We start from the raw sequence: 230,686 nt of genomic DNA on the forward strand, positions 1-230,686 counted from the left end.
AGGAATGGCTGGAGTTCCACCCGTTGGACCAGCCACGCCCGTTGCTGAAATGGCGAAGTCTACATTCAGGGTCTTGATTGTGCCGAGCACCATCTCCCTAGCCACTTCTTCGCAAACGGCAGTCTGCTCCTCCAGAACCTCATGGCTCACGCCCAGAAGATTCTCCTTTACCTCGTTGGTGTAGCTTACTACACCACCCTTGAAGTAATTGCTGGCACCTGGCACAGAAATCAGCGCCTCGGCGATACGACCGCCTGTGCAGCTCTCTGCTGTGCCTACTGTCTTGTCACTGTTGTAGAGCATCTCCTGGATGCCCTTGCTCAATATCTTTGTTTCAAATTCCATCTTTTTTAGTTTACAGTTTACAATTTATAGTTTATAGCATGAACCACCTTGAAACAAGATTGCCCTATTAACTATAAACTATAAACTCTTAATTACTTAAATGTTACTTTACTATAGGCTGGCAAGTCGATGGTTGCAAACTCACCATCACGATACTTGAAGGTTCCCACGCAGCCTATCATCGCCGCATTATCGGTAGTATAGCTGAACTTTGGGATGTAGATAGTCCAGCCGAAGCGCTTGGCATGGTCGCGGAAAGCGTTGCGCAAACCATTATTGGCGCTCACACCTCCAGCTACAGCCACATGCTTGATGCCGGTCTGCTTGACAGCCATGCGGAGTTTCTTCATCAGAATATCAACGATGGTAAACTCTATGCTGGCAGCCAGATCGTACTTGTTCTTCTCAACAAAGTCAGGATCAGCAGCCACCCATTTGCGCAAGCTGTAGAGAAAACTTGTCTTGAAACCTGAGAAACTGTAGTTCAAACCCGGAATATGAGGCTCAGAGAAACTGAATGCCTTCGGATTGCCCTGGCGTGCATACTTATCTACGACAGGACCACCAGGATACCCCCACTCCAGCACCTTGGCACACTTGTCAATAGCCTCGCCAGCCGCATCATCGATGGTCTGTCCCAGCACTTCCATATCGTTGTAGGCATTCACCTTTACGATCTGCGAATTTCCACCGCTCACGAGAAGACAGATGAATGGGAATGGAGGTGCGCTCTGGTCATCATCGCTCTCCTTGATGAAATGAGCCATCACATGACCCTGCAGATGGTTTACATCTATCATCGGGATATTGAGCGAACGGGCGAATCCCTTAGCAAAGCTTACACCCACGAGAAGCGAGCCCATCAGACCCGGACCACGGGTGAAGGCTACGGCAGAAAGATCTTCCTTCTTGATGCCGGCACGCGCGATGGCCTGGTCAACGACTGGAACCACATTCTGCTGGTGGGCACGGGAAGCCAACTCCGGAACAACACCGCCATAAGCCTTGTGAACCTCCTGAGAGGCGGTTACATTGCTCAGCAGCACACCATTCTTGAGCACTGCGGCAGAGGTATCGTCGCAGCTGCTCTCTATACCTAATATATATATATCCTTCATTATATCAAAGTTATATCAAAGTTTATAATTTATAATTTATAGTTTATAGCATAAACCTCAAGCAAAAAATGCCCTATTAACTATTAACTATCAACTATTAACTAACTATAGTTTATAGCATAAAACACCTTATCCATGAGACTCAAGCAAGAATGCCCTATTAACTATAAACTATCAACTATTAACTAACACTAGTGTGTAAGAATCTCCACACCTGTCTCTGTCATCACAAGCGTGTGCTCCCACTGTGCAGATGGTTTCTCATCACCGGTGATTACTTCCCATCCGTATGGATCGTCGGCATCGATGAATACCTGCCAGGTTCCCATGTTAATCATTGGCTCAATGGTGAACACCATGCCCGGAACAAGCAGCATGCCCGTGCCTTTATGACCATAGTGAAGAACCTCAGGCTCTTCATGGAACTTGCAACCTACGCCATGACCGCAAAGATCGCGAACCACGCCATAGCCATACTTCTTGCAATGCTTCTCGATAGCATGACCGATATCACCTACGAACGAGTATGGCTTGGCAACCTCCATACCAATTTCCAGGCATTCCTTGGCTACGCGAACCAGCTGCTCTTTTTCAGGAGTAGTTTTGCCGCCAACGATGAACATACGGCTGGCATCAGCGTAATAGCCATCTACGATGGTTGTCATGTCCACATTGATGATATCGCCCTCTTCGAGCACATCCTCTTCCTTAGGAATACCATGGCAAACTACTTCGTTGATAGAAGTACAAACGCTCTTAGGATAGCCTTCGTAGTTGAGGCATGCAGGAATGGCATTATGATCCTTACAATACTGCATGCAGAGATCATCAATCTCCTGGGTGTTGATTCCCGGACGGATCATCTCTGCTACCGCATCGAGACAACCGGTGTTTACGACACCACTCTTGCGGATGCCTTCTATCTGTTCTGGAGTTTTAATCAAGTCACGGGTAGGAACAAGTTTACCCTTGTTTTCCCAAAACATTACCTGCTTGTCGAGCTCTGTAAGAGGCTGACCTGGCAAGCAATGCCATCTTTTCTTCTTAATCATTGTATTATGTATTTAATATTTGCGACTGCAAAAGTACATTTTTTATTGCAGAGCACAAAATAAAATGGCAATTATTTGCATTTTAGTGCAAATAATCACCACAAATAATTACTTCAAATGCTCATAAATCTTATCGCACCAGTCTTCTCCATTCTGCGGACAATAAGTAAACAGACCCAACTCAGATGCTGAGCAGCAGTTACGGGGACCATCATCAATAAACAGGCACTCCTCTGGCATAATCTTCTCCTGAGAAAGGACATAACGGAAGAAATTCTCATCCGGCTTCATATACTTCACCTCATAAGAACGGTACATCGCATCGAAATAATCACCAATAGGATGACCATCGCCGGAGAATGCCTCGCTGTCTACCCAGGCAGAAACATAAGGGTTGGTATTACTGAGCAAGATTACACGGTAGCCCTGCTTCTTAAGATTGCGGAGAGTAACCAGATTGCGTTCTGGAATTTCCTTCATGTAGCCCAGCCAGCAATGCTGCAGTTCCTCGAAGGTTACCTCGCGGCCAATCTTCTTGCACACTTCCCGACGGTATTCCTCCTCGGAAATCTTGCCCTCTTCCAGCTGGCCGTTCAAGCCAACCTGCTTATAAGGGTCCATCTTCTCTGCAAACTCCTTCATACCCAACTCAATGAAACGTTTGCCTGCCTCATTCTCGTCGAGGGTGATGATGACACCACCCATATCAAAAATCACAGTTTTAATCATATAATTATCCTAAAAACGTTGTATTCTTTATCTTGTCAGAACAGCTCCAGCTTGTTCTTTCTTGCCTCTGAGAGCGAGGCTATCTTAGCCTGCTCTTCATGATAGTTCTGGCGAAGTTTCTCGTAGCGTTCCTTCAGTTCCGCCTCAAACTTAGGACATTCAGCCTCGTTGAGGAATCGGGCACAGATTCCGGCATTGAGCGATGCGTCCTTCACCCAGATGACCGGTCCGTCATATTCAGGCGCAATCTTCAGAGCCACATGCAGTTCGCTCGTCGTTGCCCCACCTACCATGATAGGAATGCGCAAACCAGCCTTCTGCATTTCTCGGGCCACATGAACCATTTCTTCAAGCGAAGGGGTGATAAGTCCGCTCAAACCGATTGCATCTACCTTTTCATCGATAGCTTTCTGTACAATCTGTTCGGCTGGAACCATCACACCTAAGTCGATGATTTCGTAATTGTTACATGACATAACCACGCATACGATGTTCTTTCCGATATCATGAACATCGCCCTTCACAGTTGCCATCAGAATCTTGCCGGCAGTTGTTGCTCCACCCTGTTTTTCTGCCTCGATATGAGGCTGAAGGATAGAAACTGCCGATTTCATCGTGCGAGCCGTCTTGACAACCTGCGGCAAGAACATTTCGCCTTTTCCAAAAAGTTCGCCTACCAGGTTCATGCCGTCCATCAGAGGACCCTCAATTACGTTTACTGCATGAGGATATTTGGCAAGTGCTTCGTCAATATCCTGCTGCAGGAAATCGGTGATTCCCTTTCTCAGCGCATACTTCAGACGTTCTTCCACACTCTCCTTTCGCCATTCAGGAGCAGCCGGTTTCTTGGGAGCAACACCGCCTGCCTTAGCTGCAGCCTTGGCAGCATCAGCCTGGGCTTTTATCTCTGCCGCAAGCTCGATGAGTTCGTCAGCTGCACCTTTCCTTCTATTCAGCACCACATCCTCGATGAGAAGAAGCTGTTCTTCAGGAATTTTATTGTAATCCATTCTGGCTTTGGCATTTACAATACCAAAGTCCATACCTACCTGCTGGGCATGATGCAGGAAAACACAATGGATAGCCTCACGGATGTAAGTATTGCCACGGAATGAGAACGAGAGGTTACTGACACCTCCGCTGACATGTGCGCCAGGCAGGTTCTGATGAATCCACTCCGTTGCACGGATGAACTCAACGGCATAATTATCATGCTCCTCCATACCGGTAGCTATGGCAAGTACGTTCGGGTCGAAGATGATATCGAGCGGATTCATGCCCAACTTGTCTACCAGAAGATGATAAGCACGTTCTGCTATCTCGATGCGGCGCTCGAAAGTGGTAGCCTGACCAACCTCATCAAAACACATCACAACAACGGCTGCACCATAGCGCAACACATCGCGGGCATGAGAAAGGAATACTTCCTCACCCTCCTTCAAACTGATGGAATTGACAATACACTTGCCCTGGCAGCACTTCAAGCCAGCCACGATGACGTCCCATTTGGAAGAATCGATCATCACCGGAACCTTCGCAATGTCAGGTTCGGCTGCAATCATATTCAGGAAATTAACCATCTCGGCTTTCGCATCAAGCAAACCATCGTCCATATTCACGTCAACGACAGCTGCTCCATCAGCCACTTGCTTTCTGGCAATACCGATGGCTTCTTCATAATTCTTTTCGTTAATCAAACGCAGGAACTTCCTGCTACCAGCTACGTTACAGCGTTCACCCACGTTGACAAACCGACTGGCGTCAACCGGCAAATGTACGGAATCATCGACCTGCAGAAGGTCTAATCCCGAGAGCCACATATACTTAGGTTTCTCCACCACCTGGTGCGGCTTCTTACCCTCAGCGATACGGGCATAATGAGCGATGAATTCGGGACTTGTACCGCAGCATCCGCCAATGATGTTCACGATACCTTCATCGATGAATTCGGCTATTTGCGGAGCCATCGATTCGGCTGTCTCATCATATTCGCCCATTTCGTTAGGCAAACCGGCATTAGGATGCGCACTAATATAATAAGGTGCAACCTGAGCCATGTGCTCGATGAAAGGTTTCATCTGAGGAGCACCAAAGGCGCAGTTCATGCCGACAGAGAAGATAGGATAAGGAGAAAGCGAAGCAAGGAAAGCATCTACTGTCTGACCGCTGAGCGTTCTGCCCGCCAGATCACTTACCGTAAGACTGATCATGACAGGCAACTCTACTCCATGTTTCTTCATCATGGTGAGCGCTGCATCTATCATCGCCTTGCAGTTGAGTGTATCAAAGATGGTTTCGATGAGAATCACGTCAGCACCGCCTTCGATAAGTCCGTCCACCTGTTCGCATACATCGGTGAAAAGTTCATCGTAGGTAATCTCGCGGGCGGCAGGATTGCTGACGTCCGGACTCATGGAGCAAGTCTTGTTGGTTGGTCCCACATCTCCTGCAACGAAGCGAGGTTTATCAGGCGTAGAAAACTTATCGCATTCGATACGTGCCAGTCGGGCACCCTCGAAAGCCATTTCGCGGGCGCAGTTCTCCAGGTGATAATCAGCCTGCGAAATGCGCTGGCACGAAAAAGTATTTGCGGTAATAATATCGGCACCAGCCTCCAGGTAGCGTCGGTAAATATCAGATATCACATCAGGACGAGTAATGTTGAGCATGTCGTTGTTGCCTTTCATCATACCCGGCAAATCGCGGAACCGCTCGCCTCTGAAGTCTTCTTCTGTAAGATTATACTTCTGAATCTCAGTACCCATGGCACCATCGAGAATCAGAATTTTCTCCTTCACAATCTCTCTTAAATTCATCATTGTCTAAAAGTGCTTGATTGCTCTATCCATCTCTCTTCTGTCTTCCTTCTCCTTCAGAGTCTGGCGCTTGTCATACTCCTTCTTTCCCTTACAGAGAGCAATATCCACCTTGGCTCTACCGTGATTATCGATAAAGATGAGGGTTGGAACAATGGTGAAACCAGGCTGCTTGCTGTCCTCTTCAAGACGGCGCAATTCGCGCTTGGTGAGAAGAAGCTTGCGGTCGCGGCGAGCCTCATGATTGCTGAAAGAACCATAAAAATAAGGAGAGATGTTCATTCCCTTGACCCAAAGTTCGCCCTGATAGAAATCGCAATAACAATCTACCAGCGAAGCCTTTCCGCCACGGATTGACTTTATCTCTGTACCCGTAAGCACAATGCCTGCGGTATAAGTATCAACGAAGAAGTACTCGAACGAAGCCTTCTTGTTGCGTATCTGTATCGGACTCTTCTTACGGAGTTCCTGTTCTTGCTTGTTCATATATATAATAATGTATTATAAGTTTATAGTTTGACAATTTCGCAGAAATTGTCGATATGATCATCGATGTAGAAGGCAACCTTGCTGGTCCACTCTTCTTCGTTCTCAACGAACTCATCGTCAAAATCATCAAACTCAGGAAATTTCTCGTAGAGCGCCATAAACTCCTCATCGGTCAGATCGCGCTCAATCTCCTCATGGTTTGTCTTATACAGGAAATGACTCTTCTTGATGAGTTTGGCGAGTTCTGTCAATCCCCAGTTTTTAAACGCCTTGTCGGTAGGGTTCTTCCAGAGGAAAGCACCGTAACCGTTATGTATGAGCTGAACCATTCCGCCATCCATCATCTCCTCATGCAGGATATCCCAAGCCAGAAGAGTAATCTGGTCGCTGTTGAGCTGCGCCATGGTTTCGGCAGTCAGTTCACCACCAATCGCTTCGCGGATAGCGTCCACGAAAGCCTTTACAAATTCATCCATGCCTGCCTCGGCAGCCTGCTGAAGTCTGGCATCGTTTATCTTTACTTCGATCATAATCTACAAAATTGCAATTTTCAGTTTGCAAAGATACATGAAATTGTGCATAAACCCAAGAAAAAATCTAAATATTAGGTTAAAGAGTTAAAAAGAATACCCAATTTTAGGTATTTTCCGGATTTTTTTTGTACTTTTGTGCTCGGAATTGAGGTGATGGCACCGATGTTTCAGCAAAACAATATGAATTAAGTACAGAACTTTATACTTATAATATTCATTAATATAAAATTTAGCGAATATGATCTATTCTAAAGAAGTAGACAACATGTGCGTTGTCGCTAAGGGTCCTAACCACGGACCAGCTCCAATTCCTGAAGAGGGAAAATGGATTCAGGCAAAAGAGATCAAAGACATCTCTGGTTATACTCACGGTGTGGGTTGGTGTGCTCCTCAGCAGGGTGCTTGCAAGCTCTCTTTGAACATCAAGGAAGGCGTTATTCAGGAGGCTCTTGTTGAGACTATCGGTTGTACTGGTATGACTCACTCAGCTGCTATGGCTTCTGAGATTCTCCCAGGCAAGACTATTCTTGAGGCTTTGAACACTGACCTCGTATGCGATGCTATCAATACAGCTATGCGCGAGCTCTTCCTCCAGATTGTTTACGGTCGTAGCCAGAGCGCTTTCTCTGAGGGCGGTCTCGTTATCGGTGCAGGTCTTGAGGACTTGGGTAAGGGTCTTCGTTCACAGACTGGTACTCTCTATGGTACTGTAGCTAAGGGTACACGTTACCTCGAGTTGACAGAGGGTTACATCACAAAGCAGTTCCTCGATAAGGACAGCCAGGTTTGTGGTTATGAGTATGTTCACCTCGGCAAGATGATGGAAGCTATCAAGAACGGTATGGACGCTAACGAGGCTGTCAAGAAGTTCACAGGTAGCTACGGTCGTACAACTGCTGAGCAGGGTGTTGTTAAAGCTATTGATCCACGTAAAGAATAATAAGGAGATACAGATATGATTAGAAAAGTAAGTTACGAAAGTCAGGAACGTCGCGAGAAGCAGGTTCTTGCTGCTCTTAATGCTAACGGTATCAAGAGCTTGGAAGAGGCTAATCAAATCTGCGAGGACGCAGGTGTTGACCCTTATCAGATGTGTGAAGATACTCAGCGTATCTGCTTCGAGAACGCTAAGTGGGCGTATGTAGCTGGTGCTGCTATCGCTATCAAGAAAGGTGTTAAGACTGCTGCTGATGCAGCTGAGGCTATCGGTATCGGTTTGCAGGCTTTCTGCATCCCAGGTTCTGTAGCTGACGACCGTAAGGTTGGTCTTGGTCACGGTAACTTGGCTGCTCGTTTGCTCCGTGAGGAGACTCAGTGCTTCGCTTTCTTGGCTGGTCACGAGTCTTTCGCTGCTGCTGAGGGTGCTATCAAGATTGCTGAGATGGCAAACAAGGTTCGCAAGAACCCATTGCGCGTTATCTTGAACGGCCTTGGTAAGGATGCTGCTCAGATCATCAGCCGCATCAACGGTTTCACATACGTACAGACAAAGTTCGACTACTATACAGGTGAGTTGAAGGTTGTTAACCGCATCGCTTACAGCGACGGTCCACGTGCTAAGGTTAACTGCTATGGCGCTGACGACGTTCGCGAGGGTGTTGCTATCAACTGGAGCGAGGATGTAGACGTATCAATCACTGGTAACTCTACAAACCCTACACGTTTCCAGCACCCAGTAGCTGGTACATACAAGAAGGAGCGTATTGCTGCTGGTAAGCCATACTTCTCAGTAGCTTCTGGTGGTGGTACAGGTCGTACTTTGCACCCAGATAACATGGCTGCTGGTCCTGCTTCTTACGGTATGACTGATACTATGGGGCGTATGCACTCAGACGCTCAGTTCGCAGGTTCTTCTTCAGTTCCTGCTCACGTAGAGATGATGGGCTTCCTCGGTATGGGTAACAACCCTATGGTAGGTGCTACTGTTGCTATCGCTGTAGCTATCGACCTCGCTATCAACAAGAAGTAATTTCTTTGAGATACAAAGCATATAAAAGCCTTGAGAATCAGCTGATTCTCAAGGCTTTTTCTTTATTTATCCTACTGGAATAATCCAATATCCTACTGGAATAAAAAAATATCTCCGAAAGATATTTTTTTATCTTTCGGAGATATTCTTCTATCTTTCGGAGAAAATAATTTATCCTACAGTATTTCTATTTTTATCTAACCAGTTTTCGAATTTTCCTAAAACTAAACGATGTGCTCATAAGTGCTATGATTACGCCAATCAGCCAGTAAAGCCAATCACGATAACTGATCATGAAAACCAGGAACAACACCAGGAGCAGAATCAGAAGCTGAAAGATACAGAATCTGAAACCAAGAGCGGATAAATGATAACCATAAACGGCTCTGCTGAAAATCAAAACGGCAATGGTCTCTATGGCATAAGCAACGGCAATACCCCCTCCTACTCCTCTCAATCCATCTAACTGATAACCAGCGATTTCACAGACTATTAGCAAGATAACACAAAAACTTTCCTGAATGAGAAAAAGTGTGGAATCTCCCCTTGACAACGGGAGATATTCTATTGGAAGATAAACCGCCTTGAACAACATGGCAACAGCAGCAAGCTGAGTCATCTGGAGCATCCCCATAAACTGGGCATTGTATAATATCGGAATAATGAGAGGCAGACCCAAAATGATAGCTGCAACGATAGGCCCCAGCAACAGGACATTCATTTCAAGCTGGCGGTTCACACAGAGATTGCGCTCTTTAACAGACTCCTCGTTTTTTCTGGAACCCGAAATGCCGGAGAGACGGGGATAAAAATCCTGATCCATGACCGAGAACACCATTCCCGCATAAACAAAGACAATCGTTATACCGGCATTGAAAAGTCCGACAACTTCCAGATCGCCTTGTTGGTTCAAAAAGGCACGAATCAGAAATTCGCATCCGCTATTCATCAAACCCGAAAGTACAAATGCCCCGCCAAGTCGTAAAAGTGGGAAACCTGCAACTAGCGTCATTTTTCGCATATTTACGCCCCACCGTACAACTCGTCGGGAATATCGAAAATTCAGAGCCCATTGCATAAATGCCAAAATGAACAGAACGGGCAGAATACCTCTCTCACCAAATATCCAATAAACCGGAACCGAAACCAAAAGCAGAAGAATAGCCAGAAGACTTGCCTGCATCGCCAACGCACGCAACTGTCCGGTAGCTTTCAGAATGGCTGTTTCACCTCCAGCCAGAATCGTGAAGAAAATGGTTGGTGCCAGGAGAATGAAATGTAGCGTATGATTGCCCCAGGAAAAAGTAAACCCATTGAGTAACGGACCCAGAAGAACACAGACGATGGCTCCGAAAAATGCAGCAAGCAGACTATAGGTGCGGACAAGAAGAACCGCCCCGGCGATATCAGCCTTTTCGGACTGCGATTCATCTGCAGCATGTTCCTTTTCAGAAATAAATTTAACACCACTTGTAGGAATGCCGAAATTACACGCAGAACTGAGAACAGAAATCGTTGAGCTGAAAAGAGACAGCAGTCCCATTCCAGAAGGTCCGAGGAAGAGCGCCGTAAATTTATTGCGCAAAACTCCTACAAGAATTCCCAATCCTTGCACACTGCCAAACAATCCTGTATATTTCAGAATATGCGAATAACTGTTTTCCTTTTTATCACCCATAATCAAAAGAAACAAAAAAAAGGTTGGATTTCCCGAAAGAGAAATTCAACCTTTATACTTTAAAATCTCAAAAGAAGATTCTGTCGAAGATTAAGCCTCAGCTGGAGCCTCCTCTGCAGGAGCTTCCTCAGCAGCCTTAGCCTCTGCCTCAGCAGCAGCTGCAGCAGCCTTCTTATCAGCTACCTTCTTAGCGATTGCCTCGTTCATCTTCTTCTCAGCCTCGAGCTCCTTAGCAGCAGCTTCCTTCTTTGCCTTAGCATCGCCCTCGCGAACAGCAGAAATCTTAGCGTCCTTGCTATTCTTCCAAGCGTCGAAACGCTTCTGAGCCTCAGCATCGTCGAATGCGCCCTTCTTAACGCCACCCTTGAGGTGCTTCATCAAGTAAACGCCCTCGCCCTTGAGGATGTTGCGAACTGTGTCTGTTGGCTGTGCACCTGTCTCTACCCAGTAGAGTGCGCGCTCGAAATTCAAATCTACAGTAGCTGGATTGGTATTAGGGTTGAAAGTACCAATCTTCTCAGTAAATTTACCATCACGTGGTGCTCTAACGTCAGCGATTACGATGCTGTAGAAAGCATAGCTTTTACGACCGCCGCGCTGCAATCTGATTTTTGTTGCCATTTTTAAATCTTAATTTTAATTTAATTTATAATGAGGTTTGAATTTTATGCTGCCATCTCGTGACAGCGGGTGCAAAATTACTACTTTTATTTGAATTGAGCAAACTTTTATCGATATTCAAATGCTTTTTTAGCATTTTTTATCTGATTCGGTCTGCTGCTCTCAAGAGTTTGATGTCATCGTTCACACCTTTCATTGCCATCCATTCGAATATGATTGCTACCAAAGGAAGGCAAGCGGCAAACTGAAACTTCATCGTTCCTTCTGCTTCAGGAACAGGAATCAAGCCCATGAACATCACGATATAATCTACATACCATAAACCTGCAAAAAGCATGGCAAGTGAACAGAGTGATTTCTGAAGCTTCAGATTCTTGTACAAAAAGATGTTTACCAATGCTATGATGGCTGAAACGGCGAGCAGAAGGAACAGAGGAACGCAAGTAGTTGAAATCTGCATTCCTGCCTCCCCTACCACTCCGAGATTATAAACCATAGTGTCTCCTCCCATCGTCTTAGCTGCGATGCTGGCGATAGGAAGGAAAAGACAGATAGCAATGGCGATGACAGCAAAGAGCAGAAATAATGTCTGTTTACGCTGTATCATATAGCTCTGGAATATTAAATTTCGCTCTCGTGAACCATTGGTGCAGATGTCTTGGTAGGATCGCGCCAATAAATATTATTCTCAATAAACTCTTCTGTAGCGAGCAAAGTTGGCTTTGGCAACTTCTCGTAGTAGCGAGAGATTTCAATCTGTTCGCGGTTCTCAAAAACTTCCTCCAAAGAATCGTTATAAGAAGCAAACTCCTGAAGTTTCTTGCTCAACTCCTGCTTGATTTCGATAGAAATCTGATTAGCGCGCTTTGCAATGATAGCTACGCTCTCGTAGATATTATGGGTATCATCGCAGAGATCCATAATGTTGCGAGTTACTGTGTTTACTGGTGCCTTTGATTTTTTGAAATCCATAATTATAGTACTATTATTATTATATTGTTTTTACCTTATTATATATATGCTTTTTTTAATTGGCATTATTGCCAAGCTGGTCGAGAGCTGACTCCGGATGCTCTTTCTCGTACTGCTTGCACTTCTCGATATACTTCTCGGCAAGTGCACGGTCCTTTGAATCAGGATATTCGTTGATAAAGCCATAACACTCATCCTCAGCATCCTGATAGCGCTCCAGCTGCTTTTTCTCGACACTCATCTTTGCCAGTTCGTATTTACCTTTCATGATGAGCGATGCAAACTCCTCGCGTCGGTTGCTGTAAGGATAATCCTTAAGCGCATTCTGTGCAGTTACGATACAAGCCTCATAATTGTTGCCTCCGCTGGTACAGTTGCCGAAATAGGTGCCCATATCAAAATAGAGCTTGGCACTCTTATACTCCTTCTCAACCAAGAGGTCCTGAAGAGCAAAAAGGCGGTTTGTAGCCTGCTGCTTGAGTCGGGCATCTGGATAAAGATCCAGGAACTCCTGGAAGGCTGCGATGGCAGTAATCGTGGTACTCTGGTCAAGACGAGGTTCTGGAGCATTCTGATACAGACTCTCTCCTACAAAGTACTTTGCATTTTCAGCAAACTTACCTTTAGGATAAGAAGAGTAATACTTCTTGAAATACTCTGCAGCAGTCTCATAATCCTTCATACCATACTCGGCCATAGCCAGCATGTACAAACATTCCTCACCCTCGGTAGAACCTTTCTTCATCGTTACCAGTTCCTGCAGAAGAGGAATGGCACGGGAATACTTGCCCTGGGCATAGCTCTGCTTGGCGTACTCATACTTATAAGTATAATCGCCTGATTTCAATACCTGGTTATATTCGTGGGCACAGCTCGACAAGAGCAATGCAACACACGATGCAATAAGAGTCAATTTTTTCATAATTCTCATTTTGAACTGCAAAGTTACTCATAATTTACTTATTAGCAAAAGAAAAGATACATTTTTTCGTAAAAAATTAATCTTTATAACGATTAATGGCGTTTTTTTTGTAATTTTGCACCTTGAAACAGAACTTTTGAGAAGAAATCAGGAAGAAAATGGATTTTAAGATTACATCAAAATATAAGCCGACTGGCGACCAGCCGCAAGCCATCAAGCAACTCACAGAGGGGGTGCTTGAAGGAGACCCTGCACAGGTGTTGTTGGGTGTAACCGGCTCGGGTAAAACCTTTACGGTGGCAAACGTGATTGCCAACGTGGGGAAGCCTACGCTCATCTTGAGCCACAACAAGACTCTTGCAGCCCAACTGTATCAGGAGATGAAGGGTTTCTTCCCTGAGAACGCAGTAGAATATTATGTTTCATACTACGACTATTATCAGCCGGAAGCTTATCTGCCAACGACTGATACATATATAGAAAAAGACCTCGCCATCAATGATGAAATAGACAAGTTGCGACTCGGTGCTGTTTCTGCCCTTCTCTCGGGCAGAAAGGATGTCATCGTTGTCTCATCCGTATCGTGCATCTATGGTATGGGCGGACCTGTGGCGATGCAGGAGAACATCATCAAGATTCATCGCGGGCAGCGACTCGACAGAAATGAATTTCTGAGAAAACTCGTTGATGCACTTTACGTTAGAAATGACATAGAACTGCAACGTGGCAACTTTAGAGTGAAAGGCGAAACGGTTGACATCTTTATGGCTTACAGCGATCATGTTTTGCGCGTAACATGGTGGGACGATGAGATTGACAGTATCGAAGAAGTGGATTCGCTCACTTATCACCGCCTTGCCTCGTTCGAAGATTACGAGATTTATCCAGCCAACCTTTTCGTAACAACAAAAGAACAGCAGGAAAGTGCCATTCGCAGAATTCAGGACGACCTGGTTAAACAGGTAGAATTCTTCAAGAGTATTGGAGATGGAATCAAGGCACAGCGCATCAAGGAACGTGTAGAATATGATATGGAAATGATCAAGGAATTGGGCCACTGTTCGGGCATCGAGAACTATTCCCGCTATTTTGATGGCAGGCATGAAGGAGAACGCCCGTATTGCCTGCTCGATTTCTTCCCTAAAGATTTCCTGCTTGTGGTTGACGAGAGCCATGTGAGCATCCCGCAGATTGGAGCCATGTATGGAGGCGACCGGGCACGAAAGAAGAACCTGGTAGAATATGGTTTCCGTTTGCCTGCTGCCTTCGACAACCGTCCGCTGAAGTTCGAGGAATTTCATGATCTCATTCCGCAGGCCATCTACGTAAGTGCAACTCCGGCAGACTATGAATTGAGAGAAGCCGAAGGCGTGGTTGTAGAACAGCTGATTCGTCCTACAGGACTCCTGGATCCGGAAATCGAAGTCCGTCCAAGTGAGAATCAGATAGATGATCTTCTGGACGAAATATTAACAAGAACACACCGCAACGAGCGAGTTCTGATTACGACTCTTACAAAGCGCATGGCAGAAGAGCTCACTGAGTTCCTGCTCAATCACAACGTAAAGGCTGCCTATATCCACAGTGATGTGGCAACCTTAGACCGAGTAAAGATCATGAACGATCTCCGTGCAGGAGTATACGATGTACTGGTGGGTGTCAACCTGTTACGAGAAGGACTCGACTTGCCGGAAGTTTCGCTCGTAGCTATTCTCGATGCAGATAAGGAAGGTTTCCTGCGCAGTCACCGTTCTCTGACCCAGACGGCAGGCCGTGCAGCCCGAAATGTGAACGGCAAGGTAATCATGTATGCAGACAACATCACAGACAGCATGCAGAAAACTATAGATGAAACTGCCCGCCGCCGAAGCATCCAGTTGAAATACAATGCCGACCATGGCATTACTCCAAAACAGATTGTGAAAGCAATAACCTCAGCTCTGCCTACTAGCAAGGAAGAAGGAGCAAAGATTGTTCCGATGGGAGCCGAGGGTTCCAAGCCTCGCGTCTACGTGGAACCGGAAAGTGCAGCCTTCGTTGCCGACCCTATTGTTCGCAGTATGAGCAAGGAAGAATTGGAGAAGAGCATTGCCAATACTACGGCATTGATGAAGCAAGCAGCCAAAGACCTCGACTTCATGCAAGCTGCCCAATATCGCGATGAAATCATCCGATTGCAGAAGGAATTGGAAGAAAAGGGATAAATTCAAAAGAAATAACCATCAAAAAGAGGGTGTATCATAAATTAATGATTCACCCTCTTTTTGTTGGAATATTACTGATATGTTATCCAAGCTTATAACACACCCTCTTTTTATTTACCCAGCTGTTATTCATCTGTCTGTCAGTTATCTGCTATTCAAACGACAGCTTTTTCAGACGGGAACGTAACTGCTCAGCCTCGCTCTTTCTGATAGAGAGTTTGATACTGCAAGTATTATCGAAAGTCTGATCCAGGATACGCGGATTCATATCTTTGACTATCCTCATCACATCATTCATCATCGGATAAGTAAAATCATAGGTTACTATTTCCTCTATCTGTTGCGTAACCTCCTCACAATGAGCCAAAGCATCAATGGCAGCTTCACGATAAGCAACAATGAGTCCGCTGGTTCCCAATTTCACTCCTCCGAAATATCGGATGACGACAATTAAAATATCCGTCAATTCTGATTTCGTGATTTGGCCGAGGATTGGTTTTCCTGCCGTAGAAGAAGGTTCGCCATCATCATTGGCACGGAACTCTGTCCGTTCAGGACCTAGCATATATGCATAACAACAATGTCGGGCATCGTAATATTTCTTACGGTACCCGGCAACAATTTCCTTCACCTCGTCAACAGTTGTAACATGGTGAGCAAAGGCGAGAAACTTACTCCTTTTCTCGGTGTAATATCCCTCGCCTATCGTATCTGATATAGTCTTAAATTCGTCTATCATTAATCCAACTTGTGAATAATCAAACCGCTGCGCAACTTTGGTTCAAACCATGTTGCCTTAGGTGGCATAATCTTACCACTGTCAGCGATGTCCATAATCTGCTGCATAGTAACCGGATGCAAAGCAAGTGCCATCTTCATCTCACCGCTATCCACACGACGTTTCAACTCACCGAGACCGCGAAGACCGCCCACAAAATCGATGCGCTTATCAGAACGTAAATCCTTGATACCCAGAATTTCATCAAGAATCAGGCGAGATGAAATATCCACATCGAGCACGCCGATTGGATCAGCATCATCATAGGTTCCCGGCTTGGCAAACAAACCGTACCATTTACCGTCCAGATAGAGGAGGAAAGAATGGAGAGCAGCTGGTTTCAGAATATCCAAGCCAAACTGGCTGATAGCATCATCAATAGCCATCTTTTCATAGCAAGGTATGCCCTCTTCATCACCAGATACATTCACATTGATTGCATCAATATCTATCACTTCGAAGTTCTTTGTCAAAGCATCGAGGAACTGATCAGAAGTCAGGCCATTCAAATCCTTCACAACTCGGTTATAATCGAGAATGGTAAGCTGACTTGCCTGGAAACAAACTGCCATAAAGTAGTTATATTCCTCCTTACCTGTATGATTAGGATTCTGCTTAGCTTTTTCTGCACCTACCAGAGCTGCTGCAGCAGAACGGTGATGGCCGTCAGCAATATAAAGGCTAGGCATCTTGGCAAATTCCGCTGTAATTGTGGCAATATCCTGATCATCGCTTACAACCCAGAACTGATGACGGAAACCATCAATTGGAGCAATGAAATCATATTCCGGTGTTGTTGCTGCATAACGCATCAGAAGTCCGTTAAGCACCTCATTATCAGGATAAGCGAAGAATACTGGTTCGATATTGGCATTGCATACACGAACATGCTTCATACGGTCTTCTTCCTTATCGCGGCGTGTTAACTCATGTTTCTTGATGACACCCGTCATATAGTCGTTTACATACGCACCTACAACAAGACCATACTGAGTCTTACCATTCATAGTCTGTGCATAGATATAATACTGTTCCTTATCATCCTGTTTTAACCAGCCATTCTCCTGGAACTTTCTGAAGTTCTCTGCAGCGCTTTCATAAACGCGAGGATCGTACTCAGAAGTACCTGGTTCGAAATTGATTTCAGGTTTAATAATATGATAAAGGCTCTTCTCGTTATCGCCTGCCTCGGCACGTGCTTCCTCAGAATTGAGAACATCGTAAGGACGAGACTCAACTTGCTCAACGAGATTTTTAGGAGGTCTTACTCCCTTAAAAGGTTTTACTATTGCCATAATATTTCGTTTAAATTGACTAGTTTAATAAAAACATGAAAAGCCCATCAAGAGTGCTTCTGTGAAAAAGCACCCTTCATGAGCTATATGTATGGGGAGAATAATTACTTATTTACCTGGAATTTAGTGCATCCATCCTTAAAGAACGCATTAATCTGCTTAGCTGCAGCAATACCGGCATTGATATTAGCTTCTGCAGTCTGTGCACCCATCTTCTTAGGAGTTGAGAAGTAGCGACCCTCGAACTTGGCAAAGTCTGCATCAGCATCAGGCTTGATATCAGTGATGAACTTCAAGTCCTCTCGCTCAGCAAGAAGTTTCAGGAGCTCAGGCTCATTGATAACCTCCTTACGCGCTGTATTGATGAGGATGCCACCCTTAGGCAACTGGTTTACAGTCTTGTAGTCGATGCTCTTGATAGTCTCTGGAGTAGCAGGGATATGAAGAGAAACGATGTCACAAGTCTGGAACAACTCATCCTGTGACTTTACAGCATGCACACCGGCAGCCTCGATAACATCAGCTGGGCAGAATGCATCGTAAGCAGCTACTTCCATACCAAATCCCTTGGCGATGCGAGCCACATTTCGACCAACATTACCGAAAGCAAGAATACCCAGTTTCTTACCCTTCAACTCGCTGCCAGCCTTGCCGTTGTAGAAATTACGTACAGTAAAGACCAACAAGCCGAATACCAACTCAGCTACTGCGTTAGAGTTCTGACCAGGAGTATTCTCAGCCACTACATTATGAGCAGTAGCAGCAGCAAGGTCGATGTTATCATAACCTGCACCAGCACGAACGATAATCTTCAGGTTCTTTGCTGCATCGAGCACCTCGGCATCAGCCTTGTCAGAGCGGATAATCATCGCGTCCACATCCTTCACTGCATCGAGAAGCTGAGCCTTCTCTGTATATTTTTCGAGCAGTACCAATTCGTTGCCTGCTCCCTCTATTTCTTTCTTAATGCCTTCCACAGCAGCCGCTGCGAATGGCTTTTCTGTTGCAACTAATACTTTCATACAAATTCAAAAATTAATGTTGTGCTTCAAAATCCTGCATAGCCTTGACGAGTGCCTGAACACCCTCCATGGTCTGTGCATTGTAGCAGCTGGCACGGAAACCACCCACTGAGCGGTGACCCTTGATACCTACCATGCCACGTTCTGTAGCGAAGTCGAGGAATGGCTTCTCCAACTCCTTGTACTCATCGTTCATCACGAAGCAGATGTTCATCAATGAGCGTGAAGCCTCTTCCACAGTACCCTTGAAGAGTTTGTTTCGGTCGATTTCAGCATAAAGAACTTCTGCACGTTCGTGAGCTCGCTTGTCAGCAGCCTCAACACCACCATTAGCCTTCAACCAGCGGAGATTCTCCATCAAGGTATAGATAGGAACAACAGGAGGAGTATTGAACATACTGCCCTTCTCTACGTGAGTACGATAATCGAGCATAGTAGGAAGCTCGCGAGGAGCCTTGCCGAGCATATCATCCTTTACGATGATAACAGTAACACCTGCCATAGAAAGATTCTTCTGAGCACCTGCATAGATGGCAGTATACTTAGAAACATCTACAGGACGGCTCATGATATCTGAAGACATATCAGAAATCAATGGTACGTTTACATCTGGATCAACACGGAGTTCAGTACCATATATAGTATTGTTGCTTGTCAAATGCAAGTAATCACAATCGGCTGGTACAGTGTTAGGAACCTGTGGATAGAAAGTGAAATTGGCGTCGGACGATGATGCGATCTCCACGACCTCACCAAAATGCTTTGCCTCTTTCATTGCCTTCTTAGCCCAAGTGCCAGAATTAATGTAGGCAGCCTTCTTGATGAGGAAGTTTGCTGGAATCTGCATAAACTGCAATGACGCACCACCACCAAGGAAGATTACGGAATAACCCTCAGGAATGTCAAGAAGCTCCTTGAATAAGGAGACTGCCTCATCAACTACTGGCTGGAAATCCTTAGCACGGTGGCTGATTTCCATCAATGAAAGACCTGAACCATTAAAATCCAAAATCTGCTTTGCTGTGTTCTCAATCACTTCGCGTGGAAGCATTGATGGACCTGCGTTAAAATTGTACTTCTTCATCTTTGTATAATTATTTAAGTTTTATACGATATAATCCTGTTAGCAGGAAAAATTAATGCACAATACACCCATATAGGATACATAGTAAACCTTTGGATTGTATTTACGACTGCGAAATTACACTTTTTATTTGAAACTACCAAACTTTTCTGCACATTTTTAGCGTTTTGCGCAGATTTCTTTCATTTTGTTAGTCATTTTAGTATAATAACTGCATATTTATGTCTATTTTTACATTTATTATACATTAGCAAGCAACAGAGAAAAGATAGCAGCAGTTTGTCAACTACCTTACCTCTTCCACTATCGTTTTGACACCTTTTATCTTTTCGCCCTTTACATTATTCAGTACGCTACGCAACTTCGTTCGGGAAATGGCAGCATAAGCATAACGGTCATTAACATCAATCTTACCGATTTCAGCCGACTGCAGCCCACCCTTCTTGCAAAGGAAGCCTAAGATGTCACCCTTGCTGATTTTATCCTTTTTGCCTTTACCTATATATATAGTAGCCATCTTAGGTTTGGCTGGCGCAGGAAGCTGATCAGCAGCAGGCATCTCGTAATCCTCAATTTCAGCATCCACATATTCCGGAATATGCTCTTCAGGACCTAACAGGAAGAAAGCCTTGCCCTGGGCTTCCCATCTTGCCGTACGTCCTACACGATGGATATAACCATCTTCGCTTTCCGGCATGTGATAATGGATAATATTATCTATATCAGGAATATCAAGTCCGCGCGAAGCCAGATCCGTACTCACCAGAATATTGGCACTTCCGTTGCTAAAACGGTAGAGAGAAGCCTCGCGTTCCTTCTGTTCCAATCCACCATGGAAGAAAGAGGTTGAAAATCCCTGCTCCACCAGATATTTATTGGTGCGCTCCACACTGTCGCGATAATTGAGGAATACAATGGTACTCTGATCGCCTAAACTGCGTAGCAAAAGTGACAGACTCTCCAGTTTATCCTTTACCGGACTATCCACCTTATATATATGTACACGGTCAGGAACCTGATCTTCATCCACACGGTAATCTATCTTTTCTACCCTGCCCATGTGTACGAAATGAGGAATCTCCTCCGCCTCGGTAGCAGAAAGCAGGAAATGTCGACGCAAGCCAGGCAAAGACTTGATCAGTCGGCTCATTTCGTCCTGGAAGCCCATCTCCAGACACTTGTCAAACTCATCAATCACCAGGTATTTTATATGATATGGAGAAAGATTTCCCTTATCCAGATGATCATTGAGACGACCTGGAGTTCCAAATACAATCTGAGGACGAACCTGTTTCATCACGCGATGCTCATCCATCGTAGCACGACCACCATAGCAAGCCATCGCACGCAAACCGCTGCCCATATTCTTCAATACGTTAGCCGACTGCAAAGCGAGTTCCCGACCAGGAGTTACCACCACCGCCTGTGCCTCGTCATCAGTAGCATCTATAAGTTGGGTAAGAGGCAAAAGATAAGCCAGTGTCTTGCCACTACCTGTTGGCGAAAGTATCACCACATCCTTGTTCCCGTGCAAGATTGCCTGCAAGGAATCCTGCTGCATATCATTGAGCTCAATGCCCAGTTTATCTAAAATTCTGTCTACCATAAATTTCCTAATAATCAATTTCAATAGAGAAGTATTCTTTTATTAAAGAGAAGTTTTCCTTTCAAGAGAAGTTTTCATAAATTCCTCATCATGAGGCATTATTTCTTTTTCTGATTGAGCAGTTTGTCAATCTCATCAAACTCCTTACCCATGTTCAGGTTCAGATAGATGGTATATAGCGGCAAAGCCCACTGGTCCTGCATATCAGGCGCCATCGTTCTGTACTTCTGCAGATAAGGCATCGCACTCTTGTAAAGTCCGTCTATCTCCTGATGAGTTTTGCGGGATTGCTGCGAATTCTTATCCATTTCAACCGCCTGATTAAAATAAGCCAAACCTATATTATAATAAGCACCAGCCAAAGAATCGTTCACGGCAAGTGCCTTTTTGCTCACTTCGATGCATTGCTTGAAATCACCCATATTCAAGAGAATAGTTCCCTTGGTAAAGAGATAGATATCATTGTCGGGAGCTATCGCCAGCGCCTTATCTGCCACGGCGAGCGCAGAATCGAGTAGGTTTTCCTGCGAATAATACTCTACCAGACGCGGGAAGAAGAACGGGAATTTCGGATCCCGCTCAAAACCTTCCTTCAAGGTCGAGAGATAGCGCGCAGTATCCTTCTCCAGTTTGTAAGTCTCAGCCAGATACTGTAACATATAGTTATAATGAGCCGTATCTTTCAGCGCCTCATAAGAATGATGAAGCGTAGCTTTGGTATCTTTCATCTTATATCCGGCATATACAGCCCAATAAGCGGCCGAAGAAAGATATTTGTCTTTCTGGGCATACTTATAAGATTGGAACATCGGGGCTGTACTGCACTCTATGTACTGGTCAAAGAACTGATAAGCCTCCTTGTATTTCTGCTTCCTGATAAACCAGGTTCCTCCGTTATAGAGGTTCGGACGTATCCTGTTCAAATATTCAGAATGAGACTTGCGGAAATCAAACTCACATTTTCCTTTCTTGTTAGGAATCATCTCAACGGAATCAAGTCCTTGGGCTATAACGAAGAGCTGTCGGGTTGCATTGAAGAGTTGGGCTGTATCATACGCCTGTTTGAGGTAGAGTTTCTCATTACCCTGTTCATACTGCTTCTTCACAGCATCGAAGAGAATATTCCAAATTTTCTTGTTATTCCGGTTGGCAGAATCCGTCAGGAGTTTGCGCATACTGGATTCGGCCTTCGCCAAATCCTTGCCAGCCTTTACCAGATCTTTGGCTGCAGAAATCTCCTTCTTCTGTGCCTGCAACCCTAATGGCGCCAACAGAAGAAAAGCTATCTGTAAAACCCATAAGTTTCTGAATATCTGTATTTTCATATTAATCTCCTAAATTAAAACTTTCATTTGTTTCCATACTCATAATAATACCAGTAGGTATTTCCATAAGTATCCCGAAGAGCATTCTGCTTTTCTGTCTCATTAGCATATTTGTGATCCATCTGCTGGAAATCCTCAAAGTCTGTATCCATCACATTATCGTGATAAACGATACTTGGATTACTGCGGCGATGCGTATAAAGAACCAACGCTTCCTTATAATGAACAGGCAGTTTGCCCGAAGTTACTTTGTAATGTTTCTGCACCTCTGCTACGAACTTGTCTAGTTGCTTGTCCAGCAAGAGTGCACAAAGCTGATAGTCAACAGGCAGACGATACTTGAGATGATGTTTAACCATCCATGCCGAAGGTTTCTGCATCCATTTTGGCGCCTTCCACATCATAGCCTTCACGGTTACGCTATCCGGCATCATCGCCTTACTTCCACCTACCAGCGGATAAGTAAAGAGACGGCTGCCCAGCTCGCCTGTTTCGTTGAGACAGGCTATACGGAGCATTGTCAGCGAAGAATCTGTTTTCAGAGATTTTTCACCTACTTCCAAAGCTTTTTCATACTGTTTTTCTTTCATCAGATGTTCCATGCGCATACGTCCATGAAACAGCCGATCATTGCTAGCAACAAAGTTGACAAGCAATATCATCACCAGCATCTGGAGCAGATTCACCCACATATAGCGGGAGAACCAGCCGTTACTGTGAGGCTCTGTTTCTATCGGCTCCAACTGGCGGGCTATCCATATTAATCCGCCCCAGAGAATCAGACAGAGTGGCAGGATAATCCACCACGCCCCCAGCGAATGATAACGGTCGATATCAACGGGGATATCGGTAATCATCGTCAGGATGAGGAACGAAGGGAAATAAGTAAGCCCGTGGAAACGGCGTTTCACACGGGTTACCGCGTACACTCCCACTTGCAGCAGATAGAGTACGAGCGTGATAAGCAGTGGAGCCAGCGTGTAACTGTAGTTGGTCAAACCGCCTGAGAAAACATGCTGAGCCACTGCCAGTACGTCTGCCTGGTAAAATGCCAGGTAGACGTAGGTAAATGTGATAAAGATGATAGCACAGGCGATTTGCATCTTCGCAGTACTACTCCTTTTATTTTTCATAAATCAATCTATTAATTTTTCTTCAGCACCAAAGCTGTACGAGCTGGCAGATAAAGTTTCAGCCACTCCTTACGGTCTTTCACATAAAGTGGATCGTAATTAGTCAGATGCGTCATCGTGTCATCATTCAAGCCATTACCGCCGAAATCCTTGCTGTCAGAATCAAGCACTACGCTGTAGGAACCGGTTGGAACCAGGAAGCCATAGTCTGTGAAAGAGCGGGTTGGCGAGAAATTGAACACGAAGAGCAGATCGCCACGCATAAAGGCGAGAACCTGATCGCCATCATTATGCCAGATTTCTACAACTGGTGTCTTGTTAAAATTCTTTTCGCTTGTGATTGTCTTGAGCATCTCTCGGTCGAAATCTCCAAGATAGTGGTAGCAGAGTTCATGATTATCTACCAGATTCCACTGTCTGCGGGCGTATTTATGGCTCCAGCCATTACCCTCGCGAGGGAAATCAATCCACTCTGGGTGACCGAACTCATTACCCATGAAGTTGAGATAACCGCCATTGATTGTAGAGGCAGTAACCAGACGGATCATCTTATGCAGAGCAATACCGCGATGAGCCATTTCGTTTTCATCGCCCTTCTTGAAATGCCAGTACATATCGGCATCAATCAGACGGAAGATGATAGTTTTATCGCCCACCAATGCCTGGTCATGACTCTCACAGTAAGAGATGGTCTTCTCATCCGAACGGCGGTTCTTTACCTCCCAGAAGATGCTGGATGGTTTCCAGTCCTCATCCTTCAGTTCCTTGATGGTCTTAATCCAATAATCTGGAATATTCATCGCCATGCGATAATCGAAACCATAACCGCCATCCTCAAACTTGGCTGCCAGGCCCGGCATTCCGCTCACCTCTTCGGCAATCGTAATGGCATGCTTGTTAACCTCATGAATCAGACAGTTGGCAAGGGTAAGATAGCAGATGGCATTATCATCCTCGTGACCATTGAAATAATCTCCGTAGTTGCAGAATGCCTCACCCAGACCATGACTGTAATAGAGCATGGATGTTACACCGTCAAAACGGAATCCGTCGAAATGGAACTCATTGAGCCAATACTTGCAGTTGCTCAACAGGAAGTGGATGACTTCATCCTTTCCATAGTCGAAGCAGAGACTGTCCCAAGCCGGATGCTCATGACGGTCGCCAGGATAGAAATACTGGTTAGGATCGCCAGCGAGATTACCCAGTCCTTCCACCTCATTCTTTACAGCATGAGAGTGAACGATGTCCATGATGACGGCAATACCATTCTGGTGAGCTGTATCAATGAGATCCTTCAACTCTTCAGGAGTTCCGAAGCGGCTACTTGCAGCAAAGAAACTGCTTACATGATAGCCGAAGGAGCCATAATACGGATGCTCCTGGATAGCCATAATCTGAATGCAGTTGTAACCATCCTTGATGATACGTGGCAACACATTCGCCTTAAACTCTGTGTAGGTGCCAACCTTCTCTGCATCCTGCGCCATACCGATATGGCATTCATAGATAAGCAGCGGCGCCACATTTGGTCTGAAGGTTTTCTTCTTCCATTTATATGGTTCCGGATTCCAAACCTGAGCAGAGAAAATCTTGGTCTGGTCGTCCTGCACTACGCGCTGTGCCCATGCAGGAATACGCTCACCTTCACCACCTTTCCAATGAACTTTCATCTTGAAGAGATCGCCATGTTTCATGGCTTTCTCCGGAAGTTTGAGTTCCCAGTTGCCGGTATTCTTTATTCTTTTGGCACGATACTTTTCGGTTTCCTGCCAGTTGTTGAAGTCACCGATCAGATAGATGTCTGTAGCATTAGGTGCCCACTCACGGAACACCCATCCACGGGCAGTCTTATGCAGTCCGAAATACTCGTATCCATTGGCAAAATCGCTCAATGTCTGTTTGCCGTTATTAGTCAGCTGACCGAGTTTCCAAAGTGCATGGTCGTGTCGGCCCTTGATGGCATCCTCATAGTCTGCCAGATATGGGTCGTTCTTCACGAGTCCGATATGCTTTACCACAGCCTTCGCTGCCTTTTTTGCAACTGGTTTCTTTGCAGTTGCCTTTTTAGTTGCAGCCTTCTGGGCTGTAGTTTTCTTTTCTGTTGCCATATATCATGATTTTAGATGGTTACTCTATATTATTCTTTAATTTTATCTTGAAGATTTCTTATTTAATTCTTAATCTTGAAGATAGCCTTGTGGATATCACCACTACCGATGCATGGCTGATGACCATCTTGTGGCCAGAAGATAGCAAACTGACCTGGCTTGCAGGTAACGAGCGTCTGCGCTTTCACACCAGGATACTTGGTTACATCCTTAGCCTCGTTATATTCCACTTCAGGAAGACCAGCAAGAGGAGTATAGCCATAAGTCTCCTCGTTGTCAAGAGGAATCTGAATATCAATCATCTTGCGATGTGTTTCAAGAACAGCATCTTCCTCGCTTTTTCCGTGAGCTGTCGTTATGTTAACAAAGAGGTTACTCTCCTTGATAAAATGCTTACCGTCCTCCAATTTAGAGAGGTCATTATCTTTGATAAACTTCACTACATCAGCGAAGAGCGGATTGAGAGAAACATATTTCTCCAGATTGTCTAAAGTATCTACTACCATAATTCTAGTTTAAGCTTTGAGATTTGAACATTTACTTTTAACTTTGAGATTTGAAAACAGAACATTGAACATTCAATATTCAACATTATAATATGTTCTTTTTTCTCATTATTTAAAATATAAAGGTTCTCTATCTCGTTATTTATAATTTCTTTGTATTTTTCTAATTTTCTGAAGAGATTAGTCTTCAAATCGTTTGCCGTTTTCGTAGGCTCCCTTGGCTGTAACCTGTCCGTTGCGGTCTTTTTCTACAAATCTTCCGTCACGCACATCGTTACGGTAGGTTCCTTCGAAACGCTTACCGTTTTTATCTTCTTCTATGCAAGGTCCCTGGCGCTTACCTTTGTGATAGGCACCCTTGAATCTTCTGCCATCAGCATAATGAATCACGACATTACCATCAACCAGACCGTTCTTGAACTCACCTTCAAACACGTCGCCGTTCTTCTTGGTCAGTTTACCCCTGCCGTTCTGCAGATCATCCATCCAGTCGCCTACATAGATATCGCCATTCTTCCAGATGAAGGTACCCTGACCGGTACGCAGGCCATCCTTAAACTGTCCGTTATACTTGGCGCCCTTTGCAGAGCGGAAGATGCCTATACCCGTGCGTTCTCCCTGCACATAATCGCCTTCATAAATGTCGCCATTATGAAATTTATAGATACCCTTTCCGTCCTGGATATCATCCTTCCAGTCGCCGATATACACATCGCCATCAGCATATTTGAAAGTACCTTTTCCTGAGCGCTGGTTGTCTAGCCACTGACCGTCATAAGTAGTTCCGTCTCCCCAATTGAAGAAACCGTTTCCATTCTTCATATCGTTCATCCACTGGCCTTTATACTGTGCGCCATTGGCATAAGTATAAACGCCGCGTCCCTGACGCTTGTCCTTATACCAGTCGCCGTCATATTTATCACCATTATAATAGAACATGACGCCATGACCATGCTGGTAATCGCGGAACCAGAGGCCTACATATTTGTTGTTGTTCTGGAAATAGTAGGTGCCTTTACCATGCTGCTGGTCCTGCATCCACTGTCCCTCATACTTTTCGCCATCACTGAAGGTATAAACACCATAACCTTCGCGCTTACCTTTCATATAAGAGCCTTCGTAGGTATCCCCATTCTTATAGATGGTAGTACCTTTTCCCTGCGGCTTTCCGCTCACCATTTCGCCTTTAAACTGACCTCCGTCACGGGTGATGCAAGAGCCTAGCGAAATCTTCTGGGCTGAGGCATCAACCGATGCCATAGCCAAAGCCAAGGCAAGGAAAAAACACTTGCTCCGACAGGACAATTTGGTATGTTGTTTCTTATTGTATTTCATATTCTACAGTTATAGTCTGACTTATCAATCTCCAAAATTACGGTTTTTTCCTCAAATAGCCAAATAGATTAAACAAATTTAAGGTAAAATCATGAAAATAGATTTTTATCTGAAAAAATCTGCAGCTTGACACAATAAACAAACACAATTTTCGTTTTTACGAAAATCGAGAATAAAATCACAAAAACAGTAAAATTATGATTTTAAATTGCGCCATCATAGATGAAGATCCGGAAGCTTTGCAACTCCTGGAACAGTATATAGAGAAAACTCCGACCCTGCATTTGATCGGAGCCTACAAAAGTGCGATAGATGCTGTAGACGGCATCCATCACAACCATCTCGACATACTTTTTCTCGCCATCCACATGCAGCAGATCAGCGGTCTGGAATTTGCAAAGGTTGTACCCAAGAACGTGAAGATTGTCTTCACCACCGCATTCAAGGAGTATGCCATCGAAGCCTACAAAGTGAATGCATTCGACTATCTGCTCAAGCCCATCACCTACGATGACTTTATGGGATCATGCCAGAAAGTCTTCGAAAGCTACATGCAGGACGATAACTACAACCCAATCAAGCGCGACGGTTTTCTGGTGGTAAAACGAGATTACAAATGCGTAAGAATCCCGATAGATGATATTCTGTTTGTTGACTGCGACAAAGACTACATCCGTTTCCATCTTGAGGACAGACCTAACATCAGAACCCTGGGCAACCTCAAACAGTTGGAAGAAAGGCTGCCAAGAGAGAAATTCAAGCGTGTACACCGTTCGTTCCTTGCCAACATGACAAAGTTTGATACGGTAGACCAGCAGCACATTACCTATGGCGACCAGAGCATTCCGATATCAGAAACCTACTTTGAATTTATCAAGAAATATCTGGAAGACCATTCTCTATGATGGTCTTCCAGATAGTTTTATCCTACCTTTCTTATAATATCTGCAAGGGTGATGATACCAGGATAGAAGCTCCATGTGCCAACAGGAAATCGTGATCTCTGAATCCCCACAGCACTGAAATACAAGGCATTCCGCTGTTCTTCGCCGTCATCACATCCACATCGCTGTCGCCGATATAAACCGCCCTGTCTCTATTCGCATGCAGTTGGCGCAAGGCTTCGTTTACGGTATCTGGAGCCGGTTTTTTCTTGATATTCTCCCGCTCTCCTATAGCTACATCTACCAGGTCGCCGAAGAAATGGCGGCAGATTTCCTGGGTAGCTGCATAAAACTTGTTGCTTACCACCGCAATGTTCTTTCCCCTGTTTTTCAGTTCCTCGAGCATCTCCATCACGTCCGGATAAGGTTTCGTATTATCCATATTGTGCACCATATAATGCTGGCGGAAATCCTGTAGGGTTTTCTCAAACTTCTCGTTCTCCAATCCTCCCGGCACGGCACGTTCCATCAGTTTCTTCACCCCGTTTCCTACAAACATGCGTACCTCCTCCAGCGTACGTTCAGGCATCCCGTTCAGCTTCAGCGCATAATTGCAGCTTGCAGCCAGGTCGTAGAGAGAAGAAATCAGGGTTCCGTCAAGATCGAAGATATAGGTATCGAAATTGAACTGGGCATGAACCGGCACCCTCTTGATACGGAACTCACCGCCGTGTAGCACATAAACATCCTGATGGTATACGCGGATTTCACCCTGAGGAGTTCCCTGTCCACCAGCCTGTTCATTACCAGAAATGCCAAAGATTCTGTTATCCCCAAATTCCCATCTCTTCAGTTTCTGGGTCTGTGCATCAATCACCACATATTTATATTCTATCGGCTCATCGATAGCCTGCACATTCACAGATATTTCCCAGTCCTTACCATGATTGTTCTGCATTTTCAGGAAATGAGCCGGATTCCATTTGCCCAGCGTAGGATGATTTCCCAACAGAGCTACAGCCTCACCCTCATAGAGTTTCGGGGCATGAATCTTGAAGATGATAGTACGGTCGAAGAGAGGCAGACGCGCTGGCTTGACATCAGTAAACTTTACCTGCTGCAATACGAAGGCATTTTTTTCCACGTAAGGATTATCCTCCTCCAGCCAATAGTCCTGAAAATAGAAATTCTTACTCTCATCAAAAACATATTGGCGGGCAGAAGCGAGCGATTCCCTACGCAGCACCTTTCCCTCAGCATCTTTCACGCAGTAGCAGTAAGCCACAGCTACGAAAGGGTGATGGCGGTTCTGCCTTGACGCCATTTCCACCTCCCAGTGATAACCGTCCCGGGTGGTCATCGGCAAGTCCATCGTATCTTGATAGCCGTCAGCGGCGGCAAAAGTTAATTCTACATGCAGGGCATGACCCCACTTGGCAGCATACGCTATCGAAAACTTCATTTTCATAATCCTTTTATAATAATGTGCCCGAAAGCACCGATACACATGTTGATTCTCAATGTCAAGTGCAAAGGTAACAAAAAAGCAGACACAACGGATAAAGAAAGATGACAATTAACCTATTTTAAATTCCTATACTTTGCTATTTCCCATTTTTACTGTACTTTTGCACCCGAAAAATAACAAACAAGAAGAATATGAAAAAGAAAAAATCATTTTCTAAGCTCTATCTGTATGGTGCTATAGGCTGCATCGCAGTCATCGCCATCGTGGGCTACATCTATTGTTTCTCTTCCTTCTCGAAGAGCAGCAACACCGAGTATGTTTACATCGACAGCGATGATAACATCGACTCTGTATACAACAAGCTCCGCCCATTTGCCAAGAGCATTCCGTTCCAGGCATTCAAGACCCTGACCCTCCATTCCGGCTATGCCGATCATATCCGCACCGGTAGATACGCCATTGCTCCGGGCGATGGTGCCCTCAAGACATGGCGCCACATGAAGAACGGTTTGCAGGAACCGGTTAGCCTTACCATCCCTTCGGTCCGCACGCTCGACAAACTCTCTGATGAGATTGGCAAGAAGATGATGTTTGGCAGCAACGACCTCTACCATGCCCTGCGCGACGAGAGCGTCTGTCAGAAATACGGTTACGATACTGCCACCATCGCCTGCATGTTCGTACCTAACACCTACGATCTCTACTGGAACATCTCGGTAGATAAATTTCTGAAGCGCATGAAGAAAGAAAGCGACAAGTTCTGGAACTTTGAGCGTACCGAAAAGGCAAAGGCTATGAAGCTGACACCGGTTGAAATCATCACCCTTGCCAGCATCGTGGACGAAGAAACAGCCAACAACGGTGAGAAACCGATGATAGCCGGCATGTATTACAACCGTCTGATGCTTCGCAATGCCGAATATCCAGAGGGAATGCCATTACAGGCCGATCCTACCATTAAATATGCCTGGCAGCGATTCGACCTCAAGCGCATCTACAACAACCTCCTGTCTATCAAGAGCCCGTATAATACCTACAAGAACCCAGGTTTGCCACCGGGGCCTATCCGTATTCCGAGCGTAGCAGGTATCGATGCCGTCCTCAACCATGTGCATCACGATTATCTCTACATGTGTGCCAAGGAGGATTTCAGCGGCACTCATAATTTTGCCCGCACTTACGATGAGCACTTGCAGAATGCAGCCAAATATTCTAAGGCACTCAACGAAAGAGGTATCAAGTAAGATAAGGAAACAAGAAAGGTAAAAATGAGTCAGAAAACTTGCAAAGCGTTAGTGATTTTACAAGTTTTCTGACTTTTTATTTGGTAGTCTAACAAAATAGTTGTAAATTTGCAGCCGAAAACTTACCAATTTAAAATAAGGAATAAATACATGAACAGAACGATTATTACAGTAGTGGGCAAGGATACCGTTGGTATCATCGCCAAGGTATGTACCTATTTGGCAGAGAACAGTATCAACATCTTGGATATCTCTCAGACCATCGTACAGGAGTATTTCAACATGATGATGATCGTAGACATGGGCAAGATGCAGAAAACTTTCGAGGAAGTAGCCGATGAACTCACCAATGTTGGTAAGGCTATGGGCGTGCAGATCAAATGCCAGCGCGAGGAAATTTTCAATATGATGCACAGAATTTAAAAAGCAAACAATATGATCAATATATCTGAGGTTATCGAAACCAATAAGATGATAGAGCAGGAGAATTTCGATGTGCGTACCATCACCATGGGTATCAACCTTTTGGATTGCGCATCTACCGATCTCGATGAGCTCTGTCAGAACATTCATAATAAGATTACACGTCTGGCAAAGAACCTGGTGAAGACCGGCGAAGAAATCTCCAAGGAGTTTGGTGTGCCTATCGTCAACAAGCGTATCTCCATCACTCCTATCTCGCTGGTAGGCGGTTCTGCCTGCAAGACTACCGACGACTATGTAAAGATTGCCAAGACCCTCGACCAGTGTGCCAAGGAGCTTGGTGTCAACTTCCTGGGCGGCTATTCTGCCATCGTAAGCAAGGGTATGAGCAAGAGCGATGAGCTCCTTATCCGTTCTATCCCTCAGGCGATGGCACAGACCGATTTTGTCTGCAGTTCTGTCAATGTGGGTTCTACCAAGACCGGTATCAACATGGATGCCGTTCGACTGATGGGCGAAATCGTAAAGGATACAGCCGAGGCAACCAAGGACAGAGGTTCTCTGGGTTGCGCCAAGCTCGTTGTTCTCTGCAATGCGCCAGACGACAATCCGTTCATGGCTGGTGCCTTCCATGGTGTTTCAGAGGCCGATGCGGTAGTGAGTGTTGGTGTCAGCGGTCCTGGCGTTGTAAAGTATGCATTGGAGAAGGTGAAGGGCGAAAGCTTCGAGGTTCTTTGCGAAACCATCAAGCGCACAGCCTTCAAGATTACCCGTGTAGGTCAGTTGGTAGCTAAGGAGGCTTCACGCCGTCTGAACGTACCTTTCGGCATCATCGACCTTTCATTGGCTCCTACCCCAGCAATCGGTGATAGTGTAGCCGATATTCTCGAGCTCATCGGTCTTGAGCATGCCGGTGCTCCTGGTACCACAGCAGCTCTTGCACTCCTGAACGACCAAGTTAAGAAGGGCGGTATCATGGCTTCTTCTTATGTAGGTGGTTTGAGCGGTGCCTTCATCCCTGTCAGCGAAGACCAGGGTATGATTAACGCTGTAGAGGCTGGTGCGCTGACCATCGAGAAGCTTGAGGCGATGACATGTGTCTGCTCAGTAGGTTTGGATATGATTGCCATCCCTGGCGATACTCCAGCCACCACCATTTCCGGTGTCATTGCCGACGAGGCTGCCATCGGTATGGTTAACCAGAAGACTACTGCCGTACGTATCATCCCAGTTGTGGGCATGAAGGTAGGCGACAATGTAGATTTTGGCGGTTTGCTCGGTCATGCTCCAATCATGCCTGTAAACCCATTCAGTTGCGAGGCATTCGTAAACCGTGCCGGTCGTATTCCGGCTCCAATCCACAGTTTCAAGAATTAAACTGTTTTGATTCAAAATACCAATCCCCCATCCTGCTTTCTCAAGCGGGCTGGGGGATTTTTTCATTGTATAATCACTTATCTATCTTCTAAAGCGGTTCATCATGGCAAAACATAGGTGGATAGATACTCAGAAACATCAACTACAGATATTTAAATCCAATCCTTAAATAAGACGGAAGCTCCCACAAAAGTCAAAAGAATCGGGAAAAAGAAAAATAAAGGGTGAGACTTCTCCCACCCTTTATCTGATATTATAAAAAAAGTTTGTCTAAAGTAAATTACAAACGTTTAAAGTTTTTTCATCTCTTCTTTCCATACAGAATAAGCCTCGAGATAAGCAGAACGGTTAGCCTCATCAGGATCTATGACTGCAAGTTTCTTCAATGAAGCAAAAGCCTCATTATGATCCTTATAGATACCGGCACCAATACCAGCACCCTTAGCAGCACCTGCACTACCATCTGTCTCATAAAGTTCGATAGTAGCACCACTCACACCCGCCAAGGTATCACGGAACAACGGACTGAGGAACATATTAGCCTTACCTGCATGAATATTCTTGATATCCATACCCATCTGCTGCATGATTTCCATTCCATAGCAGAAACTGAAGACGATACCCTCTTGTGCTGCACGAACAATATGAGCACGATTATGCTTATTAAAGCTGATGCCACGAATAGAACAACCAACTTCCTTATTCTCTAATACACGCTCAGCTCCATTACCAAATGGGATAATCTTAACACCATCACTACCTATTGGCACAGAAGCTGCAAGATCATTCATATCCGCATAGCTTACATCTGGAGTGATATTTCGATGAACCCACGCATTCAAGATACCAGTTCCATTGATACACAACAATACACCAAGACGGTCAAGGTCTGTAGTATAATTAGCATGAGCAAAAGTATTGACACGGCTCTTTGGATCATAGTTAACATCACCCAATACGCCATATACAACTCCTGATGTACCTGCAGTACTTGCAATTTCACCCGGATTGAACACATTCAGACTCACAGCATTATTTGGCTGGTCACCCGCACGATAAGATATTGGTGTACCTTCTTTCAGACCAAGTTCTTCAGCTGCCGCTTTACTTACTACACTCTGTACAGAGAAAGTAGGAACAATATCAGCCAGAATGCTTTCATCGAAGCCAAAGTAATCAAGCAGGAATTTAGCAGGCTTTTTCTGGTTGAAGTCCCACATCATACCTTCAGAAAGACCACTGATAGTAGTCTTAACTTCACCTGAAAGTTTCATTGCCAGATAATCACCAGGAAGCATAATCTTATCAATCTTATCAAACAGTTCCGGTTCATTATCCTTTACCCAAGCAAGTTTAGATGCAGTAAAGTTTCCAGGAGAATTGAGCAGATTACGCAAGCAGAAGTCCTCACCTAAATCATGAAAAGCCTTCTCGCCATAAGGTACGGCACGAGAGTCGCACCAAATGATACTAGGACGCAAAACTTGCTGATTCTTATCAACACAAACCAAGCCATGCATCTGGTACGAGATACCAATAGCAAGGATATCTTCACCCTTGGCACCAGATTCTGCCATGATTTTCCTTAGCGACAGCTTAGCATTATCCCACCACATCTGAGGATCCTGCTCTGCCCAACCGGTCTTTACAGCCATAATGGGTGCTTCATGATCCGGATAGAATGCAGAAGCTACGATTTCTCCATTGTCAACATCAGTAAGCGAAGCCTTTACAGAACTTGAGCCTACGTCAAAACCTAATAAATATCTACTAGCCATAGTTTATTCGTTTATATGTTTATTGTTTAACTTTTATCAGTTTTTATAAAGTCTACATATATTATACGAACATACTACAACATTCCCCTCATAAAAAAATAATTTAGAACATATTCTCATCAAAAAGACTTTGAGGAGCACTATCGTCAGCCTTGTTCTCCCCTTCATTACTATTTTCTAATACAGAAGAAGAAAAATTAAGCATCAGTTGCTGTACGGCCTTTGAATCAAAATTAACATGATATACCCCATACCCCTTACCTTTTTCTATAAGCGATTGTGGGTCTTTAGCGCATCTGGTGAGATATTGCGTAACATAGCTATGAACATCCTTGTAATTCAGAGGTGTAAAAATCGAATTACAGGAATTATATACATGACGAGCTATTTTTTCTACTTTCAACCCTTTTGCACCCGCAGCCAAAAGAACATTGAATATCTCCTGATCAAGTTTCATATAATAATCATAACATTCGTCCTCTTTCAAGAGAGAAGACACACAAAAAAAAACCGCGGTTACTCACTTACAAGCAACCGCGGCTCTTTGAAAAATAAACCTTATTTAAGCGAGAGCAACCTTGTTGTCCTCATCCTTAATCTTACCCTCTTTGAAGAGCCAACCGATACCAAGGATTACATCCTCTGTACTGATCTTAGCAGCCTTAGAAATTTCTGCTACTGTGAGAGCCTTTTCTGAAGCTGCCAATGCCTGATATACATCACCAGCTCTAAAACCTGCGTTCTCTGCGTTCAAGTAAAGAACGTCCTTCTTTGCTGCAGGAGCCTTCTTTGCTACTGGAGCCTTCTTTGCTGCTGGCTTCTTTGCAGCAGTCTTAGTTGTCGCTTTCTTTTCTACCATGTTTTAAGAATTTTATGATTCTATTGAGCCTCATTTCGTCAGCTCAACCTTAATATCTGCTGCAAATTTATAACTTTTATTTCGAAATAGTGTTAGAAAAATAGAAAAAACTACTACTTATAAACAAAAGTGCTGCATTTCTTGATTTACGTCAAGAAGCGCAGCACTTTATTTACTAAAAATCAATTACTTATTATAAATCATTGAATTTTTCTCAAGGCATTTTACGCATACTCTTTTATGGAGTGAATACCTTCGTTTCTCTATTTTTATTCTGCCTTCAAATCAAGCTTGATTTCCAATTCATCCAACTGCTTAGGATCAAGTTCAGAAGGAGCATCGAGCATTACATCGCGACCAGAGTTGTTCTTTGGGAAGGCAATACAATCGCGAATACTGTCGAGACCAGCCATAATGCTGACGAAACGGTCCAAACCGAAAGCAAGACCTGCGTGAGGTGGTGCACCATACTTGAAAGCATTCATCAAGAAACCGAACTGGGCCTCAGCACGCTCTGGAGTAAAGCCGAGAACCTCGAACATCTTCTCCTGCAACTGAGTATCATGGATACGGAGAGAACCTCCACCTACTTCGATACCATTGCAAACAAAGTCGTATGCCTTGGCACGAACCTGCTCAGGATGCTCATCGAGCAATGGGATATCATCAGGATTTGGCATAGTGAATGGATGGTGCGTAGCCATCAGGCGCTGCTCCTCATCGCTCCACTCAAAGAGAGGGAAGTCAATAATCCAAAGACACTTGAATACATTCTTATCACGAAGACCAAGACGGTCACCCATTTCCAAACGCAAAGAGCAAAGCTGAATGCGTGTCTTGTTAGCATTATCACCGCTCAAAATCAAAACGAGGTCACCATCCTTGGCTCCCATTACGGTCTTGATTTCAGCAAGTTCCTCTGGAGAATAGAACTTATCTATGCTACTCTTTACGGTACCATCAGCATTATACTTGATATATACCAATCCTTTGGCACCGACCTGAGGACGCTTAACAAAATCGGTCAATTCGTTCAACTGCTTACGGCTATAATCAGCACAACCTGGAACACAGATACCGCCAATATACTTAGCCTCATCGAATACAGAGAAATTACCCTTACCTGTGAAAGCATCTTTCAACTCAACAAATTCCATACCGAAGCGCAAGTCTGGCTTATCGCTACCGAAACGGCGCATAGCATCGTGCCAGGTCATCTGCTCCAACTTAGGAAGTTCTACACCACGAATCTCCTTAAACAAATGACGAGCCATTTCCTCGAAAAGGTTGATGACATCATCCTGATCAACAAAACTCATTTCACAGTCAATCTGTGTAAACTCTGGCTGACGGTCAGCACGAAGATCCTCATCACGGAAGCACTTGGCAATCTGAAAATAGCGGTCGAAGCCAGCAACCATCAAGAGTTGCTTTAAAGTCTGAGGACTCTGTGGAAGAGCGTAAAACTGACCTGGATTCATACGGGAAGGAACAACAAAGTCGCGGGCTCCCTCTGGTGTACTACCAATAAGAATAGGAGTTTCAACCTCCATGAAGTTCTGTGCATCGAGGAAGTTACGAATCAAGATGCACATACGATGACGCAACTCCAGATTTTTGCGCACTGCAGGACGACGCAAATCAAGATAACGATACTTCATACGGATATCATCACCACCATCAGTATTATCTTCGATAGTGAAAGGAGGGGTCTGACTCTGAGAGAGGACATTGAGTTCCTTCACCAGGATTTCGATGTCACCAGTATCCATTTTAGGATTCTTGCTCTGTCGTTCACTTACTACACCCTTTATTTGAATGCAGAATTCACGACCTAGCTTGTTAGCTGCATCACACAAGTCTTTGTTATCAGCCTCATTGAAGACCAACTGTGTGATACCATAACGGTCGCGCAAATCGACGAATGTCATACCACCCATCTTTCTTGAGCGCTGTACCCAACCGGCAAGTGTCACTTCCTTGCCGGCATCAGAGAGACGTAACTCTCCACACGTATTACTTCTGTACATACCTTATTATATTATATTATTATTTTCCAAAGTGCAAAAGTACAACAAATAACGGAAAGGACAAAATAAAATCGCGAAAATATTATTAAAAATATCTTCGCGACCCTATTAATGTGACCAAAAGTCACATAAATACATATTAAATAGTTTTATCTCTACTTTTTTAGAGATTTATTTCTTCATCCGTCTGAATGCCTGTCGATGGAACCGTTCCTCTGCCTTGATGACACTGAACACCTTATTAGGTGGCAAGATGGTCATAAATCTAGAATGATACTCTTGCTGCAACTGTTTCAGCTGAATATCCAACTCATCCTGTCTTCGGATAGCTTCGGCACATGCCTCATTATCATTCGGATTCACATGACGGAATCGGCGCATTTCATCGAATATCATACGCATTTTCTTACCCATCTGTCTATATACCGGGAAGAATTTAGCAGCTTCTCTCGGCGTAAGACAGGCATTAGTCGTAATAAACTGTTCTAGTTCTGCCTGAAACCTTTTAGGATCAAATCCATCATGATGTTTTCTACCCTGAGGCTGTGAAGCAAGTGAAACCAGGCTAATCATCAGCATAGCTAAAAGCGCAAGAAACCTATGTTGCATTATCTTTCTCATACCTTATTTTTTTTTAAAATCTTTATCTGTAGACAAAAAGAAATACCAACCATTAATTTTCTGCAATCAGCGATGCATAGATAGTTTCATTATCCATCATTGTATAATCGGCCATCTCATTAAAAGTAGCATCTTCATTATTATTCACAGCAGCTTTCTGAACCATATGGTCCACATGTGCCATAGCAGGCTTACTGCTTCCCGTATATTTCAGCGCCAGTACCGAACCACCTCCCATCACAGCCAAAACAGCAACAGCCGCCGCAATCTTTCGAATCGGCATACGCTGCCATAAGCTAGGCTGCATGTGAATGATGCGGGGTTCCTGCTCCGGCAAATTTGACATCACCCTATCCGTCAGCTGGTCAAAATAACCAGCCGGCACCTGGAAATGGTTTTTCTTACCAAAACGGCTATTCAATATATTGTCTTCTTTTAACATATTCCTCATTCCTTTCTTTTATACTTTATTAAATAGACGAAAACTAACCGAAAAGGTTTAATCCTTACGATTGAAAAAATCGGTTATTTTTTTCACAGCAAGATGATAGGATGCCTTCAAAGCTCCTTCACTTGTTGACAGCACCTTACTCATCTCTGAATATTTCATATTATCATAATATTTTAGAGTGAAAACTGTACGCTGAACATCAGGCAGTAGGGCTACAGCCTCTTGCAGTTCTGCCTGAATCTGGTCACCATCAAAATAGTCATCGGCAAGAAGACGTGAAGCCAAGCCCGGCTCGTCTTCGGTACTGACATTTACCATCTGCTTCTTGCGTCTCAAGAAATCAAGCGCTTCGTTAATTGCTATACGGTAAAGCCATGTTGAGAGCGAAGACTTTCCCTGAAACGAATCCAGATTGGTCCAAGCCTTAACAAAGGCATTCTGCAACACATCATCAGCATCATCATGATCTAAAACAATATGGCGAACCTTCCAATACAACGGCTCGCTATACCGACTTACCAGTACAGCAAAGCCTTCGCGTTGGGTCTTAGGATCCCTAATCATCGCCAAGAGTTCTTTATCGTTTATCATTGCTTTTACAAATGTGTTGTTTATAGATATTTTCTCAACATATCGAATATTACCGCATCAAATCCATACACATCAGAATATTCAGCTATTCTGCCTTCTGCTAACGGATAGAGTGTATAATAGGTTATGAAGAGAGGAACTTGAGGATTAACCTTTACGTTATTCACAACAAGTTTTTTATTGGCAAGCGAATCTGCTGTCATCGAATAGTATATCTTTTCCTTCAGTTTCTCGTTTTTGTCAACCAATAGGAAGACTGCGAAATCGTACGGTTTTTCTATTCTGATACATCCATGCGATACTCCTCTATCCTCTTGTCCAAACACGCCCTTACTGTTAGTATCATGCAGGAAGACCGAGAAATTATTATCAAAACGGAAGATGATTCTTCCCAGAGCATTCCCCTTTCCGCCCCGCTGGGCGATGCCATAAGCACCAGAAATAAGCATAGATCGAGTTACTCTGTTTAAGTCAACCTCCTTACCTGTTGCCACTTCCCTTACATAGTAGTTACGCGCGCGAAAGTAGCCATGATTCCCCACCCGGTGTATCATATCATGGAGAACGATACTACGGGGAACAAACCATTGAGGATTCAACTCCATACGTTTGATATGACTGTTCAATATCGGGGTCTTGGTTTTACTGGCTCCACATCCTATGCGCATCGAGAGCGTATCCTGATGATCAATAGCCATCAGATGGAACGATGGTATATTGACAACCACATATTTTTCGTGTTGCCAGGGATTATCATACTGTCTCCAGCGGCAACGTTCCATGTTGCAGAGAATTTTGATTTTCATCGCCTTGCCCAGTCCTCCAGCCTTCAATTTCTCCAGCAGTTGATAATAGAAAGGATTCTTAGGCTGTACTTCTTTCAGGAAGGAAGCCACCGAGTCGCATCTAACCATTTGCATAGCCTTCTGATAGAACGCATCATCTGCATGAGCCATTTTTACATCAAACAGACCTCTGAACCTAACGGGTCTCTTGATACTATCATAAGGATTGGGAGCAAGAGTATCTAAACGATTGAAAACAAAACTAGGATTCATAAATCCAAAATTCTGCCCCATCGTATATCTGAAGTAAGCTTTGGTCAAGCGATACTCCAGTCGGGCAATCACTTGATTTATCTGATTATCAGCTGAATCTAGATTTAAATCTCGTAACCTGTCAATATCTCGGGCAATAGCATCCACATAGAACCGACGTTTATCAAATCCCATATCCGCTACAGTACGCAGGCAAGTCACCAGGGAGTCAGCCTGACTATTTACACCATGACGTGTAATCCAAAGCAGATTACCTTCATTCTGATAATAGCGACGGGTATGCAAATCAGCAGCATGTCGGTCTTTATCATTTCGCATGATGCTGTCTATCAGATTCCTTACCGCCCTCGAATTGATAGCATAGGCAGAAGAACGTAAGTCCTGATAATCATCTAACGATAATTGGAAATTGCTGTTTGGCACCCTGTCGTGGCAAGAACAGAACATCAAACAGCAAGAAATGATAAGTAACGAAAAATGAAAGACTTTCACTTTCTGATTAAAGTTAAACGGCATTCTAAGGCCTCTATGGTACTATTAATGCTTTACGCAAATTTTGCGCGTAAAGGCATTCCCCACCTTTACAATATAGATACCATCAGCCAATGGCAAGTTTACGCGCTTGTCATTACCTTCTATGCGGAAGGTCTTGATAGTAACACCTGCCACATTATATATTCTCACCACTTGCCCGCTAGCGCCGGTGATATGCATCACGCTCCCAGCATAGTTCAAGTTGATATCTGCCACATCAAGGTCTGCCCATTCTATGTTTCCCTCGTTGGCCATGGCATCCGAAGGAACAGAAAGTGCTAACATTGCAATTGTTAATATTGAAAGTAAAGTCTGTTTCATATATTTTCAAGTTTCGTTAAACCAATAGTTCTTTCTGCAAAGATATATAAAAAAAAGGAAACTTACCATCTTCCCGACGATAAGTTTCCCAAAAATTAGCTTTTTTAACCTTTCAGAGGAAAAAAGAAGCCAATTCACATTATTTTCTAAAACAACCAACACTTTACATGATGCCATCAGCGCGAAGTTTCTGCTGCCATTTCCAGGCAGAAGCCAACACATCTTCAAGCTTAGCCTCAGCCTTCCAGCCGAGTACCTTGTTCGCCTTGGTGCAATCACCCCAAATTTTCTCAATATCGCCCTCTCTTCGTGGACCATACTTCCAATTCAGTTTCACACCTGTAGCTTTTTCAAAAGTCTCAACAATTTCGAGAGTTGAGTTTCCGTTACCTGTACCGATATTGAAATATTCGATAGGCTCAGTCTCCTTATCAAGAACACGTGCCATAGCTGCTACATGTGCCTTAGCCAAGTCTACAACATAAATATAGTCGCGGATACAGGTTCCATCAGGAGTATCATAATCATTACCAAAGATAGTGAGTTCCTTGCGGATACCCATAGCTGTCTGAGTAACGTATGGAATCAGATTGTTTGGCACACCATTTGGCAACTCACCAATCTCAGCAGAAGGATGTGCACCTATAGGATTGAAATATCTCAATACAATGCTCTTGATGGCTGCACCACTATGGATATAATCAGCTATGATCTGCTCATTAATCTCCTTAGTATTGCCATAAGGTGAAGTAGCCTTCTGATGAGGAGCCTCTTCTGTTACAGGCAAATTCTCAGGCTTCGGCTGACCATAAACGGTACAAGAAGAAGAGAAGATGATACCCTTTACCTGATACTTTGGCATAAGTTCCAGGAGATTGATGAGCGATACGATATTGTTGCGATAATACAACAATGGTTTCTGTACGCTCTCGCCTACTGCCTTGCTTGCAGCAAAGTGAATGATACCCTTAATATCAGGATATTTCTGGAATACAGCCTCGGTAGCAGCCTTGTCGCGCAAGTCAACCTGTTCAAAAGCAGGGCGGATACCTGTAATCTTCTCGATACCATCGAGTACTTCAATCTTTGAGTTTGAGAGATCATCTACGATAACAACATTGTAGCCTGCCTGCTGCAACTCTACTGTAGTATGGCTACCTATGAAGCCTGTACCACCAGTAACAAGAATAGTTTGTTTCATAATCAAATATAGTTAGTTTGAAGAATTATTATATTTCTTCTGCAAAAGTACTGCAAAAATCTGAAAAAACAGAAAGATTTTTCAAAAATATACTTTTTTCCTTTGTTTTATCTATTATTTATACTATCTTTGCAAAAGATAAATAGTAAAAAGGCTCTAAGAAAATGGAAAAAAACATGAAACATTATAATATAGAACAAGACATGAGATATTTGCAGTTGCTCTCTCAGTCGTTCCCTACTATAGCAGAGGCGAGCACCGAGATTATCAACCTGCAAGCCATCCTCAACCTGCCAAAGGGTACCGAGCATTTCCTTGCCGACATCCATGGTGAGTATGAGGCCTTCCTGCATGTACTGAAAAATGCATCAGGAAATATCAAGCGTAAGGTGAACGAACTCTTTGGCAATACCCTTCGCGAACAGGAGAAGCGAGAACTCTGCTCTCTTATTTACTATCCTGAGCAGAAACTGGAACTCGTCAAGCAGAACGAACCCGACATCAACGACTGGTATCACATCACCCTGCACCAGTTGGTGGCTGTATGCCGTGATGTTTCCAGCAAATATACCCGAAGCAAGGTGCGCAAATCGCTGCCATGCGATTTCTCGTATATTATCCAGGAGCTTTTGCACGAGCACACCGAAGATCATGACAAGACAGCCTATGTCAATGTTATTGTTGATACGATTATCAGCACAGGCAGAGCCGATGATTTCATCATCGCTATAGCCAACGTCATCCAGCGCCTGGCTATCGACCAGCTCCATATTCTGGGCGATATCTACGATAGAGGTCCAGGAGCCCACATCATCTTGGACAAGATGCGCCGCTACCACAGTTGGGACATCCAGTGGGGTAATCACGATGTACTATGGATGGGAGCAGCTGCCGGCAATGATGCCTGCATCTGTAATGTGATCCGTCTCTCCCTGCGATACGCCAACCTCTCGACATTGGAAGAAGGCTATGGCATCAACCTCGTACCACTCGCTACTTTTGCGATGGAAACCTACAAGGAGGATGATTGCAAAGAATTTCTGCCTAAGCTCAGCGGAGGTGCAGCAGCAATGGATGAAAAGACTCAGCGGCTCACCTCTCAGATGCACAAGGCTATAGCTGTCATCCAGTTTAAATTAGAGAGCCAGCTTTTCAAGAAGCATCCGGAATGGAAGATGAAAGACCGTTGTCTTTTTGACCATATCGATTACAGGAAAGGCAAGGTAGAGATTGACGGAAAAGAGTATGACATGACCTCATGCCACTTCCCTACCATCGATCCGGACAATCCAGACAAACTATCTGAAGAAGAGGAAATTCTGATTCAGAAACTGCATCATTCGTTTATGGTCTGCGAGAAGCTACACAAGCATATCAAGGTTATGCTGCAGCATGGTTGCATGTACGCTATCTTCAACAACAACCTGCTTTTCCATGCTTCCTGTCCGCTCAACGAAGATGGTTCATTAAAAGAGGTAGAAATATATCCTGGCAAGAAATTCAGCGGCAGAGCCCTGATGCATCATACGGGTATGCAGATACGCACAGCTTTCCAATCAGATTCTGATCCGAATGAAAAGGAATATGCCATCGATTATTTCATCTACCTATGGTGCGGTCCTGACAGTCCGCTCTTCGACAAGAGTAAGATGGCCACCTTCGAGCGCTATTTCATTACCGATAAGGAGACTCATAAAGAAGAGAAGGGATACTACTTCCTGCTGCGCGATAACGAACAGGTTATCGACCATATTATGGATGAGTTTGGGGTAACCGGTCCTAACCGCCATATCATCAATGGGCACGTGCCCGTTCGCACAACCAAGGGCGAGAACCCTATCAAGGCAAACGGCAAGCTGATGGTTATCGATGGAGGTTTCTCTAAAGCCTACCACAACGAGACTGGCATTGCCGGCTACACCTTAGTATATCACTCCCGCGGATTTCAGCTGGTCCAGCACGAGCCATTTACGAGTATGGAAGATGCTATCAAGCGAGGTACCGACATCAAGAGTACCACACAGATTGTAGAAATGTCGAACCGCCGAATGCTGGTAGCCGACACAGATATAGGTTGCGAACTCCGTAAGCAGATAGAAGACCTGAAGGAGCTTCTCTATGCTTACCGACATGGTTTCATCAAGGAATCAGAAAGGAAAAAGTAAGAAACCGAGCATACTACAAAAAAGCCCCCGGTGCTACATGCACCGGGGGCTTTTTTTCAGAATTTTCTGAACCGCAATCTCAGGGTTTTACTCTTCAGTTGCATCTTGCCTCCGGTCATTACCTCCTTGGCAAAATGCTCATTCAGATGATTGATGCCACAGCTACGCAAAGAATCATTCATTTCTGTTAAAAGTACATCGCCTCCATAATCTTCATGCCATTTATTACGATAAACAGATGTAATCAGCAAACTGTCGGAGGTTTGCTCAAAACGGAGATAAAATCCTCTACCAGCCTCGAAGCGATCATAATCTGCAACCTGAATCAGCTTATACTGGCAGCCCCAGAACACGCGCTTATCTGCAAAGTTACAAGTACCCCCTGTAGCCAAAGTATCTACCTGCTCCAGATGCCAGAAACCATCCAAATCACCATTCTGGCTTGTTTCTACCTCACATGAGCTTAGAGTGAGCATCATAACAGCAAGGGAAAGCACCCCTATTATCTTTTTCATATTTTCTATCTTATCGATTATTATTTCTTTTCGTCAGCAAACCTCTTTTGCTGATGGTTATCTGCATACCGGCATTATGCCCCAGCATCTTTTCGCTACCGAAATCCATCGCATAGCCTGCCTTCAACTGCCATTGATGTGGAAAATCGTAATGACCCTCTACCAGAAAACTTGCATTATGATGCTTTTTTGTAAACGGGTTGCTATATGTACCCCAACCTTTCTGATAGGTACCTAATATACGATAGCCCAACCGCTGTGTAGGCTGACCATCAAAACCCAGATGATAGGCTATGAAACGGTTGTTTCTTATATCAATACATCCGTCGTTATTATAAATAGGCGAACGGTAGAGTGGATTTCCTATCACCTGCCCCCAATGCTGCCATCCAGGATAGATGCCGTGGTTATAATAATCATCAGTACCCGCTATATGGTCTGCGATACCCGATGTACGGTCATGATTGTACGGACCACTCTGATATTTGGTATAGAGATACTCCAGCACCACATTTTTCAGCCAGCGCGAATACTTCAGATTCAGTTCGAAGCCCAGCATGATGTCCTTCAGCGAATACATGAAGAAACGCCGTTTTACTTTCTTATTCCAGTCTGCGCCCTCACCATATCCATTATAGTCGAGGAGAAACATCTGGCTGTGATCTTCAAAATAATGATCGGCATAGATGGCAGCTTTCCAACTGTCAGTGTCATAATTGATACGCATCAGCCAACTGCCCAACTGGTTGCCGGCAACATTGGCATAAGCCCCTTCACCTGCATCAGAGCCCGTTGCCGACAGCGCATGCCAGAAGCCTTTCAGATTTTTCTCGGTAGGAATCTGTACCATATTGCCATTTATTAAATGATACGCATTGCCACCAAACTGAGCAACCATTTCCAAGCCCATTTCTATGCTGAGCGGACAGAAAGCATTCTCGTTTCCGATACGCAGGAAACCTGCCTTGCTGTGATAGAGCATGTGGTCACAATATTTAGTCTGCCGTTTCGTAAAATCATGCTGCCAGCCATCATCCGTAGTCATACCATAAGCCAGATGACCTTTCAGTTGCAGCCAGCCTCTACCAAACGGAAGCGTCCAATATTCAGGAAGCGCCAGACGAACCTGAGGTATCGGACGGGCATTGATACCCAGACACTGGCTACCACTGGAGAGCGACAGGTTTTTTAGCTCCATCGGATATTCCTTGGCACCTGCAGTCAGCACACCATAAAGCCAGCGGGCCTCCACATAAACCTGCTGCACCACTACATGGCTGGTATAGTTTACCGGAACTGCCACATCTACTCCATATCCTACAGCCCAGCGGCGAGCAGAATCTGCAGAAAGCGGACGAACCAGACTACCTCTGAGATAGCCGTTATTCTTCTCTAAAGAACTTAATCCATGTTTGTTTGCGTTAAGCCACAATGGGGTTTTACCTTTCGAAAACGACCCTTGCATCTCAACACCATATTGTATATTTTCCCGAAGATCTATCTTCTCCGTGCCATCCCCCTCTTGCCACATATACTGTGCCATAGATGGGGCTGCCAGACTGCAAAGGGCAAAACATACACCTACCTTTATCTTATTCATAATTAAATCTATACTTTCAAGATAAAAACGTAATTATCTCTATTATATTGTATATATTCAGAAAAATAAAAAAAAAGAGCAACACTTGCCTCTCATTTTTTGAGAACAAGCATTGCTCTTTTGATTGAATTATCGTTTTATCCGAAGTTATCGTACATGATGCTCTCAGGATCTACACCGAGAGAATCCAGATAATCTGTTACTGTCTTGATCAGCATTGGAGGTCCGCAGAGATAGTACTCACAATCCTCTGGTGCCTCGTGATCCTTCAAGTAGGTATCACGGATGCAGTTAACAGCAAATCCCTCGTAGTACTTCACGCCCTGAGCATCTGCCACTGGGTCCTTGCGGTCCAATGAAAGATGGAAGTGGAAGTTAGGGAATTCCTTCTCAAGCTCCCAGAAGTCCTCAAGGAAGAATGCCTCACCCAATGCACGCGCTCCGTAGAAGAAATGCAACTCACGGTCGGTAGTATGCAATGTCTTGGTCATGTGCATAATCTGCGCACGCAATGGAGCCATACCGGCACCACCACCAATCCAGATCATCTCCTTGCCTGATGTGAAGTTAGGATGGAAGTCTCCGTAAGGACCACTCATCATTACCTTGTCGCCTGGCTTCAATGAGAAGATGTAAGAAGAAGCGATACCTGTTGGTACGTTCTGGAATCCTACCTGTGGACGTGGCAAGAATGGAGTTGTGGCGATACGTACGGTCAGGGTGATGATGTCACCCTCGTCAGGATAGTTCGCCATAGAGTAAGCACGAACGGTAGGCTCTGGATTGTGAGCCTTGAGAGAGAATATGTTGAACTTCTTCCATGCTCCGATGTACTCCTCGCCAATGAGATCCTTGTCGAAGTCCTTGTCGTAATCGATGCAGTCGTATGCAGGAATCTTGATTTGAGCGTAAGAACCCGGAACGAAGTCCATGTGCTCGCCTGGAGGCAATGCCACCTTGAACTCCTTGATAAATGATGAAACGTTCTTGTTGGAGATAACCTCGCACTCCCACTCTTTCACGCCCATCACACTCTCAGGCACCTTAATCTTCAAGTCGCCCTTCACCTTGCACTGGCATCCCAGACGCCAGTGGTCCTTAATCTGCTTGCGGGTGAAGTGAGGCTTCTCAGAATCGAGAATCTCGCCGCCGCCCTCGAGCACCTGAACCTTACACTGGCCACAGCTTGCCTTACCGCCACAGGCAGAAGGCAGGAAGATGCCGTTCTCATTCAGCGTAGTCATCAAACTGCTGCCCTGAGGCACGTTGATGGTCTTGTCGCCATTGATTTCGATATTTACATTTCCGCTAGGGCTCAGATACTTCTTCGCCACGAGCAGGATGATAACCAGCAGGAGAATCACCACGAGGAAAACTCCGATACTAGCCAATATAAATGATGTATTACCCATATCTATAGTCCTCCTATTTTAGATTTTCAAGCCTGAGAAGCAAAGCATAGCCATTGCCATGAGGCCTACTGTAATAAATGTGATGCCGAGTCCCTGCAATGGCTTTGGCACGTCGCAATACTGCATCTTCTCGCGGATGGCTCCCATCAGCACGATGGCAAGAGTCCAACCCAGACCGGAACCTACGGCATAAACGATGCTATCCCATACTGAGGTGATAGCCTGAGTATTGGCAGGATCCATCAGGATGCGCTGCTGCATGAAGAGCGATGCACCCATGATGGCACAGTTTACGGCAATCAATGGCAGGAAGATACCCAGCGCTGCATAGAGCGATGGTGAGAACTTCTCTACAATCATCTCTACCAGCTGCACGATACCGGCGATGACGGCGATGAAGAGGATGAAGCTCAGGTAAGTGAGGTCAACACCCAGAATGCCGTCGGCGCTGAGCACCTTAGTCTGCAACAGGTAATCTACAGGCACGGTGATGAGCAACACGAAGGTTACTGCCAAGCCCAAGCCCAAAGAGGTCTTCACGTTCTTGGATACTGCCAAGTATGAACACATACCCAGGAAGTAGGCGAAGATCATGTTATCGACGAAAATCGAACGGAAAAACAAACTTATTGCGTGCTCCATCTTACTTCTCCTCCTTATAAATATAGGCACGATGTACCCAGATTACACATCCAACGAGAATCAATGCCATGGCTGGCATGGTCATCATACCGTTGTTAACATATCCAAAGTCGTAAGCTCCCTCTGGAATCAGCTGGAAACCGAGCAATGAGCCGCGGCCCAGGAACTCACGAACAGCACCCACAATCACGAGGATGAGGGCGTAACCCAAACCATTACCTACACCATCGAGGAATGAAGGCCAAGGCTTGTTCATCATGGCGAACGCCTCCAAGCGACCCATCAGGATACAGTTGGTGATGATAAGACCCACATACACGGAGAGCTGCACGCTCACGTCGTAGGCGAAAGCCTTCAGCACCTGGCTCACGATGGTAACCAGGGCAGCAACTACCACCAGCTGGACGATGATACGGATGCGCTGAGGGATGGTGTTGCGGATGATGGAAATAATCACGTTAGAGAATGCCGTGATGATAGTAACGGCAAGTCCCATCACAATGGCTGGCTTCAGCTGGGAAGTAACAGCCAGGGCACTACAGATACCAAGCACCTGGACGAGGATAGGGTTGTCGCCGTTCAGTGGCTTGATGAATGCCTCCTTATTTTGTTTACTAAATAATGCCATAATTTCGCTTAATTATTTAATGAATTTAGCAAGACCTTCCTTGAGCATGGCATCCACACCGTTGGATGTCAATGTAGCACCGGTAACGGCATCCACATTGTTAGGGTCGCTGGCAGGAGCGTCTTTCTCAACGCCCAGAGCGATGCCCTCTACTCCATCCTTGTGAATCTTCTTGCCCTGGAATTTCTGCTGCCACTTCAGGTTGTCCTTGATTTCAGCACCAAGTCCGGCAGTCTCGCCTTCGTGGTTGAAATATACGCCATAGATGGTGTTGTTGTCGGCATCCACGGCGATGAAGCCTGAAATGCCGCCCCAGAGACCCATACCCTTTACAGAGTAAACGGTCTTCTTCTGACCATCAATCTCGCACTCGTAATACTTCATGCCGTCCTTCTCCTTCTCGTCCTTCACCACCTCTTTATATTTGGCAGCCGCAGTAGCGTTGTCAAGGTCGCGCAGGTTGAGGGAATTGAGAATCTGCTTCTGAGTATCAAGAGCCACGTTGGCATCCTGTGTTGCCTTCAGCGAAGAAGACACGAACGCGAGCAGGAATGCCACGATTACCACGATGATAACCGAATAGATAATAGTATAGCTATTTGAATTTGTCTTCATATCTACATTCCTCCTACATTATTTAATAGCACGTTTAGCACGGCGTGAGATGTTGCTCTGAACTACACAGTAGTCGATAAGTGGAGCAAACATGTTGCCGAAGAAGATAGCGAGCATCATACCCTCTGGATAACCTGGGTTCATCACACGTACGATAACGGCGATGGCACCGATGAAGAATCCGTAGAAGTACTTACCCTTCTCAGTACGGGCTGAGGTTACAGGGTCGGTAGCCATGAATACGGCACCGAAGCAGAAACCACCGAGCACGATGTGCTCATACCAGGCGATAGGTGTCATGCCGAGAGCCTGGAAGATAAGCGCCATCACGATACCGCCTGCGAATACTGAGCCCATTGTCTTCCAAGATGCGATGCCTGTCCAGAGAAGGATGATGGCACCGATGGCGATGGCGATGACTGAAGTCTCACCGATACAGCCAGGAATGAAACCGATGATAGAATCGCAGAGACTAGCTGAAGGTATGCTGCCCTGAGCCAGCTGACCGAGAGGAGTAGCAGCTGTGAAGCCATCAGGCAGGGTGTTACCCAGACCGAAGATAGCATCCTTAGCCACCCAGACCTTATCACCACTCATAGCCAATGGATATGAGAAGAAGAGGAACATACGGGCACCCACAGCCACATTAAAGATGTTCATACCGGTACCACCGAAGATCTCCTTGCAGAAGATGACTGCGAAGGCGCACGCCAGAGCGAGCATCCACAGCGGTGTAGAGATAGGAATGATCAATGGGATGATGATACCGCTGACGAGGTAACCCTCCTGGATTTCCTCGTGCTTCCACTGAGCCCAGGCAAACTCGATGCCGAGACCCACGATGTAGCTAACCAGCAACTTAGGGAGGACAGCCAGGAATCCGAAGCCGAAGACCTCGATGAAGCTGGCAGCATCTAGTGTACCTGCAGCCTTGAAATTCTGGTATCCCACATTATACATACCGAAGAGCAAAGCAGGAATCAGGGCGATTACCACAAAGCTCATGATGCGCTTCGAGTCGATTGAATCGTGGATGCTGGCTCCGCTCTTCGCTGTCGTATTAGGCACGTACAGGAAGCTCTCAAAACCGTCAAACACGCTCTCGAAGGCATGCAGCTTACCTCCCTTCTGGAAGTTAGGCTTTATCTTATTGAGATAATTTCTTAATGCACTCATTATTATAATAATTAATAGTTAAGAGTTTATAGGGGTTTAGCAGCATTGCTATCAACTATAAACTGTCAACTGTAAACTAAAACTAAGCGTTCTCCTTGCGCAGGGTATTCAAGCCCTCGCGTACAATCTTCTGCAATTCGAGCTTAGATGAATCCACGAACTCAGCCACAGCAAAATCTTCCGGACTTACCTCGTAGATACCGAGCTGCTCCTGCTTGTCGATATCGCCGGTGATGATTGCCTTGATGAGATACTCACCATAGATGTCCATCGGGAGCACCTTGTCATACTCGCCGCTCATGATCATGTGACGCTCGCCACCCTTCACGCGGGCATCGAGATTGTACTCCTTCTTCTTGCCGAAGAGCCAGGAAAGATATGAACGCGATGTAGAGAACTGGTCGGTACGTGGAAGGATCCAACCCAGCATTTCATCGTTGTCATCACCCTCTGGGATGGCTGTAATCTCTGACGTATGACCACCTACGAAATCGGCTGTAGTTGTCTTTACACCAGTAAGAGGATTACCATTGATAAGTCGCACATGGTCAACAGCTTTCAGCTGATTGGCTACAAAACTGCTTAAAGGTGTACCTACCAATACTTCAGCATAGCCAGGAGTCTTGATTTCACTACCAGCCACAGCTACAGTCTTGTGCAAATCAACCTTACCTGTCAGGAAGAGTCTTCCGAAGAAGATAACCGATGCTGGATCTACTGTCCAAACCACCTCGCCCTTGTTTACCGGGTCGATGTTGTTCACCTGTACGCCTACATTACCTGCCGGACAAGGACCGTCGAATACATTGAGTTCTACGTTCTTAGCCTCGCCGAGCGCATTGCTGTGCTGGTCAACGCCAACACCAAGATAAGTTTTCGCAATCTTGCTCAAGGCTGTCAAACCCGTCTGGAAAGCCTCTTCGTTGCCTTCGAGTTCTACCTCAAAGTCGGCAGCGAGCGGCATGTCGCAGAGGGCAGAAACGAAAATTGCCTTAGGCTTGGTGTCGGGAGTTGTGGACACAGCATAAGGCAACTGGTTGATGTATCCGAAGAGACCAGCCTCAAGCAGCGCCTGCTTGACAGCCTCACCGTCTAACGCATCAACGTTTTTCTTACCAAAATCCGTAGAGGTCTGTACTGCGTCGGCCTTCACCTTCACGCAGAGCACCTTTCGGCGCTCACCTCTCTCAATGGCGGTTACTTCTCCGCTCACTGGCGAGGCAAACTTCACCTCCGGGCAAGCCTTGTTCACAAACAAGGCATCTCCGGCATTGACATGATCGCCCTCGCGTACCACTACCTTAGGAGTCACACCCACGAAAGCCGCAGGAACCAGCGCATACTCGCCAGCCTGAGCCACCTGGAGCGTTACATCCTTGGAAGCCTTACCCGTAAGGTTAATGTCCAAGCCTTTACGTAACTTAATTACATTTGCCATAACTACATTAAAAAATATTATATATAAACTTACTAATCACTTCAAGATATATGCTTCAGCGCCCTCATCAAGACGCTATACCGGCCATCTGCCATAAAACATATATTTTATCTACTTCTATGCTGAAACTTCTAAACGTGCTGCAAAAATAGTGAAAAAAAGTGATATAAAAAAGAAAAATTGTGTGAATTATTCGATTTTATGCCGATTTTTCAGTAATTTTGTCGCAAAATTCAAATTAGTAACATTTTTGTAAACTAGAGAAAGCAACTCTGAAACATTTAAAACATATCATCAATAGCATTATATGGACGCTGGCTGCTGTCTATTTCTTGCTTGTCGTACTGTTGCACGTGCCACCAGTACAGGCCTTCATCGGCTCTGAAGTAGCCGGTGCACTGGCTCAGAAATTCGGCACTCAGGTAAGTATCGGAAAGGTGAACCTGGGCTTCTTCAACCGCATTATCATAGATGACGTGATGATGCTCGACCAGAAGGGCGACAGCATGATCTGTGCTTCGCGCGTATCGGCAAAGCTCGATTTCCTGCCTTTGAAGGATGGCAAGATTTCGGTTTCATCTGCCCAGCTCTTCGGTCTCAACGCCAACATCTACAAGCAGGATGCCAAGAGCCCAATGAACATCCAGTTCGTGCTCGATTCGCTGGCTTCGAAAGATACCACCCGCCATACTCCGCTCGACCTGCACATCGGAAGTCTGATTATCCGCCATGGTGCCGTTGCCTACAACCAGCGCGATATTGCGCCTAAGCCGGGCGTCTTTTCGCCGCAGCATCTAGGCATCACCGACCTCTCTGCCCACATTATTCTGGGCCATCTCACCGACAAGGATATCCATTTGGCTGTCAAGAAGATAGCGCTGAAAGATAAATCAGGACTTCAACTCAGAAATCTGAGATTCAAACTCGATGCCGACCAGCAGCAAGCCCTGCTCAGAGACTTCAGCATCGAGCTCCCTCATTCGCAATTGCAGTTTGATGACCTGCGCGCTACCTACCGCATCGAGAACAAGCATATCGTAAAGCCTACACTCCAGTTTCAGGGCGGCATCAAGCCATCCGTCATCACGCTTGCCGATATTGCCTGCTTCGTGCCTGAGCTCCGCAAGTTCAAGGATGCCCTGCAGCTTCATCTCCAGTTTTCGGGCACCAGTACATCTGCCCGCATCCATAACCTCGAATTCAAGACTCAGAGCGGCAGTCTGCTGCTCCGGGCAAACGGCCGTGTGAGCGATTGGGACCGCCTTCTGCGCTGGAAGGCAAACATCTCAGCCCTCAGGATATCAGGCGATGGCATCGGAGAGGTTTCCAGAAATCTGGGCAAACGCATCAGCATTCCGAAAGAAGTGCTGCGCCTGGGCGACATATATTATATAGGTGAAGTATATGGTGCAGGCAAGAACGTAGGCACCCGCGGCCAGCTGAAGACCGGCGTGGGCGAAGTAGCCATCAAGGCCGAAAAGGCTGGCTCCGAGCTCAAGGCTAGCATCAACACCCAGGGCATCAACCTGGGCAGAATCCTCGACAACGGGCAGTTCGGCATCCTGGCAGCATCGCTTTCGGCTCACGGCAACAAGCAGCATTTCTATGCCAAGGGCAGCATTCCGCGCTTCGATTTCAACAAGTACAGCTACCGCAACATTCAGATAGACGGAAGCTATAAGCAGGGACTGGTAGAGGGACTCGCATCCATCGCCGACCCTAACGCCAACATCCAGGTAGAAGGCTCCTACTCCATCCCGCGCAAGCAGTATGCCGCAACAGCCCATGTTCAGCATCTGCTGCCAACCATTCTGGGACTGAAGGTAGCCGACAAGACCTACAGTCTCGATGACATCACCGTAAGCGCCAAGAACCAGGGCAAGGACAGCTATTTCGACCTCGAAGCCCCGTTCGCCAGCATCCATGTTAACGGAGAGTACGATTACGCTACCCTCACCAAGAGCTTCACCAACCTGGTAGCCAGCAAACTGTCTACCCTTCCGGGCATCGGCAAGGTAGACAGGAGTGCGAAGAACCATTTCACCTTCCAGGCAGAAATCACCTCTACCGAGATTCTGCAGCGCATGCTGGGCATTCCGCTGCAGATAGAGCAGCCCGTCTTTGCCGATGGATTCATGAACGATGCCGAGAAAACCGTCAACATCTATACCAGCGTGCCTGACTTCAGCTATGGCGGCAAAGACTATCATGGAGCCAAAGTGCGACTGCATACCATCAACGATTCGCTCAAGATAGATGCGCAGATCAGGCAGGGCAAATGGGGAGATAACGGACCGGGCATCCACGTAAAGGCAGCCGCTGCCGACAACCAGCTCTTCGCCAAGCTCTTCTACAACAACCATTCGGCTAAGCTCCCTATCCAGGGCATCATCGATACGAGGGCGCAGTTCTTCAAGAACGAAGATCAGGTTTCTACCGCCCACGTAACCATACACCCGTCTGAAATCAGAATCGACGGCACGCCGTGGGAGGTTCATCCTGCCGACATCATCTACAGCAAGAACCGCCTGCTGGTAGACCATTTCGCCGTGAGCCACGACCAGCAGCACGTCATCGTTTCCGGTCTTGCTACACCCGAGAAGACCGATTCTATCGTAGCCGACCTGAAGGATGTGGATGTGGCATACGTGCTGAACCTCATCAATTTCCATTCGGTAGATTTCACCGGCAAGGCTTCGGGCAAGGCTATCATCAAGAGCCTCTTCAACGACCCTGATGCCTACGCCCAGCTGGACGTGAAGGAGTTTACCTTCGAAAACGGACCGCTCGGCGTGCTCCATGCTGGTGTCAACTTCAACAAGGAGCTTGAACAGATTGATATTCATGCAGTTGCCGACGATGGTCCGGAGCATCAGACGCTCATCAACGGATACGTCTCGCCTAAGCGTAACTATATCGACCTGGGTATCGATGCCCAGGGCACCAGCATGAAATTCCTCGAGAATTTCTGCGGCAGTTTCATGAACCAGGTAGAAGCCTGGGGCGATGGCCATCTCAATGTGGTGGGCGATTTGAAGAACATCAATCTTGTGGGCGACCTTACCGCTCACGGCAAGGTGCACCTCAAGCAGCTCAACACCGATTATACCTTCGATGCGCTCCATGCCCACGCTATCCCAGATGATATCCTCATAGAGAATGATACCATCTTCGACCGCAACCGCAACATAGCCATCCTGAGCGGAGGCATCCACCACAAGCACCTCACCAGGCTGAGCTACGACCTCGATATCAAGGCGCACAACTTCCTGGGCTTCGATACCCGCGAGTTTGGCGACAACACCTTCTATGGCACCATCTATGCCACGGGCGATGTGGGCATCCACGGCAAGAGCGGCGAAACCGTCATCGATATCAACGCCGAACCCGAACCGGGCAGCATCTTTGTATATAATGTGGCAAGTCCGGACGCCATCAGCGACAAGAGCTTTATCCACTGGCACGAGATTGTGCCGGATATCATGGACAGCCTGAACGGGGCTCCAACCACGAAACAGAGAGAGGATGACATCGATTTCGAATCGGATATGCGCATCAACTTCCTCGTAAACACCAACCAGAACCTCACGCTCAAGCTGATCATGGACGAGCAGTCGGGCGATTACATCACCCTGAACGGAGATGGCGTAATTCGCGCCAACTACTTCAACAAGGGCTCGTTCGACATGTTTGGCAACTATGTGGTAGACCACGGCACCTACAAGCTCACCATCCAGAATCTCATCAAGAAGGAGTTCGAGTTTATGCCGGGTGGCACCATCGCCTTCGGTGGCAACCCATACAATGCCCCACTCAACCTGCGGGCTAAATATACCGTAAACGGAGTGCCGCTGAGCGACCTGCGCATAGGCCGTTCGTTCTCGGGCAACAACATCCGCGTAGACTGCCTGATGGACATCACCGGCACGCCTCAATCGCCTAAGGTAGATTTCTCGATGGACCTGCCTACGGTTAACAGCGATGCGAAGCAGATGATCTACTCTATCATCAATTCGCAGGAAGAGATGAACCAGCAAGTGCTCTATCTCTTGGGCATCGGCCGGTTCTACGCCCAGACCAACAACAACCAGGTGAGCGAGGATGGTGAACAGCAGAGTCAGACTTCGCTGGCGATGCAGAGCCTGCTGAGCGGCACCATCTCGCAGCAGCTGAACACCGTACTTTCCAACGTGGTGAAGAGCAACAACTGGAATTTCGGTGCCAACATATCTACGGGCGATGAAGGTTTCAACAATGCCGAATATGAGGGCATTCTGAGTGGCAAGCTGCTCAACAACCGGTTACTCTTCAATGGCCAGTTCGGTTATCGCGACAATCCGAATGCCACGCAGAGTTTCATCGGCGATTTCGACCTCCGCTACCTCATCTTCCCTAACGGCAACCTCGCCATACGCATGTACAATCAGACCAACGACCGCTATTTTACGCGCAACAGTCTGAACACGCAGGGTCTCGGCCTCATCATGAAGAAAGACTTCAACGGCCTCCGCGATTTCTTCGGCATCAAAAAGAAGAAGAAGAAAAAGAAATAAAAGACAAAAAGAGGGTGTGTCATAACCAGATGACTCACCCTCTTTTTTTTCTGAGCTTCGCATGTGGGGAAGTTAAGGGAAGTTAGAAGGAAGTTAAGGGACAAATGTCCTAAGTTTAAGCTAGAAGACTATTGTCTCTTAACTCCTTAAAATTCTTTAACTTCTGAACTTGCGAAACCAGAATCTAATATGCGAAACTTCAAGTTTTCTGCATTAATATTTGTTTAAAAACCAGTCCTTTTTCGGTATCGTTAACTTCTTTTATCTGATAATTGTTTAACACAACATAAGACGTGATTCCCTACCCCCACTCGATTTTTCAAAGATTTCAGCAGTAAGAAAAGAGGAAAAAGTGGACCTCTAAAAAAAGGCACCCATTTCGGAACCAAAAATAAACGCTTAAAATATGTAAAAACGGGCTGAATTCTTAAAATATGTTTATAAAAAGCGAAAAACACCCTTCACCACCCTTCACCCGTAACTATTTGACACACAAAATGTTAAATAAAAAGGTGAAGGGTGAAGGTTTGAAAACTCTTTTTTATATATACGCGCGGCAAGGAAAAAAATCCGTTTTTTCATTTTTCTGATTATCTGGTTTTTCCAAAAATCCTAAAAAAAAGAATATAATATAAGATTTAAAATATACCCTTCACCCTTCACCTCGTCACTTTTCCGATGTTTCGCTTCTTCCCTACTTCTTCTTCAAAATCCCCCAACAAAAATGGGCGCAAAACCAACATGTTAAAAAGTTTAACCTAGGTTATTCTTTGTAAAAAGCGAGTCCTATAGGACTCGCCGCCTAAGTAAAACATTTTGTATACCTTCGCAACATGAAAAAACGATAAAACCAGATACTGGTATTACTGCGATGAAGTGGACAAGAGAACGGCAGAGGACATCAAGCACCGGCTGCCCTGCATCACACACCCAGCGTGCAGCTCAAGGGAAACTCCAAGAAGCTGACTGACTTCAGGAAGGAAACCTATTGGCTGATGCCGATACGCCGCCCGAGGATCTCCCATTTTAGGAATTTCTGCTTCGGAGATATTTTTTTATCTTTCGGAGATATTTCCGTATCTTTCGGAGGGATTTTCTTATGAATCGGAGAGATTTTATTCTACCAGGCAAAAGAAAGAAGCAACTGACAAATACAGACAAAAACGAACAAATTATGATAGAAAACAGAAGTTACGGGAAGGCGGAGCTCGCCATGCTCTACTTTCCCACCGCTACCCTCAGGGTAGCGCTCAACCGACTGGTGAGATGGATCAACCGGTGTCCCGAGCTCAAGCAGAGCCTCTGTTCGGGTTACGCCGGCAAGTTTTCCCACTTCTACACCCGGCAACAAGTAGCAGAAATCATCGAATTTCTGGATGAACCATAAAAAAATCACCCTGGAAGGGAATGCATACAACACACTATGCATATCCCTTCCAGGGTGAGTTTTAATAAAACTACAATCACAGCAATAAAACTATTAATTTTACGTTCTTTTCAAAAAAAGGGTTGTGCAATAGTGGCTTAAAGGCTAAAAGCACTACCTTTGTAAATAATATCAAAACAGAGTATAATGGAAGAAAACAATATAACAGTAGATAAAGCTGTCCAAACCATAAAAGGGGCAATTTTGCGAGCTCAAGCACAGGCGAGCCAGTCAAGTAATGCCATACAGTTGTCTTTATATTATGGTATAGGGCGTTATGTGTCTATCAATTTACAGCAAGCACATTGGGGCGCAAAAGCTCTTGATACTATTAGTGAGAGATTGCAGCGTGAATTGCCAGGATTAAGAGGCTTTTCTTCAGGCAACTTGAAGAAAATGCGTATCTTCTATGAGGAATGGCAATGCCTTTCAATTGGTTCGCCATTGGCGAACCAATTACAACAGTTTGAAAATAAGATAGAAGATGGTGTTGAAATAGGAGAAAAGACACTCCTTTGTATTAACAGACCTATAGAGTCAGCAGACTTGCATATAGAGGATTTTGTGGGCATTAGTTTCACTCATCATATGGAAATTTTGCATAAAACTACCACTTTAGATGAGCGCATCTACTATATACATCAAGTGAACCTGTATCATTGGAACAAGTACGTATTACGGAAATACTTATCAGATGACCTATATCACCATCAAGGCAATATGCCTAACAATTTTCCGAAAGCGATACCAGACATTAAGCAATCAATGAAAACAATATCAATGTTTAAGGATGAATATTTGCTTGATTTCATCAATACTGAAAATTTGGGACTGGAGATTGAGGACATTGACGAACGTGTAGTTGAGCAAGAAATTGTAAGAAACATGCGCGATTTCATTCTTCAATTCGGAAAGGATTTTATCTTTATGGGTAACCAGTATCGTGTCGTACTTGAAGGAGAAGAAATGTTCATAGACCTTTTGTTCTTTAGTCGAGAACTTGCAGCAATGGTAGCCGTGGAACTAAAATACGGTAAGTTCAAACCTTCATATTTGGGACAACTATGTACATATCTACAAGCGTTAGACCTTACTGTAAAAAAGCCACACGAAAATCCTTCTATTGGTATTGTTTTATGCAAAGAAATGAACAAGGCTTTTGTTGACATTGTTGTAAGGAACTACGACAGCCCAATGGGAGTAGCAACATATAAAACCAAACAGGATATGCCTGAAGAATTACAGAAGGCTTTGCCTGATTTGGATAAGATGAAAGATCTGTTTTGCAAATCGTTGTAAATGTGTATTCACATTTTATAAAATACGTATTAAGGAGTAAGGCTATAATGTTCTTACTCCTTTTTTCATTTGTACAACGAGTGAAGCGATTAATAAAAGTGCAATCACCGCAATAATACTATTGATTTTACGTTCTTTTCAAAGAAAGGGGTTGTGCAATAGTGACTTAAAGGCTAAAAGCACTACCTTTGCATACAATAATAAGTAACAACACGTTTAAGGTCACAAATTGTGACCTTAAAAATAAAGATAGAAATATGGCAGATATAACGGAAAAGACAGTTAATGGCGAACTGGTCACAAATCGTGACCAGTTGGTTGGTGTTGACAATATAGAGCCTCTAATAAAAATCATTAGAGGACAACAAGTTATGCTTGACCGTGACCTTGCCACACTTTATGGCGTTGAAACAAAGCGTCTTAATGAGCAAGTAAAACGTAATATTAAACGATTTCCAGAAGATTTCATGTTTCAATTGACCAAGGACGAATGTTTAAGGTCGCAAATTGCGACCTTAAACGAAGAATCCGACAAGCGTATAGAAGATATGCACCGATTGATGTTGAAACATTCCGTTTATCACATGACCGCTTCCTTTGTATAGACGATGATGTATATCACATAGGTGCATCCATAAAGGACTTGGGCAAAAAGTGGTTTGGTTTCTCCAAGATGGAGATACTTACACCAGACGAATTGGTGGAAAGGATCAATAGAGAGTAATCGATACGCAATATTTCAAGAATATAAAAATTACGAATTATGAAAAAAATACCATTTATAATGATTGTAGTTTGGGGAATAGCGGTATTATGTACACTATTCTTGAGTTCATGCAAGCGACCAGAGGTCTTAGACAATAGTACTCTTGTAAATAGCGCAAGAAACGTGGCTTTGACCTTTGGTCCTGCGTATGTTCCATTTTTTAAAGAGGCTAACGTATCGGATATTCAAGTTTTTAAAAAGAAGGATTACGGAGGAGACAGCCGCCCTCAAATAAGAAAACAGATAGGAAGAAAGTTCTATACTGTAACTTTTACATATGATAGTACTGCCGTTAAATTTGATTTTGGATTTGCAGCAAGAGTCAGAATATGGAAAGATACAGGGGAACCATTAGATGTTATATTTGGTAATGGTTGGGGAAGAAATTTTTTCTTTTTAAGTTTTAAGGAACAAACAGATCATTCTGCAAATGACTATGAGAAAGTGGCTTCTGACTCTATTGTTAAAGTACCATTGCAAACTGTACATGAACCAGAGAGTATTTGGAATTCCAATGCTGACAACAAACAAGACAGCCTATCAACGAGAGACTTTTCATCCTATGGCTTTGTGGAAGACAAGGAGTCGTTGAATGTTTTTTCTGTAAATTTTGAAAAAAGTTATTGTTTTGCTTAGTTTTTTGCTTGGCTCAACTGTATATACAGTATATGGACTATAAAACAGAGAATAGGCTATGAGTAAATATCTGATAAGTTTGATTTTGCTTTCGGTGATAAGTATGGGCGTTTCTGCCCAACGTATCACTCGACAATATAATAATGTGTCATTTTCTGCGGCATTAAAGGATTTGAATGCCAAACAGGATAAGTATGTCATCAACTTTGTGTATGACGAGTTGGAGGATTTCAAGGTGACAAAGAACATCAAAAATGAAAGTGTTCCAGATGCCATCATGAACTTGATAGGTTTTTACCCTATCAAGATGAAACAGGTGGATAATATTATCATTGTAGAATGTATTCAAAAGACTTCTAACAGAATGATGGGACGCATTGTAAACACTCACCATCAACCAGTCGATTTCGCCAATGTCGCTTTGCTCAATGTTCGTGATTCCAGTTTAATCACGGGTGGTGTGACAAATGAGAATGGTCAGTTCGTAATTCCTTGCGAGGTGAAAAAGGCGATTGTGAAAGTAAGTTGTGTGGGCTACAAAACTTACTGTAATGCATATCGTACCGGTGAGGTTGGTGCCATAACCTTGGAGGATGCAACAATTAATCTGCAAAAAGTTATGATTAAAGGTCATCGCAAATACATATCAAGAGAAAATGGTAAACTTACGCTTGACGTTCAAAATTCCAATTTGAAAAATATTGGCAAGGCAACAGATGTTATCAAATATATTCCTGGGATGCTCTATACAAATGGAAAGTATGAGGTGTTTGGTAAGGGTGAGCCTGTCATCTATATAGATGGAAGAAAGCAGACTAATACTTCAGGGTTGTCACTCCTTTCTTCTACCAACGTGAAGTCTGTACAGCTCATAACAAACCCTGGAGCAGAATACGATGCAGAAACAAGGAGTGTCATAAACATCACTACCGTACACCATTCCTTGGATAGACTTTCTGGTATTGTGGGTGCGGAAATCTCCAAACATAAGAATTTGTCTAACAACGAGGAGGTCAACCTCAACATCCACAAGGGAGCTTTGGATGTATTCCTCGCATATCAACATGACAATACGAGAAGTGACATCAGATATGATGTTAACCAGTTCAATTACGGGCAAGATACATTTCATGAGATTTCTGTTTCTGAATATTCCGACCGCTCTCGCTCTCATGACTATAATGTTGGTATGAATTATGCCATAAACAAGAATCACACTATCGGCGGAAGATATTTGGGAAGCATCTCCAACTACAAGATGCTCGACTCTCCTTTCGACTATATGCAGACGTACAAGAATGATGAACTGCTGACATCTACAGACAACAAGACTGAAGAATCTGAAAAGGAAAGGTTTCACAATGTCAATCTGTATTATATCGGCAAACTAACAGACAACCTACAGCTCAACTTGGATGCCGACTATGTTTATGCTCAACTGAAACATAAGCAACAAGTGAGCGAGACAAGTAGAATAGATGCTGTCTCAGAAATCACGCATATGCAAAACGACCAGCGAAATCGTGCGACTGCACTCAAAGGGGTGTTTGCTTGGAACATGAATAAGAATAATAGGCTTGATTTCGGAACGGATTTCAGTAAAATCAGTTCATGGGGTATGTCTGTAAACGAAGAAGGGAAGATAGCCGATGACCAATTCAAGAATAAGGAAACCAAGTATGCAGGATTTGCCACTTTTCGTTTGTCTGCCTCCAAATGGAAAGGAAGCATCGGGCTTCGCTATGAGTACATTCATGCCATCAACACAGACCAAGGAGAAGTAAAGAACAAGACCAATTATTCGGACTTACTTCCATCCCTTTCTCTTTCCACTATGTTTGGGAGAGTTGGGATGAATCTTGATTTCAGTAGCAGGGTCAACCGTCCTTCGTTTCGTCAGTTGAACAACAGTGTGAGCTACAACAATCAATACCATTATGAGCAAGGCAACATTTATCTGAAACCGCAATACGTGTATGATACAGAACTTAGTGTGAATTATAGCATATTCGACTTCAAGTTGGATTATCAGTATATCAAGGATTACATCCATCCGACTGTCGTTGCTGTATCCGGCAAACCTGGAACGGTAACTTGGATGTCAACCAACGCCAAGGATTTCCAGCAACTAGGAGCGCAATGTGTTGTTTCACCTGTTTTTGGTTGCTGGCGACCTACTTTGACGGTGGGTGTCTATAAACCTTATTTCACGCTATCATATAATGGAGAGCAATTAGATTACAATCATCCATACGGTCTCTTCGCTTTCCAAAATGTAGTGGCACTAAGGAACGATTGGCTTTTTCGATGTGATTTCTATTGGAACATTAAGGGACATCATGGCATCTACGAGCAAAACGGTTATTCGTCATTCAATATGATGGTACAGAAACAGTTACTTAAAAAGAAATTGACGATAACATTAAAAGCAGAGGACTTGTTTGATAGCTCGAAGTTGAACGATGTAAAGAGGGTTAATTTTGTGGTGCAGAACAGAAAAGTGAATAACTTCAATCGCTGCATCATAGCTTCCATTAGTTACAACTTCAATAGTTTCAAAGATAAATACAACGGAAGCGGTTCTGCTGAGGATGAGATTAATCGTTTTTAGAAAAGTATTGTTTTTCAAATCAACCTCTAAAATGCAATACCCAAATTCTGTGTGATGAATATCTCAGGATTTATTAACCGAGATGATCATCCACAGAATTTTCACTTATCAATATCAATCGTTAAAAAACATACATTTTATTGTGTATCCAATAAATTGTTATATTTTTGCAAACAAAAGAGTTGTTTGACAAACAAATATATGCACATTGCAGAAATTAGAATCGGTGCTAAATTATTACCTCTATTGAGGTAAAACACTCATAAATCGCTCATTTTAAGCTATTCTGAATATTTGGGCAGATTTTCAGATAAAATATATGCAGGAAAAGCCCCCGGTGCGTATAGCATCGGGGGCTTTCTGTTTTTAATGCTTCTGCCCTTTACCTTTCCCTTCGGCCGGTGACCGTTGGTTCAGGGCGTGTGGAGCAAAACTTGCGAAACTTGAGTAATTTACCATTTAATATTTTTCGAAAATGTCTTTAATAAGGATACCTTTCAAGGCATCATTCACATCAAAAAACTTTTGCATCATGTTCATCCAACAATCAACATAATACTTAGGTGAGCACTCTAACGACCACATTTCCCCGATGTCATCCATCAAAGCTTCATCAGGATGCTTTAGCAATGCTGCCCTCAAAGGTACGAAATGTTTTTGAAACAACCAAGGATTTTTGAAGATTATTTGTATTACGGTAATTACAATTTCAGTTATTACAGTTTTTTCCTGAGGGGGTATAAGGGTTTGAAGGTAGTAACAATCTGTTACTACAAATATTTATATATAAATATATATAATTATATATTTATATATACTTTTCTATACTTACATTTTAAAAGCGTGATATTTGGTCAAAATAAAACTGTAATAACTGAAATTGTAATTTGTAATCGATTTTTTAGCGGTATCGAGATGCATACTTTCATTGCCCCTAAACTATGACTATCTCATCACAAAGCTATGAGTTATGACCCGCAAAACGATGAGTTGTTTTCTTTAACGCAATATGATGGAAATGTTAATGGAATTTCACATAACTCTGCAAGGTGATTTTTGGTGGTATAAGAAAAATGTAGTACCTTTGCACCTGTAATCAAGAACATTATTAATCACTAAAAAAACTAGAAAATTATGAAGAAAGAAACTTGGAAACAGATTTTTCAGATTGTACTCACAATCTTGACGGCGCTCGGCACTACCCTCGGAGTAACATCATGCATGGGGGCGTAACAGTTCATTATTAGTTACTCCCCCGCCCTTCTTCTTCCAGAAACGCTTACTGAAACTAAATTTCAACCACTAAAAAAAGCATGTGACTATCATTATCCACTTAGTAATAATTCAAGTTTCGCAAGTTTAGAAGTTAAATGAGTTAAAGAATTATAAACATTTATTCATATCAGCCGACATCGGATTTTATTCACTAACTTTGCATCAGATATATACATTAGAATTCTTTACAAACAATAAAATGGAGAATAAAATAACGACAATGGAGCAGGGAATGCAGCGACGCACCGAACTGCTCCTGGGAAAGGATAATCTTGAGAAAATTCAGAAGGCAAGAGTGCTCATCTTCGGTATCGGAGGAGTAGGATCATGGTGCGCTGAAGGACTCCTGAGAAGCGGCGTGAGAAACATCACAATCGTAGACAGCGACAGGGTATGCGTAACCAACTGCAACCGCCAGCTGATGGCTACAAGCCGAACCTTAGGCGAAGTGAAGGTAGAGGCGCTGCGCAACCGACTGCTCGAAATCAACCCCGATGCCAACATCACAGCCTATCAGAAAATATATCAGGCAGAAACTGCCGATGAATTCCACATGGAGCAATACGACTTCATCATCGATGCCATCGACTCGCTCAAGGATAAGGCTGACCTCATTCTGCGTGCCACTGCCCTGCCTAAGGAAATCACCTTTATATCTTCTATGGGAGCTGCCCTGCGCACCGACCCCTTCAAGGTAAGAAAATCTGAATTCTGGAAGGTGGATGGAGACCCGCTGGCAAGAGCACTGCGAAAGAAATTCAAGAAGAACAAAACCTTCCCACGACGAAAATTCCAATGCGTATACAGTGAAGAAAAACCGATGCAGAACCAAGGGGTGAACAAAGCCTGCGGCACGGGCGGATGCCTATGCCCGAAAGCCAAACTCATTAGCGGAGAGAGGGGTACCGATACTGCCGTATATGATGCTCCGGGCGACCAGCAACTGGTAGAACACGAATGGTGCTCTACTAAGGCACAGATCAACGGTTCGCTCTGCCACATCACCGCAACCTTCGGAATGGCTATCGCAGGAATGGTCATCAACCACATCATTGAATAACTGTTTTCTTTACAACAGTCACTTGAAAAGAAACTTACAAAACATACGCAAAAGGCGAGGCGCTTTCACAAGCTCCCCGCCTTTATTAATTATTCAAGTTTCGCAAAGTTCAGAAGTTTCTCGGGAGTAGTCTTATCGGCATTCGCCTCTATTCGTCTCTTCATATCTTCAAAGAATAAAAGTTAAATCCGATAAATCTTGTTAAACAAATTCTATCTTACCTCTTATGTTTATACCTTTGCACGCAAATTTATAATCACAAAGGACATTTTCATGTCCCAAAAAGGATAATATTTAATTTAAATAAGAGAAGAAAAATGAAAGAAAAAGCAGAAAGTTCAGTAGCCTGCAATCATCACAAAGTAGGCTTTCTGGGATTGCTCGTTACATTAGGCATTGTATTCGGAGACATCGGAACATCACCTCTCTATGTGATGAAGGCTATCCTGCATACGGGCGAAAGCATCAGCGAGAGCACCATCCTGGGCGCACTGTCATGCATCATCTGGACACTCACCCTCCAGACCACCATCAAATATGTATGCGTGGCGCTGCGTGCCGACAACAATGGCGAAGGAGGCATCCTCGCCCTCTATGCCTTGCTGCGCCGACTCAAGAGCAAGTGGATTTACCTACTGGCCATCATTGGCGCAAGCACCCTGCTGGCAGACGGAATCATCACCCCTGCCATCACCGTGACCACAGCCATCGAAGGACTCGAAAGCATCAGTCCCAACCTGCCAGTCATCCCCATCACCCTGGGCATCATCACCATCATCTTCTTCGTGCAGCGGTTTGGCACAGAGAGTATCGGCAAATCGTTTGGCGTATTTATGCTGCTATGGTTCCTGCTGCTGGGCGTTGTGGGAGCTTTCAGCATCACGTCTTACCCATTGATACTGAAGGCTTTCAACCCCTATTATGCTGCCATGCTGCTGGCAAAATCGCCTGAATGGTTTCTGATTCTGGGTGCCGTATTTCTCTGTACTACCGGTGCCGAGGCTCTCTATTCCGACCTGGGACATTGCGGCAGAAAGAACATCGCCATCAGCTGGGGCTTCGTAAAGACCATGCTCATTCTCAACTATCTGGGACAGGGAGCATGGGTGCTGAATCATGCTGATACGGCACTGGCAGTGAATCCGTTCTTTGCCATCATGCCGCAGAGCATGCTGTTCTTCGCCATCATCATGGCCACGGGTGCGGCAATCGTTGCGAGCCAGGCACTCATCAGCGGAACCTTCTCCATATTGAGCGAAGCCATGAACCTGCACTTCTGGCCGCGCATGCGAATCAAACATCCTACCCATGTTAAGGGGCAGCTCTATATCCCGATGATCAACCTCGCCATGTACATCGGCGTGGTTCTCATCATCCTGCTCTTCCGCGACTCCTCGCACATGGAGGCAGCCTACGGACTCGCCATCACCATCACCATGCTGATGACTACCCTGCTGCTCGGTTTCTACCTGCACAGCAAGGGAGTGGCACGGATTTTCACGATGCTGTTTATGGGCGCATACTGCATCATCGAAGCCATCTTCCTGACTGCCAATCTGTCAAAGTTTCTTGCAGGTGGATGGTGTACGATGCTCATTGGAGGAATCCTGTTCCTGATGATGTACGTGTGGGTGAAAGCCATGAAGATACGACGCCATTATATCAGCACCAAACCGCTGGATGATTATTATCAGATTATCTCCGACATCAAGGCCGACGAGAGCATCCCTAAGTACGCTTCCAACCTGGTTTATGTGAACCACGCCAACAAGGAAGGTGCCGTAGATGACAAGTTGCTCTACTCCATCATCAACAAGCAGCCGAAACGTGCTGACCATTACTGGCTTATCAACATGGAGTTTGTTGACACTCCTGACACGCTGGAGTACAACTGCGAGACCCTGATTCCTGACACCCTCTACAGCGTAACCATGCACATTGGTTTCCGCATAGAGCCTAGGGTGAGTCTCTATCTGCGACAAGTGGTGGAAGATCTGATAACAGACGGAAAGGTAGATTTGCAAAGCACCTATCCTTCGCTGCGCAAATACGGAATTCCGGGCGATTTCCGATTCATCATCATTCACCGCGTATATTACCCGGAGAGTTCAGATAATCGCCAACAGAACCTGCTGATGAGTATCTACGCTCTTATCAGCAAGATAGGTATTGACGAGCCTAAGGCATTGGGCCTCGACACTTCCATGGTAGTGGTAGAAAGAGTGCCGCTCATCATCAACCATCCGGTCATTAAGGACAAGGTCATTAAGGTTATTAAGGATTCTGAAACATCACAAAGCAGACAATAAGCAAAAAGGCGAGGCGCTTTCACAAGCTCCCCGCCTTTAACCTATTAGCTAGAAGATTATAGCTAACAACTAACACAAAACCTTATAACTATTTTCAAATCTTAATCGTTATTTGAACCTATGAACGAACATGTTTTTTTTATTAGAGGATAGTCTTAACAGCCTCCAACATGCCCTTCTCCTGAATAAGGTCAAGATCTTTCTTAACCAACTCGGTAAGGCCAGGAACTGTCTTGTTCAAATCCTCGTGCCAGATATAGTCGAAGCCCAATACGCCCTCAGCTACCTTCTGGGTATCGCCGGTAGCCCAAAGCTCGGTGAGCTTGTCCATAATCTTCTGGTCATCGTTTGGCTGGATAGGAGCACCATCCTCGCGAACGCCACCCTTATAGTAAGTGATGATAGCAGCGAGACCGAATACCAAGCCCTGTGGCAACTCGCCCTTACGCTCAAGATAAATCTTGACACCTGGCAGGTCGCGAGTCTCAAACTTAGGGAATGAGTTGAGCATGATGCTGGTTACCTGATGATCTACGAATGGATTCTCGAAACGCTCCAATACGTCAGAAGCGAACTTCTGCAGCTCATCCATTGGGAGGTTCAGAGTCTGCATCAACTCCTCAAACTGTACCTTGTGGATGTACTTGCCCAATACCGGGTGCTCGCAGGCATCGCGAACGATGTTTACACCGCTGAGGTATGTAACAGGACTCAATACGGTGTGAGGACCATTCAGCAGGGTAACCTTACGCTCGTGGTATGGCTTCTCATTATCTGTGATAAGCACGTGGAGACCTGCCTTATGAGCTGGGAACTCCTCCTGCATCTGCTCTACTGTCATATTTTCTGCCTTCTCGATAACCCAGAGGTGGAAGCTTTCTGCCTTAACCACGAGGTTGTCCTTGTAGCAAACCTTCTGCTGAATCTCCTTGATGGTATCGCGTGGGAAACCAGGAACGATGCGGTCTACCAATGTAGCGCAAACGTAGCAGTGGTTGGTGAACCACTCCTTGAAGCCCTCGTAATCAGCACCCATATCGCCCTTCCAGAGCTCGATATACTGATAGATGCACTCCTTGAGGTGGTGACCGTTGAGGAAGATCAGCTCACATGGCATCAGGATCATACCCTTGGTTGGGTCGCCCTCGAAGAACTTGTAGCGGTGGAACAAGAGCTGAACCAACTTGCCTGGATAAGAAGCTGCAGGAGCATCTGTAAACTTGCAAGAGTCATCGAATGCGATACCAGCCTCTGTAGTGTTAGAGATGATGAAACGCATCTCTGGCTGCTCAGCCAAAGCCATGAATGCCTGGTTCTGAGAATATGGATTCAGTGCACGGCTGATAACGTCGATACGCTCCAATGTGTTGATAGCCTGGCCGTTCTCCTTACCCTGAAGGTTTACGTGATAGAGGCAGTCCTGACCGTTCAGCCAGTCAACCATACCACCAGCCAATGGCTGAACTACAACGACAGAACCGTTGAAGTCGGTCTTCTTGTTCATATTCCATACAATCCAATCTACGAATGCACGGAGGAAGTTACCTTCACCAAACTGAATGATTTTCTCTGGAGCGACGCTCTTAGGAGCAGTGCGCTTGTTTAATGCTTTTAGCTCTTTCATGATTTGTTTATTTTGTCTTTATTATTTTACTTTTCGTTTTAAATTCCAATCTATTCATCAGATTGTTTTTTTCTGAGTGCAAAGGTAGTAAATATTTCGTTTGATTGTTCCAAAAACAGCGAAAAACTTCACGCAAACCTTTACGCTCCACTCCGGTTCTATACCTTATTATATATATAACTGCACAGGCACGAAATAAAGAAGTAGGGATTTTCCCCCACCCCTTTAGGGGAAATCCCGACCGTGGAAGCAAAAAACATCGTATCTTTGCACCAGAAAAAAGAAACATGAAGTATAACAATTAAAAGATATACGATTATGAAACGAATGATAATAGCTCTGGTAGCCATGTTCATGATGACATTCACTACCGCTTCTGCAATGAGTTATGAGCAGGCAAGACAGCAGGCTCTCTTCCTGACAGACAAGATGGCTTACGAGCTCAATCTTACGGAAGACCAGTATGAGGCAGCTTACGAGGTGAACCTCGACTACCTGATGAGTGTAGATACATACGATGACCTGTATGGTGCTTACTGGCGCCAGCGCAATATGGATTTGAGCTATATCCTGCTCGACTGGCAGTATAGAACATATATCAATGCCACCTACTTCTACCGTCCGCTTTACTGGAATGCGGGCTACTGGCACTTCGGCATCTACGCCCGCTATCCTCGCCGCGACTATTTCTACTTCGGTCGCCCTCACTTCTACGTATCTTACCGTGGAGGTCATAGCTGGCGAGTAAACGGAAACAGAAGCTGGTATCACGGAAGAAGTTTTGGCGGCCCTCACCCTGGTGGACATCCTAGAGTAGGTATGAGAGACGGATTTAACCGTGGTGATTACGGCAGAGGAAGATCTTTCGGAAATCTGAACCGCGAGAACAGACCTCAGATGAATCCAAACCGTGGTTTCGGTAATGCAAGCCGCCCTAACAACAACGCTGGCTTCGGAAACAGCGGCCGCCCTCAGAACGGAGGCTTCGGAAATAACAACGGAGGCTTCGGCAACAGCAGCAACCGTGGCTTCGGCAATAGCAACAGTCGCCCTAACCGCGGTTTCGGCAGCAGCAACAGCAGCACCAGCAACAACCGTGGGTTCGGAAACAGCAGCCGTGGTTTCGGAAACAGCAGCTTCGGAAGCGGAAGAAGTAATATCTTCGGGGGCAACCGCAGCAGCATGAGCCGTTCATTCAGCAGCGGGTCTGGCAACCGTGGCGGCGGATTCACCCCTCGCTCTTCTACACCAAGCAAGAACAATGGCGGTGGAAGCTTCGGACACAGAAGATAAGAAAAGAGAAAGAGTTATAATTTCAAGTTTATAAAGACAGAGAGTTAAGAAAAATCTAGAACTCAAGTAAGAGAGTAAGAAAATCAAGTACAAAAAATGGGAATTTGCATCGGTTCATACCATTCGCAAATTCCCATTATTATTTTATCAACTTTCAGTAAAAGTTTTACTCCAATCCGAAGAGCGATTTCAAACCGCCATCTACGCCCGAGAATCCCATGAAGGCGAGGCTGAGGAGCGCTGCAGTTACCATGACGATAGCTACGCCCTGCATGCCCTTAGGAATACGGACCAGAGCCTGCTGCTCGCGAATGCCGGCAAAGACAATGAGAGCCAGAGCAAAGCCGAGAGCTGTAGAGAAGGCGTAAACCACGCTCTCCAGGAGATTGTAGTCCTTCTGGATAACCAGGATGGCTACACCCAGCACGGCACAGTTGGTAGTAATCAGAGGCAGGAAGATACCGAGCGCCTGATAAAGCGCAGGAGAAACCTTCTTCAGGATAATCTCTACCATCTGAACCAAGGCTGCAATCACGAGGATGAATGCCAGGGTCTGGAGATATTGCAATCCGAACGGATCGAGTACATACTTCTGAACACACCAGGTAATGATGGTTGCCAGGGTCAAGACAAAAGCGATGGCACCACCCATACCGATGGCTGTATCAACTTTCTTCGATACGCCCAGAAATGGACAGATACCAAGAAACTGCGACAAGACGATGTTGTTGACGAATATCGCAGAGATAAATATCAATAAATATTCCATAATTTCTATTTTATTTCATTGATTTGAAGCGATGCCTACGCTTACTTCTTTACCTTATTAAATATAGCAATGATGTACCCCAAGGTGAGGAAAGCTCCAGGAGGCAGGATGAACATCAGAATATTGGTAGTCTCCGGCAACAGAGTGATACCGAATACACTACCTGCACCGAGTATCTCGCGGGCACTACCCAGGATGGTCAAACCGAGGGTGAAGCCCAAACCGCAACCAATGCCATCGAAGAGGCTGGCAATAGGCGAATTCTTGGCAGCAAAGCTCTCTGCCCTACCCAGGATGATACAGTTTACTACAATCAGCGGAATATAAATACCCAGCGCCTGATTGATGCTGTCGGGAGCATAAGCGCTCATCAACATCTGAAGGATGGTTACGAAGGCTGCAATCACTACGATGAAAACAGGGATGCGAACCATATCCGGGGTAATCTTCTTGATACAGGAAATAACAAAGTTGGTACAAATCAGCACCGCCATGGTAGCCAATCCCATAGAGAGACCGTTGATGGCGCTGGTTGTTGTAGCCAAAGTAGGACACATACCGAGAAGCAACACGAAGGTTGGATTCTCCTTGATGAGTCCGTTCATCAAAATCTTAACATTACTCATATCGGTTTATCCTTTCTTTTCGTTATGTTCAACTTTAGATGCACCACTCTCTGCATCTGCTTTCTGAGATGCACCGCTCTCGCCATCTACACTCTTACCTGCATAGGCAGCGTAAGCCTGATTGATAGCCTTGAGGAAGGCGCGGCTGGTAATGGTAGAGGCGGTGATGGCGTCTACGGCATTGCCACTCTTATCGTCCTTAGATACGTGGAGGTCGCCATCCTTTGGAGTCTTACCGATGATGCTACCCTTTCCGTCCTTCTGGAACCAGGTAGTAGCCTTGGCACCCAGACCTGGAGTCTCTGAAGCCTGAAGCACGGTATAACCCATAATCTTGCCCTCGGTATCGAAACCTACGAGCACCTTCAGGTCGCCACCGAAACCACCGGTAGTACTCTCTACGGCTGCACCCAACTGCTTGCCGCTCTTGTCAGAGCACTTGTGGATGGTGAAAGAGAATTCCTTACCGCCAAACTCCTGCTTCACCTCTTCCGGTTCAGCCACCTGGAGATCTTCTGTGCCCATCACGCTCTTGATACCGGCAGCCAGACTCTGTGCAGCCTTCTCGGCGATAGGACCAGATGTAAGATGATTGATATATGCAAGCACAGCACCTACGATGAGCGCTACGCCCACCAGCACAAGCACCATGTTCTTCAATGATGATTCTAATTTCTGCATGTCTCTGTCCTCCTTATTTCTTAACAGGCTTCTCACCGAAGCGCTTTGGTTTAACGTATGTGTTAATAAGAGGTGTGAACGCATTCATGATAAGAATGGCGAACGACATACCTTCAGGATAGCTACCCCAGTTACGGATGATGACGGTCAGCAGACCGATGCATACACCATAGATAAGCATGCCCTTGTGAGTCATTGGAGAGGTTACATAATCAGTAGCCATAAAGATGGCACCGAGCATCAGACCACCGCTGAAGATGACAGCCAGAGGATTGGCATAAACAGGATTAGCCAAATGCATCAAACCGCTGAAAACGAATACGGTAGCGATGATGCTTACTGGTATGTGCCAGGTGATGACCTTCTTCCAAAGCATGTAAGCCAAACCGAGCAAGAGGGCGAATGCACAAACCTCACCGGTTGTACCGGCTCCGAAGGTATCGCCAGTGGCACCGAAGAGCAGGCTCAGCGCATCAGGCAACTGGTTGAGAACAGAAGCATCGCCCGTCTTGATGGCTGTCTTCATGATAGCCAGCGGAGTAGCACCCGTTGTAGCATCAGTATAGCTGAGCATCTGTCCGGCAACAGGCCATGAAGTCATCTGGGCAGGGAAGCTGACGAGCAAGAAGCAACGGCCTACCAAAGCGGGATTGAAAGGGTTGTTACCCAGACCGCCGAAGCTCATCTTACCTACACCGATGGCAAACAGGGCACCGATGATGATGATCCAGAGAGGAAGGTTACTTGGCAAGTTCATGCCAAGCAAGAGACCGGTAATGATGGCAGAACCATCGAGCAAGCTGGTCTCCTCCTTCAGGAGATATTTTGTAATTGCCCACTCAAAGAAGACGCAGGCTGCCACAGAGGCGAGCAGTACGACTGCTGAACCCAAGCCGAAGAAATAGAAAGAAGCGAGGATGGCAGGCACGAGAGCGATAATCACTCCGTACATGTTCTTCTCTACGCTCTCATTTCCATGAGCGTGTGGCGATAATGAAACGATTAATTTACTCATTTTTTCTTTTAAATTCTTTCTTAAATGAAATTCATTCTTGACGTGAACGCTTACTTCTTGGCGTTGCGAGCTCTGATAATGCCCATTACCGCTGCCTTACCGTTGATAATGTTATCGAGGATAGGACGATGAGATGGACAGGTGAACTGGCATGAACCGCAGGCAATGCAGGATGTTACCTCTTCTGCCTCCAGGCGCTCATAATCCTTCACTACGCTCAGGGTAGCGAGCAAGTATGGCTCCAGACCCATTGGACAGGCATCCACACACTTGGCACAACGGATACATGGCTGAGCCTTCTTGCGGTGAGCATCAGCATCGGTCAATACGGTGATGGAGTTGGTACCCTTGGTTACCGGTACATCGAGGCTAATTACAGCCTTACCCATCATCGGACCACCAGCCAACACCTTGTTGTCGCCCTCTGGCAAACCGCCACAGTTCTCAATCATCTGAGAGAATGGGGTTCCCATACGCACGAGGAAGTTGCCTGGATTCTTCACCTGCTTACCGGTAACGGTAGTATAGCGCTCAAAGAGAGGTTTGTTTTTCATAACTGCCTGATAAACAGCGAAGGCAGTACCAACATTCTGAACAATTGCTCCAACGTTGACAGGGATAGCTGGAGGAGCAGGAACCTGGCGGCGGATAACCGCATCTACCAACTGCTTCTCACCACCCTGTGGATATTTCTTGGCAAGAGGAACTATCTCGATACGAGAATCATTGGCTGTCTTCTCCTCGAAGAGTTTGATAGCAGCAGGTTTGTTATCCTCGATACCGATGTAGCCCTTCTCTACCTTAGCCGCCTTCATCAGAAGGTTCAAGCCAACGAGAATCTCATCAGCATGCTCCAGCATCAGGCGATAGTCGGCTGTGATATAAGGCTCACACTCTACACCGTTGATGATGACGCACTCAGCCTTGGCTCCAGGAGGAGGACAAAGCTTGATGAAGGTTGGGAAACCAGCACCACCCATACCAGTGACACCAGCCACCTTGATGCGGTTTACGATTTCCTCTGGAGTTAGCTCAGTATGAGCCTCCAGCGTCTCGAGTTTATCAGAGCGGTCGATACTCTCCTCCCACTCATCGCCTTCTACATTAATAATAATACAAGGCTTGCGATAACCGGTAGCATCAATAGATGTATCTACCTTGAACACAGTTCCTGATACGGAACTGTAAATAGGAGCACTCACAAAACCACCCGCCTCAGCGATGAGTGTACCCACCTTCACCTTGTCGCCCTTGGCAACTACAGGCTTGGCAGGAGCACCGATGTGCTGACCAAGTGGGAAAATAGCCTGCTTAGGGAGAGGTGCTACCTGAGTAGCCATCTCAGCAGTAATCTTATTCTCTTCTGGGTGAACTCCACCAATTCTAAAAGTTCTCAAATTCATGATTTAATCCTCCTTCTTTTCTTCTGAAACCTCAGCCTTAGGAGCAGCTACTGGAGCCTCTGCCTTAGGTGCAGCCTCTGCAGCTGGCTTTGCCTTCTTAACTGGGAAATTAACTTTTACGAGAGCACCTGTTGGGCATTCATCAACACACTTGGTACACATGCGGCACTTATTGAAGTCAACATAAGCCACATTGTTCTCAATGGTAATTGCATCAAACTTGCAGACCTTCTGACACTTACCGCATCCGATGCAAGCAACGCTACAAGCCTTCTTGGCAACAGCACCCTTGTCGTGGTTTACGCACTGAACGTAAACTCTACGGCCCTTAGGACCCTTCTTGCGGAGCTCGATGATATGACGTGGACAAGCGTTGGCGCAAGCACCACAACCCGTACACTTCTCTTCATCAACCTCAGGAATGCCAGTTTCAGGATTGATAGAGATTGCACCAAACTGGCAGGCAGCCACGCAATCGCCACAACCCAGACAGCCGAACCCGCAGCCTGTTTCGCCAGCGCCACATGAATTCATAGCTGCACAAGTGTGCAAACCATCATACTCGGCAATGCGAGGACGATTCTCGCAAGTACCATTACAACGAACCACAGCCACCTTTGGCTCGGTATTGGCTACTGCCATACCTAAAAGGTCGGCTACCTTGCCCATCACGTCAGCTCCACCTACCGGACACATCAGTCCATCAATAGAACCGGCATCAGCACCCTTCACCAGAGCTGCAGCCATACCGGAACATCCGGCAAAACCGCAACCTCCACAGTTGGCACCTGGCAGAATCTCTCCTACCTGGCCCAAGCGAGGGTCTTCTTCGACGGCAAACTTCTTAGATACTCCGAAGAGAACCAGCGCTGCAATCAGCGCGATTGCTCCGAGAACCAAGACAGCAATCAAAATAAAATTCATAATTTTTTGTGTTTTGTTTTGTTATTTTCTTTGTTTTAAATAAAAGTTCTCCACTTAAACTACAGAAGCACATCACGTACCCTATGATTCTATAGAGAAGCTCAGTTTGTTTTTAAGTTTGTTTCTGAATAAGTAGAGCACCACATAGTATGGAATGAGAATGCCCAATGCCGAGAGCGCTGCGGCGCCCTCTGAGTGAGTAGCTTTCAGTACACCCACCAAAGCGATCACCATCAGTATCAGCGGCAAGAGATAGCCATAGAAACTGGCTCTGAAGCCTACAGCCGAATCAGCAGTCACCACCACGCTATCGCCTTTGTGGTAGAGAGACGCCTCAGAGGTAGAAACCTCAATCATCTTCTCTTTCGATTCAGATGCAGTACAATGAGCAGCCACCTTGCAAGCGCTGCAGGCTGACGACTGTACAATGCGAATGCACACACAACCTTCTTCTACGCTTTCTACGATGCCAGAATGTTTTATTTTGTTATTCATTTGTAATGTTGAGATTGCATTTTTGCAATTCAAGTGCAAAGATACTACATTATTTAGAAATGGCAAACAAAATCGAAAAGAAAATATAAAAAAAGAAGCGTAAACGTTATCTATACCCTGGAATCAGGCAGTTTGAGAACAAATTAAAAGCAAAAATGCTTTTTTTTAGCAACTTCTTTTGGTGATATCAATTTTTTATGTATCTTTGCATGGATTATTAAAGAATTGATATGGAAACATTAGAGCAAACAATCATGCAAGTAGAGCGCTTTATCAGAAAAGTGGCTCAAAAGTTCCCTGCGCCAGAATCTGACGACGAGACTTCTCAAATGACCGACATCCACGTAAGGGTTTCGCAAGACAGTGGCGAACTCCTGGCCTTTGACGACGATGACAACGAGATTACCCGCTGCGTCGTTGAGCAATGGATAGAAAACAAGGATGAAGACTTCTACGACGAGGTAGCAAAGCTGCTTCGCGATGTATTGCGCAAACAGGCTGATATCATAGATCATCTCGGCATTCTCAAGCCATACAGCTTTGTGCTCGAAGATGACGATAAAGAGCATATTGGCGAGCTCTATCTTGCTGACGATGATACGATCATCGTAGGTGGTGACTTGATGGAGAATCTGGACAACGATCTGGACAACTTCCTGAACGACCTGCTGAAAGAATAAAATGATACGGACGGAAGGGCTATATTGTCCCTCCATCCCAACAAAATAAAAAACCGTTGCACTCTCTCCTATCGAGTACAACGGTTTTTCTGTTTTTAACGGTCTTTCCGTTTATATCATCTAACCAATCTAAAAAGAAATTTTCTTTTTCTTACCTTTACTTTCGTTTCCTACCCGGTCGAGAGCAGTTACTACATACACATATTTCTTGCCACTCACATAAGGGATGCGATAGAAATTATCATAAGTTACTGCCTGGAGTGCAGAAACATCATTGAGATTTACCTTAGCACCTTTCTCAAAACGATAGATAGCAAAACGGTTCACCTGATCGCCCCACTTTTTCTTGCTAGCCTTAGGAGCCTTCCATACCAGCAGCGGACCTTTCTCGGTCCACATCAGCTTGACACCCTTTACCCCCTTTGGTGCCTTATTATCAAGAAAAGGCATAGAGGGTGGCAATGCTGGATACTTCCAATAATTGTTGCGGAGTGTATGTCCGATATTACCTACATTATCGGCAGCAGTCTGCGCATACCAGAGCACAGTGCCCTTCACATTATTCATCTGCTGATGCAAACGGTGCTTGGCAGGCAACTGATGACTGCGCGGATTGACTGGGTCAGCAAACTTGGCTGTACGCTCTATATCTTCACCTATATATAATGGGCGGTTGCCAGCATGCTTATTCCACCAGGTTATGAGCGTTTTGTAATCGGCAGCACGATTGCCTATCTCCCAATAAATCTGAGGCACACAATAGTCTATCCAACCATTATTCACCCAAAGCAAAACATCAGCATAAAGATCATCATAATTCTGGAGGCCGAAAGTTTCAGAACCATCAGGATCGGTACGCTTGTTGCGGTAGATTCCGAATGGAGAAACACCAAACTTAACCCAAGGCTTAACGGCATGGATGGATTCGCTGAGCTGCTTTACAAACCGGCTCACGTTATCACGGCGCCAATCACCTATGTTTCGCATGCCGCGCGACTGCTGGCTGAAGAGCTGCTGATCAGGAATCTGACGTCCGGCCTCTGGATATGGATAGAAATAATCATCAATATGGAATCCATCAACATCATATCGGCTTACAATGTCCACAGCCACCTCGCAAATATAGTCGGCTGCAGCCTGCAACCCAGGGTTCAACAGCGTCAGCTTGCCATACTGAAAACAGAGATCAGGACGCTTCTTCACGATATTCTTCGGCGAAACCTGCTCATAAGAAGTTACGCTATGCTTGGCACGATAAGGATTAATCCATGCATGAAGCTCCATGCCACGATTATGACACTGCTCTATCATCCACTGCAACGGATCCCAATAAGGAGAAGGAGCCTTTCCCTGCACCCCCGTAAGAAACTTGCTCCAAGGCTCTAAATCACTCTTATACAAAGCATCACACTCGGCACGAACCTGAAAGATTATCGCATTCACGCCATCCTTCTGCAGTTCATCAAGCTGTCTGGTAAGCATCGCCTGGATCTGCTGCGTACTCTTGCCCAGATACTGTCCGTTAACACACTGTATCCAGGCTCCACGAAACTCTCGTTTGTTCTGAGCCATCATTGTTGCCGACGACATCAGCATCATTGCAACAACGAGCATCAAAATCGCTTTCAGTCTTTTCATCTGTTATCTGTTATTTATCAATTTCATTTTTTCCTTTTCATTCTACTGTTTGTTCTTCATCCCTCAGCTTCGGGAGTGAAATATGGTATCTTACAGCCAGCAATCGGATGGCGCAAACCACACAGAAAGCTACAATCACCGTAATATAGAGGCTCACACCCAGATAGCTCAATCCCCAATAAGCCAAACCACCGGCGACACAAGCCATCGCATAAATCTCCTTTCGGAAGATGACCGGCTCTTCATTAAGAAGCACATCGCGGATAACCCCGCCTGCAGCACCCGTGATACAGCCCATGATGATGGCTACCCAAAAAGAGAAACCACATTCGAGCGACTTCTGGATGCCCGCAATATTGAAAAGCGCCAAGCCCAAGGTATCAAACAGAAACCAGGTATTGTCAAGACGCTTAAGATAGCGGTGGCAAGCAATCACTACCAACTGTGCAAACAGCGTACAAATCAGGTAGATAGGGCTCAACATCCAAAACGGCCGCACACCAAGCATCACATCTCGTATGGTTCCACCACCTATGGCTACAGCCACACCACAAACAAAACCGCCCAGCCAATCATAGTGCTTACTTGCAGCCAGACGAATGCCCGAAAGGGCAAAAGCAAATGTACCGATGAATTCTATCACACTATGAAGCGTGAGCACGAATTCAGGATCGCCATGTATCATCATTTTCTCGTATCAGTTAGTTGTTCTAAAAATCAATTTCTAATTATTCTTTCTAATCACTAATTCTTGAATCTTTCTCCCCAACAGGTAACCATCCAGTTGTAGAGGCGCTCCTCGGAAGGCGAATGCTGCGCATGCCAGAAGCGGGCATCCTTCAGTTCGTCTGGCAGATACTGCTGCTCAGTGAAATGTCCAGGATAATCGTGAGGATACTTATATCCGTCATGATAGCCCAAATCTTTCATCAGTTTGGTAGGAGCATTGCGGATGTGCAGCGGAACAGGCAGATTACCTGTTTGCCGTACAGTAGCCAGCGCATCATTAATGCCCAGATAAGCACTGTTGCTCTTCGGACTCGTGGCAAGATACACCACAGCCTCAGCAAGGGCGATACGCGCTTCGGGCCACCCTATCTTCATCACCGTATCGAAGGCAGCATTGGCAAGCAGGAGTGCATTCGGATTGGCAAGTCCCACATCCTCAGAGGCACTAATTACAACCCTACGGGCTATAAACTGCGGGTCTTCTCCTCCTTCTATCATCCTCGCCATCCAATAGAGCGCAGCATCGGGATCGCTTCCGCGAATACTCTTGATAAAGGCTGAGATAATATCATAATGCATATCACCCTGTTTATCGTAAGCCAGCGGATTCTGTTGCAACTGCTCTTCTACCATCTTGTCGGTAATCACAATCTCTGAAGAGCCGGCAGATTCTACCACCAGTTCCAGAATATTGAGCAGTTTGCGGGCATCTCCACCACTATATCGCAGCAGCGCGCCCGTCTCTTCCAGCTTAATATTCTTCTCTCTGAGTTCTACATCCTGCGTAATGGCACGATGCAGAAGCCCTTCAAGATCAGCCTTTTCGAGCGGTTTGAGCACATAAAGCTGACATCTGGACAACAGCGGCCGAATCACCTCGAATGAAGGATTCTCGGTGGTAGCACCTATCAGCGTAACAATACCCTTCTCTACCGCACCCAAAAGCGAATCCTGCTGACTCTTGGAGAAACGGTGAATCTCATCAATAAACAATATAGGAGAAGCCGAATTAAAGAATCTACCACTTTTTGCTCTTTCTATCACGTCGCGGACATCCTTTACGCCACTGGTCACCGCAGAGAGGGTGAAGAACGGCACCTTGATAGTTTGTGCCACGATTTGAGCAAGGGTAGTCTTGCCCACTCCAGGGGGTCCCCAGAGGATAAAAGAGGATATGCGCCCTGCGTCAATCATCTTGCGCAGCACGGCCCCCTCACCTACCAAATGCTGCTGTCCTACATAGTCAGCAAGCGTGTGAGGTCTCATTCTTTCAGCTAACGGTTCACTCATAGTACGTGCAAAGGTAATGAAAAAAATCGAATTCCAAATAAAAAAGTGACCAAAAACACAAAAAAACAGCAAGAAAATTTGGATATATAAAAAGAAGTACTTACTTTTGCACACACAAACACAATTGAAGATGAATAAAGATAAAATATTAACACTGAAGAATGTTACTAAAAGTAGCATTTGGGAATTGCAGGAGAACGATGTGTTCCGTCTTTGGGAAGCAGTAGAAAAGGATGCTGACCTCAAGGATTTCCAGAACAAGTATATCGCAGTTATCCGCAGCGCATTCGAAATGGAACCAGTGACGGTAGACCGTCCTGAAGTGATTGACAAGCTGATGGCACGCGGCTTCAAGATTGGCACTTTCCGCATCAACGACAAGAAGGAAAAGTATGCCATCAAAAAGCGCCCTATCATGCGCGTTACTGATCTTACTTACGAAAATGTAAGTCACATCACCGCCAATAAGCTCATCGAACTCTTGGAGCGCAACTTTGGTGGTGGCTGGGAGAGTCTGCCTCAGAGCATCCAGGACATCATCGAAAGTAATTTCGACATCAGCACAACTACTCTTCCTGCTGACCGCCTGAAAAAGCCAGGAGGTCTGTACGAGAAAAAGCTCGCTGATGACTACGAAGTGCTCGTGGTACCAAAAGGTTCTTGGGTAGAAGCAATCTTTGCCAAGGAGAAGCCAAAGGTAGAAAAGGTTCGCATGAGATTCGATGATGAGAATGATTTGAAACGCAACGACGACCTGCTCGACCCAGACGAGGATGAAGACGAGGATGCACCAGAAATCGAGGATCACTACAACGATCCAGATGAGGATGACGATGCATTCGATGACGACAAGCTTACTGAGGAAAGCTACCGTACTACCTTCGAAGACCCGGAGAACCTCGGTCTTGATGATGCAGAAGACGTAGCCGACGATGATTATTAATTCAGTTTATACATTATTATAATATAAAGAGAAATGAACGCATTAATTGGATTTGTTGCATTAATCGCTGTAGGCCTCGTAGGTTGGGCGATTGCAGAATTTAAGTACAAGGCTTTCACTTTCACCCGTTCAGAAAAGGACATCGAGGAAGAGAAAGAGCTTGAAGAGCAGAAACGCGCAGAGGGTTTCAAGGAGATGAACATCCGCGACATCATGCGCAAAAACTCAACCAATGGTTATAACGCCGTAGGTTAGTATTATGTTAATTTACCTATGCTTATGATACAGTATATCATCATAGCAATCATATTGGCGGCATGCATCACGTATGCCGCCATTTGTATCTACCGCTCCATCAAACAAGCACGAGAGTGTAAAAACTATCAATGTTCAGGTTGTCCGTTCGTTGAGAAATGCCAAAAGAATAAAAAGAAAGAGGCTACTCAGCGGAAAAAACAAGAGTAGTTCTCATAAAAGAGCTGCTAAAACTACTTTTATTGTCATGCAGCGAGGAAACCAGACAAAAATTAAAGCATTTCAGAACCCGTTCATTATGAGCAAGATACAAAGAAAGTGATTGTTTTAATTAAAAAAGTTGCATAAAAATTTGGTAGAACCAATAAAAAGTAGTACCTTTGCACTCGCAAATCAGAAATGATTGTTCTACACAAGGTGTCTTAACCGAGCGGTTAGGTAACGGTCTGCAAAACCGTGTAGAGCGGTTCGACTCCGCTAGACACCTCATAAAAAAGGAAGTTCTTCAATAAGGACTTCCTTTTTTCATATCTACTCTCCCCCATTTTCATTCCTCATTTCTAGGTATTCATCAAAACCCCCATTTTTAGGTATTGCACAATTATAAAAATCTTCGTACCTTTGCAACCGTAAATGATAAACATCAGAACTGAGGTTATCCTACGAGTAGGAATTGCCCCTTGCCAAAAGCAATTCTGGTGAACGTTTGAAACTTTTAGATAATTGAGACAAAGATAGAAATTAAAATCTTGTTCGCTAATAGAAATAATTCATAATGTTTTTGTATAATATGAAAAGGGGTGCTTGTGAAAGTACCCCTTTTATGTATAGGTTTACTACATGGCGATGCATTTTGTTCTATGTCACGACGCACAGACTTCTACATCGCCATGTAATTTCAAAGATATCGGGAGTTTTAAAAAAGCCTGTTACTATTTGATTTTAGCACCAAATGACTTGACAAACTTAATCTTCTTGCCTTTTGCGATGATTGGCTTCTTCCATTCACCACCCAAAATACGGATAACAGCCTTCTTGCCTACAGGAACCGCATCTACAGCCTTCTGCAAATCCATGAAATTGCCTCGACCTTCTGCAGAGACTACATAATCATAATGGCAGACATGAGACTTCAGCGCTGGCACCTGCTCAGCTACAGCATCAGCAAGCGCACCGGCAACCACACGTGCACCATATACATTATAATGGGTATTATCTTTCTTACCCTTAGGAACCTGCGGATTCTCGCCAGGCATAAACCACATATGTAATTTGCGGCTGCCTTCAATACCCATGCCCGTTTCTATATCGTGGGTAATCTTGGTAGCATCAACAAACGGAACATTCAGCTGCTTTGCTACATTGCGGGGAGCTATCACATAAGCCCCGTGGGTGTCGATAAGCGTATCACTATTAATCTGCTCCCTTCCATCATATACTTTATTGCGAAGCTTCTCGTCATCATCATTCTTCAATTCTGCAGAATAATAGCAGCGACGAACCACCGCATTGAACAGTACAGGAATACCACCCTTGGCACGGGTCTCATTTACATATCTGGCAAGGTTTGCATCAAAAGTAGATCCCGGATCAGTATGACGGTCAGGCATTGACTTCTCATCGTTATGCCCAAACTGGATAAACACATAATCACCTGGCTTTATACTATCCAAAACCTTTTTCCATCTTCCTTCATTGATAAAGCTCAAAGAAGAACGACCATTAACAGCATGATTGTCAACAATCACCTTGTCATCAAAAAAGCCTTGCAATACCATCCCCCATCCTCGCTCTGGATTATTTCTAAAACCACCTTTCTCGGCAGCGGTAGAATCACCTATTACAAAAATCGTTGTTGTCTTTGTGCTGGATGTCATCAGCAACGCCAGTATGAATACACATAAAATAGCTTTTATTTTTTTCATTTGTCTGTAGTTTTTAGAAGTTACTAAAATTATAGTTAGGCATACACGCTAACACATAAAAAGCTCTCGCCCTGCCGCACTGCATATTCACATATACAAGCACGAGAGGACGAGAAAGAGAGTATTATTTATTTACTTTGGCTATCAATTCCTCGGCAGTAACCAAGGTTTGTTCGCCAGTTTCCATATTCTTAAGCGTAACCTTGCCCTGAGCCATCTCATTCTCACCTGCAAGCACCACAAACGGAATATTCTTGGCATTGGCATAGCTCATCTGCTTCTTCATCTTCGCCTTATCAGGGAAGATTTCAGTACGGATACCGGCTGCACGAGCTGCACTTACTATAGGCAGGCAGTAAGCTGTCTCCTTTTCACCGAAGTTGATAAACAGTACCTGAGTAGCATTTACAGCCTCCTTCGGATAAAGGTCGAGCGCACCTAACACATCATAAATACGGTCAGCACCAAAACTGATACCAACACCGCTCAAACCTGGCAAACCGAAAATGCCAGTGAGGTTGTCGTAACGACCACCACCTGTAATACTTCCCATTGGAGTATCAAGCGCCTTCACCTCGAAGATTGCACCCGTATAATAGTTCAAGCCACGAGCCAGGGTGAGATCCAGTTCTATCTCGTTGTTCAAGCCAAGAGTCTTCAAGGTATCGAGGATAAACTTGGTTTCCTCTACACCCTTCAAACCAACTTCTGAACCTTCGAGAACCTTCGCTATCACTTCAAGTTTCTCATCATTAGTTCCTGACAATGAGATGATTGGCTGCAACTTCTCAATGGCATCTTCAGAAATGCCGTCATTGCGCAACTCTTCGTTTACATTGTCAAGTCCGATTTTATCAAGCTTATCGATGGCCACTGTGATATCTACAATCTTCTCAGCCTCGCCGATAACCTCTGCAATACCGGTAAGAATCTTGCGGTTATTAATCTTGATGCATACACGAACACCAAACTTGGTGAACACGGTATCAACAATCTGCATCAATTCGACCTCATTCAGGAGAGAATCTGAGCCAACCACATCAGCATCACACTGATAGAACTCACGGTAACGTCCTTTCTGAGGGCGGTCTGCACGCCATACTGGCTGAATCTGATAACGTTTGAAAGGCATCTGCAACTCCTCGCGGTGCTGCACTACGTAACGTGCGAAAGGAACGGTCAGGTCATAACGAAGACCTTTCTCACAAAGTTTCGCTGCTAATTTGAGTGAACCGAGAGAATGAATATCCTCATCGCTCACCTTATTCATATAGTCGCCTGAATTCAATATCTTAAAAAGCAGTTTATCACCCTCTTCACCATACTTGCCCATCAAAGTCTGAAGGGTTTCCATGGCAGGGGTTTCAATCTGCTGGAATCCATAAAGAGCATACACTTCCTTGATGGTGTTGAAGATGTAGTTGCGTTTCGCCATCTCAACAGGACCAAAATCTCTCGTGCCCTTTGGTATACTTGGTTTCTGAGCCATTTATTAATGTTTAATATGAATGTTAAATGTTTAATGCCTAGCGCAATGTTAACCCCTCAAAGTAAACATTAAACACTAAACATTAAACACTATATAATTTACTTGCGTACAATAGTCTGAGCACGGTCTGGACCGATAGAAATGATACCGATCTTAGTCTCAAGGAACTCTTCTACGAAAGCAATATAATCCTTGAACTCCTGTGGGAACTGATCTTCAGATGTGAACTTAGTCATATCTGTCTTCCAGCCCTTGAACTCCTTGTAAACAGGTTCTACATCATCGATTTCGTATGGGAAATCTGTTGTAACAGAACCATCCTTCAACTTATATGCTACGCATGCCTTGATGGTATCGAAGCCATCGAGCACGTCGCTCTTCATCATGATAAGCTCGGTAACACCATTCACCATGACAGAATACTTGAGCTGTACAAGGTCGCACCAGCCACAACGACGCTCACGACCGGTAACAGCACCATACTCATGACCGAGGTCACGAATCTTGGCACCAGTCTCATCGAAAAGCTCTGTAGGGAATGGACCTGCACCAACACGTGTACAGTAAGCCTTCATGATACCATAAACATTGCCAATGCGGTTAGGACCGATACCTAAACCAATGCAGGCACCTGCACAGATAGTATTAGAAGAAGTAACGAATGGATAAGAACCGAAGTCAACATCGAGCATAGTACCCTGAGCACCCTCGCAGAGGATATCCTTGCCAGAACGGAGCACCTTGTTGATTTCTACCTCGCTATCGATGAGTTTGAACTGCTTCAAGTATTCGATGCCCTCCATCCAGGTCTTCTCAACCTCTGTAATATCGAAGTCGGTATAACCGAGACTTGCGATGGTTTTGAGATGAGCAGCCTTGTGAGCAGCATACTTCTCCTCGAAATTGTCAAGGATATCGCCTACGCGAAGACCGGTACGGCTAACCTTGTCAGTATAAGTAGGACCGATACCCTTACCAGTAGTACCTACCTTGTTCTTTCCCTTAGAAGCCTCGATAGCAGCATCGAGTACACGGTGAGTAGGCATGATGAGATGTGCCTTCTTAGAGATGTAAAGACGGCTCTTCAAATCATGACCGCTCTTCTCAAGATCCTTAGCCTCACCCATAAAGAGGTCTGGAGCCAAAACCACACCATTGCCGATGATGTTCACCTTACCACCCTGGAAAATACCAGAAGGGATAGAGCGAAGCACATACTTCTCGCCCTCAAACTCCAATGTATGTCCAGCATTAGGACCACCCTGGAAACGAGCAATGACATCATACTTAGGGGTCAACACGTCAACCACCTTACCTTTACCTTCATCGCCCCACTGCAAACCCAGCAGGACATCTACTTTACCTGTGTTCATTTTTTATCTTTTTATCTTGATACTTATTCTTTTTTGCGTTTGCGAGTCATCTTGCTTTGACAGCCGCTGCATACGCCATAGATGTAAAGAGCATAAGCATCTTTACGAAAGCGCTGCATCCTGATATCCATCACAGCAGCCGTAACCTGCGGTGCTACAATTTCTGTTACCTTGCCACAAATCGTGCAAACCTGATGCACATGATTGTCCTCGCTATAACTGGCCTCATACTTGGTGCCGTCTGCCAGACTGTGCTTTACCACAAGCCTCAGTTCCAGGAACAGATGCAATGTGTTATAAAGCGTAGCCCTGCTAACGCGAAAATTCTTTTTCAGTAGCTCTCTGCCCAAATCTTCTATCGAGAAATGCTCTCCCATAGAATAAATGGTGTCGAGGATAGTGGAACGCTCCGGAGTGCGCCGGTGATGATTGCTCTCCATATAATTGTCCAAAACCTCATGAGCTTTTGCTAAAATTTCTTCACTCATAATCCTTGTTAGTTACATAAAACGCACAAAGATACTCATTATCTACGACATAGAACAATATTTAATTTTAAAAAATCTAAATTCGCCTCAATTCCTCATAGATACGCTGAACCGGAAGCCCCATCACATTAAAATAACTCCCCTTCAACCCCGTACAACCTATGTAGCCAATCCATTCCTGAATACCATAGGCGCCAGCTTTGTCAAACGGCTGATAATGATTTATATAATAACTGATTTCATCATCAGAAAGCGGTTTGAACGTCACTTCTGTTGTTACTGAAAAGGAACGCTGCTTATGCTGGGTAGTAAGACAAACACCTGTAACTACATGATGCGTCTTTCCGCTCAACATCTTCAGCATTCGTCTGGCATCTTCAGCATCACGAGGCTTCCCGAGAATGACTCCCTTTCCATCCAGATCATTCTGTTCGCCAGCTGTTGGCGCAATCACAACCGTATCTGCTGTAAGAATCAAAGTTTCTGACTCGTCCAACTCTCCGACACTATTATTTCCGTTCAAAAGCGGACGATAAGCCTCAGCCTTTTTCTTGCAGATGAATTCTGCCACCTGATAAGCATCAAGGTCAGCAGGATAACTTTCATCAATACCACTAATCACCTTCACCTCAAAAGGAATATCCAAACCTGCCAGAAGTTCCTTGCGGCGAGGCGAATTACTCGCCAAAATAATCTTATAATTCATCTATTTTAAACCTTATTACTTTGAACTTTATGATTAAAATTCAGTTGCAAACTTTCTACTATAAACTATCAACTTTCAACTATTAACTAAATTCTACCAGCCAAACGCCTTAGCATCTGAAAGCCATAAACCCTTGGCTCTCAGTACCTGTTCTACGACATCACGTCCCACACCTTCACCTCCGTTACAAGCCGAGATATAAGTAGAAATTTCTTTAATATCGGAGCATGCATCTGCTGGGCAACATGGACATCCGCAACGACGCATAATCTCATAATCAGGAATATCATCACCTACATATATTATTTCCTCATCTGTAATTGAATATTTCTGCTTGAACTCCTCATAAGTCTTTATCTTTACAGAACACCCCATGAAGATATCCTCTAAACCAAGATTTTCATAGCGTACCTGTATGGCATGAGAATTACCGCCTGTCAGAATTACGATACGAACACCTTTCTTCTGAGCCAGCTGAATGGCATAGCCATCTTTGATATTAACAGTACGCAAAGGTTCGCCGGCACTGGAAAGCGTGATGGTCTGTCTTGACAGTACTCCATCAACATCAAAGATGATTGCTTTTATTTTATTTAAATCGTAATTAATCATAATTGTTTCTGTTTTTATAACTTAAATTCCTAACTGCAAACTTAACCGACAACCGTTTTATCTCTTGAAGTTGAATATGCTTTTGCTCATCATTTCATAAATCTGCTGTAGTTCTGGCTGTTTTTCAAGAAGTTGCATTTGTTTCTCCATTACGTTCCGATCATCACGAATAGCCGGTCCTGTCTGCACTTCAGCTGCCGAATGCGAAGAAGCCTTGTCCATAGTTTCCATAACCAGAGGACGGAGAACACTGCCAGGAATGTGATGATTTTCGAGAATCTGCTGACCTATAGCTACGCAATGATTCGCAAAATTACAAGCAAAAACAGCTGACAGGTGCAGATACTTACGATTATCAGAATCCAATTCATAGACACTACGAGAAATCTGTTCTGCCAACCTCTTCAGGAAAGAAGTTTCGAAAGCACCACATCCCTCAATGAAAATAGGAATATTTTCGAATGCAACCTTTTTATCTTTCGTAAATGTCTGCATCGGATAAAATACGCCATAATGACGGGCATAATCTTTGAAAACATCCATCGGCATGGAACCAGCTGTATGAACAAACATCTTATCTTCTCTTCCTTTGCACAGTTCAGGAATAAGCATTTCAAGCGCATCATCCTTCACAGAAACTATGTACAAATCTGCATCACAGACCACCTTACTCATCTCATTGACAGGCTCACAATTCACCTTCTCAGCCAATAGAGAGGCCGACTCCCAAGTTCTACTGAAAACTTGTACAATCTGATGTTCTGATTGCGATATTTCGAGCGCAAGATTGGTAGCAAGATTACCTGCCCCAATAAACACTATTTTCATACGTAATTTTGTTTAAAGTTCTACTTTTTATGCAAAAATACTAAAAAATAACGATAGAGAAGCCCTTTTTCTTGCTTTTTTATGATAAATTTATTATTTTTGCCTTCGTGAGAAAATATGAAGTAGAAATATATGGTAAACTGGAAGAAATGCCGCATTTATTGGAAGGCGACTTTTTTCATAGCTTGGAGCTTTTTCAGATTCTTGAAAAAACACCCGGCATAACCCCTTTTATGGCTGTCGCCACACAGGAGAACAAGGTGGTAGGACAAATGCTCGTCATCCTCTATCACCGCAAATCTTTATTTCCACCTTATTTATATACGCACGCGCACGCGTATGGAGAGGGATTTTATGCACCCGATGCTGAACAGAATGCTATTTTCCCATTGTTACTCCGCAGCCTAACTATCCACTTACACAAACGACTCTGCTTTTACATCGAGTTCTCCCGAATGAGCAAAAAGATGCTGGGTTACCGGGAATTCAGAAAATTGGGCTATGTACCTATTGCCTGGCAAGAGATACATAACTCCCTACACAGCAAACTTCCCCAAGAGCGACTCTCAGACAAACAAATTGCTATGATTGAAAAAATGAAAAAAAAGGGAATAAGTTGTAGAGAGGCAACTTCACCCGAAGACATCCATCGTTATCACCAGTTGCTCAAAAATTATTATCGGCTGAAACTTCGCCGTTTTGTTCCAGACGAAATATTCTTTCAGAAACTGAGTACAAGTAGTAATGCCAGAAACGTCATCATCACCTATAAAGACAAAGTGATTGGCGGCTATACATGCATCTACAACCAAGGCAATGCCTTTCTTTGGTTTTCTGCATTCAAGAGAAAGACTTACATCCATCTGCATCCGGACACAATGACCATCTGGCAAGCACTCTCTGATGCACAGGAGCAGGATGCCCAACACCTCCACTTTATGGACGCAGGACTTCCGCTTAAGAGTAATCTCTACCGTGAATTCATTCTCGGTTTCGGAGGCAAACCTGTTACCAAGTTTCGCTGGTTCCGCTTCTATCCAAAAGTTATTAACCTGCTCCTCCACTGGCTATACAAGGATTAAGAAAAAGAGGTTCCGTGAGCCTATATAAAGCATCTCCGAAACCTCTTTCTCTTTTTTAAACGTAATTACACATACGCTCAAAAAGTACATTTTGTATATTAAAGCCAACGCCTCTACTCTTTCAAAGCACGGTCTAGCTGCTCCAAGCCGCGCTCTGTACAAAATCCACGAATCAGGCACAAAATATAATTGTCGTATATCTCCTGCATCGAATGAACACGATAGAGCTGATGATGCATGATTTCCTCCATCATTACATGTCCTATGTCCATAACAACATTGAAGTCTACATCCTTACGGAAAAGCCCCTCCTTGACACCAGCCTCAAAGAAACGCACACTCTCCTCCCGTTCATGAGCATGATTTTCCTGGAAGAATTTCACTACACGAGGCATCTTATGAACCTCCTCATAAAAAAGAACGCCCACCATCCCATTTCGCTCCATCTGCAATTTATAGACATAGCTGATAATATCTATCACATTCTTCGCTTGGGTCTTGGCGAAATTATCTAACTTCGAACGATTTTCTTCTAGCTGACGCATCATACCTGCAAGCAACAATTCTTCTTTGTCACCGAAAATCTCGTACACAGTTCTCTTAGACACATGAAGTCCCTGTGAGATTTCATCCATCTTGACAGCTTTTACCCCACGCTTATAGAATTCAGGCATCGCATAAGAGATGATTCTGTCTTTCAGTTCTTGTCTATATTGATTGATTTCTGCCATTTTACTTGTTTGAAGACTATTTTTGTGCAAAGATACAAAAAAAATCAAAAAACCATTCTTTTTTACTAAGTTTTTTTGTACCTTTGCACAAACTTTTAAATTTCGTGCGAAAAATCCACGAATATGAAAGAAGAATAAACTTTAAACCAATATATTGTTATGGTAAAAATTACAAAAGAGGCGGCTTTAAGTTATCACGAGACTGGTCGTCCTGGCAAGATTGAGGTTAAGCCAACAAAACCTTATCACACACAAACGGATCTGAGCCTTGCTTATTCTCCTGGCGTGGCATTCCCATGTCTTGAGATCCAGCAGAACCCAGACGATGCATACAAGTATACTGACAAGGGTAACCTGGTTGCTGTTATCAGTAATGGTACAGCAGTGCTCGGACTTGGCGATATCGGTGCCATGAGCGGAAAGCCTGTGATGGAAGGTAAGGGATTGCTTTTCAAGATTTACGGTGGTGTGGATGTCTTCGATATTGAAATCGATGAAAAAGACCCAGAAAAGTTCTGTGAAACCGTAGAAAAAATCGCTCCTACATTCGGTGGAATCAACTTGGAGGACATCAAGGCGCCTCAGTGTTTCTACATCGAGGAGCGCCTGAAAAGAACTCTCGATATCCCTGTAATGCACGACGACCAGCATGGTACTGCCATCATCTCTGCTGCAGGCTTGAAGAACGCTCTTGAGGTAGCTGGAAAGAACATTGCCGATGTGAAGATTGTCGTAAATGGTGCTGGTGCAGCTGCTATCAGCTGTACAAAACTCTACGTAGCGCTAGGTGCACAGGTAAAGAACATCGTTATGCTCGACTCTAAGGGTGTCATCACCAGCGACCGCGACAATCTGACAGAACAGAAAAAGCTCTTTGCAACAGACCGCCGCGATGTCCATACACTCGAAGAGGCTGTGAAAGGCGCCGATGTATTCGTAGGACTCAGCAAGGGTAACGTGCTCTCCAAGGATATGATTCGCTCTATGGCAGACAACCCTATCGTTTTCGCTCTTGCCAATCCAGTACCTGAGATCAGCTACGAGGACGCTATGGACAGCCGCCCTGACGTATTGATGTCAACTGGCCGTTCAGATTACCCTAACCAGATTAACAATGTAATCGGTTTCCCATACATCTTCCGTGGTGCACTCGATGTTCACGCCCGTGCTATCAACGAAGAAATGAAGATGGCTGCTGTTCATGCAATTGCCGATTTGGCTAAGCAGCCGGTTCCTGATGTAGTAAACGATGTTTACCACGTTAACGACCTTACATTCGGTCCTAAATACTTCATTCCGAAACCTGTAGATCCACGTTTGATTACAGAAGTTTCTGCTGCCGTAGCTAAGGCTGCAATGGAAAGTGGTGTGGCTCGCACCCCTATCACAGACTGGGAGAAGTACAAACAGGATTTGCGCCAGCTGCTTGGTCAGGAGACCAAACTGACCCGCAAGCTCCACGATACAGCGCGCCTTCACCCACAGCGTGTAGTATTCGCCGAAGGTGGCAACCCAACTATGCTGAAGGCTGCAGTTCAGGCAAAGCAAGAGGGTATCTGCCAGCCAATCCTGTTGGGTAACCCTGACCGTCTGAACCGTGTAGCTAGCCGTTTGAAGCTTGACCTTTCAGATATTGAGATTGTAGATATGCGTGCCGATAACGAACAGGGCCGCCGTGCTAAGTTTGCCAAGCATCTGGCAGAGAAGCGTTCTCGCGAGGGCTACAGCTTCGAGGAAGCTTATGATAAAATGTACGAGCGCAACTACTTCGGTATGTCAATGGTAGAACAGGGTGATGCTGACGCATTCATCACTGGTCTTTACACAAAGTACAGCAATACTATTAAGGTGGCAAAAGATGTAATTGGAATCCGTGAGCCATACAAGACTTTCGGTACCATGCATATCCTTAACACCCAGAAGGGTATTTATTATATCGCCGATACGCTCATCAACCGCCACCCAGACGAAGATGTGCTGATAGATGTTGCCAAGCTGTCTGCAGGTACAGTGAAGTTCTTCAACGAAGAGCCGGTTATGGCCATGCTAAGCTACTCTAACTTCGGTACAGACAATATTGGCTCACCTGTTAAGGTAAAGAAAGCCGTTGCTGAGATGCAGAAGGAGTTCCCAGAACTCGCTATCGATGGTGAGATGCAGGTAAACTATGCACTCAACAAGGATCTGCGCGATGAGAAGTACCCATTCTCCCGCCTCAAGGGCAAAGACGTCAACACTTTGGTGTTCCCTAACTTGAGTAGCGCCAATGGTGCATACAAACTTCTCCAGGGTTTGAATCCTGAAGCTGAGATTATCGGCCCTATCCAGATGGGATTGAACAAGCCTATCCACTTCACTGACTCAGAAAGCAGTGTACAGGATATCGTAAACATCACAGCAGTAGCTGTCATTGATGCTTACGTAGAGAAAATCAAAAAACAGAAGTAAATCGCTTCTCCATCCTGATTTGAACAGATAGAACAAGATAATAGAATTTTCAATGAACAGGTTGGCGCAACAGCGTCAACCTGTTTTTATTTTCTCTTCCTCACTAAAACATCCGATAGTTCTTCTCTTTATACTTATAAAATAGCTCTTCTCTTTATACTTATAAAGATGTCTAAACAAAAGTAAAAGAAGCGAACTTCGCAAACGATTGCACAGTTTTTATTCCTAATATAAGTTAAATATTGAGTATGTGCGCCCACACAGCAGAGTTGCAACAAAAATAATCAAATAAATATTTGGTGATTTGAAAAATATCGTGTACCTTTGCAACCAGTTATCCTGAAAACAATCTTTTTACCTTAATGGAAACTAATACCTATTGAAGATTTGGAGCGGTAGCCTGTGAAGGTCATCGCTTTTTTCTTTTTATACACCTCCTCCATCAAATAGCATATAGCATATATTGTTCCCAAGAAGAAAGTATACAATTAAAAGGTAATATCACTTGAGTCGGAAGACTTGCTGACTGCAGTCAGCAGACCTGCCGACTATAGTGAGCAGACCTGCTGACTAGGCTCAGCAGAGCTGCTGACAACAGTCATAACTTTAACGAAGGCATCTTCTTGAACCAGAGAAGTCGTATCCTTGAACCTAAGGAGACATCTCCTTGAACCAGAGAAGACATATCATTGAGCCAGAGGAGACATATCATTGAACCTAAGGAAGTACATCATTGAACCTAAGGAAGTATATTATTGAACCCAATAAAGAACATGATACTATTCACGATTCCCTTATCTGGTAGCAAATAATCGGTATTCTTATAAAAAACAGGCTTTTCTGTTAAATCTTTCTAAAAAGCAATCTTTATTTCCCCAACATTTTGTTCATATCAAAGATAATTTGTAATTTTGCACCCCGAATGCTCATGGATTGGGCAAATGTTACAGAAAAGTTTAGTTCGAAGGGGCTCAAAGAAGATCCGGCACAATGCAGGACGCCTCCCGAAGAAACCCGTTTATATAATTAATTTAATGTACGCAATTGTAGAAATTAACGGTCAGCAGTTCAAGGCTGAGGAGGGCAAGAAGCTCTTCGTACATCACATCAAGGATGTTGAGGCAGGTCAGACTGTTGAGTTCGACAAGGTTTTGCTCGTTGACAAAGACGGCTCAATCACTGTCGGTGCACCAGCTGTAGAGGGTGCAAAAGTAGTAGTAGAAGTAGTGAACCCACTCGTAAAGGGTGACAAGGTAATCGTCTTCAAGATGAAGCGCCGCAAGGACTATCGCAAGAAGAACGGTCATCGTGCTCAGTTCACTGAAGTATCAATCAAATCTGTAATCGCTTAAAATTAGGAGGAATTAGAAAATGGCACATAAGAAAGGTGTTGGTAGTTCTAAGAACGGCCGTGAATCAGCTTCACAAAGATTAGGCGTTAAGATCTGGGGTGGTCAGAGCATCATCGCAGGTAACATCATCGTTCGCCAGCGTGGTAACAAGCACTTCCCAGGTGAGAACGTAGCTCAGGGTAAGGATGATACATTGTATGCTTTGGCAGATGGTATCGTTTACTTCCACAAGGGCCGCAAGGACAAGAGTACAGTTTCTGTTCTCTCTCCAGAGGTTTACGCTGAGAAGACCAAAAAAGCTGACGCTTAATTTTTAAAGTTTTAGAAAAAACTATTCCAAACAAACAACATAGAAGCCTGCTCATACCTAGAGCAGGCTTTCTTCGTTTATATAAGTTTTTAGGCATGGATTACACCCCCTCTAAGCTCCTTAACCCTGTAAAACCACAAAAAAACTTTAATTCTACCCTTCCCTGTAAAAAAGTCAGCATTTTTTTACGCTATCACAAATATTTTTTGTACTTTTGCCTACAAATAGTAAATTATTTAATTAAAAGACATTTTATGCTTACACTTAAACTTATCAGTGAGGAAACTGAACGTGTAGTTAAGGGTCTCGAAAAGAAGCATTTTCCAAATGCTCGTGAGGCCGTAGAGAAAGTTTTGGAGTACGACAAGATTCGTCGTGAAGCTCAGCAGAAGTTGGATAACAACAAGCAGCAGGCTAACCAGTTTGCTAAGCAGATTGGTGCCCTTATGAAGGAAGGTAAGAAAGAGGAAGCTGAGAGCGCAAAGGCTCAGGTAGCTATGCTCAAGGCAGACGCCAAGGCTCTTGAAGAGATCATGGAGAAAGCACAGAACGATATGACAAACCAGTTGCTCGAAATTCCTAACATCCCTTGCGAGCAGGTTCCTGAAGGTAAGGACGCAGCCGACAACGTTGTTGTGAAAGAAGGCGGCGAAAAGCCAAACCTCGGCGAGGATGCTCTCTGCCATTGGGATCTCTTGAAGAAGTATAATCTTGTAGACTTCGACCTCGGCGTTAAGATTACTGGCGCAGGTTTCCCTGTATATATCGGCAAGATGGCTCGTTTCCAGCGTGCGCTTGAGGCATTCTTCCTCGATGAGGCTCGCAAGAGCGGATATCTGGAGATTCAGCCTCCTTACGTAGTAAACGAGGACTCAGGTCGTGGTACCGGTCAGTTGCCAGACAAGGAAGGTCAGATGTATCATGCTAATCTGGATAATCTCTTCCTCATCCCTACTGCTGAGGTTCCTGTAACCAACATCTTCCGCGATGTTATTCTCGATGAGAAAGATCTCCCTATCAAGCGTTGTGCTTACTCAGCTTGTTTCCGTCGTGAAGCAGGTAGCTATGGTAAGGACGTTCGCGGTTTGAACCGCCTGCACCAGTTCGACAAGGTAGAGATTGTCCGCATCGATAAGCCAGGTCACTCTTACGAGAGTTTGAACGAGATGCTCGACCATGTTGAAGGTCTTTTGAAGAAGTTGGAATTGCCATATCATATTCTCCGTCTCTGCGGTGGTGATATGAGCTTCACCTCTTCTATCTGCTACGACTTCGAGACATGGAGTGCTGCACAGGGTCGCTGGCTGGAAGTTTCATCAGTATCTAACTTCGAGAGCTACCAGGCTAACCGTCTCCACTGCCGCTATCGCCATACAGATGACAAGAAGATTGAACTTTGCCACACATTGAATGGTTCAGCTCTTGCTTTGCCACGTATCGTAGCAACCATCTTGGAGAACAATCAGACCCCAGAAGGAATCCGCGTACCTAAGGTATTGGTTCCATACTGCGGTTTCGAGATGCTTGATGACAAAAATTTCGATTAATTTGAAGTATCGGTAAGACTTTCTGTTTTCTCGATTATACAAAACATTCGAAAAACAAAAATAACATATATTGTACGAGGATAACTTCGACTGCCACAAAGGTAGCCGATGTTATCCTTTTGCATTTTATGTACCATGAAGCAAACTCTAATCAGCTAACCAGAAATATTAAGATATCAGCATTAAGAAATTTAATAGCCCATGAACAAGATTATCAAGAAAGTACAATACTCAGAGAAAGTATTCCGCTTCGATGTAGAAGCACCACTTATTGCCAAGAGCCGAAAGGCAGGTAACTTTGTTATCATCCGTGTAGACAACAACAGCGAGCGTATGCCGCTGACCATCGCTGATGCTGACATTGAGAAAGGAACCATCACGCTGGTTGTGCAGAAGGTAGGTCTTTCATCTACCAAACTCTGCGCCCTAAATGAAGGTGATGAGATTCACGATGTGGTGGGACCACTTGGAAATCCTACACATATCGAGAACTTCGGAACAGTCATTTGTGCCGGAGGTGGTGTAGGCGTAGCTCCTATGCTCCCTATCATCAAGGCACTGAAAGCCGCAGGAAACAGAGTCCTTTCCGTAATTGCGGGTAGGAACAAAGACCTCGTGATTATGGAAGATGAAGTGCGTGCATCTAGCGATGAGCTCATCATCATGACCGATGACGGAAGTTACGGCGAGAAGGGTGTTGTAACCGTAGGAATCGAGAAGTTTATCAATCAGGAACATATCGATAAGGTTTTCGCCATCGGTCCTCCTATCATGATGAAGTTCTGCTGTCTCCTGACCCAGAAATATAATCTTTCCACAGACGTTTCGCTCAATACCATCATGGTGGATGGAACCGGTATGTGCGGTGCCTGCCGCTTAACCATCGGTGGAAAGACCAAGTTTGTCTGCATCGACGGTCCTGAGTTTGACGGCGCCCAGGTAGACTGGGACGAGATGTTCAAGCGCATGGGCACTTTCAAGGATGTTGAACGCAAAGAGATGGAACACTTCGAAGAGCACCTTGCAACTGTAGACGCAGGAAAGAAGAAAGAAACTACGGATGTAATCATGGACGTAGAACCTACAGATGCGAGCATCGAAGAGTTGACCGACCGTAACGCTGAGTGGCGCAAGGAGTTACGCGCTTCGATGAAAGCAAAAGAACGTACAGCTATAGAGCGCGTAAAGATGCCAGAACTTGACCCTCTTTATCGTGCCACAACCCGTACGGAAGAGGTAAATATCGGTTTAACCAAGGAAATGGCTTTGACCGAAGCCAAGCGCTGTCTCGACTGTCCTAAGCCTACCTGTATGGAAGGTTGTCCGGTAAGTATCAACATTCCTTCCTTCATCAAGAATATTGAGCGAGGCCAGTTCCTTGCCGCAGCCAAGGTTTTAAAGAACACCTCTGCCCTACCAGCCGTTTGCGGACGAGTTTGTCCACAGGAAAAGCAATGTGAAAGCAAGTGTGTACATCTCAAGATGAACGAGCCTGCTGTAGCTATCGGCTACCTGGAGCGTTTTGCTGCCGATTACGAACGCCAGAGTGGAAACATCTCTGTACCAAAGTGCGATGAACCTAATGGCATCAAGATAGCCGTAGTTGGTTCAGGACCTTCCGGATTGAGTTTTGCAGGCGATATGGCAAAGAAGGGATTCGACGTTACCGTCTTTGAAGCATTACACGAGATTGGCGGTGTATTGAAATATGGTATTCCTGAATTCCGTTTGCCTAATGCTATCGTAGATGTAGAGATTGAGAATCTTCAGAAGATGGGCGTAAAGTTTATTACAGACTGCATCGTAGGCAAGACCATTTCCGTAAAAGATCTGGAAGAACAAGGATTCAAGGGAATCTTCGTTGGTTCAGGTGCGGGTCTGCCAAACTTCATGAATATTCCTGGAGAGAATGCCTTGAACATCATGTCTTCTAACGAATATCTTACCCGTGTAAACCTGATGGATGCAGCCAATCCTCATAGCGACACCCCTATCAACTTGGGTAAGAAGGTGGTTGTTGTAGGCGGCGGAAATACAGCTATGGACAGTTGCCGTACTGCAAAACGACTCGGAGCAGACGTAACCTTGGTATATCGCCGTTCGGAGGCTGAAATGCCTGCCCGACTCGAAGAGGTGAAGCATGCCAAGGAAGAAGGAATCAACTTCTTTACATTGCACAATCCTAAAGAATATGAGGCAGACGATAAGGGCGCAGTAAAGGCTGTAGTTCTCGATGTGATGAAGCTTGGCGAACCTGATGCCAGCGGCCGTCGTCGTCCAGAAGCTACAGGCGAGACCATCACGCTGGAGTGCGACCAGGTAATTGTTGCCGTAGGAGTAAGTCCTAATCCACTCGTTCCACAGAGTATCGAAGGACTGGAACTCGGCCGGAAGAACACCATTGCCGTAAACGACCAGATGCAGAGTTCCATCGAAGAAATCTACGCTGGCGGCGATATCGTACGAGGAGGAGCCACAGTAATTCTTGCCATGGGAGACGGCAGAAAGGCCGCTCTCAATATGAGCGAAAAATTATTGAATAAGAAATAAGAAAATGGGAAACAATAAAGGGCAGCCATGCATCACGCAGACTGCCCTTTCCTTTTCTCGTATGTAATGTTCCTCAAATCCGCAACCTATAGGGTTTAGTGGGATTTTGCTTGCAAAGCGACAAAATTCATTTTATTGTACATATTTCTTGCACAACAGAAATGTCGCAGACACAAAATCCCCTTACCCCATAAAGCGACTTGAGGTAATACGCTGGTTTAACCAGAAAAGCATGGTCTTTAACCAAAGTCTGTCTTGAACAGGTTGGCATAAGCATTGTTGTCTGAGTAAATGTTCAATACATGCCTACGTGATGTCTTAATCCATTTCGCAGGAACAGAGATGAACTTGAAAACAAAGGTCTTGATTCTGCTGGTGGCACGCAATCCAAATTCATGGGTTTTCAATCTCTGCATAATAGCTTTGTAGAAGTTTCTGATGAGAGCTGTCATAAGCAGGAATACAGTATTCTGTGCCATGAACGATTTTGGCAATCGATTCCAGCCAAAGCCATTGTTCATGTCATCGAAGATGCGTTCCTTGCCACCACGAAGATTGTAGAATTCCACGATGTCTCTTGCACTCGACTTGTAATCGTTAGTCAGTATACATCTGTAGGTATATTCGCCTTCCCAAATGTCAAGGTCTCCATCTATTCGCCTTTGTCTCTGTATGACAAGACGATACGGTTTTCCTTTCCATTTCTCAACAAGGATAGAATTCAACTCAAACTCAATACCGTTGATTTCAACAGTTTTCCATCCAGTTAAGGCAAACATGGAATCGTAGAAAGAAGAGCATCTGTTGGCACGAATATAAAAATGCCTGCAATGAGCCTCTACCATATCTACGATTTCCTCCGAACATGAGCCGCAATCCATGCGGGCACGAGAAATATATATTTCCGAAGCCTCCAATCGCTTGAAGATTCTTTCCAAAGTTTCTTTTTGGTTGAAGCGTACGTTTGTGTTGCCGTCTCTATTTTCAATACCAACAATCATGTCGTTAATGACAGCTACGCCTGGACTATAGCCCAAGAACTTCTTGTAGGTTGGTTTTGCATCATACTTCTCTGTTTCAATGAACTGATGGTCAAAGTCAAAATCATACTCTTGACCGGATTTCAATTGACCAGTAGCAAGCAGGGCATTGACCAGTAAGCAGTTCATCTTGTCTGCAGTATTGAAATCATAGGATTTGCCAGAAGCAGACTTATAGGTGATGCTCTTAAAAGTCAGTTCTTCGATAGCACGTAATATGGTGTCTGCGCTGCAAGTGCGAAGAGTTGGATGAAGAGACAAATGTTTCATCAGGTGAGTTGTAACATCCTCAATGCATGAGCCACCACAAAGATATACGCACATCAGAGAGCGTAGAATCTCGCTATATTGATAACCAAACATAGTGCATCTCAATCCCAAGGTGGAATCTATGGTTTGAGCTAAAAGAGCATCAAATTGCTCCATAATCGAAAAAATTCCCCCAAAAGGAGTGAGTTTCTCAGATTTTATTTGTATCTTTGCCATGTCATATTAGAGTTTTGCTTGTCTTCTTTTCGCAACACTAAGGTAAGTGAAAATTCTGACATGGCAAAATCCTGGGTAACTTTTTTGTTGCTCAGGCACTTATAAATAATATTAAACTATAGTGTTGCGGAATTAAGGATGTTATAAAATGAAATGTAGTTCGTACATATATTTATTAATAATTGGACTCAAACACTATTTCAGATTAATACGAAGTCCGAACTGGAGATTAAAATTCCACTTCTTATCTTTAAACGTATTTTCTATTTCGCTGCCATTATCAAAATAATATTTTGCACCTGGCTCAATATAGAAGCCCACTTGTGGTGTAACATCATACTGTGCACCAAGCGAAGCCTTACCCGAGAACTGAACGCCATCACGTTTCACGTCCTCTTTATGACCAGAAACCTTTGTATCATTCTTTACGTTGAAATCGGCTTCTCCACCCGCCATTACGTACGCATGAAAGCCTCCCGTGCTCCAAACCTCATAGTTTAAACCAAGTGGAACACCCACATAATGCAAAACCTGATGTGTATCAAATTCTGAAACACCATAAGATTTGAAATCAGATGCAACACGCGTATAAACGACACCGGTACTCAAAGACAAGCGAGGCGCAAGTCCGATACCAACCTGAGCACCTATAGCCAAAGGAGCATGATGTTTCGCTTCAACATATTTCGGTATTGCATATCTTAAAGGAGAAGCAGCAGCCAGGAAAACACCATGATCAGCAAAGCCGCCACCAGCAAGAGGATCTGAAGACGCATACATGCCGTTTGACATTCCATCACTGCCAGAGCCCAGACTTACATTCTCTGCATACAGGTTCATGGTCCAGTTCTGTTCATACTTGTCCTTATAACTGCGTTCAAAAGGACCATCCTGCGCCCTGCCTGCATAAAGCTTCTGCCCACCATCTTCTTCCAACGGCTTGGTTGCATGATTAGAAGAAACGGCCATCTGTCTTTCAGAATCCTCATTTTGCTTTTGCAAAACAGATAATTCCTGACCATTTACCTCTGCATTAACAGACTGTTCTGGCATTTCTACCTCTGCTGCAAGCATTATTTCATGATTATCAGCAACTGTTCTATCCAAAGAAGATACCGAAGATTTACTATGGTTCAATTGACGCCCCGATGAGCGGCGATTCGTCTGATGTACAGATTCATTGTTTTCAGCAAGCAAGATAGCATTTTTACTTCCTGCCGATTGTGCTTCTGCACGGACAGCAGAAGAAGTCCTGCTTGAACCTGATGCTGTAGAGAAAGAACTCTGAACAGCTAAGTTAGTCTGTCCCGGTTCATCATCATGCAGATAAACATAACTGCCTCCTACTCCCAATAAAGCAATAGCTGCAGCTACTGACCATCTTTTCAAGACAACATAACGAGCCTGTGGTCTCTTTTTTACATCAGTTTCCTCATCACCAACCTTTTTAGACTGAGCAAGCGATTGTTCTATCTCAGCCCACATGTCGTGGCTGACAGGCTCTTGGTAGTCTGCCAACTGATCTCGAAGTTTATTTGTCCAATCGTTACTCATTACTTTTCTCGTTTATATGATTCAACTCTTTATTATCACTACAATCTGCCTGGCTCAGATAATCTTTCACCTTTTTGCCCAACAGCTTTTTCGCCCGCAAATATTGTGAAGCAGAACTGCTTTCTTTGATGCCTAACAGCTGTGCAATTTCTTTATGGCTTTTCTGTTCAAAAACAAACATGTTAAGAACCAGTCTGTACCCATCAGGCAATTCTCCTATCATTCTTGTCAGTTCAGCAGGCGGAACTCTTTCTACTTCTGGCTCTTCATCCTCAATATCATCGGGAACTTCGTCCACGATAGTGAAGCGCTTTTGCTGCCTTACAAAGTTGACCGCTTCATTTGTCACTATCCGCAAGAGCCAAGCCTGAAGAGCGCCCTCACCCCGATATTCAAACTTTGAAATGCCGGAAAAGACTTTTATAAAACTATCTTGCACTACATCCTCAGCATCATCGCGCATAGGGACATACCTCAGCGCTACGGCCATGGCATACCCCACATAGCGTTCATACAATCTGTGCATTGCTGCCCGACTGCCGCTATTGATGTCGTCTAAGAGTTTCTTTTCCGATTCCAATTTCAAATCCTTTTTAAAGATTAAACGATATAAAGAGAAAACCTTGCATCAAAAATGAACTTTTTTTTGATGCAAGGCACTTTTTTTTTATATTTCTATATTATTCTATAGAGAACACTTTACCTTCCTGAGTAAGATAACTTTCCGCAAACACCTCTTTAGCTTCATTCAACAATACCTCTTCATTATTATATCTTGCACTATAATGTCCCAGAAGAAGTTTGCCTACACCCGCATTTCTCGCTATAGTTGCAGCCTGTCGAGCCGTACTGTGATAATAGAGTTTAGCCCTGTCCCCATTCTCTGAAGTATAAGTACTCTCATGATAAAGCACCGTAACCCCCTTTACCTTTTCTGCCAACCCCGGAACAAACCGGGTATCACTGCAATAAGCATAACTGCGGGGAGTAGCGGCAGGCATTACCAATCTGGCATTAGGTATTACATCCCCCTCCTTCGTTGTCCAATCAGCTCCATTCTTGATGTTATTAATCTGGCTTACAGGAATCTCGTAATAATCTATCATATCACGACGGATATGAGGCAATGTCGGTTTCTCTCTGAAAATGTAACCACAACAAGGCACACGATGCTGCAGAGGAACGGTTTCTACGGTTACAGAATGATCTTCATATACTACTTGCGACTTCTCGGTATCTACAGGAACAAATTCAATTTCATATTCCATTCCCTGCATGAAGAAATCAATCTGACGCTTAAATAAATCTCCGTAACTTTCTGGCGCATACACTTTTAACTTAGCCGTTCTACCCAGCATACCTAAGGTAGAAAGAAGCCCCAGCAAGCCAAAGCAATGGTCACCATGAAGATGCGAAATAAAGATAGCATTTATCTTAGCAAAGTGAACATGAGTGCGACGGAACTGCATCTGGGCACCCTCTCCACAATCCATCATAAAGCATTTGCCACGCATCTCAATAATCTGGGCCGAGGCACTATGCTGAAGGGTGGGAAAAGCACTGCCACACCCCAATATATGTACTTTAAATGGTTCCAAAACTAAATCATAAATTACAGGTTCAACATGATGACCTTACTCTTGGCGCTTGAAAACAAAGATACCCTGAGTATTCTCCAACATAAGACTGTCAGAACCCAATTTGTCAATAGCGAAAGTATCCTTATTCAGCAAGAGTTTACCATTGAGTATCTTCCAGCTAGTCCAAGGATTAGTTTCAGCCTTCACATTGTTCTTCACCTCTCCACCTTCCAAGATATCAAAATTCTTATCCAGAGAAGTCCATTTACCCAAGAGGGATGTCAGATTGATAATCTTCTGGGCCATCATCTCTCCATCCTCTGCCTTATAACCGATAAGAGCAATACGGTCGCCAGCCAGCAATCCTCCCTGAACAACATCAGGATTCTCATCGTCAATAAACACCGAAAGGGTGTCACCTTCATCAGAAATCAGCTCCAGGCTATGCATAGAGGTTCCCTCACCGCATACACCATAGATAGTAGAATCGTTCATTGCATCCTCTACCTCTACCGAATCTGCTGCACTGATAACAGGAACATTATTTTTGTTCTTACAACTGTTGGCAGCGAAAAGCGCCACCAAAGCTATTGTTACATAAACTAATTTCTTCATAACACTTTAGTTTTTATTATTATATTGATGAGTCGATAAGATTATCTGATTCACCGTTATTTATCATCCTTTTTCTCCTGAAGTTTTGCTTCATCCCATAGTTTATCCATTTCTTCTAAGCTCATATCTTTCAAGTTTTTGCCTTGCTTTAAGCTATGATCTTCTACGTAGTTGAAACGGCGGATAAACTTCTGGTTGGTTTTCTCCAGCGCATTATCCGGATTGAGTTTATAGAGACGTGCTGCATTGATTACTGAGAAGATGAAATCGCCCAATTCCCGGGTAGAATTCTCTTTGTCGCCTTTAGCCAGTTCCACCTTGAGTTCTTCCAGTTCCTCCTGCACTTTGTCCCACACATCTTCTTTTTCTTTCCAGTCGAAGCCTACATTTCTAGCCTTGTCCTGAATGCGATAAGCCTTGATAAGAGACGGAAGAGAATGAGGGACACCGCTCAACACCCGCTCATTTCCATCCTTCTCCTGCTGCTTAATCTGTTCCCAGGTTTTCTCAACAGAAGTAGCAGTTTTCGGCTTGCTGGCGCCAAGAGCCAAAGTTTCTTCCGAACTGGCAGTTCCAGCCTTCCCGGTTTCTGCTTCTTCAGACTCTCTATATACCACTTGTCCCTCATCGTTGATATACATATCAGGATTCGAAACCGTCCAATTTCCTTCCTCCTTCCAGTTGATGAAAGGATGGCGGAACATCAATTTATCTGCCTCCTGATTGCAAACATCGCAAATATCGAACTCGCCGTCTTCTCTGCCGATGATGCTATAGAACATCACGTGCTCCAACACATCGCCCAACTCCTTCTTGATATCCTTGTAATCGCGCTTCATCAAGGCGTCACAAAGCTCGAAAGTCTCCTCGATCGTATTCGGACGAAGACTCTCGAATGTCTGCTTTTTATCCCATGGACACTGCAGGCGCAAACGGTCCTGCACATCCAGCAAGCGGCTGAACGCCGCCAGTTTTTCTTCTTTCGTATGTCCTTTTCCTGTATTACTAACCATCGTTTTGTGCAAAAATTAATAATTTTGATGCAAAGATAGTATTTTTCGCCCAAAAATTAGTATCTTTGCACCGTTTTTTAAAGAAAAAGAAAGAAAAAGAATAAAAATTAGATAGAAACAATGGAATTAGCAAGTAAATACGATCCACAAGCAGTGGAAAGTAAATGGTATCAGTACTGGCTCGACAACAAGCTTTTCAGCTCTAAGCCAGATGGTCGTGAACCTTATACAGTGGTTATCCCTCCACCAAACGTAACGGGTGTGCTCCACATGGGACACATGCTCAACAATACTATCCAGGATATTCTCGTTCGCCGTGCTCGCATGGAGGGCAAGAACGCATGTTGGGTACCAGGTACCGACCATGCCAGCATCGCTACCGAGGCTAAGGTTGTAAACCGCCTCGCTCAGCAGGGCATCAAGAAGACCGACCTTACCCGCGAGGAGTTTCTCAAGCACGCTTGGGACTGGACTCACGAGCATGGTGGCATCATCCTCAAACAGCTCCGCAAACTCGGTGCCAGTTGCGATTGGGACCGCACAGCATTCACCATGGACGAGACCCGCTCTCGTGCCGTCATCCACGTATTCTGCGACCTGTACCAGAAGGGACTCATCTATCGTGGCGTGCGCATGGTTAACTGGGACCCTAAGGCTCAGACTGCGCTCTCTGACGAGGAGGTTATCTACAAGGACGAGCACTCTAAGCTCTACCACTTGAAGTATTACGTAGTAGAGCAGGACTGCCAGCAGGTGGATGAGGAGAACGTGATTCACAAGGATGAGAAGGGATACTATGCAGTAGTAGCAACCACCCGTCCTGAGACCATCATGGGCGACTCTGCCATGTGTATCAACCCAGAGGATAAGAAGAATACCTGGCTGAAGGGTAAGCACGTTATCGTGCCTCTCGTAAACCGCGAGATTCCAGTCATCGAGGATACATACGTAGATATCGAGTTCGGTACTGGTTGCTTGAAGGTAACTCCAGCTCACGATATCAACGACCACGCACTCGGTTTGAAGCACGGTTTGGAAACCATCGATATCTTCAACGACAATGGTACCATCAGCGAGGCAGCAGGTCTCTATGTAGGTATGGACCGCATGGACGTGCGCAAGCAGATTTCCATCGACCTTCAGAACGCCGGTCTGATGGAGAAGATTGAGGACTATAATAATAAGGTGGGCTTCTCAGAGCGTACCAATGTGCCTATCGAGCCAAAGCTCTCTACACAGTGGTTCCTCAAGATGCAGCACTTTGCCGACATCGCCCTTCCTCCAGTAATGGACGATGATATCGAGTTCTATCCTAAGAAGTACAAGAACACCTATCGCCACTGGTTGGAGAACATCAAGGACTGGTGTATCAGCCGTCAGCTCTGGTGGGGTCACCGCATCCCAGCCTACTACTTCGACAATGCCGGCAAGAAGGATTTCGTGGTAGCTGAGACTGCAGAGGAGGCTCTGAAACTCGCTCAGGAGAAGAATGCCAACATCAAGGCAGAGGATCTTGAGCAGGAGAGCGACTGCCTCGACACCTGGTTCTCTTCATGGTTGTGGCCTATCTCTCTGTTCGATGGTATCGAGCATCCTGACAATGAGGAGATCAACTACTACTACCCTACTTCCGACCTCGTAACTGGTCCGGATATCATCTTCTTCTGGGTAGCACGTATGATCATGGCTGGCTACGAGTATCGTGGCAAGATGCCATTCAAGCACGTATATTTCACAGGTATCGTTCGCGATAAGCTCGGCCGCAAGATGAGCAAGAGTCTCGGTAACTCACCAGACCCATTGGTTCTGATTGACAAGTTTGGTGCCGACGGTGTTCGTATGGGTATGATGCTCAGCGCTCCAGCCGGCAACGACATCCTCTTCGACGAGAGCCTCTGCGAGCAGGGACGTAACTTCAACAATAAAATCTGGAATGCCCTCCGCCTCGTGAAGGGTTGGGAGACAGCGGATATCGAGCAGCCTAAGAGTGCAGAAATCGCAGTGAAATGGTTTGATGCCAAGCTCAAGGAAGTGAACGAGGAGATGCAGAAGCAGTTTAAGGACTATCGTATCTCTGAGGCATTGATGACAGTATATAAGCTGTTCTGGGATGAGTTCTCATCCTGGTACCTGGAGATGGTGAAGCCAGCTTACGGCCAGCCTATCGACCAGAAGAGCTACGATGCTACCCTCCGTTTCTTCGATGCCCTGCTGAAGATGTTGCATCCATTCATGCCATTCATCACCGAGGAGTTGTGGCAGCACATCTACGACCGCAAGGATGGCGAGAGCATCATGCGCGAGAAACTGGATATTCCTGCACCTACAGCCGAGGAGCAGAAGTTGGCAGCAGATATCGAGGCTGTGAAGCAGATTATCGCCGGTGTTCGTACCGTTCGCAACCAGAAGAACATTGCCCAGAAGGAGCAATTGTCTCTGCAGGTAGTAGGCAAGAACGATTTCGAGGCTTACAACGACGTAACTCTGAAGATGGCGAACCTCGACAAGATTGAGGTCATCGCTGAGAAGAGTGCCGATGCATCAAGCTTCATGGTAGGTACCGACGAGTTTGCCGTACCATTGGGCGACCTCATCGACGTAGCTGCCGAGATTGAGAAGGCTGAGGCCCAGCTCAAGCACTTGGAAGGCTTCCTGATGGGCGTACGCAAGAAGCTCAGCAACGAGAACTTCGTAGCTCACGCACCTGAGAAGGTAGTAGCCCTGGAGCGCAAGAAGGAAAGCGACTCTGTTGAGAAGATTGCTGCCCTCAAGGCAACCATCGAGGAACTCAAGAAGAAATAATAGTATTATATTTAATGTTGAATGTTGAGTGTAGAATGTTGAATTAGTCAAGCTGATTCGTTAGCAAGATTGCAACTCAACATTCAACATTCAACATTCAACATTTTTAATTATGATCAAGAAGCTTTTCACCTTATTTATATGTACGCTATCTCTTGCAGCAACTTTCACCAGTTGCGGTGATGAAGCTATTGATGTAGAAAGCGTCAATAAGCAGACTATCTTCGTCTTCTATCCTTGGACGGGTGGAACCAACACATCCAGTCTCACAAGTTTTTTGAAAAACAACGTTGACAGTATCTGCGAAGGTATTGTTGCCAAGAAGGGATTGAACAATTCGCGTGTAATGGTCTTCATGAGTCAGAATTACAAGAAGAGCTATCTCATAGATCTTCAGTATGACGGCAATAAGAAAGCCGTCATCCGCGACACGTTGAAGACATACGATGAAGCTACATATACTACAGCAGAAGGATTTGCAGAGATTCTGAATGAGGTGAAACGCCGTGCTGAAGCCCTGAATTATTCGCTCATCATCGGAGCTCATGGCTGCGGATGGACCTACAACAGCGATTGGGTTAACTATCCTTATATGGCAAGACCTAATGCCGGTTTTGCTCAGAAAGGAAGCACCAGCTACCCTACCGCTACCGGCAATTTCAGCGGAATACAGTATGGTCCCGATCCCAACAAACCTATCACCCGTTTCTTCGGAAGTGTGAGCTTAAAAGAAAACGCTCTCGACATTCCTACCCTAGCCGAAGGCATCAAACTCAGCGGCACCAAGATGCAGTACATCCTCTTCGATGCATGCTATATGGGCAATGTAGAGACTGCATACGAACTGAAAGACGTCACTAATTTCATGATCAGTTCAAGTAGCGAAGTAATGGGAGCCGGCGTTCCATACAAAACCACATGGAGTTACCTCAACAGTTCAGCACCCAACTACTCAGGATTTGTCAACGGAGTTGTCAATTTCTATAAGAATGATAGCTACCCATATTGTAACATGGCGGCCATCGACTGCAGACAGATGGATAATCTAGCCCAAGTGATGAAGGAAATTAATAGCAAATATACCCTCTCATCATCCGTTCCGCTCGATTCCATACAGCCTTTGGATGGTTTCTCTCCCAACCTCTTCTACGACATGAGCGTATACGTAGATAGTCTCGTTCCAAGCGGCTCTCTGAAAGATAAATTTAATTCACAGATGAAACTCACAATCAAAGCAGCAGCTCATACAGATGAAGCTTATACAGCGTTAATGAGTTATAGAGGTGCAACCTTTAAAGTGAAAAATTATTGCGGTCTTTCTATCTCCGACCCTAGCCCGCACAGCGTAGCTATCAAGGGCAGAGAGAAAACCGGTTGGTGGAAAGCTACACACTAATAAGCAATGAAGAGTGAAAGAAACTCCTTATTGGCTTTTAAGAAAAATGTTATATAAAAGAATACATGATGGAATATTTTATCATTGAGAATAACGGACAGCAAGCGGGGCCATTCAGCCTGGAGCAACTCGTCCAGAAGGCTATCACACCCGAAACCCTTGTTTGGGCACAAGGCATGAAAGACTGGACTCCTGCTTGGAAAATAGCAGAACTGAAGACTGTTCTTGAAACAGTAGAAGCAATCAAAGCTAATACAGCCAACAAAGAAAATGCAGAAGGAACATCAACAGATGCAACCGGCAACAACGGAACAGAAGCAGCAAACTTTCAGGCTGCAAACCAGCAGGGTTTCCAGCAGGCACAGCAGGAAGCTTACCAGCAAGGTTTTCAGCACGGCGCAGCAATGAACCAGGGCTACAGACAGGAACCGGAAAAGAAAAAATCGAGCAAGACCCTCAGGAAAGTCATCTTAGGGCTTATCGTACTTCTCTTCCTGGTTTTCTCCATAACCAATCCAGGACCTGATGCCCACAAAGAAAAGGTAAAAACTGAGGCAGCCAAGGCTATCGACAAGGCTACAGAAACCAGTGATAACAACTTCTTCACCCAAAGCATCCGTTCCATTGCCAAAATGATGGCAGGAAGCGCTATTGATGAAGTGATGAACCAGCTCTTCGAATACCACAACTATATCGTATGCTCTAAGGGAACCGTTGAGTTTAATGGCAAGCAGCACACCGTAAGCTTCGGAATCCTTGGCAGCGTTTACACGATGAATGCTGATGATATGGTGAAGGCGCTGGAAGGTGCCGACAATCTGCAGATAGAAGAAACCACCAGCTCATCAACCGATGAATCACCTTCGGTAAGCGATAATAACAGCGATGGTTCAGAAGAAGACGGACTGGGCGCTTCCGTTCAGAAGAAACTGGAAGACAAGGCAAACCAGGCCATGGATCAGGCTGCCGACAAGGTAAGCAAGAAACTGGAAGAGAAAATCAACCAGAAACTCGATGAAGCAACCGATTCTTCAACCGTAGAAAAGATTCTCGACAAGATTCTGGAACTGATTTAGCATCAGAAATCCGAAGAAACATAAGAAATATGACACATTTCTCAATATGACAGCATGGCGGCTTGACGTATATCAAGCCGCCATTGCTGTTTAGTTGACGTGTATCAAAAAAAGCCCCTTTTTCATCATTTTGTCATGTCTTTGTGACAGATATTCAAGAAAAAGGCATTACCTTTGCACCAGAAAACAGTGAGATTGTAATAAGGATAATGTAAAACAGGAGACCTCACATGGAGGCTCCACAAAGAAAGAAAGGAAACAAATTATGATGACGACAGTAATGATTCTTACAGTTGTGGCAGCTATGATTGTCAAGGCTGTAAATGTAAACAACAACATGGAGATGGGCAAGTAAAATTGACCACCGTTCATGAATAAAAGGAAAAAGGAAATGGCAGAAATGCCAAGTATTAATTTTTAAAAAAAGGATAACGATTATGAAAACAATGTATGCAAACATCAAGAAGGCCTTGAAGGCTATTCTTGCAGATTACATGACCGCAATGGAAATGTATGGTGAGGCTTTGAACAGAAGCCGTGGTTGTGCTTGCGCATAAGGGTTCCAATCCCTTCATGCTGCGGCATAAACTAGATTGAAAGCAAAAAGTAATTACGTTTAAATAAAGAAAAAGCGTGTAAGTTACCATACTTACACGCTTTTTTTGTATCTTTGCAACCGATTAGTACAAATAAAAAAAAAAGAAACGATGAACTCACAAGATATGATCAGCAGGCTGGAATCGAAAGGCATTCGGCCAACCGCCAACCGCATACTCGTAATGAAGACCCTGATGGGCGAACAGAACCCACAGAGTCTGAGTAATCTGGAACGAAAGATGGTTTCGATGGACAAGTCGAGCATCTTCCGTACCCTTACCCTCTTCCTGGAACATGATGTGGTACATGCCTTCGAAGATGGGCGAGGCGTACTCTGCTACGAACTCTGCGAAGAAAAAGGGGCTTGCGATCATCACGACGGGCATATTCATTTCTACTGCGAATCTTGCCAGCGTTCCTTCTGTATGGAGGATATCCATATTCCAAGTTTCGAACTGCCCGAAGGCTTTTACCCCCACTCTATTTCCTTTGTCATCAAAGGCGAATGTCCGGATTGCAGAAAGAAACACCAGTAAAGCGAAAGGTACATTCTGCGTTAATTTAGCATAAATATTTTTGAAATTCTATTGTTTTTCCGATATTATCATTACTTTTGCAAGCGATTATCACGGGGTGCTGAAAGATTCGGCTGAGATGATACCCATTGAACCTGATGCAGGTAATGCTGTCGCAGGGATATTTGATAGCGCTTTATTCTTTCTCTTAAGGCTTTCATCTGGAAGTTCACCGTGTTTGATTACATATTATCTTATCATCGCTTTCGGGCGATAGAAAAAGCGTAAACAAACGGATTATTCATCATATAAAACGAACAGAATATGAAAGTAACTATCAACAACAAAGAGACCGAGACACAGGCTAAAACCATCAGGGAGTTAGCCCAGGAACTCGATTTGCCAGCTACAGGAGTTGCAGTAGCTATCAGTAACGAAATGGTGCCTCGTGATGAATGGGAAAACACAATCATCGCAGAAGGAGCAGACATCGTTATCGTAAAAGCGTTCTGCGGAGGATAATGGTCTCAGAATACTGCGGAAAAGAATCACCCAAAAGTACTTTTCCTACAGAAATGAAAACAAAAATAACAACTCTATAATAAAACAATGGAAAAATTAGTAATCGCAGGCAGAGAGTTTAACTCCCGCCTCTTCTTGGGTACAGGAAAGTTTAACAACAATGCCCTCATGGCTGAAGCCATCAAAGCATCAGAAACAGAAATGGTTACTGTTGCTATGAAACGTATCGAACTCGAAGACAAGCAGGACGATCTGCTCTCTCATATTGTGCAGAACCCAAATATCCAGCTCCTTCCTAACACCAGTGGCGTGCGCAACGCCGAGGAGGCTGTCTTCGCAGCACAGATGGCTCGCGAGGCTTTCGGAACCAACTGGCTCAAGCTCGAAATCCACCCAGACCCTCGCTATCTTCTTCCAGACTCTATCGAGACGCTGAAGGCTACCGAAAAACTGGTAAAGCTCGGTTTCGTGGTATTGCCGTATTGCCAGGCAGACCCTACCCTCTGCAAGCACCTCGAAGAGGCTGGTGCTGCTACCGTGATGCCACTTGCTGCACCTATCGGTACCAACAAGGGATTGAGAATGAAGGACTTCCTGCAGATCATCATCGAGCAGGCTACTGTTCCAGTGGTAGTAGATGCAGGTATCGGTGCACCTAGCCACGCTGCCGAGGCTATGGAGATGGGTGCCAGCGCTTGCCTGGTTAATACAGCTATCGCCGTTGCCGGTGACCCTGTAGAGATGGCTAAGGCATTCAAGGAAGCTGTAGTATGCGGTCGCCGTGCTTACGAGGCAGGTCTCGGAGCCATCAGCGATTGTGCTGAGGCAAGTTCTCCTCTCACCGCATTCCTCAACGACTAATTATAATATAGATAATACAAAGGCATGAAGGATGAAGGCAAAGAAGCAAGAACGCTCTTTTTACCCTTTTACCTTTTTACCTTTTTACCTTTAAAAAATTATGCCAAACGATAAGAAAGCTTACGCCCAGAGAGAAAAGGCGTATATGCAGGGAAAACTCTTCCCACAGATCAAGGTTGGAATGACCAAGGTAAACCTCACTCCTACTGTTGTGAAGGATGAGCGCGGCATTCCTCATACAGAGCCAAACGCTCCGGTTTACATCTACGATACCAGCGGTCCTTACAGCGACCCTAACTATCAGGTAGATTTGAAGAAGGGCTTGCCAAGAATGCGCGAGCAGTGGATTCTCGACCGCAACGATACCGAGCAGCTCAAGGAAGTTACCAGCGAGTATGGCAAGCAGCGCCTTGCTGACCATAGCCTCGACCATCTCCGCTTCGAGCACATCCAGTTGCCTCGCCGTGCTCAGGCTGGCAAGCATATCACCCAGATGGCTTATGCCAAGGCGGGCATCATCACTCCAGAGATGGAGTACGTGGCTATCCGCGAGAACATGAACTGCCAGGAGTTGGGCATCGATACCCATATCACCCCTGAGTATGTTCGTGATGAGATTGCACGCGGACGTGCCGTTCTTCCTGCCAACATCAACCACCCGGAGAGTGAACCGATGATCATCGGCCGCAACTTCCTCGTGAAGATCAATACCAACATCGGTAACTCTGCCACTACCTCCAGCATCGAGGAAGAGGTGGATAAGGCTGTATGGTCTTGCAAGTGGGGAGGCGATACTTTGATGGACCTCTCTACCGGCGACAACATCCACGAAACCCGTGAATGGATTGTGCGCAACTGTCCTGTACCAGTAGGAACCGTGCCTATCTACCAGGCTTTGGAGAAGGTAAACGGCAAGGTAGAGGATCTGAACTGGGAGGTATTCCGTGATACCCTCATCGAGCAGTGCGAGCAGGGTGTTGACTATTTCACCATCCATGCCGGCATCCGTCGCCACAATGTGCATCTCGCCGACAGCCGTCTCTGCGGAATCGTGAGCCGTGGCGGTAGCATCATGAGCAAGTGGTGTCTCTACCACGATCAGGAGAGTTTCCTCTATGAGCACTTCGACGATATCTGCGACATCGTGGCACAGTATGACGTTGCCCTCTCTTTGGGTGATGGTCTGCGCCCAGGCTGTATTGCCGATGCCAACGATGCAGCCCAGTTTGCCGAGTTGGATACCATGGGCGAGCTTGTTACCCGTGCCTGGGACAAGAACGTACAGGCATTCATCGAGGGTCCAGGTCACGTGCCATTGCAGAAGATCAAGGAGAACATGGAGCGCCAGCTCGACCACTGTCACGAGGCACCATTCTACACCCTCGGCCCATTGGTTACCGATATCGCCCCAGGTTACGACCACATCACTTCAGCCATCGGTGGCGCCCAGATAGCATGGCTCGGCACTGCCATGCTCTGCTATGTAACACCTAAGGAGCACCTCGCATTGCCTAACAAGGAAGATGTGCGCACAGGTGTGGTAACCTATAAGATTGCCGCTCATGCAGCCGATTTGGCAAAGGGTCATCCAGGTGCAACTATCCGCGACAACGCCCTCTCCAAGGCACGTTTCGAGTTCCGCTGGAGAGACCAGTTCCACCTCTCTCTCGACCCAGAGCTCGCCTTAAAGTATTTCGAGGAGGCAGGTCATACAGACGGTGAGTACTGCACCATGTGTGGTCCAAACTTCTGCGCAGCCAAGTTGACACACGATTTGAGAAAGTTTAAAAAGTAAGAAAATGTTTTCAGACGAATTAAAGAATATCAGTTGGGAGGAGACCACGGAGCGCATTGCTCGAATGACCGATAACGATGTGCGCCGTGCCCTTGCCAAGGACCATTGCGATGTGAACGACTTCATGGCACTGCTTTCACCTGCAGCCGAGCCATACCTGGAGGTGATGGCGCGTCTTTCCCGCAAATATACCGAGGAGCGCTTCGGCAAGACCATGTCGATGTTCATTCCTCTCTACATCACCAATTCATGCTCCAACTCCTGCGTGTATTGCGGTTTCCATCGTGAGAATCCGATGGCACGCACCATCCTCACCCCAGAGCAGATTGAGAACGAGTACAAGGCAATCAAGCAGTTGGCTCCATTCGAGAACATCCTTCTCGTTACGGGCGAGAACCCGGCAAAGGCTGGCACCCCTTATCTTGCCAAGGCAATCGACATTGCCAAGAAGTATTTCTCTAACGTGAAGATTGAGGTGATGCCGCTCTCTACAGAGGATTACAAAACCCTCGCCGACCACGGCATGAACGGTGTCATCTGTTTCCAGGAAACCTACAACCACGAGCACTACAAGCTCTACCACCCACGTGGCATGAAGAGCAAGTTTGAGTGGCGCTGCGACGGTTTCGACCGCATGGGTATGGCAGGCGTTCACTCCATCGGTATGGGTGTGCTCATCGGCTTGGAGAAGGAATGGCGCACGGATGTAGTGATGATGGCTCATCACCTGCGCTACCTGCAGAAGCACTACTGGAAGACCAAGTACAGCGTGAACTTCCCTCGTATGCGCCCTGCACAGAACGAAGGTTTCCAGCCAAACTGCTTCATGACCGATAAGCAGTTGGCACAGGCAACTTTCGCCATGCGTATCTTCGACCACGATGTAGATATCTCCTACTCTACCCGTGAGCCAGCCTACATCCGTGACAACATGGCAACACTGGGTGTCACCACCATGTCGGCAGAATCAAAGGTAAATCCTGGTGGTTACCATACCTATCCTCAGGCATTGGAGCAGTTCACCGTAAGCGATGAGCGTACCGCCAAGGTTATCAATGCGAGATTGAAGGAATTGGGCAGAGAGCCAGTCTGGAAGGATTGGGATGCCTCATTCGATTTCTTCGGAAAACTGAAAGAAGAGAAAGTTGGATAAAAAAATCCTCGTCCGGTTTCAAATATCGGACGAGGATTTTTAATTTTAAGGCTGTCTTTTGTCTCAGAAGGCTTTATTCTAAGCCATCACCGCTGTCGGTATTACCTTCAGATGAAGAACTTCCACCAGTCTGACTGTTGTCTCCGGTAGTTGTATTGCCACCAGCGATGTTACTACCTGAACCACTGCCTGAACTTGCAACAAAAACATTGCTTGCTCTTCTCACACTAGCCGAAGTGTTAAGGTTGGCATTGCTCAATGTACCAGTAGCACGGGCTCTGAGCTTCACTCCGGCAATATTGTTTACCGCAGTAAACTCAGCCTCGGTCTTGGCTCCCTCCTTGTTACGGATACCCACGCTGAAGATGGCAAGGTTGTCTATCTTCACATTTTTACCAGCCAGGAGCTGCTCCTTGATACACTTCACCATGGCAGTCATCATGCCCAGGCACATCGCCTCGGTGAATCCGGTATTGTGCTCCTCCATGTGCTTGGCAAGTTCAGCCAAATCCATCGTCTCTTCCACCAATGGGAAAGCATACCACTTAAGATAAGCAAGACTCTTCTTGTTCTTGTTCTGCTTCAAAACATACTTAATCATACCTTTCAGAATTTTGAGTTAATTACTGCCGATTCCGCATCTCCATATTCCTTCAGAAGGTATAGGATCCATCACCCCATCGGGTAGAGAGTTTCATCGAGTAAACCCCTTTGGTTTACACAGCAAAGATACAAAATTCCATCAAGTCATTCATACGATACCATACGTTGCGTGAGATAGCATACTTTATCAGGATTTTCTTATGGTTCACCTAGATAATCGATGATGAGAGCTACCTCTCGGGGTGTAAAAAACTTTGCCGTCTTACGATAGCCGAGCTTTTGAAGTCCGTCAACAAGTTGCGGAATGCGATACACCCAAGCCATCAGATGGTTTACTGCCGTATGAGCCGAATTGGCTGTTGGAAAATAGAGCCAGGCAAGCTCTGATTTTCCATAGGCTCTTACTTTAAAATTTGTCATCATATTTACATTTTAAATTTGCATTTTAATTATTTTTCTAACCCTTATACTTACGCCCTCTAAAGATGATACTTACGGAGCGTAAACCTTATGTTTAGAAGGGGCAGACATCTGGAGGAGGTGGCAGCAGAAATTCGGGTTTCTGCTGAGCCTCACCCAACAGGATATCGGCAATATCGGTATTCGCCTCAAACTGCTCCATGAAGTCTACCACCCTATAATCCCGACATCCGCTCTTAGCCATCTGCTCCTTCCACTTGTCATACTCTCCGCTATCGGGATAAACCACGAGTCTTCGATGCTGCAAGTGGAGCAGCTTATCGGTCTGCAGATTGCCACATCCGCCCGTTGCCAGCCACAGGTACTGCGGATAGCGGCAGGCACAGATAAGCGATGTCTTCTCACTCTCCACGATACATACCGTCTTATCGGGATAGCGGGGAAGCAAATGCTGTCCAAAGAGCACCTTTTCGGTATTCTGAAGTTGCGGTCCGACATGAGAACGTTCGCAGATGGAACGCATGGTGTTGGCCCATCCCTGTACCCGATGACCGTCATTGCGATAAGCCATCAGCTTGGCATCATGCACCCGCTGCTGTTCGTCTATCAGCCAGAACACCACTGCCCTGCCATAGTTAACCCCCTGCACAACGACGTCTCGGGCAGTACCTTCCACACAATAATCGGCTAGCACCTGCCGGGCATCACCACCGATGTTCAGGCCTTCAAACCACATACTGAAAGCACTCGGTCTCAGCATCGCCTTCTGTACCCATTCGGGGCTGAAGAACTCGGTCTGTCGCCTATCCTGAGGTTGCACAAGCAATCTGTTCTTACGGGAAAGCATCTCTCTGTTTCGGGCTTCATCTGCCCACTGATGCCTGTTTCCCAATCCCAGCAAGGGTTTACCATTTACGTATTCCGTCTGGTAATCTTTCTTGCAGCTAAGTTCCGGATGATCATGGAAGTATTGACGCGGTGGATAATGATAGCCACACGATGCCGTATGGTCGCATTTACCACAGTCGTCAGCCACATACTCGCCCGTCTCCAGGTCCACATATCGGGTAAAGCACTTCTTGCGTCCGCATTGAGGGCAGACATAGCGATTGGCTCCACCGGCATGATAGCGCTCCAAAACAAATCTTATATCATTTTTCATTTTTTCAGAAATTTAATGATAAAAAAAATGTATCAGAGTGTATCATTTCCGCATTGACACAAAACAACCATTAATCTATTGATATTCAGAAGGTTATTATGTATCAAGGATGATACATTCCCTTTGTATCAGATATAGCAGCTGTATCACTCATGATACAGTCTAACTATATCTATATCAATTAATTAAGTATCATTTTGTATCAAAAATCTGAATGATACATCCCTGATACAAATACTTACTTCTTGTAAGGCTTACTTGCCTTTTCTGTTCAAGTTATTGCTCTTGGCAACACGCTGAACCATACTCAAACTGGTACCCAGTTTGTCAGCAATTTCCCGATAAGAAGAGCCATTAGGCTGCTTGAGTTCACGAATGATATCGCGCTCCAGTTCTGCCCTTTCATCTCTTGATCTTGGCAAATGTGCCCGTTCCTCATCATAGCCACCATATTCAAAATGGAGCCATCCGTCAGAACTGGTCAACGTAAGTTCCTGCACGTTCTTGAAATCAAGTTCGATTGGGAGAGAACGATACTTCAGTTGGATGAAGTAGCGCATATCCTTGTCCTTTCTCGATTTGTTGAAACCAATTATGTTATCGGCAAAGTTACTGAGAAGCTTGCTACCAGCCAGGTCATCGATTGTAAGCGGATCGCCCTGCTTGCGCTTAGGCGTATGGGCAAGGATGAGCATGGTACAGTTGTGAGTCATACGCATAGCTACCAGTTGCTGCATGGTTTTTCCAGCTTCAGCTGCCTCCTTAGAATTGATACAGAGATTGGTAAAGTTATCTATGATTATCACCTCTATATTCAGTTCCAGTGCCATTCGCTCAATCTCAGAAAGAATCATGCTCTGGTCGGTAACATCGTGCATCTTGGTATAATCGATGCTAGCGTGGTAGAGTGTATCAGGACTATCCTTGTTGGGATATCTCAGAGCCAATTGCTGAGTCGAAAGCTCAAAGTTGACATAAAGTACCCGCATTCCCTGTTCAGCCAACTCGATAGCTATCTGAATGGCGAGGACTGTTTTACCCACACCCGGGCCGCTAAAGAGAATCGTAGTCTCATGCTCCACCAGAATATGGGGAATAAGTTCCTTCGGAGGTTTCATTTTCCGTCCTTTCTCCAGGTCCTCTTTTAAAGTGGACACATTGAAAAAGCTATCCCTGCCCTGCTGCTGAGCAGCCCCTGAAGCAAGAGCCTGAGCCAGCTTCTGGGATTCAGTCTGCTGCTGAGCTTCCTGAGCCATGAATTCATCCAATTTCTGTTTAGAATCAATGTTAATCATACCGTTCTCCTTTCTTGATATAATCAACAGATTCATTACTTGCCATCATCTCCTGCACGTGCTTGCGATAAGCCGCAGCCAGAGGGGCGTTGCTGTGGAGTAAATACTCATTGAGGATTTCTCCGATGTAACGAGGGGCAGATGAGCTTGACTCAAAACTCCCCATACTAACATAATTATTATGTTTCATCATAAAATGGCAAAAGATGTGTTCCCAAAGCCTCAACAGGCATCTTTTGCAAGAAACCAACACTGCGAGAGACTTATATATCGCAATGCTCCAAGAATCTAGCTTAATGCGCATAACTATCTTGGTTTCTGGTTGCAAAAATAGTAAGAAATAATAAGAATCGGACAGCTTTTACTAGACTTCTATTTTTAGCAATTTAGGATAAATATGAGCTTTAAAAGTGCGCTTAGGATAAAAACAGCCTATTATTATTACAAGGTAAGACCATTTAGGACAACTTAGCTTTTATTTTATCCCAATTAGGATAAAAACATTCAGTTTAGAGAACAAAAAAAGGATTGCCGGCAATAGACAATCCTAAATACTAGTATGCGCATATATAAAAAATCCTATGAATCGAGAATTTCTTTTACCTTTTCATCAAAGGCCTTTTTCTTATTATCATGATCAGACATATTGTTCTTTGCATAATTAAAAGCCTTATATATTTTATTTACATCTGCATCTGCCTCTTGATTGCGCAGTTTACAAAAATAATCTCTCAACAGTTTTTTCATAGGATAGTTAACCATGACTGAATTATCCATATCTTCAACCATGAATGCCAGAACCTCGCCATCAGTAAGAGTTTTCATCTGATGATTGCATCCCTCATATTTGGTTTTTTGCAGTTTAGCAAAATTATAAATGAGTTTTCGTGTATTCAAAGCAGCTTTCTCACGCAGCATAGGATCTTTGATTTCTTTGAAAATATTATGTTCTATCTCCGTTAATTTGCCATAATGATTTTCCTTATCTTTAAGAAGTATAGAAAACCAAGGGAATTGTCCTGTTGTAATATAATGATAATAAAAAGGAGCAAGATCCATAATAGTCTTGTTATAGATACTATTAAGCATTTGTGCATCTATTTTTCTCTTCGCCAAGTCAATCATATCTTTATCAATATTATTCGCATCCTGAATTTTCAAATCAAAAAATGCTTGCTCGATATTTTTATTTAGAATGATACGTGCCTGGATAGGATTTGAATGCAGGCTTTGAGCATAAAGATCAATACCCTGCGCATATCTGTAGGTTCTAAGGAAACAAGAAATAATTCTCTTATAAAGACCAAAAATCTGCATTGCGTCTTTACCGGCACATTGCTTTAAAGTATAAAGCGATATTGAATAGTTATCGCTGCATACAGATGAAGACTTATGAAGGTCATGGCGAATAGGTGCACCTGCAGAATTCCACATTTTTCGACCATGCTTTCTTGTATTGCAAAATTGTCTAAAGAAAGATTCCTCAATTTTAGCGAATTTCTCTGCTTGTTCAAGATAAGCAGCATAATCCCTAAAACAAGTTGGAGTATCACAAGCATACATCTGAACCCATTCGGCACCTGCCTTTTTAATATCGCATTCATGCCCTTCTGCTTCAACAAGGATTTCAGAAAGATACTTTTTAAAAGCATCGCAATCATTAGTTATAGAAGCATTTACTAGGGCATCGACAAATCTATCTTCTACTATCTTAGAATCAACAAGGGAAGAAGTGTAAAATTCTTCATCAAAAGGAGAGATATTGCCAAAAAGGTCGGCCACAAAAGAGTTCTTTTGGGTACATAAGCATTGCTCAAGGCATTTACCTATTATTTCAACTGATTTTGCTGTTAAAGCATTGTAATTCATACTTCTTACTTATTTTTACCTCTGCCAGCCTTTAGCAAAGTAGTTAATAATTTCCTCCTTTCCAGGCAAAGCCAAGAAAGTTGGTGGCGATAGTTTCGCAAGCTGTTATCCTGTGTTGGCTTACCACCCACCATTCGCCTACAAAATTAACAAAAATATTTCAAAAATAAGACAAACTTACTTATTTTTTTTTCAATTTCTGTATATTTTATGCTACATATAAATAAAATGCACCTAAAACCCATATTTAAGTGTATTTAATTTACTATAAACAACTTAACTAAATATCCAAGCATCCATTTCACTATGAATTTCAGATAAGAAAATAAAGGGTTGCAATCCATCTTTCCGAAGATTGCAACCCTTTATAGAAGACCTTTAGGTGAAAGTACCGGAAAGCAACTTTACCTATACTTGTTATTTCTAATGATGCAGGAACATTAAAGTTTCTACCTTTTATATTATAGTAATGCAACGCCAAACTCTCTGATGGTTTCTTCGCTATCACGTCCTGATATAGCCTTACCTGTTGCTTTCTCTATCCTATCAAGCAGATGCTTAGCCCTATCAATAAAATAGGAATCAAAATCATCAGCAAAAAGATAGTCGTAGTTTACCTTGTGTGAAGTAATGGCAGCTTTTATCATCTCTTGATCCAAGCCTTTATTTGCCATAGTACCGATATAAATGCTTGGTGCATGACCACCAATAGAACGATTAGAGGATGCATAGATAGGCGTCTTGTTGATAACAGAATTCCACTTAATTCGTGGAAGGTTCTGTTTCTCACAATAGGCTTGTGGGAATATATGATGAATATCTGCATCTTCATCTATATAAGAAGCAATATCCATACGGTTGCCTGTCATAAAATCAAGAGGTGAATCCTGAAGAATCAAAGCCATAATTCCCTTATAAGCTGCACTGTTTCGTGTTTGCATAGTCAGCAACCGTGTTGGCTGAATACTTGAACGGTAAACCGTATCAGGTTTCTCGCCACCATTCATCCAACGGAACACACCAAGAATATCAAGTGCAAACCTTGCCTCATTAGCACCACCATATAGTTCGCCCATGACGCCACACCAGTACCATTGTGACAACAGATTCTGATTGGAGCCAAGGTTCAACAACTTGCCATTTTCATTATCATAGGCAAAAATTGCTGCAAGAGGAATGAGTTGAGAGGTATATGGAAGGTCACGAGATCTGTAAATACCTTGGTGAACAAGAAAATTAGCAGCATCGCCAAAACCTTGTACAAGAGCATCGTGATACTTTTCATAGTCCTTCAGCTCAAGTCTAAGTATATCTCTTTTTTTGCAGGTTACAGCTACTCGTTCATCATTACCTGAATCCACACGTTTATAATAAGACACCAGAAGTGTCATTGCAGCAAGGAAGTTGGCACCAGAAATTTCACGTAGCAATTCACAATTAACTTTCTGTGAAAATGAATGTTTTATTTCCTCCCAATCCTTCCGTAGTTCATGACCATCGGCAGCAAATGTAGCCGTTACCAATTCAAAGACTGTAAGAGGTACACCACCAGTATTTACATTCTCGAATATCTGGCATACCGCTTCTTTTGGGGTCTCTTTATCGAGTTGGATTACAGGCATACTATAGGCCAAGATAGGACGTAGTATCTTCTGCGAGAATTCACGGAACAACAGGCTGTAATCACGATTGTTATGATAGTAATCCTCCATGTCATAACGCCAATCATCTGTATCGTTGGCTGAGAAGGTAATATTCAAAGGGAACATCAGATTTTCAAATTCCTTCTCACGAGTAGAGAGATCGAGTGTCACTGTACGACCGATATTAGTAGTCTGTTGTTTCTTGTCAGAAACAGACACGATAGCATCAAGTCTGTCTGCATTCGGATCAAGACACTTTTTAATATCAAGGTAATAGAAACGTTTGATTGTTGCATCACGATTGGTTTCAAGACGAGTGCTTGTTGCCTTCTTGCTTTTCAATACCTGATACAAAGTGGTCAACCTCTGCTGTCCATCCAGCACAAGCCATTCCGGAGTAACGTCATTTTCAGACTCTACTCCTTCAAACTTACGGTACTTAAAGCGAATATGTTCGCCTCCATTAGCCAAAAACATAGCGGCTCCCATAGGAAAGCCTGAGGTGATACTCTCTATAAGTTTGCATATCTTCGTATCATCCCATACCCAACTGCGCTGAAAGTCCGGCAACTGGGCTTTACCTTCTTCAACCATTTTCAAAAGGTCGTCAAGTTTCTTATCATGTGATTCTACTGCCATATTTCAAATTTGTATTCTATATTAAATCATTATAACGGTTTGATCATTTTGTTTATGAATAATATTTCCTTATCAGAGAGTTCGTATTTTACTTTAAGAAAATAATTATCAATATCATCTATAGACTTACTCCAATCTACATCAGACTTATCGGTAAAGTCCTGACATGGGATAAAAGAGAAAGTTGTATCCTTTACATCCTGCGTATACTTTCTTGTAGACATTAAAAATCTAAAGAATTTGGTGCTCATGTATTTCATTACATTTTTGCATATTTCTTCACCATTTTCTGAATTTGTAGGATTGATTACAACAAACGTACCATTACAACAAGTTCCCTCCCCAACCATATTAAATTGAGTGATAACTTTTCCTGGTAATGTACCATCTTCAGCAGCTTTGGATGTAAGTATTTTCTTACAGTCAATCCATTCTGGATGTAATAAGACCTTATCTCTATCTATATAGGATTTTACTAATCCCTTTGTATATAAATATACAGATTTCGGCCCAGCATTTTCTTCTCCCTTAACAGCCGTATTAAACCCAAATGGATTTTGTGAAGAAACAAGTGTATTGAAGAACTTATCTGTCTTTGTTAATACTTTTTCTAATATAGGAATAGCTTGATTATATCTTATGAAAATATCTTCATTTTCATTGAATTTGAGATATCTATAAGACACTTCTCTGGAATCTCCTATACAAGTAGTAACACGGCACTCTGATTCCTTGTTTTTGTCCCACAAAAAATAACTTACACCACCCTTTATTTCAACATCTTCCTTAATTCCGCAACACTATAATTTAACTTTATTTATAAGTTCCTGAGCAACAAAAAGTTGCCCAGGATTTTGCCATGTCAGAATTTTCACTTATCTTAGTGTTGCAAAAAGAAAACAAGCAAAACTCTAATATGACATGGCAAAAATACAAATTAAATCTGAGAAACTCACACCTTTTGGAGGAATTTTTTCAATCATGGAGAAATTTGACTCCATGCTTTCACCCGTTATCGACTCAACACTGGGTCAGAGATGCAGCAGTATCTTCGGATATCAGTTCAGCGAGATAGTCCGTTCGCTGATGAGCGTTTATTTCTGTGGCGGCTCATGCGTGGAAGATGTAACGTCACAACTGATGCGCCATCTCTCGTATCATCCTACCCTTCGTACATGCAGCTCTGATACCATCCTCAGAGCCATCAAGGAACTGACACAGGAAAACATCTCCTATACTTCCGACCAAGGCAAGACCTATGATTTCAATACTGCAGACAAACTCAACACATTGCTTATAAACGCTTTGGTTTCTACAGGCGAGTTGAAGGAAATTGAGGAATACGATGTTGACTTTGACCATCAGTTCCTTGAAACGGAGAAGTATGATGCAAAACCGACCTACAAAAAGTTCCTCGGCTACAGGCCTGGCGTATATGTTATCGGTGACAAGATAGTCTATATCGAGAACAGCGATGGTAACACGAATGTGCGTTTTCATCAGGCAGACACCCATAAGAGATTCTTCGCTCTTCTGGAATCCCAGAACATCCGTGTAAATCGCTTCAGGGCAGACTGCGGTTCCTGCTCGAAGGAAATCGTCAGTGAGATAGAGAAGCATTGCAAACATTTCTACATCCGTGCCAACCGATGCAGTTCGCTCTACAATGACATCTTTGCTCTGAGAGGATGGAAGACGGAGGAGATTAACGGCATCCAGTTCGAACTCAATTCCATTCTCGTTGAGAAATGGGAAGGCAAGTGCTATCGTCTTGTCATCCAGAGACAAAGACGCAACAGTGGCGACCTTGACCTGTGGGAAGGCGAATACACTTACCGTTGTATTCTGACCAACGATTACAAGTCATCGACAAGGGACATTGTTGAATTCTACAATCTGCGTGGCGGCAAGGAACGTATCTTTGACGACATGAACAACGGATTCGGTTGGAGCAGGCTCCCCAAGTCATTCATGGCGGAGAATACTGTCTTTCTTCTGCTTACTGCATTGATACACAATTTCTACAAGACCATCATGAGCAGGCTTGACACCAAGGCTTTTGGGCTCAAGAAAACGAGTCGCATAAAGGCTTTTGTCTTCAGATTCATCTCCGTACCTGCCAAGTGGATCATGACTGCAAGGCAATACGTGCTGAATATCTACACAGAGAACCGAGCTTATGCAAAACCCTTCAAAACAGAATTCGGATAAGAATCCTTTCTTTCCGGTTTGAATCTGCGTATTACCTCAAGTCGCATCGTGGGGTAAGGGGATGGTGGCTACATATTGATGTTGTGCTGTTGCTTTTTACTGAAAGCTGCTACTAACGACTCATAAATCTACCCTTAATCGTGTATTGGATGATAGTTGCGGATTTTAGGATCTTTAAAACAGTCTGTCTCATACGGAAAATCAAATAGTGACACAACATGCCTATCTGCCAGGAAATCATGTGGGAATGTTCCTAACAGAATATTACTTATATACCATCTTGCAGGAGTTATAAGCGTAACATATTCTGGACTTATCAAAGTTGCAACCTGAATGAATTTATGAAAAATCGGAGGTTGACGATTTTGATTAGCATGATTACTTGACAAGTTATAAGGAGGGTTTCCTACTATTGCATTAAACTTCATATTTCTATTATTATTTGCTTTCCAAAATTCTTTGCCATTCTTTACATCTTCCACAAAATGCTGTGGATTGTTCTTTAGAGTCTCAATGATGTCTGCATTGTTATTACGTACGTCTGTGTAACACTTTGCATTGACTTTAATATTAGAGAAACCGACAAGTGTGCGATTGGTAATTCTTTCAGCCATCTTGGTTTTACAAACCACAAAGATGTTCTTCTCTATCACTTTTTTCCATACGTCAGCCTTTTCTTCATTAGTCAACTCGGGACCAAAACCTTGTTGGTTTTTACATTGAAGACGATACAACGTATAAGCCATATATAATGGATATAGGCCGGTCTTTGAATTGAGTTCTAGAATATTCGGCGCTGGCGTAAAGAACACACGCTTTGTTACTTCTCTGTCTTCACCCACAAACCGAGGTTCAGACAAGAGATCTTCATCTCCATGTTTCTCTCCAAAGAAGTCATAACCACCCACAGTATCACTCAGGTGCATATTGACTACTCGCCAAGGAGTAAGAACAGTTTCCTTGTCAGGATAGCGGAATTCAGAGATGATGTCTGCTATTCCGTTAACACGCTCATCTACAGGCTTACCTTCTAAAGCATTGACCTTTTCATAGATAGATTCAGCCCATGCTATGAAGCGTTCGTTCTTTATAATATGTGCGACCTTGATAAAGTCTGCTTTGGTTAATCCTTTAGGCATAAACTCCTCCCACGATTTTTCGTCGATATCCTTGACAAACTTATCAATGGTAAAAGAATCACTCAGTTTGTCTATAGCTCCATAAATGAGCATAGGGAAACGAATGATAATTTTTTCGAGTATCTCATATGCCTGATCGCCCTTAGTCTTATTCTTCTTGCCAATTTTAGGTTCTTTAGGTTCCTTAATTGTCCCCGAAGATGAAGAGCTTGTTGTGGCACCTTCGCCAGTAACTCCTTCGCTGTTAACCTTTACCTTTCCTCTGCCTTTTTTACCAGATGAAGACACAGACATTTTTGCATCTATATTTTTCAACAATTCGAACACATCATTACTAATATTATCTAAATTGTCGAATAGTTTACGAGTATGTCCTCTCATAATCTCTTCCGAATAGGCACGATTGACCTGCTTCATAAAATTACGAGTATCAAAATTGACTGTCTTGCTTCCATCAATACTAATGAATGAACAAAATTTCAGAAAACGTTCAGTCTCTTGAGCTTTCTTCTGACCAAAATTCTTGCTACCACTACCACGACTTATTTCGGTCAGATAATTATCAATAACCGTCAATGTGCGATCTGGAGCAAAATCGAAAGCATAGCATTCACGCTTTGTCTTTCCCTTGAATGGGGTCTGACAACGGAAGATGGTCTGAAGATAACGAGCAGCCTTCGTCTCATATGAACCTGACAGCATCAAGACGGCCGTCCATTCAGGCACACTGACACCTGTCGTACATCTGCCACAAGTCAGAGTAATTGTTTTCTCATGAGTTCTGATGGCATTTTGCACTTTAGCCAAAGCTTCAGTTTCCTTCTTATCACGTGTAGCGTTATCTTCGTTTTCACGCTCAATATCACTATCACCCTTGCCAGCAATGTTTACTATTTCATAGTCACGGAAGTAGTTATCCTCCTTATCTTCACGCAATATAGCGCTCAGACAACGAGCCGCATCTACACCAGGAATAGACCACAGTGTATGTTGAAAATAATCACGATACTCGCTTGTTGCAAAAGGATAATTGAGTTCTTTATTCTCACCATCCTTAGTCATCAGTTTGAGAAAAGCACGTACATCATCTTCATGCACGAATTTATCCGTATCAGCGTCTACACGAAAAAACTCTGTAAAGTTGAAATAGTCATTTTCGTCATGACTATAATTAGTCATCACTTCACCAAGATTGTAAGTACATATATTCAAGCGAGCCAATCCCTCGTAAGGATTCTTCTCGTCAGGATGCTCCTTGGTCCAACGTTCCTTGGCATCCTGCTCCATATTGTAATCCCATCGGTAGATTTCCTTCTCTTTGAAAAGCTTTAGAATATTATATGGCGTACCTGAGAGATACAGGCTCTTCATCTGTTTGTTCTTCTGGAACTCTGCAACTACAGCCTTTCCGTGTTCTGTACGAATACCCTCATGAGCCTCATCGATGATAAGCAAATCCCATTTCTCCTTGAAAAGTTCGTTGTTCTTGTCAAACTTACTTTTCTTGTTTACAGTCTTTGAGCCACGGATATCCTGAATAGATGCAAAATAAATATATTTATAGTCTGGATCATGCTCAGTATATTGTTTCAGCACCTCCAAACCACCTGCAATCTTTTGTCCATCCACAAGAAGTTTATTCTTTACACGAGTTACATAGTGGAATCCTGGCAACTGCAACAAATTGAAGCCTTTGAACCAACCATCACGAACCGCCGGACGATGGGTAAGTATCAATACACGATTAAAAGGCTTACGCTTGACAACTTCCAAGGCACACAGTGTCTTACCAAAACGCATTTTGGCATCCCACAGCATTTTGGAACCATGCAGAAATTGAGTAAGAGTTTTTGTAACAGCCAACTTCTGTTCTTCTCTCAGTACAATCTCTGTCTTTTTCTCTCTTGCAGATGCAGTTTTCCAATCCTTTCTCTCAAGAAGTGACTGATTATGCTTAACTGCATTAATAGCTTTTATTACCAATTCTGTCGTTACAGGATACCATTCCTTTGGATTGTATTCTAAATTAGCAAATTCAACAGCATGATAACCACTGTTTTCCAAAACATCATGTACATCATGATCATCAAAGCCAAATTCCTCACCATCAGCTTCATAGATAGCAAGTTCGGTATATTCCAGTTTATACTCAATAGCTGCGGTACCTGTTTCTTGAGTGATTCTTGCTTTTGCAGCCTTTATCAACAGTTCGCAATCAGGGGTAAGGTCTTGCCACTTTTTAAAATAGTTGATAGTAGCCTTACCCACTTTGAGCATATTGTCATGCCTGCCATCATCTATACTAAACGCATAGATGAGTGTATAGTCGTATGTAGGTTTATGCTTTGCCATATTACTTATTATTGATGAGATCAACAAATCTTATATTTTCACCAGCAGGAGGCTCCTGCTTATGCCATTCCTTTATCAGGCAAAGAGTCTCGTCTTCAAATAGTTCTTGGTTACTTGACATTCTTTGCAGCATAGGAATGCCCTCTACTCCAGGCAATGTTCCTTGAAGTCCATCCATTTGCCAAATGTTCCATGAAATGACTTCAACAGGCTTTTCCAGAGCTTCCTTTAAAGGAAATTTTCCCCACTTATCAACATAGAAATCTATATAAGTCAACAATAAAGCCTCACGAGCAAGAAGAACATTATCCCCTTGCCAATCAAATCCATAAACAGATTGCAGGGCTCTGAGAGCCCACCTTCGCCACTCACGTTTATTTAACTTTGTTGGTTCGCTCTTGGTAAATTGATTTATCAACTTGAATTTGCGGTCTAGCAAACCAATTCTGTCTTGAACAGGAATGATTTCACCTGTTGTGACATCATATCTGCTTACCAGATATGGAGCCTCTCCACATGCCATTTCCAGTCTCTGGAGTTTTACATACTGCTTCCAATCATAATTATCTGGTATATGTATCTGACCTTTTGGAACAGAAGTCCATGTCTTATCAGCATTTTCTGTATTGAATATCCCTTCTGTTCCGAACCAAGCATCATCAAGCAAATTGTTCTGAGAGTTGCATACCCAAGCTGGTGTAAATACTTCCGCTTTATCCTCTGTTCTTGATTTACGAAGTTCTTCATTCTTCAAAATACGAGGTTTGATGATGCCGTTGTTTTCACCAGTAACGAGGTTTGGAGTAATTGGTTTATCCTTAGCATATGATTCACCCATATAGGAGTAGTCATTTGTACCCCAGACAATATATGAAGCAGAACCAGAATAATGAGTTCGGGTTCTATCTATCAACAACGAGTCAAGCAAACCTGAGTAAAGCTTACTTATCTCATCCTCCGAGATATCGATTCTGTTTATATCTATTGAAATTGACTTAGTCATATCTATTCTGTTTATCTTCTTATCTATAGCGAATCGCTTTATAGAATGAGTGCAAAAATACAAATAAATATTGAGAACACGACGAAAAAAATAAAAAATCATAAAGTATTATCATAAAAAATATTTTTCCGCTTATTTAGTTACAATATTTAGCTAAAAAATGATTCTGCCAATGAGACCAACAAAGTGAAGGTTATTACCAACGAAAAAACTAAGGAACCATCAGATACGATAGAGTTATTGAACTCTTATATATAAAAAGGTATAAAGGGTTGCAATCCATCTTTCCGAAGATTGCAACCCTTTTTCTTTTATCCATATCTAATAACTATTATCTATAGTCAATATCATAACGTACCATTAATAGAGAAAGGAAACAAGAAATAGATTCCTAATCTCTCAAGCACCCTACCGGCACAACATATACACCATCCTGTGGACGCTGGTAGGCATATTTACCTACACCAGTCAGCACCATTTTGAAAGACGGAGACTTCATCTTATCGGTATCGATTTTACTTTCCAAGGTCACCAGGTTTCTTGCGCCCTCCTCTATGAGCTTGTCGCCACCCAGCTTCACCTCTATCAACCCATACTTGCCATTACGAAGATGAACCACAGCATCACACTCCAGACCATTTTTATCACGAAAATGATAAACGGAGCCGCCTAATGCATCGGCATAAACTCTCAAATCACGTACACACAAGGTTTCAAAGAATAAGCCAAATGTACTCAAATCATTGATCAAATCATCTGGTCCCATTCCCAATGCAGCCGTTGCTATCGAAGGGTCGGTAAAATATCTGGTATCAGAAGTACGTATCGCCGACTTGCTTCTCATATTCGGGTTCCAGGCTGTAGAATCCTCTATCACAAATATCTTCTTCAAAGCCTTGATATAGGAATAGATGGTATTCTCACTAACCTCAGTACTCTCATTGTTGGCAATATCTGCCAAAATGGTACCTGCCGTAGCCTGACTTCCCTGATTTCTCGCATACGAACGCATAATCCTCCGTGCTAATTCACTATCACGGTTGACTCCATCTACACGGGACACATCGAATCTGGTTACTGCCTCAAAATACTCAATGGCCTGCTGTAAAGCTGCCTGTTTGCTTTTCTTATCCAAGGCTTTCGGCCAGCCACCCCGACAAGTCAAATATGCCAGATGCTCCAAGTCAATTGGGTTGATTCCTTCTACGAAGTAATCCGTCCTGTCGGTTGCGAACAATTTGGCAAGGCTAACCTCTCCTGTAGAATCTCCTGATTCCCACAAACTCATCGTTCTGAGTTTGAGCCAGGCAAAACGCCCCGTACCCGTATGAAAGATTTCGTCATAACTAGGTGGTACAGCAGACCCAGTCAGTATGAACTGCCCATCATCATCACGCTTATCCACTTCATTTCTGACGGCATCCCAGAACTTAGGTGCTATTTGCCATTCATCTATCAAACGTGGCGTTTCACCCCGAAGCAACAGTTTGATATTGGTATTGGCCATAGCAATGTTCTGCTCCATAGTATCTGGATCAGACATAGACAGGATACTTTTAGCCTGTTGGCTGGCAAGAGTAGTTTTACCGCAATACTTAGGACCTTCTATCAAAACAGCTCCCATCGCATCCAGTTTTTCTGCCAATATTTTATCTGCAATTCTTGCTTTATATTCTTTCATAAAATCTCATTTTTAATTTCTGATGCAAAAATAATATATTTTATTGAATATCAAGCAAATAAAATGGTTAAACTTTGTTGCTTTTCTATTCTATTGTGGCAGTTGGCGCATTTTCATTGTGGCAGTTGGCGCTTTTTCGCTGTGGCAGTTGGCGCATTTTCGTTGTGGCAGTTGGCGAATATTTCCTATAATTGTCAGTATTTGCACAATACAACGATTGATGGCGCAAAATTACAAAATCGCCTCTATCGTATAATGGTAATCATTATTACAAAAAAAACTCCGAAGACCCAAAATTGATTCTTCGGAGTTTTTTGTACACCCTTAGGGATTCGAACCCTAGACCCACTGATTAAGAGTCAGTTGCTCTACCAACTGAGCTAAGGGTGCCTCTGCTAAAAGCTTTGTTTTCAAAAGCGAGTGCAAAGGTAATACATTTTTCTGAAACCACCAAACTTTTATGGATATTTTTTGAAAAAAACTTTCATTTTATCCATCATGGTTGGTTGATGAAAGCATTATTCCTTCAGCCAACCACCTATCAGACTGATGATTTCCTGTCTTGTAGGCTCAGGAAACGACAAGATGCGAGTTTTGTGCGAACCGCCATGACACATATAAACATGCAGGTTCTTCTTGTTCTTGGTGAAAGGCAAGCCATAAATGCCCGAAGCTCCCCAAGGATCGATATCGCCATAAATATAAACCATCTTCGGATCATTCTTGGTCAGGAACTCTACCGTATGATTATAGAGTGCTGGCGAGAACTTCACGTTTTCTGCTCCCTTTGGTACCATCAGTTTCTTCAGATAGCCTTTAGCTGTCTTGATACTGAGATATTTCTTGAATGGTTTGGTATAATAGCCGTAATAACCCAACTCCCGGGCTGCCTGCACATCAAACGAGGCTGTGGCATTATAATTGGTGAAATACTCCGGCTCACACATGTTGATCCAGTAATCAAACACCGTCTTGTCATCTGCCTCTCTTGCTGGAATCTTGTTGATGTCTTCTCCCCACTGCCAGAAAGCAAAGGCGTATTCGAATACAGAGTAATCAAAAATCTCTGCCAGCGGAGCATTGAATACATATTTCTTATCGTTGCAATATTTCTCGAACATTGGCAGCAACGCAGCCTTTCGCTTGAAGAGGAGCAACTGGAAATCGAGCACCTTCTGTCGGTTTTCCTTGGTTGATACCTGATATTGCAGGAACTTCTCATGTCGTCCATCCTCCACACCCTTGTTGAGCGGAGCTACATATGGCACAGAAATATCTACATCATCAGGGAAGTAAGAACGGTAGAACATCGTAGTCTGTCCGCCCTTGCTGATGCCGGTAGCAATCCATTTTCCCTTGTACATCGCATGCAGGGTCTGGTTTACATGATGCAGATCATAGAGCGAATTCTCAACGGTAAGATAATCCCAGTTGCAAGGACTAGGCATCGACTTGTCGAAATAACGGTACTCTACGGTAATGATATTCGTATCGAAGAGCTTGGAAAGTTCCTCAATATATCCTTCACGCAGCGCATAGTTGGCATTATATCCTTCTGTCACGAGCACGGTAGGACGGTCGAATCCTCTATGGCAGAGCACCACCCTCTGTTCGAAATAGCCCTTGGATGCATCCTTGGCATCAAGCTGCTGCTTGATAAAGAACACATACTTTTCCGGGAAATGCGTACTTTTCAGCGTTTCCACGTTACTTACTCCAGGCAATGCAGCCAGTTGCTTACCAGCCACGCCCAGTTCTGCCGCCAGCATCTGCAAAGGCAGGATGAAGAGCAGCAGCATCAATTTCAAAAATCTCAGTTTCATCTTATTCTCTCTTTTTATTTATTATATTCTAAAATTCAAGATTGCAAAATACATTCTATATGTTTTCTAAACAGCTGCAAAGGTAATGATTTATTCTTGTTCGGCAAAGAGAAACCCCACCTTATTTATTATATGGGCAGCAATTAAGGAAATCAGAACAAGAATCCTGCATTGATATAGAATCCTACATTCTTACCCAAGCTAGAATAATTAGCCTGAATGCTTACCGGACCCAATACGAAATCATAGGATGCCCGCAAGGCTCCTCCCCACAAATCATCACCGATGAGTATATGAGAAAACTTGCGGGCTTCCTTGCCATACTCTCCTAAGGCGGTAAGGTAGAACTTACCTTTTACCCGATAGCGGAAACCAAGCTGACCTGTCACCACATTGCGCTCCAGCAGATGAACATGCTGCGCACTCTCCCATGCCATCTGCCAAGGCAGATAGTAACCGTCAGCTACTCCACCTGCATAATTCTGATAAATGGCTGGTACGGAACTGCCAAACAAGAAGCGACTCTTGAGTTTAGGAAGCAGATAGAATCTGGAATTGAGACGTACGGCACATTCTCCTTGAAAAACAGCTTCACCGAAAGGATTACCATCGGCATAATGTATTCCGTCATCCGTATGCAGAATGCCCTGAACCTGAATGCGACTGCCACGGGTCGGGAAATAGCGGCGGTCGTAAGTATCCATCACAACAGATGCAAAGTAGTTCAGAAAATGGTCTGACGAACGTGTCTGGATGCTTCCGTCGCGTTCGAACATATCAGAATGATAATGGTAATAATCAAACTGCACTCCCGATTTCAATCTGAAATTACCGATATCGCGGGTATAGAATCCAGCGAAAGAATGCGAAAGAAACTCCAGGGCATCCAACTTATGCTTGTCCGCATAAAGGTCGAAATCATAATGAGCCATACGATAGGAAATGCCAATTTTCGCTCCGAAAAGGTTGCCATAGGCATATTTCATTTCCAGATAGGGATTACGGGAAATGCGTCCTGTAAAGGCATAGTGATGACGGGTAGAAAACTGCTGGTTGTTGGATATCTGAGCTATGACGCTCGCCAGATCTTGTGTATCAAAACGTGCACCGACACTGATTCTTCTGGATTCGTTGGGTTCCAGCATGAATACCAGGTCATAAGGTTCCTCGTTAGACTGTCTGTATTCTACACGCGAAAAGATATTCAGTCCCCTGAGCATGGCAAGTGTGCCATCTATCTCCTCAGGACTGACTTCCGAATTCTCCCGTAAAGCTATTTTCTTTCTAATCCACTTTTCCTCCTCTCCGCTGATGCCTTCTATCCGGATGCTTCCTATATGATAAGCTTCCGTCTGAGAAGGTTTCTGCAGTTTGAGGCGTTTATCCTGTAATGTATCATCAGAAGCAACAGAATCACAAGCATCAGCATAGATATACTTTCTCAGAGCCATCAGTTCATCCCATTTCTGGCGGGCAGCCTGTTCTCCCCGCTGTATCATGGTATCAATGGCTTCAGACTGGAAACTGGCTGCCGAATAACCTTTCAGAGAAGGATTGATATAAAGATCGGCTTCAGCCATATTCTTCCGGTATTTGTTCTGCCCCATCATACTTATGAGCTGTTCTACAACAGAAGAAGCCGATTTCAGCTCTTCCTTCTTCTTCCAGCCGGTACTCAAATCCACACAGATAATCACATCCGCTCCCATTTCCTTTGCCACATCAACCGGCAGATTGTTCAAGGCGCCGCCATCCACCAGCATCTTCCCTTTCCATTCTACCGGAGCAAACACGCCCGGTATCGACATGCTGGCACGCATCGCCAATGGCAACGAGCCCGATGAAAACACCACCTCCTTGCCTTCTACCAGATCTACCGCCACGCAACGGTAAGGAATAGGTAGGTTGGAGAAATCATCCACCTGATGATACCCCACGGTAAGTTTAGAGAAAAGGTTAAAGATATTCTGTCCCTTCACATAACCGGTTGGCAACGAGACCTTCCTCTCTTTGGAAAGAGGAATATGAACGATATATTTCTCCCTTTCTTCTTTAGAAAGGAAAGTCTCCGATTCACGTTTCACCTGGTCGCTCAAAAGGAAAAGCCAGTTCTGGTTACGGTAGAGGCTGTCGATATCAGCAGCATCGTAGCCGATGGCATAGAGTCCGCCCACGATGGCACCGATACTGGTTCCGGCAATATAATCTACAGGAATATCAGCCTCTTCCAGCACCTTGAGCACACCTACTTCAGCCGCGCCCTTGGCACCACCTCCACCCAACACGAGCCCCACCTTCTTGCGTGGCTGCTGGGCTTGCAGAGGAGTATGTGCAAAGAAGCAGCAGAATAAAACCAAAAAACATAATATCTTATCTCGATGTACCATCATATTGCTCCTTTTTAAAATGAATAACTGACACAGCAAATACTCTTCACTCTTCACCACCCCCTCCGGAATACCGATAAACAGGGCAGTTGGCGGAGGTGAAGAGTTCTCAGAAGCTCTTCACCCACTCTTCACCACTCTTCACCTAAATACTTTTTCAAGAATCCGACAGAAAAGAGAAGAATGATATTTCTTTTCCTCCATATTTCTTTCGCTTATATAGTTCTAATGATAATCCTTTCTTATTATCCTGCTGGCTCGCAGGTTCAGCTTACTAGGATCTTGGCGCATATACCAGAGATCCACAATTCGTACAAGATTTGAATCTTCATCATAGAAATAGATAATCTTGAAGTTCTTCATGATGATGGCGCCACGATACTTTTGCCATTTCTGCAATTCAGGAACAAAAGGATAGCCGGTCGGCATAATTTCCAAACGATGCCTAATCTTCTCATACTCAGCATTCCAATTCTTTACCGTTTTCCTTCCAAATTCAGAAAGTGCATATGCCACACACTTTTGAAATTCTGCAAGAAAAAGCCTTTCAACTTTTATTTCTACTATTTCCATCCCGGTATTGCCTTTCGCATCTCCGCTTCAAATTCATCTATGGAAATCCAACGGTCTGGATCATCCAAGTATTTCTCAACCTCTGCGCAATGCTCCATCACCTGTTCCAGCGAGCGCCCCATAGGATAGGAATCGGTGTCATAAGCCTCATCCCATGATACGGATGATGCTGATGTTGCCGAACGATAAGCAGGTGATGGCTCACAAACCTTATCCCCTGCTATCTTAGATTCCTCTATATGATATTTCTTTTCCTCCATATTTTCTTTCGCTTTTAAAGTTCCACATTGCTTATTGGTGCAAAAGTACGAAGAAAGATTGGTATTCGCAAGAAAAATACTAGAAAATTGCAGAGAAAGCTGAAATATAATGGATTATGCAGATAAATTCCCCACGCAAAGAACAAAATAAAACCAGCCTTCTCCTGCAAAAAGGCTGGCTTTATTTATCATTATTGCAGCATTTGCTTCATTTGCAGCAAATGCTCTTACATATCAAACAGATTACCCGTTGCCACAGAATACGATACCTTGCACTGGTTGCAGATATCAGTAATCGTAGCGCCACTTCCACTCAACGAGTAGAACACGCTCTCGCCTATTAAAACATACTCCCAGGTGCGGTTCATTCTATCCTTAGACTCCAACGCGTTGATTTTCTTTATCCACTCGATGGTTGCCGTCTGTTTCTGACGCACGTTCACGTCATCTACCTTGTCGTCGCCCTTGGTTTCAATCAGATAAACCTTATCAGCCGTAGCCACGATGAAATCAGGATGATACGTTGCCATCAAGCCATCCTTCCTTACATAGAAGATGATGGCGAAGGAATGGCCACTCTCATTAATCTTCAGAAATCTTTCTACCTCGGCATCCCTATTCAGAAACTCAATGAATGCCTTTTCCAAACCTCCACCATGAGATGGATAACCTAGTCGGGGATAGATGCACTTCTGTACCTCCATGGAATAAGACTCTCTCATCTTGATGGCTTTGAGCGAAGAGAAATCTGTATGGCTCACCTCAGCATCTACCGTAGTCAGGCGGTTCTGCATTTTATAGATTGCCACCGCAAACTGCTCTACGATATGCTTCGTCACGATGCCATCCTTCGCCAGTAATATCTTCCAGTCGCTTCCCTGGAACGGGTCGAAAGACATGGTGAAAAGCCTCTTACGGATGTACCAGTCCATCACCTGCACTGTTTGGGCACCATTAATCTGAATTGTTGGGAAGCCCTGTCGGCGACAGTTCTCAAAGCGCAAAGTTACTACCTTCAGCAACTTCTGCAGATATTCATTATATCCATTGGCATTGAAGAGATTAGCCGTTACCTTATACTTACCAAAGGTAGTCTTTGTCAAAGATTCCTGCGATACGAAGGTCTCCCCCTCCTTTGCCAGGAACTTACGGAGCAAAGACAGCGGATACATCGTGAATGGCTGTAAATCATCTAAATCTATTTCTGCATCTTCCAACTCTTCTAAGGAATCATGCAGAATAACCGGCCATTGGAAATCATACTTCCCGTAATCCTCACGAAGTCCCACGGTAAGAATATCGCCAGTAGCTCCTCCGGCACCCACATCGCCTTCATCCACAGCCACCAAGCCCTGATCCTGCAAATCATCATAGAACTTGATGAAAGCCGGATGCTCCACGATAGACAAGGTGTCGATATAGGTGCGGGGAGGCTGATGGTTCTTCAACACCCTCAGGCGGTCTTCACGCTTAATGTCGATATAATCAGGCTCTCGCCACATCAGTCGCAAGCCTCTACCCACCAACTGCTCCAACAGGATTGGCGCCTGCGAAGAACGCAGCGGAACGAGCACGCAAATGTTGTTGACATCGAAGCCCTCACGGAGCATCAGCACCGAGATGACCACCTTCGGACTCTTATACCTATCTATATCGAAGAGCTTCTTCTTGATTTCCTGCCATTCCTCATCCTTCACCTCGCCCTGCTTGTTGCTGTCGATGGTAACGATGTCTTCATCTTCCAGACCTTCCGACTTCAGAAACTCTTCTACAAAAGGAGATACCGTGGTGTCCTGGCAGACGATGAGCATCTTCGGGTTCTTAGACGCATCATTCTTCAGGAATTCTTCTTCCAACTTGTTCAGCTTGGTCAATCCGGCACGGAGCATCATGCGCTGGCCTTCGCTCAGCCCCACTACCTTTCCCTGCTCATCACGCTCGGCGTTGTAATCCAGGTTCTCCAGGTCGGTAAGTTCCTGCCGACGGTCGAGCAGCAACAGTTTCACCAGTCCCTGCTTCATCGCCATAGGCAAGTCAAAGTCAACAATGATATGCGGGAAGAAGAGTTTCACCTGCTTCTCTCCGGCACCCTTTGTATCAAAAGGAGTAGCAGAGAAGTCCACCTGTATGAATCTTGTACCCTTGGTGGCACTGATGGCATTCAGGCCTCTTTGCCATTCTACCTCCTCGGTTTCGCCATTACGCTTGATTTCGTGAATATGATGAGCCTCATCATTGATTACCATCAAATCCTTTAAACCAGCCAGATATTCCAGTTCGGTGCCACCCAGAGCACGGCGGTCGAGCATGCCGAGGTCGTTGCCAGCCGATTTGCCCGGACGGATAGGCAGCAGGTCGCTGATGATTTCTGCGGGTGTCACCGTGCTGGAATCGTCCACCTCCTCATCCTGCTCCTTCTCTTCCATCTGATTTTCAAACAGATGCCAGTTGGTCAGGGCAATCAGTCCCTCGCCGGTGGTCTTCCTGCCGATGCCATCCTCCTTGGTCACTACATTGTTCTGTATAAACGAAAACACCTCATCACGATAACGCTCGGGGATGAACACCTCCTGGTTCATGTAGTAGTCGTTGGTCTGAGGGGCACGATATTCCTCATCTCGCTTCTTTCTGCCGCAGAAGGCATCCAGCAGACGGTCGTAAACAATCAGACCCGGAGCCACTATCAGGAACTTCTGCGTAAATCGTCCGCTCTCCACATCCTCGTGCCGGGCATTCAGCATCTGCCAGATTATCAGGGCATGCATCACCCATGTCTTTCCCGTGCCCGTAGCCATCTTCACTGCATACTTAGGCATCTGATATTTAGGTTTGGCAAGCTGAGCCAGGTCGGCCCTATCCATCAGTTCCGGAATGATGCCCTGATAGGCATCCATCACGCAGTTTTCTCCCATCACTTCGTGCAGATAGATGATGTTGAGGATAGCCTGTCGCTGACCCTCATGGAAATTTCTCACACGCTCGTTGCAGAAACCCTCTCCAAACCAATAGTTTAAGAGCAAGGCGGTGGTTGGGGTCACCTTCTCCAGCATCTCCCCACTCTTCCAGGCGGCATTGACCACATCGGTGAGTCGATGCGCCAATTCCAAAGATATATTACTTGAATTGATATCCATAGTCGTAATCTCCTATTCGTTCTTAAAACTAACACTTCACATCCAGGATAACCTGACTCTCGAATCCGAACACATCTACCGCCTTGACGCAGACTTTTCGCTCGTCCTTATGCGGCATGGCAATTCGGGTGGAATATACGCAGTGCAGCGGGTCGCTGTCGTTATCCACGTTCTCACGATAATCCTGCCAGGTGCTGCGGAAGGTATCGCCGTCATAATCAGGGTCGATGCTCCAATATTCTATCAGCGAGAGAGGGTCCTGCTCCATCACCTTCTGCAAATTTTCCTTGTCCTTATCGTCCAACGGGATATTATCTGGCGAGAGCAGCACATAGTTGCTGAGACTGATATCGAGTTCATCCTCGCCATTGCCGTTCACGGTTACTTCAACTGGGTTCACCACCAGATATTGCAAAGAAGAGAAGCGGACGGTTTTGTCGGCGATGAGCTTCTTGAAACCCTTCTTAGATAGCTTGTCGAGCAGATCGGGCGGAATCACCAGCACCTCTACATTGCTGTTCTTATATTTCTCGATGGCTTGCGAGATGTCGAAGGCGAAGTTCCAGCCAAGCACGATGACTTTATCCCAGTCGCCGCCGAGCAGAGAAGCCTTGGCTTCCACGGCACGGCGAACGGTAGCAGCAGTGGTCAGGCGGTTAGGGCTATCCACCATCACCAGGTTTCGGGTGCCCTTTACGTAACCGAAGTTTCTGTCGCTCACCTGCTCTGGAGAGAATGGTAAGGCACCGAAGAGGCCTAAGACTACCTGAGAGAGATCGCCCACTCGGCGGAGTTTCTTGTTGTTATGGAAAGCCTCTTTCTGATAGTCGCCGATGCTCTGATAGAGGAACGGATTTACTTCCTGATCGATAAAGCGCTTGCGCATGACGAGGGCTGCCGGCTTGCCGATGTCGCAGGTAATCCAGCGACGGCCAAGTCTTTCGGCTACAGCTGCTGTGGTGCCGCTGCCACCGAAGAAATCGCAGACGAGGTCGCCTTCGTTGGAAGATGCCTTGATGATACGTTCGAGGAGGGCTTCGGGCTTTTGGGTGGCGTAATTCAATCGTTCTTTCGCCATTCCGTTGATTGTTGCAATATACCATACATCAGAAGGTAAAGCTAATTCCGAATCACCTCTTCCCTTGTTACCATCTTTAATTAAGGCACCTTTATATTTTAAGCGATTTGCTGTTGACTCACTAACTTGACGTTCTTCGAGAACTTCATTAGCATTAAATTTTATATTCTCTGCAGATTTACTATACATATAAATTGTATCATGCTTTCTATTCCATCTACTATCTGTTCTAATTCCCCATGAGTAACTCCAAACTATCTCATTTACAAAGTTTTCTTTTCCAAATATATCATCTAATATAGTTTTTACATAAGGTCCAACATGCCAATCTATATGAACATAAATACAGCCATTAGATGATAGTAACTCTTTCATCAACACTAATCGCTTATAAATCATTTTCAGATAAGAGATTGTTCCTTCTTCCCATGTATCAGCATAGGCAAATTGTTCTACTACCGTTGGCTTCTGTTGCAAATCAACTCCTGGCAACTTAACCTTCGTTCTATAATCCGCCTTAGAATCAAACGGCGGGTCGATGTAGATCAAATCCACTTTGCCTCTTAATGAAGGCAAGCCCGTCTGAGGGTCTCCGGCAAGCAGTGCCTGCATGGTCAGGAGATTATCACCATACACCAGACGGTTCATCCAACTCCCCCCATCCAGGGCGGCATTGAATGCATTAGGGATATTGGGAACTTGTCCACGGAAGAATCCGGAGACATCCTTGCGAGGCAACACCAGCTCATTGGTTTGCAACCCAATGCGTGTGCCACTGCTCAATCGCTCAATGATGCGCTGAGCCTCTTGCCTACCTTCGCTTGCAATACGAGGTAGTTCTTCAATCAATGATTTTGCCATAGCATTAAAGCTTAAATATAGTTTTAATGCGTAGCATGCTATTCTTTAAAACGAAGATTCCACCAAATACCCAAACGCAAAAACGTGGACAGTTCAACTCATCCACGTTCAGAGGTACTTGGCGGAAACCTATGTATACAGACAAGTCGAACGCCCACGTATATCGCAGGCGCTCGCACATTTATTCATGTATACATTCTTTCCACCGCCAAGTTTCCTGAACGTTTATCGAATAAACAGCAAACGCTATTATTTTAACCCACAAAAACAGACGTCATCACCCTAGGGCGAATCAATCCGAATGCAAAGATACTGCAAAAATCAAAGATAACAAAAAGAATCGCCACCTTTTTTATATTATCCCCCATTTTTTCTTGCGAAATCAAAATATTCTTCTCAAAATCTTTGGAGTATCAATAATTATCTGTATCTTTGCAGAGTGAAATGTTTAAAAATTACAATTATGGCAACACAAGTATTACAATTCAATCAGGCTCAACAGGCGGTGCTCAATGTTATCTCTTGTTTACAGTCAGAACAGGACTTGGCAGACTTGAAACGAACATTAGTTAAGTTCATGAATGACCGCTTGCAGCGAGAAATGGATAAGCTTTGGGAATCTGGCGAAATGAGCAATGAAAAGTTGCAGGAAATGCAGTCAGAACATTTGCGCACGGCTTATAAATAAACTGACTATGCAGAGAAATATCGTCTTAGATACCAACTGTCTCTTGCAGATAATTGCAAGAAAAAGCAAGAATTATTTCTTATGGGAAGGATTCTTGAATGGAGACTATTGTCTCTGCTTTACAACTGAAATTTTAGAAGAATACGAAGAAATACTTTGTTTAAAAACGAATCGATTAATAGCAACTATGGTATTAGAGATTATAACTCAAGCTCCAAATACCCAAAGAGTTGATGCTCATTATCATTGGAATCTTATCACACAGAATCCCGATGATAATAAGTTTGTAGATTGTGCAGTCTTTGCTAATGCCGATTTCATTGTATCAGATGATAAACATTTCAAAGATTTAGAAAACATCGATTTTCCAAGAGTACTAGTAGTTAGATTAGAAGAGTTTGCCAGATTATACCGAAATCCTGATGCCAATTAATTAAAACTCTTTTCATCATTGAATTGACACATATTTCGAGAGATAATATGTAAAAGAGCAGAAGCAAACACGGAAATACTCTTCACTCTTCACCAAACCCTCCGGAATACCGATAAACAGGGCGATTGCGGGGGTGAAGAGTTCGCAGCAGCTCTTCACCCACTCTTCACCACTCTTCACCCATATACTTCTACACATCAACGCATAAAGGAGGATATACATCTACCTATCGATTTTGAGTCCAGGTGAAGAGTGGTGAAGAGTGGGTGAAGAGTTGCTGATGACTCTTCACCTCCCGAAATGCCGATAAACACAGGGGATTTGGGAGGAAAGGTGAAGAGTGAAGAGATTTTTGCAGAATGCTAAACATAAATCATATTGATAGGATTGGGAAATCTGGTTTCCCCGTCTGAGATGACTGTCTTATAGGAACAGCCGACTGTTCCCTATTCCGCTAGTCGGCTGTTCGCCCCAAACAGCCTACTAACCATACGCAAACAGCACACTTATCTTTCGGAGATAAATATCAGAACATCGGAGATTTATCTGCCAAAAACAGCCATATCAAAACAAAAACGAAATGAAACTTCCCTGAAATTTGGAGGGTTTAAAAAAATATATTACCTTTGCACCCGCAAAAAAGATAAGATTATGAACGGATTGTATACTATATTATTATTGGTGCTGAGCAACATCTTCATGACGCTGGCTTGGTACGGACACCTCAAATTGCAACAAACGGGCGTGAGCAGCAACTGGCCTCTTATCGGTGTCATCGCCTTCAGTTGGGCCATCGCCTTCTTCGAATATTGCTGTCAGGTACCAGCCAACCGCATCGGTTTCGTGGATAATGGCGGACCGTTTAATCTGGTCCAGCTCAAGGTGATTCAGGAATGCGTATCACTCATCGTCTTCGCCATCATCGCCAATATCCTCTTTCAGGGACAGGGATTGCACTGGAATCATTTCGCAGCCTTCTGCTGCCTGATTGCAGCCGTTTATTTCGTATTCATGAAATAGCCGGATAAGGAGTTAACTCAATATAACTCCTTATCCGGCTAACTTTTTAGTTTTACACCTGCCCTACACCAGCTTATAGATTTCGCTCGGCGTCTTGCGCTTCAATACTTCCAGCTGGAAGTCCTTGCCGGCTATGATGCCTTTGCTGCGCAGAATCTGCTCCACGGTTTTGCGTGCCAGCTCAGGATGGTTGTTCTCCTCGCTGAGATGACAGAGCCAGACGTGATGAAGCTCCGGTGTAGCATAATTGGCAAGCGCCTCGCCACAATCGTCGTTGCTCAGATGACCGTTATCTCCCAGAATGCGATCCTTCAGATACTGGGGATAATGCCCCTGCTGGAGCATCTCTACACTATGGTTCGCCTCGAGCACAAGATAGTTGGCACGACCGATAAAGTCGTGCATCTCTTCAGTAATATGCCCCACATCGGTGATGAGGCAGAAGTTCACACCTCCGCACTCCACGAAATAGCCAACATTGTCGGTACTGTCGTGGGGTACGCCGAACGGAGTAATCTTAAACTCGCCCAGTGTGAAAGTTACGTTCTTCTCTATCACACGAGCATGGTTAGGCTCTATCTTCTTTCGAACACAATAGTTGCGCTCGATGCCTTGATGTACTTTACGGGTCGTATATACCGGTAGATGATAGTCAGTACTCAGACTCCCCACCGACTTTACATGGTCGGCGTGGTCATGCGTGATGAGGACGTGATGCACATCCTCGAAGCGAAGTCCATAGTTATGGAAATGCTTCTTCAATATTCTTATTCCTACTCCTACGTCTATCAGTATCGAATCCGTATCAGTGTAAAGATAATAGCAATTGCCACTACTTCCACTGCCAAAGGATATAAATTTCAGCATTTTAATTGTTATTTTCCATGCAAAGTTAGCAAAAAAGATTCTTATTACAAAGTTTTTTACTATCTTTGTGCCGAAATATCGCAAAAAAATAGAATTTTTAAGATTTGAGAATCATGATAAAGAAGTCGATGATAGTTTTATGCATAGCTGTGGCATGCATGACCGCAAGTATATTCAGCCTTTCTGGCTGTGAACCTCACGAAGGCAGCGAGGACCAGCTGAAGGCTGATGTTGATTCGTTTGCCAACTATTATTTCAACTGGCATTTCCCGAAAGCCGTGAAGTATTGCACCCAGGAATCGGAGCGCTGGCTGCGCTATGCTGCAAGTAATGTAAACGAGACCGACGTGGAACTGCTGCGCCAGAAACCGGAAGATGCCAGCATCGAGATTACGGATATTGATTTCGGTGACGATGAAACAAGTGCCACCGTTACCCTTACGGTTCATAATTTTCTGCAGATGGACAGCATCGGGCAGGATCCGCAGCTCATAGAACAGGCCGATTTCCAACTGCCGATGTGTATGGAAAAGGGACTCTGGAAGATTAAGTTGGATAAATTGCCTTGAAAAAAGTAAGGAGTTTCTGAGGGGCATCATAATCAAAAAGATGCCCTACAGAAACTCCTGGCTATAAACTGTTAACTATAAACTATCAACTATTAACTATAAACTATTAGCTGCATTTAGAACGGCAAACCTACTGCGAAATGGAAGGCGAAATCGCGGTCTAGTTTCGGGTGGATAATCGCCCAATGCTCTTCCTTCGTTCCGTAAGCTGGATTGATTGCCTTCATACCCATATCCAGACGGAGAATGAAGTAATCGAAATTCAACCTAAGACCTAAGCCATAGGCTACAGCTATCTGTTTATAGAATTCATCTATCTTGAACTGGCCGCCAGGCTGATCCTGATAATTGCGAAGTGTCCAGATATTACCGGCATCGATAAACGCTGCGCCCTCAAACTTCCAGAAGAGCGAAGTGCGGTATTCTGCATTCAAGTCGAGCTTCACATCACCCGTCTGGTTGATGAAATCTATTCTGCCGTCAGTTCCCTTAAACTTGCCCGGACCTAATTCTCTTACGCCCCAACCTCTTACCGAGTTGGCACCACCCGAGAAATAACGCTTTTCGAAAGGTAGCATCGTACTGTTGCCGTAAGGATAAGCCACACCGATACCCGCATGCAGCGCCAGAGCATTGCGCTTATCAAACTGCATCAGATGGGTATAATCTACATCAAACTTGGCATACTGGGCATAAGCTATATTAAATAATGTACGCTGCCCCTGGCTGTTCACCTTGAAACCGAAAGCCTTGGAAACACCGCTCAGCAGATTGCCCGAACTCTCTACATTCACTCGCACAGCATCTACCCCATCGCTATAACTCAAACCGAAGCCCATCTTCATGATAAACAGGTCTTCGTAATTGTAGCGGAGGATGGCATTTCTGTTTTCTGCATTATCGAGATAGTCTCTCTTGAAAGTCTCGGATATCCATGGCATATACACATAGTTGAGATCGAGCAGGTCGAAACGCCAAGCCAGGTGATGACGCGGTTCTGTCCAGCGATAACGCCAGGCAGTAGAGAATACGCGGCGATGAAACTCCGGACGGTTCTGAAGATTCCAACTTGCCGACAACTCGCTGTTTGCCGTCTGTCTTCTTCTGAAATTTCTTGAAAGGAAAGGCGCCACGAAACGAGGGAAAACCAGTTTGCCTTCAACCGAATATTCAGTATAGTTCTGATCCTGATACCCCTCCAGACCGGTAATAGCCTCGTAGGCTCCACGAAGTTCGATGCTCAGCTGCTCACTACCTCTGAAGAGATTTCGGTTGGTATAAGTGAGCGATGCAGCAGCTCCCAAGTCGCCCGCCGTATTGGTTCCTTCCGGCTGGAAGGCGATGGTAGAAGGCTTGTTGGTACTAATCTGGATATTGCAATCCATCTGCCGGCTGATGCTGTCCCTCTCCATTCCGTTCTCCGTAACCTGGTTGCTGTCAGGAACTTCAGAAAAACTGATATTGGTATACTTCACCGCCTGCAGACGGGCAAAGTTGTTATAGGTGCGCTGCAAGGCAGCGGCGCTGTAGGGACGGCCTTCTCTGAGAGCAGTGGCATTGAGCAAAACCTGATGGCGCAGATGGATTCGGTCGCTGTCATTACTCAGATAGTTGATGTTTCTGATTTCATATCGGGGATGATCAACCTCAGGAGCATTACTGTTTGCCTTATACTTCATCAGGTGGAGCGTCAGGGCGATATCCTTCTGTCCCGCAATCGTATCGGCAGAAAACTGGATAAAATCTTTATGAAAGCGGAAATAGCCATCATTGGTCAGAAGGCTGGAGATACGCCTGCGCTCATTATCCAATGTTTCAACCGTAAATCTCATACCCGGCTTAATCTGCTGATTATCGGGGTTATCGAGATGCAGAAGTTGCTGGATATGTTCATCTTCCACCTCATATTTCACCTTACCTATCATAAAAGGTTCTCCGGGATGCAACAGATAGGTAGCATCCAGTTTCTTTCCTTTCTTGGTGGTATAGAGCGACACCCCGGCATGCATGAACCCCTGGTTCTGCATGGCAGTAAGCAGATCCTGACAGGAGAGCCGCGCCTGCAAAGTATCGTAGATGACAGGCTTCTTGCTGAAAGGATTCTTGAAGAGCGAGAAGAGTTTCGGCTTCTCTTTCTGGCGCACATACTGCTTGAGCGCCCCGGCATTATACCCTGCCGAGTCGCTCTTCACTTCCACCTTATTTAATATATACTCCCCTTCCGGCACCATTTTGCTTGAAGAACAAGATGCTATGAGCAGCGGCAAGGCAAGTAATGAAATCGTTTCTTTTTTCAAAATATCTATCGTTTTTGATATGCAAAGATAATGCAAAACAAATTAAATACAAAATATTTAGCACTTTTTATTTTGAAATGTCTATATTTTATGTTACCTTTGCACACATATAGACAAAAAATAAATGATTAGCAAGAATAAAATAAAGTACATACGTTCGCTCGAACTGAAGAAGAACAGAAATAAAGAAGGAAAGTTCGTGGCAGAAGGTTTCAAGGTGGTAGACGATCTGCTCGCTCTGCAACCTGCCGACCTGATTGTGGCTACCGGCGAATGGCTCCGGGGCAAACACTTCGGGGCTGAAACCGAAGTGATAGAGGTTACTGATGAAGAACTGAAGAAGGTGAGTTTCCTGCAACATCCGCAGCAGGTCCTTGCCGTATTCAAACAGGCAACATCAGGAGATTACTCTATTAATAGCAGCGAACTGAGTCTGGCGCTCGACGGCGTTCAGGACCCGGGCAACCTGGGCACCATCATCCGCATCGCCGACTGGTTTGGCATCACCCATATCTACTGCAGTCAGGATACTGCCGACGTATACAATCCGAAGGTGGTGCAGGCCACGATGGGCAGCATAGCAAGAGTGAAGGTAGAATATGGCGACCTGCTGGGACTGGTAGAATCACTTCCTGCCGATGTTCCCGTTTACGGCACCCTGCTCGATGGCGACAACATCTATCAGCAAAAGCTCGAAAACCATGGACTCATCGTGATGGGAAACGAAGGAAAAGGCATCTCGCCTGCTCTGGCAAAGAAGGTGAATCACAAGCTGCTCATCCCTAACTTTCCGGAAGGTAGAGCTACCGCCGACAGTCTGAATGTGGCTATCGCTACCGCCATTACCTGCTCAGAATTCAGAAGAAACTTTTAAAGGTAAAAGGGTAAAAAAGTAAAAAGGTAAAAAAACTTTTAAAGGGTAAAAAACAAAAGCGATAATTAGAAATTAAAACAAGATAGTTATGGAAGTAAATGAATTATTTAAGCATCGCAGTATAACTTCCTGCATGAGAGCATCATACGATACCATAACAAGTGACTTCAGATCACTCGTAAAACAGACATGGACTACCCATGTTCCATTTGCAGTATTGCTGGCTATCGTACTCTATTTCCTCCTCCCCAACAAACCGCTTCACGATTGGGGAGCCGTGAATCCGATGGCTTCATTCATTCTGCAAACCATCATTTACGGAGCCACTATCGTGATGGCTATCGTATCATTCTGGCATCTTCTGCCAAGAAAGCAGCTGTGTCCTAAGGGCGAAAAGCGCAAGATAGGAAAATCCCTCCTCCGCATTCTCCGCCACTTCGGAGGTTTCTTTCTGACCAGTTTTCTCGGCATGATTATTGTAGGCATCGCTACCTTTATCGCAGCCCTGCCTTCCATCATCCTCATCATCGCACAGTTCTATTCACAGCTCGGTGCACTTGATGGCGACCCGCTCGGTGTGCCGGGTTATTTCACCCCACTCCTCTTCCTGGTGTTCACCATCACCTTCCTGCTCATCATCTATGCCCTGAGCTGGCTTGGCATTTCACTTGCCTATCAATTCGGCTCTTACAAGGTGCAAGACGAAGAGAAACAGAGAATGAAGGAAAGCCAGAAGATGGCAACTACAGAGATAGAAAAATATTAATCGTATTAACATAATATATAAGAGACATGAAACAGACAAGATTACTCTTCATCGACCGCGATGGAACGCTGATTCAGGAACCAGAGGACGAACAGATTGACAGCTTCGAGAAGCTGGTATTCACCAAGGGCGTGTTCCGCAATCTCGCCTTCATTGCCCAGCACACCGACTACGAGCTGGTGATGGTGAGCAACCAGGACGGCTTGGGTACCGACTCCTTCCCGGAGAACACCTTCTGGCCAGTACACAACTTCATCATCCAGACTCTGGAGAGCGAAGGCATCCACTTCGCCAAGCAGCACATCGACCGCCACTTCCCAGAGGATAACTCGCCAATGAGAAAGCCGGGCACAGGCATGCTGACCGAATACATCGACAATCCCGCCTACGATATGGGAAACAGTTATGTAATCGGTGACCGTGAAACCGATGCCCAACTTGCAGAAAACCTGGGTTGCAAGAGTCTGATTCTCGGAAAGAATGGCATGGACTGGGATAAGATTGCCGAGATTCTCTTTGCCGGCGACCGCATCGCAGAGGTGAAGCGCACCACCAAGGAAACGGATATCTACATCAAGGTAAATCTCGATGGTTCAGGAAAATGCGACATTTCTACCGGTCTCGGTTTCTTCGACCACATGCTGGAACAGATAGGCAAGCACGGCATGATGGACCTCACCATCCATACCAAGGGCGACCTCTATGTGGATGAGCATCATACCATTGAAGATACGGGAATTGCACTGGGCGAATGCCTGCTGCAGGCTTTAGGTGACAAGCGCGGAATAGAAAGATACGGCTACAGTCTGCCAATGGATGATTGTCTCTGTCAGGTAGCATTGGATTTCGGTGGCCGTCCATGGCTGATCTGGGATGCCGAATTCCACAGAGAGAAGGTAGGTGAAATGCCAACCGAGATGTTCAAGCATTTCTTCAAGAGTCTGAGTGATGCGGCAAAGATGAACCTCAACATCAAGGCTGAGGGCGAGAACGAGCATCATAAGATAGAAGGCATCTTCAAGGCACTTGCCCGTTCGCTGAAAATGGCGGTGAAGAGAGACATCTACCACTTCGAGCTTCCTAGCTCTAAGGGAATGCTGTAAGAAGTTTATAGTTAAGAGTTTATAGTTTATAGATGACTGTTGCTATAAACTATAAACTCTTAACTATAAACTATTATTAGAACTTTGTCATGAACTCCACAACAATCTTATCTTTTTCTGAAACTTTAGCTATACCACCTTTACGATAGAAATATTTCTCGTAGTTGATACGGATATCCGAGATGAATGGCTTGGCAAGGCTCAGGGTTACACCGCCCGTAACACGATGGCGCTTGTAATCATTGATCTTCAAGGCACCGAGTTCGGTATCAGAACCGCCATATCGGGTACCATCACTATGGTCGCTCATGAAATCATATCGTGCCAAAGGCGAAACCTTCCTGATGATGCTCTTAGGATTAGCCACCGGAATGTCATAGCATACGAAACCATCGAATGCATGAACATCGTGGAAGGCATTCTTGCTGTAATGTTTGTAAAGATACTCAGCCTCAGCAATGAAACCACCCTTGTGGAAGGTGATACCGCCATCATACATCGTTACCGTAATATCAGATGGCTTGATCTTCTGGGTGCTCAACACCAGGTTGACATTCGGGAAGAGGAACTGAGCCTTGGCAGAATAGTTAACACCCTTGGTCCAGTAATCCTTCTGGTTGGTCAAGCCCGAACCGTTGAAGATACCGGCATTCACCACGATAGGGAAACCTACATTCCAGGTGTATCCGATTTCGGCACCCACGTCGCGCACGTTGCCCACCTGCTTGGCGATGAACGAGCGGTTGGCGAAGTACTGCTGATGAGGAGAACGGTGAGCATCAATAGTGAATGGCACACGCTCCTGACCGATGGTAAACTGCAGTGTCTTCCAAGGCTTGATGCGGGTATAAGCGTCGAGCATCTTGATCTTACCCTCATCACAGAGATCAATCTCAGCCTTATAACTAACCTCCTTTGTTACATTTCCTGCTACATTGATACGGGCCGTACGCACCTCAAATCGTCCCTCCCCTTCTTCGGTTTGGTATTCATACTTAGAACGGATGGTTCCACCTATCTTCATTGTCTTGACGAATTCAGGCACATCGTTTCCAAGAGAACTCTTTTCTGAGTTTTGGGCATTCATTCCCATCGACACCATAGACAGTGCTATCAACAGATACGTTTTCTTCTTCATTTTTACCTTATTATATATATACCTTAATTGATTGTTACCAACAAGAAAGCAATCCCGTTATGAATCGAAATCCTACAAGATGCCTTTCTATTTCTTTTCGGCTGCAAAGATAAGGATAAAATGTTTCTACCACAAAACATAAGTGTTACAAATGTGTTACATTGTCTGTTTATGAAGCGTGTAATATGATTGTAACGCCCGTAATATCGTTGTAATATCATCGTCACAAACATGTAATCATCTTTTCGCTCTAGTTTAAAAATATCGCCGTACCTTTGCAACCGAAAAGAAATACAATTAACATATATGATTTATGAAGGAAAACAAAAAAGCGATTTTGGATATTCTTAAGAAGAAATCCAAGAAAGACGGTAAGTTTGAAAACTTGGTTCTCAACCTCGCCTTACAGAAGATTGACAGCGATAACTTTGAGTTTGACGGCGAGGCAGTCTATACCGCCGACAAGAAGCGCTTGGTTTACTACATGAACCATGATGCCAGTTTTACGATTCCTGAGGGAGTAGAGATTATCGGAGAGATGGCATTCCGTGGCAAGAAACAACTGTCTCATGTCATCATCCCTAGTACGGTGAAGGAGATAGAACATGATGCATTCTATGATTGTGATGAATTGGATAATATTTATATACCTGCCAGCGTGAAAGCTATCAAAGCATACGCTTTCGCTGAATGCGACAAACTGAAGAAGATTACTTTCGCAGGGACTCCAGAAAAGTTGAGCCGTCATACTTTCGATGACTGCGACCTGTTGCACGACATCATCGTTCCTGCCGGCAGCAGCAAGTTCTTCCGTAAAGAGCTTCACTTCATCGACGGAGATACTGATTTCCTCGTATTGGAAGTACCAGGCAAAGATCCTAAAGAACCGTCTAAGAACAAGAAGGATGAGAAAGTTTCTGAAAAGAAAGCTAACGCAGAGAAGAAAGAAAAGACTTCTGAAAAGAAAGCTAACTTAGAGAAGAAGGAAAAGACTTCTGAAAAGAAGACAGTAGAAGAAAATACAGAAAAGAAAGAAACTTCTGAAAAGAAGAATAACAAGGCCAAGAAAGAGTCTGCAAAAACAAAGTAACTCAATAATTAGCAAATAGTTATGACCAAAGAAGAATTACTCAAAAAAGCATACGTAGAACGCGATATCAGTTGGATGTACTTCAACCATCGCATTCTGCAGGAAGCAGAGAAAGAGTACGTACCATTGTTGGAACGTCTCTCTTTCCTCGGTATTTATTCCAATAACCTTGACGAGTTCTTTCGTGTCCGCGTGGCATCACTCAACCGCATGCTCGACCAGAAGCTCGACAAGGATACCGAACAGCAAATTAAGAAATCACTTAAAACAATAAATAAACTCAATGAATCTTATTCGAAAGAATACACTGAGGCGGTGGATACGGTTTTCCGAGAGCTTGAAGTACACAAGGTTCGCCTGCTCACCGAAGACCAGCTCAACGACGAGCAGAAGGAGTTCCTTACACAGTTCTTCTACGACAAGCTCAATGGTTCTGTCAACCCTATCTGGCTCAACGAGATAGACGACCTCTCTACCCTGGAGGACAACCGCATCTACCTCGCCGTAGAAAAGGCTGAGGATGACAAGAAGAAGAAATATGCCGTAGTAAAGGTACCGGATAGAGTTTATGGACGCTGGGTAAAGGTGCCGGCAAGCGATGGCTTCGACAACATCATGTATCTGGACGATGTAATCAGATACTGTCTGCCACTGGTATTCCTCGGTTTCAAGAAGAGCACCTATCGTGCCTTCAGTTTCAAGTTTACCAAGGATGCCGAAATGGAGATGGACAATGATGCCGACTTCGGAACCATGGAGAAGATTGCACTGGGTGTAAACAGCCGTAAGAAGGGTGAAGCCGTGCGCGTAATCTACGACCAGGAGATGCCGAAGGAACTTCAGAAGAAGCTGCGTGAGCGATTGAACACCAAGGAGTTGGATGCTTCTCTGGCTGGCGGAAGATACCAGAACCACAAGGATCTGATGTCGTTCCCAGATTGCGGACACAAGGAACTGAAGTACGAGAAGTGGGCTCCTATCATGAAACCGGAATTCCTCTCAAACGAGAGCATCCTCGACCAGATTCGTGAGAAAGATCGCTTCATCCACGTACCCTACCATAGCTTCAACGGCTACATCCGTGTGCTCCGAGAGGCTGCTACCAAGCCAGAGGTAAAGGCAATCAAGACCACCCTCTATCGTCTGGCAAAGGATTCAAAGGTAGTAAAGGCGCTCATCACCGCTGCCCGCAACGGCAAGAAGGTAACAGCCGTAGTAGAACTTCTGGCACGTTTCGACGAGGAGAGCAACATCAAGTGGAGCAAGCGCATGCAGGAAGAAGGCGTAAACGTAATCTTCGGTGTAGAAGGACTGAAGATTCACTCCAAACTGCTCTATATCGAATCAAAGAAGGGCAACATCGCCTGCGTGGGAACCGGAAACTTCCACGAGGGCAACGCCAAGATCTATACCGACTATCTGATGATGACCGCCCGTACTAAGCTGGTAAACGAGGTGGCTAAGGTATTCGATTTCATCGACCGCCCATTCTCACCATTCCGCTTCAACGAGCTCCTCGTATCTCCAAACTCCATGAAGAGCCGCATCCTGCGCATGCTCGACACCGAAATCAAGAATGCCAACGAGGGCAAGGAGGCTTGGGTGAAGATGAAGATCAATCACATCACCGATACCGATATGGTTAGCAAACTCTATCAGGCTTCAAAGGCTGGCGTGAAGATAGACATCGTGATCCGTGGCAACTGTTCGCTGGTGCCAGGCATCGCCAAGCTCAGCGACAACATCCGCTGCGTGGGCATCATCGACCGCTATCTGGAGCACAGCCGCATCCTCATCTTTGCCAACGGAGGCAAGCCAAGATACTTCATCGGTTCTGCCGACTGGATGCCTAGAAACCTCATCAACCGCATCGAGGTACTCACCCCGGTATATGACGAGGATATGCAGGCAGACCTGCTCCGCACCATCTCCTATGGTATGAGAGATACGATGAACGGCCGAGTGGTAGATGGCAAGGGCGGCAAGGAATTTGTGGAAGGCGAACCATTCCGCAGTCAGGAAGAACTTTATAAAGCATATAAATAATGATGAATTTAGCATCCATTGATATCGGCTCCAACGGAGCCCGACTCCTCATCAAGCGCTTCGATCCCGAGGCAATCCGAGAGGAAGACCGCATCAAGAAACTCATGTTCATCCGCATCCCATTGCGATTGGGCAAGGATGTTTTCACCCTGGGAAAGGTTTCCAAGGAGCGTGAGAAGATGATGCTCCACATGATGAAGGGCTTCAAGCAATTCATGAAACTCAATGACGTAGAGGCATTTCGTGCCTGTGCCACTTCAGCCATGCGCGATGCCGAGAACGGCAAGAAGGTGCTCAAGAAGATAGAGAAGCAAACCGGCATCAAGCTCGAAATCATCAAGGGTCAGGAGGAGGCACAGCTCCTCTACAATAACCTGGTAGAGAAAACAGACTCCAACGAGGGCAGCTTTGCCTACATCGATGTGGGCGGTGGTTCCACAGAGGTGAGCATCATCCACGACGGTGTGCTCGCCGAGAGCTATTCCTACAACATGGGTACCCTGAGAATGCTGAGCGGCAAGGTGACTGCCGATACCGAAAAGCTCTTCAAGGAGAACCTGACGAGATATGCCGAGCAATACGGCGACATCAAGATTATCGGTTCGGGTGGCAACATCAACAAGTTGAACAAGTTGGCACGCCACAGCAAGCAGGACGCCAAGAACCTGACGCTTGCCGAGCTGAAGCGCCTCTACTCGATGATGCAGCCCCTGAGCATCGAGGAGCGCGAGATTTCCTTCTCTCTGAAGGAAGACCGTGCCGATGTCATCATTCCTGCCGCCGAGATCTTCCTCAAGGCATGCGAATACCTGAAGTGTGAAAGCATCATGGTGCCCAACATCTCGCTCGCCGACTCCATCGTGGATGGACTCTATGAGAAGATGATGGCAAAAACAGAGGAATAAACCACTTCATCCACAAATAAAATAAAAGATATGTCTATATCTCAAGTTTTTATGCTATCTTTGCACAGAAATGTGCGAAGGTAGCATTTTTTTGTTTACCTTCCGCCTCTTCTTGCGTCATACACATAAAAGAAACAAATGGAAGAAACAGAATTTGAACATATCGCTCAGGAAATGCGCCCCAGGTTGACGGCACATTGTCAACGCTATCTCTCGGCAGGAACCCTTGCCGAAGAAGCTGATGACATCGTGCAGGAAACCCTGGTGAAGCTCTGGAAGATGCGCGAAAGGCTCTCTGAATACCAGAGCATCGAGGCCCTAGGTATGACGATAGCCAGGAATCTCTGCATCGACCATCTGAGACGCAACAAAGCCCAGACGGCATCGCTGGAACAGATGAAGCATCCTGCAGAAATCTGTACGGCAACCGAGCGTACCGACCAGACCATCATCGGCGAAGATACGCAAAGGCGACTCAACAGGGCGATGGACAGGCTTCCAGATACGCAGAGAAGAATGCTGCTATTGAGAAGCGAGGGAAAGAGCCTCGATGAGATTGCCGAAATCTGCGGAGCCAACAAAACGAGCACCAAGACGATGATTTCTGCAGCAAGAAGATCATTGCTGAAAATGATGAAATCATAAAAGGCTGGTGCTCAAATTGAGCTCTTTCAAATTGAATTCTAAAAAAGGAACTCTAAAAATGAAAGAAATGAAGAAACTAGAAGATATAACCTATCGCCATGAGCTGATAGAGCGCTACCTCGATGCTGATACCAGCGTGGAGGAAGAACAGGCTTTGGCTGAATTCTATCGCCATTGCGAAGATAAGGATTTAACGGATGAGGATCTCGACATCAGAAACCTGATGCTGGGAATGGAGAACTATACTCCGAATTTCCATCAAACAGAAATGGAAATGATGGAAGAACTGGACGGAAAAGAAGAGATGAAAGAACTGGATAGAAAAGAAGAAGCTGATGGACAGCCGCAAATGAAAGAGATGTCCCTTGCAGCTTCAAAGAACCACGAAACAAGATGGGTACGCCTCTCTGCGATACTTCTTGCTACAGCAATGCTGGCAGGACTCATCTTCCTGCTCTTCCCTATCAAGGATTATTTCTCATCCTCTTCCGAACAACAACCTGGCCTTGCCAACCTGGTTCCTACAGAGCAGGTGGTTCGCTCGCAGCCATCTTCCGAGGATGAAGACGGGAACCTGAATGCGTACGAAAAGATGGAACGTGCCGACTCCCTCTTCCTGGCAGCAACCCAGGATATCGTGCCCCCGCAGGAAATGAAGTCAAGCAAGATGGTACTTGCAAAAAGAAAGAATATCGCAGAAAGAAGCGAGAAACATGCAGGGAAGACTGCAGAAAATACAGAAGAGACCTCTTCTGAAACAGAAAGAAGCATTCATGAAGATTTCAATCAGATTTATGAAGTAGCCTCTGCCGCGCTGCCTTCTGCCGAGCAGCTGACCATCAACCGCCAAGGCGATAACATCGTTATCTCAACCCTGGACAACGACGGCAATATGCAGCATTACACCATCAATATCACAGAAACGCAAGATGGTAGTTATCAGATACTTCCATTGGCACAGTTAAACAAATGATAAAACATTTCACGCTGAATTATAAACATTTCACGCTTATGAAAAAGTATATTTTCACCATTGCATTTGCCCTGCTGGGCATAACCAGCAGTATGGCATCCAAGGCAGATACCCTGCGTATCTACAGCATCGACGGCGAGCGCATTCCAAACTTCACCGGCAAGGAACTCATCGGTAAAACCATCAAGAATTACCAAGTAAACACCAACGTCCTGCCGGCACCCAAAAGAGATGTGATAGAGATTCATATCATCACCACTACCACACCTCCTGCCCCCAAGCCAGCCCCTCACTATCTGATCAAGGGCAGAGAGCAGGAACTAACTAAAGAGGAATTCTACAAGATTTCTCCCAGCAAAATCAAAGCCATCGAGGTCTTGAAAGAGGGCACCAAAGCCATTCAGGAAAGAGGTCTGAAAGAGGATGGCAGAAGCTACATCATCGTTACTCTGGAGAAATAACAGATAAGACGTATCCCTTTTTCTTCAGCGACTCAATCTTAACGGTCGCATCATGCTGAAGAGCATGGCGAAGATACGTCATCTGCACATTCACAGCCAGGGAGTTGGCATAGCTCACGGTACCCCACACCGCCTCCTGTATCATCTCCTTGCTTACTACATTGCCGATATTCTTCGCCAGCAGACGGAGGATGTCGGCTTGTCGGCTGGTAATGAGCACACGAGAGGAACGGGTACGAAGCTCATTGTTGTTATAGCAGAAGGTGGTTTCTCCGAAATGATACACCTCCTCTTCTATCGTCTCACTCTCATTCATGGAGAACCGCTCCTCTATTCTTGCCAGCAACTCTTCCGGATAGAAGGGTTTGGCAAGATAATCGTTTGCCTTCAGGGAGAAACCTTTCAGTCGATCGTTCTTCTCCGTACGGTCGGTGAGAAAGAAGATAAGTACCTTCGGGTCGATGGCTCTGATGCGCTCAGCCACCTCATAGCCATCCATCTCCGGCATATTGATGTCGAGCAATACCAGGTCGGGCTTCACTTCCGGGAACTGCTCCCATGCCTTCTTGCCATTGCCGGCATAAGTCACGTCGTAGCCATGCTGCTGCAGGAAACTCTTCAGCAACATGGAATACTTCAAGTCATCGTCTGCAAATAATATCTTGATCATTTTTTCTGTTGTTTATAGCGTTAAACCGGATGCATCAGGAGTGCTGCGGGATGATGATCGAAATCCTGGTTCCCTTGCCCACTTCGCTCTGCATCATTTTTCTGCCCCCATGGGCCTTCACAATCATATCCACAAAACTCAAACCCAAGCCGATGCCTGGCTGCATCATATCCGGGTAAGCATTGCTGCGATAGAACTTCGTCCAGACTCTCTGCTGCTCGTCGGGCGAAATTCCGATACCATTATCTGATACAGAAATCATGACTTCCTCCTTCTCGGTATCTCGGCAGGCAACATGGATATTGACAATGTCGCCGGAATACTTCACCGAGTTCTCCATCAGATTGCTGACCACATTCAGAAGCTGGTCTCTATCTCCCATCATCCTATCGGAAGTGCGCTGGTAATCGAACGAAACATTCACCTCCTTCTGCTTATTCTTTCGATAAACTGCCACCAGATTCTGCAAGGCGGCATGGATATCGAAAGAAGTTATCTGGAGCGGGATATGTTCCTCTGCCCTGATTACTTCCCGGAGTTTGGCGAGATAGGCGGTCAGGTTATCGCTCTCCTCTCTTACGGTCTCCATGATGAGGGCATTCTCATCCTTCTCATCTGTCTTTTGAGCAGAGAATACGGATACACACATCTTCAGCGTCTGCACGGGGCGCTTCAACTCGTGAATCATCGTATGCACGAAGTCGCTTCGCATCTTATCCACCTTCTTCTGCAGGAGCATCACCTTGATGAGATAAGCTATGCTCAGGAGAAGCATGATGGTAACCAGCAGACTTCCTATCATCTGCCACATCATTCCCTTCAGGATGGGCAGCATCGGCACCTGCATCCTCATCTGCATCGACTGATACTGGATAGGATTGAAAGGCACTTCTAACAGCATTTCGTGATGAAACAAGGTAGGAGGCTCTACGATTCTTGTCTGCCACAGACGATGCTTTCCCGTCTTCATCTCTGCCCCGATGAAATCATTGCCCAGTTTCCTACTGATGAAACGGTCAAAATGCGCCTTGTCAAAGCGGGTAAGCTGGTAAGTGATGTAAGTACTCAGGCAATCAAAAGAATTGTTGGAATCCGTCTCACGCAAATCGAAAGTATCTCTCTTCTCCATCACGTTGCCGAATCCCGGCTTGCTATACACCACTCCACCAATGATTGTATCCGTATCCAGCGGAGAGCAAATCGTAGTACAGGGACGCTTGAAGTCTGAAAAATATGCCGTGACGACATAACCGATATGTGATTTTTCTTTTACCTCTGCTCCGATATTTGTCAGATAAGTGACTATTGCCTGTTCCGCCTTTTCGGCGTTTTTCTTCCCCATCTCTCCCATCGAATAGGTCACGCTATTGTAGAGCCAATAGGTCTGCAAGCCTATCAGCAGGAAAGAGGAAAGGATGGCGAGCAGCCAGACTTGTTTGATTCTTCTATTCATATCATTTTTTCTTTTTTCGATGCAAAGGTACAAAGATTTCACTATATATAATTAAGGTGAAGCAAGATTATTTTGCCAGCGTAATGTTTCAGTAATGATTATTTGCGATTTTGAGCCCGAAAAGCTGTTCCTTTGCAGACGAAAACAAAAAACAAGGAAGAATATGAAGAAAGAAACAGTTTTATGCGCGATGCTAGCCACCGCCACCTGTGCAACAGCACAAAACGGGAAAATCCAGACATCCGGAGTTTGCGCAGACTCAATACAGACGGAAAAAGATTCGATCAAAGCTAACCAAGAAGCTGAGATTAAAGCTGATAAGGAGGCAGAGATTCAAGCCGTAACCGTAACAGGTCATCGCCCGATGTACAAGATGAGAAACGATGCCCTGGTTACCCGTGTCCGCAACACTCCTTTGGCAAAGGAGCCAACGCTGGAAGATGTATTGAAGCACATCCCCGGCATGAAACAAACCGCCGATGGAACTCTGGAAGTAAACGGACTGGGAGCACCCATCATCTATCTCAACGACAAAAAGGCTACCTCTGCCGAACTCTCTCATCTCGATGTGAAGCTGATAGATGAAATAGAACTCATTACCACTCCTGGTGCAAAATATGATGCAACGACGGGAGCCGTACTGAGAATCCTGACGAGAAGAACAGACGAGGGTATATTCGGCAAGATGCAGGTGTATGATAAATTGAGCGAGGTGAACACCAACCACGAGGAATTGACCCTGGGTTGGGTAACGAAGAAGATTTCGCTCACAGGATTTTACGGCTACACAGACAACCGATACAATGTGCATCAGCCACAGGAAGCGCTCGTAAGAGCCAAAGATGGCGAATATCTCTTCGGAACCGACCGCCATGGCAAGAACAAGGCAAATTATAACGCTACAGAACTCAACTTCGACTGGTTGCTCAGCAAGCAACACGAAGTGGGAATACAATGGGAAGGGCTTTGGCTGAATGGCGGTAGAAGCGAGAAACAGCAGCAGTACTATCGCTATCCTAACCCAGCAGGAGAAGATACAAATAGAGAGATGAAGCTTTCTGATGCAGAGGGCGAGATGAAGTATTTTGATGCGGAGAGCCAGCAATGGGGACACCAGCGCAGTCACCACTTCAACCTCTTCCATCTGGCTAAATGGTCGAAGCATCTCTCATCACAGATTTATCTGGACTATGCCAGGAACAAGGATTCTGACAGACAGCCTATCACGGAGAAAGAAGGTAGCGAGATGCAGGAAACCCTCAACCGTTCCAATTCGCACTACGATATCTATAGTGGAAGAATAGAAGTCAAGCAACTCTTCTCAGACAAACATTCCATCAACTATGGTGGCGAATGGAGCCTGATGGAAGGCAAGGGAAAAACCGAAAGTTCTGCCGATATGCTTGGAACTACGGAATACAAAAACCACGATACCAAGACGGCTGCTTACCTGCAATATCAGGGTGAAGCTGGCAGATGGAGCTGGTGGGCAGGCATCCGATACGAGCATCTCACATCCCGATACACCAATCTGTCGGAGGAATCTCCCGACAATATGGAGCGCCATTACGACCAGTGGTTTCCATCGTTCGGTATCACTCTCAACGAACCATCGTGGCATCACTCGCTCAGCTTCCGAACTACCACCGCCCGACCTTCTTTCAGTCAGCTCAGTGGGAACATCTACTATACCTCGCGCTTTCAGTATCAGATCAGCAATCCGAAGCTACAGCCTGTCAACACCTATCGTCTGACCTACTCCGTGCAGTGGAAAGATTTCATGGGAATGTTGAGATACACCCGTATCGACCACTCCATCATGTACATTCATGAAGTGCCGGAGGACAAGCCCGTAAGATACGTGAGTACATTCATGAACTTCAACAAGATGCAGAAATACATGGCATATCTCAACTGGGGTCACGTCTTCGGCTGCTGGCGTCCGAATGTCAATGCAAGCATCACTTACCAGCGCTTCTCCGTAAATGATCATGGAGAGCTAATCAGCTATAACGGAGCAACTTGGAATGCATCGTTTGACAATTACTTCACGCTACCAAACGACTATCAGTTGTCGCTCTCCTACAGTTTTGACAACGGAGGACAAGTGGGCAAAACGAAGTTCAGCCCCACTCAGAACTGGAGTCTTGGTGCCAACAAATCGTGGATGGACGGCAGATTACAGGTTGCCTTCAGTGCCAACGACCTCTTCCATCAGCAGCTCTTCAAGGAGCGAGCCCACGAGCATGCCGTTGACTTCTCCCAGACTGAGGATTACAAGCTATGGAGCTACAAGTTGACCGTAACCTGGAAATTCAACAAGCGCAAGGGAAGATACAACGGCATGAACAGTGCGGAAGATGAATTGAACCGACTATAGCCGGACAAGACTCTCTTATCTTAATGATCTTTATAATTTCAAGTATCTGGGTTATCCCACTCCCAGCAGTTCTACTTCGAATATCAGGGTAGAACCGCCTGGGATGCCTGGCTGCGAGAACTTTCCGTAGCCCATCTCGGCTGGAATGTAAAGTTCCCACTGGTCGCCCACGTGCATCTGCTGCATGGCAACAATCCAGCCATCAATCAGGTCGCTCAATCGCATGGCAAACGGCGTACCGCCACGGCTGGAATCAAACTTCTTGCCATTGATGGTCCAACCGGTATAATGGGCCGTCACGATGCTGCGTCGGCTAGGCTGTGCTCCCTTCGGGTCACCCTGCTTCAACACCTTATAATAAATACCACGAGGCAGCGCCATAACGCCCTCCTCCTTTGCCTTTTCCTCCAGCCAACGCTTGTTGGCCTCTACATATTCTCTTTTTGCCATAAATCTATTTGGATTCTTGATATACTATGATTTTTGCGCAAAGTTACAAAAATCTATCGTATCTGCAAAAGAAAAAGGAGAACTTTTCTTCTTTTATCAAAGAAAAGCAGTACCTTTGCACCCTAATCATCAAAAAATACGATATGCCACAATCACTACATATTGCAATCATTGGTGGGGGTGCCGCAGGATTCTTTGCGGCGATAGAGGCCAAGCGCAACTTCCCTCACGCCGACATCACGATTTTCGAAAAGAATTCGAAGGTTCTCGCCAAGGTGGAAATTACGGGAGGAGGAAGATGTAATCTTACCAATTCCTTTGACGAGATTTCCGACCTGAAACAGGCGTACCCTCGCGGACATAAACTGATGAAGCGACTCTTCAAGAGATTCGACTACCAGCATGCCTTCGACTGGTTTGAGGAGAACGGCGTCCCACTGGTTACGCAGGAAGACCAATGCGTGTTTCCGCAATCGCAGGATTCGCACAGCATCATCGACTGTCTGGTGAATACCGCCAAGCGACTGGGCGTGAAGATACAATGCAACCACCAGCTCACCGCCATCACCGAACTGGAGGATGAGCGCCTGCTCCTGGATTTCAAGGTTTCAAAAGAAAAGGGAAATCTATCGGGTGCATCTTCTGCCTCTCATCCCGTTTCCGAAATCAGGCAGATAGCCTTCCACCGGGTAGCCATCACCACGGGTGGTCATCCCAAGATGGAGAGCTTCAAGCATCTCTCAGACCTGGGACATGCGATAGAGCAGCCTATCCCATCGCTCTTCACCTTCAACATTGCCGACAAGGCTTTCAAGAACCTGATGGGCACGGTGGTAGAACCTGTATATACCAGCATTCCGGGCACCAAGCTGAAGGCAGAGGGTCCGCTCCTCATTACCCATTGGGGCATGAGCGGTCCTGCCGTGCTGAAGCTCTCCTCTCATGCTGCCCGCTATCTGCACGAGAACAATTATCAGATTAAGATTTCCGTAAACTGGGTACACGAGAGCAACCGCTCGCTGGTGGAAGAGAACATCCAGGGCATCATCATCGCCAACCCGCAGAAGCAGCTGGCTAGCATCCGCCCTTACAATCTCCCATCCCGCCTCTGGCTCTTCCTGATTCAGAAGATGGGATATGCGCCCGAGAAGAAATGGAGCGAAATGGGAAAGAAGGGTTGCAACCTGCTGATAGAAACCCTCACCAACGACCTCTATCAGGTGAACGGCAAGGGAGCCTTCAAGGAGGAGTTTGTTACCTGCGGCGGCATCAGCCTCAGCAACATCGACCTGCATACCCTGGAGAGCAAGGTGTGCCCTCACCTCTTCTTTGCCGGCGAGGTGCTCGACATCGATGCCATCACCGGCGGCTTCAATCTGCAGGCAGCCTGGACCACGGGATATGTGGTGGGACAACATATAGGAGAATAGCCTATTCTTCTTTAGAAACAAAATCTTTCACGATGCGGGTGTATTCCTCGTGATGGTCGCGATACGCCATAGCATGAACGGAGCCCTTGGCGATGAAGATAGCTTTTCTGCCTTTCGTCTTTGCCTCATAAAGCGGATGAAGCATGGCGTAGGGCACGAAGGCATCCTTATCGCCATGGATAAAGAGCATCGGTTTGGTGCTCTTGCGAACCTGCTCTATCTGCTGCGCCTCGGCAAACGACCAGCCGTAGCGATACTGGCAAAGGGCGGAAGTGGTATTCATCAACGGGAAGGCAGGCAAGCCAAACTGCTCTTTGAGCTGAGCGGAAAACTCATCCCACACGCTGGTATAGCCGCAGTCCTCCACAAAGCACTTCACGTAATCGGGAGTCTTCTCTCCCGATACCGCCATCGTGGTTGCTGCACCCATCGAAATACCGTGAATCACTTGACGGGTATTCTTCGCTCTTCGGTCTTCCCCCTTCACTCTCTGTCCTTCACCCTTCACTTTAAAAATCTCATTGGCGATTTCCGACCATCTGATGACATCCCATCTATCCTTCCATCCCATCTGGATATGGTCGCCCTCGCTCTCTCCATGTCCATACAGATCAGGCAGGAGCACATTATACCCCATATCGTGATTATAGAGATAGGCGATGTGCAGCATTCCCTCGGAGCGCACCTGATAGCCATGCACCACCACGGCAGTCTTTTCCGTAGTCTTCGGTGCATAGAGATAGATGGCATGGGCCTTGTAGCCCGATGGCATCGTGACAAAGGTATCCTTCACGCAATGGTGCTGATACACTGAGTCCATCCAGCCAATCATCCAGGGGCACTCGTTCTTCATTCTGTTCTTCCAATGCTCAGCTGTCATTCTCTCCTCCTTCGGATAGTTGAGCGAATAATTGAGCATATAGTTGCTGGCACCATACAGTCCCAGCATCACGAGCACCACCAAGCCCAGAGCCGAAGCGATGCCTATCTTTCTTATCTTTTCCTGTTTCATCTTCATTCTTATTGCTATTAAAAATATCTATTATAGAGTTTCCGCTGCAAAATTAAGGAAAAAGATGGAAATGGCAAAGAAACGGAGGAAAAAATCCTGTTAAATTGAAACTATAATCTGCTCTTTTCTGCATTACCAGCACCCGTACCCTTATACTTGCTCTTGGTGGCATTGAAGTTATAAGTAACCGTCAGAGCAAAAGAACGAGAATTCATCTTGCACTTCTTGAACATAGACATACATGTAGCAAACGACTTCTGATTATCGTTCAGACCATGGAAGAGATCGTTTGCCTCTAACTGAATGCTAAGACTTTTCTTTAGGAACATCTTCTTGACAGAAAGATTCAAAGCACTGACACTACCCACTTCTGAGAAGCCAGAACTATGAGATGAAGATATGAAATAATCTACATTAGCCGACCAATCGTGACTCAAGGAAAACCAGTTGTTCAACCGAGCAGAGAATTGAGGCTTGCGGAGATTACCATGATAACCATACTTCTCACCATTCACAAACTGTTGTTCAAAATCCAACTCCCACATCGGATGCCAAAAACCAAACACAGGAGTTGCCACAAAAGATAAGTCCATCACTTGTAAATAATCTATATTATAGGGCTTACTAAGCAGAATATCTGAGGTTGTATCATATAGCATTTCAAGAGTGGTGATGGCATGTTTGTTATAACCATAATTGGCAGAAAATCCTAACCAACCATACTGAACATCCCATCCTAAATTATATATATTGGTAGGAAGCAAGGAAGGATTGCCACCCTCGTAAATATAACGGTTGTCATATCTGGTAAAACCGGAAAGGACATCATAAGAAGGACGCTGAGTTTTCATCGATGCACTCCACTCCATCTGAAGTTTCCCCTTCTGATAACCAAGAGAGAATGTAGGAAACACATTATCGTATGTCCTACTCATCTCCCGTTCAGAGCAGTCATGACTTACATGCTCATATCTTGCTCCAGCCTGTAAGCCAATATGATTGCCTATAGCCAGATCGATATTGGCAAATGCAGCAAAGTTTTGCTCTTCTATCCTACTGTCAGAAGTGGCGATATACTCCTGTTCGTTCTGATAGAAATTATGAACATGACTATTGGTATATTCTGTTCCAACATTGAGATTTACTTTTTCAGAAAGAGGATAACCCAATTCCAACTTACCAGCCAACATGCGGCGTTTGTTTCTTGTTATACTGTTCACATCACGTGAGCCAAGTTCCTCACTCATTTCTACGGCATCTTGATAAGTCTTATCAGAAGACCAAAGAGCGGTAGCGTTCAGATTCACACTCATCTTGCCCAGTTTTCCCTCATAGTAGGCATCCGCCTCATGAACAGGACCTTGAATCGTACTACTTTCATCGTCATCATACTTCACTTTGCCTGCATGCTTCCCATCTTCCTTCACCTCATAGTCTGACTGCAGATTAAAATATTCATAGGTATTATTATAGACACTATAGAAGACACCAAATGAATTGTTATCATCTATCTGGTAGTTCATTCCCCATTTTCCGTATGGATTATGGGAACGCAACGTTCCTGAATAGGGCATCGCCAAGTTTACCTGATGCTGATTACCCATAATCGTGGTCTCCGTAGTTTGAGAAAGATGACGATAGGTATCATTCCATGCCAAGAGCGAGAAGATATCCAAGCCACCCATGCGATAATTGAGATTTAAATTCTCTATCCAATTATTCTTTTCGACAAAGGAATACTTGGAATAGAGACTGCCACTCAAACCCGTTCCCTGTTTTTTGATGGTATGTATGCGAATAACAGACCCCACCTCGGCACTATATTGTGCACCAGGATTGGTAATGACATCCACACTTTTCACTTCCTTAGAAGAGAGATGCTGCAATTCCTTGGTATCGGTAACTTTTCTGCCATTGATATAAATCTCAGGAGTACCTTTTCCGAATACGCTACAACCTCCATCGGCGTTCACTCTTACACGAGGAATCTGTTTCAATAAGTCGGAAACCATACCTACATCGCTCAACAATGTACCCTGAACCTGGGTCTGGAATCCACCATGGGTCAACTTGGTACGAGGGCGAACCGCCTTTACTATCACCTTCTGCAGGTTCATCGTTGCCTCCTTCAGAGTAATTGAACCAATCTTACCTGTATTATATGTATTGCTTGTCGTAATATAGCCCACGCAACTAACTCTTACTATCGCCTTTCTGGCTCCGCAGGGAATCACGAACTGGCCGTTCTCATTCGTCACACCGCCATTTATCAATGAAGAATCACGAACATTCAGCAGGGCTACATTGGCGAAATCTACAGGGCGATGATGCGCATCTACAATGCGACCTATCATCTTGGTGGGAGTCTTCTGCGTACACTCCACAAAGATGTTTTCGCCATCTATCGTCATCTTCATCGGATAGAAGCCCATGATCTGGCGGATGGCATCCGGAGCTGTTCGCTTCACGATACTTGTGGTAACCGTGAAATCTTCCAGTTCATCATACATAAAGTTGATACGATAATCCTTGGTGCTCTTGGCAAGGATGGTGAGTGCTTCTGACATAGAAGTGTTGCAGAAGCTGCGGGTGATGCGTTGGGCATAGATGGTCTGAAGAGAAAGGCTCATCAAACCTGCCAGCAGCATGATATATCTTAATCTTTTCATCTTATTCCACGATTAAAGTTTGACCTTCATGACGAATATTCACTTTCTCGAAATGATTCAACAGTTCGATGATATCATCCAGACTCATGTTCTTCTCCAGTTGCAGGAAGAGACGGATATGGCGAGCCGACTCGTTCTGATAAGTTACCTGGAGATGGAAATGCCCGGCAATAGGAGTAAGGATATTCTGAAGCTCAGCGTTTTCGTAAACCAATGGGAGCTGGGAAAGACTTGCAGAATCTGTCTTTTCTTCTATGTTGGATTTCTGAGGAGCAGAAACCTGCTGGATAGAATCCTTTTGGGATGCCACGAGCTCGGTATTGCTGTTATCTGATGGCTGATGAGAACGGGTTACCAGATGAATGGCTGCAAAGGTGATGCCGGAGACAACAAGGACGGCTGCAACGGCAGCCACCTTTCTCATCGGGTTCCAGAGAGGAAACAACTTGGCGGTTTGCTGGGTTTCTGCATTCTGACTCATCTCTTCTTTCTGCTGCATTTCTTTCAGCTTCATCTCATCTTTCAGCTTCTCCCATTCTGCATCAATCGAAGGCATCTTCATTTCTTCCTTCGACTTGGCGAAATCCAGAGACTGTCGGGTCTCTATCAGCTGCTGATAGAGTTCATTCACTTCCTCATCGCCCAGAAGTTCATCCTTCTGGGTTTCGGAATACTTTTCAGGATGCTCCAGGAGATTGAGGAGCATATCCCATTTCTGAGAATCCATCTTCTGAGGATCTATGTCAGATAATTCATGTTTCATTTTCTTTTCCTTTCTTCATTTTAGGGTTATTATTTTCCTTTCAATTTTTCTCTCAGCGTTCGCAAACCTTTTACGATATGCTTGTTCACTGCCGAGACGCTGATGCCCAGTTCCTTCGCCGTATCCTTATACGACATTCCTTCCCGATAGCACAATCGGATGACGGAAGCTGTCTGGTCGGTCAGGTCATGGTCGATGCAATCCACGGCAGCCTGCCATCGCTCTTCCAGACGAGAAGGTTCTTCCTCCGTCAATTTCTCTTCCGAGAGAGGGAGAAGCCGTTTCAGTCTTTCATCTCTCTTCTTTCTGGCTATTAGATTGATGCAGGCATTCTTCACGCTCCGCATCAGGTAAGCCCGGTCTGGAACCAGCTGTTTATCCCACAATCTGGAGAACACATCACTCACCACATCCCTCGCCTCCTCATTATCATGGAGCAAGGCAAAGGCGAAGCGATACATCTGCTCGTAATGGTCGTGGAACAGCCGTTCCATCCGCTGTTCATTTTCTTCTGTCATCACGTCATTTTCTTCTTGTTTCTACTCTTATATACAAGCTTTCCTGAAATCAATTACCCCTAAAATGAAGAAATCTTCTATTTTTTTTGGAAAAACCGATGCAAAGGTAATCCTAATTTCATTATAAGACTAATAAATAATAGTTAAAAAACATATCTACTCTTCATTTTTAAGTTAATTTATAAACAACTTAAAGAAGATTGTATTATCTTTGCAACGAAATAACTTAAAAGTTAAGCTTATGGAACAGAAGTACAACATAGAGCTTATAGAAGAGTATGAAGATATAAACTTCTATAGTATTCATCTTGAAGGAGAAGAACTCTCTGAATTTGAAAATTTCTTTGAGAAATTTCCAGAAGGATGTTCTTACGATGAAGAAATAGATGTCGTCATTTCATGGTTGGACAAAATCTCCGAACGAGGAGCTTTGGAACGTTATTTCCGTCCGGAAGGCCACTATGGAGATGGTGTTGGAGTTATCCCAATAGATATTGGTAACAAGATTCGACTCTACTGTATCAGATTATCTAACAAAATTCTGATTTTCGGAAACGGAGGAGTCAAAGATGCTAAAAGTTGGCAACAAAGTACAACACTAGCTCCCTATGTAAAACTCTTGATAGATACAAGTCGTTTCATTCAATCGAGAATTAAAGATGGAACAATTGTATTAGTTGACAAAGAAATAATTGGAAATTTAAACTTTACAAGAAATGAGAAGAAGTAAGATTTTAGAAGAACGCCGCAAACATGTTGATCCTGAGATTCGCAGGTCTGTAGATTTGTCTTTCCAAATCGTAGATAGGATACATGACATTCTGGTTTCTAAAGGGATGAAGCAGAAAGACCTAGCCCTTCTACTCGGAAAACGGGAAGCGGAAATAAGCAAATGGATGCGGGGAACACATAATTTTACAATAGACACTCTTGTATCTATTGAGGATGCTCTCCAAGCTCCGATATTAAATGTAGTTCATCAGGATTTAGAAATATGTGTGTGATTTTTTAATCGGTCAAGCAAAGAGCAAACCAATATGGTTTTGCCTTCGCTTGACCGATTGTCATATATTCATTGTTGTATTAAGAGAGTTTCTTCCTAACAAGAACTATAAGCGGCTCTTTTCTGTATTACCGGCACCCGTACCCTTGTACTTGCTTCTACTAACATTAAACTTATAGCTGAATGAGCACATAAACATTCGGGTATCCGTATATTTTCTGGTATAGATATCGCTGGTACCATATACCAATCTTGTGGAATTGCGCATCGTCGCAAAGAGGTCATTGCCCGTCAAAATGACATTCAGGCGGTCATGAAGAAAACTTCTACGCAAAGAGACGTCCACTCCTCCTTGTGCCATATAAAGCGGAAGCGCAGAATGGCCCTGCGTGTTCCAACTCATATCAAGATTAAGCGTCCAACCGTATGGTAGTGAAAACGCATTATTGAAAGAGCCGATGAATATCGGCTTGCTGTATGCCTTACCACCAATGGTCAGGAACTGCTTTCTAATACCAGCGTCCAACGTAGGATGCCACCATCCTATCGTCGGCGATGCCGTCAGTCCCACGTAACAAACCTGAGTATGATTCAAATTACGAAAGGTGTACATACTGATTAACTCATTGTCATGATACGGTTCTATCACCTGATAGCAAGGATCTACAAGATAACGCCAGTTGGCAAAAAACTGGAACCATTTATATCCCAGATTAATCCCTATGCCATGTTCGAAGGTTGACTTGAGCAATGGATTTCCACCCTGATAATAATAGCGACTATTATATTGCACATTACTACTTAACTGACTATAGGAAGGACGACTTACCGTCACCTTATAAACCATATTCATTTTCACATTCCCGACAGGAAAGGTCAAGGACACATTCGGAAAGAAATGGTCGTACTTACGACTCTGATTGGGCACGAAATAATCCTTATTTTCCTCGCTCCAATAATCACCACCAGTATTATAGTAATTGGAAGAAACATGTTCGTATCTGAGGCCTGCATTCAGTTCTACCTTGTTTAGTCTCAATCCATAAGAAACAAAGGCTGCAAGATTACTTTCCTTCACTTGGTCGTCCGTCTTGCCTGGCAAGTCAGTTCCCTGTTCATCTATAGTATAAAGATTGGCACGGCAACTTTCGGTAAACTCATTACCAACCTTCAGAGTACCTTTCCATACCGGAAAGCTCAGTACCAGCTTAGATGCATACATCCAACTATCAGCCGTGAAATCAGATTCTATCGTACGAGAATCTCCGCCCTCCATTCCAGTTTCTTCAGAATATTGAGTCTGTCCTGTTTTACGAAGATATATTTCCCCATTCCATTCTATGCTCACCTTTCCTATCTGTCCGGCATAATAAGCCGTAATATCCTGCGTAGGTCGGCTTTTGAAACGACAATACATATCATTTGTATAGCTTTCTGTCTTGGAGCCATTCTTCCAGACATCCATCAGCGAATTCCATCCACCCCGACTATAAGGATTGATGTTCACCTCGTAAGTGGCACCCACGGAATGCTTATCATTAAAAACATAATTAAAACCAAGACTTCCACTGGTATAGTAACTCTTGTTTTTGATAATCAAATCTTCGTCGATGCTCATGAGCGTCTTGCCGTAGAGTTTGTTATCATTATGCTGATCCTGATAGCCCTGAGACAAACCGCCATACAAATTGGAGAAGATATCCAATCCCCGATAGCGATAGTTCAAATCGAGGACTTCACGATGATTGTTCTGATGATTGCGCTGATAGACTTGCCGATAAGTCAATCCCAAACCTTCTCCTTTTTTTCTTGTCGTCTTGATTCTGATGACAGACTGATAGGTTGCATCGTATTCTGAACCCGGCTCGGTTATCACCTCCACATGTTTGATGTCAGAAGAACTCAATCTATCGAGATCAATGGTTCCCTTGATTTTCTTGTTATCGATATAAATCAAAGGTTTACCTTTTCCCAAGACTTCTATATCACCGTTCTTCTGCATCACTCTCGGAAGATGTTTCAATACATCTTCTGCCGAGCCCATTTTCTCCAAGGATGTACCTTCTACCTGAGCCACCAATCCTTCAGAAGTCATTCTGAAAGGCTGTCGATGTCCTTTCACTACAATTTTCTGCAGGTTCATTGTTGCCTCTTTCAGAGTTATTGTCCCTATCTTACCTATATTATATGTATTGCTTGTCGTAATATAGCCCACGCAACTAACTCTTACTATCGCCGTTCTAGCTTCGCAGGGAATTACGAACTGACCGTTCTCATTCGTCACGCCGCCATTTATCAATGAAGAATCACGAACATTCAGCAGGGCTACATTGGCGAAATCTACAGGGCGATTCTTATTGTCGATGATACGGCCTATCATCTTGGTGGGAGTCTTCTGCGTACACTCCACCATGATATTATCCTCCACCTGCGTCATCTTGATGGGATAGAATCCTATCAGCTGCATGATGGCATCGGGAACACTCTGGTTTCTGATGCTCTTGGTCACCCTGAAATCCTCCAGCTCATCATACACGAAGTTGATGGTGTACTTATGCTGGCGGGCGTTCAAATCCTTCAACGCCGCCGAGAACGACACATTATTATATTGTCGGGTGATGCGCTGGGCATAAGACTGCTGAACCAAAAGCAACAGGAAGAGAAGAAGAAGCTCTCTGATAAGCTTGCCGCTAACGGGCATTGGTTTCCATAAATCTCTCATAAACATATCCTCCTATCTTATTTCACCAACAATGTACCGTCAATATACTCTATCTGTATGCGGTCGAAAGCATTCAAAATCTCCAGGTTCTGCTCTAATGTCTTCGTCTTGTTCCAGTTGAAGAAGAGACGGATGTGCTGGGCACCAGCATCCACATACTCCACCTTGACATGATAGAATCCGGATAGTTGAGCCAGAATGGTTCCCAATTCAGCATCATCAAACACCAACGGCTTCATATCAAGAGAATCCTTGTTCTCTGCTGTTGCAGCACGAAGACTGTCATTCGGCAGCGCCTGGGTTGTTGCCAGCTGTTCTGTCGCAGCCTTGTTATCCGCTGCCTGATCAGAAGCCGGGAATCCCAACCAGCCATTGTGAATCGCAGCCAAGGCTACACCCGAAAGGAAGATGATGCCAACGATGGATGCAGCAATCTTCATCCGGTTGCGATAAGCGTCCTTGGCTCTGCCGGCATCCATCGCCAACTTATCCTCATGATGTGCCTGAACAAACTCCTTCCAAGCCCCATCCACATCCACGTCCTTCGGATTGGCTTTCTTGCCAGCCATTCTCGCCATCGCCAGTTCATGGAAGAACTCCTTCACTTCCTCATCGTCAAGTAGGCGCTCCACCTGCTCGTCGGTATATTTCTCGGGATGCTCCTGCATGTCAAAGAGCATCATCCGCTTTTCTTCTTTACTCATGTTTGTCATTGTCTTGCTCATTTAAATTGTTTCTTAATCCAGTCCATCGCCTTCGAGAGATGGTTGAATACCGTCACCTTGCTCACTCCCACTTCATCAGCCACCTCCTGATAAGATTTCGCCTGAAGATAGCGCAGACGGAAAATGAGTTGCCGGATAGGCGGTTCCAGGTCTTCGATGAGAAGCATCAGCCGGTCGAGTCGCTCGTCGGTCTCTTCTGAGAGAATCACATCGGCATCATCCAGCAGCAGCTTCGCCACCCTTTCCTTCACGCTCTTATGAGCTATCAGGTTGAGACAGCGGTTGCGTACGCTCCGCATCAAGTAACCGTCCTCACTCCCAGGCACCAGAACCACATCATCGGCAAGAATCTGGGCGAATACTTCACTCACCACATCCTTGCTCTCGTCATCATCCGAAAGAATGCATCTGGCCAGATTGTACATCTTCGCGTAATGCTGACGGAATAACTGTTCTATGTCCTTTTTTCTGTTCATATACTATCTATACAGTTGAGCCAAGCGAAAAACTAAGCAAAACATCAACTTTTTTGTTTTTTCCTTTAAATCCGAATCGAAATCACCAAGAATCTCCCCGGATTGGAATGCAAAAGTACACAATCTATCGGAGATAGAAGACAAATGGTAAGGATAAATCGATTTTCAGTTGATTTATTTGTTCATTCCAACATTTTTTAGTACTTTTGCCCACCAAATTACGAACAAGTAAATAAGATTGGTATAAAATAGGTATTACCAAGATAAAATAAAGAATAGATTAGATAAAGGAGAATAAGATTATGTCAACGATTATTTATCCATCACCGATATTCGGTCCGGTAAACTCCCGTCGTCTGGGAGTTTCACTGGGCATCAACCTCATGCCATCTGATGGCAAGGTCTGTTCATTCGACTGCGTTTATTGCGAATGCGGATTCAACGCTGACTTCCGTCCTAAGAAGAAGCGCCCTACCCGCGAGGAGGTAAGAGAAGGATTGGAGAAGGTTCTGAAAGAACGCCACGACAACAACCAGCCTCTGGACGACATCACCTTCGCAGGAAACGGTGAACCTACGGGACACCCTGACTTCAAGGGAATCGTGGAAGATACGATGGAACTCTGCAAGAAATATTTCCCTGAAGCACAAGTATCCGTACTCAGCAACGCCACCTATATATATAAGGAGGAAGTGAGAGAGGCGCTGATGCTCGTGGATAACAACATCCTGAAACTGGATACTGTGGATATGGATTACATCAAGAAGCTGGACCGCCCTCAGCAGCCTAACTACGACGTGAAGGATGTAATCAAATATCTGAAGATGTTTAAGGGGCACGTCATCATCCAGACCATGTTCCTGAGAGGTGACGGTTTGGACAATACCAGCGAGCATTTCGTAGCTCCTTGGCTGGAGGCAGTGAAAGACATCCAGCCTCAGCAGGTAATGGTTTATACCATCGCCCGCGAAACACCAGACAAGTTGCTGGAAAAGGCACCAAAGGAAGTTCTCGATGCCATCAAGGAGCGTGTTGAGGCTCTGGGCATCAAGTGTACAGCCAGCTATTAAGAGATAATCAGGATAAGAAAGAAAAGCAAGTAGAAAAAAGAAAGAATGAAAGCGAAAAGTAATATCCTTATTATCAGCGACATGTGTGGCTACGGAAAGGTATCTGCCGCTGTTCAGATGCCTATCCTCTCTTATATGGGACTCGATGTGTTCAATCTGCCCACCATGCTCATCAGTAACACCTTCCCATACGGCAAGTATGCCATTCTGGAATGCACTTCATATATCGAGGAAGCCTTGCAGAAGTGGAACGAACTGGGCATTCATTTTGATGCCATCACCACGGGTTTCATGGCTTCGGAGCGTCAGGCTAAGCTGGTGGCACGTTATTGCAGAGAACAGGCAGCACTGGGCACCGACATCTATGTGGATCCCGTGATGGGCGATTACGGCAAGCTCTATGGTGGAGCCAGTGAGAGTACCGTGAGATGCATGAAGGAGATGCTGAGCGTATCGCATCTCTGTTTTCCCAACTATACCGAGGCTTGTCTGCTGACGGATTCGGAATACAAGGAAGAGGGAATCTCGGAGAAGGAAGCCTATGAACTGATAGATAAACTGAGAGCCATCGGTTCCCACTCCGTACTCATCACCTCGTGCATCGTAGAGGGTCAGCATGCCGTAGTAGGTTTCAATCATCTTACAAAAGAGTATTTCCTCCTGCCCTACGAAGAAATCCCCGTTCAGTTCCCGGGCACCGGCGACATCTTCTCCAGCATCATCGTGGGCAGACTGAAGGATGGCGATCAGCTTCGCCATGCCACCCGCATCGCCATGGATACCCTGCGCAACTGGATAGACATCAACAAGGATGACAAGGACAAGAACCGAGGAATTCCGATAGAAAGACATCTGGGGGACTTGTAGATTGCCATTTAGCAAACACAGAAGCAAGGGAATACCAATTAAATTATAATGGAAAAGAAAGAAACAAATACACTCAGTATATTTCAGCGCCCGGTATGGGTAAGCCTGTTCGCCCTTACGGCTGCTATCTCGTGGGGATGGGCTTACCCATTGATAAAAATGGGAATGGAGGAATATCAGATTACAGCAGACATGACCGGAAGCAAGATGCTTTTTGCCGGCATCCGCTTCTTCATCTCCGGTATCATCATCCTTGCCATCGCAAGAAGTTCACACCGTGAATTCGGATTCAAGAAGAAAGCTGTTCAAGAGAATGTCTGGTTCCTTCTCCTCTATGCACTCCTCAACACCACCCTTCATTATGCTTTCTTCTATTTCGGACTCTCGCATAATGCAGGAGCACGTTCGGCGATACTCAATTCTATGAGCGTCTTCACGGTGGTTATCCTTGCCTGTATCTTCTTCAAGAGCGACAGGATGACGTGGCAAAAGGCATTGGGCTGCATCATCGGATTCCTAGGCATCCTAGCCTTGAACCTTGGCGGAAAGGAAAGCGGTAGTTTCACTTTCCTGGGCGATGGTATGATTATCCTCAACGCCCTGTGTGGAGCCAGTGCTTCCCTGCTGACCCGAGGATTGAGCAAGAGAGTGGATGTTTTCGTAGGAACCGGTTATTCGCTGAGTATCGGTGGAGCCTTGCTGGTGATTCCTGCATTGTTAATGGGTGGCTATCTGCCAGTCATCAGCCTCTGGGGCATCACCATCCTTCTGCTGCTCATTGCCATCTCAACCATCAGTTTCGCTCTCTACAATAAACTATTGAGCTGCAATCCCGTAGGAAAGGTAGCAATATACAATTCGCTCATCCCCGTAGTAGGAGCCATCACCTCCTGCCTCTGTCTTGGTGAAACCTTCTACTGGAAGTATCTGATAGCAGGCGCATTGGCTACTGCCGGAATTTATATCATCAATAAAGGGAAGAAATAAATTCCGGCTGTTGCCAATGCAACCCATATAGAAAGCAAAGCCAACTATTTCAAGATACCCGTTTCTCGCTCCTCATTGTTGATATTCCGCTGTATCTTACGGTATTCCTTTCCCCGATTGATATTCCAGGCAACACCGATACGGAGCAAATTACCTCCCGAATTGTCATAACCACGAACCTGCTTACGGAGTAATGCGTTGACGATTTCTGCAGAATAGGATTTCGGATGAGCCATAAACGGATTATGCATATAGAGCGTAAAATCGAAATCACCTATATGATAACTGGCTGAGGTTGCCAATGAAGGTGGATTATGCCCGATGTTCTCTCCCTCCATAAAGTTCCAACCGTTATCAGCATACAGCATCACTGTCCATTTTCCCCAATATCCCTGTAATGTTCCACTATAATTATAAGCAGTATAACAATGACTGTACTCATCGCCCTTATTGAAAAAACGGTAAATACCTGCATTCACAGAGAATATAAGGTGGTCGGGGATAATGTCAAACCGGGTATCATTCGTAAGATACAACATATTACAATGGGGCTGATTCGTCTGGGAATAAAGAAACTGATCATTTTCCGTGCGGGTGTATTTCGCCAAATTACAATGACGATTGATGCGATAATTCAAGGTTAAATCAGTATTTATCCTTGGTTTACTGAAAGAGAATACCACCCAGTTCTCATATCTACTGCTAGGCTTAAGCGAAGGATTACCCACAGTCCATTCCATACTGTTCTTTCGAATACGGGTATCCGAAATCATAGCTATCTGCGAAATATGCTGTGATAATTCACTTCCCAAGCGGATCTGAAACGAAGATGTCAAGGAATAAGCCAATGTGAGTTTCGGACGACAAAGCCAAAAACTAAATTCCTCATCTCCCTGTCGATAAGTCTGATTACTCAACCCGAAGCCAGCTACATAAGTTAAACGGGATGTTCCTTCCTTGAATTGTCCCAAACTTCCCTTGATTTGTGCAAAACCATAAATACCCAATGAACGGATACCATTCTCGCTAACCACATCACCCAAATACTGATTATCCATATATTTCCAGTTCAAGTTGGTTCCTGCAGAAAAAGTAAAGGGTTTCAACCGGTTTTCATAGATAGCCTCGGCTATGAGCGAATAGGTCTTTCCATCTACCTGATATTGATAGGGGTCGCCCTCACCTTCATAATAGGCTCCTTTGGTGTGGATATAAGTGCCCAAAACATCTGCCGACAAAGACTGATGCTTGCCCAGCTGATGATAGAAATACAAATCGAGAGCAGGAGTAAAATCCCTACCCTTGCTGGTTCTGTAAACAGGATATGCAGGCTTTCCAGATTCAGAAAACCACATCTCATTCGATGTATAAGGCTGATTGCTGAAATCCGTGGTAAGCGTTGTCTGGAATACATATAATGCAGAATCAGCCAGATTATACTTCAACTGCAATGTATTATCATAATTTCGAGTTGCCCCATGCATGATTTTTCGAGATATCTGATACTCAGAACCATCATGTAGAAGATATTGAGCATTCTCATTATATTCGGATGCCTTATTATCCACATAAGTCTGCTCATATAAAATATTCAATTGGCTCTTGCCCCTATTGACAGATGCATAGACATCGTTCGAACCGAGCTTGGTAGTTAGCGCATTGGTCAAGTTGAAGCCCAAACTGCCACCCGATGAAGCCCTGCGGGTATGAATATCTATCACGTATGCAATATTCTTTCCATATCTTACGCCAGGACTATCGATATAATCTACACTCATAATAGAAGCTACATCCAGCATCTGCACATCATGCATATTGGCGAGAATGCCATTGATACGAATCTGCACTTCTCCTTTATTATCGGTAGCAGAAATGGAACGGCCAGCCTCATCAACCCTGATATGAGGCAAAGCTAACTTTCCCAAAAGCGAAAAACCAGAAAAAGAACGCTGCTTCTGAATATCGCTTGGGAATATCAACTTGCCATCTTCCTTGTTGACTACTCGTGCCGCCTTCACAACAACCTCTTGCAAGGCTATAGAATCATTCGATACCTTCTGGATCTCCTGGGCACTTATTTCTGCACAAGAGATCAATGCCCACAGCATCACCATAGCTGTTAACAATTTACTTTTCTTCATTGTCATCATATACTTTTCTAAAACTTGTTTTCTGCTGCAAAGGTATCAAAAAGAGAAGACCGAAGCGAAAAATATGGCTGACATGAGTCTGACATTTATCAATTAACGAATATTATATCTAGTTTTATACCATCTTTCATAGAATTTCTGTACTTTTGCATTTGAATCTTTAAACAGTATATCATTTAAACAGAATAGATAATATGAAACTGAAAGCATATCATTCCATCCTCATCTTTGCCATCCTTGTGATGTCTGCGGCATTCTCCAGCGTGAGTAACTACCGCAAGGCACAGTATGCCATCGTACAAGATATGAACAAAGCTTTGGCTCTGACTCTTCAGGAAAATAAATATCAATGGATTACGCCTGATACCATCCAGAGCTACCGCTCACATCTCAGCATCGACCTGCTGAAGTCGACCAGTAATCTCTGCTATGTGATGGAAGACAGAAGAAGAGGCAAGAACAATTCCCAGTTGGTAAATAGCGCCAACCTGCTCAGCAGCAAACAGATGCTCCTCAACGAGCATTCTATCCAAAGTTATGCTAACTGTTCGATGGCAGATGTTTTGAGTATGAGCAACCAGCGGACACCTTTGACGCTTACCCTCATGGCTATGATTTGGGCTATTGCATCGCTATACTATCATCGCAGAAAACAACCCTGGAATCATGAGGCCGATATGTTCGGCACCATATGCTATTCTCAAGACGAGGATTCCTTCTACAATCAGGAAAGCGGACAAGCCATCAAGTTTACTCCGATGCAGCACCAGCTGATGCAACTCTTCTTCAACAATACGCATCATCAACTCTCCAAACAGGAGATTTGTGATGCTCTTTGGCCCAAGAAACCGGATGCCAGTGAAACGCTCTATACCTTGATTCGCCGTATCAAACCGGTGATTGAGCAGAATAGCAACCTCATGATTGAATCGGAAAGAGGCAAGTCTTACCGACTGATAATCAGATAAGTTCAGAAATGTCAGCCAAATGTCATACTTGTTATTTTGCTTTTTCCCATCTTCTTCATACCTTTGCAGCTAAAATACAAAAGAAGCAAAGATATGAAGAAGATTTTTTTGATAGCAGTTGTCTTGCTGATGATGATAAACTTCATCATCAACTATCATCATGAGGTTACGAAAGAGCAGCATACACCGATGGCGGATTTCAAAACCAAGGTAGAGATGGCACCCATGAAGGAATACAATGACCCTGACTTCGGCTACGTTGTCAAGTATCCTTGCTTCTTCCAGCAGGAGGATACTTCGGTATCGGGATACCAGGGCTATGCCCGCTTCTCATTCACTAATCATGCCAACATCATCCTGGAGAGTTACGTTACCCCCAACTATAGCAACACCCTCCAGGCCTGTGCCGATTCTCTTGCCCAGAAGCTTCATTCGGAGCGGACGATGCAGGCATCGAATAAGGCATTCATCCTCTCCGGTCCTGTCTATGAAAACGGAGTAAGAGTAGATGGCTACAGTCATTACGATAAATTCATCAAGAGTGGCAGAATACTCTTCGTCTATTCCCTCACCTATCCCGACAGTTACAAGCCAGCCATGCCCCGCCTGTTCAAACTCATAGACGACTGGAAGGTTTTAGGGGCATATTAATCTGCCTTGAAGATATCCTCGTAAGCCTCTTGGGATTGTATAAAAACAGCTTTCTAAGAAGATAAAAGCACTTGATTATTTGCATATATCAAATAATAATTGTACATTTGCGGTGGAAATATAAACATCGAAGATTATGTCAATATTCAGTCGCCTCTTTGAAAGGAAAAACAATCTCACCGTAAGTTCTGACATCAAGAAGAAAGATGCCAGAAGCAGGAACATTGCCTTCGTGGATACCGAAGTGGGACTGAAAGACCATAAAATACACGACATCGGAGCATTGCGTTATGACGGAGCCACCTTTCACCAAGCATCGCAGACGGCACTGAACAAGTTCCTGCAAGAAGGAAAGGTTGACTATATCTGCGGTCATAACCTCATTCATCACGATGCCCGCTATCTCCAACTCAACGGCATACTGATAGATACCCTCTATCTCTCCCCGCTTCTCTTCCCCAAGCGCCCTTACCATCATCTGGTAAAGGACGACAAACTGATGAGCGAGCAGATGAATAATCCAGTCAATGACTGCGAGAAAGCCAAGGAGCTTTTGATGGATGAAATCGCTGCATGGAATCAATTATCAGAAAGGAAGAGGAAAATCTTCACCTTGCTGCTCCAGAATGAAGAGGAATTCAGAGGATTTCTGATGTATGTGGGAGCCATCGAAAAGGATGACGCAATGATAGGCGTTTCAGAATACATTCTTTCTGAATACAAGAATCATATTTGCGCCCATGCCGATATTCCGGCTCTTGCAGCCCAGTCGCCTTGCGGCTTGGCATACGCCTTGGCCCTCATAGGCACAGACGATTACCAATCTGTAACCCCAGGTTGGGTACTCTGCCATTATCCCGAAGTAGAACATATCATCTATATGCTCTGCCATACCCAATGCACCGATGGCTGCGAGTATTGCAACCGCATGCTCGACATTCATCACAACCTGAAACAACTCTTTGGCTATGATGCCTTCCGTACCTATGATGGCGAACCGCTGCAGGAACAGGCATCGCAGGCAGCAGTGGATGGCAAGTCATTATTGGCTATATTTCCTACGGGTGGCGGCAAGTCGCTCACCTTCCAGTTGCCAGCCCTGATGGATGGCAGAACCATTCATGGACTCACCGTGGTTATCTCGCCTCTGCAATCATTGATGAAAGACCAGGTAGATAACCTCGCAGACCGTGGTTTCACCGATGCCGTAACCTTCAACGGTCTCCTCGACCCAATCTCCCGCTCCCTAGCCATCGAACGAGTACAGAGCGGAGATGCCACCTTATTATATATTGCACCAGAGATGTTGCGCTCCAAAACCATCGAGCGCATCCTGATGGCACGGCATGTGGTGAGATTCGTCATTGACGAAGCTCACTGCTTCTCTGCATGGGGACAAGACTTCCGGGTGGATTACCTATACATCGGCAAGTTTATCAAGGAATACCAGGAACGTAAGTTTGGCAAGGATGCTATGGCCCGCAACCATGGTCAAACCCTGATACCCGTATCTTGCTTCACCGCCACTGCAAAACAGAAGGTGGTACAGGACATCTGCGACTATTTCAAGCATTGGCTGGGCATCGATCTCCAGCTCTTCGCCTCATCAGCCTCACGTACCAATCTGCACTATTCCGTTATCCACGTAGATAGTGACGGCAACAAATACAATCTACTGCGTTCACTGGTAGAGCAGGCTGATTGCCCTACCATCATCTACGTATCCCGCACCAAGCGAACCCGGGAACTCGCCCAAAAACTGACACGTGACGGCATATCTGCCCTGCCCTATAATGGCAAGATGGATGCCAATGAGAAGATACACAATCAGGATGCCTTCATGAGCGATAAGGTTAGAATCATCGTTGCCACCTCCGCCTTCGGCATGGGAGTAGATAAGAGCGATGTGGGGCTGGTTATCCACTACGACATCTCCGACTCTCTGGAGAACTATGTACAGGAGGCAGGACGTGCAGGAAGAGACCCACACCTCAATGCCAAATGCTATGTACTCTATAGCGATGAGGACTTGGACAAGCGCTTCATCCTGCTCAACCAAACCAAGCTGAGCATCAGCGAGATACAACAGGTATGGAAAGCTATTAAGGATTTTACCAAGCAGCGTCCACACGTAAGTTGTTCGGCACTGGAGATAGCCCGCCAAGCCGGTTGGGATGACTCAGTATCCGACATAGAAACCCGTGTTCGCACCGCCCTATCTGCTCTCGAACAGAGCGGATACATAGAGCGTGGCAACAACATTCCGCACGTCTATGCCACAGGTATCACTGTCAAGAACATGGACGAGGCAAGACTGCGCCTCACCGAATCACCCCTGTTCTCGGAAGATGAGATGCAGAATGCCATCCGCATCATCAAGTCGCTTATCACCCAGAAGCATATAGCCAAGGCACAGGATAGCGAGGCAGAATCCCGCATCGATTACCTCGCCGACATTCTAGGACTCAGCAAGCGAGATGTCATCTCTTCCGTTGACCGAATGCGCCAGGAAGGCATCCTTGCCGATACCCGTGACATCTCTGCCTATCTGCAAGACATCAGTGACAAGCAACGCAAGCCTCAGCAGATGCTGGAGAACTTCGCCAAACTGGAAAGATACATTCTGGAACATATCCCGGATGAATCGCTGCATATCACATACAAGCAACTCAATGACAATGCCGTACACGACGGCATCAACACTTCTACAGAAAAGAAAATCCGCACACTGCTATACTTCCTGGCAGTAAAAGGATATGCGCACAAGAAGGAAGACGGCGTCCGCAATCTTATCGTGACAAGAGACAAGGATATAGAGACCATCATCAAGCGATTCGAAAGACGAATTGAGGTTTGCCGATTCATCATCGAAAGACTATACAGCCTGGCTGAAGAAAACAGTAAAACTATAACAGAAGAGAGCAACAACAGCTCTTCTGAAGAAAAGAATCCTTCTGAAGAAAAAGGTTTAGGAAAAGCCTCTGGCGCAACAGACAATAGAAAAGAGAAGCCTCTCCAATTCTCGGTAGTTGAACTTCTGAACGATCTGAAATCCAGCAACCAGTCACTCTTCTCCGACTTCTCTTCCCTGCAGTTGGAAGACGTAGAGGAAGCCTTGCTCTATCTCTCCAAGATAGGAGCCATGAAGCTGGAAGGAGGATTTCTGGTGCTTTACAATGCGATGGCAATTAAACGCATCAAGGAACCTCGCCTCCACTATAAGCAGGAGGATTACCGCATGCTCAATGAATTCTACAAGCAGAAGATTCAACAGATTCACATCGTGGGCGAATATGCCAACCTGATGGTAAGGGATTACGATGCCGCCCTGCAATATGTGCAGGATTACTTCCAGATGGACTACCAGCACTTCATCTCAAAGTACTTCAAGGGCAGCCGGGAGACTGAGATAGAGCGCAACGTAACACCTTCAAAGTATAAGAAACTCTTCGGAATGCTCTCCAAGCGACAGAAGGAAATCATCGACGACCACGAGTCCCACTGCATCGTAGTCGCTGCCGGTCCTGGCAGCGGCAAGACACGTGTGCTCGTACATAAGCTTGCCTCTCTCCTGCTGCTGGAAGATGTAAAGCACGAACAACTTCTGATGCTCACTTTCTCGCGTGCAGCCGCTACCGAGTTCAAGCAGCGACTGATGCAACTCATCGGCAATGCCGCCCATTTCGTAGAGATCAAGACCTTCCATTCCTACTGCTTCGACCTGCTGGGCAGGGTTGGCAATCTGGATGAGGCTGGAGATGTGGTTAAGCAAGCCGCCGAAATGATCAACAATGGAGAAGTGGAGCCCAATCGCATCAGCAAGACCGTGCTCGTGATCGATGAGGCGCAAGACATGAGCAAGGATGACTATGCCCTTGTCTCTGCTCTGATGAAAGCCAACGAAGAGATGAGGGTGATAGCCGTAGGCGATGATGACCAGAACATCTATGAGTTTAGAGGTTCCAACTCGCGGTATCTCTATGAACAGACCCAGACAGAACACAGCCGTTTCATCGAGATGACGGAGAATTACCGCAGTCTTCGCCATATTGTGGATGCTGCCAACGACTTCGCCCGCAACATCCGCCAGCGAATCAAATCTACCCCTATCATCTCCATGAGTCAAGAAGATGGAGAGGTAAGAATCGTGAAGCATCCATACGAGATTCAGGAGAAAAAGGTTTATATGTATCAGCCTATTCTTGAAGATGTTACGCAATTACTAAGAAGTAACGCTTCAAAAGAAGACGATGCATCTACCCGCAAGAAGAACGAAACCATCAGCATCCTCACGCAGACCAATGAGGAGGCTGTCATCATGCTGGCTCTTCTTCACAGCCATAACATCAAGGCCAAGCTGGTGCAATCAATGGACGGCTTGCGCTTCTGGAATCTGGCAGAGGTAAGATACTTCTTGAAGAAGATAGACCAAGGCCTCAAGGAGACGAAATCCCCTATCATCCCTGATGATATTTGGGAAGCAGCCAAGCAGCAGACATTTCAAAAGTATGCCACCAGCCAGGCATTGCCATATCTGCGCCGCAGTCTCCAGATATTTGAGCAGACCAATCGTGCCAAGTACTACAGCGACCTGAGGGAGTTCGTGTTCGAATCATCAGTAGAAGACTTCTGTGACATCTCGAAATCAGACATCGTGGTCAGCACCATCCACAAGGCAAAAGGCCATGAGTTCGACCATGTACTGATGCTCATTACCCATCCCGAACATCCTACAGACGACATACTGCGCCGATACTATGTAGGCATGACCCGTGCCAAGCGTACACTAACCATCCACACCAACGGCAATCTCTTCGACAGCCTGAAAAGTGCCCAGCATCTCTATGATGCCCAAGCCTACGATGAGCCGAACGAAATAGTGCTTCAGCTCTCACACAAGGATGTAAACCTGGGTTTCTCCAAGCCTCACAAGGACGCTATCCTTTGCCTGAGAAGCGGTATGCCGCTAACCTACCACGACCATTGCCTCTGTCTCCCATCAACAGGCAGAGACATAGCCCAGCTCTCCATCAAGATGAAGGAGAAACTAGGCAAATGGGAGTTGAAAGGCTACAAGGTAACTGCTGCCCGAATCCGCTTCATCGTGGCATGGAAGTCAAAGGATGCACCTAGGGATGAGAAGGAATCCGCCATCGTGCTCGCTGATTTGGTGATGGAAAAATAAGGTAAATTCATTAAAAATCTATCACCAAACGCTATTTATCCTTTCTTTTTATACACAAAAGTGTAATTCTTAAGCCACACTCTTGAGAAATACACTTTTGTGTCAAAGGCTTTTTCCTATAAAGCTATACTTTTGCAGCAGAAAAATAAAAGAATCAAGCAAAACTGTAGCAATATGAAGGAAAAAGTAATTTTTACCACAGCGTTGTGCCTCTCGGCTATGACTCCGATGATGGCGCAGAATATCACCGGCAAGGTGATGAATACCAAGGGAGAACCTTTGGCGTTTGCCAATGTAGTATTATTGAATAGAACAGACTCGGCTTTCGTCAAGGGCGCAGTGAGTGGAGAGGATGGCAGCTTTGCCATCGACTCTTCCTGCAACGGTGAAATCATCAAGGTGACCTCCGTAGGCTATAAGACTATCTGCAAGGATTGCACGGGCGAGAATGTGGGCATTATCAAGATGGAAGAAGACAGTAAGATGCTCGGCGAAGTTGTCGTGAAGTCATCCCTGCCTAAGACTATCCTGAAGAATGGCGGAATGACGACAACCGTTGTCGGATCCGTACTTGAGAAGGCAGGAACCATGGAGAACCTGCTCGACCGCATCCCTAACGTGTCTGCCCAGAATGGCAGCATCAAGGTATTCGGTCGCGGTGAGCCTGTTATCTATATCAATGGACGACAGATGAGAGACAAGAGCGAGCTGGACCGTTTGCATTCAGATAACATCAAGTCGGTGGAAGTCATCACTAACCCTGATGCTCGTTACGCAGCCAGCACCAAGGCGGTCATCCGTATCACAACGAAGAAAATACTGGGTGAAGGATTCGGATTTGACGCTACAACAGAAGGATCGTACGACGAGAAAAAGAACATTGGAGGATATGGCAGGCTGAATATGAACTATCGCAAGAATGGATTAGAGCTGGGCGCATACGCTTTTGGAGCAAGACAATACCAGCCAGACAATAAAGACTTACAGCAGAAGACTTATCTTGACAAGACGTGGAACCAGAAAAGTGAGATAAGACAAGTAGGTATTATCGAAGCCATGAACTTTCGATTGGATGCCAGCTACCAGTTGGATGCCAACAACTCTATAGGTGCCAACTTTGGTTTTCTAAGAAATCCAAAACAAACATGGAACGGCGATATGAGTTCTTCTATATTGCAAGACGAAGAATTGTCTGAAAGTTCTGATAGTCATGCTGATTTCTTTTGGCAGAAGAATAATCTTTCAAGCAACATTTACTATGTGGGAAAGATTGGCAAACTCGGCATCGACTTCAATACCGACTGGCTATGGTCGAAGGAATACCAGAACGATGTTACCAAAGAGCAATACCAGGAAGTGGGGATGAATGCACAAAGCCAAACGGCTCATAGCTTGACTAACAAGGATTATCATTTGCTTGCTTCCAAGCTGGTTCTTTCTTATCCTCTGTTGGGCGGCGACTTATCTTTGGGTGGTGAATATTCAAATACCCATCGTACCTCAAAGTATCAAGTGGTGCCAACCAACTTGGTATCGGATGACGACAGCCGTATTACAGAAAGCATGACATCTTCATTCTTGACCTATTCAAGAGATTTCGGAAACGTAAGCATGGAGGCAGGACTGAGATACGAGTACATCGACTTCAACTACTATGAATACGGCAAGTATATGCCAGGACAAAGCAAGTCGTATGGCAATTGGTTCCCATCGCTCAGCTTATCGATGCCTGTGGGCAAGGTACAGATGCAGCTGAGCTATTCTGCCGACATCGATCGTCCTTCCTATCATTTCCTGCGCAGCGGCATTCAGTATGACAACCGCTACACGTATGAAACAGGAAACCCATTCTTGGTGTCTGAGATAAGCAGAAATCTCAACTACGAGTTGGCTTACAAATGGTTGACATTCGATATGACCTACAGTCATACTTCACATCCAATTATGTCAACAGTGGAGACTTATAAGGATAATCCTGCAATAGGCTTGATGAAGCCTGTGAATGGGAATTCGTATAATGACGTAGCTGCATCCATTAATTTGCGCCCTTCGTTTGGCATCTGGTATCCTTCGCTTACTGCATCCATTGACAAGCAATGGTTTGATATGGAGACGCACGATGGGAAATCGCTCAATAAGCCAATGGCTTCTTTCCGTTTTGACAATACCCTCAACACCAAATTAGGAATGTTTACGTTGATGATGTCATATATCACGAAAGGCCATGAGAAGAACCAGTATCTGTACAAGCCAATGTTTTGCACGAATGTTTCCGCATATAAGGCTTTCTTGAAGGATCGTTTGTCGTTTCAGCTCTTCATCTATGATTTGTTCGGGACAAACGACAGCCACATGATTGCTCATTTTGGCAAAATAAAGCAAATGGTGTATGATGGATTGTCAACAAGCAAAGTGTCGCTTACTGTACGGTATAAGTTCAACACTACAAGAAGCAAGTATAAGGGTACGGGTGCTGGAGAAAGCCAGAAGAACAGAATGTAATCTGTCTATCTGCAGCATCCTGTAATGGTGTAATGAAAAAATCTCTCTATAAATGAACAACCCAATAAAATTGTTGATTAGTGGCGCAGACATGGGAAGCTTGATAGCTTCCTGTGCCTTGCTCCATGACTTCCATAAAAGCCCTCGGCAGGAAGATAGATTTCAAATCTATCGCATAGAAAAGGATACGCTGACGATGGAAGATGTGGATGCATGCGACTTGTCGGGCATCCGATATGCGGTGAATGCAACCTTGCATGACAACGAAGCCTCCTTCGCTTTCGATGAGAAATGCAAGGAGCAGGGCATCCCCGTTATCCATGCCGTCAATCTTGGCAAGGCTGCCTTTCTCGCTGTAGAGAAACCGAAAGGCTATCCATTCAGCGAAGTAGTGAAAAAAGGTTCGGATGATTTCCGTTGCTCACTGGGCAAGTATATCTCGCAGTACGGTATGTTCTGGCAGATGCCCGTGCCTTGGATAGATGAAGCCATCAGGCATTATTCTGAGGAGTCTTTCCCGCAACTGGGCATCGGGGCATATATTGCCGCCGGCTATTGTGCCAACATCCTCGTAAACCTTGCGGAAGGCAAGGAGGTGAAATACTTCCCCAAGTTCTATCTCTCGCCATTGTTGGAAGAGATATGATTGCGATTATATCATCTGATAGTTCGTGGCATGAAACAGCGCCTCGGCAATGTTCTTCACGCCTATCTTGGCGAAAAGGTTGCGCTTGCAAGCCTTTATAGTGTCAACCGATTTGCATAGTCGGTCGGCAATATCATTCATCGTGTAACCTTGGGCAGACAATCTCAAAACATCTCTCTCAGTCTCGCTCAAGGTTATGCCTTCTTTCTTTTCCCACTTGTGGCGCAATGTGGAATATTCAAAATAGCTACGCTCACCATTCTTCTGCATGATGATATGTCCCGGTTCATCGGTTGCCGCCAATGATACGGTGCAGAGGGCAAGCCAGATTCTTCCGTCATCAGAAAGAAGTATCGGAGTAAGGTGATGATGAATCAATCGGCTATGCCTGCCATTGGTAAGATGAAAGTCGTACGAGATGGTATAGTCCAGACGGTCGCCCACAGGCAATTCGTTGAAAAGATCAAAACCTTTCTTGTTCACTTCGAGCAGCATCTGCAGGTCGGCCTCCGGAACATGGTCGATATACATCTGATAACCAGCCTCTATCAACTGCTCCGGTTCCAATCCGCAGAGATAAGCGAGGTTATCTGATGCATAGATGAAGTCCTGATGAAAATAGTCGATGATATAGACACACTGGTAGGTGCTGCGGGCAAAGGCTTTTGCCGCATTCACCAATAATTCTATCTTTTCGTAATCTTCTCTGTTGATATGATTCACTTCGTTGGAATGGAGGAAGAAATCTTCTTTTTCTTTATTCATAAGCTATTCTGAATATTACTCTTTCTATCTGTTCTCCGATTCATCAAGCCATCGGATCTCTTTTTAAATACGCTATTCGGCTACAAAAGTACATATTTTTATTTGATTACAACTCTATTGGATTGTTTATTTACAGATAATTAACCGTAAAAGACGAAGACTTACCCGAAGACGCTGATGATTCTCGTTAACCACTGGATATGCGTAGTATAACCCATACGCATTCAGCATTTCCTTGTTCTTGGAATCTTGCTGATTATTCATAACACACTGATAATCAACACTAATTAGGATGGTAAAATAACGAAAGAAACAAATTAGGAACAACAAAATCAAGAAACCCCAAAATGAAAGCCTGAGAAAACATAAATTAACACAGAAAACAACGATAAATTTCCTTTTCTTTCATTTCGGGAGTAAAGCCCTAATGTTGTATGTTAAACACAAAAGTTACTTTTTTGTGCGTAAAATAGTAGCAAATTAAAGTAATAAAACATATTTTTTATGCAACTATACAATATTTTCTAAAGATTCTCGTATATTACAATAAGTGTATATATCTTTGCATTGAACTTAAATAAAATTACAATGAATGAGCTTAATAGAATAAAAGTAGTTCTTGTAGAACAAAAGAAAACAGGTAAATGGTTAGCAGGGCAACTTGGAGTTAGTGTTACAACAACCAGTCGTTGGTGCTCTAATTCTGCTCAGCCAGATTTACAAACACTAAGTAAGATTGCTAAGTTGTTAAAAATAGATACAAGAGAACTTCTTGTTCCAACAGACTTGCATGAAAACTTTTAAAATTAAACAATAGAAAAAATGAATAGTGAAAAAAATGCTCCTAGATATTTTATGCATAAATATTGGGGGAAAAAACCAGCCACTGGCATAAGTCCTTTGGTAGAAAAATATACAAACCCTGGAGATACTATTATTGATCCATTTTCAGGGTATGGAGTTTTCTGTTGTGAAGCATATCTTAAAAATAGAAACGTTATAGTAAATGATCTCAATCCGATTGCCAATTTTATAGCACATAATTTGTTCTCAAACGATGTTAATATTTCAAAAGTAAAAAGGGTATGGGAAAAGATCAAAGCAGAAATGTCTACTTTCATAAACGAATGGTATAATATTACCATTGGCGAGAAAACATATCTGCCTATATCAGTTTTAAGAAATAAGGATGGTTTACCGCTGCAATTTACTTTTAAGGATGGAAAAAAGACGTCTATTGAAGATATTCCAGAAGAGCTAGCAAAAGAGTTCTGTGAGAAAGAAAACAATTACAAAATAACGGATTGGTATCCTATGGTTTCGATTATTGAAAATTCCAGAATATCAGCTCGCCCGAACATGACAATAAAAGATCTTTTTACCAAAAGGACACTTGCTTGTCATGCAAAATTGTTGTCATTGATAAATAAATATGCAACAGGATCTGATAAAGACTTGTTTTTAATTGCATTTACAGCAAATTTAGCCAACTGTTCCAAACTTGTTCCACCTATCAAAAGCAGAGGGGCACTTGCTCAAGGAGCTTGGATGACCGGTTTTTATATTGGTGAGACATATATAGAGAATAATGTATTACATTATTACGAAAATCGCATAAGGAAGGCGATAAAGGGAAAAGAAGATTTCTTGAATGCGCTATTGGGTGATTTAATGAAAGAGCCTATCCAATCTACTTTCAAAATCACCAACTTTGATGCAAAAAGGTTGCAACTCCCAGACAACTCTGTGGACTATGTTTTTACAGACCCTCCTTATGGGGATAGTGTACCATATTTTGAGCAAAGTGTAATTTGGAACTCATGGCTACAGTTTGTTCCTGATTATCAGCAAGAAATTGTAATATCCGATAGTAATCAACGTCACAAAGATATTGAGGCTTTTGAACATGACATAAATTCTGCTTTTTCAGAAATTCGAAGAGTGTTAAAAGATAATAAATATTTTTCACTTACATTTCACTCTCTTTCTGGACTAGAATGGAAAGCCGTTAGCAATGCGTGTGTTTTCAACAATTTCAATGTTGTTGATTATGAATGGTTAGAACAAAAGACCTACCCACCACGTCAACTTAATCGTGTTAAATCGATTAAAGGTGATGTCCTTGTGACTTTTCGAAAGAATCCAGCACCTGTACACTTACGTGTTTGTGATGATAGTCAATTTATAAAAATTATAACTGAGTTCATAACTGAAACGATCAAGAAGGGGACTACCGACACAAATGCTATAATGATGGCTATAATGGAATGGATTTTGCGAAATATGATTATAATAGGCAATGTCGATGTGTTTACAGTTCTGAATAATCGTTTTCAACTGGACAAGGAAGGAAATTGGAGTATAAAACAAAAGTAAAATATAAAAATATTCAATATGACAAACTTTGAGAAATGGGACAAAGAGTTCCGTGCACAAAATCTTTACGCTTTCAACAACAATGAAAGTGCTTTGTTGTACTTGAAGATTAGAGCCGTATGTCGTGGAAAACAGATTAAACAATTTGTTGAGAAAAATGGCATTGAGCTTACTTCTACAAAGATTAACGAGCAGTTTGCCGAGTTGTATTCAATAATGGAGAATACACCTAATGGCAAGACTATGCTTGATACTTATCTGTGCGACAGAAACAATGAATGGTATCACACGATGGGTGTGGATGAAGAAAAATTGAAAAGTGGTTTACGTCAGATAAACAACTACGAATGGGGAGGAGATCAAGAAAACTCTCTTGACCAATATCTTGTCCGTAGATATATTAAAGTAATCAGCGATTATGATGAACTACGCAGCAAGGCTGATGCTATTGCAACAAATGCTTGGAATTTCGTTCAAACAAGTTGGTATAACAACTGGACATCCTATCTTATTGAATCAATATTTAAGAAGCATAGACGTGTGTTGTCTGCGGTTGGTGAAATCAAAAGTGTTGACTTTTTTATTGAGAATAACCCTATCGATTTGAAAGTTACCTATTTTCCTGGAGCTTATATGCAAGGTAAGTTAAAAGAAGCATTAGGCAACACTGAGTTAACTTGGTTGAAGCGTCAGGCTAAGAAATATGGTATTACACCAGATAAAAATCTTTCTGATTCCGAACAGTATAATTTCTTAAAAGAAGAAATCGAAAATCAAGGACATCAAGAAGTTATATCTCAACTTACTGCTACAAGAAAACAGATTGTAAATGAGGCTCGTAATAATCCAGAAAACCTGATGAAATGGCTTTATGAGAATCAAAGTCCTCGTTTGTTCGGTGCTGAAAACCGTCTGTTTGTTGTTCTTGTCGATTCTACGGACATGAATCAGTCGTGGAAGATGAAGAGAGCATTCTCGTTAATTGAGCCTAAGGTAAATACATACCTTGATAGCTTCAGTGAAAATTCTCTAAAGAAAATTGAATTCACATTTAATAAAATAATATACGAAAGTCTTGCCGACATAATCTTTGTCGTAAAAGAATAAATGGAGGAAAGATGGTAATATTGCATAATCCAAATTCCATTTAGTTTTTCGTAAAACAGAAACGATATGAGAAAAATTGCTGCTTTATTGTTTTTGTGCTTTATGCCGATCAGCCTATTTGCACAAACTTATAAAATGTATCAAACACGTAACTACCATAACCAGTTACGTTTGAATACTGCTACGGGAGAAGTATTACAGGTGCAAGATGACGGTCAATCTTGGAAAATATGTGATGCAATGGAAGATGGTGGCGAAACTGATAATCGCTTTTGTCTTTATGAAACACAGAATATGTGGACTTTCATCATGCTTGATACTTTTACAGGAAAGAATTGGCAAGTCCAATTTAGCACAAAAGGAACAGATTACATGTTTGCTGCACCAATAAATTACTGGTCAAAAGCATATCCATCTTCAACTGATAGATGGCAGGGTAGATTCAAAATGTTTGCTACTCAAAATATGTGGACATTCATCATGTTGGATAGTTTTACAGGAAGACTTTGGCAAGTGCAATACGATACCAAGTCTTTAGACAACCTCCTTTGCGTTTCAATTAATGAAGAAGTTCTTGAAGCAGGTAATAGTAGCATTTTTACAATACAACCGATGACGAGTATGTATCAATACTATTTGATAAGCAGTAAGTCCGGTGCAATGTGGCAATTTCAGTGGACAACTAAAGGTCCTGACTATAGATGGATCAAAAGGGTTAATTGACAAATTGTATTTGTTTATGAAAATAAAAAACATAAATGACATTACATTGTTTAGATACTTGTTTTGTCTTGATAAAAGAGAATTGCCACAAAGCATTCTTAATTGGTGTAATAATATCGGTAGTGCAATTGATTCTGACAGAGAGAATGCGATAAGAGAATTATCTACAGTAAAAGGAAACTGCCGTAATTTGGTCGTTTTCTCTAAGACATTTATTGATACGATGGATAAATCCTATATGAAATTTACACAATTTCATATTGATATTCTCCAAGAGTTAGATAATGAGAATGGAATTGTTCGTAGCCCATACTTTATAGAAGGGTGTTATGTCGTGTATAGCATAAAGAATGGCTGTCTTACTTTATGGATATTCCAAGACAACATCAATAAATATTTGTCGATACCTACATATTACATTTGTGTGTCACCAAAAGATAGAATTAAGGGAAATGGACATCAGTTAGACTGCATGGTTCTACCTCTTATTGATGGTTGTATGGAAGCAAATATCAGAGATTACATAGATATGGTCTTAGATTATTTGTGTTTAAGACAATGGGCAGAAGTGCAATTAGGTAAGGTTTCAACCACTGTTAGAAAAGAGGTTAAGAAGAAAAAGAAAAATCAGAATGTCACAGGACCAGGACTTGATTACTATCGATTTGACAGTAAGTGGTACACTGAAATATGTAATGATGAATCTTTTAAGGTTAGTGGTCATTTCAGATTGCAACCTTATGGTGATGGCACAAGGAGACTGATATGGATTAACGAATTCACAAAGAATGGTTACCATAGAAAAGCTACTATAGACAAGGTTAAAGATGGAGAAGTTTCTCTTACATAAACATAGATAGACAATGAAAAGAAAGAAAATATTATATCTTGACCAATTTGCTGTAAGTAATATGTATAATGCTGTCCCTACATCTTTGTGGGGACAGCTACGTAGTATTATCATAGAAAAAGTAAACAATAGAATCCTTTCTTGTCCTATGCCACTTGAACACCTATACGAAACACTAGGACGTTCCAATATGGGCGAAGACGGCAACGAAAGTATAGAGTATTCAAAACAAATAGCGCAACAACATCATTTCTTCAGCGAGATTGCAAAAGGAACTACATTTTATGGATATGAAGAAATCGCAGCAACGGAGATAATGATGTTGCTAAGACAGGGGAACGTTAAACCAATACAATCCATGTATTTTCATAAAGCATACTATGCAGACATTGAAATACTTGACATTTATGCAAATGGTCATAAGTTCAACAAAGAGAATCATTTTTATAATCAAGAACTGTTCAAAGATGTAAATGGGTTAAGAGAAAACATGAAAAAAGCTGGTCAAGAACTTAGTAAACCAGATAAATCTTTAGCATTGGATTATCTATGTAAAATACAGACCAGAGCATATATAGAAGGTCTTAAAGAGCTATGCCGAAAGGGAGTGGTTAATGTTCGAGGTGTGCAATGTGGTAAAATAAATATTCCTAATAAAGTGGATTTGTTATTAAAACTACTATGTGATAAAAGACTTGATAAAAGATTAGCTCAGAAATTAATTTGCGAATTAGAAACACATGGGTTTGAAAAAATTCCATCAATGAATATTCGTTCATCGTTGAATGCAGATATGGCTGTCAACGGGAAAAGTCAGACTCCGAATGATGTGATAGACATAGATAGGGCTGCTATTGGGTTGCGTATTTCTGATTATTTTTTCGCTGATAATGAAAAGAAATTAGCTATTGAAAGATGCCAATTGGATAAAAAATATCAGACTAAAATCTATTCTGCAAAAAAAGATTCTGTTTCGTCACTAATTACGGAGTTGTCGGAATTGTAAATCATTCAAGTTTCGCAAGTAACCTCCGGTCCCCGAAGGGGGCCAACTTTCAATAACCGCTGGTGGAATGACCGAAGGTCATGGAACCTGCGGACAACCAATAGTAGGAAGAAAGCGTCCCCAAAGGGGGCGAACCACATCCAGTCTTGCTCCTGTTCGCCCCCTTCTTTTACCTTTGCACTCGGAAACAAGTTTAACCCACATTGCAGTGACCCGTTATGTAACTCCCTGATTTCCAATATTCGGATTTTTTGAAGTCTGATTTGGGTGTAGCATGGATTTTCTTTTCCCGAGCGGCTTGGGGTTAATATAGAGCAAATCATAGATGGCGGAGAGTTTACTCTCTGCCTCTGTGCTCTGTCTTATACTAATGACCTAACCATCTACAGTTTCAACTTTTGCAGTAACCACAACCTGTGTGCTGGCAATGCGCATGATTTCATCCCATCTCACATTCTCATGCTTCTTCAATTTCAGGCGATACTTGGTGACGCTTACCACCCAATATACCAGTATGGCAAGGTTGAGATGAGACTTGATTCCATTGTCGCTCTTATGATAGACAGGACGGATGTCCAAGTCTGTCTTCAACACATGGAAAGTCTCCTCTACGGTTCTGATTACATTATAAAATTTCCAAATGTTCAATTTCTGGCTTTCATCAAGGCTCGTCAGCAAGACATATTTTCCATGGAACTTTCTTCTCTGAGCAGCCTTGTCCTCTCTGCATTCCCAGGTCATGGAAGTAGCAACCTCGTTCTTTCCTGTACCCTCATAGGTAAAGGTAACGTTGTATGACAGGCGAATGGCTCCATATTGCTTGTCGAACTTGCCCAATCGCTTGTTCACGGCATCACGTTTCTTGGTTCCGCCCTTGGTAAGAATACCCTTTTTGATTGCTTCCAATCCCTCCTCGTAGCGTTTGCATGCCTGCTCATACATGGAGCGTTCCTTGGCACCCTTTGCGTCACTATCCACCATGAGAGCCTTGACGGATTCTCCATCCATGTCAACCTTACCCATCTGCAGGCGTATCTGCTGTCCCTTGTTATCGGTATGGTCGATGATTTCTGAACTTGTAGACTCGAACTTGCTATCGCCGGAAGGGAGTACGGTAATGTAGTCGAATCCATTGGCTTTTAACCAATTGACATTCGACTTGGAGTAGAAGCCTGCATCCATCACAACGATACGTTTGGCATCTTGAGCGGTTGTCTTGGCCAAAGTACCTACAACTTCCTCAACGGTAGTAGAATCATGGCGGTTTCCCTCGTATATCATTGTGCGGACGAGTAATCCCTCTGTGTTTACTACTGCAGCAAGAACCACTATCTTACAGTCGTCCCTTTTCTCCTTGGAACGACCATACTGACAGAGTTCACTGTTCTCCATTTTCTCCTCAAAGTAGGAGTTTGTGATGTCAAACAGAAGGATTTTCTCCTCGATGCCGAACATCTCTGCAAGTGCAGTGTTCTCACGAAGATAGCGGACTGTCTTTAATTCTGAATACGGATAGATGGCACGTGCGATAATCTGCATGAGGGCAAAGTTTATCTGGTCACGCTTCCACCCCCTAGAGGTCAGGTATTTACGAATATCAAGCATACGCATGGTAGAGTTACAGAGGTTCTCGCAACCGATGATGCGAGCTTCATGCTGGGTGAGCGTTTCAAGCTTAACGGCAACTGCTTTCTTGCGCTCCTCTTCTTCGCGAGCCTTGCGCTCGGCGATGAGACGAGGATCGTTCTCCTGGGCATACTTGCTGCCACGGTACTTCACATATTGAGACATGGCTTCCTCGTAGAGCTTTCTGTTATCGCACATCACACTTTGTCCATCCTCAATCATAGTGGTAAGCATGGCTGCCAGTCGGTTACGTTCATCCTTGTCAAAGCCGGGAAGTTCTCCAAGGCAAAGGACACTACGATGCTTAGTCTTGCCATCTTTGTCGATGTAAGACTTCGTGAGACGGTAGTAATCGTATGCGATTGCCGTACCATCTCCCTGATCGCGATATTTCTTTGCCTTGGATATATACATTTCGGGGGCAAAGGTACACACAATTTTTCAACTGACAAAACGGGCGGGTGTAGCATTTCGGGGTTTTTCCCGAACATACGCTGCAAATTAGGATTCTTTATACAAAATCAGCTAGGAAATTGGCAGAAAACTGCCAAAATCTAGGATTTCGTTAGGAATCTTTAAGTTTTTCACTAAAGGCTGCTGCAATGTGGGTTAAGAGTGAGTTCAGCAAACATCGGAAAAATCAAATTATCGCTTAAAGCATTGACACTTAGCGCATTTACTTTCATTTGCTTTCTTGTCTTTTCAAACGCATTTCGGAGGACTAAAATATTCTTGACTTCTTTGCTTTCACAATTCTTTTAAACTGCTGTCTATCAACAAGTTTAGGGTGAAGGCAGTTTATAAGCAGAGAATATGATAGTACTCATAGGAGAAGCTGATATTTCCAACAGGAGCAAAAGACACTATCTAGCATCGGCTGACCCGGGTCATCCATATAGATGACTTGGGTCAGCTATATGAATGACTCTAGTCAGCTATATAGATTGCTTGAATCAGCCGATACGAAAAGAGTATTCTCCGTCCTTCTTTACCTGCCAGCTACTCCCACTCATCATTATCAATCATCCTCCTCCACGTAACAACCATTTTCTCTCTTCATTATTCTCCTTTCACCCTCAAACCACTATGCCACAACAAGTTAACATGTGCGTGAAAGAAAAAATCATCAAACGCTTATTTTTTAAAAAAGATATTAGACCGCTTTTAGCATTCTTTTATTATTAAAATTTGGTGATTAGAAAGAAAACTCGTATTTTTGCAGCATATATATTAATATTGATAGATATGGAGAAGAAACAAATCATAGAAGCAATGCACAATAGATTGCATGAGATTGATTCTCATGCAAAAGCCATCTTGTTTGGTTTCCGCGCTAGAGGTACTGAACATGAAGGAAGTGATTGGGATGTATTGATTCTTCTAGACAAACCAAAAGTTACGCTTCAAGATTACGATAAGTATTCTTATCCACTAAGAGAATTAGGCTGGGATATTGATGAAATCATCAACCCTGTACTTTTCTCCCAAAAAGAATGGGAGGAGAACCATTATACATTATTTAATCATAATATAACAAGGGAAGGAATTGCCATATGATAAAGGGACTACTTTCTGACACTGACAGAATCGAGATTGTAAAGTACAGAATAGAAAAAGCCTACCGTACTTACCAAGAAACTGTCGGTTCTATAAAAAATGGTTATGTCGAAACAGCAGCCAATCGTTTATACTAAGCAGCTTACTATGCTGTTTCCGCTTTACTCATTTCTTATAAGTATAAAGCTATTACTCATAATGGCGTAATCCAAATGTTTGGAAAAGTCTTTTTGAAAAACAACATCATTGACAAAAAGTATGGCAAGACTTTCAATCAGCTTTTCTCCTTACGATTAACTGGCGACTATGAAGACCGTCATATTCTTGATATGGAAACGGAGGTGCTTCCATTGGTCGAGCCAGCTAAGGAACTAATAGATTTAGTGTCAGAAATGGCTAAAAAGCAATTAATGTGATTGCAAAAACACCCTTCAGTTGTTCGTTGAGCAACCCGTATTACAGATACCACTACTGAAGGGTGCTTAGGTTCTTTTTTTTATTTTCGGCGTATTGGTCTTTCCATCAGACCTTTTTCATAAAATACCTCTTTATGTCCATTGTTATAAAAGCTCAAATCCATCATTTATTTTCCTCCTTTTATTCTATTACAAGTACGGCAAAGCATTTGACAATTCTCGGCAACAGTCGTTCCACCTTCACACCATGGCGTAATGTGGTCTGCTTCCATTTCTTCTAACTTAAAAGGTTTACCACAATGGGCACAGATTCCTTTTTGTCGCTCATAAGCCTCACGTTTCTGTTTCTTATCAAAAGTACGGAAACTTAAATCGCGCAAATCACCACTCAGCACATAACGATAGATGCCTGCCTTCTTCATTATTTCATCATCCTCCATCAGTTGATGAATTTCGGACTCTAGTTGCTCCGTATCATATATGTTGCTTCCAAACTCATCAAACATAGCACCCCAGTCTAAGCCTTTCATCTCCTTTCGATATGTAGGGAAAGTAGATTTAACCCAAGTGATTACTTGCATATAGTAAGCCCAAAGCTGATTGGCGTTCGGATCATTTTGATGGATAGCCATATACTTATCTATCGGAGCTGGATCCGAAATACCATCGTGACGTGCAGCCCACTTCAAAATGGTCTGCAAATATGCTTGTTCCTCAAGTTTGCCTACCATATAATCACCACCTACCTTATAAGCCGCACACCCATGTTTACTGAAATAACGACGAGCATCAGTAATGAAGGGACCAACATATACAGCATTACGCAATTCTTGGTCGAGCAAACGCTCACCTGCTATGTTTATCACACGGAACCAATCAAGCTTTTCCATATCTGTACCAGTACAAAAATAGACTGTCAATTCATAGTCTAGAAAGTCCTTCTTTTCATTTTCTGTCAGATTGTCAAAATAAAGCACAGGGCGGTCTTTATCAACAATGTTGAAAGCATGTTGATAATATTCACAGATAGACAGTGTTCGTTGTTGCCCATCTATCATTTCATATTTACCTTCATCGCCAACACTCCAGTACATAATGTTTAGAGGGTATCCTTTCAATATGGTTTCTATCACAGCCTGCTGTTGTTTTAGCTCATAACGAAACTCACGTTGATAAGGAGGACGAATATTCAACTTACCATGATAGCCGTAGACGCCATTATTTGGGTCATTACAATAATCTGCTATCAAGTCACGAATTGCTACTTTTTCTGGTTTTATATCCATATTTTTTATTTCTTAATCTTAATTAATACTCGAGCAAAGCAACCTTTAAGCTTGCCATTTTTATCTCGATAGCAGAGTTTTCCTCTTCGAAAGCTCTTATCTTCGTGAAACAAAGCCGCACATTGTTCAGTCGTAAGATTGGCACTAACACCACACTCAACTCCCAATTCTCCACCATTACCTATCCCTATTATCTCAAATTGGTCAGGATTGTACTTATCTAGAAAAGTTATAGGCACTCCCATTACGCCATCATAATCCAATGGTATCAGCTCTATTTTTGAAACTTCAATAGCATCATAATTGATATAGCTTGGGTATTCCTCAGCCGAATAAGTCTTGTAAAGAATCAAGTTCTCATGACGCTTTTTTATATCCAAATTGGTATACCAACATATATTTCCCATGCTTCTCCATCTCTGACCAGTCTCATCTATCCAAAAACGTGTTGCCCTTTCTTCATAATCAGTTGGCACCTTAAAAGCCATATCTCCTGATTTATATCCAAGCCATATCTTATTACTTTTAATCAAAGGGAATATTTCTTTATAAGTAGCATTATTTTGATTACCAATAATAAGAAATTTCTTTTCATAATCCATTAGTTGTGCCATATATTCTCTAAACAAAGAAAATGGAGGATTAGTAACTACAATATCTGCCTCTTTTAAAAGCTCAATACATTCTTTACTACGGAAATCTCCATCGCCTTTCAATGGTCTTACGCCAATTTCATCTGCATCAGGTATATGATTACTGCTATGAGCCCCCTCATAAACCAGATACACCGCTTGCTCACTTTTGTTCTCTGTAAAAAGGTCTACATCTTGATTTTTAAAACACGTCGTAATCAGTTTCTTCAAACCAAGAAACTCAAAATTGTATGCGAAATAAGTAAAAAAGTTACTTACACGAGGGTCATCACAATTACATAGTACGGTCTTACCACGAAAATGTTCACGGTAATGACGGAGTTCATTATTGATGTCTTCTAGCTGCGTGTAGAATTCATCTTTTTTAGCTGCCTTAGCTTTATCTATGGTTCTTTTTGCCATAATATTTTAATTGATAATTAATGAGTTACAAGCACTAACTATCAATCACGCCAAGACGCAAAAAGGGCGTGATGCTCTTATTGCGTTCAGCTATGAGGCAGCCTCGGAATGGAAACCTCAATCAACCCATAAGAATGCACCACGCCTATGGCGTAGATGCATTGCTAAATATATGGTTGATTAAGGCACCCCATACCGAATGCCTTATCACAATTATTCCTTGTTACGTTATTTCCAATAAGTTTCCGAGGCTTTTGGCTGAACGCGAAATAATAGCGAATGCTTTTGTTTACCAACGATGTCTTGGAAATGGCAGTAGCCAAATCCATATGCAAAGATACAACAAATTATTGAAACTAGCGCACTTTTCATAGAAAAACTTCTATTAAACCATGCTTTTTTCTTCTTTAGATGCTTGTTCCTTATCAATCATCACGTTCATTCATATTAGTACCATTTTTATTTGGTAGTTTAAGAATAAAAGATTACCTTTGTATCGCTAAACAGAAAGAAGAATACAATGGCTCTTAAATATGTGATTCATTATCTTCCCAATACTGGAGGAAGAATACCAGAAACGAAAGGTGGAGCCCATCGAACGATACACCCTAAAGATAAAGTAATATGCCAAATAAAGAAGAAAAGAGAATAACTGAGCAGAGCTCGCTCTACGAACATCTGGAAAAGATGAGCGTGGCTGAACTCACCGCTCATATCAATGCAGAAAACAAGAAGGTGGCTGTGGCAATAGAACAAGCATTGCCTGCCATTAACCAACTGATTTCCGCCATCGAAAAGCAGCTGAAGAAGGGCGGAAGACTCTTCTATGCCGGTTGCGGAACGGGCGGAAGACTGGCTACGCTCGATACCATCGAGGTGCAGAACACCTATGGTATCGACGGTTCACAGATACAAGCCATCTTCCCCGGAGGCATCGGTTGCCTTACACAAACCAGGGAATCAAGAGAAGACGACCTGGAGAATGGCTGGCTTCAACTCTGCGTCAAGCATATCTCAAAGCATGATTTCGTGCTGGGCTTCTCGGCAAGTGGCACTACTCCCTTTGTACTCGCCATCCTGAAGCATTGCAAAGAGGCAGGCATTCCTACGGGATGCATCGTGAACAATCCCCACGCTCCCATCGCCCAGGCTGCCGATTATCCTGTAGAGGTCATCACGGGACCGGAGTTCGTGACGGGAAGTACCCGTATGAAAGCCGGATCATCGCAGAAGATGATACTGGATATGATCAGTACTTCTCTTCAGATTCGTCAAGGACGAGTGGAAGGCAACAAGATGGTGAACGCCAAGCTCATCAATCATAAACTCATCGATCGTGCCTGCCGTATCTTCATGGAACGCAATCCGGAATATACGGATTACGAGAAAGTGAAGCTGCTGATTCTGAAAGCTGGAAGCGTGAAGAAGGCGGAAAAGCTGCTGAAGAATAAAAGCGATTCAGATATTTAGATAGAGTTAGACAAGATTTCACCTTATATAAATTGAACTATCAAGACTTCACCTTATATAATAGGACTATATGGCAAAGAAAGCAATTGTAATGGGTGCCACATCGGGCATCGGAATGGAAGTGGCAAAACTGCTTGCTGCAAAAGGATGGCAAGTGGGAATAGCCGGAAGAAGAATCGAAAGATTGCAGGCTCTGATTTCGCAGGGCGGCATTACCTGCTACCAGCAAATAGACGTAACTTCTCCAGATGCTCCTGCCCAACTTCAGGAACTCATCGATAAGTTGGGAGGCATGGACCTGTATTTCCATAGTTCTGGCATTGGCTGGCAGAATAATACGCTGGATATAGAAAAGGAGTTGAAGACCCTGGAAACCAATGGTTTGGGATTCACAAGAATGGTGGATACGGCATTCAACTGGTTTGCCGCCCAGTCTTCTACTCCAACCAACAAGAGCGATTTTTCTGTTCCTGAAAGTAAGAAGAAGGCAAACCATGCCTGTCAGAAATTCCGCATTGCCTGCATCACTTCCATTGCCGGAACCAAAGGTCTCGGTGCTGCCCCTTCCTACTCTGCCACCAAGCGATTCCAGAACCATTATCTGGAATGCCTGTCGCAGCAGGCACGGATGCGCCATCTCCCTATCGCCATCACAGATATCCGACCAGGTTTTGTAAAGACAGACCTTATCGCAGGCAGCAGTTATCCACTGCAGCTCAAACCGGAAGATGTGGCAAAGCATATCGAGAATGCCATCGAAAACGGAGTGGAAGTTAAGGTGATAGACTGGAGATATGATATCCTCGTCTTCCTCTGGCGACTCATTCCTAGATGGTTATGGACGAGATTGAGGATTACAACATAACAACTTTATTCCTTTCTGATGACAATCGTCTTGAACCAGTCTTTCAATACTCCAGCATATTGATCCTGCGAATCAGACAGCAGGATGACGACCTGGGAACCATCTTCCAGCTTGGGGCCCAGACACATGCCTTCGTAATTGGCAAAGGAACGCTTGGAAAGAGATAAGCCGGTTTTCCATTCCGCGAGCAATCTCTTTTTCAAGAAAGGAGTATCTGATGAAATATTCTCTTTCATAGAAAACTTCTCTTTCATAGAAAACTCCTCAGAATTCAAAGGATTTACCAAATAGAGCTTGCACTTGCAGAAAGCACCTATCTTGATCTTAGGAATAAATGCCTCACGCTCCAGAATCAGAAGCTGACCATCGGGCAAGGCACAAAGCTCACTCACACCCATCACATAGATATCTGCTTTCTTATAGGTAGAAGGTTGATCCATCTGATAGGCATAGGTCGTCATACAACGAGAGTCTTTCTTGCTGCTCACTTGCTCGCTATACGCTTCCTTGTTACGATTTTCCTTCATCTTTCCCCAATCAAACCTCATCAAACGAAGCTGGTTGGCCAATCCGTTTTGAGGAGTAGCAGGCTGTCCGTCCTTGCGAAGCGTGCTCTCAGGTATCGTCCAAAGATACTGCCGGACGGAATCAAAAGCCAGAGACTCAAAATTATAATTAGGATAAAAATCAGCAGAAGGCCATCTGCTTTCCCAAAGGTTCTGCTGATAGCCAACCTTGGCAGCATCTGCCGAAGTAGGCAGAATAGGAAACTCCTTTAAACGGCAATATCCTTCGCTTGCTATCACCAAGGTAGAATCAGAAACCTTCACGATGGCTTCGTGGTCAAAGCCTTTCTCCTGCCCTAACCAAGGCTTGCCGTCGTTCAGCGTTCCATCTGTTCTCTCGGTAAAACCAAGGTTCTCTACCTGTTCCAGTTCGCCAGTCTTGGGATTCACCTGAATTCGGAAGTTGAAGTACAGAGCACTATCCGACTTGTCGCTTACCACCGCATAGATATCATCATGCAGATGAGCAATGCCACTATAGTTGCCCGCAGCCACTGTTTTCGGAAAAGCCTTCTGGGAATTCTCTCTCACTACTTTCCAATCCTGTGCTCCAGCCAACAGACTGAATGCCAGGAAGATGGTCAGGATATTACAACGCTGCATAGGTAAGAACAAACTCCATGGTTAATTCGAAATCCACATGCGCCGTCTTTCTGCTCTTGAGATTCTCCACATCACACGACCAGTCTGCCATCGTATCAAATGGCTTCACCCGCATATCCTCAAACATCAGTTTTTCCTCTGAGAATAACTTGAAGACCGTTTCCTTGGCACACCAATGCACCAGCTTGGCATCCAGATCTTCCGCCTTCTCATCCTTTCGCAGGAATTTGGAAGCGATGCGCTCTACCCTATCGCTGAAGTATTCGATATCTACCGCCACTTCCTGATTTTTGGAAAGGATAAGCGCAGCATAACCCTTGGTATGCGAAACGCTGATATGATAACCACGGAACAATGGCTTGCCAGCCTCGTTGTGGGTAATGTCACCTGCATGAGAAAGCAAGCCCTTGGAAGCCCCGTTTGTCTTGAGCATCTCATACATTAATGCACGAATGGCAAGAAACTCCAGTTTCCTGCCATCGTTCTTATATTTCTCTTCCACCTGAGAGCGGTAAGCCTGCAGATGAGGATACTGCCCGAACAACTGTTCTACAGTTTCATCCATCTGCCATAAACCAAGACTCACTCCCGGATAAACTTCTCGTATATTGACAACTGCCATATTTTTTATATTCTGATATTGATGAATACTGATGATTACTTAGAAGAATCCTCCACGTTATCTTTCAAAGGATGTACCGTCACCTTAATCTTGCTGATGCGACGCTCCTCTATCTGCATAACCTCGAAAGTATAGTTCTTATAATCTATCTTCTCGTGCATACTTGGGAAATCGCCCTTGATTTCCAAGAGCAGACCAGCCAGAGAATCTGCATCACCTTCAACCTCCTCGAACTCTTCGTCATCTACATTCAGAATCTTGCAGAAATCAGAAAGAAGCGTTTTACCTTCAAAAACAAAGGTATTGTAATTTAATTTCGAGTAGAACTTCTCCTCCTCATCGTATTCATCATTGATTTCACCTACAATTTCCTCCAGAATATCTTCGAGAGTAACAATACCCGATGTTCCTCCAAACTCATCTACCACAATGGCGATATGAACCTTATTCTCTTGGAACTCGCGAAGCAGATCATCTATCTTCTTGGTTTCAGGAACAAAGTAAGGAGGACGGATCAGACTCTGCCAACGGAAGTTGGAAGACTTCGTAAGATGAGGCAATAAATCCTTGATATACAATACACCACGAATATTATCCGTATTATCTTGATAAACAGGAATACGACTGTAGTTATTTTCCTCAATGCATTTCAACACTTCTGGATAGGTGCTGCGGATATCCAGGTCAACAATATTCTGTCGGCTGGTCATCACCTCCTTGGCTGTTTCATCGCCAAAGCGGATGATACCCTTCAGCATGCTCTGCTCGTCCTTGATATCATTCTTATCAGTCAGTTCCAGAGCCTGTTCCAAGTCATCAACACTCAGCACATGATTTTCCTTCTGTATAATCTTTTCTGCAAGAATTCCACTTTTCAGCAAGATAGTTTCTAAAGGCCAAAACAACTTTCTGGCAAACAGAATTCCCCCTACGCACCGGCGACAGAACTTCAGAGGATCCTGGCGGGCATACACTTTCGGCATAATCTCACCAAAAAGCAAAAGCAAGAAAGTAAGAATAACCGTAATAATCAGGAACTGAAGCCAATAAGCTTTAGGACCAAACTCTACGATTCCTGCGAATACATAATTAAGGAGCATGATGATTGTGACATTCACAAAATTATTGGTTATCAAAATGGTAGCCAACGTACGTTCAGAATCATCACGCAACATCTGTATTTTCTTATCGGCATCAGTCTTTTCATCCTCAAGTTCCGCAACATCAGTTGGTGATAAACTGAAAAAAGCAATTTCGGAACCACTGGCAAAAGCAGACATGCCTAACAATATAGCTGCAAGTACAGCAGCTACAATAACCCCGGCGGAAGGCTGCATCAGCATCACATCACCAAAGGCATCAGTTATGGTGGATATATCCAATTTCTGAGCTAAAAATTAATAATTATTGTTCTCTAGTAGCAGGGCGAGTACTCAACATCTCCATATTATCTACATAGATTTCTGTAATATATTGTCTTCTACCCTGCTTGTCATCATAGGAGCGGTAGCGGATTCTTCCTTCCACATAAAGGCGGTCACCCTTATGCACATACTTCTCTACTACCTTTGCAAGCCCACGATAAAAAACAAGATTGTGCCAATCTGTATGGTCTGGCACTTGGGTACCATTAGGCAAAGTATATCCTTTCTCTGTAGTTGCGAGAGAGACCTGAGCTACTGCCTGATCTGCTTCGAAATAATGAATGTCAGGATCTTTACCTACATTACCAATTAGCATAACCTTGTTCATGACACGAATCTTTTAAATTTCTGAATATTTTATTTCCACATTCCCAGATAGCGGAAATGAAAATTCTTACCTTTTGCAGATGGGAACTGGCTGCGTGAATCTACACAATCGCGCAGATAATCAACGATGCGATTGTAACAATCCAAACCTGATTCAGCTTTAACATCCGCAACGAAATGAGTATCACGGTACTCAAACTTTCCTGTAGCCGGTACCATCACAACACGCTTGAAATCAAGTGATCCTTCATACCAGCCTGGAGCCTCTTGAGCCAAACTGGCAACAACAGGATTCTCCATTCTCTCTGCAGGAGTAGGAGTACGCAATGCTTTCTTATCCTTAAAATCCTGCATAGTTTGCGCCGTAGTCTTTATCACAATAAAATAAACACGTGGGCGTACCTTATATCTTTTTGGATACGTCAAATCGCTAGCGGCATATTCACGAACATCTGCCTCTAGCTCTGCATCCATCTCAATCTCAGGAATACTCTTTAAAAAACCAATAGCATCATCAACACTAGTAACTAATGTCTCCTGATCAAAATATCTTAAATATAAATTCATAAATGGGTATGTTTCTCGAGTTCAAAAAAAAAGAGCGGAAAACGGGACTCGGACCCGCGACCCCAACCTTGGCAAGGTTGTGCTCTACCAACTGAGCTATTTCCGCTTGTAAAACAACAATAAAAGTGAAGAGGAGGAGACTCGAACTCCCACGACACAATTGTCACTACCCCCTCAAAGTAGCGCGTCTACCAATTCCGCCACCTCTCCAACACTAAGCTAATTTAAACATTGTGCCCAAGACAGGACTCGAACCTGCACGTTGTGAAACACACGCACCTGAAACGTGCGCGTCTACCAATTCCGCCACTTGGGCCCTAAACTTAAACCTATCTTGGTTTAATACAAAAATGATCGAGCGGAAAACGGGACTCGGACCCGCGACCCCAACCTTGGCAAGGTTGTGCTCTACCAACTGAGCTATTTCCGCTTGTAAGATAACAATACCAGTGAAGAGGAGGAGACTCGAACTCCCACGACACAATTGTCACTACCCCCTCAAAGTAGCGCGTCTACCAATTCCGCCACCTCTCCAAGTATATTGTCATCAATTATCTAACCAAGATAAAACTTGATGTTGTTTTCAAAAAAAAATGAGCGGAAAACGGGACTCGGACCCGCGACCCCAACCTTGGCAAGGTTGTGCTCTACCAACTGAGCTATTTCCGCAGTTTTTCCTATTACTTAGGAGCGTTCCTCTGAATGCGAGTGCAAAGGTACTACTTTTTTCTGAATTACCAAACTTTTCTTCGATTTTTTTGAAAAAAAATGTGCATTTTGCCCTTTTTAGTGAGCAAAACACACATTTTAAGCCTTATTTTGCCGATTTTTAAACTCATCCGGCAGAAAAATCGGGAAAATGGAAATTATACTAATCCATCCTACTGCGATAATCTTCGTAGCTGAAATCTCTTAGAGTTTCCAATTTTCCATCTAAATGTACGATTCCTATTGATGGATGAGTGATTCCATTAAAGGTATTTGTCTTTACCGTAGTGTAATGCAGCATATCTTCAAAAATAACATTCTCGCCTATTTGCAATTCATGGTCAAATTTCCAAAAGCCCATAAAATCTCCACTCAGACAACTGTTGCCACCTATTCTATATATATGTGCGCCCTCAGGAGCCTTCGTCGGATCATCAACCTCCAGGGTTTCTGCATTTCTGACAGCTGGCATATACGGCATCTCCAGACAGTCGGGCATATGACAGGTAAAACTGGCATTTATGATAGCTGTCCTGATACCTTTATCTTCAACCACATCTACTACTTGAGTTACAAGCGGCCCGGTCTGCCACCCAAAGGCACTACCAGGTTCCATGATAATTTTAAGATGAGGATAACGCTGATGAAATCCCTTTATTATATTAATAAGGTGTTCCACATCATAATCCTTCCTGGTCATCAGATGACCTCCACCGAAATTGATCCATTTCAGCTGCGGAAACCAAGGAGAGAATTTCTCTTCGATATGAGCTAACGTACGTTCAAAGACATCCGCCCCACTCTCACAGTGACAATGACAATGGAATCCTTCTATATCTGAAGGCAAAGTTTGAGGCAATTTATCTGCCGATACACCGAATCGGGTTCCAGGTGCACACGGATTATACAGCAATGTTCCGACTTCAGAATATTCAGGATTTACTCTCAATCCCAGTCTGATGTCAGAATTTGCCCTACGAACCCGTTCATGATATCGCTCATATTGCGTAAGCGAGTTGAAAGTAAGGTGGCTTGAGCATTGAGCTATCTCATCAATCTCATAATCGGTATAAGCCGGCGAAAAAGTATGCGCCTTACTGCCGAATTCATGATACGCCAGTTTTGCCTCGCTAAGAGAGCTGGCCGTGGTCGAAGAAATATACTCTCTGAAAATCGGAAATGTCTTCCAAAGAGCATAAGCCTTAAAAGCTAGAATAATTTCCATATCGGCACGCTCAGCCACACTCTTGATGAGCGACAGATTGTGTCGCAAATGTTCTTCCTCTAAAACGTAAATTGGTCGATGAATCTCATTAAAATTTGCTAAATTTACTTGCATAACTTGATAAATATTAATTTTATGGTGCAAAGATAGCTTTTTATTCCGAATATAATTGCTAGTTTGCGTTTTTTTTAATACTTTTGCATCATAAAAATCATTTTGACGATGAAATTAGCGATAATGACCAAGTCCACATTCTTTGTGGAAGAAGATAAAATACTATCCTCGCTGTTCGACGAGGGCATGGACAACCTGCATCTTTTCAAGCCAGGTTCGTCACCAATGTATGCTGAGCGACTGCTCACGTTACTGCCTGAAGACTATCTTCGCAAGATTACTGTTCATGATCATTATTACCTCAAACAGGAGTATGATTTAGCAGGAATCCATATAGACGATCCGCTAGCACCGGTACCGGATGGATACAAAGGCAAGTTCAGTCGCACCTGCACAGATCTCTCGATGCTGAAAGAGATGAAGAAGAAATCAAACTATGTGTTTCTGAAAAACATCTTCGACTGTATTGAGTTTAAAGATGAAAGGTCTTCCTTCAATCTGCAGCAGCTTGAGAATGCAGCCAAGGCAGGACTCATAGACAAGAAGGTATACGCCTTGGGAGGCATGAGTCTGGAAAATCTCAAGATTGCCAAGGAACTCGGATTTGGAGGAGTAGTAATCTGTGGAGATCTCTGGAACCGTTTCGACATTCACAACGAGCGCGATTTCAAAGAGTTGATTCTTCACTTCGAGAAATTGAGAAAGGCTATCAGCTAATACTGAGGTTCCCGAAAAAAGATTCATCCCCCTACATGAAAATAGATAAAAATAACTATTAATACACATAAACACTAATAGAAATGAGTGACAAGAACTCTTTTTTGGTATTCTCTGGTACTAACTCGAGATACCTTGCAGAAAAAATCTGCGCTAGTTTAGGTTGCCCACTGGGTAATTTGGTTGTAACCAAGTTCTCTGATGGTGAATTTGGCGTATCTTTCGAGGAGTCTATCCGCGGACGCGATGTATTCCTCGTACAGAGCACATTCCCTAATTCAGACAACTTGATGGAGTTGCTCCTGATGATTGACGCAGCAAAGCGTGCTTCTGCCCGCAATATTATTGCTGTTGTTCCATACTTCGGATGGGCTCGTCAGGATCGTAAGGACAAACCACGTGTCAGCATCGGCGCTAAGTTGGTAGCCGACTTGCTCAGCGTTGCCGGTATCGACCGCCTCATCACCATGGATCTCCATGCCGACCAGATTCAGGGCTTCTTTGATGTTCCTGTAGATCACCTCTATGCATCTGGCGTTATTTTGCCATACCTGCAGAGCTTACGCCTCAAGGATATGGTCATTGCTTCTCCAGACGTTGGTGGTTCTAAGCGTGCCAACACTTATGCTAAGTACTTCGGCTGCCCTCTCGTGCTCTGCAACAAGACCCGTGCTCGCGCCAATGTAGTAGCAAGCATGCAGATCATCGGTGATGTAAAAGACAAGAATGTTGTCATCATTGATGATATGGTCGATACAGCCGGTACTATCACGAAGGCTGCCGACATCATGAAGCAGGCTGGTGCAAAGACTGTTCGTGCATGTGCATCTCACTGCGTGATGAGTGGTCCTGCATCTGAGCGTGTTCAGGATTCAGCTCTTGAGGAGATAGTATTCACTGATTCCATCCCTTACACCAAGCGTTGCGCAAAGGTTAAGCAGATTTCTATTGCAGATATGTTTGCAGAAACCATTCGCCGTGTTGAGGATAACGAGAGTATCTCTTCCCAGTATCTGGTATAAGGAAATATCATCATACAAGTTTACAAGGAGTCTTTCTTTTTAAAAAGGAAGACTCCTTTTTTATGATTCCATTCTTCCCCTGTTTCTAATCTACATTCACTTTTCACAATTCACTTTTCACAACTACAATAACACTGTTCATTGTTCGATTTCAAACAAAAAAATCCTGTATCCCCAAAAGAGATACAGGATTCATATATTTATAATGTGACAATGTCGCTATTATATTAGTTCAACCACTTCACGTAGCAGAAGTCCTGACGGTGTGGCAACTTATCATTCTTAGGATACATACGTACGCCTGTCTTGAATGAACCAGCATTGATTGGCTCAATCTCAGCCTCGAATGTAAAGTTGTTACCCTCGTGACCAACCATCTTGAATGGATAAACAGCATAAATCTGCTTGCCATCCTCTGGCTGCTCCTTCAATACAACAAGTTCCAAGCCAACAGCATCGTTCAAGCCCTGCTCATCGATAACATACTGAACCTTGATCTTCTGACCAGTCTCTGCAGCCATCAGCATGCAGTCGTCCTTAGATACGACGTGGATACCATCCCAACGCTCTGCAACGCTCTCCTTCCAGAGTGCAATCTCCTTAGCAAGTGCATTGTCGTTAGCGCTCAACTTCTTGAAGCGGGCAGCCTGCTTATTGTAGAACTTATCATAGTAGTCATCCAACTGGCGCTTCATTGTATAGTGAGGAGCGATAGTAGCAATAGAGTTCTTTACTACCTGGATCCACTCCTTGCTGAAGCCTTCCTTATTCTTGTTGTAATACATAGGGATGATGTCGTTCTCCAAGAGGTTGTAGATAGTAGCAGCATCAAGCTGATCCTGGTAACCCTGGTTCTGGTATGTACGCTTCTCAGGAAGAGCCCAACCAGCACCCTCGCGGTAACCTTCTACCCACCAACCATCAAGTACAGAGAGGTTGACAACACCATTCATCTCAGCCTTCTCGCCAGATGTACCAGAAGCCTCCAATGGACGTGTAGGAGTATTCATCCAGATATCAACACCTGAAACCAGACGGCGAGCCAAAGTCATATCGTAGTCCTCCAAGAAGATAATCTTGCCGAGGAACTCTGGACGCTGGCTAATCTCGAAGATTCGCTTGATCAAGCCCTGACCTGCACCATCAGCTGGGTGAGCCTTACCTGAGAAGAAGAACAATACTGGGTGCTCAGGATCGTTAACGATCTTAGACAAGCGATCCAAGTCGGTGAAGAGCAGGTGAGCACGCTTGTATGTAGCGAAACGACGGCAGAAACCAATCATCAAAGCGTTAGGGTTGATACGCTCGAGCAAAGATACTACACGAGCAGGATCACCCTGGTTCTTCAACCATGTCTGGGTGAACTTCTCACGGATATAAGCTACGAGCTTCTTCTTCAATGCCATACGGGTATTCCAGATTTCTGCATCTGAAACATTGTAGATGGCATGCCAGATTTCCTCGTTGCTCTGGTCGTTCATGAAGTTCTTGTCGAAATATGTATCGTAGAGCTTACGCCACTCTGTTGCTGTCCAAGTTGGGAAGTGAACACCATTGGTTACATAACCTACGTGGTTTTCCTCTGGGAAGTAACCCTTCCAGATATTAGCGAACATCTGCTGGCTTACCCAACCGTGAAGCTTACTTACACCATTAACCTCCTGGCAAGTGTTGCATGCGAATGTAGAGAGGCAGAAACGCTCGTTGTGATCATCTGCATTTTCACGACCCATACCGATGAACTCATCCCAAGAGATACCAAGACGCTGTGGATAGCCACCCATGTACTTGCCGAAGAGAGCCTCGTCGAAGTAGTCATGACCAGCTGGCACTGGAGTATGAACAGTATAGAGAGAAGAAGCGCGAACCAATTCGAGTGCCTGGTTGAAGTTCAAGCCATCCTCCTCGATGTAGTCGCAGAGACGCTGCAAGTTGCAGAGAGCTGCATGACCCTCATTGCAGTGATAGATATCCTTCTTGATACCCATCTTCTTCAATGCAAGCATACCACCGATACCGAGCAGAATCTCCTGCTTCAAACGGTTCTCCCAGTCACCACCGTAGAGAGAGTGAGTGATAGGACGGTCGAACTCTGAGTTCATATCATTATCTGTATCCAGGAGATACAACTTGATACGACCTACATTCATCTGCCATACGTATGCATGTACCTGATAGTTCGTGTAAGGCACATCAACTACCAATGGGTTACCATTCTCATCATATACTCGCTCGATAGGGAGAGAGTTGAAGTTCTGAGCGTCATAGTTAGCAATCTGCTGACCATCCATGCTCAAAGACTGCTTGAAGTAACCATATCTGTAGAGGAAACCAACAGCACACATATTCACGTTGCTGTCAGAAGCCTCCTTCAAGTAGTCACCAGCAAGCATACCAAGACCACCAGAGTAGATTTTAACCACCTGGTTAATACCATACTCCATGCAGAAGTAAGCAACTGAAGGGCGCTTAGCATTAGGCTTCACATCCATGTACGCACGGAACATCTTATAGACGTTCTTCACCTTAGCCATTGTCTCCTTATCCTTAACAATAGCCTCCTTGCGGTCGTAGCTCAAACGTTCCAAGAGCAATACAGGGTTAGCATTACACTTCTCGTACAAGTCTGGATCAAGACTCTTGAACAAGTCACGACCTTCATAATTCCATGCCCACCACATATTGTGAGCGATTTCATCCAAGCACTTCAACTCCTTAGGAAGGCTTGATTTAATGGATGTCTCCTTCCATTGAGGAGCATTAGCATAGTCTGCCTTAATTTTCATTGTGTTTTATTTTTAAGATGTATATTTTCTATCTTGCAAACATAGTGATTCTTGCAGAATCCAAATATTTGTTTTATGGCTTACGCCATCAAGAGAGAGATTATTATTTCTTCATACGAACTTCAGCCTTGCGCAGGGCAAAGTCATAAGCATCATAGTAATACTCGATAAAGTGTTTCCACAATGCTTTTTCTGAAAGAATCTCAGCATTTTTACGACACTTGTTCACCTGTGTCTTGGTGAATCCCGAGTACTTAGCTACGGTATCCTTGATAGCATCAGCTACCTCAGAATAATTATAGTCGGTACGCTTGATAACCTTCACACCATCCTCTATCTCACTGTAATTTCCCTTCTCTGAGTTAGCCCAAAGACCGAAACCAGCCAAATCGGTGGTGATACAAGGCACCTTGAACGCAACAGCCTCCAATGGAGTATATCCCCATGGCTCATAATAAGAAGGATAGATACAGAGGTCATTACCCAACACTACATCATAGTAGCTCTTGTTGATAATGCCATCATCGCCTGTCAAGTAGCAAGGTAAGAATATCAGTTTCACCTTATCTTCCTTATTATTATGCATGTTGAAGTACTTCAGCATACCCAATACATTATCATGACTCATATTATGCAACCAATGGGTAATCTCCGGAACCTCCAATGGCGTGTCAAACTTCTTACCGCTATTCAGACGATCCAACAGATCCTGACGTGGATCTCCTACCCAACCAGGTACATCAATGAATGCCAATACATTCTTCTTCAAATTGTTGTCACGAAGCAAGCGGTTCATAGCCTCAATATAGACATCGATACCCTTGTTGCGGAACTCGTAGCGTCCGCTGGTAGAAACGATGAGCGTATCATCATCCAAATCTGTACCCATCAAAGCATTGGCTACATCGAGCAAACGCTTTCTTGCCTCCTTACGTTTCTTTGTAAAGGTACTTGCTTTAGGTACAAAACTATTGTCAAATCCGTTAGGCAAAACGAAATCTACCGGTTTATCGAGCAATTCCTTGCACTCGTTGGCAGTAATATCACTCACTGTTGTGAAACAATCAACATACTTAGCAGTCTGCTTTTCTATAGAATGCTTGCTTTGCATATTGAGTTCCTGCGCCATCTGATCACCATTATAGGCAAAAAGATAATCGTAAAGAGGCTTATTATTACCGGCAATACTACGACCGATACTTGTAGCATGCGTGGTGAACACAGTAGCCACCTCAGGAAGATGCTTGTTCACATAGAGCACACCAAGTCCTGTCATCCATTCATTTCCATGATAGATAACTTTCTTGCCTTTTCCAACGACATGTTTGTAGAAACTCTCTACTACCAGAGCGGCAGCATAAGAGAACATCGATGCTTCGTCATAGTCACCATAAGCATGAAGACTATCAACCTGATAGTCCTGCCATAGTTGTCCATAGATCTGGTCTTTAACAGCATAGTAAGGATTGAAATCTACCAAAACAGCTACTGGCTCTCCCGGTATATTCCATCTACCTACTTTAACCTTTAAGCCCTCTTTCAGAGCTTCTGTTTTCCACGCCGCATAAAGCGTATCATCTTGAGAGAAATAAGGATTCACCTTGTCTCCCCAGCAATCAGGACCAATGAAGATTAGTTGATCCTTTAACCTTTCCGTAAGAGTCTTAGCTCGAGTTGAAAGAACGGTGTAGATACCACCAACTTTATTACACACTTCCCAACTAGACTCAAATATGTAATCTGGAAATAATCTTTTCTTTTCCATATATAATTATCAATAAACACCGCAAAGATAGATAAATATTTGCAAAAAAACGAATTAATCTTATTAAAATCCTAAAAAAAATGCAGTTTTCTTGATTTAAATGAATAACTTTGTCGCAGTTAATTGAAAAATGAGATGAAAAGAAAGATTTTAGCAACATTATTATGCCTAATTAGTATATCTAGTATGGCACAAACAGACAGCACCCTATTCAAGGGGAAGATTACAAACAAAGAGTATGATGTCTATATGAATATAGACTTCTACCATAAGAACCTCAAGGTTCCAGGACAGGAACTGTTCGGTGAAATGCCCGGATATTTCGGTGACAGACGTGATAGTCGCAAATGGCTGATTACAGATGCTGACATAGAAGGAAAGACCGCTCATCTATCCATTATCAATGATTACGGGAGCGAAGATCTTACTGCCGACCTCATAGCCTTGCCCGATGGTAGTTACGAGTTGCAGCAGAAAGAAGGAAGTAACCTGAAAATTGCCCGAAACCGGAAATGGGTGAAGATTCCTAAAAAACTGAAATTCACCAACAAGCAGTAGACAAAACACTCAGAATATCGCAGAAATACCCCTCACTATTATGGTAAATAGCGAGGGGTTATTATATAGCAAGGGTAATTATACTAAATAGCCAGTGTTATTAAACAGAAAAGCCCCGACTACTTTCGTAATCGAGGCTTCTGAAATTGAAAGGAGGCGGCTACCTACTCTCCCGCATTGCATTGCAGTACCATCGGCGCAAGTGAGCTTAACTTCTCTGTTCGGAATGGGAAGAGGTGGGACCTCACCGCAATAACCACCTGATAATGGGTTATGACGTATTTGCACACAAGCAAACGTATAAGTAATGTTGAATGTTGATTGTTGAATGTTGAATTACAACTTTCAGCACCATTCAGACTGTACATACAGTTGAAACTATGAACTATAATAAAGAAAGTGTTCGGGCAATTAGTAATGCTCGGCTTTGACATCACTGTCTTTACACCTGCATCCTATCAACGTCATCGTCTTTGACGACCCTCAATGGAGTTCTCATCTTGCGGCTGGCTTCGCACTTAGATGCTTTCAGCGCTTATCCAATCCAGACTCAGATACCCAGCGGTGCGCCTGGCGGCACAACTGGTAAACCGGAGGTCTGTCCATCACGGTCCTCTCGTACTAGTGACGGCACCACTCAAAACTCCCACGCCCACGATAGATAGAGACCGAACTGTCTCACGACGTTCTGAACCCAGCTCGCGTGCCACTTTAATGGGCGAACAGCCCAACCCTTGGGACCTTCTCCAGCCCCAGGATGTGACGAGCCGACATCGAGGTGCCAAACCACCCCGTCGATATGAGCTCTTGGGGGGGATCAGCCTGTTATCCCCGGAGTACCTTTTATCCTTTGAGCGACGGAGTTTCCATACACATCCGCCGGATCACTATGCCCCAGTTTCCTGCCTGCTCGGCATGTCTGCCTCCCAGTCAAGCGCCCTTATGCCATTGCACTCTTTGAGGTCGGTTACCAATCGACCCGAGGGCACCTTTGGAAGCCTCCGTTACGCTTTTGGAGGCGACCACCCCAGTCAAACTACCCACCAAGCAGTGTCCGCGCATCTGCGCGTTAGACCTCAGACAGCCAAAGGGCCGTATTTCAAGGATGGCTCCACGAAAGCTGGCGCTCCCGCTTCAAAGCCTCCGGCCTATCCTACACATCGGATGACCAAGGTCAATGCTAAGCTGTAGTAAAGGTTCACGGGGTCTTTTCGTCCCATCGCGGGTAATCGGCATCTTCACCGATACTACAATTTCACTGAGCTCATGGTTGAGACAGCGTCCGGATCATTACACCATTCGTGCAGGTCGGAACTTACCCGACAAGGAATTTCGCTACCTTAGGACCGTTATAGTTACGGCCGCCGTTTACCGGGGCTTCAATTCAATGCTTCCTATTGCTAGTGACATCTCCTCTTAACCTTCCGGCACCGGGCAGGTGTCAGGCTGTATACGTCATCTTTCGAGTTTGCACAGCCCTGTGTTTTTGTTAAACAGTTGCCTGGACCTATTCTCTGCGCCTCGCTCATCACGAGGACCCTTTATCCCGAAGTTACAGGGTCAATTTGCCTAGTTCCTTAACCATGAATCTCTCAACGCCTTAGTATGTTCTACCCGACCACGTGTGTCCGTTTGCGGTACGGGTGCCGCATGGGTTAAGCTTAGCGGATTTTCTCGGGAGTATGATTACCCACACTATCAGATTCCTCCGAAGAGGACTCCGTACTGTCAAGTTCAGCTCGGATGGTGGATTTGCCTGCCATCCTCAACGCCTACACTCTTCAACGGGGACTTCCGTCGCCCCGCGGTGGTTTCACTGCTCCGTCTCCACATCGCCCCATGCGGCAGTGACGGAATATTAACCGTCTCTGCCATCGCCATCGCCGTTCGGCTTAGACTTAGGACCCGACTGACCCCGGGCTGATTGGCATTGCCCGGGAAACCTTGGTCTTACAGCGGGAGGGAATCTAACCCTCCTTATCGTTACTTATTCCTACATTTGCTTTACTCACCGCTCCAGGATAACTTACGTACACCATTCGACGCTGTGAGTATGCTCCCCTACCGATACTTTTAAAATTGCTATCCCGCGCCTTCGGTGTCTGCCTTATACCCGATTATTATCCATGCCCGGACCCTCGACTAGTGAGCTGTTACGCACTCTTTGAATGAATGGCTGCTTCCAAGCCAACATCCTAGCTGTCATAGGGACCAGACTTCGTTAGACTAACTCAGGCAGAACTCCGGGACCTTAGACGGCGGTCTGGATTCTTCTCCTCTCGGGGACGGACCTTAGCACCCGCCCCCTTACTGCCGGACTGCAGACCGTGAGCATTCGGAGTTCGTCAGGACTCGATAGGCGGTGAAGCCCTCTTGTCCTATCGGTCGCTCTACCTCTCACGGTGACCATCCGACGCGGCACCTAAATGCCTTTCGGGGAGTACGAGCTATCTCCAAGTTTGATTGGCCTTTCACTCCTACACTCGGCTCATCCAGAAGCTTTTCAACGCTTATTGGTGCGGACCTCCATCCCGTGTTACCGGGACTTCATCCTGGCCAAGTGTAGATCACTTGGTTTCGCGTCTACCCCCACTGACTATGCGCCCTCTTCAGGCTCGCTTTCACTGCGGCTACGTGTCTCGTGACACTCAACCTCGCCAGTGACGGTAACTCGTAGGATCATTATGCAAAAGGCACGCCGTCACATCTTACGATGCTCCGACCGCTTGTAGGCGTATGGTTTCAGGAACTATTTCACTCCCCTGCTCGGGGTTCTTTTCACCTTTCCTTCACAGTACTCGTTCGCTATCGGTCTCACGGGAGTATTTAGCCTTACCGGATGGTCCCGGCAGATTCGCGCAGGATTCCTCGTGTCCCGCGTTACTCAGGATACCGCTATGTCTAATCTAGCTTCGTGTACAGGATTATCACCTTCTGTGATGTAACTTTCCAGATACTTCCACTCACCATTTCAGTACAATGTCGCGGTCCTACAACCCCGCTGGCGCCTTGCGACGTCAACGGTTTGGGCTGTTCCCCGTTCGCTCGCCACTACTGGGGGAATCATTCATTTATTTTCTCTTCCTGCAGGTACTAAGATGTTTCAGTTCCCTGCGTTAGCTCTCTTACACTGGTAAGAGTAACCGTCCTTCAGACGGCTAGGTTGTCCCATTCGGAAATCTTCGGATCAAGGGTTATTTGCACCTACCCGAAGCTTATCGCAGCTTATCACGTCCTTCATCGCCTCCGTGAGCCTAGGCATCCGCCATACGCCCTTTCTTACTTTCTTTACGACTGTATTTGCTATCAGATAACTGACAGCGAATAAGTAGCTCATACTTTCAGCTGTATTCTAACAAAGTGAAATCTCATCTTGCGATTTGATTTACTTTAGTCTGAACTAAAGTTCATTACTTACAGTTTTGCTTGTGTCAATATGTCAAAGATCTTTTAAAGGTAAAAGGGTAAAAAGGCAAAAAAGTAAAATACTTCATACCAACCTTTTCCTTTGGAGTGGAGATTGTGGAGTTGAACCATTTTGCTTGAGCCATCCCTATATATTATATAATGTATAAGGAATCCCAGTCTCCTGTATTTTATGAAACAGATGGTGCGTACAAGAAGAGAAGCGAACTTTTAAATCCTGTTCCTATATCTTCATAGGAAATTCGTCTCTCCAGAAAGGAGGTGTTCCAGCCGCACCTTCCGGTACGGCTACCTTGTTACGACTTAGCCCCAATTACCAGTTTCGCCCTAGGCCGCTCCTTACGGTCACGGACTTTAGGCGCCCCCGGCTTTCATGGCTTGACGGGCGGTGTGTACAAGGCCCGGGAACGTATTCACCGCGCCATGGCTGATGCGCGATTACTAGCGAATCCAGCTTCGTGGGGTCGGGTTGCAGACCCCAGTCCGAACTGAGACAGGCTTTAAGGATTAGATGCGCTTTGCAGAACACCATCTCTCTGTACCTGCCATTGTAACACGTGTGTAGCCCCGGACGTAAGGGCCGTGCTGATTTGACGTCATCCCCACCTTCCTCACACCTTACGGTGGCAGTATCCCCAGAGTGCCCAGCTTGACCTGATGGCAACTAAGGAGAGGGGTTGCGCTCGTTATGGCACTTAAGCCGACACCTCACGGCACGAGCTGACGACAACCATGCAGCACCTTCACAGAGGCCCCGAAGGGCGTCATTGTCTCCAAATCCTTCCTCTGCAATTCAAGCCCGGGTAAGGTTCCTCGCGTATCATCGAATTAAACCACATGTTCCTCCGCTTGTGCGGGCCCCCGTCAATTCCTTTGAGTTTCACCGTTGCCGGCGTACTCCCCAGGTGGGATGCTTAATGCTTTCGCTTGGCCGCTGACCTATTCAGACCAACAGCGGGCATCCATCGTTTACCGTGCGGACTACCAGGGTATCTAATCCTGTTCGATACCCGCACTTTCGAGCTTCAGCGTCAGTTGCGCTCCAGTGAGCTGCCTTCGCAATCGGAGTTCTTCGTGATATCTAAGCATTTCACCGCTACACCACGAATTCCGCCCACTTTGTGCGTACTCAAGGAAACCAGTTCGCGCTGCAGTGCAGACGTTGAGCGTCTACATTTCACAACACGCTTAATCTCCGGCCTACGCTCCCTTTAAACCCAATAAATCCGGATAACGCCCGGACCTTCCGTATTACCGCGGCTGCTGGCACGGAATTAGCCGGTCCTTATTCATAAGGTACATGCAAAAAGTCTCACGAGACTCACTTTATTCCCTTATAAAAGCAGTTTACAACCCATAGGGCCGTCATCCTGCACGCTACTTGGCTGGTTCAGACTCTCGTCCATTGACCAATATTCCTCACTGCTGCCTCCCGTAGGAGTTTGGACCGTGTCTCAGTTCCAATGTGGGGGACCTTCCTCTCAGAACCCCTACTGATCGTAGCCTTGGTGGGCCGTTACCCCGCCAACAAGCTAATCAGACGCATCCCCATCCATCACCGATAAATCTTTAATCCCTTTCAGATGTCTTCTAGAGACGTCATTGGGTATTAGTCTTACTTTCGCAAGGTTATCCCCAAGTGGTGGGCAGGTTGGATACGCGTTACTCACCCGTGCGCCGGTCGACGCCCATCAAAAGCAAGCTTTCGATGTCGTTTCCCCTCGACTTGCATGTGTTAAGCCTGTAGCTAGCGTTCATCCTGAGCCAGGATCAAACTCTCCATTGTAAAATATCATTTTTACCTAGCCTTGCGGCTTGGTTTGTTTGTTGTCTGTACTTAGGACGAATATCCTTTTCGTTTATTGAAGCTTAGTAAACCTGACTTGTCAATTGCTTGACGGTTCGTTTCTTTTTACCCAGTCAACTTTCTTATTTCTAAGAAGTTAACCGCTTCTTGTACTACTTGTCTGTTTATATAAAATCTTTCAAAGAACTCTTTCTTTAATCGCTAAGAGAAAGCATATTTCTCAAAAGCGAGTGCAAAAGTACTAACTATTTTTCATTCCACCAAATCTTTTCGCAAAAAAATTGAGATTTTAGTGCGTTTTTAACACTTATAAAGACTTTCTGGAGTTTTTCTTACCACTACACTTTATTTTATACATGCATACGCCTGCCTGCATGTGCGGGCGCACACCCGCAAGCGCATTAATAATATTGTACTCATATTCCAAGACCGAAAAGGAATCAGGATTCAACTAGAAAAGTATTATCCGGAGAATATATCTATCAAAGAAGAATATTACTATACGAAAAGAATATTATCGAAGAAAAGGGAGAAACTCAGAAAAACATTTTGCCAATTAAAAAAAATATAGTACCTTTGCACACGTTTTAACGGATAACAAGATTAATTACATATATTTTAAAACTTTCAAATGAAGGCATTAGCAATTAAGTCGAGTTTGTTTTCCTGTTTAAAGACATACAACAAGAAAACATTCATGTCTGACCTCATGGCAGGTATCATCGTTGGTATCGTAGCCCTGCCTCTGGCCATCGCATTCGGTATCGCTTCTGGCGTGACCCCTGAAAAGGGTATCATCACCGCCATTGTAGCAGGTCTCATCATCTCCATCTTCGGTGGAAGCAAAGTGCAGATTGGTGGTCCTACGGGAGCATTCATCGTTATCATCTATGGCATTATCCAGAAATATGGCATGGAAGGTTTGACGATAGCGACACTGATGGCTGGTCTGTTCCTGGTTCTCTTCGGACTTCTCCGCCTTGGAACCATCATCAAGTACATCCCTTACCCTATCGTTGTGGGATTTACCAGTGGTATCGCCGTAACCATCTTCACGACCCAGATCAAGGATCTCTTTGGATTGACGTTGACTTCAAATCCTTCTGATTTTCTGGAGAAATGGGGCGTCTACTTCCAAAGCTTTGACACCATAGATCCTTGGTGTGCCCTTATCGGAATAGTAAGCGTAGTGGTTATAGCCATCACCCCTAAGTTCAGCAAGAAGATTCCGGGCTCTCTTATTGCCATCATCCTGATGACCGTTGTAGCCTTACTGCTCAAGCAGTTTGCCGGCGTTGAGAGTATCGAGACCATTGGTGACCGCTTCTCTATCAGCAACGAATTGCCTGCAGCTCAGGTACCAGTCATGAATTGGGAGACCATCAAGAGTCTTGTATCACCAGCTATTACCATCGCCATCCTGGGAGCCATTGAGAGTTTGCTTTCAGCAACAGTTGCCGATGGTGTAATCAGCGATCATCACGACAGTAACACCGAGTTGGTAGCTCAGGGTTTGGCCAATATCGCCTCTCCCCTCTTTGGCGGTATTCCTGCAACAGGTGCCATTGCCCGCACAATGACCAATATCAATAATGGCGGTAAGACTCCTATTGCAGGCATCATCCACGCCATAGTTCTGCTGCTCATCTTCCTCTTTCTGATGCCTCTTGCCCAGTACATACCAATGGCTTGTCTTGCCGGTGTATTGGTAGTTGTATCTTACGGAATGAGCGGATGGAGAAGTTTCCTGGCATTGATGAAGAATCCGAAGAGCGATGTAACCGTACTTCTGATTACCTTCTTCCTCACCATCATCTTCGATTTGACAGTAGCCATTGAGGTGGGTCTGATTATCGCCTGTCTGCTCTTCATGAAGCGAATGAGCGAAACCACCGACGTGACAGCTATTACCGATGATGAGATTGACTTGAACAAGGAGTTTGACTTCCTCTCAACCAACCTGGAGCACTATACGATTCCGAAGGGCGTAGAGGTATACGAAATCAATGGTCCTTTCTTCTTCGGAGCCGGTAACAAGTTTGAGGAAGTGATGGCAGCTTTCGGTGACCGTCCACTGGTACGCGTCATCCGTATGCGCAAGGTTCCATTTGTTGATTCAACCGGTATCCACAACCTCACCAACCTCTGCGAGATGAGTCAGAAGGAGGACATTCAGGTTGTACTCTCCGGTGTTTGCGAGAAGGTAAACGCCCAGTTGGAAAAGGCTGGTTTCTACAATATTCTTGGCAAGGATAATATCACAGATCACATCAGCAAGGCTCTGAAACGTGCTGAAGAGATTATTGAGAAGAAAACTGTTAATAGTTAATAGTTTACAGTTTACATTTTACTGATTGTAGACCATCAAATAAAAAAGATGCATTGCTGAATATACCAGTAATGCATCTTTTTTTATTGTCATCAAGTAACTGTTAACTATAAACTGTTAACTATCAACTATTACAGAACTTTTCCCAGAAACTCCTGTAGTCTTGGCGATTTCGGATGGTTGAATATTTGCTCAGGAGTTCCGTCTTCCGTGATATAGCCGTCACTGAAGAAAAGAACACGATTGGCCACTTCTCTTGCAAATCCCATCTCGTGGGTCACCACCACCATCGTCATTCCGTCGGCAGCAACATCTTTCATCAGCTGCAGCACCTCTCCCACCATTTCCGGATCGAGAGCCGAAGTCGGCTCATCAAAGAGGATTACCTCAGGATTCATCGCTAAGGCACGGGCGATAGCTACGCGCTGTTTCTGTCCGCCCGACAGACTGTCGGGATAACTGCCGGCCTTATCCAGCAATCCGATACGGGTCAGGAGTTCCGTTGCTTTCTCATCAGCCTCTTCCCTTGTCATCTTACCCAATTCTACCGGAGCCAGCATGATGTTGCGGCGTATGGTCATATTAGGGAAGAGATTGAACTGCTGGAATACCATACCCACCCTCTGGCGCATTCGGTTGATATCAACATCGCTTGATGTGATATCCATATCATCAATAAAGATTTTACCCTCGGTAGGTTCTTCCAGAAGGTTGATGGAACGCAGGAAGGTACTCTTGCCACAACCCGACGGACCGATGATGGCAACCACCTCACCTTTCCTCACCGAGGTTGTAATGCCTTTCAGCACCTCGTTGTCGCCGAAGCGTTTACGAAGTCCTTCTATCTTGATTATTTCGTTCATTTTATCCATTGTTTTAAAGCTTTTGCCCTTTCAGGATTCCTCATTTCCTTTCGCTCTTTCTCAGTCTCTTTTCCAGCCTTCTCACTCCTGCGTTCAGTCCGAGAACAAGAACGAGATAGAGACAGGCTACTACGCCCAACGGCATCATCGCTTCGTAAGTAATGCTTCGGATGATGTCGGAACCCTTGGTCAAGTCAACCAGTCCGATATAACCGCTGATAGAGGTTTCCTTGAGCAGAGTGATAAGCTCGTTACCCATAGCCGGAAGCACATTCTTGAAGGCTTGCGGAAGGATGATGAGACGCATCGTCTTGCCATACGAAAGACCGAGACTTCTGCCCGCCTCCATCTGACCATTATCCACCGACATGATGCCCGAGCGGATTACCTCGGCAATATAAGCTGCCGAGTTCAAGCCGAAGGCGATGACAGCCACCAGTATCTTATTGACATCTGCTGATGCAAACACCACATAATAGATGATGAGCAACTGCACCATGGTCGGCGTGCCTCGCATGATGGTAAGGTACAGCTGGCAGAGCATGTTCGGAATCTTCCAGTCGCCCTTACGTTCATGACGTGCACGGACAATAGCTATCAGCGTTCCGAGTATCACGGAAAGGATGATGGCGAAGAAGGTGATGATGAGCGTATTGCCCAAACCCTGCAACAGATACTGATAACGGTTGTCATCTATGAAGCAGGATTTAAACTTATCTATCACTCCCGGCTGGTTACCAGCTGTTTTCATTTCATTGGAATTCACCATGATTACCTGTCGCACATCGGCATAGGAATCTGTAAATCCGATATTCTTCTTCCGTTCAGGAGTAACCGTGATGCCGGCAATACCCGCATCCGCCTTACCAGCCTGTACAGAGGTGATGATGGCATCAAACTCCATATCGAGAATCTCGACATCCACGCCCATCACATCGCCGATGGCATTCGCCACATCCACGTCGATACCCACAATCTTGCCATTCTGGTAATATTCGAAAGGCTCGAAGGTAGCGTTGGTGGCAAAACGGAGACTCGTCTTCAAGCCGAGTTTCTGCAGCGCTTCCGGTCCCACCTTCTTCACGTCAGAAGTCTTTGGCGTATAAGCCACGGCTATGCCCCGTTCCAGATGGCGGTTGACGATGGAATCGATGACGCCATTCTCTTTCAGAATGCGGATGGCATGATTGATGGACTGCTGCAACTCAGCATGATCCTTAGCCACACAGATGGCGAAAGAGGACGCATCGAAGGTTTCGGGCAGGATACGGAGCGATGGGTTCACCCGTTGGAATGCCTTGGCTGGCGCCTCATCGGTCACCATGCAGTCTATCTTACCCTGCAGGAGTGCCTGGATGGCATCGGCTCCCTTGTTGTACCGTTCTACCTTGGTACCGCCACCTTCCTTTTCCAGATCCGTAGCTAGTCCGTCGCTAGTGGTACCGAGCTGCACACCAATCACAGCCCCCTTCAAATCAGTCTTGCTCTTGATTTGCCTGTCAGCATCTGACGCTCCCGAGCCACACGCCACGAAGAGCACACTCAGGAGTAAAGTCAAGAAGCCCAGCTTAAACTTTCCCGTTTTTCTGTATTTCATCATTCCAGGCATTCGTTTATTGTTGTTTCAAATACTCAGCACACATCTCTGCACATCTTTCTCCGTCTACACCAGCCGATACGATTCCGCCTGCATAACCAGCACCTTCGCCACATGGGAAGAGTCCCTGGATGCGGACATGCTGCAGGGTTTCGCGGTCACGGACGATGCGGACAGGCGATGAGGTTCTCGTCTCCATCGCTATCAGCGTAGCCTCGTTGGTCAGGAAACCATGGGCATTCTTGCCGAAGGTCTTGAAGCCTTCCTGCAGTCGCTTGCTCACGAAAGATGGCATCCAGAAATGCAACGGACTCGAAATCAAGCCTGGAGCATAGCTGCTTTTTGGCAGATCATAACTCAATCGATTGTTCACGAAGTCAGCCATGCGCTGTGCCGGTGCAGTCTGCTTCATGTTGCCCTGCTGCCAGCATTGCTTTTCCACGATTTCCTGGAAGTACATCATTTGGAGTGAAGAGTGAGGAGTGAAGAGTGAGGAATTCTCCTGCGCCTTCATTTCCTGCTGTTCGATGACAGACTGATGTTCCTTCACAAACTGCGCCACATCCTCGGGATGAGTTTCCACCACCATGCCCGAGTTGCTCCAGGCAGTACCGCGGTTGCTCGGACTCATACCGTTCACCACGAGCTGTTCCGGTCCTGTAGCAGCCGGAATCACAAAACCGCCCGGACACATACAGAAGCTATAGACACCTCTGCCATCTACCTGAGTAACGAAGCTATATTCGGCAGCAGGCAGATATTTTCCTCTACCACTCTTATTGTGATACTGAATCTGGTCGATGAGCTGGGAAGGATGTTCCAGACGCACACCTACGGCGATGCCTTTTGCCTCGATATCTATCTTTGCCGAAGCGAGATAACGGTATACATCGCGGGCACTATGGCCTGTTGCCAAGATAACCGGTCCGCGATAAGTTTCCTCAGCACCCGTAGCCAGATTCACGGCTTCTACGCCTATCACCCTATCGCCAGCTGCGGCATCAGGTGCCGTCAGCTTACCTTCACTCTCAAGGATCAGACGAATCATCTTGGTCTGGAAATGCACTTCGCCGCCACACTTGATGATGGTGTCGCGCATGTTTTCAATAACGCGTGGCAACTTGTCGGTACCGATATGCGGATGGGCATCTGCCAGGATATTGGTATTGGCACCATGCTGGCAGAATACGTTCAGAATCTTATCTACACTTCCCCTTTTCTTGCTTCGTGTATAGAGTTTGCCGTCACTATAAGCACCGGCTCCACCTTCACCGAAACAGTAGTTGCTCTCACCATCTACCTTCTGAGTCTTGGTAATGTTAGAGAGGTCCTTCTTGCGTTCGCGCACATCCTTACCTCGCTCCAGCACGATAGGACGGTATCCCAGTTCTATCAGGCGCAGGGAAGCAAAGAGGCCGCCAGGTCCCTCACCCACAACGATAACACGAGGTCTGCTGCTCACATCCGGGTATTCGGTATGGACATACTGGTCGTCCTGCGGAAATTCGTTGATATAAGCACGCACCTTCAGATTGACGAAGATGGTGCGCTGACGGGCATCGATGCTTCTCTTCAAAACCCTCACCTGGTTGAGCGTTCTTACATCCAATCCCTTTTCTTTGGCGAGATAACGCTTGATGCCTTCCTCGCTGGCTGCCTGTTCGGGCAGAATTCTTATCAGGTATTCTTGAATCATTATACTTTATACTTTGAGCTTTGAACTTTATGATTAGTTTTATAAAAGTGACGAGTGACAAGTGACCGATTCCATATTACGGATTTCGCATTACATTCACAATTCACTTTTCACTTTTACTTTTTCATGCTTCCATT

The 230,686-nt window shown here is 44.5% G+C and carries 187 protein-coding genes, 8 tRNA genes, 3 rRNA genes, 3 pseudogenes and 1 riboswitch (2 of these 202 cut by a window edge); of the genes and pseudogenes, 76 read left to right on the forward strand and 125 right to left on the reverse strand.

Annotated features, from left to right (window positions below; all coding sequences use genetic code 11):
- The 7 genes from FO447_RS05410 to FO447_RS05440 form a co-directional block, all read right to left on the reverse strand.
- Positions 1 to 345: the 5' portion of a CinA family protein gene (locus tag FO447_RS05410; protein ID WP_117693679.1), read on the reverse strand. It extends 168 nt beyond the left edge of the window; only the first 345 of its 513 coding nucleotides appear in the window; the start codon lies at positions 343 to 345; the stop codon falls past the left edge of the window.
- A 92-nt stretch (positions 346 to 437) separates the two neighbouring features.
- On the reverse strand, positions 438 to 1,463 hold the full coding sequence (gene tsaD, locus FO447_RS05415) for a tRNA (adenosine(37)-N6)-threonylcarbamoyltransferase complex transferase subunit TsaD (RefSeq protein WP_117693676.1): 1,026 nt from the start codon (positions 1,461 to 1,463) through the stop codon (positions 438 to 440).
- Positions 1,464 to 1,654: 191 nt separating this feature from the next.
- A complete protein-coding gene (map, locus tag FO447_RS05420) occupies positions 1,655 to 2,515 on the reverse strand; it encodes a type I methionyl aminopeptidase (protein WP_117693674.1) in 861 nt (286 codons plus the stop codon).
- A 108-nt stretch (positions 2,516 to 2,623) separates the two neighbouring features.
- The gene (locus FO447_RS05425; RefSeq protein WP_118139447.1) at positions 2,624 to 3,244 is read right to left on the reverse strand and encodes an HAD family hydrolase; all 621 of its coding nucleotides are present in this window, start codon (positions 3,242 to 3,244) and stop codon (positions 2,624 to 2,626) included.
- Positions 3,245 to 3,279: 35 nt separating this feature from the next.
- A complete protein-coding gene (gene metH / locus FO447_RS05430; RefSeq protein ID WP_200758030.1) occupies positions 3,280 to 6,063 on the reverse strand; it encodes a methionine synthase in 2,784 nt (927 codons plus the stop codon).
- Between the two features lie 3 nt (positions 6,064 to 6,066).
- Entirely contained in the window at positions 6,067 to 6,546 is a 480-nt protein-coding gene (gene smpB, locus FO447_RS05435) for an SsrA-binding protein SmpB (protein WP_006849038.1), read from the reverse strand.
- Between the two features lie 23 nt (positions 6,547 to 6,569).
- A complete protein-coding gene (locus FO447_RS05440) occupies positions 6,570 to 7,079 on the reverse strand; it encodes a DMP19 family protein (RefSeq protein ID WP_200758032.1) in 510 nt (169 codons plus the stop codon).
- Between the two features lie 241 nt (positions 7,080 to 7,320).
- Here FO447_RS05440 and FO447_RS05445 point away from each other — a divergent pair, with 241 nt between their 5' ends.
- Both FO447_RS05445 and FO447_RS05450 read left to right on the forward strand, forming a co-directional pair.
- On the forward strand, positions 7,321 to 8,022 hold the full coding sequence (locus tag FO447_RS05445) for an iron-sulfur cluster assembly scaffold protein (RefSeq protein WP_006849036.1): 702 nt from the start codon (positions 7,321 to 7,323) through the stop codon (positions 8,020 to 8,022).
- Positions 8,023 to 8,037: 15 nt separating this feature from the next.
- Complete coding sequence (locus FO447_RS05450; RefSeq protein WP_022121816.1) at positions 8,038 to 9,051, forward strand: GGGtGRT protein; 1,014 nt, start codon at positions 8,038 to 8,040, stop codon at positions 9,049 to 9,051.
- Between the two features lie 193 nt (positions 9,052 to 9,244).
- Here FO447_RS05450 and FO447_RS05455 read toward each other — a convergent pair whose 3' ends face one another.
- From FO447_RS05455 to FO447_RS05475, 5 genes are all read right to left on the reverse strand, one after another.
- A complete protein-coding gene (locus FO447_RS05455) occupies positions 9,245 to 10,729 on the reverse strand; it encodes a hypothetical protein (RefSeq protein ID WP_200758034.1) in 1,485 nt (494 codons plus the stop codon).
- Positions 10,730 to 10,819: 90 nt separating this feature from the next.
- Positions 10,820 to 11,350 (reverse strand): 30S ribosomal protein S16, encoded by a 531-nt coding sequence (locus tag FO447_RS05460; protein ID WP_022121818.1) that lies wholly within the window; start codon positions 11,348 to 11,350, stop codon positions 10,820 to 10,822.
- A 139-nt stretch (positions 11,351 to 11,489) separates the two neighbouring features.
- The gene (locus tag FO447_RS05465; RefSeq protein ID WP_006849032.1) at positions 11,490 to 11,957 is read right to left on the reverse strand and encodes a DUF4293 domain-containing protein; all 468 of its coding nucleotides are present in this window, start codon (positions 11,955 to 11,957) and stop codon (positions 11,490 to 11,492) included.
- Positions 11,958 to 11,971: 14 nt separating this feature from the next.
- A complete protein-coding gene (locus FO447_RS05470; protein ID WP_006849031.1) occupies positions 11,972 to 12,322 on the reverse strand; it encodes a DNA-directed RNA polymerase subunit omega in 351 nt (116 codons plus the stop codon).
- A gap of 55 nt (positions 12,323 to 12,377) precedes the next feature.
- The gene (locus FO447_RS05475; RefSeq protein WP_118253384.1) at positions 12,378 to 13,244 is read right to left on the reverse strand and encodes an outer membrane protein assembly factor BamD; all 867 of its coding nucleotides are present in this window, start codon (positions 13,242 to 13,244) and stop codon (positions 12,378 to 12,380) included.
- A 158-nt stretch (positions 13,245 to 13,402) separates the two neighbouring features.
- Here FO447_RS05475 and uvrB point away from each other — a divergent pair, with 158 nt between their 5' ends.
- The gene (uvrB, locus tag FO447_RS05480; RefSeq protein WP_119235963.1) at positions 13,403 to 15,448 is read left to right on the forward strand and encodes an excinuclease ABC subunit UvrB; all 2,046 of its coding nucleotides are present in this window, start codon (positions 13,403 to 13,405) and stop codon (positions 15,446 to 15,448) included.
- A gap of 151 nt (positions 15,449 to 15,599) precedes the next feature.
- Here the strand turns inward: uvrB and FO447_RS05485 are convergent, their stop codons facing one another.
- The 10 genes from FO447_RS05485 to FO447_RS05530 all read right to left on the reverse strand — a co-directional run bounded on the left by FO447_RS05485 (position 15,600) and on the right by FO447_RS05530 (position 27,568).
- Positions 15,600 to 16,187 carry an IMPACT family protein gene (locus tag FO447_RS05485; RefSeq protein WP_006849028.1) on the reverse strand — a complete coding sequence of 196 codons (588 nt, stop codon included), beginning with the start codon at positions 16,185 to 16,187 and terminating at the stop codon, positions 15,600 to 15,602.
- The gene (locus FO447_RS05490; protein ID WP_153137474.1) at positions 16,187 to 17,521 is read right to left on the reverse strand and encodes a DUF1015 domain-containing protein; all 1,335 of its coding nucleotides are present in this window, start codon (positions 17,519 to 17,521) and stop codon (positions 16,187 to 16,189) included. The genes FO447_RS05485 and FO447_RS05490 overlap by 1 nt, the downstream gene beginning before the upstream one ends.
- A gap of 104 nt (positions 17,522 to 17,625) precedes the next feature.
- Positions 17,626 to 18,543, reverse strand: a complete 918-nt coding sequence (locus tag FO447_RS05495) for an NAD(P)-dependent oxidoreductase (protein ID WP_022121822.1) — start codon at positions 18,541 to 18,543, stop codon at positions 17,626 to 17,628.
- A 13-nt stretch (positions 18,544 to 18,556) separates the two neighbouring features.
- Positions 18,557 to 19,627 carry a 3-phosphoserine/phosphohydroxythreonine transaminase gene (gene serC / locus FO447_RS05500; protein WP_117727969.1) on the reverse strand — a complete coding sequence of 357 codons (1,071 nt, stop codon included), beginning with the start codon at positions 19,625 to 19,627 and terminating at the stop codon, positions 18,557 to 18,559.
- Positions 19,628 to 19,913: 286 nt separating this feature from the next.
- On the reverse strand, positions 19,914 to 21,233 hold the full coding sequence (locus FO447_RS05505; protein WP_200758036.1) for a DEAD/DEAH box helicase: 1,320 nt from the start codon (positions 21,231 to 21,233) through the stop codon (positions 19,914 to 19,916).
- Between the two features lie 98 nt (positions 21,234 to 21,331).
- Complete coding sequence (locus FO447_RS05510; protein WP_200758038.1) at positions 21,332 to 22,558, reverse strand: tetratricopeptide repeat protein; 1,227 nt, start codon at positions 22,556 to 22,558, stop codon at positions 21,332 to 21,334.
- A 23-nt stretch (positions 22,559 to 22,581) separates the two neighbouring features.
- A complete protein-coding gene (locus tag FO447_RS05515; protein WP_200758040.1) occupies positions 22,582 to 23,691 on the reverse strand; it encodes a DUF6057 family protein in 1,110 nt (369 codons plus the stop codon).
- Positions 23,692 to 23,702: 11 nt separating this feature from the next.
- Positions 23,703 to 25,802: an alpha amylase C-terminal domain-containing protein gene (locus FO447_RS05520; protein WP_200758041.1), complete on the reverse strand. Its 2,100-nt coding sequence runs from the start codon at positions 25,800 to 25,802 to the stop codon at positions 23,703 to 23,705.
- 62 nt (positions 25,803 to 25,864) lie between these two features.
- The gene (locus FO447_RS05525; protein WP_118139435.1) at positions 25,865 to 26,308 is read right to left on the reverse strand and encodes a YhcH/YjgK/YiaL family protein; all 444 of its coding nucleotides are present in this window, start codon (positions 26,306 to 26,308) and stop codon (positions 25,865 to 25,867) included.
- Positions 26,309 to 26,488: 180 nt separating this feature from the next.
- A complete protein-coding gene (locus FO447_RS05530; protein WP_118139434.1) occupies positions 26,489 to 27,568 on the reverse strand; it encodes a phosphatidylinositol-4-phosphate 5-kinase in 1,080 nt (359 codons plus the stop codon).
- A gap of 272 nt (positions 27,569 to 27,840) precedes the next feature.
- Between FO447_RS05530 and FO447_RS05535 the strand changes: the two genes are divergently transcribed.
- Entirely contained in the window at positions 27,841 to 28,548 is a 708-nt protein-coding gene (locus FO447_RS05535; protein ID WP_118139433.1) for a LytR/AlgR family response regulator transcription factor, read from the forward strand.
- A 31-nt stretch (positions 28,549 to 28,579) separates the two neighbouring features.
- Here the strand turns inward: FO447_RS05535 and FO447_RS15965 are convergent, their stop codons facing one another.
- Together FO447_RS15965 and FO447_RS15970 are read right to left on the reverse strand one after the other, a co-directional pair.
- Positions 28,580 to 29,233 (reverse strand): HAD family hydrolase, encoded by a 654-nt coding sequence (locus FO447_RS15965; protein ID WP_233339160.1) that lies wholly within the window; start codon positions 29,231 to 29,233, stop codon positions 28,580 to 28,582.
- Positions 29,234 to 29,341: 108 nt separating this feature from the next.
- Positions 29,342 to 29,995: pseudogene (locus FO447_RS15970) on the reverse strand (carbohydrate-binding module family 20 domain-containing protein); the annotation flags it as partial.
- Positions 29,996 to 30,186: 191 nt separating this feature from the next.
- On the opposite strand from FO447_RS15970, the gene mltG reads away from it, so the two are divergent.
- From mltG to FO447_RS05555, 3 genes are all read left to right on the forward strand, one after another.
- Positions 30,187 to 31,239 (forward strand): endolytic transglycosylase MltG, encoded by a 1,053-nt coding sequence (gene mltG / locus FO447_RS05545; RefSeq protein WP_118139431.1) that lies wholly within the window; start codon positions 30,187 to 30,189, stop codon positions 31,237 to 31,239.
- A gap of 150 nt (positions 31,240 to 31,389) precedes the next feature.
- Positions 31,390 to 31,662: an ACT domain-containing protein gene (locus FO447_RS05550; protein ID WP_006849014.1), complete on the forward strand. Its 273-nt coding sequence runs from the start codon at positions 31,390 to 31,392 to the stop codon at positions 31,660 to 31,662.
- Between the two features lie 12 nt (positions 31,663 to 31,674).
- Entirely contained in the window at positions 31,675 to 33,039 is a 1,365-nt protein-coding gene (locus tag FO447_RS05555; protein ID WP_117693627.1) for a PFL family protein, read from the forward strand.
- A gap of 290 nt (positions 33,040 to 33,329) precedes the next feature.
- Here the strand turns inward: FO447_RS05555 and FO447_RS05560 are convergent, their stop codons facing one another.
- From FO447_RS05560 to galE, 10 genes are all read right to left on the reverse strand, one after another.
- Positions 33,330 to 34,817: a xylulokinase gene (locus tag FO447_RS05560; protein WP_200758042.1), complete on the reverse strand. Its 1,488-nt coding sequence runs from the start codon at positions 34,815 to 34,817 to the stop codon at positions 33,330 to 33,332.
- A gap of 103 nt (positions 34,818 to 34,920) precedes the next feature.
- Positions 34,921 to 35,274: a hypothetical protein gene (locus FO447_RS05565; RefSeq protein WP_118064495.1), complete on the reverse strand. Its 354-nt coding sequence runs from the start codon at positions 35,272 to 35,274 to the stop codon at positions 34,921 to 34,923.
- A 105-nt stretch (positions 35,275 to 35,379) separates the two neighbouring features.
- The gene (locus tag FO447_RS05570) at positions 35,380 to 35,676 is read right to left on the reverse strand and encodes a winged helix-turn-helix domain-containing protein (RefSeq protein ID WP_153112564.1); all 297 of its coding nucleotides are present in this window, start codon (positions 35,674 to 35,676) and stop codon (positions 35,380 to 35,382) included.
- Positions 35,677 to 35,945: 269 nt separating this feature from the next.
- Positions 35,946 to 37,706 (reverse strand): aspartate--tRNA ligase, encoded by a 1,761-nt coding sequence (gene aspS, locus FO447_RS05575; RefSeq protein WP_118152596.1) that lies wholly within the window; start codon positions 37,704 to 37,706, stop codon positions 35,946 to 35,948.
- 171 nt (positions 37,707 to 37,877) lie between these two features.
- Complete coding sequence (locus FO447_RS05580) at positions 37,878 to 38,327, reverse strand: hypothetical protein (protein ID WP_117586734.1); 450 nt, start codon at positions 38,325 to 38,327, stop codon at positions 37,878 to 37,880.
- A 52-nt stretch (positions 38,328 to 38,379) separates the two neighbouring features.
- Positions 38,380 to 38,769 carry a hypothetical protein gene (locus tag FO447_RS05585; RefSeq protein WP_118064469.1) on the reverse strand — a complete coding sequence of 130 codons (390 nt, stop codon included), beginning with the start codon at positions 38,767 to 38,769 and terminating at the stop codon, positions 38,380 to 38,382.
- A gap of 57 nt (positions 38,770 to 38,826) precedes the next feature.
- Positions 38,827 to 39,369 carry an RNA polymerase sigma factor gene (locus FO447_RS05590; protein ID WP_118064471.1) on the reverse strand — a complete coding sequence of 181 codons (543 nt, stop codon included), beginning with the start codon at positions 39,367 to 39,369 and terminating at the stop codon, positions 38,827 to 38,829.
- 20 nt (positions 39,370 to 39,389) lie between these two features.
- A complete protein-coding gene (locus tag FO447_RS05595; RefSeq protein ID WP_367397188.1) occupies positions 39,390 to 40,850 on the reverse strand; it encodes a L,D-transpeptidase family protein in 1,461 nt (486 codons plus the stop codon).
- Between the two features lie 114 nt (positions 40,851 to 40,964).
- Positions 40,965 to 41,246, reverse strand: coding sequence for a T9SS type A sorting domain-containing protein (locus FO447_RS05600; protein WP_181976449.1), 282 nt, complete (start codon positions 41,244 to 41,246; stop codon positions 40,965 to 40,967).
- Between the two features lie 199 nt (positions 41,247 to 41,445).
- Complete coding sequence (gene galE, locus FO447_RS05605) at positions 41,446 to 42,483, reverse strand: UDP-glucose 4-epimerase GalE (protein WP_006849003.1); 1,038 nt, start codon at positions 42,481 to 42,483, stop codon at positions 41,446 to 41,448.
- Positions 42,484 to 42,659: 176 nt separating this feature from the next.
- Here galE and FO447_RS05610 point away from each other — a divergent pair, with 176 nt between their 5' ends.
- A complete protein-coding gene (locus tag FO447_RS05610; RefSeq protein WP_118064499.1) occupies positions 42,660 to 44,648 on the forward strand; it encodes a fructose-1,6-bisphosphatase in 1,989 nt (662 codons plus the stop codon).
- A 56-nt stretch (positions 44,649 to 44,704) separates the two neighbouring features.
- Here FO447_RS05610 and FO447_RS05615 read toward each other — a convergent pair whose 3' ends face one another.
- From FO447_RS05615 to FO447_RS05650, 8 genes are all read right to left on the reverse strand, one after another.
- Positions 44,705 to 45,163, reverse strand: a complete 459-nt coding sequence (locus FO447_RS05615; protein ID WP_117693612.1) for a lipocalin-like domain-containing protein — start codon at positions 45,161 to 45,163, stop codon at positions 44,705 to 44,707.
- A 10-nt stretch (positions 45,164 to 45,173) separates the two neighbouring features.
- The gene (locus tag FO447_RS05620; protein WP_200758043.1) at positions 45,174 to 46,763 is read right to left on the reverse strand and encodes a capsule assembly Wzi family protein; all 1,590 of its coding nucleotides are present in this window, start codon (positions 46,761 to 46,763) and stop codon (positions 45,174 to 45,176) included.
- A gap of 137 nt (positions 46,764 to 46,900) precedes the next feature.
- A complete protein-coding gene (gene nqrF, locus FO447_RS05625) occupies positions 46,901 to 48,175 on the reverse strand; it encodes an NADH:ubiquinone reductase (Na(+)-transporting) subunit F (RefSeq protein ID WP_089542481.1) in 1,275 nt (424 codons plus the stop codon).
- An 18-nt stretch (positions 48,176 to 48,193) separates the two neighbouring features.
- The gene (gene nqrE, locus FO447_RS05630) at positions 48,194 to 48,817 is read right to left on the reverse strand and encodes an NADH:ubiquinone reductase (Na(+)-transporting) subunit E (RefSeq protein WP_117664010.1); all 624 of its coding nucleotides are present in this window, start codon (positions 48,815 to 48,817) and stop codon (positions 48,194 to 48,196) included.
- Between the two features lies 1 nt (position 48,818).
- On the reverse strand, positions 48,819 to 49,445 hold the full coding sequence (locus FO447_RS05635; protein WP_117586729.1) for an NADH:ubiquinone reductase (Na(+)-transporting) subunit D: 627 nt from the start codon (positions 49,443 to 49,445) through the stop codon (positions 48,819 to 48,821).
- Between the two features lie 12 nt (positions 49,446 to 49,457).
- Positions 49,458 to 50,060 carry an FMN-binding protein gene (locus FO447_RS05640; RefSeq protein ID WP_118311115.1) on the reverse strand — a complete coding sequence of 201 codons (603 nt, stop codon included), beginning with the start codon at positions 50,058 to 50,060 and terminating at the stop codon, positions 49,458 to 49,460.
- Between the two features lie 18 nt (positions 50,061 to 50,078).
- Positions 50,079 to 51,236, reverse strand: coding sequence for an NADH:ubiquinone reductase (Na(+)-transporting) subunit B (locus tag FO447_RS05645; protein WP_117693604.1), 1,158 nt, complete (start codon positions 51,234 to 51,236; stop codon positions 50,079 to 50,081).
- A gap of 82 nt (positions 51,237 to 51,318) precedes the next feature.
- The gene (locus tag FO447_RS05650) at positions 51,319 to 52,674 is read right to left on the reverse strand and encodes a Na(+)-translocating NADH-quinone reductase subunit A (RefSeq protein WP_200758044.1); all 1,356 of its coding nucleotides are present in this window, start codon (positions 52,672 to 52,674) and stop codon (positions 51,319 to 51,321) included.
- Positions 52,675 to 53,027: 353 nt separating this feature from the next.
- Between FO447_RS05650 and FO447_RS05655 the strand changes: the two genes are divergently transcribed.
- From FO447_RS05655 to FO447_RS05695, 9 genes are all read left to right on the forward strand, one after another.
- Complete coding sequence (locus tag FO447_RS05655) at positions 53,028 to 57,227, forward strand: translocation/assembly module TamB domain-containing protein (RefSeq protein ID WP_200758045.1); 4,200 nt, start codon at positions 53,028 to 53,030, stop codon at positions 57,225 to 57,227.
- Positions 57,228 to 58,401: 1,174 nt separating this feature from the next.
- Entirely contained in the window at positions 58,402 to 58,614 is a 213-nt protein-coding gene (locus FO447_RS05660) for a DUF4248 domain-containing protein (RefSeq protein ID WP_262893233.1), read from the forward strand.
- Positions 58,615 to 58,800: 186 nt separating this feature from the next.
- Positions 58,801 to 59,952: a PDDEXK nuclease domain-containing protein gene (locus FO447_RS05665; RefSeq protein ID WP_200758046.1), complete on the forward strand. Its 1,152-nt coding sequence runs from the start codon at positions 58,801 to 58,803 to the stop codon at positions 59,950 to 59,952.
- A gap of 257 nt (positions 59,953 to 60,209) precedes the next feature.
- A complete protein-coding gene (locus tag FO447_RS16330; RefSeq protein WP_234699073.1) occupies positions 60,210 to 60,557 on the forward strand; it encodes an ORF6N domain-containing protein in 348 nt (115 codons plus the stop codon).
- A 158-nt stretch (positions 60,558 to 60,715) separates the two neighbouring features.
- Positions 60,716 to 61,354, forward strand: coding sequence for a hypothetical protein (locus FO447_RS05675; protein ID WP_200758047.1), 639 nt, complete (start codon positions 60,716 to 60,718; stop codon positions 61,352 to 61,354).
- A gap of 58 nt (positions 61,355 to 61,412) precedes the next feature.
- On the forward strand, positions 61,413 to 63,965 hold the full coding sequence (locus FO447_RS05680; protein ID WP_200758048.1) for an outer membrane beta-barrel protein: 2,553 nt from the start codon (positions 61,413 to 61,415) through the stop codon (positions 63,963 to 63,965).
- A gap of 1,134 nt (positions 63,966 to 65,099) precedes the next feature.
- Positions 65,100 to 65,198, forward strand: a complete 99-nt coding sequence (locus FO447_RS05685) for a smalltalk protein (RefSeq protein ID WP_022121809.1) — start codon at positions 65,100 to 65,102, stop codon at positions 65,196 to 65,198.
- A 241-nt stretch (positions 65,199 to 65,439) separates the two neighbouring features.
- A complete protein-coding gene (locus tag FO447_RS05690; protein WP_118190016.1) occupies positions 65,440 to 66,300 on the forward strand; it encodes a tRNA threonylcarbamoyladenosine dehydratase in 861 nt (286 codons plus the stop codon).
- Positions 66,301 to 66,617: 317 nt separating this feature from the next.
- A complete protein-coding gene (locus FO447_RS05695; protein ID WP_200758049.1) occupies positions 66,618 to 68,609 on the forward strand; it encodes a KUP/HAK/KT family potassium transporter in 1,992 nt (663 codons plus the stop codon).
- Positions 68,610 to 68,751: 142 nt separating this feature from the next.
- On the opposite strand, the gene FO447_RS05700 is transcribed toward FO447_RS05695, so the two are convergent.
- A complete protein-coding gene (locus tag FO447_RS05700; RefSeq protein WP_117727669.1) occupies positions 68,752 to 70,233 on the reverse strand; it encodes a tagaturonate reductase in 1,482 nt (493 codons plus the stop codon).
- Between the two features lie 318 nt (positions 70,234 to 70,551).
- Here FO447_RS05700 and FO447_RS05705 point away from each other — a divergent pair, with 318 nt between their 5' ends.
- Positions 70,552 to 71,526: a hypothetical protein gene (locus tag FO447_RS05705; RefSeq protein ID WP_200758050.1), complete on the forward strand. Its 975-nt coding sequence runs from the start codon at positions 70,552 to 70,554 to the stop codon at positions 71,524 to 71,526.
- Positions 71,527 to 71,692: 166 nt separating this feature from the next.
- Here the strand turns inward: FO447_RS05705 and rsxA are convergent, their stop codons facing one another.
- The 7 genes from rsxA to FO447_RS05740 all read right to left on the reverse strand — a co-directional run bounded on the left by rsxA (position 71,693) and on the right by FO447_RS05740 (position 77,439).
- Positions 71,693 to 72,295, reverse strand: a complete 603-nt coding sequence (rsxA, locus tag FO447_RS05710) for an electron transport complex subunit RsxA (protein ID WP_006848658.1) — start codon at positions 72,293 to 72,295, stop codon at positions 71,693 to 71,695.
- A 41-nt stretch (positions 72,296 to 72,336) separates the two neighbouring features.
- Positions 72,337 to 72,921, reverse strand: a complete 585-nt coding sequence (gene rsxE / locus FO447_RS05715; protein ID WP_022121864.1) for an electron transport complex subunit RsxE — start codon at positions 72,919 to 72,921, stop codon at positions 72,337 to 72,339.
- Between the two features lie 6 nt (positions 72,922 to 72,927).
- Positions 72,928 to 73,602: an RnfABCDGE type electron transport complex subunit G gene (locus tag FO447_RS05720; protein ID WP_118190013.1), complete on the reverse strand. Its 675-nt coding sequence runs from the start codon at positions 73,600 to 73,602 to the stop codon at positions 72,928 to 72,930.
- Positions 73,603 to 73,615: 13 nt separating this feature from the next.
- Positions 73,616 to 74,617 (reverse strand): RnfABCDGE type electron transport complex subunit D, encoded by a 1,002-nt coding sequence (locus FO447_RS05725; RefSeq protein ID WP_200758051.1) that lies wholly within the window; start codon positions 74,615 to 74,617, stop codon positions 73,616 to 73,618.
- Between the two features lie 50 nt (positions 74,618 to 74,667).
- Entirely contained in the window at positions 74,668 to 76,020 is a 1,353-nt protein-coding gene (gene rsxC, locus FO447_RS05730) for an electron transport complex subunit RsxC (protein WP_200758052.1), read from the reverse strand.
- 3 nt (positions 76,021 to 76,023) lie between these two features.
- Complete coding sequence (locus FO447_RS05735; protein ID WP_118416518.1) at positions 76,024 to 76,944, reverse strand: Fe-S cluster domain-containing protein; 921 nt, start codon at positions 76,942 to 76,944, stop codon at positions 76,024 to 76,026.
- An 81-nt stretch (positions 76,945 to 77,025) separates the two neighbouring features.
- Complete coding sequence (locus tag FO447_RS05740) at positions 77,026 to 77,439, reverse strand: SoxR reducing system RseC family protein (protein ID WP_006848664.1); 414 nt, start codon at positions 77,437 to 77,439, stop codon at positions 77,026 to 77,028.
- 230 nt (positions 77,440 to 77,669) lie between these two features.
- On the opposite strand from FO447_RS05740, the gene FO447_RS05745 reads away from it, so the two are divergent.
- The gene (locus FO447_RS05745) at positions 77,670 to 78,119 is read left to right on the forward strand and encodes a hypothetical protein (protein WP_006848665.1); all 450 of its coding nucleotides are present in this window, start codon (positions 77,670 to 77,672) and stop codon (positions 78,117 to 78,119) included.
- Positions 78,120 to 78,248: 129 nt separating this feature from the next.
- Here the strand turns inward: FO447_RS05745 and FO447_RS05750 are convergent, their stop codons facing one another.
- The 3 genes from FO447_RS05750 to FO447_RS05760 are packed head-to-tail and all read right to left on the reverse strand — an operon-like array spanning position 78,249 to position 81,776.
- On the reverse strand, positions 78,249 to 79,757 hold the full coding sequence (locus FO447_RS05750; protein WP_200758053.1) for a glycoside hydrolase family 10 protein: 1,509 nt from the start codon (positions 79,755 to 79,757) through the stop codon (positions 78,249 to 78,251).
- Between the two features lie 37 nt (positions 79,758 to 79,794).
- Positions 79,795 to 80,442, reverse strand: a complete 648-nt coding sequence (locus tag FO447_RS05755) for a trimeric intracellular cation channel family protein (RefSeq protein WP_117692538.1) — start codon at positions 80,440 to 80,442, stop codon at positions 79,795 to 79,797.
- A gap of 59 nt (positions 80,443 to 80,501) precedes the next feature.
- Entirely contained in the window at positions 80,502 to 81,776 is a 1,275-nt protein-coding gene (locus FO447_RS05760; protein ID WP_200758054.1) for a replication-associated recombination protein A, read from the reverse strand.
- A 130-nt stretch (positions 81,777 to 81,906) separates the two neighbouring features.
- Here FO447_RS05760 and FO447_RS05765 point away from each other — a divergent pair, with 130 nt between their 5' ends.
- From FO447_RS05765 to FO447_RS05775, 3 genes are all read left to right on the forward strand, one after another.
- The gene (locus FO447_RS05765) at positions 81,907 to 82,719 is read left to right on the forward strand and encodes a hypothetical protein (RefSeq protein WP_117692402.1); all 813 of its coding nucleotides are present in this window, start codon (positions 81,907 to 81,909) and stop codon (positions 82,717 to 82,719) included.
- 33 nt (positions 82,720 to 82,752) lie between these two features.
- Entirely contained in the window at positions 82,753 to 82,974 is a 222-nt protein-coding gene (locus tag FO447_RS05770) for a hypothetical protein (protein ID WP_022121874.1), read from the forward strand.
- A gap of 416 nt (positions 82,975 to 83,390) precedes the next feature.
- Positions 83,391 to 83,461, forward strand: a tRNA-Cys gene (locus FO447_RS05775).
- A gap of 445 nt (positions 83,462 to 83,906) precedes the next feature.
- Here the strand turns inward: FO447_RS05775 and FO447_RS05780 are convergent.
- The 7 genes from FO447_RS05780 to FO447_RS05810 all read right to left on the reverse strand — a co-directional run bounded on the left by FO447_RS05780 (position 83,907) and on the right by FO447_RS05810 (position 90,395).
- Entirely contained in the window at positions 83,907 to 84,899 is a 993-nt protein-coding gene (locus tag FO447_RS05780; RefSeq protein WP_200758056.1) for a rhamnogalacturonan acetylesterase, read from the reverse strand.
- 124 nt (positions 84,900 to 85,023) lie between these two features.
- The gene (gene hisS / locus FO447_RS05785) at positions 85,024 to 86,388 is read right to left on the reverse strand and encodes a histidine--tRNA ligase (protein WP_022121877.1); all 1,365 of its coding nucleotides are present in this window, start codon (positions 86,386 to 86,388) and stop codon (positions 85,024 to 85,026) included.
- Between the two features lie 98 nt (positions 86,389 to 86,486).
- Positions 86,487 to 87,761, reverse strand: a complete 1,275-nt coding sequence (locus FO447_RS05790; RefSeq protein ID WP_117692408.1) for an adenylosuccinate synthase — start codon at positions 87,759 to 87,761, stop codon at positions 86,487 to 86,489.
- Between the two features lie 23 nt (positions 87,762 to 87,784).
- On the reverse strand, positions 87,785 to 88,249 hold the full coding sequence (locus FO447_RS05795) for a Fur family transcriptional regulator (protein WP_200758058.1): 465 nt from the start codon (positions 88,247 to 88,249) through the stop codon (positions 87,785 to 87,787).
- 76 nt (positions 88,250 to 88,325) lie between these two features.
- The gene (locus FO447_RS05800) at positions 88,326 to 88,955 is read right to left on the reverse strand and encodes a Maf-like protein (protein WP_200758060.1); all 630 of its coding nucleotides are present in this window, start codon (positions 88,953 to 88,955) and stop codon (positions 88,326 to 88,328) included.
- Between the two features lie 93 nt (positions 88,956 to 89,048).
- Positions 89,049 to 89,567: a KdsC family phosphatase gene (locus tag FO447_RS05805; protein ID WP_200758062.1), complete on the reverse strand. Its 519-nt coding sequence runs from the start codon at positions 89,565 to 89,567 to the stop codon at positions 89,049 to 89,051.
- A gap of 57 nt (positions 89,568 to 89,624) precedes the next feature.
- On the reverse strand, positions 89,625 to 90,395 hold the full coding sequence (locus FO447_RS05810) for a Rossmann-like and DUF2520 domain-containing protein (RefSeq protein WP_200758064.1): 771 nt from the start codon (positions 90,393 to 90,395) through the stop codon (positions 89,625 to 89,627).
- 596 nt (positions 90,396 to 90,991) lie between these two features.
- Between FO447_RS05810 and FO447_RS15975 the strand changes: the two genes are divergently transcribed.
- On the forward strand, positions 90,992 to 91,477 hold the full coding sequence (locus FO447_RS15975; protein ID WP_234699074.1) for a GNAT family N-acetyltransferase: 486 nt from the start codon (positions 90,992 to 90,994) through the stop codon (positions 91,475 to 91,477).
- A gap of 113 nt (positions 91,478 to 91,590) precedes the next feature.
- On the opposite strand, the gene FO447_RS05820 is transcribed toward FO447_RS15975, so the two are convergent.
- Positions 91,591 to 92,208 carry a TetR/AcrR family transcriptional regulator gene (locus FO447_RS05820; protein ID WP_118064870.1) on the reverse strand — a complete coding sequence of 206 codons (618 nt, stop codon included), beginning with the start codon at positions 92,206 to 92,208 and terminating at the stop codon, positions 91,591 to 91,593.
- Positions 92,209 to 92,367: 159 nt separating this feature from the next.
- On the opposite strand from FO447_RS05820, the gene FO447_RS05825 reads away from it, so the two are divergent.
- The 5 genes from FO447_RS05825 (at position 92,368) to FO447_RS05845 (ending at position 100,415) form a co-directional block, all read left to right on the forward strand.
- Positions 92,368 to 94,656 carry an NADP-dependent malic enzyme gene (locus FO447_RS05825; protein WP_118139405.1) on the forward strand — a complete coding sequence of 763 codons (2,289 nt, stop codon included), beginning with the start codon at positions 92,368 to 92,370 and terminating at the stop codon, positions 94,654 to 94,656.
- Positions 94,657 to 95,690: 1,034 nt separating this feature from the next.
- The gene (rplU, locus tag FO447_RS05830) at positions 95,691 to 96,008 is read left to right on the forward strand and encodes a 50S ribosomal protein L21 (protein ID WP_006848683.1); all 318 of its coding nucleotides are present in this window, start codon (positions 95,691 to 95,693) and stop codon (positions 96,006 to 96,008) included.
- Between the two features lie 19 nt (positions 96,009 to 96,027).
- Positions 96,028 to 96,318: a 50S ribosomal protein L27 gene (gene rpmA, locus FO447_RS05835; protein ID WP_006848684.1), complete on the forward strand. Its 291-nt coding sequence runs from the start codon at positions 96,028 to 96,030 to the stop codon at positions 96,316 to 96,318.
- Between the two features lie 254 nt (positions 96,319 to 96,572).
- Complete coding sequence (serS, locus tag FO447_RS05840; RefSeq protein WP_006848685.1) at positions 96,573 to 97,865, forward strand: serine--tRNA ligase; 1,293 nt, start codon at positions 96,573 to 96,575, stop codon at positions 97,863 to 97,865.
- Between the two features lie 201 nt (positions 97,866 to 98,066).
- Positions 98,067 to 100,415, forward strand: a complete 2,349-nt coding sequence (locus FO447_RS05845) for a bifunctional dihydroorotate dehydrogenase B NAD binding subunit/NADPH-dependent glutamate synthase (RefSeq protein WP_200758068.1) — start codon at positions 98,067 to 98,069, stop codon at positions 100,413 to 100,415.
- 239 nt (positions 100,416 to 100,654) lie between these two features.
- Here FO447_RS05845 and FO447_RS05850 read toward each other — a convergent pair whose 3' ends face one another.
- The 6 genes from FO447_RS05850 to mazG all read right to left on the reverse strand — a co-directional run bounded on the left by FO447_RS05850 (position 100,655) and on the right by mazG (position 106,703).
- Positions 100,655 to 101,941 carry an IS1380 family transposase gene (locus tag FO447_RS05850; RefSeq protein WP_200756500.1) on the reverse strand — a complete coding sequence of 429 codons (1,287 nt, stop codon included), beginning with the start codon at positions 101,939 to 101,941 and terminating at the stop codon, positions 100,655 to 100,657.
- 195 nt (positions 101,942 to 102,136) lie between these two features.
- Positions 102,137 to 103,495, reverse strand: coding sequence for a hypothetical protein (locus FO447_RS05855; RefSeq protein WP_200758069.1), 1,359 nt, complete (start codon positions 103,493 to 103,495; stop codon positions 102,137 to 102,139).
- Positions 103,488 to 104,081: a sigma-70 family RNA polymerase sigma factor gene (locus FO447_RS05860; RefSeq protein WP_181976409.1), complete on the reverse strand. Its 594-nt coding sequence runs from the start codon at positions 104,079 to 104,081 to the stop codon at positions 103,488 to 103,490. Before FO447_RS05860 ends, FO447_RS05855 begins: the two co-directional genes overlap by 8 nt.
- Positions 104,082 to 104,175: 94 nt before the next feature.
- Positions 104,176 to 105,093 carry a ribonuclease Z gene (locus FO447_RS05865; protein WP_200758070.1) on the reverse strand — a complete coding sequence of 306 codons (918 nt, stop codon included), beginning with the start codon at positions 105,091 to 105,093 and terminating at the stop codon, positions 104,176 to 104,178.
- A 36-nt stretch (positions 105,094 to 105,129) separates the two neighbouring features.
- Positions 105,130 to 105,690 carry a hypothetical protein gene (locus tag FO447_RS05870; RefSeq protein ID WP_118254863.1) on the reverse strand — a complete coding sequence of 187 codons (561 nt, stop codon included), beginning with the start codon at positions 105,688 to 105,690 and terminating at the stop codon, positions 105,130 to 105,132.
- Between the two features lie 56 nt (positions 105,691 to 105,746).
- Positions 105,747 to 106,703 carry a nucleoside triphosphate pyrophosphohydrolase gene (gene mazG, locus FO447_RS05875; RefSeq protein WP_119227018.1) on the reverse strand — a complete coding sequence of 319 codons (957 nt, stop codon included), beginning with the start codon at positions 106,701 to 106,703 and terminating at the stop codon, positions 105,747 to 105,749.
- Between the two features lie 120 nt (positions 106,704 to 106,823).
- Here mazG and FO447_RS05880 point away from each other — a divergent pair, with 120 nt between their 5' ends.
- The 8 genes from FO447_RS05880 (at position 106,824) to thiH (ending at position 117,420) form a co-directional block, all read left to right on the forward strand.
- A complete protein-coding gene (locus tag FO447_RS05880) occupies positions 106,824 to 109,505 on the forward strand; it encodes a valine--tRNA ligase (RefSeq protein ID WP_200758073.1) in 2,682 nt (893 codons plus the stop codon).
- A gap of 112 nt (positions 109,506 to 109,617) precedes the next feature.
- Positions 109,618 to 110,901 carry a clostripain-related cysteine peptidase gene (locus FO447_RS05885; protein ID WP_200758075.1) on the forward strand — a complete coding sequence of 428 codons (1,284 nt, stop codon included), beginning with the start codon at positions 109,618 to 109,620 and terminating at the stop codon, positions 110,899 to 110,901.
- A 65-nt stretch (positions 110,902 to 110,966) separates the two neighbouring features.
- Positions 110,967 to 111,977, forward strand: coding sequence for a GYF domain-containing protein (locus FO447_RS05890; protein WP_200758077.1), 1,011 nt, complete (start codon positions 110,967 to 110,969; stop codon positions 111,975 to 111,977).
- 707 nt (positions 111,978 to 112,684) lie between these two features.
- A complete protein-coding gene (locus FO447_RS05895) occupies positions 112,685 to 113,110 on the forward strand; it encodes a Fur family transcriptional regulator (RefSeq protein WP_006848696.1) in 426 nt (141 codons plus the stop codon).
- 83 nt (positions 113,111 to 113,193) lie between these two features.
- Positions 113,194 to 113,288: riboswitch (TPP riboswitch) on the forward strand.
- A 125-nt stretch (positions 113,289 to 113,413) separates the two neighbouring features.
- On the forward strand, positions 113,414 to 113,611 hold the full coding sequence (gene thiS / locus FO447_RS05900) for a sulfur carrier protein ThiS (RefSeq protein ID WP_006848697.1): 198 nt from the start codon (positions 113,414 to 113,416) through the stop codon (positions 113,609 to 113,611).
- An 87-nt stretch (positions 113,612 to 113,698) separates the two neighbouring features.
- A complete protein-coding gene (locus tag FO447_RS05905; protein WP_022121898.1) occupies positions 113,699 to 114,472 on the forward strand; it encodes a thiazole synthase in 774 nt (257 codons plus the stop codon).
- 100 nt (positions 114,473 to 114,572) lie between these two features.
- Positions 114,573 to 116,267: a phosphomethylpyrimidine synthase ThiC gene (thiC, locus tag FO447_RS05910; RefSeq protein ID WP_022121899.1), complete on the forward strand. Its 1,695-nt coding sequence runs from the start codon at positions 114,573 to 114,575 to the stop codon at positions 116,265 to 116,267.
- A gap of 4 nt (positions 116,268 to 116,271) precedes the next feature.
- Positions 116,272 to 117,420 (forward strand): 2-iminoacetate synthase ThiH, encoded by a 1,149-nt coding sequence (gene thiH, locus FO447_RS05915; protein ID WP_200758079.1) that lies wholly within the window; start codon positions 116,272 to 116,274, stop codon positions 117,418 to 117,420.
- Between the two features lie 73 nt (positions 117,421 to 117,493).
- Here thiH and FO447_RS05920 read toward each other — a convergent pair whose 3' ends face one another.
- The 8 genes from FO447_RS05920 to FO447_RS05955 form a co-directional block, all read right to left on the reverse strand.
- The gene (locus FO447_RS05920; protein ID WP_117692440.1) at positions 117,494 to 118,021 is read right to left on the reverse strand and encodes a DNA-binding protein; all 528 of its coding nucleotides are present in this window, start codon (positions 118,019 to 118,021) and stop codon (positions 117,494 to 117,496) included.
- 200 nt (positions 118,022 to 118,221) lie between these two features.
- Entirely contained in the window at positions 118,222 to 118,446 is a 225-nt protein-coding gene (locus tag FO447_RS05925) for a DUF4248 domain-containing protein (protein WP_234699075.1), read from the reverse strand.
- Between the two features lie 91 nt (positions 118,447 to 118,537).
- Complete coding sequence (locus FO447_RS05930; RefSeq protein WP_118067233.1) at positions 118,538 to 119,605, reverse strand: DUF6371 domain-containing protein; 1,068 nt, start codon at positions 119,603 to 119,605, stop codon at positions 118,538 to 118,540.
- Positions 119,606 to 119,859: 254 nt separating this feature from the next.
- A complete protein-coding gene (locus tag FO447_RS05935) occupies positions 119,860 to 120,900 on the reverse strand; it encodes an AAA family ATPase (RefSeq protein WP_200758081.1) in 1,041 nt (346 codons plus the stop codon).
- The gene (locus FO447_RS05940; protein ID WP_147350836.1) at positions 120,893 to 121,093 is read right to left on the reverse strand and encodes a cytochrome c-type biogenesis protein CcmH; all 201 of its coding nucleotides are present in this window, start codon (positions 121,091 to 121,093) and stop codon (positions 120,893 to 120,895) included. The genes FO447_RS05935 and FO447_RS05940 overlap by 8 nt, the downstream gene beginning before the upstream one ends.
- A 386-nt stretch (positions 121,094 to 121,479) precedes the next feature.
- Positions 121,480 to 122,769, reverse strand: a complete 1,290-nt coding sequence (locus tag FO447_RS05945; RefSeq protein ID WP_117692447.1) for a hypothetical protein — start codon at positions 122,767 to 122,769, stop codon at positions 121,480 to 121,482.
- A 461-nt stretch (positions 122,770 to 123,230) separates the two neighbouring features.
- Positions 123,231 to 125,051, reverse strand: coding sequence for a GmrSD restriction endonuclease domain-containing protein (locus tag FO447_RS05950; RefSeq protein ID WP_200758083.1), 1,821 nt, complete (start codon positions 125,049 to 125,051; stop codon positions 123,231 to 123,233).
- Between the two features lie 29 nt (positions 125,052 to 125,080).
- Complete coding sequence (locus FO447_RS05955; protein WP_200758085.1) at positions 125,081 to 125,800, reverse strand: hypothetical protein; 720 nt, start codon at positions 125,798 to 125,800, stop codon at positions 125,081 to 125,083.
- A gap of 172 nt (positions 125,801 to 125,972) precedes the next feature.
- Here FO447_RS05955 and FO447_RS05960 point away from each other — a divergent pair, with 172 nt between their 5' ends.
- Positions 125,973 to 127,262, forward strand: coding sequence for an IS1380-like element IS612 family transposase (locus tag FO447_RS05960; protein WP_005814044.1), 1,290 nt, complete (start codon positions 125,973 to 125,975; stop codon positions 127,260 to 127,262).
- A gap of 134 nt (positions 127,263 to 127,396) precedes the next feature.
- On the opposite strand, the gene FO447_RS05965 is transcribed toward FO447_RS05960, so the two are convergent.
- From FO447_RS05965 to FO447_RS06010, 10 genes are all read right to left on the reverse strand, one after another.
- Entirely contained in the window at positions 127,397 to 130,753 is a 3,357-nt protein-coding gene (locus FO447_RS05965) for an Eco57I restriction-modification methylase domain-containing protein (protein WP_200758087.1), read from the reverse strand.
- A 1-nt stretch (position 130,754) separates the two neighbouring features.
- Positions 130,755 to 131,756 (reverse strand): restriction endonuclease subunit M, encoded by a 1,002-nt coding sequence (locus FO447_RS05970; RefSeq protein ID WP_118064887.1) that lies wholly within the window; start codon positions 131,754 to 131,756, stop codon positions 130,755 to 130,757.
- 391 nt (positions 131,757 to 132,147) lie between these two features.
- Positions 132,148 to 133,437: an ATP-binding protein gene (locus FO447_RS05975; protein WP_118064853.1), complete on the reverse strand. Its 1,290-nt coding sequence runs from the start codon at positions 133,435 to 133,437 to the stop codon at positions 132,148 to 132,150.
- A gap of 317 nt (positions 133,438 to 133,754) precedes the next feature.
- Positions 133,755 to 133,827, reverse strand: a tRNA-Lys gene (locus tag FO447_RS05980).
- A 128-nt stretch (positions 133,828 to 133,955) separates the two neighbouring features.
- A complete protein-coding gene (locus FO447_RS05985) occupies positions 133,956 to 135,260 on the reverse strand; it encodes a S28 family serine protease (protein WP_200758089.1) in 1,305 nt (434 codons plus the stop codon).
- 152 nt (positions 135,261 to 135,412) lie between these two features.
- Positions 135,413 to 137,650: a patatin-like phospholipase family protein gene (locus FO447_RS05990; RefSeq protein ID WP_200758091.1), complete on the reverse strand. Its 2,238-nt coding sequence runs from the start codon at positions 137,648 to 137,650 to the stop codon at positions 135,413 to 135,415.
- Between the two features lie 222 nt (positions 137,651 to 137,872).
- A complete protein-coding gene (locus FO447_RS05995) occupies positions 137,873 to 138,163 on the reverse strand; it encodes a hypothetical protein (protein ID WP_147347004.1) in 291 nt (96 codons plus the stop codon).
- A 47-nt stretch (positions 138,164 to 138,210) separates the two neighbouring features.
- Positions 138,211 to 138,480, reverse strand: coding sequence for a hypothetical protein (locus FO447_RS06000; RefSeq protein ID WP_118064850.1), 270 nt, complete (start codon positions 138,478 to 138,480; stop codon positions 138,211 to 138,213).
- Between the two features lie 227 nt (positions 138,481 to 138,707).
- Positions 138,708 to 141,614 carry a DEAD/DEAH box helicase family protein gene (locus FO447_RS06005; RefSeq protein WP_200758093.1) on the reverse strand — a complete coding sequence of 969 codons (2,907 nt, stop codon included), beginning with the start codon at positions 141,612 to 141,614 and terminating at the stop codon, positions 138,708 to 138,710.
- Between the two features lie 28 nt (positions 141,615 to 141,642).
- Entirely contained in the window at positions 141,643 to 143,553 is a 1,911-nt protein-coding gene (locus tag FO447_RS06010) for a site-specific DNA-methyltransferase (RefSeq protein WP_118064848.1), read from the reverse strand.
- A 463-nt stretch (positions 143,554 to 144,016) separates the two neighbouring features.
- Between FO447_RS06010 and FO447_RS06015 the strand changes: the two genes are divergently transcribed.
- Complete coding sequence (locus FO447_RS06015; RefSeq protein ID WP_117727701.1) at positions 144,017 to 144,241, forward strand: dephospho-CoA kinase; 225 nt, start codon at positions 144,017 to 144,019, stop codon at positions 144,239 to 144,241.
- A gap of 7 nt (positions 144,242 to 144,248) precedes the next feature.
- Positions 144,249 to 144,674, forward strand: a complete 426-nt coding sequence (locus FO447_RS06020) for a putative toxin-antitoxin system toxin component, PIN family (RefSeq protein WP_200758095.1) — start codon at positions 144,249 to 144,251, stop codon at positions 144,672 to 144,674.
- Positions 144,675 to 144,689: 15 nt separating this feature from the next.
- Here FO447_RS06020 and FO447_RS06025 read toward each other — a convergent pair whose 3' ends face one another.
- Positions 144,690 to 144,872, reverse strand: coding sequence for a hypothetical protein (locus FO447_RS06025; protein WP_200758096.1), 183 nt, complete (start codon positions 144,870 to 144,872; stop codon positions 144,690 to 144,692).
- A 453-nt stretch (positions 144,873 to 145,325) separates the two neighbouring features.
- Between FO447_RS06025 and FO447_RS06030 the strand changes: the two genes are divergently transcribed.
- On the forward strand, positions 145,326 to 145,694 hold the full coding sequence (locus FO447_RS06030; RefSeq protein WP_040553814.1) for a DMT family protein: 369 nt from the start codon (positions 145,326 to 145,328) through the stop codon (positions 145,692 to 145,694).
- A 63-nt stretch (positions 145,695 to 145,757) separates the two neighbouring features.
- Here the strand turns inward: FO447_RS06030 and FO447_RS06035 are convergent, their stop codons facing one another.
- Positions 145,758 to 146,561 carry an MBL fold metallo-hydrolase gene (locus FO447_RS06035; RefSeq protein WP_117692458.1) on the reverse strand — a complete coding sequence of 268 codons (804 nt, stop codon included), beginning with the start codon at positions 146,559 to 146,561 and terminating at the stop codon, positions 145,758 to 145,760.
- 158 nt (positions 146,562 to 146,719) lie between these two features.
- Here FO447_RS06035 and FO447_RS06040 point away from each other — a divergent pair, with 158 nt between their 5' ends.
- Positions 146,720 to 147,130 (forward strand): hypothetical protein, encoded by a 411-nt coding sequence (locus FO447_RS06040; protein WP_234699076.1) that lies wholly within the window; start codon positions 146,720 to 146,722, stop codon positions 147,128 to 147,130.
- Between the two features lie 116 nt (positions 147,131 to 147,246).
- Here FO447_RS06040 and FO447_RS06045 read toward each other — a convergent pair whose 3' ends face one another.
- Positions 147,247 to 149,361, reverse strand: a complete 2,115-nt coding sequence (locus FO447_RS06045; RefSeq protein WP_234699109.1) for a BamA/TamA family outer membrane protein — start codon at positions 149,359 to 149,361, stop codon at positions 147,247 to 147,249.
- A 190-nt stretch (positions 149,362 to 149,551) separates the two neighbouring features.
- On the opposite strand from FO447_RS06045, the gene FO447_RS06050 reads away from it, so the two are divergent.
- The 3 genes from FO447_RS06050 to hisB all read left to right on the forward strand — a co-directional run bounded on the left by FO447_RS06050 (position 149,552) and on the right by hisB (position 152,170).
- Positions 149,552 to 150,301, forward strand: coding sequence for an RNA methyltransferase (locus tag FO447_RS06050; protein ID WP_200758098.1), 750 nt, complete (start codon positions 149,552 to 149,554; stop codon positions 150,299 to 150,301).
- Between the two features lie 88 nt (positions 150,302 to 150,389).
- Positions 150,390 to 151,067, forward strand: a complete 678-nt coding sequence (locus FO447_RS06055) for a DUF975 family protein (RefSeq protein WP_117692465.1) — start codon at positions 150,390 to 150,392, stop codon at positions 151,065 to 151,067.
- 26 nt (positions 151,068 to 151,093) lie between these two features.
- Entirely contained in the window at positions 151,094 to 152,170 is a 1,077-nt protein-coding gene (gene hisB, locus FO447_RS06060) for a bifunctional histidinol-phosphatase/imidazoleglycerol-phosphate dehydratase HisB (RefSeq protein WP_200758099.1), read from the forward strand.
- A 76-nt stretch (positions 152,171 to 152,246) separates the two neighbouring features.
- Here the strand turns inward: hisB and FO447_RS06065 are convergent, their stop codons facing one another.
- The gene (locus FO447_RS06065; RefSeq protein ID WP_200758100.1) at positions 152,247 to 153,308 is read right to left on the reverse strand and encodes a porin; all 1,062 of its coding nucleotides are present in this window, start codon (positions 153,306 to 153,308) and stop codon (positions 152,247 to 152,249) included.
- Positions 153,309 to 153,621: 313 nt separating this feature from the next.
- On the opposite strand from FO447_RS06065, the gene FO447_RS06070 reads away from it, so the two are divergent.
- The 6 genes from FO447_RS06070 (at position 153,622) to FO447_RS06095 (ending at position 159,428) form a co-directional block, all read left to right on the forward strand.
- Complete coding sequence (locus FO447_RS06070) at positions 153,622 to 154,398, forward strand: leucine-rich repeat domain-containing protein (RefSeq protein ID WP_200758101.1); 777 nt, start codon at positions 153,622 to 153,624, stop codon at positions 154,396 to 154,398.
- A 21-nt stretch (positions 154,399 to 154,419) separates the two neighbouring features.
- Complete coding sequence (locus FO447_RS06075; protein ID WP_200758102.1) at positions 154,420 to 156,444, forward strand: RNA degradosome polyphosphate kinase; 2,025 nt, start codon at positions 154,420 to 154,422, stop codon at positions 156,442 to 156,444.
- Positions 156,444 to 157,349 (forward strand): Ppx/GppA phosphatase family protein, encoded by a 906-nt coding sequence (locus FO447_RS06080; protein ID WP_200758103.1) that lies wholly within the window; start codon positions 156,444 to 156,446, stop codon positions 157,347 to 157,349. Before FO447_RS06075 ends, FO447_RS06080 begins: the two co-directional genes overlap by 1 nt.
- A gap of 138 nt (positions 157,350 to 157,487) precedes the next feature.
- The gene (locus tag FO447_RS06085; RefSeq protein ID WP_181993595.1) at positions 157,488 to 157,994 is read left to right on the forward strand and encodes an RNA polymerase sigma factor; all 507 of its coding nucleotides are present in this window, start codon (positions 157,488 to 157,490) and stop codon (positions 157,992 to 157,994) included.
- A gap of 67 nt (positions 157,995 to 158,061) precedes the next feature.
- Positions 158,062 to 158,967 (forward strand): hypothetical protein, encoded by a 906-nt coding sequence (locus FO447_RS06090; RefSeq protein WP_200758105.1) that lies wholly within the window; start codon positions 158,062 to 158,064, stop codon positions 158,965 to 158,967.
- 38 nt (positions 158,968 to 159,005) lie between these two features.
- The gene (locus tag FO447_RS06095; protein WP_200758107.1) at positions 159,006 to 159,428 is read left to right on the forward strand and encodes a hypothetical protein; all 423 of its coding nucleotides are present in this window, start codon (positions 159,006 to 159,008) and stop codon (positions 159,426 to 159,428) included.
- Here the strand turns inward: FO447_RS06095 and FO447_RS06100 are convergent.
- Together FO447_RS06100 and FO447_RS06105 are read right to left on the reverse strand one after the other, a co-directional pair.
- Positions 159,412 to 160,098 (reverse strand): response regulator transcription factor, encoded by a 687-nt coding sequence (locus FO447_RS06100; protein WP_118201233.1) that lies wholly within the window; start codon positions 160,096 to 160,098, stop codon positions 159,412 to 159,414. The genes FO447_RS06095 and FO447_RS06100 overlap by 17 nt on opposite strands.
- A gap of 34 nt (positions 160,099 to 160,132) precedes the next feature.
- The gene (locus FO447_RS06105) at positions 160,133 to 161,551 is read right to left on the reverse strand and encodes a sensor histidine kinase (protein ID WP_200758108.1); all 1,419 of its coding nucleotides are present in this window, start codon (positions 161,549 to 161,551) and stop codon (positions 160,133 to 160,135) included.
- A gap of 163 nt (positions 161,552 to 161,714) precedes the next feature.
- Between FO447_RS06105 and FO447_RS06110 the strand changes: the two genes are divergently transcribed.
- Positions 161,715 to 163,931: an outer membrane beta-barrel protein gene (locus FO447_RS06110; protein ID WP_200758110.1), complete on the forward strand. Its 2,217-nt coding sequence runs from the start codon at positions 161,715 to 161,717 to the stop codon at positions 163,929 to 163,931.
- Positions 163,932 to 163,982: 51 nt separating this feature from the next.
- Here the strand turns inward: FO447_RS06110 and FO447_RS06115 are convergent, their stop codons facing one another.
- The gene (locus FO447_RS06115; protein ID WP_022121977.1) at positions 163,983 to 164,381 is read right to left on the reverse strand and encodes an FKBP-type peptidyl-prolyl cis-trans isomerase; all 399 of its coding nucleotides are present in this window, start codon (positions 164,379 to 164,381) and stop codon (positions 163,983 to 163,985) included.
- 143 nt (positions 164,382 to 164,524) lie between these two features.
- On the opposite strand from FO447_RS06115, the gene FO447_RS06120 reads away from it, so the two are divergent.
- Complete coding sequence (locus tag FO447_RS06120) at positions 164,525 to 165,811, forward strand: NAD(P)/FAD-dependent oxidoreductase (protein ID WP_117692471.1); 1,287 nt, start codon at positions 164,525 to 164,527, stop codon at positions 165,809 to 165,811.
- A gap of 1 nt (position 165,812) precedes the next feature.
- Here the strand turns inward: FO447_RS06120 and FO447_RS06125 are convergent, their stop codons facing one another.
- The 4 genes from FO447_RS06125 to FO447_RS06140 all read right to left on the reverse strand — a co-directional run bounded on the left by FO447_RS06125 (position 165,813) and on the right by FO447_RS06140 (position 170,773).
- Positions 165,813 to 166,829, reverse strand: coding sequence for an alpha/beta hydrolase (locus FO447_RS06125; protein WP_234699077.1), 1,017 nt, complete (start codon positions 166,827 to 166,829; stop codon positions 165,813 to 165,815).
- A 104-nt stretch (positions 166,830 to 166,933) separates the two neighbouring features.
- Positions 166,934 to 169,492, reverse strand: a complete 2,559-nt coding sequence (locus FO447_RS06130) for an outer membrane beta-barrel family protein (RefSeq protein ID WP_200758114.1) — start codon at positions 169,490 to 169,492, stop codon at positions 166,934 to 166,936.
- Between the two features lies 1 nt (position 169,493).
- A complete protein-coding gene (locus FO447_RS06135; protein WP_200758116.1) occupies positions 169,494 to 170,255 on the reverse strand; it encodes a DUF4974 domain-containing protein in 762 nt (253 codons plus the stop codon).
- A gap of 29 nt (positions 170,256 to 170,284) precedes the next feature.
- Entirely contained in the window at positions 170,285 to 170,773 is a 489-nt protein-coding gene (locus tag FO447_RS06140) for an RNA polymerase sigma factor (RefSeq protein WP_234699110.1), read from the reverse strand.
- Positions 170,774 to 171,014: 241 nt separating this feature from the next.
- Here FO447_RS06140 and FO447_RS06145 point away from each other — a divergent pair, with 241 nt between their 5' ends.
- Both FO447_RS06145 and FO447_RS06150 read left to right on the forward strand, forming a co-directional pair.
- Positions 171,015 to 171,503, forward strand: coding sequence for a hypothetical protein (locus FO447_RS06145; RefSeq protein ID WP_118189975.1), 489 nt, complete (start codon positions 171,015 to 171,017; stop codon positions 171,501 to 171,503).
- The gene (locus tag FO447_RS06150; RefSeq protein ID WP_118416307.1) at positions 171,490 to 171,777 is read left to right on the forward strand and encodes a helix-turn-helix domain-containing protein; all 288 of its coding nucleotides are present in this window, start codon (positions 171,490 to 171,492) and stop codon (positions 171,775 to 171,777) included. Before FO447_RS06145 ends, FO447_RS06150 begins: the two co-directional genes overlap by 14 nt.
- A gap of 105 nt (positions 171,778 to 171,882) precedes the next feature.
- On the opposite strand, the gene FO447_RS06155 is transcribed toward FO447_RS06150, so the two are convergent.
- From FO447_RS06155 to FO447_RS06165, 3 genes are read right to left on the reverse strand one after another with little or no spacing between them, the layout of a single operon-like run.
- Positions 171,883 to 174,498 carry an outer membrane beta-barrel protein gene (locus tag FO447_RS06155; protein WP_200758118.1) on the reverse strand — a complete coding sequence of 872 codons (2,616 nt, stop codon included), beginning with the start codon at positions 174,496 to 174,498 and terminating at the stop codon, positions 171,883 to 171,885.
- A 17-nt stretch (positions 174,499 to 174,515) separates the two neighbouring features.
- Positions 174,516 to 175,223 (reverse strand): DUF4974 domain-containing protein, encoded by a 708-nt coding sequence (locus FO447_RS06160; RefSeq protein WP_200758119.1) that lies wholly within the window; start codon positions 175,221 to 175,223, stop codon positions 174,516 to 174,518.
- Positions 175,220 to 175,699, reverse strand: a complete 480-nt coding sequence (locus tag FO447_RS06165) for a sigma-70 family RNA polymerase sigma factor (protein WP_200758120.1) — start codon at positions 175,697 to 175,699, stop codon at positions 175,220 to 175,222. Before FO447_RS06165 ends, FO447_RS06160 begins: the two co-directional genes overlap by 4 nt.
- Before the next feature lie 302 nt (positions 175,700 to 176,001).
- Here FO447_RS06165 and FO447_RS06170 point away from each other — a divergent pair, with 302 nt between their 5' ends.
- From FO447_RS06170 to FO447_RS06180, 3 genes are read left to right on the forward strand one after another with little or no spacing between them, the layout of a single operon-like run.
- Entirely contained in the window at positions 176,002 to 176,769 is a 768-nt protein-coding gene (locus FO447_RS06170) for a radical SAM protein (RefSeq protein WP_022120410.1), read from the forward strand.
- Positions 176,770 to 176,814: 45 nt separating this feature from the next.
- On the forward strand, positions 176,815 to 177,636 hold the full coding sequence (locus FO447_RS06175; RefSeq protein WP_200758121.1) for a bifunctional hydroxymethylpyrimidine kinase/phosphomethylpyrimidine kinase: 822 nt from the start codon (positions 176,815 to 176,817) through the stop codon (positions 177,634 to 177,636).
- A 48-nt stretch (positions 177,637 to 177,684) separates the two neighbouring features.
- On the forward strand, positions 177,685 to 178,623 hold the full coding sequence (locus FO447_RS06180) for a DMT family transporter (protein ID WP_153073480.1): 939 nt from the start codon (positions 177,685 to 177,687) through the stop codon (positions 178,621 to 178,623).
- Positions 178,624 to 178,667: 44 nt separating this feature from the next.
- On the opposite strand, the gene FO447_RS06185 is transcribed toward FO447_RS06180, so the two are convergent.
- The gene (locus FO447_RS06185) at positions 178,668 to 180,764 is read right to left on the reverse strand and encodes a hypothetical protein (RefSeq protein ID WP_200758122.1); all 2,097 of its coding nucleotides are present in this window, start codon (positions 180,762 to 180,764) and stop codon (positions 178,668 to 178,670) included.
- A 203-nt stretch (positions 180,765 to 180,967) separates the two neighbouring features.
- On the opposite strand from FO447_RS06185, the gene FO447_RS06190 reads away from it, so the two are divergent.
- The 5 genes from FO447_RS06190 to FO447_RS06210 all read left to right on the forward strand — a co-directional run bounded on the left by FO447_RS06190 (position 180,968) and on the right by FO447_RS06210 (position 190,725).
- The gene (locus tag FO447_RS06190) at positions 180,968 to 181,741 is read left to right on the forward strand and encodes a winged helix-turn-helix domain-containing protein (RefSeq protein ID WP_234699078.1); all 774 of its coding nucleotides are present in this window, start codon (positions 180,968 to 180,970) and stop codon (positions 181,739 to 181,741) included.
- Between the two features lie 93 nt (positions 181,742 to 181,834).
- Entirely contained in the window at positions 181,835 to 182,392 is a 558-nt protein-coding gene (locus FO447_RS06195) for a hypothetical protein (RefSeq protein WP_153093163.1), read from the forward strand.
- A gap of 136 nt (positions 182,393 to 182,528) precedes the next feature.
- The gene (locus FO447_RS06200) at positions 182,529 to 187,577 is read left to right on the forward strand and encodes a RecQ family ATP-dependent DNA helicase (protein ID WP_200758123.1); all 5,049 of its coding nucleotides are present in this window, start codon (positions 182,529 to 182,531) and stop codon (positions 187,575 to 187,577) included.
- Positions 187,578 to 187,751: 174 nt separating this feature from the next.
- Positions 187,752 to 190,079 (forward strand): TonB-dependent receptor domain-containing protein, encoded by a 2,328-nt coding sequence (locus FO447_RS06205; protein ID WP_200758124.1) that lies wholly within the window; start codon positions 187,752 to 187,754, stop codon positions 190,077 to 190,079.
- Between the two features lie 52 nt (positions 190,080 to 190,131).
- A complete protein-coding gene (locus FO447_RS06210; RefSeq protein WP_117692498.1) occupies positions 190,132 to 190,725 on the forward strand; it encodes a hypothetical protein in 594 nt (197 codons plus the stop codon).
- A 6-nt stretch (positions 190,726 to 190,731) separates the two neighbouring features.
- On the opposite strand, the gene FO447_RS06215 is transcribed toward FO447_RS06210, so the two are convergent.
- Positions 190,732 to 191,490: a helix-turn-helix transcriptional regulator gene (locus tag FO447_RS06215; RefSeq protein ID WP_117692500.1), complete on the reverse strand. Its 759-nt coding sequence runs from the start codon at positions 191,488 to 191,490 to the stop codon at positions 190,732 to 190,734.
- Between the two features lie 588 nt (positions 191,491 to 192,078).
- On the opposite strand from FO447_RS06215, the gene FO447_RS06220 reads away from it, so the two are divergent.
- The 6 genes from FO447_RS06220 to FO447_RS06245 all read left to right on the forward strand — a co-directional run bounded on the left by FO447_RS06220 (position 192,079) and on the right by FO447_RS06245 (position 197,552).
- On the forward strand, positions 192,079 to 192,294 hold the full coding sequence (locus tag FO447_RS06220) for a helix-turn-helix transcriptional regulator (protein ID WP_117692501.1): 216 nt from the start codon (positions 192,079 to 192,081) through the stop codon (positions 192,292 to 192,294).
- An 18-nt stretch (positions 192,295 to 192,312) separates the two neighbouring features.
- Positions 192,313 to 193,866, forward strand: coding sequence for a DNA methyltransferase (locus tag FO447_RS06225; RefSeq protein WP_117692503.1), 1,554 nt, complete (start codon positions 192,313 to 192,315; stop codon positions 193,864 to 193,866).
- Between the two features lie 18 nt (positions 193,867 to 193,884).
- Complete coding sequence (locus tag FO447_RS06230) at positions 193,885 to 194,973, forward strand: hypothetical protein (protein WP_117692505.1); 1,089 nt, start codon at positions 193,885 to 193,887, stop codon at positions 194,971 to 194,973.
- Between the two features lie 66 nt (positions 194,974 to 195,039).
- Positions 195,040 to 195,696: a hypothetical protein gene (locus tag FO447_RS06235; RefSeq protein WP_117692506.1), complete on the forward strand. Its 657-nt coding sequence runs from the start codon at positions 195,040 to 195,042 to the stop codon at positions 195,694 to 195,696.
- Positions 195,697 to 195,712: 16 nt separating this feature from the next.
- Positions 195,713 to 196,546 carry a hypothetical protein gene (locus tag FO447_RS06240; protein ID WP_117692508.1) on the forward strand — a complete coding sequence of 278 codons (834 nt, stop codon included), beginning with the start codon at positions 195,713 to 195,715 and terminating at the stop codon, positions 196,544 to 196,546.
- Positions 196,547 to 196,559: 13 nt separating this feature from the next.
- Complete coding sequence (locus tag FO447_RS06245) at positions 196,560 to 197,552, forward strand: hypothetical protein (RefSeq protein ID WP_117692509.1); 993 nt, start codon at positions 196,560 to 196,562, stop codon at positions 197,550 to 197,552.
- 216 nt (positions 197,553 to 197,768) lie between these two features.
- Here FO447_RS06245 and FO447_RS06250 read toward each other — a convergent pair.
- Positions 197,769 to 199,592 (reverse strand): annotated as a pseudogene (locus FO447_RS06250) (IS1634 family transposase).
- An 831-nt stretch (positions 199,593 to 200,423) separates the two neighbouring features.
- Between FO447_RS06250 and FO447_RS06255 the strand changes: the two are divergent.
- Entirely contained in the window at positions 200,424 to 200,735 is a 312-nt protein-coding gene (locus tag FO447_RS06255; RefSeq protein ID WP_117692513.1) for a nucleotidyltransferase domain-containing protein, read from the forward strand.
- 149 nt (positions 200,736 to 200,884) lie between these two features.
- Positions 200,885 to 201,151 (forward strand): annotated as a pseudogene (locus FO447_RS06260) (HEPN domain-containing protein); the annotation flags it as partial.
- Between the two features lie 167 nt (positions 201,152 to 201,318).
- Here FO447_RS06260 and FO447_RS06265 read toward each other — a convergent pair.
- On the reverse strand, positions 201,319 to 202,437 hold the full coding sequence (locus FO447_RS06265; RefSeq protein ID WP_117692516.1) for an HNH endonuclease family protein: 1,119 nt from the start codon (positions 202,435 to 202,437) through the stop codon (positions 201,319 to 201,321).
- Positions 202,438 to 202,442: 5 nt separating this feature from the next.
- Complete coding sequence (locus tag FO447_RS06270) at positions 202,443 to 203,492, reverse strand: adenine-specific methyltransferase EcoRI family protein (protein ID WP_117692518.1); 1,050 nt, start codon at positions 203,490 to 203,492, stop codon at positions 202,443 to 202,445.
- Between the two features lie 624 nt (positions 203,493 to 204,116).
- Here FO447_RS06270 and FO447_RS06275 point away from each other — a divergent pair.
- Both FO447_RS06275 and FO447_RS06280 read left to right on the forward strand, forming a co-directional pair.
- Positions 204,117 to 204,962 (forward strand): N-acetylmuramic acid 6-phosphate etherase, encoded by an 846-nt coding sequence (locus FO447_RS06275; RefSeq protein WP_200758126.1) that lies wholly within the window; start codon positions 204,117 to 204,119, stop codon positions 204,960 to 204,962.
- A 70-nt stretch (positions 204,963 to 205,032) separates the two neighbouring features.
- On the forward strand, positions 205,033 to 205,827 hold the full coding sequence (locus tag FO447_RS06280; RefSeq protein ID WP_200758127.1) for an SDR family NAD(P)-dependent oxidoreductase: 795 nt from the start codon (positions 205,033 to 205,035) through the stop codon (positions 205,825 to 205,827).
- Between the two features lie 5 nt (positions 205,828 to 205,832).
- Here the strand turns inward: FO447_RS06280 and FO447_RS06285 are convergent, their stop codons facing one another.
- The 12 genes from FO447_RS06285 to nspC form a co-directional block, all read right to left on the reverse strand.
- On the reverse strand, positions 205,833 to 206,996 hold the full coding sequence (locus tag FO447_RS06285; RefSeq protein WP_200758128.1) for an esterase-like activity of phytase family protein: 1,164 nt from the start codon (positions 206,994 to 206,996) through the stop codon (positions 205,833 to 205,835).
- Entirely contained in the window at positions 206,983 to 207,618 is a 636-nt protein-coding gene (locus tag FO447_RS06290; protein ID WP_200758129.1) for a 4'-phosphopantetheinyl transferase family protein, read from the reverse strand. Before FO447_RS06290 ends, FO447_RS06285 begins: the two co-directional genes overlap by 14 nt.
- A 35-nt stretch (positions 207,619 to 207,653) precedes the next feature.
- On the reverse strand, positions 207,654 to 208,961 hold the full coding sequence (gldE, locus tag FO447_RS06295) for a gliding motility-associated protein GldE (protein ID WP_200758483.1): 1,308 nt from the start codon (positions 208,959 to 208,961) through the stop codon (positions 207,654 to 207,656).
- Positions 208,962 to 209,022: 61 nt separating this feature from the next.
- Positions 209,023 to 209,370, reverse strand: coding sequence for a single-stranded DNA-binding protein (locus tag FO447_RS06300; protein ID WP_006849490.1), 348 nt, complete (start codon positions 209,368 to 209,370; stop codon positions 209,023 to 209,025).
- 29 nt (positions 209,371 to 209,399) lie between these two features.
- Positions 209,400 to 209,936, reverse strand: coding sequence for a hypothetical protein (locus FO447_RS06305; protein ID WP_006849491.1), 537 nt, complete (start codon positions 209,934 to 209,936; stop codon positions 209,400 to 209,402).
- Between the two features lie 33 nt (positions 209,937 to 209,969).
- A tRNA-Gly gene (locus tag FO447_RS06310) sits at positions 209,970 to 210,042 on the reverse strand.
- A gap of 20 nt (positions 210,043 to 210,062) precedes the next feature.
- Positions 210,063 to 210,146 (reverse strand) — tRNA-Leu (locus tag FO447_RS06315).
- 24 nt (positions 210,147 to 210,170) lie between these two features.
- Positions 210,171 to 210,252, reverse strand: a tRNA-Leu gene (locus FO447_RS06320).
- A 41-nt stretch (positions 210,253 to 210,293) separates the two neighbouring features.
- Positions 210,294 to 210,366 (reverse strand) — tRNA-Gly (locus FO447_RS06325).
- A gap of 20 nt (positions 210,367 to 210,386) precedes the next feature.
- Positions 210,387 to 210,470: transfer RNA gene (locus FO447_RS06330), tRNA-Leu, on the reverse strand.
- 62 nt (positions 210,471 to 210,532) lie between these two features.
- Positions 210,533 to 210,605 (reverse strand) — tRNA-Gly (locus tag FO447_RS06335).
- 202 nt (positions 210,606 to 210,807) lie between these two features.
- Entirely contained in the window at positions 210,808 to 211,983 is a 1,176-nt protein-coding gene (nspC, locus tag FO447_RS06340) for a carboxynorspermidine decarboxylase (RefSeq protein ID WP_200758130.1), read from the reverse strand.
- Between the two features lie 108 nt (positions 211,984 to 212,091).
- On the opposite strand from nspC, the gene FO447_RS06345 reads away from it, so the two are divergent.
- Positions 212,092 to 212,700, forward strand: a complete 609-nt coding sequence (locus FO447_RS06345; protein WP_118065971.1) for a thiamine phosphate synthase — start codon at positions 212,092 to 212,094, stop codon at positions 212,698 to 212,700.
- Positions 212,701 to 212,783: 83 nt separating this feature from the next.
- Positions 212,784 to 213,722: a ribose-phosphate pyrophosphokinase gene (locus tag FO447_RS06350; protein WP_006849494.1), complete on the forward strand. Its 939-nt coding sequence runs from the start codon at positions 212,784 to 212,786 to the stop codon at positions 213,720 to 213,722.
- 227 nt (positions 213,723 to 213,949) lie between these two features.
- On the opposite strand, the gene glgP is transcribed toward FO447_RS06350, so the two are convergent.
- The gene (gene glgP / locus FO447_RS06355; protein ID WP_200758132.1) at positions 213,950 to 216,508 is read right to left on the reverse strand and encodes an alpha-glucan family phosphorylase; all 2,559 of its coding nucleotides are present in this window, start codon (positions 216,506 to 216,508) and stop codon (positions 213,950 to 213,952) included.
- Between the two features lie 103 nt (positions 216,509 to 216,611).
- Positions 216,612 to 218,273: a glycogen/starch synthase gene (locus tag FO447_RS06360; RefSeq protein ID WP_200758133.1), complete on the reverse strand. Its 1,662-nt coding sequence runs from the start codon at positions 218,271 to 218,273 to the stop codon at positions 216,612 to 216,614.
- 186 nt (positions 218,274 to 218,459) lie between these two features.
- Here FO447_RS06360 and FO447_RS06365 point away from each other — a divergent pair, with 186 nt between their 5' ends.
- Positions 218,460 to 218,831, forward strand: a complete 372-nt coding sequence (locus FO447_RS06365) for a hypothetical protein (RefSeq protein ID WP_437182709.1) — start codon at positions 218,460 to 218,462, stop codon at positions 218,829 to 218,831.
- Positions 218,832 to 218,982: 151 nt separating this feature from the next.
- On the opposite strand, the gene rrf is transcribed toward FO447_RS06365, so the two are convergent.
- The 3 genes from rrf to FO447_RS06380 form a co-directional block, all read right to left on the reverse strand.
- Positions 218,983 to 219,095: ribosomal RNA gene (gene rrf / locus FO447_RS06370) — 5S ribosomal RNA — on the reverse strand.
- Between the two features lie 127 nt (positions 219,096 to 219,222).
- Positions 219,223 to 222,120: ribosomal RNA gene (locus tag FO447_RS06375) — 23S ribosomal RNA — on the reverse strand.
- A 391-nt stretch (positions 222,121 to 222,511) separates the two neighbouring features.
- Positions 222,512 to 224,043: ribosomal RNA gene (locus tag FO447_RS06380) — 16S ribosomal RNA — on the reverse strand.
- Together the 16S, 23S and 5S rRNA genes form the textbook arrangement of a ribosomal RNA operon.
- Before the next feature lie 652 nt (positions 224,044 to 224,695).
- On the opposite strand from FO447_RS06380, the gene FO447_RS06385 reads away from it, so the two are divergent.
- Complete coding sequence (locus FO447_RS06385; RefSeq protein WP_117729183.1) at positions 224,696 to 226,393, forward strand: SulP family inorganic anion transporter; 1,698 nt, start codon at positions 224,696 to 224,698, stop codon at positions 226,391 to 226,393.
- Between the two features lie 131 nt (positions 226,394 to 226,524).
- Here the strand turns inward: FO447_RS06385 and FO447_RS06390 are convergent, their stop codons facing one another.
- From FO447_RS06390 to yfcE, 4 genes are all read right to left on the reverse strand, one after another.
- Positions 226,525 to 227,256 (reverse strand): amino acid ABC transporter ATP-binding protein, encoded by a 732-nt coding sequence (locus FO447_RS06390; protein WP_262895057.1) that lies wholly within the window; start codon positions 227,254 to 227,256, stop codon positions 226,525 to 226,527.
- Between the two features lie 40 nt (positions 227,257 to 227,296).
- Positions 227,297 to 228,856 (reverse strand): ABC transporter substrate-binding protein/permease, encoded by a 1,560-nt coding sequence (locus FO447_RS06395; protein WP_234699080.1) that lies wholly within the window; start codon positions 228,854 to 228,856, stop codon positions 227,297 to 227,299.
- Between the two features lie 13 nt (positions 228,857 to 228,869).
- Positions 228,870 to 230,549, reverse strand: a complete 1,680-nt coding sequence (locus tag FO447_RS06400) for an NAD(P)/FAD-dependent oxidoreductase (RefSeq protein ID WP_200758137.1) — start codon at positions 230,547 to 230,549, stop codon at positions 228,870 to 228,872.
- Positions 230,550 to 230,673: 124 nt separating this feature from the next.
- On the reverse strand, positions 230,674 to 230,686 hold the end of the coding sequence (gene yfcE / locus FO447_RS06405) for a phosphodiesterase (RefSeq protein ID WP_200758138.1). Its footprint extends 533 nt past the window's final position; 13 of the gene's 546 nt are visible here — the last part of the coding sequence; the start codon falls outside the window, past its right edge; it ends in the stop codon at positions 230,674 to 230,676.

Origin of the sequence: Segatella copri (genome assembly GCF_015074785.1) — a bacterium.
GTDB lineage: Bacteria > Bacteroidota > Bacteroidia > Bacteroidales > Bacteroidaceae > Prevotella.

What these genes read in the sequence shown, in the direction of transcription:
- tsaD (WP_117693676.1), bottom strand. Translation starts at nt 1,463, where the DNA reads ATGAAGGATATATATATATTAGGTATAGAGAGCAGCTGCGACGATACC.
- map (WP_117693674.1), bottom strand. Translation starts at nt 2,515, where the DNA reads ATGATTAAGAAGAAAAGATGGCATTGCTTGCCAGGTCAGCCTCTTACA.
- FO447_RS05425 (WP_118139447.1), bottom strand. Translation starts at nt 3,244, where the DNA reads ATGATTAAAACTGTGATTTTTGATATGGGTGGTGTCATCATCACCCTC.
- metH (WP_200758030.1), bottom strand. Translation starts at nt 6,063, where the DNA reads ATGATGAATTTAAGAGAGATTGTGAAGGAGAAAATTCTGATTCTCGAT.
- smpB (WP_006849038.1), bottom strand. Translation starts at nt 6,546, where the DNA reads ATGAACAAGCAAGAACAGGAACTCCGTAAGAAGAGTCCGATACAGATA.
- FO447_RS05440 (WP_200758032.1), bottom strand. Translation starts at nt 7,079, where the DNA reads ATGATCGAAGTAAAGATAAACGATGCCAGACTTCAGCAGGCTGCCGAG.
- FO447_RS05445 (WP_006849036.1), top strand. Translation starts at nt 7,321, where the DNA reads ATGATCTATTCTAAAGAAGTAGACAACATGTGCGTTGTCGCTAAGGGT.
- FO447_RS05450 (WP_022121816.1), top strand. Translation starts at nt 8,038, where the DNA reads ATGATTAGAAAAGTAAGTTACGAAAGTCAGGAACGTCGCGAGAAGCAG.
- FO447_RS05455 (WP_200758034.1), bottom strand. Translation starts at nt 10,729, where the DNA reads ATGGGTGATAAAAAGGAAAACAGTTATTCGCATATTCTGAAATATACA.
- FO447_RS05460 (WP_022121818.1), bottom strand. Translation starts at nt 11,350, where the DNA reads ATGGCAACAAAAATCAGATTGCAGCGCGGCGGTCGTAAAAGCTATGCT.
- FO447_RS05465 (WP_006849032.1), bottom strand. Translation starts at nt 11,957, where the DNA reads ATGATACAGCGTAAACAGACATTATTTCTGCTCTTTGCTGTCATCGCC.
- FO447_RS05470 (WP_006849031.1), bottom strand. Translation starts at nt 12,322, where the DNA reads ATGGATTTCAAAAAATCAAAGGCACCAGTAAACACAGTAACTCGCAAC.
- FO447_RS05475 (WP_118253384.1), bottom strand. Translation starts at nt 13,244, where the DNA reads ATGAAAAAATTGACTCTTATTGCATCGTGTGTTGCATTGCTCTTGTCG.
- uvrB (WP_119235963.1), top strand. Translation starts at nt 13,403, where the DNA reads ATGGATTTTAAGATTACATCAAAATATAAGCCGACTGGCGACCAGCCG.
- FO447_RS05485 (WP_006849028.1), bottom strand. Translation starts at nt 16,187, where the DNA reads ATGATAGACGAATTTAAGACTATATCAGATACGATAGGCGAGGGATAT.
- FO447_RS05490 (WP_153137474.1), bottom strand. Translation starts at nt 17,521, where the DNA reads ATGGCAATAGTAAAACCTTTTAAGGGAGTAAGACCTCCTAAAAATCTC.
- FO447_RS05495 (WP_022121822.1), bottom strand. Translation starts at nt 18,543, where the DNA reads ATGAAAGTATTAGTTGCAACAGAAAAGCCATTCGCAGCGGCTGCTGTG.
- serC (WP_117727969.1), bottom strand. Translation starts at nt 19,627, where the DNA reads ATGAAGAAGTACAATTTTAACGCAGGTCCATCAATGCTTCCACGCGAA.
- FO447_RS05505 (WP_200758036.1), bottom strand. Translation starts at nt 21,233, where the DNA reads ATGGTAGACAGAATTTTAGATAAACTGGGCATTGAGCTCAATGATATG.
- FO447_RS05510 (WP_200758038.1), bottom strand. Translation starts at nt 22,558, where the DNA reads ATGAAAATACAGATATTCAGAAACTTATGGGTTTTACAGATAGCTTTT.
- FO447_RS05515 (WP_200758040.1), bottom strand. Translation starts at nt 23,691, where the DNA reads ATGAAAAATAAAAGGAGTAGTACTGCGAAGATGCAAATCGCCTGTGCT.
- FO447_RS05520 (WP_200758041.1), bottom strand. Translation starts at nt 25,802, where the DNA reads ATGGCAACAGAAAAGAAAACTACAGCCCAGAAGGCTGCAACTAAAAAG.
- FO447_RS05525 (WP_118139435.1), bottom strand. Translation starts at nt 26,308, where the DNA reads ATGGTAGTAGATACTTTAGACAATCTGGAGAAATATGTTTCTCTCAAT.
- FO447_RS05530 (WP_118139434.1), bottom strand. Translation starts at nt 27,568, where the DNA reads ATGGCATCGGTTGATGCCTCAGCCCAGAAGATTTCGCTAGGCTCTTGC.
- FO447_RS05535 (WP_118139433.1), top strand. Translation starts at nt 27,841, where the DNA reads ATGATTTTAAATTGCGCCATCATAGATGAAGATCCGGAAGCTTTGCAA.
- mltG (WP_118139431.1), top strand. Translation starts at nt 30,187, where the DNA reads ATGAAAAAGAAAAAATCATTTTCTAAGCTCTATCTGTATGGTGCTATA.
- FO447_RS05550 (WP_006849014.1), top strand. Translation starts at nt 31,390, where the DNA reads ATGAACAGAACGATTATTACAGTAGTGGGCAAGGATACCGTTGGTATC.
- FO447_RS05555 (WP_117693627.1), top strand. Translation starts at nt 31,675, where the DNA reads ATGATCAATATATCTGAGGTTATCGAAACCAATAAGATGATAGAGCAG.
- FO447_RS05560 (WP_200758042.1), bottom strand. Translation starts at nt 34,817, where the DNA reads ATGGCTAGTAGATATTTATTAGGTTTTGACGTAGGCTCAAGTTCTGTA.
- FO447_RS05565 (WP_118064495.1), bottom strand. Translation starts at nt 35,274, where the DNA reads ATGAAACTTGATCAGGAGATATTCAATGTTCTTTTGGCTGCGGGTGCA.
- FO447_RS05570 (WP_153112564.1), bottom strand. Translation starts at nt 35,676, where the DNA reads ATGGTAGAAAAGAAAGCGACAACTAAGACTGCTGCAAAGAAGCCAGCA.
- aspS (WP_118152596.1), bottom strand. Translation starts at nt 37,706, where the DNA reads ATGTACAGAAGTAATACGTGTGGAGAGTTACGTCTCTCTGATGCCGGC.
- FO447_RS05580 (WP_117586734.1), bottom strand. Translation starts at nt 38,327, where the DNA reads ATGAGAAAGATAATGCAACATAGGTTTCTTGCGCTTTTAGCTATGCTG.
- FO447_RS05585 (WP_118064469.1), bottom strand. Translation starts at nt 38,769, where the DNA reads ATGTTAAAAGAAGACAATATATTGAATAGCCGTTTTGGTAAGAAAAAC.
- FO447_RS05590 (WP_118064471.1), bottom strand. Translation starts at nt 39,369, where the DNA reads ATGATAAACGATAAAGAACTCTTGGCGATGATTAGGGATCCTAAGACC.
- FO447_RS05600 (WP_181976449.1), bottom strand. Translation starts at nt 41,246, where the DNA reads ATGTTAGCACTTTCTGTTCCTTCGGATGCCATGGCCAACGAGGGAAAC.
- galE (WP_006849003.1), bottom strand. Translation starts at nt 42,483, where the DNA reads ATGAAACAAACTATTCTTGTTACTGGTGGTACAGGCTTCATAGGTAGC.
- FO447_RS05610 (WP_118064499.1), top strand. Translation starts at nt 42,660, where the DNA reads ATGAAACATTATAATATAGAACAAGACATGAGATATTTGCAGTTGCTC.
- FO447_RS05615 (WP_117693612.1), bottom strand. Translation starts at nt 45,163, where the DNA reads ATGAAAAAGATAATAGGGGTGCTTTCCCTTGCTGTTATGATGCTCACT.
- FO447_RS05620 (WP_200758043.1), bottom strand. Translation starts at nt 46,763, where the DNA reads ATGAATAAGATAAAGGTAGGTGTATGTTTTGCCCTTTGCAGTCTGGCA.
- nqrF (WP_089542481.1), bottom strand. Translation starts at nt 48,175, where the DNA reads ATGGGTAATACATCATTTATATTGGCTAGTATCGGAGTTTTCCTCGTG.
- nqrE (WP_117664010.1), bottom strand. Translation starts at nt 48,817, where the DNA reads ATGGAGCACGCAATAAGTTTGTTTTTCCGTTCGATTTTCGTCGATAAC.
- FO447_RS05635 (WP_117586729.1), bottom strand. Translation starts at nt 49,445, where the DNA reads ATGGCATTATTTAGTAAACAAAATAAGGAGGCATTCATCAAGCCACTG.
- FO447_RS05640 (WP_118311115.1), bottom strand. Translation starts at nt 50,060, where the DNA reads ATGAAGACAAATTCAAATAGCTATACTATTATCTATTCGGTTATCATC.
- FO447_RS05645 (WP_117693604.1), bottom strand. Translation starts at nt 51,236, where the DNA reads ATGAGTGCATTAAGAAATTATCTCAATAAGATAAAGCCTAACTTCCAG.
- FO447_RS05650 (WP_200758044.1), bottom strand. Translation starts at nt 52,674, where the DNA reads ATGGCAAATGTAATTAAGTTACGTAAAGGCTTGGACATTAACCTTACG.
- FO447_RS05660 (WP_262893233.1), top strand. Translation starts at nt 58,402, where the DNA reads ATGATAGAAAACAGAAGTTACGGGAAGGCGGAGCTCGCCATGCTCTAC.
- FO447_RS05665 (WP_200758046.1), top strand. Translation starts at nt 58,801, where the DNA reads ATGGAAGAAAACAATATAACAGTAGATAAAGCTGTCCAAACCATAAAA.
- FO447_RS16330 (WP_234699073.1), top strand. Translation starts at nt 60,210, where the DNA reads ATGGCAGATATAACGGAAAAGACAGTTAATGGCGAACTGGTCACAAAT.
- FO447_RS05675 (WP_200758047.1), top strand. Translation starts at nt 60,716, where the DNA reads ATGAAAAAAATACCATTTATAATGATTGTAGTTTGGGGAATAGCGGTA.
- FO447_RS05680 (WP_200758048.1), top strand. Translation starts at nt 61,413, where the DNA reads ATGAGTAAATATCTGATAAGTTTGATTTTGCTTTCGGTGATAAGTATG.
- FO447_RS05685 (WP_022121809.1), top strand. Translation starts at nt 65,100, where the DNA reads ATGAAGAAAGAAACTTGGAAACAGATTTTTCAGATTGTACTCACAATC.
- FO447_RS05690 (WP_118190016.1), top strand. Translation starts at nt 65,440, where the DNA reads ATGGAGAATAAAATAACGACAATGGAGCAGGGAATGCAGCGACGCACC.
- FO447_RS05695 (WP_200758049.1), top strand. Translation starts at nt 66,618, where the DNA reads ATGAAAGAAAAAGCAGAAAGTTCAGTAGCCTGCAATCATCACAAAGTA.
- FO447_RS05700 (WP_117727669.1), bottom strand. Translation starts at nt 70,233, where the DNA reads ATGAAAGAGCTAAAAGCATTAAACAAGCGCACTGCTCCTAAGAGCGTC.
- FO447_RS05705 (WP_200758050.1), top strand. Translation starts at nt 70,552, where the DNA reads ATGAAACGAATGATAATAGCTCTGGTAGCCATGTTCATGATGACATTC.
- rsxA (WP_006848658.1), bottom strand. Translation starts at nt 72,295, where the DNA reads ATGGAATATTTATTGATATTTATCTCTGCGATATTCGTCAACAACATC.
- rsxE (WP_022121864.1), bottom strand. Translation starts at nt 72,921, where the DNA reads ATGAGTAATGTTAAGATTTTGATGAACGGACTCATCAAGGAGAATCCA.
- FO447_RS05720 (WP_118190013.1), bottom strand. Translation starts at nt 73,602, where the DNA reads ATGCAGAAATTAGAATCATCATTGAAGAACATGGTGCTTGTGCTGGTG.
- FO447_RS05725 (WP_200758051.1), bottom strand. Translation starts at nt 74,617, where the DNA reads ATGAGTAAATTAATCGTTTCATTATCGCCACACGCTCATGGAAATGAG.
- rsxC (WP_200758052.1), bottom strand. Translation starts at nt 76,020, where the DNA reads ATGAATTTGAGAACTTTTAGAATTGGTGGAGTTCACCCAGAAGAGAAT.
- FO447_RS05735 (WP_118416518.1), bottom strand. Translation starts at nt 76,944, where the DNA reads ATGAATTTTATTTTGATTGCTGTCTTGGTTCTCGGAGCAATCGCGCTG.
- FO447_RS05740 (WP_006848664.1), bottom strand. Translation starts at nt 77,439, where the DNA reads ATGAATAACAAAATAAAACATTCTGGCATCGTAGAAAGCGTAGAAGAA.
- FO447_RS05745 (WP_006848665.1), top strand. Translation starts at nt 77,670, where the DNA reads ATGGAAACATTAGAGCAAACAATCATGCAAGTAGAGCGCTTTATCAGA.
- FO447_RS05750 (WP_200758053.1), bottom strand. Translation starts at nt 79,757, where the DNA reads ATGAAAAGACTGAAAGCGATTTTGATGCTCGTTGTTGCAATGATGCTG.
- FO447_RS05755 (WP_117692538.1), bottom strand. Translation starts at nt 80,442, where the DNA reads ATGATACATGGCGATCCTGAATTCGTGCTCACGCTTCATAGTGTGATA.
- FO447_RS05760 (WP_200758054.1), bottom strand. Translation starts at nt 81,776, where the DNA reads ATGAGTGAACCGTTAGCTGAAAGAATGAGACCTCACACGCTTGCTGAC.
- FO447_RS05765 (WP_117692402.1), top strand. Translation starts at nt 81,907, where the DNA reads ATGAATAAAGATAAAATATTAACACTGAAGAATGTTACTAAAAGTAGC.
- FO447_RS05770 (WP_022121874.1), top strand. Translation starts at nt 82,753, where the DNA reads ATGAACGCATTAATTGGATTTGTTGCATTAATCGCTGTAGGCCTCGTA.
- FO447_RS05780 (WP_200758056.1), bottom strand. Translation starts at nt 84,899, where the DNA reads ATGAAAAAAATAAAAGCTATTTTATGTGTATTCATACTGGCGTTGCTG.
- hisS (WP_022121877.1), bottom strand. Translation starts at nt 86,388, where the DNA reads ATGGCTCAGAAACCAAGTATACCAAAGGGCACGAGAGATTTTGGTCCT.
- FO447_RS05790 (WP_117692408.1), bottom strand. Translation starts at nt 87,761, where the DNA reads ATGAACACAGGTAAAGTAGATGTCCTGCTGGGTTTGCAGTGGGGCGAT.
- FO447_RS05795 (WP_200758058.1), bottom strand. Translation starts at nt 88,249, where the DNA reads ATGAGTGAAGAAATTTTAGCAAAAGCTCATGAGGTTTTGGACAATTAT.
- FO447_RS05800 (WP_200758060.1), bottom strand. Translation starts at nt 88,955, where the DNA reads ATGAATTATAAGATTATTTTGGCGAGTAATTCGCCTCGCCGCAAGGAA.
- FO447_RS05805 (WP_200758062.1), bottom strand. Translation starts at nt 89,567, where the DNA reads ATGATTAATTACGATTTAAATAAAATAAAAGCAATCATCTTTGATGTT.
- FO447_RS05810 (WP_200758064.1), bottom strand. Translation starts at nt 90,395, where the DNA reads ATGAAAATAGTGTTTATTGGGGCAGGTAATCTTGCTACCAATCTTGCG.
- FO447_RS15975 (WP_234699074.1), top strand. Translation starts at nt 90,992, where the DNA reads ATGAAAAAAAAGGGAATAAGTTGTAGAGAGGCAACTTCACCCGAAGAC.
- FO447_RS05820 (WP_118064870.1), bottom strand. Translation starts at nt 92,208, where the DNA reads ATGGCAGAAATCAATCAATATAGACAAGAACTGAAAGACAGAATCATC.
- FO447_RS05825 (WP_118139405.1), top strand. Translation starts at nt 92,368, where the DNA reads ATGGTAAAAATTACAAAAGAGGCGGCTTTAAGTTATCACGAGACTGGT.
- rplU (WP_006848683.1), top strand. Translation starts at nt 95,691, where the DNA reads ATGTACGCAATTGTAGAAATTAACGGTCAGCAGTTCAAGGCTGAGGAG.
- rpmA (WP_006848684.1), top strand. Translation starts at nt 96,028, where the DNA reads ATGGCACATAAGAAAGGTGTTGGTAGTTCTAAGAACGGCCGTGAATCA.
- serS (WP_006848685.1), top strand. Translation starts at nt 96,573, where the DNA reads ATGCTTACACTTAAACTTATCAGTGAGGAAACTGAACGTGTAGTTAAG.
- FO447_RS05845 (WP_200758068.1), top strand. Translation starts at nt 98,067, where the DNA reads ATGAACAAGATTATCAAGAAAGTACAATACTCAGAGAAAGTATTCCGC.
- FO447_RS05850 (WP_200756500.1), bottom strand. Translation starts at nt 101,941, where the DNA reads ATGGCAAAGATACAAATAAAATCTGAGAAACTCACTCCTTTTGGGGGA.
- FO447_RS05855 (WP_200758069.1), bottom strand. Translation starts at nt 103,495, where the DNA reads ATGAGTAACGATTGGACAAATAAACTTCGAGATCAGTTGGCAGACTAC.
- FO447_RS05870 (WP_118254863.1), bottom strand. Translation starts at nt 105,690, where the DNA reads ATGAAGAAATTAGTTTATGTAACAATAGCTTTGGTGGCGCTTTTCGCT.
- mazG (WP_119227018.1), bottom strand. Translation starts at nt 106,703, where the DNA reads ATGGTTAGTAATACAGGAAAAGGACATACGAAAGAAGAAAAACTGGCG.
- FO447_RS05880 (WP_200758073.1), top strand. Translation starts at nt 106,824, where the DNA reads ATGGAATTAGCAAGTAAATACGATCCACAAGCAGTGGAAAGTAAATGG.
- FO447_RS05885 (WP_200758075.1), top strand. Translation starts at nt 109,618, where the DNA reads ATGATCAAGAAGCTTTTCACCTTATTTATATGTACGCTATCTCTTGCA.
- FO447_RS05890 (WP_200758077.1), top strand. Translation starts at nt 110,967, where the DNA reads ATGATGGAATATTTTATCATTGAGAATAACGGACAGCAAGCGGGGCCA.
- FO447_RS05895 (WP_006848696.1), top strand. Translation starts at nt 112,685, where the DNA reads ATGAACTCACAAGATATGATCAGCAGGCTGGAATCGAAAGGCATTCGG.
- thiS (WP_006848697.1), top strand. Translation starts at nt 113,414, where the DNA reads ATGAAAGTAACTATCAACAACAAAGAGACCGAGACACAGGCTAAAACC.
- FO447_RS05905 (WP_022121898.1), top strand. Translation starts at nt 113,699, where the DNA reads ATGGAAAAATTAGTAATCGCAGGCAGAGAGTTTAACTCCCGCCTCTTC.
- thiC (WP_022121899.1), top strand. Translation starts at nt 114,573, where the DNA reads ATGCCAAACGATAAGAAAGCTTACGCCCAGAGAGAAAAGGCGTATATG.
- thiH (WP_200758079.1), top strand. Translation starts at nt 116,272, where the DNA reads ATGTTTTCAGACGAATTAAAGAATATCAGTTGGGAGGAGACCACGGAG.
- FO447_RS05920 (WP_117692440.1), bottom strand. Translation starts at nt 118,021, where the DNA reads ATGATTAAGTATGTTTTGAAGCAGAACAAGAACAAGAAGAGTCTTGCT.
- FO447_RS05925 (WP_234699075.1), bottom strand. Translation starts at nt 118,446, where the DNA reads ATGATGACAAATTTTAAAGTAAGAGCCTATGGAAAATCAGAGCTTGCC.
- FO447_RS05930 (WP_118067233.1), bottom strand. Translation starts at nt 119,605, where the DNA reads ATGAAAAATGATATAAGATTTGTTTTGGAGCGCTATCATGCCGGTGGA.
- FO447_RS05935 (WP_200758081.1), bottom strand. Translation starts at nt 120,900, where the DNA reads ATGATTAACATTGATTCTAAACAGAAATTGGATGAATTCATGGCTCAG.
- FO447_RS05940 (WP_147350836.1), bottom strand. Translation starts at nt 121,093, where the DNA reads ATGATGAAACATAATAATTATGTTAGTATGGGGAGTTTTGAGTCAAGC.
- FO447_RS05945 (WP_117692447.1), bottom strand. Translation starts at nt 122,769, where the DNA reads ATGAATTACAATGCTTTAACAGCAAAATCAGTTGAAATAATAGGTAAA.
- FO447_RS05950 (WP_200758083.1), bottom strand. Translation starts at nt 125,051, where the DNA reads ATGGCAGTAGAATCACATGATAAGAAACTTGACGACCTTTTGAAAATG.
- FO447_RS05960 (WP_005814044.1), top strand. Translation starts at nt 125,973, where the DNA reads ATGGCAAAAATACAAATTAAATCTGAGAAACTCACACCTTTTGGAGGA.
- FO447_RS05965 (WP_200758087.1), bottom strand. Translation starts at nt 130,753, where the DNA reads ATGGCAAAGCATAAACCTACATACGACTATACACTCATCTATGCGTTT.
- FO447_RS05970 (WP_118064887.1), bottom strand. Translation starts at nt 131,756, where the DNA reads ATGACTAAGTCAATTTCAATAGATATAAACAGAATCGATATCTCGGAG.
- FO447_RS05975 (WP_118064853.1), bottom strand. Translation starts at nt 133,437, where the DNA reads ATGAAAGAATATAAAGCAAGAATTGCAGATAAAATATTGGCAGAAAAA.
- FO447_RS05985 (WP_200758089.1), bottom strand. Translation starts at nt 135,260, where the DNA reads ATGAAACTGAGATTTTTGAAATTGATGCTGCTGCTCTTCATCCTGCCT.
- FO447_RS05990 (WP_200758091.1), bottom strand. Translation starts at nt 137,650, where the DNA reads ATGATGGTACATCGAGATAAGATATTATGTTTTTTGGTTTTATTCTGC.
- FO447_RS06000 (WP_118064850.1), bottom strand. Translation starts at nt 138,480, where the DNA reads ATGGAGGAAAAGAAATATCATATAGAGGAATCTAAGATAGCAGGGGAT.
- FO447_RS06005 (WP_200758093.1), bottom strand. Translation starts at nt 141,614, where the DNA reads ATGGATATCAATTCAAGTAATATATCTTTGGAATTGGCGCATCGACTC.
- FO447_RS06010 (WP_118064848.1), bottom strand. Translation starts at nt 143,553, where the DNA reads ATGGCAAAATCATTGATTGAAGAACTACCTCGTATTGCAAGCGAAGGT.
- FO447_RS06015 (WP_117727701.1), top strand. Translation starts at nt 144,017, where the DNA reads ATGGCAACACAAGTATTACAATTCAATCAGGCTCAACAGGCGGTGCTC.
- FO447_RS06020 (WP_200758095.1), top strand. Translation starts at nt 144,249, where the DNA reads ATGCAGAGAAATATCGTCTTAGATACCAACTGTCTCTTGCAGATAATT.
- FO447_RS06025 (WP_200758096.1), bottom strand. Translation starts at nt 144,872, where the DNA reads ATGTGTAGAAGTATATGGGTGAAGAGTGGTGAAGAGTGGGTGAAGAGC.
- FO447_RS06030 (WP_040553814.1), top strand. Translation starts at nt 145,326, where the DNA reads ATGAACGGATTGTATACTATATTATTATTGGTGCTGAGCAACATCTTC.
- FO447_RS06035 (WP_117692458.1), bottom strand. Translation starts at nt 146,561, where the DNA reads ATGCTGAAATTTATATCCTTTGGCAGTGGAAGTAGTGGCAATTGCTAT.
- FO447_RS06040 (WP_234699076.1), top strand. Translation starts at nt 146,720, where the DNA reads ATGACCGCAAGTATATTCAGCCTTTCTGGCTGTGAACCTCACGAAGGC.
- FO447_RS06045 (WP_234699109.1), bottom strand. Translation starts at nt 149,361, where the DNA reads ATGGTGCCGGAAGGGGAGTATATATTAAATAAGGTGGAAGTGAAGAGC.
- FO447_RS06050 (WP_200758098.1), top strand. Translation starts at nt 149,552, where the DNA reads ATGATTAGCAAGAATAAAATAAAGTACATACGTTCGCTCGAACTGAAG.
- FO447_RS06055 (WP_117692465.1), top strand. Translation starts at nt 150,390, where the DNA reads ATGGAAGTAAATGAATTATTTAAGCATCGCAGTATAACTTCCTGCATG.
- hisB (WP_200758099.1), top strand. Translation starts at nt 151,094, where the DNA reads ATGAAACAGACAAGATTACTCTTCATCGACCGCGATGGAACGCTGATT.
- FO447_RS06065 (WP_200758100.1), bottom strand. Translation starts at nt 153,308, where the DNA reads ATGAAGAAGAAAACGTATCTGTTGATAGCACTGTCTATGGTGTCGATG.
- FO447_RS06070 (WP_200758101.1), top strand. Translation starts at nt 153,622, where the DNA reads ATGAAGGAAAACAAAAAAGCGATTTTGGATATTCTTAAGAAGAAATCC.
- FO447_RS06075 (WP_200758102.1), top strand. Translation starts at nt 154,420, where the DNA reads ATGACCAAAGAAGAATTACTCAAAAAAGCATACGTAGAACGCGATATC.
- FO447_RS06080 (WP_200758103.1), top strand. Translation starts at nt 156,444, where the DNA reads ATGATGAATTTAGCATCCATTGATATCGGCTCCAACGGAGCCCGACTC.
- FO447_RS06085 (WP_181993595.1), top strand. Translation starts at nt 157,488, where the DNA reads ATGGAAGAAACAGAATTTGAACATATCGCTCAGGAAATGCGCCCCAGG.
- FO447_RS06090 (WP_200758105.1), top strand. Translation starts at nt 158,062, where the DNA reads ATGAAGAAACTAGAAGATATAACCTATCGCCATGAGCTGATAGAGCGC.
- FO447_RS06095 (WP_200758107.1), top strand. Translation starts at nt 159,006, where the DNA reads ATGAAAAAGTATATTTTCACCATTGCATTTGCCCTGCTGGGCATAACC.
- FO447_RS06100 (WP_118201233.1), bottom strand. Translation starts at nt 160,098, where the DNA reads ATGATCAAGATATTATTTGCAGACGATGACTTGAAGTATTCCATGTTG.
- FO447_RS06105 (WP_200758108.1), bottom strand. Translation starts at nt 161,551, where the DNA reads ATGAATAGAAGAATCAAACAAGTCTGGCTGCTCGCCATCCTTTCCTCT.
- FO447_RS06110 (WP_200758110.1), top strand. Translation starts at nt 161,715, where the DNA reads ATGAAGAAAGAAACAGTTTTATGCGCGATGCTAGCCACCGCCACCTGT.
- FO447_RS06115 (WP_022121977.1), bottom strand. Translation starts at nt 164,381, where the DNA reads ATGGCAAAAAGAGAATATGTAGAGGCCAACAAGCGTTGGCTGGAGGAA.
- FO447_RS06120 (WP_117692471.1), top strand. Translation starts at nt 164,525, where the DNA reads ATGCCACAATCACTACATATTGCAATCATTGGTGGGGGTGCCGCAGGA.
- FO447_RS06125 (WP_234699077.1), bottom strand. Translation starts at nt 166,829, where the DNA reads ATGAAGATGAAACAGGAAAAGATAAGAAAGATAGGCATCGCTTCGGCT.
- FO447_RS06130 (WP_200758114.1), bottom strand. Translation starts at nt 169,492, where the DNA reads ATGAAAAGATTAAGATATATCATGCTGCTGGCAGGTTTGATGAGCCTT.
- FO447_RS06135 (WP_200758116.1), bottom strand. Translation starts at nt 170,255, where the DNA reads ATGAAACATGAATTATCTGACATAGATCCTCAGAAGATGGATTCTCAG.
- FO447_RS06140 (WP_234699110.1), bottom strand. Translation starts at nt 170,773, where the DNA reads ATGACAGAAGAAAATGAACAGCGGATGGAACGGCTGTTCCACGACCAT.
- FO447_RS06145 (WP_118189975.1), top strand. Translation starts at nt 171,015, where the DNA reads ATGGAACAGAAGTACAACATAGAGCTTATAGAAGAGTATGAAGATATA.
- FO447_RS06150 (WP_118416307.1), top strand. Translation starts at nt 171,490, where the DNA reads ATGAGAAGAAGTAAGATTTTAGAAGAACGCCGCAAACATGTTGATCCT.
- FO447_RS06155 (WP_200758118.1), bottom strand. Translation starts at nt 174,498, where the DNA reads ATGAGAGATTTATGGAAACCAATGCCCGTTAGCGGCAAGCTTATCAGA.
- FO447_RS06160 (WP_200758119.1), bottom strand. Translation starts at nt 175,223, where the DNA reads ATGAGCAAGACAATGACAAACATGAGTAAAGAAGAAAAGCGGATGATG.
- FO447_RS06165 (WP_200758120.1), bottom strand. Translation starts at nt 175,699, where the DNA reads ATGAACAGAAAAAAGGACATAGAACAGTTATTCCGTCAGCATTACGCG.
- FO447_RS06170 (WP_022120410.1), top strand. Translation starts at nt 176,002, where the DNA reads ATGTCAACGATTATTTATCCATCACCGATATTCGGTCCGGTAAACTCC.
- FO447_RS06175 (WP_200758121.1), top strand. Translation starts at nt 176,815, where the DNA reads ATGAAAGCGAAAAGTAATATCCTTATTATCAGCGACATGTGTGGCTAC.
- FO447_RS06180 (WP_153073480.1), top strand. Translation starts at nt 177,685, where the DNA reads ATGGAAAAGAAAGAAACAAATACACTCAGTATATTTCAGCGCCCGGTA.
- FO447_RS06185 (WP_200758122.1), bottom strand. Translation starts at nt 180,764, where the DNA reads ATGAAGAAAAGTAAATTGTTAACAGCTATGGTGATGCTGTGGGCATTG.
- FO447_RS06190 (WP_234699078.1), top strand. Translation starts at nt 180,968, where the DNA reads ATGAAACTGAAAGCATATCATTCCATCCTCATCTTTGCCATCCTTGTG.
- FO447_RS06195 (WP_153093163.1), top strand. Translation starts at nt 181,835, where the DNA reads ATGAAGAAGATTTTTTTGATAGCAGTTGTCTTGCTGATGATGATAAAC.
- FO447_RS06200 (WP_200758123.1), top strand. Translation starts at nt 182,529, where the DNA reads ATGTCAATATTCAGTCGCCTCTTTGAAAGGAAAAACAATCTCACCGTA.
- FO447_RS06205 (WP_200758124.1), top strand. Translation starts at nt 187,752, where the DNA reads ATGAAGGAAAAAGTAATTTTTACCACAGCGTTGTGCCTCTCGGCTATG.
- FO447_RS06210 (WP_117692498.1), top strand. Translation starts at nt 190,132, where the DNA reads ATGAACAACCCAATAAAATTGTTGATTAGTGGCGCAGACATGGGAAGC.
- FO447_RS06215 (WP_117692500.1), bottom strand. Translation starts at nt 191,490, where the DNA reads ATGAATAAAGAAAAAGAAGATTTCTTCCTCCATTCCAACGAAGTGAAT.
- FO447_RS06220 (WP_117692501.1), top strand. Translation starts at nt 192,079, where the DNA reads ATGAATGAGCTTAATAGAATAAAAGTAGTTCTTGTAGAACAAAAGAAA.
- FO447_RS06225 (WP_117692503.1), top strand. Translation starts at nt 192,313, where the DNA reads ATGAATAGTGAAAAAAATGCTCCTAGATATTTTATGCATAAATATTGG.
- FO447_RS06230 (WP_117692505.1), top strand. Translation starts at nt 193,885, where the DNA reads ATGACAAACTTTGAGAAATGGGACAAAGAGTTCCGTGCACAAAATCTT.
- FO447_RS06235 (WP_117692506.1), top strand. Translation starts at nt 195,040, where the DNA reads ATGAGAAAAATTGCTGCTTTATTGTTTTTGTGCTTTATGCCGATCAGC.
- FO447_RS06240 (WP_117692508.1), top strand. Translation starts at nt 195,713, where the DNA reads ATGAAAATAAAAAACATAAATGACATTACATTGTTTAGATACTTGTTT.
- FO447_RS06245 (WP_117692509.1), top strand. Translation starts at nt 196,560, where the DNA reads ATGAAAAGAAAGAAAATATTATATCTTGACCAATTTGCTGTAAGTAAT.
- FO447_RS06255 (WP_117692513.1), top strand. Translation starts at nt 200,424, where the DNA reads ATGGAGAAGAAACAAATCATAGAAGCAATGCACAATAGATTGCATGAG.
- FO447_RS06265 (WP_117692516.1), bottom strand. Translation starts at nt 202,437, where the DNA reads ATGGATATAAAACCAGAAAAAGTAGCAATTCGTGACTTGATAGCAGAT.
- FO447_RS06270 (WP_117692518.1), bottom strand. Translation starts at nt 203,492, where the DNA reads ATGGCAAAAAGAACCATAGATAAAGCTAAGGCAGCTAAAAAAGATGAA.
- FO447_RS06275 (WP_200758126.1), top strand. Translation starts at nt 204,117, where the DNA reads ATGCCAAATAAAGAAGAAAAGAGAATAACTGAGCAGAGCTCGCTCTAC.
- FO447_RS06280 (WP_200758127.1), top strand. Translation starts at nt 205,033, where the DNA reads ATGGCAAAGAAAGCAATTGTAATGGGTGCCACATCGGGCATCGGAATG.
- FO447_RS06285 (WP_200758128.1), bottom strand. Translation starts at nt 206,996, where the DNA reads ATGCAGCGTTGTAATATCCTGACCATCTTCCTGGCATTCAGTCTGTTG.
- FO447_RS06290 (WP_200758129.1), bottom strand. Translation starts at nt 207,618, where the DNA reads ATGGCAGTTGTCAATATACGAGAAGTTTATCCGGGAGTGAGTCTTGGT.
- gldE (WP_200758483.1), bottom strand. Translation starts at nt 208,961, where the DNA reads ATGCTGATGCAGCCTTCCGCCGGGGTTATTGTAGCTGCTGTACTTGCA.
- FO447_RS06300 (WP_006849490.1), bottom strand. Translation starts at nt 209,370, where the DNA reads ATGAACAAGGTTATGCTAATTGGTAATGTAGGTAAAGATCCTGACATT.
- FO447_RS06305 (WP_006849491.1), bottom strand. Translation starts at nt 209,936, where the DNA reads ATGAATTTATATTTAAGATATTTTGATCAGGAGACATTAGTTACTAGT.
- nspC (WP_200758130.1), bottom strand. Translation starts at nt 211,983, where the DNA reads ATGCAAGTAAATTTAGCAAATTTTAATGAGATTCATCGACCAATTTAC.
- FO447_RS06345 (WP_118065971.1), top strand. Translation starts at nt 212,092, where the DNA reads ATGAAATTAGCGATAATGACCAAGTCCACATTCTTTGTGGAAGAAGAT.
- FO447_RS06350 (WP_006849494.1), top strand. Translation starts at nt 212,784, where the DNA reads ATGAGTGACAAGAACTCTTTTTTGGTATTCTCTGGTACTAACTCGAGA.
- glgP (WP_200758132.1), bottom strand. Translation starts at nt 216,508, where the DNA reads ATGAAAATTAAGGCAGACTATGCTAATGCTCCTCAATGGAAGGAGACA.
- FO447_RS06360 (WP_200758133.1), bottom strand. Translation starts at nt 218,273, where the DNA reads ATGGAAAAGAAAAGATTATTTCCAGATTACATATTTGAGTCTAGTTGG.
- FO447_RS06365 (WP_437182709.1), top strand. Translation starts at nt 218,460, where the DNA reads ATGGCACAAACAGACAGCACCCTATTCAAGGGGAAGATTACAAACAAA.
- FO447_RS06385 (WP_117729183.1), top strand. Translation starts at nt 224,696, where the DNA reads ATGAAGGCATTAGCAATTAAGTCGAGTTTGTTTTCCTGTTTAAAGACA.
- FO447_RS06390 (WP_262895057.1), bottom strand. Translation starts at nt 227,256, where the DNA reads ATGAACGAAATAATCAAGATAGAAGGACTTCGTAAACGCTTCGGCGAC.
- FO447_RS06395 (WP_234699080.1), bottom strand. Translation starts at nt 228,856, where the DNA reads ATGATGAAATACAGAAAAACGGGAAAGTTTAAGCTGGGCTTCTTGACT.
- FO447_RS06400 (WP_200758137.1), bottom strand. Translation starts at nt 230,549, where the DNA reads ATGATTCAAGAATACCTGATAAGAATTCTGCCCGAACAGGCAGCCAGC.